The 230686-nt window shown below is 55.9% G+C and carries 208 protein-coding genes, 3 tRNA genes, 12 pseudogenes, 1 riboswitch and 1 other annotated feature (1 of these 225 cut by a window edge); of the genes and pseudogenes, 127 read left to right on the top strand and 96 right to left on the bottom strand.

Annotation, left to right across the window (positions count from 1 at the left end):
• On the top strand, positions 1–2485 hold the 3' portion of the coding sequence (locus tag EXW94_RS23280) for an ATP-binding protein (RefSeq protein WP_174341116.1). It extends 3098 nt beyond the left edge of the window; the window shows 2485 of its 5583 coding nt (coding positions 3099–5583); its start codon lies beyond the left edge, outside the window; it ends in the stop codon at positions 2483–2485.
• Positions 2486–2488: 3 nt separating this feature from the next.
• Here EXW94_RS23280 and EXW94_RS23275 read toward each other — a convergent pair whose 3' ends face one another.
• Together EXW94_RS23275 and EXW94_RS23270 are read right to left on the bottom strand one after the other, a co-directional pair.
• Entirely contained in the window at positions 2489–3106 is a 618-nt protein-coding gene (locus EXW94_RS23275; protein WP_174341115.1) for a response regulator transcription factor, read from the bottom strand.
• Positions 3107–3285: 179 nt separating this feature from the next.
• Positions 3286–3672, bottom strand: coding sequence for a VOC family protein (locus EXW94_RS23270; protein WP_108417194.1), 387 nt, complete (start codon positions 3670–3672; stop codon positions 3286–3288).
• Positions 3673–3754: 82 nt separating this feature from the next.
• On the opposite strand from EXW94_RS23270, the pseudogene EXW94_RS23265 reads away from it, so the two are divergent.
• Together EXW94_RS23265 and EXW94_RS23260 are read left to right on the top strand one after the other, a co-directional pair.
• Positions 3755–4363 (top strand): annotated as a pseudogene (locus tag EXW94_RS23265) (ATP-dependent Clp protease proteolytic subunit); the annotation flags it as partial.
• Between the two features lie 142 nt (positions 4364–4505).
• Positions 4506–5627, top strand: coding sequence for a cupin domain-containing protein (locus EXW94_RS23260; RefSeq protein WP_174341114.1), 1122 nt, complete (start codon positions 4506–4508; stop codon positions 5625–5627).
• A 98-nt stretch (positions 5628–5725) separates the two neighbouring features.
• Here EXW94_RS23260 and EXW94_RS23255 read toward each other — a convergent pair whose 3' ends face one another.
• Entirely contained in the window at positions 5726–7141 is a 1416-nt protein-coding gene (locus EXW94_RS23255; protein ID WP_033144539.1) for a PLP-dependent aminotransferase family protein, read from the bottom strand.
• Positions 7142–7317: 176 nt separating this feature from the next.
• Here EXW94_RS23255 and EXW94_RS23250 point away from each other — a divergent pair, with 176 nt between their 5' ends.
• Entirely contained in the window at positions 7318–7479 is a 162-nt protein-coding gene (locus EXW94_RS23250) for a DUF1127 domain-containing protein (protein ID WP_174341113.1), read from the top strand.
• 135 nt (positions 7480–7614) lie between these two features.
• Here EXW94_RS23250 and EXW94_RS23245 read toward each other — a convergent pair whose 3' ends face one another.
• Entirely contained in the window at positions 7615–9003 is a 1389-nt protein-coding gene (locus tag EXW94_RS23245) for a PLP-dependent aminotransferase family protein (RefSeq protein WP_174341112.1), read from the bottom strand.
• A 103-nt stretch (positions 9004–9106) separates the two neighbouring features.
• On the opposite strand from EXW94_RS23245, the gene EXW94_RS23240 reads away from it, so the two are divergent.
• Positions 9107–9583: a carboxymuconolactone decarboxylase family protein gene (locus EXW94_RS23240; RefSeq protein WP_148400865.1), complete on the top strand. Its 477-nt coding sequence runs from the start codon at positions 9107–9109 to the stop codon at positions 9581–9583.
• On the opposite strand, the gene EXW94_RS23235 is transcribed toward EXW94_RS23240, so the two are convergent.
• Complete coding sequence (locus EXW94_RS23235) at positions 9573–10475, bottom strand: LysR family transcriptional regulator (RefSeq protein WP_148400864.1); 903 nt, start codon at positions 10473–10475, stop codon at positions 9573–9575. The two genes, EXW94_RS23240 and EXW94_RS23235, sit on opposite strands and share 11 nt — an antisense overlap.
• Before the next feature lie 100 nt (positions 10476–10575).
• Between EXW94_RS23235 and EXW94_RS23230 the strand changes: the two genes are divergently transcribed.
• From EXW94_RS23230 to EXW94_RS23200, 7 genes are all read left to right on the top strand, one after another.
• Complete coding sequence (locus EXW94_RS23230; protein ID WP_174341111.1) at positions 10576–11991, top strand: aldehyde dehydrogenase family protein; 1416 nt, start codon at positions 10576–10578, stop codon at positions 11989–11991.
• Between the two features lie 139 nt (positions 11992–12130).
• Positions 12131–12454: an antibiotic biosynthesis monooxygenase gene (locus EXW94_RS23225; RefSeq protein WP_010427234.1), complete on the top strand. Its 324-nt coding sequence runs from the start codon at positions 12131–12133 to the stop codon at positions 12452–12454.
• Positions 12447–12842 (top strand): amino acid-binding protein, encoded by a 396-nt coding sequence (locus EXW94_RS23220; protein ID WP_010427232.1) that lies wholly within the window; start codon positions 12447–12449, stop codon positions 12840–12842. Before EXW94_RS23225 ends, EXW94_RS23220 begins: the two co-directional genes overlap by 8 nt.
• Entirely contained in the window at positions 12817–13512 is a 696-nt protein-coding gene (locus EXW94_RS23215) for a helix-turn-helix transcriptional regulator (protein WP_174341110.1), read from the top strand. Before EXW94_RS23220 ends, EXW94_RS23215 begins: the two co-directional genes overlap by 26 nt.
• A 152-nt stretch (positions 13513–13664) precedes the next feature.
• Positions 13665–14135, top strand: coding sequence for a MarR family winged helix-turn-helix transcriptional regulator (locus tag EXW94_RS23210; protein WP_174341109.1), 471 nt, complete (start codon positions 13665–13667; stop codon positions 14133–14135).
• Positions 14132–15199 carry an HlyD family secretion protein gene (locus tag EXW94_RS23205; protein WP_148400858.1) on the top strand — a complete coding sequence of 356 codons (1068 nt, stop codon included), beginning with the start codon at positions 14132–14134 and terminating at the stop codon, positions 15197–15199. The genes EXW94_RS23210 and EXW94_RS23205 overlap by 4 nt, the downstream gene beginning before the upstream one ends.
• Positions 15200–15203: 4 nt before the next feature.
• A complete protein-coding gene (locus tag EXW94_RS23200) occupies positions 15204–16280 on the top strand; it encodes a DUF2955 domain-containing protein (RefSeq protein WP_126816047.1) in 1077 nt (358 codons plus the stop codon).
• On the opposite strand, the gene EXW94_RS23195 is transcribed toward EXW94_RS23200, so the two are convergent.
• Positions 16277–17548, bottom strand: a complete 1272-nt coding sequence (locus EXW94_RS23195; RefSeq protein WP_174341108.1) for a DUF445 domain-containing protein — start codon at positions 17546–17548, stop codon at positions 16277–16279. The genes EXW94_RS23200 and EXW94_RS23195 overlap by 4 nt on opposite strands.
• Positions 17549–17614: 66 nt before the next feature.
• Between EXW94_RS23195 and EXW94_RS23190 the strand changes: the two genes are divergently transcribed.
• The 3 genes from EXW94_RS23190 to tssD are packed head-to-tail and all read left to right on the top strand — an operon-like array spanning position 17615 to position 19161.
• On the top strand, positions 17615–18157 hold the full coding sequence (locus EXW94_RS23190; protein WP_254797875.1) for a tlde1 domain-containing protein: 543 nt from the start codon (positions 17615–17617) through the stop codon (positions 18155–18157).
• Complete coding sequence (locus tag EXW94_RS23185; protein ID WP_174341107.1) at positions 18157–18669, top strand: hypothetical protein; 513 nt, start codon at positions 18157–18159, stop codon at positions 18667–18669. Before EXW94_RS23190 ends, EXW94_RS23185 begins: the two co-directional genes overlap by 1 nt.
• Positions 18670–19161, top strand: coding sequence for a type VI secretion system tube protein TssD (gene tssD, locus EXW94_RS23180; RefSeq protein ID WP_174341106.1), 492 nt, complete (start codon positions 18670–18672; stop codon positions 19159–19161).
• 20 nt (positions 19162–19181) lie between these two features.
• Here tssD and EXW94_RS23175 read toward each other — a convergent pair.
• Both EXW94_RS23175 and EXW94_RS23170 read right to left on the bottom strand, forming a co-directional pair.
• A pseudogene (locus EXW94_RS23175) lies at positions 19182–19809 on the bottom strand (LysE family translocator).
• A gap of 47 nt (positions 19810–19856) precedes the next feature.
• Entirely contained in the window at positions 19857–20600 is a 744-nt protein-coding gene (locus EXW94_RS23170) for an AraC family transcriptional regulator (protein WP_174341105.1), read from the bottom strand.
• A gap of 151 nt (positions 20601–20751) precedes the next feature.
• Here EXW94_RS23170 and EXW94_RS23165 point away from each other — a divergent pair, with 151 nt between their 5' ends.
• Entirely contained in the window at positions 20752–22122 is a 1371-nt protein-coding gene (locus EXW94_RS23165) for an NAD-dependent succinate-semialdehyde dehydrogenase (protein WP_174341104.1), read from the top strand.
• Positions 22123–22177: 55 nt separating this feature from the next.
• On the opposite strand, the gene EXW94_RS23160 is transcribed toward EXW94_RS23165, so the two are convergent.
• A complete protein-coding gene (locus tag EXW94_RS23160) occupies positions 22178–22723 on the bottom strand; it encodes a YfaZ family outer membrane protein (RefSeq protein ID WP_120159648.1) in 546 nt (181 codons plus the stop codon).
• Positions 22724–23134: 411 nt separating this feature from the next.
• On the opposite strand from EXW94_RS23160, the gene EXW94_RS23155 reads away from it, so the two are divergent.
• Complete coding sequence (locus EXW94_RS23155) at positions 23135–24493, top strand: esterase-like activity of phytase family protein (RefSeq protein ID WP_174341103.1); 1359 nt, start codon at positions 23135–23137, stop codon at positions 24491–24493.
• Positions 24494–24577: 84 nt separating this feature from the next.
• Here the strand turns inward: EXW94_RS23155 and yjiA are convergent, their stop codons facing one another.
• From yjiA to hpaH, 12 genes and pseudogenes are all read right to left on the bottom strand, one after another.
• Positions 24578–25531: a GTPase gene (yjiA, locus tag EXW94_RS23150; protein WP_174341102.1), complete on the bottom strand. Its 954-nt coding sequence runs from the start codon at positions 25529–25531 to the stop codon at positions 24578–24580.
• A 10-nt stretch (positions 25532–25541) separates the two neighbouring features.
• A complete protein-coding gene (locus EXW94_RS23145; protein WP_003856610.1) occupies positions 25542–25745 on the bottom strand; it encodes a YbdD/YjiX family protein in 204 nt (67 codons plus the stop codon).
• 95 nt (positions 25746–25840) lie between these two features.
• A complete protein-coding gene (locus EXW94_RS23140) occupies positions 25841–27994 on the bottom strand; it encodes a carbon starvation CstA family protein (protein WP_100165532.1) in 2154 nt (717 codons plus the stop codon).
• Positions 27995–28211: 217 nt separating this feature from the next.
• Positions 28212–28774: pseudogene (locus EXW94_RS23135) on the bottom strand (WYL domain-containing protein); the annotation flags it as partial.
• Positions 28775–28789: 15 nt separating this feature from the next.
• Positions 28790–29484, bottom strand: a protein-coding gene (locus EXW94_RS23130; protein ID WP_174340542.1) for an IS1 family transposase whose coding sequence is annotated in 2 segments (ribosomal slippage) — positions 28790–29238 and positions 29238–29484 — 696 coding nt in all. Because the reading frame shifts where the segments join, the coding sequence is not laid out codon by codon here.
• Between the two features lie 58 nt (positions 29485–29542).
• A pseudogene (locus EXW94_RS23125) lies at positions 29543–29875 on the bottom strand (WYL domain-containing protein); the annotation flags it as partial.
• 179 nt (positions 29876–30054) lie between these two features.
• The gene (locus EXW94_RS23120; protein ID WP_108417169.1) at positions 30055–30567 is read right to left on the bottom strand and encodes a 4-hydroxyphenylacetate 3-monooxygenase reductase subunit; all 513 of its coding nucleotides are present in this window, start codon (positions 30565–30567) and stop codon (positions 30055–30057) included.
• Positions 30568–30584: 17 nt separating this feature from the next.
• Positions 30585–32139, bottom strand: a pseudogene (hpaB, locus tag EXW94_RS23115) (4-hydroxyphenylacetate 3-monooxygenase, oxygenase component).
• Positions 32140–32334: 195 nt separating this feature from the next.
• Positions 32335–33226, bottom strand: a pseudogene (hpaA, locus tag EXW94_RS23110) (4-hydroxyphenylacetate catabolism regulatory protein HpaA).
• On the bottom strand, positions 33198–34550 hold the full coding sequence (gene hpaX, locus EXW94_RS23105; RefSeq protein WP_174341101.1) for a 4-hydroxyphenylacetate permease: 1353 nt from the start codon (positions 34548–34550) through the stop codon (positions 33198–33200). Before hpaX ends, hpaA begins: the two are co-directional and overlap by 29 nt.
• 21 nt (positions 34551–34571) lie before the next feature.
• Positions 34572–35369 (bottom strand): 4-hydroxy-2-oxoheptanedioate aldolase, encoded by a 798-nt coding sequence (hpaI, locus tag EXW94_RS23100; RefSeq protein WP_174341100.1) that lies wholly within the window; start codon positions 35367–35369, stop codon positions 34572–34574.
• Between the two features lie 9 nt (positions 35370–35378).
• A complete protein-coding gene (gene hpaH, locus EXW94_RS23095; RefSeq protein ID WP_108417166.1) occupies positions 35379–36182 on the bottom strand; it encodes a 2-oxo-hept-4-ene-1,7-dioate hydratase in 804 nt (267 codons plus the stop codon).
• Between hpaH and EXW94_RS28480 the strand changes: the two genes are divergently transcribed.
• Entirely contained in the window at positions 36168–36290 is a 123-nt protein-coding gene (locus EXW94_RS28480; protein WP_265201568.1) for a hypothetical protein, read from the top strand. The two genes, hpaH and EXW94_RS28480, sit on opposite strands and share 15 nt — an antisense overlap.
• Here EXW94_RS28480 and EXW94_RS23090 read toward each other — a convergent pair.
• The 4 genes from EXW94_RS23090 to hpaG are packed head-to-tail and all read right to left on the bottom strand — an operon-like array spanning position 36283 to position 40267.
• A complete protein-coding gene (locus EXW94_RS23090) occupies positions 36283–36663 on the bottom strand; it encodes a 5-carboxymethyl-2-hydroxymuconate Delta-isomerase (RefSeq protein ID WP_174341099.1) in 381 nt (126 codons plus the stop codon). The two genes, EXW94_RS28480 and EXW94_RS23090, sit on opposite strands and share 8 nt — an antisense overlap.
• Before the next feature lie 9 nt (positions 36664–36672).
• On the bottom strand, positions 36673–37524 hold the full coding sequence (gene hpaD / locus EXW94_RS23085; RefSeq protein WP_174341098.1) for a 3,4-dihydroxyphenylacetate 2,3-dioxygenase: 852 nt from the start codon (positions 37522–37524) through the stop codon (positions 36673–36675).
• 2 nt (positions 37525–37526) lie between these two features.
• On the bottom strand, positions 37527–38993 hold the full coding sequence (gene hpaE, locus EXW94_RS23080) for a 5-carboxymethyl-2-hydroxymuconate semialdehyde dehydrogenase (protein ID WP_023334394.1): 1467 nt from the start codon (positions 38991–38993) through the stop codon (positions 37527–37529).
• Positions 38990–40267 (bottom strand): 4-hydroxyphenylacetate degradation bifunctional isomerase/decarboxylase, encoded by a 1278-nt coding sequence (gene hpaG, locus EXW94_RS23075; RefSeq protein ID WP_174341097.1) that lies wholly within the window; start codon positions 40265–40267, stop codon positions 38990–38992. The genes hpaE and hpaG overlap by 4 nt, the downstream gene beginning before the upstream one ends.
• A gap of 270 nt (positions 40268–40537) precedes the next feature.
• On the opposite strand from hpaG, the gene hpaR reads away from it, so the two are divergent.
• Positions 40538–40978, top strand: coding sequence for a homoprotocatechuate degradation operon regulator HpaR (hpaR, locus tag EXW94_RS23070; protein WP_174341096.1), 441 nt, complete (start codon positions 40538–40540; stop codon positions 40976–40978).
• Between the two features lie 82 nt (positions 40979–41060).
• Positions 41061–42725 (top strand): methyl-accepting chemotaxis protein, encoded by a 1665-nt coding sequence (gene tsr, locus EXW94_RS23065; RefSeq protein ID WP_126816030.1) that lies wholly within the window; start codon positions 41061–41063, stop codon positions 42723–42725.
• Here tsr and EXW94_RS23060 read toward each other — a convergent pair whose 3' ends face one another.
• The 13 genes from EXW94_RS23060 to EXW94_RS23000 form a co-directional block, all read right to left on the bottom strand.
• The gene (locus EXW94_RS23060) at positions 42726–43235 is read right to left on the bottom strand and encodes a GNAT family N-acetyltransferase (RefSeq protein ID WP_174341095.1); all 510 of its coding nucleotides are present in this window, start codon (positions 43233–43235) and stop codon (positions 42726–42728) included.
• A 24-nt stretch (positions 43236–43259) separates the two neighbouring features.
• A complete protein-coding gene (locus tag EXW94_RS23055) occupies positions 43260–43733 on the bottom strand; it encodes a hypothetical protein (RefSeq protein ID WP_174341094.1) in 474 nt (157 codons plus the stop codon).
• Positions 43734–43736: 3 nt separating this feature from the next.
• Complete coding sequence (locus tag EXW94_RS23050) at positions 43737–44480, bottom strand: winged helix-turn-helix domain-containing protein (RefSeq protein ID WP_174341093.1); 744 nt, start codon at positions 44478–44480, stop codon at positions 43737–43739.
• A gap of 146 nt (positions 44481–44626) precedes the next feature.
• Complete coding sequence (locus EXW94_RS23045) at positions 44627–45178, bottom strand: helix-turn-helix transcriptional regulator (protein ID WP_120159659.1); 552 nt, start codon at positions 45176–45178, stop codon at positions 44627–44629.
• Between the two features lie 201 nt (positions 45179–45379).
• Entirely contained in the window at positions 45380–47671 is a 2292-nt protein-coding gene (gene opgB / locus EXW94_RS23040) for a phosphatidylglycerol--membrane-oligosaccharide glycerophosphotransferase (protein WP_174341092.1), read from the bottom strand.
• Positions 47672–47941: 270 nt separating this feature from the next.
• Positions 47942–48424 (bottom strand): DUF2501 domain-containing protein, encoded by a 483-nt coding sequence (locus tag EXW94_RS23035; RefSeq protein WP_100165522.1) that lies wholly within the window; start codon positions 48422–48424, stop codon positions 47942–47944.
• Positions 48425–48508: 84 nt separating this feature from the next.
• Positions 48509–49246 carry a DNA replication protein DnaC gene (gene dnaC / locus EXW94_RS23030; RefSeq protein ID WP_010427177.1) on the bottom strand — a complete coding sequence of 246 codons (738 nt, stop codon included), beginning with the start codon at positions 49244–49246 and terminating at the stop codon, positions 48509–48511.
• Positions 49243–49788 carry a primosomal protein DnaT gene (gene dnaT, locus EXW94_RS23025; protein WP_010427175.1) on the bottom strand — a complete coding sequence of 182 codons (546 nt, stop codon included), beginning with the start codon at positions 49786–49788 and terminating at the stop codon, positions 49243–49245. The genes dnaC and dnaT overlap by 4 nt, the downstream gene beginning before the upstream one ends.
• Positions 49789–49937: 149 nt before the next feature.
• Complete coding sequence (locus tag EXW94_RS23020; protein WP_010427173.1) at positions 49938–50366, bottom strand: organic hydroperoxide resistance protein; 429 nt, start codon at positions 50364–50366, stop codon at positions 49938–49940.
• A gap of 84 nt (positions 50367–50450) precedes the next feature.
• Complete coding sequence (locus tag EXW94_RS23015) at positions 50451–50903, bottom strand: MarR family winged helix-turn-helix transcriptional regulator (RefSeq protein WP_174341091.1); 453 nt, start codon at positions 50901–50903, stop codon at positions 50451–50453.
• A 41-nt stretch (positions 50904–50944) separates the two neighbouring features.
• Entirely contained in the window at positions 50945–51583 is a 639-nt protein-coding gene (locus tag EXW94_RS23010; RefSeq protein WP_108417156.1) for a TetR family transcriptional regulator, read from the bottom strand.
• A 67-nt stretch (positions 51584–51650) separates the two neighbouring features.
• Complete coding sequence (locus tag EXW94_RS23005; protein WP_108417155.1) at positions 51651–52124, bottom strand: threonine/serine exporter; 474 nt, start codon at positions 52122–52124, stop codon at positions 51651–51653.
• Positions 52115–52888 carry a threonine/serine exporter ThrE family protein gene (locus tag EXW94_RS23000; protein WP_120159170.1) on the bottom strand — a complete coding sequence of 258 codons (774 nt, stop codon included), beginning with the start codon at positions 52886–52888 and terminating at the stop codon, positions 52115–52117. The genes EXW94_RS23005 and EXW94_RS23000 overlap by 10 nt, the downstream gene beginning before the upstream one ends.
• A gap of 412 nt (positions 52889–53300) precedes the next feature.
• Here EXW94_RS23000 and EXW94_RS22995 point away from each other — a divergent pair, with 412 nt between their 5' ends.
• Entirely contained in the window at positions 53301–54035 is a 735-nt protein-coding gene (locus EXW94_RS22995) for a LuxR C-terminal-related transcriptional regulator (protein WP_108417153.1), read from the top strand.
• Positions 54035–54670, top strand: coding sequence for a DNA-binding transcriptional activator BglJ (gene bglJ / locus EXW94_RS22990; protein ID WP_126816050.1), 636 nt, complete (start codon positions 54035–54037; stop codon positions 54668–54670). The genes EXW94_RS22995 and bglJ overlap by 1 nt, the downstream gene beginning before the upstream one ends.
• Positions 54671–54707: 37 nt before the next feature.
• On the opposite strand, the gene EXW94_RS22985 is transcribed toward bglJ, so the two are convergent.
• Positions 54708–55166: a YbaK/EbsC family protein gene (locus EXW94_RS22985; protein ID WP_042714997.1), complete on the bottom strand. Its 459-nt coding sequence runs from the start codon at positions 55164–55166 to the stop codon at positions 54708–54710.
• 327 nt (positions 55167–55493) lie between these two features.
• On the opposite strand from EXW94_RS22985, the gene EXW94_RS22980 reads away from it, so the two are divergent.
• Positions 55494–56840, top strand: coding sequence for a PTS sugar transporter subunit IIC (locus EXW94_RS22980; protein WP_126816022.1), 1347 nt, complete (start codon positions 55494–55496; stop codon positions 56838–56840).
• Between the two features lie 95 nt (positions 56841–56935).
• Here EXW94_RS22980 and fhuF read toward each other — a convergent pair.
• Together fhuF and EXW94_RS22970 are read right to left on the bottom strand one after the other, a co-directional pair.
• Positions 56936–57723: pseudogene (fhuF, locus tag EXW94_RS22975) on the bottom strand (siderophore-iron reductase FhuF).
• A gap of 91 nt (positions 57724–57814) precedes the next feature.
• Entirely contained in the window at positions 57815–58879 is a 1065-nt protein-coding gene (locus tag EXW94_RS22970; RefSeq protein WP_174341090.1) for a GGDEF domain-containing protein, read from the bottom strand.
• A 254-nt stretch (positions 58880–59133) separates the two neighbouring features.
• Here EXW94_RS22970 and EXW94_RS22965 point away from each other — a divergent pair, with 254 nt between their 5' ends.
• Entirely contained in the window at positions 59134–59364 is a 231-nt protein-coding gene (locus EXW94_RS22965; protein WP_108417215.1) for a DUF1435 domain-containing protein, read from the top strand.
• 40 nt (positions 59365–59404) lie between these two features.
• Here EXW94_RS22965 and EXW94_RS22960 read toward each other — a convergent pair.
• From EXW94_RS22960 to rsmC, 4 genes are all read right to left on the bottom strand, one after another.
• Positions 59405–59491 (bottom strand) — tRNA-Leu (locus tag EXW94_RS22960).
• A gap of 33 nt (positions 59492–59524) precedes the next feature.
• Positions 59525–59611: transfer RNA gene (locus EXW94_RS22955), tRNA-Leu, on the bottom strand.
• A 28-nt stretch (positions 59612–59639) separates the two neighbouring features.
• Positions 59640–59726 (bottom strand) — tRNA-Leu (locus EXW94_RS22950).
• A 174-nt stretch (positions 59727–59900) separates the two neighbouring features.
• Entirely contained in the window at positions 59901–60929 is a 1029-nt protein-coding gene (gene rsmC / locus EXW94_RS22945; RefSeq protein WP_174341089.1) for a 16S rRNA (guanine(1207)-N(2))-methyltransferase RsmC, read from the bottom strand.
• Between the two features lie 102 nt (positions 60930–61031).
• Between rsmC and EXW94_RS22940 the strand changes: the two genes are divergently transcribed.
• The 8 genes from EXW94_RS22940 (at position 61032) to EXW94_RS22905 (ending at position 67401) form a co-directional block, all read left to right on the top strand.
• Complete coding sequence (locus tag EXW94_RS22940) at positions 61032–61445, top strand: DNA polymerase III subunit psi (RefSeq protein ID WP_174341088.1); 414 nt, start codon at positions 61032–61034, stop codon at positions 61443–61445.
• Positions 61414–61857 carry a ribosomal protein S18-alanine N-acetyltransferase gene (gene rimI / locus EXW94_RS22935; protein WP_108417147.1) on the top strand — a complete coding sequence of 148 codons (444 nt, stop codon included), beginning with the start codon at positions 61414–61416 and terminating at the stop codon, positions 61855–61857. The genes EXW94_RS22940 and rimI overlap by 32 nt, the downstream gene beginning before the upstream one ends.
• A 20-nt stretch (positions 61858–61877) precedes the next feature.
• On the top strand, positions 61878–62555 hold the full coding sequence (gene yjjG, locus EXW94_RS22930) for a pyrimidine 5'-nucleotidase (RefSeq protein WP_174341087.1): 678 nt from the start codon (positions 61878–61880) through the stop codon (positions 62553–62555).
• 91 nt (positions 62556–62646) lie between these two features.
• On the top strand, positions 62647–64236 hold the full coding sequence (gene prfC, locus EXW94_RS22925; RefSeq protein WP_010427141.1) for a peptide chain release factor 3: 1590 nt from the start codon (positions 62647–62649) through the stop codon (positions 64234–64236).
• Positions 64237–64540: 304 nt separating this feature from the next.
• Complete coding sequence (gene osmY, locus EXW94_RS22920; protein WP_108417146.1) at positions 64541–65158, top strand: molecular chaperone OsmY; 618 nt, start codon at positions 64541–64543, stop codon at positions 65156–65158.
• A 127-nt stretch (positions 65159–65285) separates the two neighbouring features.
• Entirely contained in the window at positions 65286–65447 is a 162-nt protein-coding gene (locus tag EXW94_RS22915) for a DUF1328 domain-containing protein (RefSeq protein ID WP_003856556.1), read from the top strand.
• Positions 65448–65569: 122 nt separating this feature from the next.
• Positions 65570–66622, top strand: a complete 1053-nt coding sequence (locus tag EXW94_RS22910; RefSeq protein WP_108417145.1) for a patatin family protein — start codon at positions 65570–65572, stop codon at positions 66620–66622.
• Positions 66619–67401, top strand: a complete 783-nt coding sequence (locus tag EXW94_RS22905; protein ID WP_126816014.1) for a TatD family hydrolase — start codon at positions 66619–66621, stop codon at positions 67399–67401. The genes EXW94_RS22910 and EXW94_RS22905 overlap by 4 nt, the downstream gene beginning before the upstream one ends.
• Here EXW94_RS22905 and EXW94_RS22900 read toward each other — a convergent pair.
• The gene (locus EXW94_RS22900; protein ID WP_174341086.1) at positions 67396–68256 is read right to left on the bottom strand and encodes a YjjW family glycine radical enzyme activase; all 861 of its coding nucleotides are present in this window, start codon (positions 68254–68256) and stop codon (positions 67396–67398) included. The two genes, EXW94_RS22905 and EXW94_RS22900, sit on opposite strands and share 6 nt — an antisense overlap.
• On the bottom strand, positions 68231–69778 hold the full coding sequence (locus EXW94_RS22895; protein WP_174341085.1) for a YjjI family glycine radical enzyme: 1548 nt from the start codon (positions 69776–69778) through the stop codon (positions 68231–68233). The genes EXW94_RS22900 and EXW94_RS22895 overlap by 26 nt, the downstream gene beginning before the upstream one ends.
• A gap of 262 nt (positions 69779–70040) precedes the next feature.
• Between EXW94_RS22895 and deoC the strand changes: the two genes are divergently transcribed.
• The 4 genes from deoC to deoD all read left to right on the top strand — a co-directional run bounded on the left by deoC (position 70041) and on the right by deoD (position 74356).
• Positions 70041–70820 (top strand): deoxyribose-phosphate aldolase, encoded by a 780-nt coding sequence (gene deoC / locus EXW94_RS22890; protein ID WP_042716499.1) that lies wholly within the window; start codon positions 70041–70043, stop codon positions 70818–70820.
• Positions 70821–70929: 109 nt separating this feature from the next.
• A complete protein-coding gene (gene deoA, locus EXW94_RS22885; RefSeq protein ID WP_174341084.1) occupies positions 70930–72252 on the top strand; it encodes a thymidine phosphorylase in 1323 nt (440 codons plus the stop codon).
• A gap of 53 nt (positions 72253–72305) precedes the next feature.
• Positions 72306–73529 carry a phosphopentomutase gene (deoB, locus tag EXW94_RS22880; RefSeq protein WP_010427124.1) on the top strand — a complete coding sequence of 408 codons (1224 nt, stop codon included), beginning with the start codon at positions 72306–72308 and terminating at the stop codon, positions 73527–73529.
• A 104-nt stretch (positions 73530–73633) separates the two neighbouring features.
• Positions 73634–74356, top strand: coding sequence for a purine-nucleoside phosphorylase (deoD, locus tag EXW94_RS22875; RefSeq protein ID WP_010427122.1), 723 nt, complete (start codon positions 73634–73636; stop codon positions 74354–74356).
• Positions 74357–74441: 85 nt separating this feature from the next.
• Here the strand turns inward: deoD and lplA are convergent, their stop codons facing one another.
• Together lplA and EXW94_RS22865 are read right to left on the bottom strand one after the other, a co-directional pair.
• Entirely contained in the window at positions 74442–75458 is a 1017-nt protein-coding gene (gene lplA, locus EXW94_RS22870; protein WP_174341083.1) for a lipoate--protein ligase LplA, read from the bottom strand.
• A gap of 39 nt (positions 75459–75497) precedes the next feature.
• Complete coding sequence (locus EXW94_RS22865) at positions 75498–76142, bottom strand: YtjB family periplasmic protein (protein ID WP_174341082.1); 645 nt, start codon at positions 76140–76142, stop codon at positions 75498–75500.
• A 117-nt stretch (positions 76143–76259) separates the two neighbouring features.
• Here EXW94_RS22865 and serB point away from each other — a divergent pair, with 117 nt between their 5' ends.
• The 3 genes from serB to nadR all read left to right on the top strand — a co-directional run bounded on the left by serB (position 76260) and on the right by nadR (position 79956).
• Positions 76260–77228, top strand: coding sequence for a phosphoserine phosphatase (serB, locus tag EXW94_RS22860; RefSeq protein ID WP_025757501.1), 969 nt, complete (start codon positions 76260–76262; stop codon positions 77226–77228).
• 74 nt (positions 77229–77302) lie between these two features.
• The gene (gene radA, locus EXW94_RS22855) at positions 77303–78688 is read left to right on the top strand and encodes a DNA repair protein RadA (RefSeq protein ID WP_174341081.1); all 1386 of its coding nucleotides are present in this window, start codon (positions 77303–77305) and stop codon (positions 78686–78688) included.
• Positions 78689–78723: 35 nt separating this feature from the next.
• Positions 78724–79956 (top strand): multifunctional transcriptional regulator/nicotinamide-nucleotide adenylyltransferase/ribosylnicotinamide kinase NadR, encoded by a 1233-nt coding sequence (nadR, locus tag EXW94_RS22850; RefSeq protein ID WP_006810194.1) that lies wholly within the window; start codon positions 78724–78726, stop codon positions 79954–79956.
• Between the two features lie 97 nt (positions 79957–80053).
• Here the strand turns inward: nadR and EXW94_RS22845 are convergent, their stop codons facing one another.
• Positions 80054–81055: a zinc-binding alcohol dehydrogenase family protein gene (locus EXW94_RS22845; protein WP_174341080.1), complete on the bottom strand. Its 1002-nt coding sequence runs from the start codon at positions 81053–81055 to the stop codon at positions 80054–80056.
• A gap of 108 nt (positions 81056–81163) precedes the next feature.
• Here EXW94_RS22845 and EXW94_RS22840 point away from each other — a divergent pair, with 108 nt between their 5' ends.
• Positions 81164–82063, top strand: coding sequence for a LysR family transcriptional regulator (locus EXW94_RS22840; protein ID WP_174341079.1), 900 nt, complete (start codon positions 81164–81166; stop codon positions 82061–82063).
• Positions 82064–82154: 91 nt separating this feature from the next.
• Here the strand turns inward: EXW94_RS22840 and ettA are convergent, their stop codons facing one another.
• The gene (ettA, locus tag EXW94_RS22835) at positions 82155–83822 is read right to left on the bottom strand and encodes an energy-dependent translational throttle protein EttA (RefSeq protein ID WP_174341078.1); all 1668 of its coding nucleotides are present in this window, start codon (positions 83820–83822) and stop codon (positions 82155–82157) included.
• 226 nt (positions 83823–84048) lie between these two features.
• On the opposite strand from ettA, the gene sltY reads away from it, so the two are divergent.
• On the top strand, positions 84049–85986 hold the full coding sequence (sltY, locus tag EXW94_RS22830) for a murein transglycosylase (RefSeq protein WP_126816006.1): 1938 nt from the start codon (positions 84049–84051) through the stop codon (positions 85984–85986).
• Positions 85987–86041: 55 nt separating this feature from the next.
• Entirely contained in the window at positions 86042–86371 is a 330-nt protein-coding gene (gene trpR / locus EXW94_RS22825; RefSeq protein ID WP_024907404.1) for a trp operon repressor, read from the top strand.
• On the opposite strand, the gene yjjX is transcribed toward trpR, so the two are convergent.
• Complete coding sequence (yjjX, locus tag EXW94_RS22820; protein ID WP_174341077.1) at positions 86362–86877, bottom strand: inosine/xanthosine triphosphatase; 516 nt, start codon at positions 86875–86877, stop codon at positions 86362–86364. The two genes, trpR and yjjX, sit on opposite strands and share 10 nt — an antisense overlap.
• Before the next feature lie 50 nt (positions 86878–86927).
• On the opposite strand from yjjX, the gene gpmB reads away from it, so the two are divergent.
• Positions 86928–87575 carry a 2,3-diphosphoglycerate-dependent phosphoglycerate mutase GpmB gene (gpmB, locus tag EXW94_RS22815; RefSeq protein ID WP_008502057.1) on the top strand — a complete coding sequence of 216 codons (648 nt, stop codon included), beginning with the start codon at positions 86928–86930 and terminating at the stop codon, positions 87573–87575.
• On the opposite strand, the gene robA is transcribed toward gpmB, so the two are convergent.
• Positions 87572–88441 carry an MDR efflux pump AcrAB transcriptional activator RobA gene (gene robA / locus EXW94_RS22810; RefSeq protein ID WP_010427100.1) on the bottom strand — a complete coding sequence of 290 codons (870 nt, stop codon included), beginning with the start codon at positions 88439–88441 and terminating at the stop codon, positions 87572–87574. The genes gpmB and robA overlap by 4 nt on opposite strands.
• 211 nt (positions 88442–88652) lie before the next feature.
• On the opposite strand from robA, the gene creA reads away from it, so the two are divergent.
• The 4 genes from creA to creD are packed head-to-tail and all read left to right on the top strand — an operon-like array spanning position 88653 to position 92660.
• Entirely contained in the window at positions 88653–89123 is a 471-nt protein-coding gene (gene creA / locus EXW94_RS22805) for a protein CreA (protein WP_174341076.1), read from the top strand.
• Between the two features lie 14 nt (positions 89124–89137).
• Positions 89138–89827 (top strand): two-component system response regulator CreB, encoded by a 690-nt coding sequence (gene creB, locus EXW94_RS22800; protein ID WP_120159187.1) that lies wholly within the window; start codon positions 89138–89140, stop codon positions 89825–89827.
• Positions 89827–91251 carry a two-component system sensor histidine kinase CreC gene (creC, locus tag EXW94_RS22795; RefSeq protein ID WP_174341075.1) on the top strand — a complete coding sequence of 475 codons (1425 nt, stop codon included), beginning with the start codon at positions 89827–89829 and terminating at the stop codon, positions 91249–91251. Before creB ends, creC begins: the two co-directional genes overlap by 1 nt.
• 56 nt (positions 91252–91307) lie before the next feature.
• The gene (gene creD, locus EXW94_RS22790) at positions 91308–92660 is read left to right on the top strand and encodes a cell envelope integrity protein CreD (protein ID WP_029484937.1); all 1353 of its coding nucleotides are present in this window, start codon (positions 91308–91310) and stop codon (positions 92658–92660) included.
• A gap of 45 nt (positions 92661–92705) precedes the next feature.
• Here creD and arcA read toward each other — a convergent pair whose 3' ends face one another.
• Positions 92706–93422 carry a two-component system response regulator ArcA gene (arcA, locus tag EXW94_RS22785; protein WP_003856501.1) on the bottom strand — a complete coding sequence of 239 codons (717 nt, stop codon included), beginning with the start codon at positions 93420–93422 and terminating at the stop codon, positions 92706–92708.
• Positions 93423–93517: 95 nt separating this feature from the next.
• Between arcA and yjjY the strand changes: the two genes are divergently transcribed.
• From yjjY to EXW94_RS22750, 7 genes are all read left to right on the top strand, one after another.
• The gene (gene yjjY / locus EXW94_RS22780; protein ID WP_085928893.1) at positions 93518–93658 is read left to right on the top strand and encodes a protein YjjY; all 141 of its coding nucleotides are present in this window, start codon (positions 93518–93520) and stop codon (positions 93656–93658) included.
• 399 nt (positions 93659–94057) lie between these two features.
• A complete protein-coding gene (locus EXW94_RS22775; RefSeq protein ID WP_174341074.1) occupies positions 94058–94744 on the top strand; it encodes a tRNA/rRNA methyltransferase in 687 nt (228 codons plus the stop codon).
• A gap of 211 nt (positions 94745–94955) precedes the next feature.
• On the top strand, positions 94956–95024 hold the full coding sequence (thrL, locus tag EXW94_RS22770) for a thr operon leader peptide (RefSeq protein ID WP_015572623.1): 69 nt from the start codon (positions 94956–94958) through the stop codon (positions 95022–95024).
• Positions 94963–95080, top strand: a sequence feature (Thr leader region). It overlaps the preceding gene by 62 nt.
• A gap of 24 nt (positions 95081–95104) precedes the next feature.
• Positions 95105–97567, top strand: coding sequence for a bifunctional aspartate kinase/homoserine dehydrogenase I (thrA, locus tag EXW94_RS22765; RefSeq protein ID WP_174341073.1), 2463 nt, complete (start codon positions 95105–95107; stop codon positions 97565–97567).
• Between the two features lies 1 nt (position 97568).
• Positions 97569–98498, top strand: a complete 930-nt coding sequence (thrB, locus tag EXW94_RS22760) for a homoserine kinase (RefSeq protein WP_047957721.1) — start codon at positions 97569–97571, stop codon at positions 98496–98498.
• A gap of 3 nt (positions 98499–98501) precedes the next feature.
• Complete coding sequence (gene thrC / locus EXW94_RS22755; protein ID WP_174341072.1) at positions 98502–99788, top strand: threonine synthase; 1287 nt, start codon at positions 98502–98504, stop codon at positions 99786–99788.
• Positions 99789–100097: 309 nt separating this feature from the next.
• The gene (locus tag EXW94_RS22750; RefSeq protein WP_174341071.1) at positions 100098–100400 is read left to right on the top strand and encodes a DUF2502 domain-containing protein; all 303 of its coding nucleotides are present in this window, start codon (positions 100098–100100) and stop codon (positions 100398–100400) included.
• A 32-nt stretch (positions 100401–100432) separates the two neighbouring features.
• Here EXW94_RS22750 and yaaA read toward each other — a convergent pair whose 3' ends face one another.
• Both yaaA and EXW94_RS22740 read right to left on the bottom strand, forming a co-directional pair.
• Positions 100433–101206, bottom strand: a complete 774-nt coding sequence (gene yaaA / locus EXW94_RS22745; RefSeq protein ID WP_042716545.1) for a peroxide stress protein YaaA — start codon at positions 101204–101206, stop codon at positions 100433–100435.
• A 66-nt stretch (positions 101207–101272) separates the two neighbouring features.
• The gene (locus EXW94_RS22740) at positions 101273–102703 is read right to left on the bottom strand and encodes a sodium:alanine symporter family protein (protein WP_120159194.1); all 1431 of its coding nucleotides are present in this window, start codon (positions 102701–102703) and stop codon (positions 101273–101275) included.
• A 262-nt stretch (positions 102704–102965) separates the two neighbouring features.
• Between EXW94_RS22740 and tal the strand changes: the two genes are divergently transcribed.
• The 3 genes from tal (at position 102966) to EXW94_RS22725 (ending at position 106062) form a co-directional block, all read left to right on the top strand.
• Complete coding sequence (gene tal, locus EXW94_RS22735) at positions 102966–103919, top strand: transaldolase (RefSeq protein ID WP_120159195.1); 954 nt, start codon at positions 102966–102968, stop codon at positions 103917–103919.
• Between the two features lie 110 nt (positions 103920–104029).
• Positions 104030–104617: a molybdopterin adenylyltransferase gene (gene mog, locus EXW94_RS22730; RefSeq protein WP_120159196.1), complete on the top strand. Its 588-nt coding sequence runs from the start codon at positions 104030–104032 to the stop codon at positions 104615–104617.
• Positions 104618–104739: 122 nt separating this feature from the next.
• Positions 104740–106062 (top strand): MFS transporter, encoded by a 1323-nt coding sequence (locus EXW94_RS22725; protein ID WP_174341070.1) that lies wholly within the window; start codon positions 104740–104742, stop codon positions 106060–106062.
• Here the strand turns inward: EXW94_RS22725 and satP are convergent.
• Positions 106039–106605 carry an acetate uptake transporter gene (satP, locus tag EXW94_RS22720; protein WP_010427072.1) on the bottom strand — a complete coding sequence of 189 codons (567 nt, stop codon included), beginning with the start codon at positions 106603–106605 and terminating at the stop codon, positions 106039–106041. The two genes, EXW94_RS22725 and satP, sit on opposite strands and share 24 nt — an antisense overlap.
• A gap of 296 nt (positions 106606–106901) precedes the next feature.
• On the opposite strand from satP, the gene dnaK reads away from it, so the two are divergent.
• The 4 genes from dnaK to nhaR all read left to right on the top strand — a co-directional run bounded on the left by dnaK (position 106902) and on the right by nhaR (position 112352).
• On the top strand, positions 106902–108815 hold the full coding sequence (gene dnaK / locus EXW94_RS22715; RefSeq protein WP_174341069.1) for a molecular chaperone DnaK: 1914 nt from the start codon (positions 106902–106904) through the stop codon (positions 108813–108815).
• Between the two features lie 84 nt (positions 108816–108899).
• Positions 108900–110045 carry a molecular chaperone DnaJ gene (gene dnaJ, locus EXW94_RS22710; protein ID WP_010427068.1) on the top strand — a complete coding sequence of 382 codons (1146 nt, stop codon included), beginning with the start codon at positions 108900–108902 and terminating at the stop codon, positions 110043–110045.
• 173 nt (positions 110046–110218) lie between these two features.
• Positions 110219–111394, top strand: coding sequence for a Na+/H+ antiporter NhaA (gene nhaA / locus EXW94_RS22705; protein ID WP_174341068.1), 1176 nt, complete (start codon positions 110219–110221; stop codon positions 111392–111394).
• A 58-nt stretch (positions 111395–111452) separates the two neighbouring features.
• Entirely contained in the window at positions 111453–112352 is a 900-nt protein-coding gene (gene nhaR / locus EXW94_RS22700) for a transcriptional activator NhaR (protein ID WP_003856462.1), read from the top strand.
• A gap of 57 nt (positions 112353–112409) precedes the next feature.
• Here the strand turns inward: nhaR and rpsT are convergent, their stop codons facing one another.
• Positions 112410–112673, bottom strand: coding sequence for a 30S ribosomal protein S20 (gene rpsT, locus EXW94_RS22695; RefSeq protein ID WP_003856458.1), 264 nt, complete (start codon positions 112671–112673; stop codon positions 112410–112412).
• Positions 112674–112774: 101 nt separating this feature from the next.
• On the opposite strand from rpsT, the pseudogene EXW94_RS28335 reads away from it, so the two are divergent.
• The 14 genes and pseudogenes from EXW94_RS28335 (at position 112775) to folA (ending at position 128094) form a co-directional block, all read left to right on the top strand.
• A pseudogene (locus EXW94_RS28335) lies at positions 112775–112993 on the top strand (DUF2575 domain-containing protein).
• A 7-nt stretch (positions 112994–113000) separates the two neighbouring features.
• Complete coding sequence (ribF, locus tag EXW94_RS22685; protein WP_010427064.1) at positions 113001–113927, top strand: bifunctional riboflavin kinase/FAD synthetase; 927 nt, start codon at positions 113001–113003, stop codon at positions 113925–113927.
• 45 nt (positions 113928–113972) lie between these two features.
• A pseudogene (locus EXW94_RS28600) lies at positions 113973–114756 on the top strand (class I tRNA ligase family protein); the annotation flags it as partial.
• Positions 114757–114878: 122 nt separating this feature from the next.
• A pseudogene (gene ileS / locus EXW94_RS22680) lies at positions 114879–116808 on the top strand (isoleucine--tRNA ligase); the annotation flags it as partial.
• Positions 116808–117308, top strand: coding sequence for a signal peptidase II (gene lspA / locus EXW94_RS22675; RefSeq protein WP_108417119.1), 501 nt, complete (start codon positions 116808–116810; stop codon positions 117306–117308). The pseudogene ileS and the gene lspA, both read left to right, overlap by 1 nt.
• 52 nt (positions 117309–117360) lie before the next feature.
• A complete protein-coding gene (fkpB, locus tag EXW94_RS22670; protein WP_015572634.1) occupies positions 117361–117810 on the top strand; it encodes an FKBP-type peptidyl-prolyl cis-trans isomerase in 450 nt (149 codons plus the stop codon).
• A gap of 1 nt (position 117811) precedes the next feature.
• Complete coding sequence (gene ispH / locus EXW94_RS22665) at positions 117812–118762, top strand: 4-hydroxy-3-methylbut-2-enyl diphosphate reductase (protein ID WP_010427054.1); 951 nt, start codon at positions 117812–117814, stop codon at positions 118760–118762.
• A gap of 205 nt (positions 118763–118967) precedes the next feature.
• Positions 118968–119789, top strand: a complete 822-nt coding sequence (gene dapB / locus EXW94_RS22660; protein ID WP_174341067.1) for a 4-hydroxy-tetrahydrodipicolinate reductase — start codon at positions 118968–118970, stop codon at positions 119787–119789.
• 454 nt (positions 119790–120243) lie between these two features.
• Positions 120244–121392: a glutamine-hydrolyzing carbamoyl-phosphate synthase small subunit gene (gene carA / locus EXW94_RS22655; RefSeq protein WP_010427050.1), complete on the top strand. Its 1149-nt coding sequence runs from the start codon at positions 120244–120246 to the stop codon at positions 121390–121392.
• Positions 121393–121410: 18 nt separating this feature from the next.
• A complete protein-coding gene (gene carB, locus EXW94_RS22650; protein ID WP_174341066.1) occupies positions 121411–124635 on the top strand; it encodes a carbamoyl-phosphate synthase large subunit in 3225 nt (1074 codons plus the stop codon).
• Positions 124636–124774: 139 nt separating this feature from the next.
• A complete protein-coding gene (locus tag EXW94_RS22645) occupies positions 124775–125008 on the top strand; it encodes a YgdI/YgdR family lipoprotein (RefSeq protein WP_010427047.1) in 234 nt (77 codons plus the stop codon).
• Positions 125009–125111: 103 nt separating this feature from the next.
• A complete protein-coding gene (kefF, locus tag EXW94_RS22640; RefSeq protein ID WP_174341065.1) occupies positions 125112–125642 on the top strand; it encodes a glutathione-regulated potassium-efflux system oxidoreductase KefF in 531 nt (176 codons plus the stop codon).
• Positions 125635–127500, top strand: coding sequence for a glutathione-regulated potassium-efflux system protein KefC (kefC, locus tag EXW94_RS22635; protein WP_108417115.1), 1866 nt, complete (start codon positions 125635–125637; stop codon positions 127498–127500). Before kefF ends, kefC begins: the two co-directional genes overlap by 8 nt.
• Before the next feature lie 114 nt (positions 127501–127614).
• Positions 127615–128094 (top strand): type 3 dihydrofolate reductase, encoded by a 480-nt coding sequence (gene folA / locus EXW94_RS22630; RefSeq protein ID WP_003856431.1) that lies wholly within the window; start codon positions 127615–127617, stop codon positions 128092–128094.
• A 38-nt stretch (positions 128095–128132) separates the two neighbouring features.
• On the opposite strand, the gene apaH is transcribed toward folA, so the two are convergent.
• Genes apaH through lptD form a run of 6 tightly spaced genes read right to left on the bottom strand, consistent with a single transcriptional unit; the run spans position 128133 to position 134862 of the window.
• Positions 128133–128981: a bis(5'-nucleosyl)-tetraphosphatase (symmetrical) ApaH gene (apaH, locus tag EXW94_RS22625; protein ID WP_029484936.1), complete on the bottom strand. Its 849-nt coding sequence runs from the start codon at positions 128979–128981 to the stop codon at positions 128133–128135.
• Between the two features lie 4 nt (positions 128982–128985).
• Positions 128986–129363: a Co2+/Mg2+ efflux protein ApaG gene (apaG, locus tag EXW94_RS22620; protein WP_089599206.1), complete on the bottom strand. Its 378-nt coding sequence runs from the start codon at positions 129361–129363 to the stop codon at positions 128986–128988.
• A gap of 3 nt (positions 129364–129366) precedes the next feature.
• On the bottom strand, positions 129367–130188 hold the full coding sequence (gene rsmA, locus EXW94_RS22615; RefSeq protein ID WP_010427042.1) for a 16S rRNA (adenine(1518)-N(6)/adenine(1519)-N(6))-dimethyltransferase RsmA: 822 nt from the start codon (positions 130186–130188) through the stop codon (positions 129367–129369).
• Entirely contained in the window at positions 130185–131171 is a 987-nt protein-coding gene (gene pdxA, locus EXW94_RS22610; protein ID WP_042717204.1) for a 4-hydroxythreonine-4-phosphate dehydrogenase PdxA, read from the bottom strand. Before pdxA ends, rsmA begins: the two co-directional genes overlap by 4 nt.
• Complete coding sequence (surA, locus tag EXW94_RS22605; RefSeq protein WP_108417113.1) at positions 131171–132457, bottom strand: peptidylprolyl isomerase SurA; 1287 nt, start codon at positions 132455–132457, stop codon at positions 131171–131173. The genes pdxA and surA overlap by 1 nt, the downstream gene beginning before the upstream one ends.
• 53 nt (positions 132458–132510) lie before the next feature.
• Complete coding sequence (gene lptD, locus EXW94_RS22600) at positions 132511–134862, bottom strand: LPS assembly protein LptD (protein ID WP_174341064.1); 2352 nt, start codon at positions 134860–134862, stop codon at positions 132511–132513.
• Positions 134863–135102: 240 nt separating this feature from the next.
• Here lptD and djlA point away from each other — a divergent pair, with 240 nt between their 5' ends.
• Positions 135103–135918 (top strand): co-chaperone DjlA, encoded by an 816-nt coding sequence (gene djlA / locus EXW94_RS22595; RefSeq protein ID WP_100165493.1) that lies wholly within the window; start codon positions 135103–135105, stop codon positions 135916–135918.
• A 31-nt stretch (positions 135919–135949) separates the two neighbouring features.
• On the opposite strand, the gene rluA is transcribed toward djlA, so the two are convergent.
• The 6 genes from rluA to araB form a co-directional block, all read right to left on the bottom strand.
• Positions 135950–136609, bottom strand: a complete 660-nt coding sequence (gene rluA / locus EXW94_RS22590; RefSeq protein ID WP_148401115.1) for a bifunctional tRNA pseudouridine(32) synthase/23S rRNA pseudouridine(746) synthase RluA — start codon at positions 136607–136609, stop codon at positions 135950–135952.
• Between the two features lie 12 nt (positions 136610–136621).
• Positions 136622–139528 (bottom strand): RNA polymerase-associated protein RapA, encoded by a 2907-nt coding sequence (rapA, locus tag EXW94_RS22585; protein ID WP_108417110.1) that lies wholly within the window; start codon positions 139526–139528, stop codon positions 136622–136624.
• A 127-nt stretch (positions 139529–139655) separates the two neighbouring features.
• Positions 139656–142013 (bottom strand): DNA polymerase II, encoded by a 2358-nt coding sequence (gene polB, locus EXW94_RS22580; protein WP_174341063.1) that lies wholly within the window; start codon positions 142011–142013, stop codon positions 139656–139658.
• A gap of 116 nt (positions 142014–142129) precedes the next feature.
• The gene (gene araD, locus EXW94_RS22575) at positions 142130–142825 is read right to left on the bottom strand and encodes an L-ribulose-5-phosphate 4-epimerase (RefSeq protein WP_100165490.1); all 696 of its coding nucleotides are present in this window, start codon (positions 142823–142825) and stop codon (positions 142130–142132) included.
• An 86-nt stretch (positions 142826–142911) separates the two neighbouring features.
• Positions 142912–144414 (bottom strand): L-arabinose isomerase, encoded by a 1503-nt coding sequence (araA, locus tag EXW94_RS22570; protein ID WP_174341246.1) that lies wholly within the window; start codon positions 144412–144414, stop codon positions 142912–142914.
• A gap of 10 nt (positions 144415–144424) precedes the next feature.
• The gene (gene araB, locus EXW94_RS22565; protein ID WP_174341062.1) at positions 144425–146134 is read right to left on the bottom strand and encodes a ribulokinase; all 1710 of its coding nucleotides are present in this window, start codon (positions 146132–146134) and stop codon (positions 144425–144427) included.
• Between the two features lie 336 nt (positions 146135–146470).
• Between araB and araC the strand changes: the two are divergent.
• Together araC and EXW94_RS22555 are read left to right on the top strand one after the other, a co-directional pair.
• Positions 146471–147315, top strand: a pseudogene (gene araC / locus EXW94_RS22560) (arabinose operon transcriptional regulator AraC).
• A gap of 118 nt (positions 147316–147433) precedes the next feature.
• Positions 147434–148201, top strand: coding sequence for a DedA family protein (locus EXW94_RS22555; protein WP_174341061.1), 768 nt, complete (start codon positions 147434–147436; stop codon positions 148199–148201).
• 31 nt (positions 148202–148232) lie between these two features.
• Here EXW94_RS22555 and thiQ read toward each other — a convergent pair whose 3' ends face one another.
• From thiQ to sgrR, 4 genes are all read right to left on the bottom strand, one after another.
• Entirely contained in the window at positions 148233–148934 is a 702-nt protein-coding gene (gene thiQ / locus EXW94_RS22550; protein WP_174341060.1) for a thiamine ABC transporter ATP-binding protein ThiQ, read from the bottom strand.
• Positions 148918–150528 (bottom strand): thiamine/thiamine pyrophosphate ABC transporter permease ThiP, encoded by a 1611-nt coding sequence (gene thiP / locus EXW94_RS22545; protein ID WP_174341059.1) that lies wholly within the window; start codon positions 150526–150528, stop codon positions 148918–148920. The genes thiQ and thiP overlap by 17 nt, the downstream gene beginning before the upstream one ends.
• A complete protein-coding gene (thiB, locus tag EXW94_RS22540; protein WP_174341058.1) occupies positions 150504–151487 on the bottom strand; it encodes a thiamine ABC transporter substrate binding subunit in 984 nt (327 codons plus the stop codon). Before thiB ends, thiP begins: the two co-directional genes overlap by 25 nt.
• A 31-nt stretch (positions 151488–151518) precedes the next feature.
• A riboswitch (TPP riboswitch) is annotated at positions 151519–151619 on the bottom strand.
• Between the two features lie 36 nt (positions 151620–151655).
• Positions 151656–153311, bottom strand: coding sequence for an HTH-type transcriptional regulator SgrR (sgrR, locus tag EXW94_RS22535; protein WP_174341057.1), 1656 nt, complete (start codon positions 153309–153311; stop codon positions 151656–151658).
• 88 nt (positions 153312–153399) lie between these two features.
• On the opposite strand from sgrR, the gene sgrT reads away from it, so the two are divergent.
• From sgrT to EXW94_RS22520, 3 genes and pseudogenes are all read left to right on the top strand, one after another.
• On the top strand, positions 153400–153552 hold the full coding sequence (gene sgrT / locus EXW94_RS22530; RefSeq protein WP_010427011.1) for a glucose uptake inhibitor SgrT: 153 nt from the start codon (positions 153400–153402) through the stop codon (positions 153550–153552).
• Between the two features lie 120 nt (positions 153553–153672).
• Positions 153673–154850: pseudogene (locus tag EXW94_RS22525) on the top strand (sugar efflux transporter).
• Between the two features lie 217 nt (positions 154851–155067).
• On the top strand, positions 155068–155220 hold the full coding sequence (locus tag EXW94_RS22520) for a Hok/Gef family protein (RefSeq protein ID WP_010427008.1): 153 nt from the start codon (positions 155068–155070) through the stop codon (positions 155218–155220).
• A 91-nt stretch (positions 155221–155311) separates the two neighbouring features.
• Here the strand turns inward: EXW94_RS22520 and leuD are convergent, their stop codons facing one another.
• The 5 genes from leuD to leuL form a co-directional block, all read right to left on the bottom strand.
• Entirely contained in the window at positions 155312–155917 is a 606-nt protein-coding gene (gene leuD / locus EXW94_RS22515; protein WP_003856384.1) for a 3-isopropylmalate dehydratase small subunit, read from the bottom strand.
• A 10-nt stretch (positions 155918–155927) separates the two neighbouring features.
• Positions 155928–157328 (bottom strand): 3-isopropylmalate dehydratase large subunit, encoded by a 1401-nt coding sequence (gene leuC, locus EXW94_RS22510; RefSeq protein WP_089599191.1) that lies wholly within the window; start codon positions 157326–157328, stop codon positions 155928–155930.
• Positions 157329–157330: 2 nt separating this feature from the next.
• A complete protein-coding gene (leuB, locus tag EXW94_RS22505) occupies positions 157331–158422 on the bottom strand; it encodes a 3-isopropylmalate dehydrogenase (RefSeq protein ID WP_023310385.1) in 1092 nt (363 codons plus the stop codon).
• The gene (leuA, locus tag EXW94_RS22500) at positions 158422–159993 is read right to left on the bottom strand and encodes a 2-isopropylmalate synthase (protein WP_089599189.1); all 1572 of its coding nucleotides are present in this window, start codon (positions 159991–159993) and stop codon (positions 158422–158424) included. The genes leuB and leuA overlap by 1 nt, the downstream gene beginning before the upstream one ends.
• A gap of 91 nt (positions 159994–160084) precedes the next feature.
• A complete protein-coding gene (leuL, locus tag EXW94_RS28595) occupies positions 160085–160171 on the bottom strand; it encodes a leu operon leader peptide (RefSeq protein WP_071985395.1) in 87 nt (28 codons plus the stop codon).
• A 637-nt stretch (positions 160172–160808) separates the two neighbouring features.
• On the opposite strand from leuL, the gene leuO reads away from it, so the two are divergent.
• The 23 genes from leuO (at position 160809) to mutT (ending at position 187984) form a co-directional block, all read left to right on the top strand.
• The gene (leuO, locus tag EXW94_RS22490; RefSeq protein WP_108417098.1) at positions 160809–161753 is read left to right on the top strand and encodes a transcriptional regulator LeuO; all 945 of its coding nucleotides are present in this window, start codon (positions 160809–160811) and stop codon (positions 161751–161753) included.
• Positions 161754–162132: 379 nt separating this feature from the next.
• The gene (ilvI, locus tag EXW94_RS22485) at positions 162133–163857 is read left to right on the top strand and encodes an acetolactate synthase 3 large subunit (RefSeq protein WP_174341056.1); all 1725 of its coding nucleotides are present in this window, start codon (positions 162133–162135) and stop codon (positions 163855–163857) included.
• A 1-nt stretch (position 163858) separates the two neighbouring features.
• On the top strand, positions 163859–164350 hold the full coding sequence (gene ilvN / locus EXW94_RS22480) for an acetolactate synthase small subunit (protein WP_003856371.1): 492 nt from the start codon (positions 163859–163861) through the stop codon (positions 164348–164350).
• A 179-nt stretch (positions 164351–164529) separates the two neighbouring features.
• Positions 164530–165534: a catabolite repressor/activator gene (cra, locus tag EXW94_RS22475; RefSeq protein WP_010426996.1), complete on the top strand. Its 1005-nt coding sequence runs from the start codon at positions 164530–164532 to the stop codon at positions 165532–165534.
• A gap of 601 nt (positions 165535–166135) precedes the next feature.
• Positions 166136–166594 carry a division/cell wall cluster transcriptional repressor MraZ gene (gene mraZ, locus EXW94_RS22470; RefSeq protein WP_174341055.1) on the top strand — a complete coding sequence of 153 codons (459 nt, stop codon included), beginning with the start codon at positions 166136–166138 and terminating at the stop codon, positions 166592–166594.
• Positions 166595–166596: 2 nt separating this feature from the next.
• Positions 166597–167538: a 16S rRNA (cytosine(1402)-N(4))-methyltransferase RsmH gene (gene rsmH, locus EXW94_RS22465; protein WP_108417095.1), complete on the top strand. Its 942-nt coding sequence runs from the start codon at positions 166597–166599 to the stop codon at positions 167536–167538.
• Positions 167535–167900 carry a cell division protein FtsL gene (ftsL, locus tag EXW94_RS22460; protein ID WP_006173860.1) on the top strand — a complete coding sequence of 122 codons (366 nt, stop codon included), beginning with the start codon at positions 167535–167537 and terminating at the stop codon, positions 167898–167900. Before rsmH ends, ftsL begins: the two co-directional genes overlap by 4 nt.
• A gap of 15 nt (positions 167901–167915) precedes the next feature.
• The gene (locus tag EXW94_RS22455) at positions 167916–169682 is read left to right on the top strand and encodes a peptidoglycan glycosyltransferase FtsI (RefSeq protein WP_010426990.1); all 1767 of its coding nucleotides are present in this window, start codon (positions 167916–167918) and stop codon (positions 169680–169682) included.
• A complete protein-coding gene (gene murE, locus EXW94_RS22450; protein ID WP_174341054.1) occupies positions 169669–171156 on the top strand; it encodes a UDP-N-acetylmuramoyl-L-alanyl-D-glutamate--2,6-diaminopimelate ligase in 1488 nt (495 codons plus the stop codon). Before EXW94_RS22455 ends, murE begins: the two co-directional genes overlap by 14 nt.
• The gene (gene murF, locus EXW94_RS22445) at positions 171153–172511 is read left to right on the top strand and encodes a UDP-N-acetylmuramoyl-tripeptide--D-alanyl-D-alanine ligase (protein WP_174341053.1); all 1359 of its coding nucleotides are present in this window, start codon (positions 171153–171155) and stop codon (positions 172509–172511) included. The genes murE and murF overlap by 4 nt, the downstream gene beginning before the upstream one ends.
• Entirely contained in the window at positions 172505–173587 is a 1083-nt protein-coding gene (mraY, locus tag EXW94_RS22440; RefSeq protein ID WP_003856353.1) for a phospho-N-acetylmuramoyl-pentapeptide-transferase, read from the top strand. Before murF ends, mraY begins: the two co-directional genes overlap by 7 nt.
• A 2-nt stretch (positions 173588–173589) precedes the next feature.
• Complete coding sequence (gene murD / locus EXW94_RS22435; protein WP_174341052.1) at positions 173590–174906, top strand: UDP-N-acetylmuramoyl-L-alanine--D-glutamate ligase; 1317 nt, start codon at positions 173590–173592, stop codon at positions 174904–174906.
• On the top strand, positions 174906–176150 hold the full coding sequence (ftsW, locus tag EXW94_RS22430) for a cell division protein FtsW (RefSeq protein WP_042718662.1): 1245 nt from the start codon (positions 174906–174908) through the stop codon (positions 176148–176150). Before murD ends, ftsW begins: the two co-directional genes overlap by 1 nt.
• Positions 176147–177211 carry an undecaprenyldiphospho-muramoylpentapeptide beta-N-acetylglucosaminyltransferase gene (gene murG, locus EXW94_RS22425; RefSeq protein WP_174341051.1) on the top strand — a complete coding sequence of 355 codons (1065 nt, stop codon included), beginning with the start codon at positions 176147–176149 and terminating at the stop codon, positions 177209–177211. Before ftsW ends, murG begins: the two co-directional genes overlap by 4 nt.
• 57 nt (positions 177212–177268) lie before the next feature.
• The gene (murC, locus tag EXW94_RS22420) at positions 177269–178744 is read left to right on the top strand and encodes a UDP-N-acetylmuramate--L-alanine ligase (RefSeq protein WP_174341050.1); all 1476 of its coding nucleotides are present in this window, start codon (positions 177269–177271) and stop codon (positions 178742–178744) included.
• Positions 178737–179657 (top strand): D-alanine--D-alanine ligase, encoded by a 921-nt coding sequence (locus EXW94_RS22415; RefSeq protein WP_120159217.1) that lies wholly within the window; start codon positions 178737–178739, stop codon positions 179655–179657. Before murC ends, EXW94_RS22415 begins: the two co-directional genes overlap by 8 nt.
• Before the next feature lies 1 nt (position 179658).
• On the top strand, positions 179659–180501 hold the full coding sequence (gene ftsQ / locus EXW94_RS22410) for a cell division protein FtsQ (RefSeq protein ID WP_010426973.1): 843 nt from the start codon (positions 179659–179661) through the stop codon (positions 180499–180501).
• Complete coding sequence (gene ftsA / locus EXW94_RS22405; RefSeq protein ID WP_010426970.1) at positions 180498–181754, top strand: cell division protein FtsA; 1257 nt, start codon at positions 180498–180500, stop codon at positions 181752–181754. The genes ftsQ and ftsA overlap by 4 nt, the downstream gene beginning before the upstream one ends.
• 63 nt (positions 181755–181817) lie before the next feature.
• Positions 181818–182969, top strand: coding sequence for a cell division protein FtsZ (ftsZ, locus tag EXW94_RS22400; RefSeq protein ID WP_008501978.1), 1152 nt, complete (start codon positions 181818–181820; stop codon positions 182967–182969).
• A gap of 101 nt (positions 182970–183070) precedes the next feature.
• Positions 183071–183988, top strand: a complete 918-nt coding sequence (gene lpxC / locus EXW94_RS22395) for a UDP-3-O-acyl-N-acetylglucosamine deacetylase (protein WP_010426966.1) — start codon at positions 183071–183073, stop codon at positions 183986–183988.
• Between the two features lie 277 nt (positions 183989–184265).
• Entirely contained in the window at positions 184266–184769 is a 504-nt protein-coding gene (gene secM / locus EXW94_RS22390) for a secA translation cis-regulator SecM (RefSeq protein WP_029484933.1), read from the top strand.
• A gap of 59 nt (positions 184770–184828) precedes the next feature.
• Positions 184829–187534 carry a preprotein translocase subunit SecA gene (secA, locus tag EXW94_RS22385; RefSeq protein ID WP_174341049.1) on the top strand — a complete coding sequence of 902 codons (2706 nt, stop codon included), beginning with the start codon at positions 184829–184831 and terminating at the stop codon, positions 187532–187534.
• Positions 187535–187591: 57 nt separating this feature from the next.
• On the top strand, positions 187592–187984 hold the full coding sequence (gene mutT, locus EXW94_RS22380) for an 8-oxo-dGTP diphosphatase MutT (RefSeq protein ID WP_010426962.1): 393 nt from the start codon (positions 187592–187594) through the stop codon (positions 187982–187984).
• A 34-nt stretch (positions 187985–188018) separates the two neighbouring features.
• Here the strand turns inward: mutT and yacG are convergent, their stop codons facing one another.
• Genes yacG through coaE form a run of 3 tightly spaced genes read right to left on the bottom strand, consistent with a single transcriptional unit; the run spans position 188019 to position 189586 of the window.
• Positions 188019–188213 (bottom strand): DNA gyrase inhibitor YacG, encoded by a 195-nt coding sequence (yacG, locus tag EXW94_RS22375; protein ID WP_010426960.1) that lies wholly within the window; start codon positions 188211–188213, stop codon positions 188019–188021.
• A gap of 9 nt (positions 188214–188222) precedes the next feature.
• Positions 188223–188966 carry a cell division protein ZapD gene (gene zapD / locus EXW94_RS22370; protein WP_010426958.1) on the bottom strand — a complete coding sequence of 248 codons (744 nt, stop codon included), beginning with the start codon at positions 188964–188966 and terminating at the stop codon, positions 188223–188225.
• Positions 188966–189586, bottom strand: a complete 621-nt coding sequence (coaE, locus tag EXW94_RS22365) for a dephospho-CoA kinase (RefSeq protein ID WP_010426956.1) — start codon at positions 189584–189586, stop codon at positions 188966–188968. The genes zapD and coaE overlap by 1 nt, the downstream gene beginning before the upstream one ends.
• 228 nt (positions 189587–189814) lie before the next feature.
• On the opposite strand from coaE, the gene EXW94_RS22360 reads away from it, so the two are divergent.
• Positions 189815–190858 (top strand): GMP reductase, encoded by a 1044-nt coding sequence (locus EXW94_RS22360; RefSeq protein WP_174341048.1) that lies wholly within the window; start codon positions 189815–189817, stop codon positions 190856–190858.
• Positions 190859–190901: 43 nt separating this feature from the next.
• Here the strand turns inward: EXW94_RS22360 and hofC are convergent, their stop codons facing one another.
• The 4 genes from hofC to nadC form a co-directional block, all read right to left on the bottom strand.
• Positions 190902–192086 carry a protein transport protein HofC gene (gene hofC, locus EXW94_RS22355; RefSeq protein WP_174341047.1) on the bottom strand — a complete coding sequence of 395 codons (1185 nt, stop codon included), beginning with the start codon at positions 192084–192086 and terminating at the stop codon, positions 190902–190904.
• Complete coding sequence (gene gspE / locus EXW94_RS22350; protein WP_126816049.1) at positions 192076–193458, bottom strand: type II secretion system protein GspE; 1383 nt, start codon at positions 193456–193458, stop codon at positions 192076–192078. Before gspE ends, hofC begins: the two co-directional genes overlap by 11 nt.
• A 12-nt stretch (positions 193459–193470) precedes the next feature.
• Positions 193471–193908, bottom strand: coding sequence for a prepilin peptidase-dependent pilin (gene ppdD, locus EXW94_RS22345; RefSeq protein WP_174341046.1), 438 nt, complete (start codon positions 193906–193908; stop codon positions 193471–193473).
• A gap of 173 nt (positions 193909–194081) precedes the next feature.
• On the bottom strand, positions 194082–194975 hold the full coding sequence (gene nadC / locus EXW94_RS22340; RefSeq protein ID WP_010426944.1) for a carboxylating nicotinate-nucleotide diphosphorylase: 894 nt from the start codon (positions 194973–194975) through the stop codon (positions 194082–194084).
• A gap of 87 nt (positions 194976–195062) precedes the next feature.
• On the opposite strand from nadC, the gene ampD reads away from it, so the two are divergent.
• Together ampD and ampE are read left to right on the top strand one after the other, a co-directional pair.
• Positions 195063–195614 (top strand): 1,6-anhydro-N-acetylmuramyl-L-alanine amidase AmpD, encoded by a 552-nt coding sequence (gene ampD / locus EXW94_RS22335; RefSeq protein WP_174341045.1) that lies wholly within the window; start codon positions 195063–195065, stop codon positions 195612–195614.
• Between the two features lie 9 nt (positions 195615–195623).
• Positions 195624–196478, top strand: a complete 855-nt coding sequence (gene ampE / locus EXW94_RS22330) for a beta-lactamase regulator AmpE (protein WP_042718216.1) — start codon at positions 195624–195626, stop codon at positions 196476–196478.
• 18 nt (positions 196479–196496) lie between these two features.
• Here ampE and EXW94_RS22325 read toward each other — a convergent pair whose 3' ends face one another.
• From EXW94_RS22325 to aroP, 3 genes are all read right to left on the bottom strand, one after another.
• A complete protein-coding gene (locus EXW94_RS22325) occupies positions 196497–197447 on the bottom strand; it encodes a family 43 glycosylhydrolase (RefSeq protein ID WP_174341044.1) in 951 nt (316 codons plus the stop codon).
• A 10-nt stretch (positions 197448–197457) separates the two neighbouring features.
• Positions 197458–198855, bottom strand: coding sequence for a glycoside-pentoside-hexuronide (GPH):cation symporter (locus tag EXW94_RS22320; RefSeq protein ID WP_174341043.1), 1398 nt, complete (start codon positions 198853–198855; stop codon positions 197458–197460).
• A gap of 165 nt (positions 198856–199020) precedes the next feature.
• Positions 199021–200391: an aromatic amino acid transporter AroP gene (gene aroP / locus EXW94_RS22315; protein WP_042718224.1), complete on the bottom strand. Its 1371-nt coding sequence runs from the start codon at positions 200389–200391 to the stop codon at positions 199021–199023.
• A gap of 537 nt (positions 200392–200928) precedes the next feature.
• Here aroP and pdhR point away from each other — a divergent pair.
• The 5 genes from pdhR to traT all read left to right on the top strand — a co-directional run bounded on the left by pdhR (position 200929) and on the right by traT (position 208924).
• On the top strand, positions 200929–201693 hold the full coding sequence (pdhR, locus tag EXW94_RS22310) for a pyruvate dehydrogenase complex transcriptional repressor PdhR (protein WP_006173806.1): 765 nt from the start codon (positions 200929–200931) through the stop codon (positions 201691–201693).
• A gap of 123 nt (positions 201694–201816) precedes the next feature.
• A complete protein-coding gene (gene aceE / locus EXW94_RS22305) occupies positions 201817–204480 on the top strand; it encodes a pyruvate dehydrogenase (acetyl-transferring), homodimeric type (protein WP_089599170.1) in 2664 nt (887 codons plus the stop codon).
• A gap of 14 nt (positions 204481–204494) precedes the next feature.
• Positions 204495–206396 (top strand): pyruvate dehydrogenase complex dihydrolipoyllysine-residue acetyltransferase, encoded by a 1902-nt coding sequence (gene aceF, locus EXW94_RS22300; RefSeq protein WP_042718241.1) that lies wholly within the window; start codon positions 204495–204497, stop codon positions 206394–206396.
• 175 nt (positions 206397–206571) lie between these two features.
• A complete protein-coding gene (gene lpdA, locus EXW94_RS22295) occupies positions 206572–207996 on the top strand; it encodes a dihydrolipoyl dehydrogenase (RefSeq protein WP_042718239.1) in 1425 nt (474 codons plus the stop codon).
• Positions 207997–208192: 196 nt separating this feature from the next.
• Positions 208193–208924, top strand: a complete 732-nt coding sequence (gene traT / locus EXW94_RS22290; RefSeq protein WP_089599168.1) for a conjugal transfer complement resistance protein TraT — start codon at positions 208193–208195, stop codon at positions 208922–208924.
• A gap of 44 nt (positions 208925–208968) precedes the next feature.
• On the opposite strand, the gene EXW94_RS22285 is transcribed toward traT, so the two are convergent.
• Together EXW94_RS22285 and EXW94_RS22280 are read right to left on the bottom strand one after the other, a co-directional pair.
• On the bottom strand, positions 208969–209760 hold the full coding sequence (locus EXW94_RS22285; protein WP_174341042.1) for a DUF2950 family protein: 792 nt from the start codon (positions 209758–209760) through the stop codon (positions 208969–208971).
• A 10-nt stretch (positions 209761–209770) separates the two neighbouring features.
• Positions 209771–211321 carry a DUF3300 domain-containing protein gene (locus EXW94_RS22280; protein WP_174341041.1) on the bottom strand — a complete coding sequence of 517 codons (1551 nt, stop codon included), beginning with the start codon at positions 211319–211321 and terminating at the stop codon, positions 209771–209773.
• A gap of 893 nt (positions 211322–212214) precedes the next feature.
• Here EXW94_RS22280 and acnB point away from each other — a divergent pair.
• Both acnB and yacL read left to right on the top strand, forming a co-directional pair.
• On the top strand, positions 212215–214812 hold the full coding sequence (acnB, locus tag EXW94_RS22275) for a bifunctional aconitate hydratase 2/2-methylisocitrate dehydratase (protein ID WP_108417077.1): 2598 nt from the start codon (positions 212215–212217) through the stop codon (positions 214810–214812).
• Positions 214813–215002: 190 nt separating this feature from the next.
• Positions 215003–215365 carry a protein YacL gene (yacL, locus tag EXW94_RS22270; RefSeq protein WP_010426919.1) on the top strand — a complete coding sequence of 121 codons (363 nt, stop codon included), beginning with the start codon at positions 215003–215005 and terminating at the stop codon, positions 215363–215365.
• A 31-nt stretch (positions 215366–215396) separates the two neighbouring features.
• Here the strand turns inward: yacL and speD are convergent, their stop codons facing one another.
• The 3 genes from speD to EXW94_RS22255 form a co-directional block, all read right to left on the bottom strand.
• Positions 215397–216191 carry an adenosylmethionine decarboxylase gene (speD, locus tag EXW94_RS22265; RefSeq protein WP_042718234.1) on the bottom strand — a complete coding sequence of 265 codons (795 nt, stop codon included), beginning with the start codon at positions 216189–216191 and terminating at the stop codon, positions 215397–215399.
• Positions 216192–217061: a polyamine aminopropyltransferase gene (gene speE / locus EXW94_RS22260; protein WP_010426914.1), complete on the bottom strand. Its 870-nt coding sequence runs from the start codon at positions 217059–217061 to the stop codon at positions 216192–216194. It lies immediately after the preceding gene.
• Positions 217062–217163: 102 nt separating this feature from the next.
• Positions 217164–217511 (bottom strand): YacC family pilotin-like protein, encoded by a 348-nt coding sequence (locus tag EXW94_RS22255; protein ID WP_010426912.1) that lies wholly within the window; start codon positions 217509–217511, stop codon positions 217164–217166.
• A 145-nt stretch (positions 217512–217656) separates the two neighbouring features.
• Here EXW94_RS22255 and cueO point away from each other — a divergent pair, with 145 nt between their 5' ends.
• The gene (cueO, locus tag EXW94_RS22250) at positions 217657–219225 is read left to right on the top strand and encodes a multicopper oxidase CueO (protein WP_174341040.1); all 1569 of its coding nucleotides are present in this window, start codon (positions 217657–217659) and stop codon (positions 219223–219225) included.
• Positions 219226–219360: 135 nt separating this feature from the next.
• Here cueO and EXW94_RS22245 read toward each other — a convergent pair whose 3' ends face one another.
• The gene (locus tag EXW94_RS22245) at positions 219361–221751 is read right to left on the bottom strand and encodes a glucose/quinate/shikimate family membrane-bound PQQ-dependent dehydrogenase (protein WP_120159230.1); all 2391 of its coding nucleotides are present in this window, start codon (positions 221749–221751) and stop codon (positions 219361–219363) included.
• A 406-nt stretch (positions 221752–222157) separates the two neighbouring features.
• Here EXW94_RS22245 and EXW94_RS22240 point away from each other — a divergent pair, with 406 nt between their 5' ends.
• The 3 genes from EXW94_RS22240 to EXW94_RS22230 all read left to right on the top strand — a co-directional run bounded on the left by EXW94_RS22240 (position 222158) and on the right by EXW94_RS22230 (position 224829).
• The gene (locus EXW94_RS22240; protein WP_174341039.1) at positions 222158–223384 is read left to right on the top strand and encodes a site-specific integrase; all 1227 of its coding nucleotides are present in this window, start codon (positions 222158–222160) and stop codon (positions 223382–223384) included.
• 93 nt (positions 223385–223477) lie between these two features.
• On the top strand, positions 223478–224407 hold the full coding sequence (locus EXW94_RS22235; RefSeq protein ID WP_174341038.1) for a hypothetical protein: 930 nt from the start codon (positions 223478–223480) through the stop codon (positions 224405–224407).
• Positions 224408–224544: 137 nt separating this feature from the next.
• On the top strand, positions 224545–224829 hold the full coding sequence (locus EXW94_RS22230) for an AlpA family transcriptional regulator (RefSeq protein ID WP_174341037.1): 285 nt from the start codon (positions 224545–224547) through the stop codon (positions 224827–224829).
• Between the two features lie 166 nt (positions 224830–224995).
• Here the strand turns inward: EXW94_RS22230 and EXW94_RS22225 are convergent, their stop codons facing one another.
• The gene (locus EXW94_RS22225; protein ID WP_174341036.1) at positions 224996–225169 is read right to left on the bottom strand and encodes a YlcI/YnfO family protein; all 174 of its coding nucleotides are present in this window, start codon (positions 225167–225169) and stop codon (positions 224996–224998) included.
• Positions 225170–225363: 194 nt separating this feature from the next.
• Here EXW94_RS22225 and EXW94_RS22220 point away from each other — a divergent pair, with 194 nt between their 5' ends.
• From EXW94_RS22220 to EXW94_RS22180, 9 genes are all read left to right on the top strand, one after another.
• Positions 225364–225654, top strand: a complete 291-nt coding sequence (locus EXW94_RS22220; protein WP_174341035.1) for a host cell division inhibitor Icd-like protein — start codon at positions 225364–225366, stop codon at positions 225652–225654.
• Complete coding sequence (locus tag EXW94_RS22215) at positions 225647–225832, top strand: hypothetical protein (protein ID WP_174341034.1); 186 nt, start codon at positions 225647–225649, stop codon at positions 225830–225832. The genes EXW94_RS22220 and EXW94_RS22215 overlap by 8 nt, the downstream gene beginning before the upstream one ends.
• A complete protein-coding gene (locus tag EXW94_RS22210; RefSeq protein ID WP_174341033.1) occupies positions 225825–226019 on the top strand; it encodes a hypothetical protein in 195 nt (64 codons plus the stop codon). The genes EXW94_RS22215 and EXW94_RS22210 overlap by 8 nt, the downstream gene beginning before the upstream one ends.
• On the top strand, positions 226016–226219 hold the full coding sequence (locus EXW94_RS22205) for a hypothetical protein (protein ID WP_174341032.1): 204 nt from the start codon (positions 226016–226018) through the stop codon (positions 226217–226219). The genes EXW94_RS22210 and EXW94_RS22205 overlap by 4 nt, the downstream gene beginning before the upstream one ends.
• A gap of 5 nt (positions 226220–226224) precedes the next feature.
• Positions 226225–226548 carry a DUF4222 domain-containing protein gene (locus EXW94_RS22200; protein WP_174341031.1) on the top strand — a complete coding sequence of 108 codons (324 nt, stop codon included), beginning with the start codon at positions 226225–226227 and terminating at the stop codon, positions 226546–226548.
• Entirely contained in the window at positions 226545–227948 is a 1404-nt protein-coding gene (locus tag EXW94_RS22195) for a helicase RepA family protein (RefSeq protein WP_174341030.1), read from the top strand. The genes EXW94_RS22200 and EXW94_RS22195 overlap by 4 nt, the downstream gene beginning before the upstream one ends.
• A 222-nt stretch (positions 227949–228170) precedes the next feature.
• Positions 228171–228377 (top strand): hypothetical protein, encoded by a 207-nt coding sequence (locus tag EXW94_RS22190; protein ID WP_174339213.1) that lies wholly within the window; start codon positions 228171–228173, stop codon positions 228375–228377.
• 574 nt (positions 228378–228951) lie between these two features.
• Positions 228952–229167, top strand: a complete 216-nt coding sequence (locus EXW94_RS22185; protein ID WP_174341029.1) for a hypothetical protein — start codon at positions 228952–228954, stop codon at positions 229165–229167.
• An 8-nt stretch (positions 229168–229175) separates the two neighbouring features.
• A partial coding sequence (locus EXW94_RS22180; RefSeq protein WP_174339215.1) for a ClpP-like prohead protease/major capsid protein fusion protein occupies positions 229176–230686 on the top strand: 1511 nt, incomplete at its 3' end.

Below are 230686 nucleotides of genomic sequence, written 5' to 3'. Positions count from 1 at the left end.
TAACTTCCTCTCGCGGGGCGATCACCTGGACGGGGTGCTGACCAGCATCGATCGGGGCCTGGCGTTCGTGCGTAAAACCCACTTCCAGGACGTGGAAACCATTTTGATGGTCCAGCGCGGCTACGTTGAGTTTCTGCGCACGCCGGTCATCGGCACCTGGAGCGCGTCGCAGGTGCTGCCGGAGGCGCTGCTTCCCGCGTCGCCGGAGCAGGCGCCGGAGAAGAACGCCACCATGCTGTTCTGGTATTGGCTCTACCGCGGCATGGCGCACTTTACCTGCGGCGAATATGCCGACGCGCAGGCGGATCTCGAGATGGCGGGCTGGTATGCGTGGTCTGCGCCGGGGCACATCCATCTGCTGGACTACCATCTTTACAGCGCTTTGGCGCTCTCCCGTCAGCTGACGCCGGAGACCTTCTCGGCGAATCACCGCCGCAGCATTCACGCCCACTACGACAAAATTGCCCTCTGGGCGCGCATTAATCCCGGCACGTTCGCGGATAAAGAGGCGCTGATCTACGCCGAAATCGTGCGTCTGGACGGGATGAACAGCATTGCGCTCGAGCAGTATGAGAAGGCGGTCCGGCTCTCCCGCGAGGGCGGCTTTAACCCGATCAACGCCCTGGCCCACGAACTGGCGGGGCGCTTTTCGCTGGCCTGCGGCTACCCGACCGCCTCGGACGCGCATTTCCGCGGCTCGATTGCCGCCTGGGGACGCGCGGGCGCGCAGGCCAAGGTACGCCAGCTGGAGCAGGATTTCCCGCACCTGCTGGCCTCCGGGCAGGCCAGCGCCTACGACACGGTGGCCTTCGCCCAGAACGAGACGATCCGCGATCTGCAAAGCGTCATCAAAGCCTCCCGCGCGCTGTCGGAAGAGATTAACCTTGAGCGCTTAATCGAAAACCTGATGACCATCCTGCTCGAACGCGCCGGGGCGCAGCGCGGCCTGCTGCTGCGCGTGAGCGAGAGCCTCATTCCGGAGATCGAGGCCAGCGCCTGGACCAGCACCGAGGGCGTGCGGGTGCGGATCCTGAAAGACGTGCCGACGGCGACCGACCTGCCGCTGTCGGTGCTGGCGGCGGTGATCCGCACCGGGCAGGAGATCCGCACCGGCAGGCCGGAGGAGTTCCATCCCTTCAGTCAGGACCCCTATCTGGTGACCTCGGGGGCGGCGGTCATGTGCGTCCCGATGTTCAAACAGGCGCGGCTGGTGGGCGTGCTGTACCTGGAAAACCGCCTGATGCCGGAGGTCTTCACCGCCGAGCACTCGCGCGTGGTGAGCCTGCTGGGCGCGCAGGCCGCGGTATCCCTGGAGACGGCGCGGCTGTACGCCGAGCTGCTGGCGGAGAACATCCAGCGCCGACGGGTGGAGAAAGAGCTGCGCTCCAGCCAGACCTCGCTGATGCTCGGCGAGCAGATCAGCCACACCGGCAGCTGGCGCTGGGAGCTGGAGCAGGATCTGATGTTTGTCTCGGAAGAGTACGCCCGCATTCTCGGCCTGCCCGAGCAGCAAAAGATGATCTCCATGGCGGAGTTTTTGACCTTCGTTCATGAGGACGATTACGCCCGCATCAGCGCCATCGTCACGCAGAGCGTGCGCGACGGGCTCTCCATGCGCGCGGAGTTTCGGGTTAAGCGTACCGACGGCTCAACGCGCTACCTCCTCGGGATTGGCGATCCGGTGGGCGTGGGCAGCGAGGTGAACGAGTATTACGGCATCATCACCGACATCACCAGCCAGCGCGCCGCGGAGGATGCCATGCGGGTCGCGCAGGCGGATCTGGCGCGGGTCTCCCGGGCCACCACCGTCGGACAGCTGACCTCCTCCATCGCCCACGAGATCAACCAGCCGCTGATGTCGATCGTCTCAAACGCCGGGGCGAGCCTGCGCTGGCTCAACCGCGAGCCCGCCCGGCTGGATAAAGTGCGCGAAGGGCTGGAGGAGATCGCCGCGGAAGGCGCGCGGGCGGGGGAGATCATTCGCAGCATCCAGTCCCTGACGCGCAAGCAGGATCCCACCTTCTCGCGCATCGACATGCACTACCTGATCCACCATATCATCACGCTTTCGCGCAGCGAGCTGGAGCAGCGACACATTAGCGTTGATTATCTGTTAAAGGCGCAGGACAGCTTTATCACTGGCGATAGCGTGCAGATCCAGCAGGTGCTGCTCAATCTGGTGATGAATGCGGTTGAGGCGATGGCCGAGGTGAAGGATCGCGCCAGCACCATTACCCTCAGCACCGCCAACGCGGACGGGAAAGTGATCGTCGAGATCGCCGATACCGGGAGCGGCATTGAGCCCGAGCGGCTGGAGCAGATTTTTGACTCGTTCTACTCCACCAAGGCGCAGGGAATGGGGATGGGGCTGACCATCAGCGCCAGCATCATCGAGCGCCACTGCGGGAAGCTGAGCGCGCGACGCCGGGAGCCGTACGGCACGGTGTTTGCGTTTGCGCTGCCGCTGGCGGCGCAGGAAGGGTAAAGATTACTCCGCAGGCAGGCTTGAGGTCAGGCGCTCAACGGCCCTGACCAGCTCCGCCACGGAGCGCACCTGCATTTTCTCCATCACCCGGCGACGGTGCACCTTAACCGTGATCTCGCTGACGCCCAGCTCGGCGGCAATCTGCTTGTTCAGCATGCCGCTTATCGCCAGCGTCAGCACCTCGTGCTCGCGCGGGGTGAGGGACATGTGGCGCTGCTTCAGGGCGTAGTGCTCTTTATTGCGCTCGGCGTTGTGTTCCGCCAGCTGAAGGGCGGACTCGATGGCGTCGATAAGCGCGGTGGATTCGACGGGCTTGGTGAGAAATTCGTACGCGCCGCCTTTAATGGCGCGCACCGACATCGGGATAGTGCCGTGCCCGGTAAGAAAAATAATCGGGATCTCGCGCCCGCTGTCCTTGAGGGCGTCAGCCACCTCAAAGCCCGAGATGGCGGGCATTTGCATATCGAGGACCACGCACGACGGCAGATCCTCAAAGCGGTGTTGAAGAAACGCTTCTGCCGATGAAAAGCCGACGGCGTTCAGGTCCGCCGAGTCCAGCAGCCCGATCACGGACTGTCTGACTGCGTCATCGTCATCAACCACATACACAATGTGTTCCATTCACCGCCCCGGTGCTGATTTACATGTCGAGGATGCACACAATCCCAACGGTTACGTAAGGGACTGTTTATGCTGACTTTCATCTTAACACATTAACTATCATTATCATTTAACAATATGATAACCATATGAAGTATAGCGAGCCGGGGCGGAGGCGGTGAAGGAACGAAACGCCGTTTTTATGCACCGACAAGCTCGATGCGGTTGCCGTCCGGGTCTGCAATCACCGCTTCATAGAAGCCGTCTCCGGTCATGCGCGGGGCACTGAGCAGCGTGCCGGTGGCCTGCGCCCGCTCGGCCATGCTGTCGACCTGCGCTTTGCTGCCGACGTTGATGGCGATATGCGCCCAGCCGATAAACTCCGGGTGCGACGGGGCGTCGGGCAGCTCCGGCAGCGTCATCAGCTCGATGGTCGGCCCGTTATCGAGCGTAATAAAGTGTGATTCGAAGCCGGGACGGTTTTTACTGACGTAGCGTTCGTTACTGCGGCCATTAAAAACCGTTTCCCAGAACTGAACCTGGGCGTTCAGGCTGCGGGTCCAGAGTGCAACATGGGCAATATGCATAAGCTCCCTCGTTATTTGTCGGTGAGGACTTTCACCGGTAAAACAGGCTACACTCTGGTTTTGAGCGCGACAAGCTGAGGAAAAGACAATGCACTACACACTGAAAGAAAGCGACAAGGATAAAGCGGAAGGGTCAAACGGCGCGGGCGCTCTGCAGCAAAAACTGCTGGAGTCCCGTTCGATTGTGATCTCCGGTGAGATCAACCAGGAGCTGGCGCAGAAAGTCATCACCCAGATGATCCTGCTGCAAAGCGTCAGCAACGATCCGATCAAGCTGTACATCAACAGCCAGGGCGGCCACGTGGAAGCGGGCGATACCATCCACGACTTCATCAAATTCATCCGCCCGGAAGTGCACGTCATCGGCACCGGCTGGGTGGCGAGCGCCGGGATCACCATCTTCCTGGCGGCGAAAAAAGAGCACCGCTACTCGCTGCCGAATACCCGCTTTATGATCCACCAGCCGCTGGGCGGCGTGCGCGGTCAGGCGACGGATATTGAGATCGAAGCGCGCGAAATCATCCGCATGCTGGATCGCGTGAACAAGCTGATCGCCGACGCCACCGGCCAGCCGCTGGAAAAAGTGAAAAAAGATACCGACCGCAACTTCTGGATGTCTCCGGCAGAAGCGCTGGACTACGGCATCGTGGGTAAACTGATTACCCATTATGACGAGCTGAAGCTGGATTAAGTTTTCGCGGCGTGTTTGTGTCGGGTGGCGGCTTTGCCTTACCCGACCTACACGCTTTTTACCCTCGCTTGACCCACGACAAAGCGCTCACGCTTGCTCTCTTCCATAATCGCGCCTGTTTCCCCTCTCACTGGTGCTACCCATGGCGTATCAACTGAACCTGAACTGGCCGGAATTTCTCGAGAAATACTGGCAAAAAAAACCCGTTGTGCTGAAAAATGCCTTCCCGAATTTTGTCGACCCGATTACCCCGGACGAGCTGGCAGGGCTGGCGATGGAGCCGGAAGTCGATAGCCGTCTGGTGAGCCATTTCAACGGCAAATGGCAGGCCAGCAATGGTCCGTTTGAGCACTTTGACGATCTGGGCGAAACCGGCTGGTCGCTGCTGGCACAGGCGGTGAACCACTGGCATATGCCCGCCGCGGAGCTGGTGCGTCCATTCCGCGTCCTGCCGGACTGGCGTCTGGATGACCTGATGATCTCCTTCTCCGTGCCGGGCGGCGGCGTGGGTCCGCATATCGATCAGTATGATGTGTTCATCATTCAGGGGATGGGCAGCCGCCGCTGGCGCGTGGGTGACAAGCTGCAGATGCGTCAGTTCTGCCCGCATCCGGCGCTGCTGCATGTCGATCCGTTTGAGCCGATCATCGACGAAGATCTGGCCCCGGGCGATATCCTCTACATCCCGCCTGGATTCCCGCACGACGGCTTTACCCATGAGACGGCGCTCAACTACTCCGTCGGCTTCCGCGGGCCGAACGGTCGCGATCTGATCAGCAGCTTCGCCGATTACGCGCTGGAAAACGATCTGGGCGGCGAGCACTACAGCGATCCGGATCTGACCTGTCGCGAGCACCCTGGCCGCGTGGAGCAGTACGAGCTCGATCGCATTCGTCAGATGATGATCGATATGATCGGCAAGCCGGAAGATTTCACAAAATGGTTCGGCAGCTTTGTCTCGACGCCGCGCCACGAGCTGGATATTGCCACCGCCGAGCCGCCGTACGCGCCGGAAGAGGTGCTGGACGCGCTGCAGGGTGGCGAAACGCTGTCTCGCCTGAGCGGCCTGCGCGTGCTGAACGTCAACGGCAGCTTCTTCATCAACAGCGAACAGCTGGAGACTGTAGACGCGAAGGCGGCGGATGCGCTGTGCCGCTACACCGAACTCGGCCAGGCCGAGCTGGGCGATGCGCTGAACAACCCGGCGTTTGTTGAAGAGCTTACCGGGCTGATTAACCAGGGGTACTGGTACTTCGACGAGTAGTGCTGCCTGTTGCCCGGTGGCGGCTTCGCCTTACCGGGCCTACAACGGCAAGAACGTAGGCCGGGTAAGGCGAAGCCGCCACCCGGCAAAAAACCTCACTACTCCTCCATCGCAATCACAATCGCCTCTCCCATCTTCTTCAACGCCTCGCGATTCTTCTCCGTCGGCGGCAGCGCCACGTTGATCCGCAGACAGTTGCGGTACTTCCCGGAGGCGGAAAACAGCGACCCGGCCGCGGCCTGGATCTTCAGCCGACACAGCTGCTTGCTGACGCACACCATGTCGACCTTCTCCGGCAGCTCAATCCACAGCAGGAAGCTGCCCTGCGGGCGCGTGACGCAAATCTCGGCCGGAAAATACTGCCGCACCCAGCAGGTGTAGGTTTCCATATTCTGCTGATAAATCTGGCGCATACGGCGCACGTGGCGATGGTAATGCCCGTCGCGAATAAACGCCGCTACCGCCATCTGCGTGCCCGGCACGTTAAACCCGCCCGCGGCGTATTTCATGTGCATCACCCGGTCGTAATAGCGCCCCGGCACAATCCAGCCGACGCGTAGGCCCGGCGCCACGGTTTTGGTAAACGAGCTGCAGAGGATCACGCGGCCGTCGATATCCATCGAATGAATGGTGCGCGGGCGCGGGTACTCCGCCGCCAGCTCGCCGTAAATGTCATCCTCAACAATCACGATATCGTGCCGCTGGGCGAGGGCTAAGACCTGCTTTTTCCGCGCTTCCGGCATGATAAACCCGAGCGGGTTGTTGCAGTTGGGCACCAGGATCACCGCTTTGATCGGCCACTGCTCCAGCGCCAGCTCTAACGCCTCGATGCTGATCCCGGTCTCGGGATCGGTGGGAATTTCAATCGCCTTGATGTCAAACCCGCGCAGCATTTGCATGGTGCCGTGAAACGACGGCGATTCTACCGCCACGATATCCCCCGGCTTGCACACCGAGAGCAGGGCGATCGACAGCGCGCCGTGGCAACCGTTGGTGATGACAATTTCGTTCGCCGCGACGGTGGAGCCGCCGTCCAGCATCAGGCGGGCGATCTGCTCGCGCAGCTCCAGGCGGCCGTCGAGCACGTCATAGCTCAGCATCTCGGCAGGGTTATGCTGCGCGATGCGGCTCATCTCCCGCCACAGGGGCTTCAGGCTCGGCTGGTTAATATCCGGCGAGCCGCCGCCAAACGAAATCATCTCTTTGTCGGCACGCGCGTCCAGCAGCATCATCACCTCATCCCACTGGGTGACGTCCACGGGACGCTGCACCGGGCGCGTCATGGCCGGAACTGGCGGCTGGGCCTTGCGCTGCGAGACAAAATAGCCGGAGCGCGGCTGGGGGGTGATCAGCTGGAGGTTTTCGAGGATTTGATAGGCCTGCTGTATGGTGCTGATACTCACGCCGTGCTCCTGGCTCAGCGTGCGCACCGACGGCAGACGTTCGCCGCTGCGATACAGCCCTTGTTCAATGCGTTCTGCCAGTAGGTTGGCGAGATGTTGATAGCGCGTCATGCTGTATCCTTTGTTTTCACCATACAGATTGTAAAACCAGTACAGATTGCCGTAAAAATTGGCATTCAGATATTGTTTTAGCGGATCTGTATGTTAAACAAAAGGTGTTTTTGAGTCTGTATTGCACAGGTCGATTTCCAGGATGATAACCCCACTGGTACAGTGAGGAGAGCATCATGGAATTCTATGAGAACCGTTCAAAACGTCCGTTCGTCGTGTTTATCTGGATCGGCAAAACGATCTGCAACTGGTATCGCATCAACCGTACCCGCCGCATTCTGAGCCAGATGAGCGACGAGCAGCTCAAGGACGTTGGGTTGTCGCGGTATGATGTGTGAGGCATTTATCGCCCGGTGGCGCTACGCTTACCGGGCCTACGGGATCGAGTAGGCCGGGTAAGGCGAAGCCGCCACCCGGCGATGTTCAGCGCCGATCCTGTAGGCCGGGTAAGGCGCAGCCGCCACCCGGCGATTTCAGCTCAACAGCTCAAGCGTCTGCCGCTTCGGCCTTTCCAGCAGTTCAACCGCCTCTTCATACGACCGCACGTTGTTATAGCCCATCACCAGCCCGTAGCGTTTGCCCGACCCGCGATACCACTCCGACAGCGCATTGACCTGCAGCTGCTGTTCCTGCCAGCAGCGCGCCACTTCCCGGTCACCGCTTCCTCTGGTCAGGAACGCCACGATATGCATCCCGCCGTCGTTTTGCTCGGTGAAAAACAGATCGCCATACACCTCGCGCAGGGCGGCAATCATCCAGTCGCGGCGGGTCTGATACAGCGCGCGCATCTTTTTCAGGTGACGAAAAAAATGCCCTTCGTTGAGAAACGCGGTGAGGATCTTTTGCGTTAGCACCGGCTGGCCGCTGGTGGTAATGTCCGCGCAGTCGGTAAAGGCCCCAACGGTGCTGGCAGGCATCACCACGTAGCCCATGCGCAGCGACGGCATGATGGTTTTACTGAAGGTCCCCATAAAAATCACCCGGTCATGCTGGTCGAGGCTTTTCAGCGACGGCAGCACCTTGCGGGTGTAGTGAAACTCCCCGTCGTAATCGTCTTCGATGATCCACGCCGCGTTCTGGCTGGCCCAGTCGAGCAGCTGCTGCTTGCGCGGCAGGGAGAGCGTGACCGCCAGCGGGCTCTGGTGCGACGGGGTGACGATGGCGAAACGGGCGTCGCGATGGTGACGGAGCAGGTATTCCGTGTCGATGCCGCTGCGATCGACCGGCGCGGTGTGCAGGCGCGGCACGATCCGCTTGAGCAGCTGCTGGCCCATAAAATAGCCCGGATCTTCAAACACCACCTTGTCGCTGCGGCTGGCTAGCGTGTCTAGGATCAGCCGCAGGCTGCCGCTGTACCCGCTGGTGATCAGCACCTGTTCGGCAGTGCAGGAGAGCCCGCGCGAGATGTTGAGATAGCTGGCGATGGCCTGGCGCAGCGGATACCAGCCCAGCACCGGCGGGTTGAGCATCTCCTCCTGACGCATGGCGCGCGTCGCCTGGCCTGCCAGCAGCAGCCATTTTTTATAGGGAAATCCGTCGAGGGCCGGAATGCCGGGGCGCAAAAACCCAGCCCGCTCGCGCTGGCTGATGAGCGATGCCGGAAGCGTGCCGGTGGGCTGTTCCGCAGGGGCTGCCTTGTCCGGCAACAGTAAATCCGGGTTCACCCGCGTGCCGCGCGCGCCCTGGCTTACCAGATATCCTTCCCCCGTCAGAATGGCATACGCCGTTTCGACGGTTTTACGCGCCACCTTCAGCTCTTCCGCCAGCACGCGGATGGCAGGCACCTTATCGCCCGGCTTAAGCACGCCGCACGTGATGTTGTCGCGATAGCGGGAATAAATCTCGTGATAGCCCGGCTTCATGTCCTACCTCGTTTCACGCGTTTTGTATCTTTTTACTATGTCATGAACGGCGTAGATTTGCCTCATCGCATGACATATGCCGCACATAAAAAGAGGAAAGACAATGAGCACTCGCGTCAACCACCACAAAGTCACACCTGCCCTCGCCAACGCCCTGTCCGCCCTGAGCATGGAAGTGGCAAAAACCTCCATCGACCCGGCGCTGAAGCACCTGATCGACATTCGCGTGTCGCAGCTCAACGGCTGCACCTTCTGTCTGGATATGCACTCGAAAGAGGCCAAAATCGCCGGCGAGCGCGAGCTGCGCCTGTACCATCTGGCGGCCTGGCGCGAGTCCCCGCTGTTCAGCGCCCGCGAGAAAGCCGCGCTGGCCTTCACCGAAGCGCTGACCCAGATTGGCGTTCACGGCGTGAGCGACGCGCTGTACCGCAGCGTGGCGGAGCACTTCTCGGACGTGGAGATTTCAGAGCTGAACTTCGCCATCGTGGCGATCAACGCCTGGAACCGTCTGGGGATCACCTCCCGCATGGAACCCGGCTCGCTGGATGCGGCTTACGGGCTGAATAAGGCTAACCTGTAATAATCCCGCGCTCGCGGATCATCGCCACCAGCGCCCGTAGCCCTGGCGGAACGTGGCGATGGCCGGGGTAATACAGGCGCAGCCCGGCAAAGGGCTGCGCCCAGTCGTTTAAGACGCTCACCAGTTCTCCACGCTCAAGCTCTTCCCGGATATACAGTTCCGGCAAAAATCCCACCCCTAATCCCGCTTTCACGGCGCGGATCGAGGCAAAAAGATCGGACGTCGCAAAGCGCGGCGGCACGGCAAGGGCATACGTTTCACCCCGACGCGCCAGCTCCCAGCGGTAGATCCCGCCGTGGGCCATGCGCATGCCGATCCCCTGATGTGAAAGCAGATCGTCCGGCGTCTGCGGAATGCCGTGGCGTGCAAAATAGTCCGGCGTGGCGGTCACCAGCTGGCGGATCTCCCCGGTCAGCGGCACGGCGATCATGTCCTGCGGCACGGACTCCTCCAGGCGGATCCCCGCGTCATAGCCTTCCGCGACGATGTCGATCATTCGCGCTTCGCTGGCGGTCTCTACGCGCATCTTCGGGTAGCGGATCATAAAGTCGATCAGCAGCTGGTCCAGAAACAGGGTGCCGATATGGTTCGGCACGTTCAGGCGCAGCGTGCCAGTAAGTTCCCCTGCGTCACTGTGGATCTCCTCGCCGGCGAGACGGATCTCCTGCAGGGCTGGGCCGATTCGCGCCACGTAGCGTTGTCCGGCGTCGGTGAGCGCCACGCTGCGGGTGGTGCGGTTAAAGAGGCGGGTATCAAGGCGGCTCTCCAGCCCGGCGATGGCGTTGCTTACCGCCGTGGCGGACATGCCCAGCTCCTGCGCCGCGGCGCGAAAGCTGCCGCGCCGCACGACGGCCATCACTACTTCCAGTTCTGTCAGACCTGAACGATGCATAGATTATCCTGAAAATCGAAACAACCCTTGCAGCATAGCGTGGATTATCGCAACGGAGAAGCCGTGCCAGACTGTGCTCACACAGCCTGAGGAGGTTTATATGCGCACCATCGAACAGATCTTTATTAACGGCGAATTTGTTACCCCGCACGGCACCGAGTGGTTTGATTTGTACAACCCGGCGACGGCGCAGGTCATCGGCCAGGTTCGTCTGGCGGATGAGGTTGACGCAGAGCGCGCCATTGCGGCGGCAAAAGCGGCGTTTCCGGCGTGGTCGCAGACCACAAAGCCGGAACGCATCGCAGCGCTAAAACGTATGCACGCCGCCGTGGCCGCTCGCCACGACGATCTGCTCGAAGCGGTCATTGAAGAGTACGGTGCCCCCGCCTCGCGCTCGGCGTGGATGGCCAGCTATCCCGCGGAGGTGATTGCTCAGGCCATTGAGGCGCTGGAGGCGTTTGCATTCGTCACCCCCGCAGGCGCGGCCACGGTGCAGATGACGCCGCTTGGGGTAGCCGGGCTGATTACGCCGTGGAACAGCGACGCGGGGTTTATCTGCGGTAAGCTGGCGGCCGCGCTGGCGGCGGGCTGTACGGCAGTCATCAAGCCGAGCGAAATGAGCGCCCTGCAAACCCGGATTGTCACCGAAGCGCTGCGCGATGCCGCGCTGCCGCCGGGGGTGTTTAACATCGTCACCGGGCGCGGCGAGACGGTGGGTGAAACGATCAGCCGTCACCCAGACGTCGCGAAAATTTCGTTTACCGGCTCCACGAATACCGGCAAAGCGATCCTGCGCAACGCGGCGGAGAGCTTTAAGCGCGTGACCCTGGAGTTAGGCGGTAAATCGCCGACGATCCTGCTGGATGATGTGGATCTGACTCAGGCGATCCCGCTGGCGATGCAGGCCGGGTTTATGAACAGCGGGCAGGCGTGCGTAGCCGGGACGCGCATTCTGGTGCCGCAGGCGCGTAAGGCGGAGATCGAAACCGCGCTGGCGCTGGCCGTGGCGGCGGTGAAATCCGGCGACCCGCGCGATAGCGCGACAGAGATCGGCCCGATGGTCAGCGAGAAGCAGTGGCTGCGGGTGCAGGGGTATATCCGCAAAGGGATCGAAGAAGGGGCGCGCCTGCTGGCGGGCGGCGAAGGGCGACCGGACGGGACGCGAGACGGCTGGTTTGTGCGCCCGACGCTGTTTGCCGACGTGAACAACCGGATGACCATTGCCCGTGAGGAGATCTTCGGCCCGGTGCTGTGCGTCATCCCGTATCAGGACGATGCGGAGGCGATCGCCATTGCCAATGACACTGAATACGGACTGAGCGCGATGGTGCTGGGCGGCGATGCGGACCGCGCGCGACGCGTGGCGCAGCAGATTGTTTCCGGTCGCGTGCTGGTGAACACGCTTGCCCATGAGCCGAAAGCGCCGTTCGGTGGGTTCAAGCACTCCGGCGTTGGGCGTGAGATGGGGGAGTGGGGGATTCGGGCGTTTATGGAGCCGAGGTCGGTTCTGGGTTAAACCCTACGCTTACCGGGCCTACATGAGTCTGTAGGCCGGATAAGCGCAGCGCCATCCGGCACAACACTTCGCTCCTTACCGAAGCATTGTGCTTTTTCCTCCTGCATTCTCTCCTCACCCTCACAACGGAGAGACACCCATGATTGCAGTCCTTTTTGAAGCCAAAGCGGAGCCTCATCATCAGGCGCGCTACCTGCAGCTTGCCGCCGAACTCAAGCCTTTGCTGGCGGACATCGACGGGTTTATTGATATCGAACGGTTTCAGAGCCTGACCACCGACGGCAAAATTCTCTCGCTCTCCTGGTGGCGTGACGAAGAGGCTATCCTTCGCTGGAAGCAGAACGCGTTTCACCAGGTGGCGCAGGCCGAAGGGCGCGAGTCGGTTTTCGCGTACTACCGCATTCGCGTGGCGCAGGTGGTGCGAGAATATACTTCTGAAACCGGGGGGCATAGCGATGTATGACGTTCATGTGATTTTCTGCGATATCCCCGGTGAACTGGCGCGCTTTGGACAGCTGCTGGGGCGCAGCGGCGTGGGGCTGGAAGGCGGCGGCGTATTTGGAACGCATGCCCATTTCCTGGTGGAAGAGGGAGAAAAAGCCCGTCGTGTGCTGACCGATGGCGGGTTCAACGTGCAGGCCGTACGCAAGCCGGTCATCAGAAAACTCAAGCAGGAGCGTCCTGGAGAGCTGGGTGAAATTGCGGCGGCGCTGGCCGCAAAGGGCGTGTCAATCCTGACCCAGTACAGCGACCATGCGAATCACCTTATTCTGCTGACGGATGATGATAAGCTGGCCGCAGAGATCACCGAACCTTGGGCGACGTATGTTAAAGACGAGCTTACCCCCTGATAACAGTGCGGCGCTGGAGCAGGCCGTTGCGGCTGTGGCGGCGGCAATGGCCGATCCGTCGCGCGTGAAGATGCTCTGCGCACTAATGGACGGGCGGGCGTGGACGGCTACCGAACTGAGCGCGGCGGCAGACGTTGCGCCGTCGACCGCCAGCGGGCATCTCGCGCGGCTGGTGGAGGGAAAGCTGATTACCTGCCTGTCTCAGGGACGGCATCGCTACTATCGCCTGGCGGGGCACGACGTGGCGGCGCTGGTCGAGCAGATGATGGGGCTCTCCTGGAGCCGCATCACGCCGCCGGAAACCACCGCGCCGAAAGCCCTGCGCGAAGCGCGAACCTGCTACGACCATCTTGCCGGAACGGTGGCGGTGCAGATCTATGAATTCATGCAGGAGGAAGGCTGGCTTGAGGCTGACGGTTCAGCGCTCACGCTACATGGCCGCGAGCAGTTCCTGAAGCTTGGTATTGCGTTAAATTCCAATCCCCGCCGCAAGGCCTGCTGCTTCTGTCTGGACTGGAGCGAGCGGCGGTTTCATCTTGGCGGTGAGGCGGGCGCGGCGCTGTTGATTTATCTGGAAAGCAAAGGCTGGATCCAGCGGGTGGCGGGGTACAGGGAGGTGGTGATGACGGCTTCGGGGAAAAGTGCCGTCAGGAAGCATTTTAGCCGCTAAACTCCGCTGCGGGCTGATGCCCTCACCCCGACCCTCTCCCACGGGGAGAGGGAGAACATCGTTTTCGCAATTCCTGCGCTTTTACCTCTCGTTTCTTGATACTTATCATGATAACTATTATCGTGTCCGCGTGTGACGAGAGGTTTCCCCCCATGAGTGAAGAAGAACTGTTCTGCCGCAGGCCGATGGGTATGCGGATGGCGATGATCGTGCGCCAGTGGCGTGCCGTCATTGACGATGCCATTCTCGATACGGGGTTAACCCAGTCGAGCTGGACGGTGATGATGCAGCTGCATCAGCTCGGGGATAACGTCTCCATGAGTGAGCTGGCGGAGGTGCAGGGCATTGAACTGCCGCCGCTGATGCGTACCCTAACACAGCTGGAAAAGCAGGGTTACCTGCTGCGCGCCGTATCGCCTTATGACAAGCGCATCCGGCTTCTGACGCTGACGCCTGAGGGAAAAGCCATATTAAAAAGGCTCACTCAGGTGATTGAGACCTATCAGGCGCGCGTATCGCAAAACATCGCGCCGGATCATATCGACATTTTCAGCGCCACCCTGAATCAAATCGCCTGCAATTTGCGGACAATCCGCGAAGAAGATAACAAGACCGAAAAATAATGACTCCTGAACAAAAGTTTGCCCGCTGGGTAAGGGTAAGTATTGCCTCTTTCCTGCTGATGTTTGTCTACTTTATCGTCGCGGATATCTGGATCCCGCTGACGCCGGACTCCACCGTGATGCGCGTGGTGACGCCGGTTTCTCCGCGCGTCTCCGGCTATGTGGCGGCGGTACACGTCCACAACAACAGCCAGGTGAAGAAAGGCGATCTGCTGTTTGAGCTCGACGACACGCCGTTTCGCAATAAAGTGGAAGCGGCGCAAATCGCGCTTGAGCAGGCCCGCCTGTCCAACGAACAGCTGGACGCGCAGATCGCCGCCGCGCAGGCCAGCCTGAAAACCGCCGTGCTGACCGCGCGTAACGACAAAGTGACTTTCGACCGCTACCAGAAGCTGAGCACCTTGCAGAACGTTTCGCAGGCGGATCTGGATAAGGTCCGCACCACCTGGCAGAGCAGCGAGCAGTCCGTAAGCTCCATCCAGGCCAACATCCATAACCTGCGCATTCAGCGCGGCGAGCGGGACGAGCACCGCAACGTGACGCTGCAAAAATACCGCAACGCGCTGGATGACGCAGAACTCAACCTCGGCTGGACGAAGGTCTACGCCCAGGCGGACGGCACGGTCAGTAACCTGCAGTTAAGCCCGGGCTTTTACGCTTCGTCCGGCTCAGCCGCGCTGGCGCTGGTGAACAACCAGACCGATATCGTCGCCGATTTCCGCGAGAAAAGCCTGCGCCACACCCATCAGGGCACCGACGCCGCTGTGGTGTTTGACGCCTTCCCTGGACAGGTGTTCCGCGCCCACGTGACCAGCAGCGACGCGGGGATCCTCGCCGGACAAGAAGCGGTTAACGGTGAACTCTCCGAACCGGAAACCTCCAACCGCTGGGTGCGAGATGCCCAACGCATGCGCATTCACGTCGCGCTGGACGAGGCGTTGCCGAAGCATCTGCCAACCGGCGCACGCGCCACCGTGCAGCTCTATAACAGCGAGGGGCCGTTTGCGCGCTTCTTCTCCGGGATGCAGATCCACCTGGTGAGCCTGCTTCACTATGTTTATTAGTTCGATGTCTATTAGCACCCTGGCGCGGGTGTTTACCCCGCACGGCAATATCGTCTACACGGCAAACGACTTTCGCCAGACCCTGCGCATCGTCTTTGCCGGGATGATTGCGCTGAGCATCTCCAGCTTCTACAACACCAGCTACGGCGTGTTTTTTGTGGTCTACCCGATCATGCTGCTGTCGCTGGTGCCGGTCTTTAATCGCCACGTGGCGAAGCAGTTTATCTTCAGCGCCGCGCTAAACTGCGTCGAAATGATCTTCATTATCGGCTATCTGTCGCAATGGCCGGTCATCATGACGCTGGTGGTGTTTGCCCTGTACGTGATGCGTTTTCGCTTTATGAGCAAGGGGCCGCTGTTTCTGTTTGGCTCAATGGGCGTGGTATGCCAGAGCGTGATGCTCAATTTTATGAGCTACCCCACTACCAACTGGCACACGCTGCTGTTTTCCAACATCGAAGCGAGCATCATGGCGGTGTGCCTGAGCGCGCTGATGAACTATCTGCTGCCGGACGTGGAGCCCCGCAAGCCGCCGCCGCTGATTGAGAAAGACGATGCCCGCGTGCGCCACGAGTCCTTGCTTTCCGGCACCGTCGCGACGCTGATATTCGTGGTGTTTCAGATTAGCGACTTAAGCGATTCGCTTTCGGCGCTGATGGCGGGGATTTTGATTCTGTTCCCCATGCACTACCGCGGTTCGGTGATGAGCTCTATCTGGCGCGTGGTCGGCGTGGTGCTGGGCTGCCTCTATATTCTGGTGGTGCAGCTGATCCTCTACGATCACAGCAGCCATATGCTATTGATGATGCCCCTGATTGGCCTCGGGCTGGCGTTTGGCGCGCGACTCCACGTGATGGAGAAGGTGGGTGCGGGAGTGGGCTTCTCCAGCATCACCACCATCGGCATTATGTTCGGGCAGAATATGCACCCGGACACTGACCTGGTGTTCAGCGATCTGTACCGCATCACCTCCGTCACCTTTTCGCTGGTCGCAACGTTGACGATGGTCTTCCTGGTGCACCTGATCCTGAACCGCTTCGAGGCGACGCGCTACGTCATCGCGCCACCTAAAGCAGACTAATGCCCCAGCACGGCAGGCAGTTGCGAGAGTAAAAACAGGATCAGGCCAATCGTCCCGCCCACCAGCGTGCCGTTGACGCGGATGAACTGCAGATCTTTACCGATGTTCAGCTCTATCTGGCGGGACATGTCTTTGGCGTCCCAGCTTTTGACCGTGTCGCTGATATGGCGGGTCAGGAACGCGGCAAAATCCGGTGCGACGCGATGGGCGGCCTGCTCCAGATGTTCATTCAGCGAAGCCTGCAGGTTAACGTCGTTTGTCAGCGTTTCACCGAACCACTGACCGGCATTAGCAACGCGCTGCTTCATGCGGGAATCCTCGCTCTGCATATCCGCCTTCAGCCACTGGCGCAGGTCAGCCCACATCTCGCCCAGATAGCGGTTAAACGCCTCATCGTTTTTCAGGTAGTGCTTGATGTTGTCGGCTTTCGCCGCCATTTCCGGATCGGTTTTCAGGTTGGCGATAAGCTTCAGCGTAGCGCGGTCAAATGCCTGGCGGATCTGGTGCGTGCGGTCGTGGCTGATATCGTCCAGCAGCGTATTCACCGCGTTCGACACCATCTCCGCGCTTTGATCGCCCAGCCACTCGGTAGGCAGTACCATCGCTTTGCGCGGATGTTCGGTCTTCAGCCAGTGAACAATTTGGTCAGAGATAAATTCCCGCGTGCTCTCCCGTTGAATCAAGGTAATCAGGCGGTTGATGATCGCATCCAGCAGCACCTGGTGGCGGTTGTTTTTGGTCATGCTCTCCAGCATCACGGCGCTGGTTTCGGTGAGATCGACCTTATCGATGGCCTTATGCACCGCCCGTTTGAGCAACCGCTGAATGCGCCCGTCGTCGGTGAGTTCCAGAAAACCGCTCATCACCTGAATCAAATGCTGCCCGACGCGCTGCGCGTTTTCGGGCTGGCTGAACCAGGTTCCGATCATCTGCGCGGGCTCATAGCGGCGGATTAGTGCCACCAGCGACTGGGTATCAAGAAACTTCTCCTGCACGAACTGACCGAGATTGTCGCCGATCCGGTCTTTATTGCGCGGGATAATCGCTGTATGGCGCGAGATAAACGGAATGGGCACCCGGCGGAACAGCGCAACCACGGCAAACCAGTCTGCCAGCGCGCCGACCATCGCCGCCTCGGCAATGGCCTTCACGCCGCGCACCCAGAAGGTCTGCGGCAGGAACAGGGTGGTGATAAACGCCGCGGCGGCAATCAGCAGCAGCGACAGCGCAAGAAGCTTGGCGCGTTTGAGTTCGGTATGTTTTTCCATGGGTTAAGGATAGAGGGTTGTGCACCAAAAGTGCAAAGCTGATGTAAGAGGAGGGAGACGCAGCCTATGTGCGAACAAACGGCTATTATATTAAAAAATATATACATCAAAATTATCTATTATTCATTTTTCTATGTTTTTTGTGCTTATTTATTCTCGATAGAATGGTTTTGTGACCGACACGGTAATTTCGATTTTCTTGTGAGTCATAAGATAAAGGACTATTCGCACAAGGAGACGGTATTAATGACATGGGAATATAAAGTATCGACAGGAGTATTGAGCCATAACGGCGAATTTGTCGCTCACTGCTACAGCGGTGCGGGTGAATCGAAAGATAAGCCTGAGTGTGAAAGTCAACGAAACAGAGGATCGGTTCCCAGAGGTATTTATTTTATTGCCGGATGGAATAATCACAAAAGTGCAGAGGCCATTGTTCTTGAACCTATAGCTGGCACTAATACTTTTGGCCGAGATCATTTCCAGATTCATGGGGATAAAAAAGGTCAACCGCCAGGTTCGGCATCAGCAGGTTGCATCATTATGAACGGCCAGGACAAACGTCATATGATTTATGATTCAGGTGACACAATACTGGTGGTGCGATAATGAAGTATATTATTGCGCTATTCTTTTTGTGCTTACCGGTGGGTTTATTTGCCAAAAACCACACTCCTGAACAGATATTGCAAATGATAAATGACAAAGGTGCCAGGACCGTTGTAAGTGAACTGGATTCAAATGATAACGGTGAGTCGGAATGGTGGAATCATATCATCCCGAAAATTAGGAGCGGCACACAAGCATGGTTAGCCGTAGCGAGTGCCCTTGAAACCGGGGTGGACGCCAGTACGGCTGAAGATTTAAAGGCGGCACTTTCTGAAGCCATCCCGCATAACCCTGAAGGTGTCTTAGCAATCTTAAAAGACGATAAACCGTTGCTCACTATTGAACAAGCCTGCGCTTTTGCCAATTTCCCTGAGACGGAAGCAGAAAGTAATAAGCTTTATGTCGATTCCATCAGGGAGATGTTTAAAGTTAACAGCCCGAAGGGTAAAAGATGCCTCGCTGTTATGATCGCCACCGTTGAACACTCTGTTCCATTCGATAAGGATATTTAAATGGCCATTCCGGGATATATGTCATTAACTGACGATGCAGGTAATATTATAAAAGGCAGCGTGACAATCAAAGATCGTGAAAACCAGATTGAGGTTTTGGGACTTTATCATAATGTGAGTTATAACTCTGACTTGCACAACGGTAGAGCGTTGAGCAAGCGCCAGCATCGTCCCTTTCTTATTGAGAAAGAAATTGATGCCTCCAGCGTTTTTCTCTATAAAGCACTTAGCACGGGCGGTACCCTCAGAAAAGCGACTATCGACCTGTACAGAATCAATGATGCCGGTCAGGAAGAAATCTATTTCACGATAACGCTGGAAGCGGTGAAGGTCGTCACGCTATTTTCATTGATGCATGACGTGAAAGAGACTTACCATGAAAAGCAGGGGCATCTTGAGCTTGTTTTGCTTCGTTATGAAAAGATCACCTGGCATTACCGTGACGGTAACGTGATTCATTCGGATGACTGGGATTATCGGTTAGGGGCTTGAAAGCAGCCCTGTAAATTCTTTCATATCAACCGCCACAGCACCCATCCCCCAAACCCCATCAACACCACCCCCGCCGTGCGCTCAATCCACCACAGCGAACGGCTAAGCTTCTGTTGAACCGCTCGCAGCCCCATCAGCGACACCAGCGCCAGATCCCATACCAGCACCACCATCACCATCCAGACGCCGCAGGTCGCCTGCTGAAGCAGCGTCACGTCCGGCCCCAGCAGCGCCGTCATCAGCGCCAGATAAAACAGCGCGTTCTTCGGGTTTAACAGCGCCGAGCCGAGGCCCCAGCAGGATCTGCTTGTGCAGCGAGGGAAAGCGCTGGTGGGTTTCATTCAGCGCCAGCGCCTGAGGCTGACTGCGCACCAGATGCGAGCCGATCCACAGCAGGTACAGCGCCCCGCAAAGCTCGATAAGCGTAAACAGCCACGTAAACTGGCGCAGCGCGCTCCAGCCGATAATCACCAGAACAATATAGAGTGCGTTACCCGCGGCGATGCCGAGGCACAGCCCGGCGCTGCCGCGTAGCCGATAGCGCGCGGCGTAGCCTACCAGCAGGAAGAAATCCGGGCCCGGGCTTAGCAGGGCAACAAAGTGCGCCAGCGCCAGGGCGAGAAAAGCGGAAGGGAATAACAGTTCCATAGCGACCTCAGTTAACAATCTAAGGTCAGAGTACGGCGCTGCAGAACCTATTTATTGTCTGATATTGATCGGCCCGTGGCGTACTGGCGCGGCGTGGCGGCGGTATAGCTCACGAAGGTCTTATGAAAATGGCTCTGGTCGGCAAAGCCGCTCTGGTAGCCAACGTCGGCAATATCATCCCCGGCGCGCAGCCGCGCCTTGGCGTACTCCACGCGGGAGATGTTAAGGAAGCTGCCCGGCGTCAGGCCGGTGTCCTGTTTGAAGGTGCGAATCAGCGTCTCCTTGCGCAGCGAGAAGCGTTGAGCAAGCTCGTCAAGCGAAGGTGGTGCAGCAAGGTCGGAAAGAAATGCCTCCTGAACCTGCTGACTGGTTGAGCGAAGCGCGTCTGCGTTATCCGCGCAGTGGGGAAGGGCAGAAAGCAGCGTCTCCACGGACGCTGGAGACAGCGTCTCGACAACGTCCAAATAATGGGCAAACAGGTCAGGGCTACGAATCACCTGCAGCGCCAGAGGAAGCTCCGTGTCGATATAGAGCATATGGTAGCTGCGCGGTTGCCCGCCGACGGGGTTGCAGCTGTGCGGCGCATAGGCTGGGATCACGATGAGGTCCCCGGGGTTAAGGATGTACTCTCTGTCATGACACACGCAGCAGGTCTGGCCCTCGACAATCGCGCCGATGGAGAGCTGGGGGTGACTATGGCGTTTGTACGCCTGCGTACTTTGCCAGGTGCTGCGCAGCTCAAGGCCTGAGGCGCGGTGAAAAGTCTGACGGACGTGTCGGGTATCGGTCATGGGCGCTCCTTCTGAAGGTTTTTTATACCACGTCAGCGAACCCTCTGGCAGCGCTTCATTAAGAACCTTCCGGATATACCCAACTTTACGCCCACAGCCAGTCATGTTGACTACCCTTAATACCCTAAGCGGTAAAACAAGGAGATTCGACATGGCTTATCAGACAGTAAATCCTGCCACTAACCAGCTCATCAAAGAATACCCCTCACATACCGATGCGGATATCGAAGCGGCGCTGAAGGCGGCCGATGCGCTTTACCATTCGGACTGGGCGAAAGGCGACATCAGCCAGCGCCTGCCGGTGCTGCATAAGCTTGCCGACCTGATTGACGCGCGCGTGGAGGACTTGGCGAAAATCGCCAGCCAGGAGATGGGTAAGCTCATCGAACAGAGCCGCGGCGAGGTGAAGCTGTGTGCGCAGATCGCTCGCTACTACGCCGACAACGCGAAGCAGTTCCTGGCGCCGGTGAAATATGATTCAGAACTCGGTGAAGCCTGGGTGGAGCACCACCCCATCGGCGTGCTGATGGCCGTTGAGCCGTGGAACTTCCCCTATTACCAGCTGATGCGCGTTCTGGCCCCGAACCTGGCGGCGGGGAACCCGGTGATCGCCAAGCATGCCAGCATTGTGCCGCACTGCGCCGAGACCTTTGCCCATCTGGTGCGCGAGGCGGGAGCGCCGGAAGGGGCATGGACCAACCTGTTTATCTCTTCGGATCAGGTGGCAAATATTATTGCCGACGATCGCGTGCAGGGGGTGGCGCTGACCGGTTCCGAAAAAGCGGGCAGCGTTGTAGCGGCGCAGGCGGCGAAGCACATCAAGAAATCTACGCTCGAACTGGGCGGTAACGACGTGTTCGTGGTGCTGGACGATGCCGACCTTGATAAAGCCGTGAAGATCGGCGTTAACGCGCGGCTCAACAATGCAGGACAGGTGTGCACCGCGGCGAAGCGCTTTATCCTGCACGAGAAGATTGCTGATACGTTCCTGAGCAAATTTACCGAGGCGTTTAAGCAGGTGAAGATAGGCGATCCGCTGGACGAAAGCACCACGCTGGGGCCGCTGTCGTCTAAAGATGCTCTGGAAACGCTGACCAAACAGGTTAACGAGGCGGTGAAAAACGGCGCGACGCTGCACCATGGTGGCAAGCCCGTACAGCGTGACGGGAGCTTCTTCGAACCGACGATCCTGACGAATATCTCCCGCGACAACCCGGCGTACTTCGAAGAATTCTTCGGCCCGGTGGCGCAGGTTTACGTGGTGAAAAACGACGACGAAGCGGTCGCGCTGGCGAACGACTCCCACTACGGCCTGGGCGGGGCGGTATTCAGCCAGGATATTGAGCGTGCGAAGAAAATGGCGTCGCGGATTGAGACCGGGATGGTGTATATCAACTGGCTGACCGATACCGCGCCAGAGCTGCCGTTCGGCGGTGTGAAGCGGTCCGGTTACGGGCGCGAGCTGTCGGATCTGGGGATCAAAGAGTTTGTGAACCAGAAGCTTGTGGTGGTGCGTAAGTAATTTCAACCATAAAAAACCTGCCGGATGGCAGGTTTTTTTTGCACTTTGCGGAGCCTTAGAAGCTCACGCCGCCGCCCACGTACGCACCGTCAATCAGGGTGTGGTTTGGACGACCGTCTTTGCCGTCAACGCTCACGTGGCGGTAACCCACTTTCAGCGTAACCGGTTTGATTGGGGTCCAGCTTACGCCGCCGTTAGCTTCAACATAGTTTTTCACGCTGTTATTCAGGCCGTCTGGCGCAACGTAACCTTCGCCGAAGACCTTGATGCTGTCGGTCAGGGCAACGTTCACGCCGCCGCCGATTGGGAACGCCACGCCGTTATCGCCTTTTTTCGGGCCAACGTAGAGAGCCTTAGCGCCTGCGTTCAACATCACCGGGCCGACTTCAAAGTTGTAGCCTGCACCTACGCCACCGGTCGTGGTGCCGTCATCGGTATTTTTCAGCCAGCTGCCTTCGGTATACAGGCCGGAGGTCGATTTACCCATTTCCACATTCAGGTTGGTAAAGTTTTTACCCTGCTCAATGCTGCCACCCATCGCCAGTGCGGAGCCAGATACCGCGGTCAGAGCGGAAAGGATAAGTACGTTAAGCTTTTTCATGAGTTTTTCCTCGTCATTAAATTAATCTGAGGGCACCTTAACAACGGATGTTTATGACTGCAAATGTGAGGCATATCGCGGTTTTATGCTGATTTTGTTAGTTATTTAGTTTTTATCTGTTGCTGAATTGTTTGTTTGGCGAGCCGTCAATGGCAAATAAATTCGCGTTTAGGGAAAGTTTAAAGAGTTTGCTAAACGACGTTTGAACGAGGAGAAAAAAGCCCTTTGAGATGAATTAATTGAATTTCTAATAATTTCCAAAAGTGTTTCAGTTGTCATAGATAAAGACGTAAGTTTACATTTCTGAAGAGGGATATACGTGCCGCTGCGTGGCTCAGCGTCCCTTCTGTGTCATTTTTCTGACACGATTCTTCATTACTTTGTTGGCTTCACTAACTGGATGCTAACAATATGAAAAGAAAAATTATTCCTGTGCTCATCGGTTGTGCGCTCTCTTTCTCTGGCCTGGCGGCGCAGCCCACTGCTGAGCGCTATGTCGTCAGCTTCCCTGAAGGCTCACACGTGAGCTACAGCGGCGCGTTTGCCAGCGCGTTTCCGAATGGACTGCCCGTGGGAATCGGTTCCGGCCTGCTATTTACGGGCAAACAGGGCGACGCCCTGACCTTTGCGACCGTGACCGATCGCGGTCCAAACGCCGATGCGCCAAAAATGGGTAAAAACGAGGCTAAAATATTTGTCACGCCAGATTTCGCGCCGCTGCTGATGACCATCCGCGTTGAGAACGGCAAAGCGGAGGCTGTCGATGCCCGCCCGCTACATGACGATAAAGGCGAGATTAACGGTCTGCCGCTGCAAAGCGGCGTGATTGGCTCCACCAATGAAGTGGCATTCAGCGACACGCTAGACATTCTGAAGGGCGACAACCGCGGGCTGGACACGGAAGGTATCACGCCGGACGGTAAAGGCGGCTACTGGCTGTGCGACGAGTATGGCCCGTTCCTGATTAACGTCGACAGCAAAGGGAAGATCCTGGCGATCCACGGGCCGCAGGCGGCGGAAGGGGAGAAGTCCATCGCGGGCGGTCTGCCAAACATTATCAAATGGCGCCAGGCGAATCGGGGCTTTGAAGGCCTGACCCGCATGCCGGATGGACGGATTATCGCCGCCGTGCAAAGTACGCTGGATATTGACGGTAAGAGCAAAAAGCAGGCGCTGTTTACGCGTCTGGTGAGCTTCGACCCGGCGACCGGGAAAACCGCGATGTACGGCTACCCTATCGACAGCGCGGCCTACAGTAAAAACAGCGACGCCAAAATCGGCGATATCGTGGCGCTCGATGACCAGCATATCCTGCTGATTGAGCAAGGAAGCGATAAAAACGACGGGATGCGCAACCTGATTTACAAGGTGGATCTCAGCAAGGCGAGTGACCTGAGCGCCTTTGACAAGCCGAGTGAGTACCCGGAGTTTGATGATGAGAAAACCCTGGCGCAGCGCGGCATTACCCTTGCTGCAAAAACGCAGGTCGTCGATCTGCGCGCGCTGGGCTGGCAGCAGGAGAAGGCCGAAGGGTTGGCGCTGATCGACAGCAAAACGCTTGCGGTGGCGAACGATAACGACTTTGGCGTGAAGGTGGCGATGCAACACCCGGTCGAGGGCAAGAAGCTCAAGGATTACCGGGTGAACGCAGAAGGCAAGCTGACGCTGGATGATAAGCCGGTGGAAACCACGCTCAGCGTGAAGCCGCTGAAGAAGCCGGAGTCGGAAAGTGAACTGTGGATTGTGACGCTGCCGGAGGCGGTGAAATAAGTTTCTGCCCACCCCTCATCCCTCACCCTAACCCTCTCCCAAAGGGAGAGGGGATTGTTCGGTGCGCGTAGTTAAACGAAGAGGCTATTTCTTCAGCCCCGCAAACGCCGCCCGAATTTCCTCTTCCGGCAGCTGTATGCCAATAAACACCATCACGCTACGCGGCGTTTCATCGCCCCACGGTCTGTCCCAGTCGGCGCTGTACAGGCGCTGCACGCCCTGGAACAGCAGGCGGTTCGGCTCGCCGTCAATCCACAGCATCCCTTTGTAGCGCAGCAGCTTGTCGGCAAACGACAGCAGCAGGTTCTCCATCACGCGCGAAACCTCGCCGATGTCCACCGGGTAGTCCAGCTCCACCACAATCGACGCCACGTCGTTTTGCTTATCTCCCATAAAGTGGAAGCGCGGTTTTGCGGTCACGTTCTCTTCCAGCATAAAGCCGTTGGTGTTGAACAGCTGAGACAGATTGATGTCGCCATGCGTCACCGTGTAAACCGGCGCGCGGGAGTTAATGCGGGTCAGGCGCTCGCGCAGTTTTTCGCTTCCGCCCGCCACGTCGGTTTTGGTCAGCAGGATGCGGTCGGCGTAGCCCACCTGAGACTGGGCGATGGTGAACTGGTTCATCTGCTCGTCGGCGTGGACCGCATCCACCAGGGCAATCACGCCGTCCAGCAGGTAGCGCTGGCAAAGAATTTCGTGCGAGAAAAAGGTCTGAATAATCGGCCCCGGGTCGGCCATGCCGGTGCACTCGATCACCAGACGGTCAAAGTCGATTTCACCGCGGTCGCGGCTGTCGAGCAGGTCCAGCAGGGCGTCTTCCAGCTCGTTAGAGCGGGTACAGCAGATGCAGCCGTTGGTGAGGGTTTTGATCTGGGTGGCGCGATCGCCAATCAGCTGGTCGTCAACGGAGACTTCGCCGAACTCGTTTTCGATGACGGCGATTTTGAAGCCGTGCTGTTCATTCAGGATGTGGCGCAGCAGGGTGGTTTTACCGGCGCCGAGGAAACCGGTCAGCAGGGTAACGGCAATCGGGGTCATGGTCTCTCCTTTAGCAGCAGCGGACGCCGCCTTCTCCACTTCCGCCGTAGCGCGCTTCCTGACGCTCGCGGAAGAATTCGGTGTAGGTCATGTACGGCTTATCCGGATGGTTGGTCTTCATATGCTCAACGTAGTTGTCATAGTCCGGAATGCCAATCAGCATTTTCGCCGCCTGACCGAGGTATTTTTTTGCTTCGCCTAAGTTACCAAACATTGTGGGTTCCAGACAGAAAAAGCCCGGTGGCGCTACGCTTACCGGGCCTACAGTTTCTGTGTAGGGCGGGTCAGCGTAGCGCCACCCGCCATTTTTTAATGGTGTGAAGAGGTCTTCACGCCGCCTTCCGGCACCGGCACGTACGGGGTTTCTTTATCCGTACGACCATCGGCGTTGCGCACGTTCATCCAGGTTTTGATGCCGTAGAAGATGATGCTGTACACCACCACCAGGAACAGAATGCTCAGACCCGCGTTGGTGTAGTTGTTCACCACGATATGGTTCATGTTGGCAATCTGCTGCGCGGTCAGATCCGCGCCGCCTGCGGCAATCTTCTCTTTGTACTGGTTAGCCATGAAGAAGAAGCCTTCCAGCTGCGGGTTGGCGCTGAACAGCTTCAGGCCAAGCGCCCAGGTGGTGCAGAGCAGCAGCCACAGCGCAGGTACCACGGTGACCCAGATGTATTTGGTGCGTTTCATCTTCACGAGGACCACGGTACCGAGCACCAGAGCAACGGCTGCGAGCATCTGGTTAGAGATACCGAACAGCGGCCACAGGCTCTTCACGCCGCCGAGCGGGTCGACAACGCCCTGATACAGCAGGTAGCCCCACAGGCCTACGCAGCCCGCGGTACCCAGAATGCCCGCCACCAGAGAGTCGGTTTTCTTCAGGAACGGCACGAAGTTACCGAGCAGGTCCTGCAGCATGAAGCGGCCCGCACGGGTACCGGCGTCCAGCGCGGTCAGGATGAACAGCGCTTCGAACAGAATACCGAAGTGGTACCAGAAGCCCATGTCCGCCCACGGCAGCACTTTGTGGAACACGTGTGCGATACCGACGGCCAGCGTAGGGGCACCACCGGCGCGGTTCAGCACGGACGGTTCGCCGATGTCCTTCGCGGTCTGCATGATCTGCTCAGGCGAAATCACGAAGCCCCAGGAGCTGACGGTCGCCGCCGCGTGTGCGCTTGCGTCTTTCAGCTGCGCCATAATCAGCGCCGCGTTGTCACCGCCCATCTCGTGCAGGTTTGGCATGGTAATGCCGAGGCCAGCAGGCGGGGTGTTCATCGCGAAGTACAGACCCGGTTCGATAATGGAGGCTGCAACCAGCGCCATGATCGCCACGAAGGACTCCATCAGCATTGCGCCGTAGCCGATCAGACGCGCGTCTTTCTCGTTCGCCAGCAGCTTAGGCGTGGTACCGGACGCAATCAGGGCGTGGAAGCCAGAGACCGCACCGCAGGCGATGGTGATGAACAGGAACGGGAACAGGGCGCCTTTCCACAGCGGGCCGGTACCGTCGATGTACTGGGTCACTGCCGGCATTTTCAGATCCGGGTTAATCACCAGGATACCGATCGCCAGACCGACGATAACGCCGATTTTCAGGAAGGTCGCCAGGTAGTCACGCGGGGCCAGAATCAGCCAGACCGGCAGCAGCGCGGAGATAAACGCATAGCCAATCAGCGCGAAGGTAATGGTGGTGTCCTTGAAGGTCAGCGCCGGGCCCCAGTACGGGTCGTGCGCAATCACGCCGCCGAAGTAGATGGAGGCCACCAGCAGCACGATACCAATCACCGACACTTCACCCACGCGTCCCGGTCTCAGGAAGCGCATGTAGATACCCATGAACAGCGCAATCGGCACGGTTGAGCAGACGGTGAAGACGCCCCACGGGCTTTCGGCCAGCGCTTTCACCACGATCAGGGCCAGCACCGCGAGGATGATGATCATAATCAGGAAGCAGCCGAACAGGGCGATGGTCCCCGGCACGCGGCCCATCTCTTCTTTGACCATCTCACCCAGAGACGCGCCGTTACGGCGAGAAGAGATAAACAGCACCATAAAGTCCTGCACCGCACCCGCCAGCACTACGCCCGCGAGCAGCCACAGGGTACCCGGCAGGTAGCCCATCTGCGCGGCCAGCACCGGGCCGACCAGCGGGCCTGCGCCGGCGATAGCGGCAAAGTGGTGACCAAACAGCACGTAGCGGTTGGTTGGCACGTAGTTCAGGCCGTCATTGTTAATGACCGCCGGCGTGGCGCGCGTCGGGTCGAGCTTCATGACCTTCTGCGCGATGTACAAGCTGTAGTAGCGATAAGCCACAAGATAGACGGAAACGGACGCGACCACGATCCACAGGGCGCTTACGTGTTCGCCCCGGCGTAATGCGACAACCGCCAGACAAAAAGCGCCGAGGATCCCGAGTAAGGCCCAGGGCACGTGCTTCAGTAGTTTTTTAGTATCCATAGTAAGACCTGGTTTTTTATGTAAAGAAAAAAGGGTCAGGGTTCGTTGTGAGGAGGTATTGATTAATGCTGGAGCGATCGTGCCAGATCGTCGCGCGTGTAAAGGACGGTAAATGAGTGAGTGGTTGAAAGTGATGGGTAAGCGGTCAAAGGTGAGGGCGAGTGGTTCAGGCTCGCCGCCGGTGGGAGAAAATATGTGATTGCGATCACGCAGTTAGCTATGCCGTGCACTCAGCCAGATAGGTTGTCAGGGTCGTCACCAGCTTTTCCCTCAGCCAGGCAGGTTCTAAAATGTGAATATTTGGCAGCCAGTACAAAAGCAGCGGCAAAATTTGGTTCTCATGTGCTGCCTGACAGCGGAGCGTGACGCCATCGTGATGGTCTTCCAGCAGCTCTTGTTCCGGCAGGAGATCGCGTCGCATAAAGTAATGGGAAATATTATCGTTGATGAATATTTTCACTTCGAAAGTATCTTCAGAGACCCAGGGATCGAGGCTTTTTTCCAGCAGTTCAATCACGCTCTCTTCAGGAATAAATGTCGTGCCCTGAATATCCATCCAGCGAATCTGGCTCAGCGAAAAGGATTTTAACCTGCTATTTTCGGTGGCTTGTAAATACCATATATTTTTTTGTTAATGAGTTTGTAAGGATTAATCAGACGGGTTTTACCTTTATAAACGATCTGACAAACATTATGGTTTTTAATCGATTTCTCAATTTTCGGTAAATAACGACCAATATCTCGGTGTACGGTGTGCTCAGCGTCGTTGCCAAGAATAAGAGGTAGCGCATCCAATTAGTAGAACATGTGTTTTTCGATAAACGCTCCGATCACTTTTTCGTGGATCTCAACTGAGCGTGAGAAGCAGATTGTTTTACGAGCCAATCGCTTAATGCGGGTGCGGAGCGTCAGGTTATTACGCTCAATGCGTTGGGTGAATATTTTGCCGGTCAGATGCTTATCCTTCGGCACCTCCCGGCCATAGCTGCCCCAGTCGTCGCTGGTGATCATGCCGATGTTGAATGGTGTAAGCAGTGCCAGTAGCTCCCGGCAAGTTTCATCGGTTCGAGGACCGAAAGTGTAGGCCAGTACACCGCCTGTTTTGGTGTTGTACGCGTACCAGAGCCAGTGCTGCCGGGCTTTACTGCCAACGAAGCTCCATTGCTCATCAAGTTCGCAGATAAGCGCCACATCAGCATGGGCAACAGGCGAAGACGTTATTCGCTTTGGCGCGAGTTTTTTAAAGTCCGGATGACGGTGTTAATGCCAATTTTCAGTGTTCTGGCGGTATCGCGAACCCCGGCACCATTGAAGGCCATTTCAGTGATCTGCTCTTTAATACCCGGCTTACGCGCTTCATAAGCATAAGTGAGCTGAAACACACGGTGGCAGTCACGGCAGCGAAATCTGTCATGGCCTTTAGGGTTCTGACCATGGCGGTAGACCTGTGCAGACTGACAACGGGGACAATGAACGTTAACGCTGGCCATGAGATAACCTCAAAAGCCCGTATTATACATCAGATTCAACTAATTAGATGCATCACCGAATAAGAATATGATTTTCATCAACGCGGTTTTCGAGTTTCTGCCAAAACTCGGTATTACGATCGGGAAAAAAATTATCTGCATTCAGGAAGTTAGCAAGGGTGTGGTGCAGTCCTTGCGATCCGGGAGATTGCGCTGAATGAATGAGCCGATATAGCCCATTTCCGGTATGTTCAACAATCGGGGAGAGTGCATTTAAATCGCGGTAGACAGTGCGCTCGGTAATTTTAAATTTATCCATGAGCGCACTGCGGTTTACCACACCGTGTAAATGTAGCTCAACCAGAATATCGACCAGACGTTCAGCCGAGCGGCTCCGCGTCGATTTAGCCATAAGGTCTTCCTGTATATTGGGGTCGGCGCTGAATGATGCGGGTAGCACTGACACGGGGTGTCAGTATTCAGGCACAGAAAATTTCTCTTATGGTTATATAACGGCGTGCTTTAGCGGAAACCTTAGGGGTTTTTTGTAGAAAGCCGCGCTGACCGAAGAAAGGTCAGCGCGGGAAGGGATTAAACGGCTGCTTCAAGCTCCATCATCACGGGGTGGAAGCGGCGTTTGAAATAGATCAGGCCGTGGCCCTCTTCACTGAGGATGATGTTTTTAATTTCAACGAGATAAACAAGATGCGTGCCGATGGTTTGCACCTGGCTTATCTCCCCTTCCAGGCTGGCGAGCGCGCCTTTTAGCACCGGCTGCGCCAGCGGGCCTTTCTGCCAGCAGGAGAGGGCAAAGCGCTCCTCCATGGCCATGCCGGTCATCCCGGCGAAATGGCGAGCCATGATCTCCTGCTCGTGGTTCAGCACGTTGACGCACAGCCTGCCGTTACCCTGAAAGACCGGGTTCATGGCGCTGTTGGCGTTGATGCACACCATGATCGAGGGCGGCGTGTCCGTCACCGAGCAGACGGCGGTGGCGGTGATACCGCAGCGGCCCGCCTCGCCCTCGGTGGTGACCACATTAACCGCAGCCGACAGGCTGCTCATCGCGTCGCGAAAACGCAGGCGTTGTTCATCTGAATGCATTGCAACCTCCCGCTGCGCTATTTCAGCAGCTTGTCGAGCATGTTGATATCGGTGTTGTTGTGCAGGTGCGGCACCGTCCAGCCGTGCTGATCGTATTCGGACATGCAGCGGTCGACCATTGCCATCATTTTGTCCATGTTGCCGGAGCTCTGCGCCTGACGCAGACACTGCAGGCGGATCTCATCCTGACTGCCGGAGTAGTTGATTTCGTACAGCTCGTGACGACCGCCAAACTCGCTGCCGATGGCATCCCACATCAGTTTCAAAATCTTGATGCGTTCAACGTGATCCATACCGTTGGAGCCGCGCACGTATTTCGCCAGATACTGGTCGATCTGCGGGTTGTTCAGATCCCGGGCGCTGGAGGGCAGGTAGATCAGCCCGGAGGTGACGTTACGCTCGATGATGTTCTTGATCTTGGCATAGGCCATTGGCGCCATGACGCGGTAGGTTTGCAGCGCGGCGTGATCCGGCAGATACGCGCCGTTGACCCACGGGGTGGCTTCGGAACACATGGAGTCGCTCAGCGCCCAGAACATGTTGCGCCAGGCCACCACTTCGCCGAGATCCGCCTGCACGCCGCGGAACTCCAGGGTGCCGGTGCACTCGAGCGATTTCTTCAGCAGGGCGGTGATGAAGTCGAGCTTCACCGCAAGGCGCACGCAGGCCTGCAGCGGATACATGCGGGCGAAGCCGCCCTCCATCGTCCAGCGACGGCAGCGGTCGAAATCGCGGTAGATGAGCACGTTTTCCCACGGGATCAGCACGTGATCCATCACCAGGATCGCGTCGTTCTCGTCAAAGCGGCTGGAGAGCGGGTAGTCGTACGGGGATCCGGTTGCGCCTGCCATCATCTCGTAAGAGGCGCGGGAGATCAGCTTCACGCCTTCGGCGTCCATCGGTGCGACGAACATCAGCGCGAAGTCCGGATTTTCCCCCATCACCTGCGCGGAGCCGAAGCCGATCATGTTGTAGTGGGTCAGCGCCGAGTTGGTTGCCACCACTTTCGCGCCGCTGACGATAATCCCGGCGTCGGTCTCTTTCTCCAGCTTGATGTAGACGTCTTTTACTTCGTCCGCCGGTTTGTGACGGTCGATTGGCGGGTTAACGATGGCGTGGTTGAAGTACAGGCCGGTTTCCTGAATGCGGGTGTACCAGTTACGGGCGTTCTGCTCGAACTGGCCGTAGAAGGCCGGGTTGGCACCGAGCGCGCAGCCAAACGCGGCTTTGTAGTCCGGCGTGCGGCCCATCCAGCCGTAGCTCAGGCGTGACCACTCGGCGATGGCATCGCGTTGCTGACGCAGGTCATCGGCGCTTTTCGCCACGCGGAAGAACTTGTGGGTATAGCCGCCGCTGCCGGTGTCGGTGCCCGGTATCCTGCATGTCCGGCTTGTGCAGCGCGTCGTACATCTGCGCGATGGAGGCCGCCGCGTTGCGAAACGCCGGATGGGTGGTGACGTCTTTGACGCGCTCGCCGTAGATATAAATCTCACGACCGTCCTGCAGGCTTTTTAAATACTCTTCGCCGGTTAACGGACGTTTGGCATCAGCGCGGAAATCTTCAGGCTTCATAGGGACCTCGTATCGGAATAGGGTTGTTAAATTTATGTTTTGTTTTTGTTGTTTAATTGAAGCCTGAGAGGGGCGGAACGTGAAGGGACGTTTGGGACAACGGCGGGTACTTTTCGGGTGGGATGTGGTTTTGTGATCTGTGCGGTTTTTCGGCGGGTGGCGCTGCGCTTACCCGCCCTACGAACCGTGATGCGTTCAGGAAACCGGTACTTTCTGCGCCCGATACGCGCTCGGCGAGCACCCCACTAAACGGTTAAAAAACCGGGCAAAGTAAGCCGGATCCTTAAACCCCAGTTGCCAGGCAATCTCGCTGACCGCGCTGTCGGAAAAGAGCAGCAGCCGCCTCGCTTCACGCAGCTGCCGGTCGAAGATCAGCCGCTTTGGCGGACGGTTGGCGAAGCGGCGGCAGATATCGGTCAGGCGGGATTCGGTCAGGTGCAGTTCGCTGGCGTATTCCGGCACCGTCCAGTGCTGGTGGTAGTGCGCGTCAATCAGCTGGGTAAAGCGCTGGAACAGCTTCAGCTCGCCGCGCATTCCGCCTGAAGCGTGGTCGTCGAGCTTTGCGTTGCGCAGCAGCAGAGTAAAGACCGCCTGCGCCAGCAGGATCAGGGTATGCTCGCGCCCCGGCAGTTGTTCCGTGGATTCCCGGGCAATGAGCTGCCAGTAGTGCTTCAGCGCCGCCAGCTCGTCTGGCCTGTCGGCCAGCGAGAGGCAGATCCCCGGCAGGCCAAACGCTTCACGCGTGCCGGGGTAAAGCACCTCCAGCAGCGGCCAGATCAGATCCTCGCGCACCGTCAGCACGTGCCCGTCGCTGTCGGATTCGGTGATAAACGCGTGCGGCACCGACGGCGGCGTCAGGACGAACAGCGGGGGCCTGCACCGAGTAGCGGTGATCGTCGAGCTGGAGTTCAATCTGCCCGGTATCGAGAAAGTGCATCTGAAAATACTGGTTGTGACGATGCGCCTGCATGTCGCGGCCAAAAAAGGCCGCCATGCGGGCGAACGACTGGTAGTGCACGTCGTCGGTGCCCAGACTTTCGTCGTACTCCTTGCTGATATCAATGTTGGCGATGGGGCTCTGGCACACGATCGTTCCTCTGTTGATCCCGCTGCGTCATCGGAATGCGCGTCAGCACCAGCGCGCCGACCACCAGCAGCCCGGCCACGAACCACAGACCGGAGCTGAAGCTGCCGGTCGCGTCGCGCAGGATCCCAATCAGCAATGGGCTGACGGCAGAACCCACGTTGCCTATGGCGTTGATCACCGCCAGCGCTACGGCGCGGGACTGCAGGCTAATCACCCGATCCGGCGTGGTCCAGAATATGGCCATGGCGGTAAAGGATCCGGTTGAGGCCATAATGATGCCAAGCAGCTGGATCAGGCTGTGATCGGTCGCGGAGGCCAGCATCCATCCCGCCGCGGCGAACAGGTACGGCAGGATGGTGTGCTTTTTTCGCTCTTTCAGCCTGTCGGAGCGGCGGCTCCACCAGATCATCCCGAGAATGGTGCAAAACTGCGGGATCGCCGCCAGCAGGCCGATGACGATATTGCTGCTTCCCGTGTTAAAGCTTTGCAGGATCTGCGGCGTCCAGATGTTGATCGCGCTGAGCGTGTTGGTCAGGCAGAAGTAGGCCAGCGTGTAGAGCAGCACCGCCGGGGTCAGCACTTCGCGCAGCGTCGAGCGCGGCGTGACGGATTGGGCAATGGCGACCTCCTGCTCGCGGGCGATCATCGTTTTCAGCGCCTGCTTTTCGTCGTCGTCCAGCCAGGTGGCCTGATCCGGCGTGTCGTTGAGGTAAAACCAGGTCACCACGCCAAGCACCACCGACGGTAGCCCCTCCAGCAGGAACAGCCACTGCCAGCCCTTCAGGTTCCACAGCCCGTCCATCGCCAGAATATAGCCGGAGAGGATCGAGCCGAGCATCATGGTCACCGGCATGGCGATCATAAACAGCGCATTGGCGCGGGCGCGGTGATACGCCGGGAACCACCAGGTAAGATAGACCAAAATCCCCGGCAGGAAGCCCGCTTCGGCAATGCCTACCAGCATGCGCAGGACGTAGAGCGTTTCAGGGCTGGTGGCGAACATGGTGCAGGTGGAGGCGATGCCCCACACCACCATGATCCCGGCGATCCAGCGCCGCGCGCCGATTTTCGCCAGCATGATGTTGCTCGGGATCCCGCACAGCACGTAGGTGACGTAAAACAGCGTCGCGGCAAGGCCAAACATGGTCGACGTAAGGCCCAGATCTTTACCCATCGTCAGCCCGGCAAAGCCGATATTGATGCGATCGAGAAACGAGAAAACAAACAGGATGAAGAGAAAGACGATCAGGCGTCGGAACAGCTTGTTAATGGCGCGATGTTCAACAGCTTTATTATCATGAGTTTGCAGGGTAGAGGTCGTCATGGTGCGCTCCAGATCTTACGTTTAGTAGACGGATTTATTGTTATTAACTGACGTAACCGGTTGTTCGATAAAGCGTGCCGCCAGCGCTTCCGCGCCGCGGGCGAGCAGGGTGGTGTCGACGCCGACGGCGACAAACAGCGCGCCGAGTTCAAGGTAGCGTTTTGCCAGCTGCTCGTTCGCCATCAGGATGCCGGGCGCTTTACCGGCGGCGCGTATCTGCGCGATCGCCAGCTCGATGGCGGCCTGCACTTCCGGGTGCTGCGGATTGCCGGCAAAGCCCATGTCGGCGCTCAGATCAGCCGGGCCGATAAACACGCCGTCGACGCCGTCCACGTCCAGGATCTGCGGCAGATTTTTCAGCGCCTCGCGGGTTTCAATCTGCACCAGCACGCACATGGCGTCGTTAGCCTGCTGGAGGTAATACGGAATGCGGTTCCAGCGCGACGCTCTAGCCAGGGCGCTGCCGACGCCGCGGATGCCCGCGGGCGGGTAGCGGGTAGAACGGACCGCCAGACACGCTTCATCGGCGTTTTGCACCATCGGCACCAGCAGGGTTTGCGCGCCCACGTCCAGCAGCTGTTTGATCTGCACCGGATCGTTCCACGACGGGCGCACCACCGGCTGGCTGGGATAAGGCGCGATGGCCTGTAATTGAGTTAACACGGTCTGCACGCTGTTCGGCGCATGCTCGCCGTCGATCAGCAGCCAGTCGAAGCCCGCGCCTGCTAACAGTTCAGCACTGTAGCTGCTGGTCAGCCCCAGCCATAAACCGATTTGCGGGCGGCCTGCCTGCAGCGCCGCTTTAAATGCGTTTTGCATGGTCCTCTCCTAAACAAAGCGGCAGCTGATGGAGCCCATGCTGCCGTAGTCGACGTGGAAGGTGTCGCCTCTGCTGGCAGGCACTGGGCGGGTAAAGGAGCCGCCGAGGATGATTTGCCCCGGCTCAAGCTGCACGTCGTACGGCGCCAGCTTGTTCGCCAGCCACGCCACGCCGTTCGCCGGGTGGTTGAGCACCCCTGCGGCGACGCCGGTCTCTTCGATCACGCCGTTGCGGTAGAGCAGGGCGGAGATCCAGCGCAGATCCAGCGCGTCGGGCTTAATCGGACGGCCGCCGAGGATCACGCCCGCGTTGGCGGCGTTATCGGAGATGGTGTCGAAGACCTTGCGCGGACGCTGGGTTTCCGGGTCAACGTTGTGGCAGCGGGCATCGATCAGCTCAAGCGCGGGGATGACGTAATCCGTAGCGTTGTAGACGTCGAAGATCGTGCAGTTCGGGCCGCGCAGCGGTTTTGCCAGCACGAAGGCCAGCTCCACTTCGATGCGCGGGACGATAAACCGATCCACGGGAATGTCGCTGCCGTCGTGGAAGAACATGTCGTCCAGCAGCGCGCCGTAGTCCGGTTCGCTGATCTGCGAGCTGGCCTGCATCGCTTTCGAGGTGAGGCCGATCTTATGGCCCTTCAGCACGCGGCCTTCGGCGATCTTCAGGCTGACCCATTCGCGCTGGACGGCGTAGGCGTCTTCAATCGTGATCTCCGGGTATTCCAGCGAGATCGCACGGATCTGCTCCCGGGATTGTTCCGCCTGATGCAGGCGATGGGCGATCAGGGTATGGGTATGTTTGTCGAGCATGGCGATATCCTGTTTTTGCCGGGTGGCGCTTCGCTTACCCGGCCTACGTTCGGGGCCGTTGTAGGCCCGGTAAGCGAAGCGCCACCGGGCGAGCAGACGGCTACGTAAACAACGCGTGCACGTTGTTTTGCTTGTAATTGAGCGTCGGGTGCAGCTCGTCGAGCTCGAACGACAGCGCCAGATAGCGGGCGGCCATTAGCTCCGCGAAGTGCGTTTTGATCAGCGCAAACAGCATTTCACCGACCTCTTCCCGACTCTCCAGGCTGCGCCCGGAACCAATCTTCAGCGTCATATGGACAAAGGCGTAATCGTGCCTGCCGTCGGCCATCTGCCAGGTGTCCAGCCAGTGGGCGCGGCTGCGGATGCCGCCGAGGGGGAAGATGCCCGTGGCGGCGAGCGCCTCGTTCACTTTGGCGAACAGCCCCGGCAGGTCGGCCTCTTCGCGGATGTTGTCGGTACATTCAGCAATAAAGTGCGGCACGGTGGCTCCTTACGCGGGCAGCGGGAAAACGGCATTAACCTGGCCGGTGCCGGAGCTGGCGAACAGCTCGGTGAGGAACTCCACCTTGCCGTCGTAGCTGTCCCAGCCGAGCATGCCCAGCAGCATCACCGTGTCGTGCATGTTGCCCTCGCCATAGCAGTAGTCGGCGTATTCCGGCAGCATGCTGCAGAATTCTTTGAACTGGCCCTCGCGCCACAGCTTCACCACGCGCTCGTCCATCTGACGGTCAAACTCACGGGTGTAGCTGTTCATCCCTTCCTCCGCCCGCTGGTCGTCGATAAAGCGGTGCGACAGCGAGCCGCTGGCGAGCACCGCCACGGTGCCGTCGTATTTCTCAATGGCGCTGACGATGGCCTCGCCCAGCCTGCGGCTGTCGGCGAAGTCGTGAACCGTGCAGAACGCCGAGATGGAGATCACCTTGAAGTGCTTATCCGCGTTCATGTAGCGCATCGGCACCAGCGTGCCGTACTCCAGCTTGAGGCTCGGGATGTTGTGCGCTTTGGCGCGCACGCCGAGCTTCACCGCCTCGTCGGCGATCAGCTGGCCGAGTTCCGGGTTGCCGTCGTAGTCGTAGGTCATGTCGCGGATAAAGTGCGGCAGCTCGTTGCTGGTGTAGACGCCCGCAAAATGGTCCGCACAGTTGATGTGGTAGGCGCTGTTCACCAGCCAGTGGGTGTCGAACACGATGATGGTGTCCACGCCCAGCTCGCGGCAGCGCTTGCTGATCTCTTTATGCCCGTCGATGGCCGACTGGCGGCAGCCGTGGTTTTTTCCCGGCAGTTCGGAGAGGTACATCGACGGTACGTGGGTGATTTTTGCCGCTAACGCTAATTTTCCCATGATCAGATCCCCCATTTTGGAATCGGATGGTCGCCCATGGAGATGCAGACGTTCTTCATCTCCGCGAACACCTCGAAGCTGTACTCGCCGCCCTCGCGGCCGGTGCCAGAGGCCTTCACGCCGCCAAACGGCTGGCGCAGGTCGCGCACGTTCTGGGTGTTCACGAACACCATGCCCGCTTCGATGCTGCGCGCCAGGCGCAGCACTTTGCTGACGTCCTGGGTCCAGATGTACGACGCCAGGCCGTACTCCACGTCGTTCGCCAGGCGCAGGCCTTCCGCTTCGTCCTTAAACGGCAGCAGGCAGGCCACCGGCCCGAAGATCTCCTCCTGCGCCACGCGCATACGGTTGTCGACGTCCGCCAGCACGGTTGGTCGCAGGAAGTTGCCGCCCTTCAGATGCGCAGGCAGATCGCCCGGCTTGTCCGGCCCGCCCGCCAGCAGGGTCGCGCCTTCTTCAATGCCGAGCCGGATGTAGCCGGAGACTTTCTCCCAGTGCTGTTGGCTGATGAGCGCGCCAATCTGGGTGTTCGGATCGGTCGGGTCGCCCACGCGCAGGCGGTTGGCGCGCTCGGCAAAGCGCTTGACGAATTCCGGGTAGATGCTCTGCTGGATAAAGATGCGCGAGCCCGCGGTGCAGCGCTCGCCGTTGATGGAGAAGATGGTGAACAGGGCGGCGTCCAGCGCGCGCTCGATGTCGGCATCTTCAAAAATCAGCACCGGGGATTTGCCGCCCAGCTCCATGGAGTATTTCTTCAGCCCGGCGTTTTTCATGATGTTGCGCCCGGTGGCGGTGCCGCCGGTGAAGGAGACGGCGCGCACGTCGTGATGGCGCACCAGCGCGTCGCCTGCCGTCGCACCGTAGCCCTGCACCACGTTGAGCACGCCCGCCGGAATGCCCGCCTCCAGCGCCAGCTCGCCCAGACGGTCTGCGGTGAGCGGAGAGAGTTCAGACATCTTCAGCACCGCGGTATTCCCTAAGGCCAGGCACGGCGCGACCTTCCAGGTGGCGGTCATAAACGGCACGTTCCACGGCGACACCAGCGCGCAGACGCCCACCGGCTGCACCAGGGTGTAGTTGAGCATCTTGTCGTCGACCGGGTAGGTTTTGCCGTTCATCTGCTGGCACACCTCGGCGAAGAACTCGAAGTTGTGCGAGGCGCGCGGAATGAGCACGTTTTTGGTCTGGTGGATCGGCAGGCCGGTGTCGGCGGTTTCCATGGCGGCGATCTCGGGCACGTTCTGGTCGATCAGGTCGCCCAGACGGCGCATCAGGCGCGCGCGCTCCTTCATCGGCAGGTTGGCCCATTTCGGGAACGCCTCTTTGGCGGCGGCGACGGCCTGGTGAATTTCAGCTTCACCGCCGGAGGCGACTTCCGCCAGCACCTCGCCGGAGGCTGGGTTGGTGGTGTGGAAGTACTCGCTTCCGGCGACGTTTTTACCGTTGATCCAGTGGTTAATCTTTTTCATTTTGCAGTCTCCTCGCTGACAATTCGGTTCACCAGACGTCCCACGCCCTCCACTTCCACCACCACTTCATCGCCCGGCACCACGTCGGACAGCCCTTTCGGCGTGCCGGTGGCAATCATGTCGCCAGGCTGCAGGGTCATAAAATCGCTCAGGTACGCAATCAGGAACGGAATGCTGAAGATCAGATCCGCCGTGGTCCCTTCCTGGCGCAGCTCGCCATTAACGAAGGTGCGCAGGGTGAGGTTGTGCGGGTCGGGAATCGCCGCTTTCGGCACGATGTGGGGGGAAATGGGCGTCAGCCCGTCGCGGCTTTTTACCCGCAGGTTCGGACGGTAGTAGTTTTCCAGGTAGTCGCGGATGGCGTAGTCGTTGCAGACCGTATAGCCCGCAACATAGTCCATTGCCTCGGCTTCGCTGACCTTACGCGCGGTTTTACCGATGACCACCACCAGCTCCGCTTCGTAATGCATGTATTCGATATTGTTCGGGCGCACCGACGTCTGGTTATCGCCGTTGAAGGTGTTTGGCGCTTTGATAAATACCAGCGGCTCGGTGGGCGGCTTGAAGTCCAGCTCGCTGGCGTGATCGGCATAGTTCAGACCGAGGGCAAACAGCGTGGCGTGCGGCGGCGTGCTGTGCGCAATAGTGACGTCGCGCTCGTCCACCACCGGGTTTTCCAGCGGCGGAAAGCCTGCCGCCAGAATACGCACGCGATCGCCCGGGCGGATCTCAACGCGGTTTTGCGGGGTACCGAGCAATATCGCATCGCCGGGATTGAGGGTGGCGAACTCGCTCAGGGCGCTCAGCAGTTCGGCGGCGTTACGCTGAAGCTCGGCCGTGTTCCAGTGGTCCGCTTCGCGGCCGTTGATCTCGGTGATGATGGTCAGGTTAGCCACGTTATCAACGGCGACAAGTTCGCCGAGCGGACAAAACCCGTCCCGGCATTTGGCCTTGATGGCCGGGCGGTAGAAGCTCTCTTCCGGCAGGCTCACCTCGTTGGCCAGCGCGTATCCCGCGATGTACGCCGCGGCATCCTCCACGCGCACCTTGCTGGCGGTTTTGCCCACCACCAGCGCCACCGTCGCGCCGCTTAGCACCGTTTCCCCCTGCGGGAAGGGGATCGGCTCGCCCGCGCGGATCACCGTGTTATGCGGTTTGATAAACCACACGGCTGTTTTCGGCGGCGCGCTGTAGGGGGCTTTTTCAAACGCTTCACGCCAGGCATCACGCTGGCTTTGATGGTTGAGGGCGACGGCAAAAACGGTACCTTTCATTCACATACTCCTCACCCCGGAGGTCCGGGTTATGATTTCATTAATATGTTAATGATCTGGTTTTATGCTTTTGCTGTTTATTTCGCAATCAGAAGTGAAAAATTTGTGATATGAATAACAATAAATTTACATATTGGTTTTTATTTATAGTTAAATCAGGTTGTTAATAAAAATGAATGGTTTCTGTTAGACTTTTTGACGGAAAACGTGTTGTTTATAAAAGCGTCTTTTAGTGATTGTTTACTTGTTAATGATGTGAAGGGAGAGGCTATGCATGACTCATTAACCATCGCGCTGCTGCAGGCGCGGGAAGCGGCGATGTCCTACTTCCGCCCGATCGTAAAGCGCCATAATCTGACCGAGCAGCAGTGGCGCATTGTGCGCGTTTTGGCTGAACATCCGTCGATGGATTTTCACGATCTGGCGTTTCGCACCTGCATTTTGCGCCCGAGCCTGACCGGCATCCTGACGCGCATGGAGCGCGACGGCCTGGTGCTGCGCTTAAAGCCGGTGAACGACCAGCGCAAGCTGTACGTGTCGCTGACCAAAGAGGGGAATGCGCTGTATGAACACGCCCAGGCGCAGGTCGAAGAGGCGTATCAGCAGATCGAGGCGGAATACACGCCGGAGAAGATGAAGCAGCTGACGGCGCTGCTGGAAGAGTTTATTGAACTCGGAAACCGGGATAACGCAGCGCGGGAAGAAGAGTAAAAACCACAAATTCCAGGATGATTTTCGTAAAGTTTTCCCTTTCCAGGCCGAAAATTCTGTATCTGTCTGAGGAAGAGAAAACATGTTAAACCGTATCAAGATTGTCACCAGCTTACTGCTGGTTTTAGCTATATTTGGCCTTTTACAACTCACATCCGGTGGTCTTTTCTTTAATGCCCTGAAGAATGACAAAGAGAATTTCACCGTCCTGCAAACCATTCGCCAGCAACAATCCACCCTCAACGGGAGCTGGGTTGCCCTGCTGCAAACCCGTAACACCCTGAACCGCGCGGGTATCCGCTACATGATGGATCAGAGCAACATCGGCAGCGGCGCGACCGTTAACGATCTGATGCAGATTGCGTCTGCCTCGCTGAAGCAAGCGGAAAAAAACTGGGCGGATTACGAAGCCCTGCCGCGCGATCCGCGTCAGAGCGACGCCGCTGCGCTGGAAATCAAACGTAATTACGAGATCTACCACGGCGCGCTGGCTGAGCTGATTCAGCTGCTGGGTGCGGGGAAAATCAACGCCTTCTTCGACCAGCCGACCCAGAGCTATCAGGACGGTTTTGAGAAGCAGTATGTGAGCTACCTGCAGCAGAACGACAAGCTGTATGAGACGGCGGTGAAAGACAGCAACAGCTCTTACAGCCAGGCTATCTGGGTGCTGATTAGCGTGCTGATTGCCGTGGTGGTGGTGATTGTCGCCGTCTGGCTGGGCATCAAGCAGGCGCTGATTTCTCCGCTGAATCGCCTGATCGACAGCATTCGCCATATCGCCAGCGGCGACCTGGTGAAGCGCATCGATGTTGAAGGCTCCAATGAGATGGGTGAACTGGCCGACTCGCTGCGCCACATGCAGGGCGAGCTGGTGCGTACCGTCGGCGACGTGCGTAACGGTGCCAATGCCATCTACAGCGGCGCGAGCGAAATCTCGATGGGTAACAACGATCTCTCTTCCCGTACCGAGCAGCAGGCCGCTTCCCTGGAAGAGACCGCGGCCAGCATGGAAGAGTTGACCGCCACCGTGAAGCAGAACGCCGAAAACGCCCGCCAGGCGAGCAACCTGGCGCTGAGCGCGTCTGAGACCGCGCAGAAAGGCGGTAAAGTGGTGGATAACGTGGTGCAAACCATGCGCGACATCGCGGGCAGTTCGCAGAAAATTGCCGATATTATCAGCGTGATCGACGGCATCGCCTTCCAGACCAACATCCTGGCGCTGAACGCGGCGGTAGAAGCGGCGCGTGCCGGTGAGCAGGGCCGTGGCTTTGCCGTTGTTGCAGGCGAAGTCCGTAACCTGGCGCAGCGCAGCGCCCAGGCAGCCCGTGAAATCAAAAGCCTGATTGAAGACTCCGTCAGCCGCGTGGAAGTGGGCTCTACTCTGGTAGAGAGCGCGGGGGAAACCATGGGTGAGATCGTGAATGCGGTCACCCGCGTGACGGACATCATGGGTGAAATTGCGTCTGCGTCTGACGAGCAGAGCCGCGGTATCGACCAGGTCGGCCTGGCGGTCGCGGAGATGGATCGCGTGACCCAGCAGAACGCCTCGCTGGTTGAGGAATCTGCCGCAGCGGCTGCCGCACTGGAAGAGCAGGCGAGCCGTCTGACCCAGGCCGTGGCGGTGTTCCGCATTCAGCAGGAGCAGATGAAAGCACGCGAGTTCGCGTCAGCGAAAAACGTTGTCACCCCGGTGATGTCGCGTAAAGCCGCGACGGCCGACGCGGGTGATAACTGGGAAACGTTCTAATTAACTCAGAGGCAGGCGCATGGCGCAGCGCGTTTCATACGCTAAACCGTGCGCGGCCTCTTCTTCCCTTTTTTGACGCAGTTCAGGCGTGAGCGCCGTTACGCGTTCAAACCCCAACCGCGTATAGAATGGCGCATTCCACGGCACGTCCCGGAACGTCGTTAACGTCAGCGACGTTAACCCCTTTTTACGGGCATGCTCAGCCGCACAGGCGATGAGCTGCCGACCTATACCTTTTCCCTGCCAGTCCAGAACAACCGAAAGCTCCACAATAAACAACGACAAAGGATGGGCTTCTGCGAGGAGAAAACCCACAGGACGATCCGCTGCCAGCGCCAGCCAGCTCAGGCCCTGTTCGACATAGTCGCGATGCTGTTCAATGGAAATGACGTCGCCATCAGCGAGCCAGGCCAGTTCAGGCCAGGCTCGAAAACGCTGGCCTGCCGCGCGCTCAATGGCGGGCAGACTGGCAACGTCATGCGCAGTGGTGGGGCGGAAGATGATTTTCATGGCGGCAAGTATAGCCTGATCTGTTTATTCCGAGCAGATCAGCAGCGGCGAGTAGAAATTGCCGATCACCATCGCCTCTTCCGGCGTGCGTTCGAGGGTCAGTAGCCTTTTCTGTCCCGGCGTTAAGCCAGCAACGTATTTCTCAAATACCCCATCGGGTAATTCATCGTGGCTAAATCGCTCGACCTTGATAATGGCGATTTCAAAAAGCGTGTCGTGCATGTGCCGCCAGTTAAACGTTTCCTGACGGGAGACTTCCCAGCCCTGCCGGATATTCTGCACATTCCCGTTGAGCGTGAAGTAACCCGTGCCGTCGGGGTGAAATCGCATCAGGATCTCACCGTCGAACGTGAAGTTGTTGTCGTCACGCTGCTGCGTGAAGGTCAGGTTACCTTCGCAAATGACGGGCAGGGGCGGTGTATGTCGGTACCATGCCACGGCCATGGTGATTAACAGCAGGTTGAAGGCGATAACCAGCCCTATTTTTTTACGCGTCATGATTCACCATTCGTAGGCATAAAGCGTGCGGCAGGCGCTGGCGGTGTTCTCTTTCGACAGGGAGCATTGCGAAAGCACCATCCTTCCTTCATGGCCGTAGAAGAGCGTGTTCTGAATGTGCAGATAAAAGAGGGAGTTTTTCAGGCACGGCAGGTTGCCGTCGCGCTGCATCGCCTGTGCCAGCGCTATTGCCTTGTTACGAAACACATCTGCCAGCGGCGAGAAGGTGTAGACCGGACATTCACCGAAATGTGTCAGAAGGTGCATTTCCGCGCGCTGCTGGTTTTGCTTAACCACAAACGTCCAGATGCACAGCGCCAGCACCACAAGCGTCAGCCCGCTACAGAACAGCAGTTGAGGCTGAAAACGATACGGCCTACTGGCTGAGGCTGGGCAATCAGATTTTTCGGCCTGGGAATGGACCGTGATGTCCGCGCTCAGCATAAAGCCCACTTTGGGCACGGTGACAATAAACAACATCTCGGGCACGAGGCTTGCCAGCAGTTTCCGCAGGATACTGATGTACTGATTAAGTGAATTGTTGGAGCCCTGCAGGCCGCGCTCATCCCACACGTCATGCAGGAACGCCTCGCGTTCGACGACGTTACCGTGATGGAGCACCAGCATTTTCATAATGCTGTTGGCGGTTGCCGTCATCACCTGGGGTTCGACGTCTGGCGTAGCAACAAGTGAAACGGAACCGTCTTCATCGTTATAGACGAGGGTATCAGCGAGCAGGTATTTCATAGAGTATTGTCAAAAGAGCAGTTGGGAAAATACATATGGTGAATAGTACGCGTGCTATTCATCTAAGAAGCTGGGTATTCTAACTGCTTTGTTACCGATAACATTGATCCAGGCAGGTATTCACGCTGATTAATAAATGAGCGCAATCAGAGGTAGAACGATTGCTGTTCCAGCAGGCAGATTTTACGGTGAAACTCCGCCAGGTTCTGGCAGCGGAATTTGGTCATCGCGTTACGCTTGTGGGTATAGATGGTTTTGGGGGATTTATTCAGCAGTTGCGCAATGCGAACCAGGCTGATCCCTTGACTGAGCAGGGTACACACCCGCAGTTCAGAGCGGGTGAGGTTAGCATCAGGACGGTAGCGCTGGGTGAAATCGGCGTTTCTCAAATGCTGGCTGAGCTGAATTATCGAGATGTTTCCAGCCAGCACCCTGACGCGCCCGGCAGGCAGATAGACGTTGATGTCGTTCACGCGGCTTTCGTCCGTAAATATGAGCCAGCCGTTATCGGTGGTCTCTTTCATGATTTGTTCGCGCATGCGCAAGAGGGTTTCCGGGCTGACGCTGTTGAGCCAGAAAATATCAGGACGCGGCGTCATCATCATCGAAATGAGCGTTTTCAGACCAAGCCACAGGAAATAGTTATCGCTCAGAACGATAACGTGAAAGTCGACGTGGGTGCTGCGTGAGAGAGTCATGTCAGGTGTCGCCCGTTAACGTGAGGGAGCCAGAGGGTCCTCATGGAAATCAAAGTAGGGCAATACTCTACATCCTGAGCCTAAACTAATATGTATATAGATGAAATTGCGTTAAATATAGTGATTTTATCTGATTTATAATAAGCATAAAGCTTTTTATAATTTTGAAATTGCCCGGCGGAACGCCGGGCAGAGAGGATATTAACTGTCGCGACTGATAATTTTAATTTCCACCATCCCAATCCCAAGCTGTCGCGGGGAATGGCCGAGGATATTGCCTTCGTTAGTGGACTGCGGGTCTGGCGGAACGATGACGAGCGTGCTGCTGCGCGACGGATTGTCGAAATGCAGCGTGGTGGTGCTTATGTCATTGCCAAGCGTCAGGATCTGTTCTTTATCCCCCACGCGCACCGGGATAGGGCGGTTAGCATTGGGCCCGAACGCTCTGGCCGTGATCACCAGATCGAATTTTTCCGGCAGCGGATGGGCATACTCAATTTTCACTTCGTCACCCAGCTGGGCGTTGGACCAGCGTCCCCAGGATTCCGGCCGGGAGATGCCGCTGAACTGTTTGACCTCTTCCGGCGCGCCGGCCACGTTAAAGATAAAACTGTCCGCTTTATAGCGAATGTCGTTATCGACAATCTTCAGCATGTCGACGTTACGCTGATAGCGCGCGGTATCGATAACCGTATCGTTAAACGCCGTTTTGCCTTTCCACTGTTTTTTATCAACATGCTGGACGGACTGCTCTCCGCCGAGCTGTCCCTGAGCGACACACCAGTCGGTAGACAGGGCCAGCGGCTGCGACCAGAGCTGGCCCATCTTGTAGCACGCGTCGATCCAGACAAAATTGTCGCGCGGGGCGAAGTCAGCCAGCTGATAACGCAGCGGTGCGGAGTATTCACTTTCCGGCAGCGGTTCGACGCGGTTGTCCGACACGCGCAGCAGCAGCGGCAGGCGGAAGTGACTGCCGGAGAAGGCAATCATTTTTTTATCCTGGTCGATGGTGAAATCTTTCATCTCTTTCGGGAAGTTCCACAGGCGGATGATATCCGGCTTCCACGCCAGGATTTTCTCCTTCATGTTGAGGAACACTTCTGACAGCGATTGCCCGGACAGCGTACTGCGGCCAAGGCCAATAAAGTTATCGCCGCCCAGAATGTCCAGCACCGTGGCGCCGTTATCCATCGAGTTACGCCTGGTGGCGATCACCTCTTGCTGAGGCTGGTCGCCGCGCAGGATGAAGAACAGGTTGCTGCGGTCCTGCTTGTTAAGCTCATCCCAGGCGCTGTTTTTCATTGCCAGATGGTCAGACGACACCACAATCACCGTGTTTTTGAAATACGGCGAGGCTTTGATTTTGTCGATCAGCGCGGCGATATGTTCCTGGCTGCAGGTGACGGCGCTAAATGACGTATTACTCTTGCCATTGATGTCATAATTTTTGCGTTTACAGGTACGAGAGACAAATCCATCCGGATGATGGGTATCCACTGTCAGGGCGAAGAGCGAGAAGCGTTTGCCCGCGCGGGAGAGTTCCTCGAATTTTTGCCAGGTCTCGTCCAGCACCGTATCGTCGTAGAAGCCCCAGTCGTTACGGTAGCTCGGGTCCGCGACGAGGGTTTTTAACTCTTCAGAGCCGTAGAGGTGGTCAAAGCCGTGTGATTTCAGGAACACATCTTTGCCAGCGAAACGCAGGTTTGCGCCCTGCATAAAGTAGTTTTCGTAGCCGGAATTTTTCAGGATATCGCCAAGACAGACATTTTGCGGGAAGAAGCTCGACATGGACGCCGAGGCGTTGCCCTCAAAAGGCGCGAACAGCGGGATACCGCACTGCGACGCGACCATACCGGCGATGGTGTAATCGGTGCCGGGTAACTGCATGGTGTGGCTGAAATCGAGACCTTCGTTTTTCAGGGGCCCCAGATCCGGGGTTAGGTTCGGGAAGGCATCGTTATCAAAATAGGTGCGCTCCAGGCTCTCGCCGTAGATATAGACGAGGTTGAGCTTCGGATTGTCGATCTTCTTCGCGGGCTCTTTGTAATACGCCACGAAATCGGGGTCACCCTCGCGCGACTGGGATTTCACCAGTTCGGTGATTTGGTGGAATGCCGGGCTGGCGTCAACAGAGGCCAACGCCAGGCACAGCGCCAGCAGACTGTAGCCATGATGGTGCGGGTGATGGCGACGACGACGCAGCACCCAGGCAAGGGAACCAAAAATAGCAACCAGAGCAAATACCACGCCCAGACCGGGAAGTATGTACTTACCAACCCCTGCGCCCGTCAGGCTATTTGTCAGGGTGTAGAGTACCGCATCATTAATACCGTCACCGGTAAAGTAATCGCTGGCGTATAACGTAATGTTCAAAACAATAAAAATGCCGAGCACCACCAGCGTGGCAATAAACCACCAGGTGTTTCGGCCCGCTTTCCAGGCGTAAACGCCAACGGAAGCCAGGAAAAGGATAAGGGACATTAACTCTGACAACAGCATATCCTCATGACGCCAGACGCTTTGCTGGCTAACTGATTATTTTTTGGGTAATACAATGTAATGGCGATGTCGTTTAGCTGCAATTTTAGTGTCACGAAAGTGTGCTGTTGTTAGGATTTGGTTTAGAAAATCGTTTTTTTGAAGGCGGTCGCATCCTGGCATGCGGACGCTGAGACGGTGGTAAGGCAGGAAAACAGTCGTTTAACGCCGCGCCGTAAGACTAACGTAACAAACGCGGCATGTTGTGGCAGAAAATGGGGTCAATCAGGAGATGAAATTAACGCCTTGTTTCAGCACCAGATCGCAGGCTTTGGTTTTCACCTGTTTTGCCAGAGAGGAGTTACCGATGGTGCTCAGGTTCAGCTGCTGACCGTTTTGCGCATTCAGCAGGCCCTGAATACCGTCCATATAGTTGGTGTCCGCTTTCTGCTCCTGCGTGTCCAGACCCAGTTTACCCAGCACCTGGTTTTTCACGTTTTGCGCATCGGTGACGGAAGCCAGCTTCTGCTTCGCACAATATTCCAGGATCCCCGCCGCGTTGTTCATCGTACCCGCGCTCAGGCTCTGGGAGCTGTTACCCAGCAGGCTGGTGAGGGAAGAGGCAGACAGCCCACCCTGCGTGCTGCCGCTCTCTTTGGTCAGTTCGTTGGCTGCGCTGGAAAGTGACTCCTGCCATGACGCTGCCTGCGCCGCGCTGGTTGCCAGCAGTGCACCGAAAAGTGTGCTGATAAGTAACTGTTTTTTCATAATGGCTTTCTCAAAAAGGTCCGTTCAGGGACGGAAGTGGTTCCAGTATATACCTCCGCGCCGCGTGCGATTCCTGGAACTGTCTTAATACTCTTTGCCGGTGACGCGGCTGCGATAACTTTCCCAGTCAAAGATGACGTACAGGCTGTTGCCGAGCTTCATGCGATCCATTACGCGTTCTCCCAGCAGACGGGTCATTTCGTCGATATTGTGGTTTGTCAGCATTCCGGTTGGTCGCTTGGAGGAAGAGCGGCGGTCAACGATCTGGTTGATGATGACTTTTTCATAGCGGGATTCCGTCTGAACGCCAATCTCGTCGATGACCAGCAGGTCAACGTTGCTCAGGTCATTAAGCAGCTGTTCTTCGCTGGTTTCGCGGTTGCTGAACGTCTCTTTCATGGCAGACATGATATCGGCCACGGTGATGATCAATACGGATTTACCCCGCAGCAGCAGCTCGTTGCAGATGGCCGCTGCAAGGTGGTTTTTCCCGGTGCCGGGCTTGCCGCTGAAAATGAAGCTGGCGATGTTGCCATCAAACTCGTCCACGTACTGACGTGCCTGACTCAGCGCATTCATTTGTCCCTGCGACTCGACGTTGTAGTTATCAAACGAGCAGTTCTGATGAAGCGGGCGGATACCCGAGCGGTTAAAGGTACGCTGCATTTTCATCGCACGGTTCTCACGGGCGAGCGCCGCCGCACGTATTTCACCTTGCTCTTTTTGCCACGCCAGCAGCTCTTCACCCGTTGTGAAGGCTGGCTTCACGTTGGCTGGCATCATTTTTTGCAGACGTTTCATCAGGTCGCCGACGTTCTTCATTTCGCACCTCGGAATCCATTAGGGATCTGTTTGTCCGGTTCAGAAAACGCGTTGATATCGCGCTTGGGCTGGCCATTATTGCTGGCGCGGTTGATTTGAATACTGCGCGCGAGCTTTTGCTGCCACTGCACATGGTGAAACACTTTTCCTTCCGCCTGCCAGTAAGCGGTAAACGCGGCCAGCTCTTCGGGCGTGACCGGCTGCGAGAGCGCAATCCCCCACAGTGCCGCCTGGCGCTGAAAATCGGCATCCGGTTGCCAGCCCGCGTACATGGGGAATTTCCCCATCGGTATGGCAACGGGCGCGTTTTCCGGTTCGTCGAAGAACTGGTTATCCAGGGTGACATCACTGGCCGGGCGCGACAGCCGCGCTTCGATATCCAACAGCTGCGCCAGACGTTCCGGCGTGATTGCGTAAAACGCCGGGGCGTTATCGGCAAACACGGCGAGGGTACCGCCTTCGGCATTGGTCAGCACGCCGCGGGGATCGCGCATAAAGGCATCAATGCCAGCGATGCTGGTGGTCAGGATTCTGGAGGACATAACGCTATCTCTACTGGGTTACTACGGGCGTGATATGGGCTTATGGTAGCACAGAGAGGGGAAAGGAAAGGAGGGGATTTCCCCGGTGGCGCTGCGCTTACCGGGGCTACAGTCGTAGGCCTGATAAGCGCAGCGCCATCAGGCAGTTATCACGCGATGATGTTCAGCGTAACGTCGATATTGCCGCGCGTGGCGTTAGAGTATGGGCAAACGATGTGCGCTGCATCCACGAGTTTTTTCGCTTCCGCAGGATCCATACCTTCAACGTGAATGTTCAGCTTCGCTTCGATACCAAAACCGGTTGGCAGTGGGCCAATGCCGACTTCACCTTCGATAAACGCCTCTTTCGGCAGCGCGAATTTGTCACGAGCAGCCACAAACTTCATCGCGCCCAGGAAGCAGGCGGAGTAGCCTGCAGCGAACAGCTGTTCCGGGTTGGTCACTTCGCCGCCCATGCCGCCCATCTCTTTTGGCACACCCAGTTTAACGTCCAGGACGCCGTCGGAAGAGGTCGCGCGGCCGTCACGGCCTCCGGTGGCTTTGGCTTTGGCAGTGTAGACAACTTTTTCTAAAGACATGGCAGGTTCCTCATCTTACATTTGTGTGTGCTATTAAATAGCGTGCGATATATATGGGTAAAGAAAGACGCGTAAAGTATAGCCTTACGCGTGGTGTAACTGTTGTCGCAAAAGCTCAAGCTGCTGCTTAAGCGCCAGCATCGTGTCGGTATCGCATTGCGCTGCGCACCCAACCGCGTGAGGGACCCCCACGGCCTGTTGCTGGAGTGCACGCCCGGCATCGCTCAGGGTGACCGCAACCTGGCGTTCGTCTTTACGGGAACGGTGGCGGTTGATCAGCCCGGCGCTTTCCAGACGCTTTAACAGCGGCGTCAGCGTGGCTGAGTCAAGAAACAGCCGTTCGCCAATGTCCGACACCGTCACGTCATCCTGCTCCCAAAGTACCAGCATGACCAGGTACTGCGGGTAGGTCAGGTTCAGCGGTGCCAGCAGTTGCCGGTACAGCTTGTTAAGCGCCAGGTTTGCCGAGTAGAGGGCAAAACAGAGCTGGTTATCCAGCAGCAGCGCCGCGGTGGTGTCGTTCGTTTTTGCGTTCATGAGATGAATATAGATAGTACACGATATAATTGCAAGCTATTTTATGGGCACGTATAGCGCAGTGCCACCTGGACCGCCATTTTTCGGTAGTGCTGACGCTGCGCGGCTTCGTCTGCTCCCTCTTCGAACAACAGCGTAAAGGTGTAGCTGTTGGCGACATAGTGGAAGCTGAAGCTGCTGATCAAACGGTGAAGGTCGCGCGCGTCTACCGTCTGATTGAACAGCTGCTTCTCTTTCCCGCGCTGCAGAATGGCTTCCAGCAGTTCCAGCGCGCTGCGGTTAACCTGGCGCAGGTAGCTGGACTGCTGCATGAAGCGGCCGCGCTGCATGTTCTCCATACAGATGATGCGGATGTAGTCAGGGTGGTCGGCGTGGTAGTCAAAGGTCGCTTCAACAAGATGAACCAGCGCTTCTACCGGCGGCATACCGGCAAGGCTGAGCCGTTTCTCACTGGCGCGGATCTGGGTGTAAACGTACTCCAGGGCCAGAAGATACAGGTTTTCTTTATTCTTAAAGTGATATACCACCATCCGTTTGGTCGTGCCGGCTTTCTCGGCGATTTGCTCCATTCGGGCACCGTTTAGACCATATTCGGCAAACAGCGCAATGGCGCTCTGGAAAATGTTTTCCTTCAGGCTGCCTTCATTGTGTTCCGGGTTTTCGCTGCCAGGGTTAGCCACATCCTTTCCTTATCGTCACCAAACAGAATGCAGGGATTATTACCATGGCAGCGTGATAACACAAATCTCAAACGCGCGGACGCTTGCGGTAAAGCCACAAGCCGGGAATCGACAGGCCGATGGAGAGCGCCCCGACAATGGAAGACGCCTTCAGGAAGTTGCTCAGCAGGAGGATCATTTGCGGCTCGGTGTAACCAAAATGGCTGATCTTTACCGCTGAAATCATCGCGGTATAGGCGGAGATGCCCGGAAACATCGGAATAACGGCCGCCACGGTAAAGACCTTTGGATGCGCCAGATACCAGCGCGACCACTGAATGCCAATGCTGCCGACCAGCATCGAGGCCATAAACGTTGACCATTCGATGTTGAAACCAGCCGTCATCATGACCATACGTGAACCGTGACCAATGGCACCCAGCAGTGCACACCAGGGCAACGCCCGCTGCGGCACGTTGAACACCATTGCAAAGCCGACGGCGGGAATGGCGGCCAGAAGCATGTCCTGCGCCAGCGCAAAGAGAAATTCGATTATGCCCATCCGCGTAACCCCCACAGCGTCATCGCCATGACCACGCCGATGCAGGTGGCGAGCGTCAGCAGACTGGCTATCGCCCAGCGCGCCAGGCCGGTATTGATGTGCCCTTTAAACATGTCAGCCACGGCGTTAATCAGCGGGAAGCCCGGGACCAGCAGAAGCACGCTGGCGGCCATGGCAATCGTCGGGGTGTTTGCAAATTGCGGCAGGCGCAGCAGCAGGCCAGAAACCGTGGTGGCGACAAAAGCGGTAATGCAAAAGTTAATTTGCGGGTGCAGTTGCCGGTGGGTCAACAGCTGGCGGACATACATGGCGATACTGCTGGCGAAAAAGGTGATGATGGCACCGTCCCATCCGCCCTGGTTGAGTTTGCAAAAACAGGCGCACGACAGCCCAACCATGACCACCACCAGCCAGCGCGGATAGCGTAACGGTTTAATTTGCGCGAAACGTTTCTCAATTTCTCTCAGATCCAGCAGCTTATGCTCAGCAAGAATGACGATGTGCTGCACTTCCGTCACGACGTGCATATTGATGCCGCGATCGTGATTTTTACGGGTGGACGTCAGGCACTGCCCGTCTTTTATGGTCGTCAGTACAATGGCATTCGACGAGATAGAACTTTCGACGCTGTCCATGCCGAGCGCCACGCCAAGACGCGTTGAGAGTTCCTCGACAAGGGCGCTTTCAGCCCCGTGCTGTAAGAGAAAAAGCCCACATTGAATACATATCCGCGTCGTTGCGCGTTGCGTTGACCGATCTTGCATGTATTGCCCTGAAGAGAGGATGGATAGCTTGCCTGTTGGCCCGGAATGCCTATTTTTAGCACAAAGTGCGGTGCCACTTGCTCTGGGTCAGATCAAGATTTGTGCAAACAGCCTCACGATCGAGAGTGAAGGAAAGCGATTAAGAATATTTATTTATGAATATTTAGAAGGTAAAAATATATCTCGCATATATTAAGTATTTCTAATTTTATATTTTCGTTCTTTTCAGCTAACTGTAATTAAATTCGGTTGTTATTTATGAGATATTAACCCTGTTTTGGGCATTTCTTAAGCTTGTAAAGATTTTCTTAAAATTGGCATTATTTATGGTGTGTGCACTCAGGGATGAAATAATTTTATCTCAATGCGTTTTATCGCTATTTAGAAAATGAAGAATGGACTCGGAGGTTCTATGTTGCCATTGAAAGGTAAACACGGAGTTGTGATTAGTAAGATACCGGTTATGCAATCCGGGCTTGGTGGGGTGATGGTACGCCATTTCCCCGAGTATGAATTGACCTTTTGCCGCTCGATTCAGGAGCTAACACTGCTGCAACTCCGCCGCGCCAGTGTGGTTGTTGCGGATATTTCTGGTGATTATCGAAACCCTCGCGGTACGCTCGAGCAATATTACGGGTTGCTGAATCAGTATCGGGATATCCATTGGATCTTTTTAGTTTCCCGGCCCCTTTACCCTCTGGCAGTAGAATTACTCATGCGTCCTGAAAGCACCTTGCTGTCAGATATGGAACCGATCGACGGGGTCATTAATGCTATTCGTGCCGGAAGTGAACGCGCAGAACGCATTAGCCAGACGTTGTTAATGCCGGACACGCCAGAGCCTGAAGACGAGTCCGAGAGCTTTATCGCGCTAACTCACTCTGAGCGCAAAGTATTGCGACTGCTGGGGAAAGGCTGGTGTATTAATCAAATCGCGACGTTATTGAAGAAGAGTAACAAAACGATCAGTGCACAGAAGAACAGTGCGATGCGCAGGTTGTCCCTGCGAAGCAATGCCGATATGTATGCCTGGATCAGCAGTACACAGGGGATGCGGGAACTGAGTTTAATATCGGCCTATGGAGAGTTTGAGGAATGGAAGAGACCGCAGCAACAAGACATATCGCCGTCATCGAAAATTGCGTAATGAGTGCTGTTGGGCTGCAGCATATTTTTGCTTTGCCGACATTCAACAGCTATCAGGTCCATCTGTTTAGTCGATTCGACAGTTTTAAAGAGGCACTTTCCCAGACCGCGTTTTATTCGGTTATTTACTCATTATCCGATGCGCGTGAGGAGCGTCGTAACTGTCTTGCGAGTCTGCGTGATCTGATGTTCTCACACGGCAATATCCAGCGTATTGTCCTGGCGTCCGATGATGTAGAAGCGAGGCTGATTTGCCATCTTTCTCCGGCACGCCTGCACGGGATAATCAGTAAATCGGTGTCGCTTGAGCAGTTGATCGAAGGCATGGTGACCTTTCTTAACGAAACGCATCGTGTAAACGACAACATGTACAATCACTGGTATGTGAATCAGAACCGCATGTTGAGCCCCACCGAACGGGCAATTTTGCGTTATATGTCGTCGGGCTATTCCATCCCTGAAATCGCGACACAGCTTGAGCGCAATATTAAGACTATCAGGGCGCACAAGTTCAATGCGATGGTAAAGCTCGGGGTCAATTCTGATGTGGGATTACTGGATGCAGCAGATATCCTCGCTCATCTTCCCGCCCGGGAGCCGCGTCGCTCGGCGTTGAGTGTTCCTTCATTCTCTTAGCCGTTTGTCATGCGCCAGAACGCTTCTGGCGCAACAATCAAATGCAGACATCCACCCATTTTGCTGCAGTCAGTTCTGCCATTCTGTCGGGGGAAATACGTACGGCGCTATGAATTGCACCGGCAGCAGGCAGCACTTCAGCGTACTGTTTCAGTGAAACGTCGCAGAAAACCGAAAGGGGATTCTCCAGTCCGAAAGGGCAAACCCCACCCACGGGATGACCCGTAACGGTGACCACTTCGTCACTGCTCAGCATGCGCGCCTTTGCGCCGAATGCGTCTTTCAGTTTTTTGTTATCCAGCCGCGCGTCACCTTTGGCCACCACGAGAATGACCTCGTTTTTAACCTTTAACGATAGCGTCTTGGCGATTTGACCCGGTTCAACGTTATGCGCTGCAGCAGCCAGGGCCACGGTCGCGGTGCTTTGGCTAAGCTCGATGATTTCGACATCGGGTGCGTTGTCGGCAAAAAACTGCTGTACAGACTGCAAACTCATTGTTTCCTCCTGACAAATATCCTGCGTAATCTGTCATAAGCCTTTAGGTTCTGTAAATATCTCTTCGGTAACAAATATTCTGCTGGGCCGATTTATGGATCGCCTTCACATTCACAGAAACCGGTTACAGTAACCGGTTGCAGAGCGTCAGTCAGAGATTAATACTGAGAATGTAACGTCCCTGTATCCAATAATAAGAGCTAATTATGAAACCATTTCTTCTGAGCAGTACCGCTGGTACGCAAGCCGGCAAGGTTGTGAAGCTGATTTATGGAACAACGTGTGGCGCGAATTCGCCCGTAACGAACGTCTGACAGGAGAGCTGCTATGTCTGCCAACCATGCTGCGTTTAATCTGATATTCCGTTTCGTTGAAAATTACGTCAGCCCGATTGCCGGGCGAATCTCTTCCCAGCGTCATGTTATGGCCATTCGTGATGGATTTATCTCAGCGATGCCTTTCATGATTGTGGGTTCATTTCTGCTGGTGTTTGCTTACCCACCGTTTTCACCTGATACGACCTGGGGTTTTGCTCGCGCCTGGCTGGATATGGCGAAGCAATTTGAAGGGCAAATTCTCACCCCGTTTGATATGACGATGGGCATTATGTCCATTTATATCTGTGCGGCCATCGCCTACAACCTGGGCAAACATTATGTGAAATCTCATCAGCTTGACCCGTTCATGTGCGCCATGCTGTCGCTGATGGCATTTCTGCTGGTTGCTGCGCCGAAAACCAAAGGCACTCTGCCTGTCGACAGCCTCGGCGGAACGGGGATCTTTACCGCCATTCTGGTGGCGGTTTACTGCGTCGAAATGATGCGTTTCCTGAAATCGCACAACATCGGTATTCGCCTGCCAGACCAGGTGCCACCGATGATCAAAAACTCCTTTGATCTGCTGATCCCGGTGCTGGTGGTTGTGCTGACGCTGTACCCGCTGAGTCTGCTGATTCAGTCTCAGTTTGGTATGCTGATCCCACAGGCTATTATGTCGATCTTCAAACCGCTGGTTTCCGCTGCTGACTCGCTGCCTGCTATCCTGCTGGCGGTATTGATCGGTCACTTGCTGTGGTTTGCCGGTATCCACGGAGCTGCCATTGTCTCCGGGATGCTGCAGATGTTCTGGCTGACCAACCTGGGCGCTAACCAGACCGCGCTGGCGGCAAGCCAACCTCTGCCACACATTTTTATGGAAGCATTCTGGACGTTCTTTATTGTGATTGGTGGCTCTGGCGCAACGATGGGGCTGGTGATCTGCTATCTGCGTAGCCGCTCTGCACACCTGCGTTCAATTGGACGTCTGAGCGTGGTGCCCAGCTTCTTTAACATCAACGAACCCGTCATTTTTGGTACGCCGATTGTCATGAACCCGGTGTTCTTTATTCCGTTCCTGCTGGCACCGATGGTAAACGCCGTGCTGGCCTGGGCGGCGATGACGTTTGATCTGATTGGTCGCGTTATCTCAGTGGTTCCCTGGACAGCCCCTGCTCCGATAGGCGCGGCATGGGCGCTGGGCTGGGACTTCCGCGCGGCTATTCTCGTCGTTGTGCTGGCCTGCGTATCGGCCATTATCTACTACCCGTTCTTTAAAGTGTACGAGAAGCAGTTGCTGGAACAGGAAGCGGAAGAAGCGCAGCGTAATGCGGAAGAGGAAAATCAGCAGGTAGCCTGAGTCGTTTGTGCCGGGTGGCGGCTGCGCCTTACCCGGCCTACGTTTTGAGGATCTGTAGGCCCGGTAAGCGAAGCGCCACCGGGCAATAAACGGCACTACTTCAGCGTGCAATCCCCGCACTGCTGAACGTCAGGCAGGCGATTGCGCTGACAGCAGGTCCGGCGCACCAGAAGGCCGTCACGCGGGACGACGGTACGGAATAAAGGGTTATCCCGCCCATCAGAAAGCTGTTTTGCAAAGAAACAGGACTGGCGCAGGGCATCCACTTTCTCATCGCCCAGCAGCGGTTTCATCTCTGTTAAATACCAGTGGATCAGGTAACCGGTATTACTCCAGATAAGCTTTCCATTGATTTCTCCCGTCTGCTCAAGCACGTCAATTACCGGCATCAATGCCTGAGTGATGAGCTGTTCCATACGCTCCTGAGCTGAGCATTGCCCGGCACGCATATCTTCATGAACGTCAATCCAAAAGCAGGCCGCACGCCCGGTTTCGTGGAACTCAACGTGGAAATGTTCCGGGGAGAGATCCAGCATCGCGTCCTGGGTTAACAAGGCCACCATGATCGGCGGGACCATCAACCCGATGTACCATTGCGCCCAAAGAGAGAGCAGGGGTTTATTTTCCCGCGCAAGGGTCGGTTGATTGCGATAGATATGGTCGGAATACGCTGCCAGCAGTGACTGGCGTTCTGCCGGACGCTGCCATTCGGCAAGCGTCATGGTGTTATGCGGGTGAGGCTCATCCAGCTTGATAAAATCCAGCAGATGGGCGCGGGTATCGGCAATCCTGTCCCGAATAGCATCCGCAAGCGTAGCGCTCCTTGTGGAGAGAGGGCTCGCCAGAGAAGTGAGTCAACGGCTTGTGCGGTACGTGTTGCCATAAGGATAGGAATCTAAATGATAATGATTGCCAATCCTAACTATAGATAAAAACGATCGCAAGCCTTTTGTCCTGAATGTGGGATGTCGGGCTTAAGCTGTCTGCAACTCGTCGCTGAGCAGGATGTTATTACGCCCCATGTGCTTCGCTTCGTAGAGGGCTTTATCCGCTTTCTCCAGCGCGCCTTCCGGGTCATCGTCATCGTAGATGGCAATACCGATACTGATGGTGACGTTTGTTGCCACGCTTTCGTTGAACATATGCGGGATTTTTAAATCGTAGACCTTCTGGCGGATGCGCTCAGCCGTCTGGCGGGCATGATCGAGCGAGATGCTCGTCAGCAATACCATAAACTCCTCACCGCCAAAGCGCGCGACGATATCACGCGAGCGTACGGCATCACGGATCGCCGCTGAGACGCGGATCAGCGCCTGGTCGCCCATCATATGGCCGTAATGGTCGTTGTATGCTTTAAAATGGTCGATATCCAGCAGCAGAACGAAGTGTTCACCGTTATCGACTCTCGGCAGGTTTTCCAGTCGGCTTTGCAGGCCGCGACGGTTATACAGGCCGGTGAGCGGGTCCATCATGCTGAGATCGGAAAGCGTCTCGCGTTCTTCCAGGAGTTGGGAAAGAAGCGTCTGAGCAAAGCGATCGTTACGTTTTTGCAGGATGTTATGTATGCCAATCGCCGCCACCGGGAGGGCAAAGGAGTAGATCATTCTCAGCCAGCTTTCATGACTGCCTAACCACAGGCAGGCAATAAAGGCGGGTAATGAATGAAGGGTAAATGCCTTGATATTACTGGCAAATGCCAGGGAGCCAATAAAAAGCACCGTTAAGAGTGCCATGACTAAATAGGTCGCCCGATCGTGCGTAATTAACGAAAATTTCGAGACAATTTGCCAGGCCCACAAAATACCGAAGATCGCGGAAACGACGGGAATATTGATTTTCCGGGTTTTCTGTTTCCAGTGCCAGGCGAACAATCCCGTGCTGAGAATAAAAATAGCCACCAGGGGGAACGAGAACAGGCGTACAGAATAGAGCGGGTTTGTTACCGAGAACACCGCTGAGGCTGCATTCAGAAAGAGAAATAAACGTAAAGATAATTGATATTTGCTGTTGACCAAAGACCGCCAGGATTGTGATGTCATAGTAATGCTTTTTTATTAATATTTAATTAAAACAAATGAATAGGTGTTGTTAGAAAATAGTAAAAGCAAAAAAGATGAATAGTAATTATCAGAAAATCTTTATAGGGAGTTAACAGATGAGCAATTTATCACCTTAGACATTTCCTGTCATTATGGGAAAGGTAAAGGTCGATGGATTTTGATGATGAATGCTGACAAATGATAATTGTTATCATATGATATTGGTTATCATTATTGATGCGAAAGGGTAAACCATGTTGAGCAAAGCGCTGGGAAGTGGTTGGGGAGTGTTGCTGCCTGGGGCAATTATTGGCGGTCTGTTGTTTGCCGATCTCTCCATCGATATCTGGAAAGCCATTATTGCTTCAGGGCTGTTAGTCACGTCAGGGATGATCTGGCATAAGCAATTACGGCACTTTGTGCTGCTGCCTTCATGCGTTGCGCTGGTCAGTGGAATACTGGTAATTCTGATGAGTTTGAAATAACAGGAAAAACAAGAGGTACTTCAGAGGAATGTAAGATAATTGGTGCGAGGGGGGGGACTCGAACCCCCACATCCGTAAGGACACTAACACCTGAAGCTAGCGCGTCTACCAATTCCGCCACCTTCGCACAGTCATCTTACTCTTTTTGATATCGCCTCGTTGGTGCGAGGGGGGGGACTCGAACCCCCACATCCGTAAGGACACTAACACCTGAAGCTAGCGCGTCTACCAATTCCGCCACCTTCGCCCAGTGCGAGCAATATCAACGTGATTTATGGTGCGAGGGGGGGGACTCGAACCCCCACATCCGTAAGGACACTAACACCTGAAGCTAGCGCGTCTACCAATTCCGCCACCTTCGCATACCATCGATACTGTAAAAGTATCGTAACCACGGAGGCGCATTCTAGATGTTTTCAGCTTTACGTCAACTGAAAAGTGCGCACCTTTTATTGATTGCTGCAAAAATGGCCGGAACGGGGACGCCTGCTCGCCGGATGGCGCTTGCGCTCATCCGGCCTGCATTGCATGGCGAATTATTTCTTCGCCTGACGCGTCATGACGGTGCGGTAGACTTTGAAGCGACCGGTCTGGGCGATCACTTCATGGAAGCCAAAGGTTTCGTCCAGCACTTTCGGGTACGCCAGGAAGGCGTTCGCCACGATACGCAGCTCGCCGCCGCTGTTAAGGTGACGAGTTGCACCACGGATCAGCGTTTGTGCCGCTTCAAGGCTGGTTTCCATACCGTCGTGGAACGGCGGGTTGGAGATAATCATGTCGAAACGACCGGTAATATCAGAGAAGACGTTGCTGGCAACCACTTCCCCTTCAATGCCGTTTGCGGCAAGCGTTGCGCGGCTGGCTTCTACCGCCGGGGCGCTGACATCACACAGGGTTAAACGCACTTTTGGCGAATGGCTGGCAAGCACGGTAGAGAGCACGCCCGCGCCGCAGCCCACGTCCAGCACTTTGCCTTTGGTGTGCGGCGTCAGGGTAGACAGCAGCAATTTGCTACCCGTATCCAGCGCGTCACGGCTGAACACGCCCGGCAGGGTTTTGATGGTCAGGCCGTCAAGCTGGTACTCGTCCCAGTAAGCCTGTGGATCAAACGTTGTCTGTTTTTCCAGACGGCCATGGTACAGACCACAGCGGCGGGCGCTGTCGACTTTATTCAGCGGCGCGTAGCCTTCCAGCATCTGTTCAGCGCTACGCACGCCGCTGCGGTTTTCACCGACCACGAAAATATCGCAGCCAACGGGCAGCAGGGAGAGCAGGTTCATCAGCTGGAACTGGGCTTCCGGTTTGTTCTTCGGCCAGTAGTAGATCAGCGTGTCGCAGTCGGCAACGTCGCTCTGTTCTGCCACCAGGCTAAAGCGCGAACGCTCGCCCATCTGGCGGCTCAGCACCTGCCAGTGGTGGTAGTATTGCGTATGGGCACGGCTTTCAGCACAGTCGAAACGCGCAGGCAGGTCATCCTGCATATCTCCGGCAAACAGAATACGGCTTTGTTCGAAATCATCACTGTGGCGCAGCAAGACTTCACTTGCCGGGGTAAATGCAGACATGAATTGTTCCTCAATAAACTCAGGCGGGGATTATAGTAGGTAGATGGCGCACTTTCGACACATTTGCTATATTTGCGCGCCTGAGAGACAGGAGTTTTCCCTATGACATCCCGACGAGACTGGCAGTTGCAGCAGCTGGGCATCACCCAGTGGGCCTTGCGTCGCCCGACGGCGTTGCAGGGCGAAATCGCCATTTCCATCCCTGCGCACGTTCGGCTGGTGATGGTGGCGGAAGAACTGCCTGCCCTGAATGAACCCCTTATCGGTGATGTCCTTCGCAGCCTGAAGCTGACGGCCGACGAGGTTTTACAGCTGACGCCAGAGCGTGTCGCGATGCTTCCTCCCGAAAGCCGCTGTAACAGCTGGCGCATCGGGGAGATAAACGACATGCCTCTCCAGGGGAGCCAGATCTGCTCGCCAGCGCTGGACGAACTGAAAGCCAACCCAAAAGCGCGAAGCGCGCTATGGCAACAAATCTGCGAATATGAACACGATTTCTTCCCTCACGACGTCTGACCTGACCACCGCGTTTGCGATTGAAACACGCGCCCACGCCTTTCCGTGGAGCGAAAAAACCTTCGCCAGCAACCAGGGCGAACGGTACCTGAACTACCGCCTGGACGTTGACGGCACCCTGGCCGCCTTCGCGATTACGCAGGTTGTTCTTGATGAAGCGACGCTGTTTAACATCGCCGTTGATCCCGCGTTTCAGCGCCGTGGGCTGGGAAGAGAACTGCTCGAGCACCTCATCCGTGAGCTCGAAACCCGTGACGTTTTCACCCTGTGGCTGGAGGTGCGTGCGTCGAATGTCGCCGCCATCGCGCTCTATGAAAGCTTAGGCTTTAACGAGGCGACAATCCGCCGTAACTACTACCCCACCACAGAGGGACGTGAAGACGCCATCATAATGGCCCTGCCGATTGGATAACGAAAAATAAGGTTGTAACGATGAAATGGGACTGGATTTTCTTTGATGCCGACGAAACGCTGTTTACGTTCGATTCGTTCGGCGGCCTACAGCGGATGTTTCTCGACTATAGCGTGACCTTCACCGCTGAAGATTTTCAGGACTATCAGGCGGTGAACAAGCCGCTGTGGGTGGATTACCAGAACGGTGCCATCACTGCGTTACAACTTCAGCACCAGCGCTTTGACGTCTGGGCGGAGCGTTTAAAGGTCAGTCCGGGGACGCTGAACGAGGCGTTTCTGAACGCGATGGCGGATATCTGTGCGCCACTGCCGGGCGCGGTTTCTCTGCTGAATGCGTTAAAAGGCAAGGTCAAACTGGGGATCATCACCAACGGTTTTACCGCCCTGCAGCAGATCCGCCTCGAGCGCACCGGCCTGCGCGATTATTTCGACGCGCTGGTGATCTCCGAAGAGGTGGGCGTACCGAAGCCGGACCCGCGTATTTTTGACTACGCGCTGACGCAGGCTGGCAATCCTGACCGCGATCGCGTCCTGATGGTGGGGGATACCGCAGAGTCTGATATTCTTGGCGGCATCAACTCCGGCCTGTCGACGGTCTGGTTGAATGCGCATGGTCGTGTGCAGCCGGAAGGCATCGAGCCGACCTGGACCGTCACGTCATTGAACGAACTGGAGCTGCTCCTGTGTAAACAATGATTGCCTGCCCCCTGTTGATGGGTAAAATAGCCGCAATTTTGTATTCCATGATGCGTGGCGTGCTGCCGCGCTTATAAAAGAAGATTTAATTATGACGTTGTCTCCTTATCTGCAAGAGGTGGCCAAGCGCCGCACTTTTGCCATTATCTCGCACCCGGATGCCGGTAAAACGACCATCACCGAGAAGGTGTTGCTGTTCGGACAGGCGATCCAGACTGCGGGTACCGTTAAAGGCCGTGGTTCCAGCCAGCACGCAAAATCTGACTGGATGGAGATGGAAAAGCAGCGTGGTATTTCGATTACCACCTCCGTGATGCAGTTCCCGTATCACGATTGCCTGGTGAACCTGCTGGACACCCCGGGCCACGAAGACTTCTCCGAAGATACCTACCGTACCCTGACGGCGGTTGACTGCTGTTTGATGGTGATCGACGCCGCGAAAGGGGTAGAAGACAGGACCCGTAAGCTGATGGAAGTCACCCGTCTGCGCGATACGCCGATCCTCACCTTCATGAACAAACTCGACCGTGACATCCGTGACCCGATGGAAGTGATGGACGAAGTCGAAAGCGAACTGAAGATCGCCTGTGCGCCAATCACCTGGCCCATCGGCTGCGGTAAGCTGTTTAAAGGGGTTTACCACCTCTATAAAGACGAAACCTACCTGTATCAGACCGGTAAAGGTCACACCATTCAGGACGTCCGCGTCGTCAAAGGCCTGGATAACCCAGAACTGGATACTGCCGTCGGTGAAGAGCTGGCCGCGCAGCTGCGCGACGAGCTGGAGCTGGTGAAAGGCGCCTCCCACGAGTTCGATAAAGAGCTGTTCCTGGCGGGTGAAATCACCCCGGTCTTCTTCGGTACCGCGCTGGGTAACTTCGGCGTTGACCATATGCTCGACGGTCTGGTGGAGTGGGCTCCACGCCCGATGCCGCGTAAAACCGACACCCGTGAAGTGGAAGCGCAGGAAGAGAAGTTCACCGGCTTCGTCTTTAAAATTCAGGCCAACATGGATCCGAAACACCGCGACCGCGTGGCCTTTATGCGCGTGGTGTCCGGCAAGTATGAGAAGGGCATGAAGCTGCGCCAGGTGCGTACCGGGAAAGATGTGGTGATCTCCGACGCGCTGACCTTTATGGCGGGCGACCGTTCGCACGTTGAAGAAGCCTACCCGGGCGATATCATTGGTCTGCATAACCATGGCACCATCCAGATCGGTGATACCTTCACCCAGGGCGAAATGATGAAGTTCACCGGTATTCCGAACTTCGCACCGGAACTGTTCCGTCGTATTCGCCTGCGCGACCCGCTAAAGCAAAAACAGCTGCTGAAAGGCCTGGTTCAGCTCTCCGAAGAGGGCGCCGTGCAGGTGTTCCGCCCAATTTCGAACAACGACCTGATCGTTGGCGCGGTCGGTGTGCTGCAGTTCGACGTGGTGGTTGCGCGTCTGAAGAGCGAGTACAACGTGGAAGCGATCTACGAATCCGTAAACGTGGCGACGGCGCGCTGGGTTGAGTGTTCTGACGTGAAGAAATTCGAAGAATTTAAGCGTAAGAATGAGATCCAGCTGGCGCTGGATGGCGGCGATAACCTGACCTATATCGCCCCAACCATGGTAAACCTGAACCTGACGCAGGAACGTTATCCTGACGTTCAGTTCCGCAAAACCCGCGAGCACTAATTCCCTCTCAGAGCACGGCTACCGCCGTGCTCTTCTTTAATTCCTGTCTTATTAATCCCTTGCGGAATGTTCTTAATTCACGGCAATTTCACGCCTTTTGCTCATTTTCTATCCGATTCTGAAAGCGACACTGTGAGAGTGATCTATATTTAACTCAGTGTTTAGCACCGGGTGTGGATGAATAAACTGTTCAATGCATGACTTTAGGTTCTCCATTTCACCCGTGTGCTTATTCGCGAAATATAAAACTAGTAATAAAGGACGTTTGTCGCTCGAATGACGAGCAAAACACAGGAATACATCGATGAATATGACAAGACTGAAGATTTCTAAAACTCTGCTGGCGGTGACTCTGGGTAGCGTTCTGGTTAGCGGTTCTGCCCTGGCGGAAAGCAGCACCATGGATAAAGCACAGTCCACTGCCAACACCGCAGGGGAAAAAATCGATAGCTCTATGAATAAAGTCGGTAATTTCATGGATGACAGCTCCATCACAGCAAAAGTGAAAGCCGCACTGGTGGATGATGAAGCCATCAAGAGCACCGATATTTCCGTTAAGACCGACAAGAAAGTCGTCACCCTGAGCGGCTTCGTGGAAAGCCAGGCCCAGGCCGAAAAGGCTGTTAACGTGGCCAAGGGTGTCGAAGGTGTCGCATCGGTTAGCGATAAGCTGCACGTTCGCGACGCTAAAGACACCTCCGTGAAGGGTTATGCCGGGGATGCGGCAACCACCAGCGAAATCAAAGCTAAACTGTTAGCAGATGACATCGTGCCTTCCCGCAAGGTGAAAGTAGAAACCACAGATGGTGTGGTGCAGCTTTCCGGCACGGTTGATTCCCAGGCACAAATTGAACGTGCCGAGTCTATTGCGAAAGCGATTGACGGTGTGAAAAGCGTTAAAAACGACCTGAAAGCGAAGTAAATCTTCACCATTCGCCCGTCTGGCTGAGGCCTGCGGGCGAAATAAGAACGACTCTGGAAAAACGCCGGTGAGTGACCTGAGCGCTCACGTTTAGCGGCCGACATTAACTATGGTAAAGGAGAAGCTTATGTTTCGTTGGGGCATTATATTTCTGGTTATCGCGTTAATTGCCGCCGCTTTGGGCTTTGGTGGATTGGCGGGTACAGCGGCATGGGCAGCAAAAATTGTCTTCGTCGTTGGTATTATTCTGTTCCTGGTCAGCCTGTTTACAGGTCGACGCCGTCCTTAGCAAAACGCAATATTTCATAAACAAAGTAAAGCCAGTCCTCGTGACTGGCTTTTTCTCGTTTGAGAACCTGATGGGATGGCGTTACTGTGTCTGAACACAATAATGAAAACAGGAAGGCAGAGGTGGGGCAGCGAATTCCCGTTACGCTCGGCAATATTGCGCCGCTGACGTTAAAACCGTTCCGCACGGGTCAACTTGCACTGGTTTGTGAAGGTGGCGGCCAGCGCGGCATTTTCACCGCGGGCGTGCTGGATGAATTTATGCGCGCGCAGTTCAACCCGTTTGACCTCTACTTCGGTACCTCTGCCGGGGCACAGAACCTCTCCGCTTATGTCTGCAACCAGCCCGGCTACGCGCGCAAAGTGATTATGCGCTACACCACGGCAAAAGAATTTTTTAACCCGGTGCGCTTCGTACGCGGCGGGAACCTGATCGATCTCGACTGGCTACTCGATTCCACGTCAAGTCAGATGCCGCTGGCGATGGACACCGCCGCCCGTCTGTTTGATGCCGGAAAAGAGTTCTGGATGTGCGCCAGCCGGGGTGATGATTATTCGCCGGGTTACTTTTCGCCGCAGAAAGAGAACTGGCTGGATATTATCCGCGCCTCCAGCGCGATTCCCGGTTTTTATCGAACCGGTGCGCTGCTGGATGGCATCAGCTATCTGGACGGTGGGATCAGTGACGCGGTGCCGGTACAGGAGGCCGCCCGACGCGGGGCGAAAACCATCGTGGTGATCCGAACCGTACCGTCGCAAATGTATTACACGCCGCAGTGGTTCAAACGCATGGAGCGCTGGCTGGGCGACAGCAGCCTGCAGCCGCTGGTGAACATCGCGAAGCAGCATGAAACTACCTACGGCGCGATGCAGCGCTTCATTGAAAAACCGCCTGGAAAACTGCGTATCTTCGAAATTTATCCCCCGAAGCCGCTGCTGAGCATGGCGCTTGGCAGCCGTATTCCTGCGCTGCGCATGGATTACAAGACGGGACGACTGTGCGGACGTTACTTCCTGGCGACAGTGGGGAAAATGCTGGCTGAACAGCCGCCTCTGCATCGGCATAAACGCATTATCACCCCGCCAGCGATTGTCGCCAACGACCCGCTGACCATGCCGCTGGTGGATATTCCCCAGGCGAACGATGTTCCACTGGATAACGAGGATCTGGCGTGACGCACCGCTTTGTCGATACCCATTGTCACTTTGATTTTCCCCCCTTCACCGGCGACGAGGTGCCGAGCATCGATCGCGCCGCACGGGCGGGCGTCGACGCGATTATTGTGCCCGCGATTGAAGCGGCGTATTTCGAACGCGTGCTCGATCTCGCCCGCCGTCACGACGCGTTGTATGCCGCACTGGGGTTGCATCCTATCGTCATCGAACATCATCTGGACGAACATCTCGACAGGCTGGACGCTGTTTTGCAGACGGCGGAGAAGAAACTGGTTGCCATCGGTGAGATCGGCCTCGATCTTTATCGCGAGAACCCGCAGTTCGAGCGCCAGCAGACGATCCTCGACGCGCAGCTCAGGCTGGCGAAGCGTCACGATCTGCCGGTGATCCTCCATTCGAGACGCACGCACGATAAGCTGGCGATGCACCTGAAACGCATCGATCTGCCGCGCAGGGGCGTCGTACACGGTTTCTCCGGCAGCCTGCAGCAGGCGCAGCGTTTTATCGAGCTGGGCTATCACATTGGCGTCGGTGGCACCATTACCTATCCGCGCGCCAGTAAAACCCGTGACGTGATGGCACGGCTGCCGCTGTCGGCACTGCTGCTGGAAACGGATGCGCCCGATATGCCGCTGAATGGTTTTCAGGGGCAGCCGAATCGCCCGGAACAGGCGGCGCGCGTGTTTACCACCTTGTGTGAACTGCGACAGGAGCCTGAAGAGGTGATTGCCGATGCGCTGCTTGAAAACACCCGTTCGGTATTTGGCATCACGCTATAGATAAAGCGCCGGACGGATCACCGTTATCTTCTGCTTTTCCAGCGCCCGTGCCAGCGGCTCAACGTCGTCCGGCGTGGCGCTGCGCCATGATGCCGCCTCACCGTAAACGCCATGTGCATGAAACGCGTTGATGCGCACCGGCACATTTCCAAGCCCGTGAATAAATGTCGTCAGCGGTTTGATATGTTCCAGATAATCACATTGCTCTGGGATGACCAACAAGCGGAGTTCCGTCAAACGGTGGCGATCTGCCAGCCAGCGGATGCTCTGCTTAATCTGCGGATTTTCGCGCCCGGTCAGGAAGCGGTGATGCTCGTTCCCCCACGCCTTGAGATCCAGCATCGCGCCATCCAGTACCGGCAGCAGCTTTTGCCAGCCGGTTTCGCTTAACAGACCGTTGCTGTCGACCAGACAGGTCAGGTGGCGCAAGGCGAGATCGGCTTTGATCGCGGTGAAAAGAGCAATCAAAAACGGCAGTTGCGTTGTGGCTTCACCGCCGCTCACGGTGATCCCTTCGATAAAGGGGGCGGATTTGCGGACCTGAGTGAGGATCTCTTCCAGGCTGAAGCGGTGCGCCATAGGCGTTGCCTGCTGCTGGCACAGGTGAAGGCAGGTATCACACTGGTGGCAGTCACTCTCCTGCCACCAGACGCGCCCGGCCTGAATGGTCAGCGCATCGTGCGGGCAGTGGGGCACGCAGTCGCCGCAGTCGTTGCAGCGACCGATCGTCCACGGGTTATGGCAGGTTTTGCAGCGCAGGTTACAGCCCTGCAGGAACAGCGCCAGGCGGCTGCCCGGCCCGTCCACGCAGGAAAAAGGAATGACCTGACTAACTAAAGCGCATCTGCTGTTCATGGCTTATCACGTGCGGCTGACGTTCCAGAATACGGGTATTGCGTGCGGCTTCTTCCCCCAGCCACGTAGTGTTGGTTCTCGAGCCCGCTTCCCGATATTTCTCCAGATCCGATAATCGCACCATATAGCCAGTGACGCGCACCAGATCGTTACCCGCCACGTTAGCGGTGAATTCACGCATACCGGCCCTGAACGCGCCCAAACAAAGCTGAACCACTGCCTGAGGATTGCGTTTGACCGTCTCCTCCAGAGTGAGAATATCGCTGATCCCGGCGTGATAGTGCTTGTGATGCGGCGCAACGGCCAGCAGATGGCTGATAGGATCCGGCTCGTCGCCGTAAGGCAGACGTGCGCCCGGCGTGGTGCCCGAGTCAGAACTGATCCCCGACTGTGCATGCAGCATCGCGCGATGCTTCCAGCCGTGCTTTACCGGCGTGTTTTCAACGAATGCCGCGAGCTGCTCGCTGATGCGATACCCCAGCGCGTTAGCCTGTTCGTCTTTACCGTAACGCCCCTCGATGCCTTCCTTCTCGCAGAGCACGTTCACCGCTTCCGCCAGACCGTACATGCCAAACATCGGCACAAACCGATCGGCGTCAATCAGCCCCTCTTTCACCAGGAAGCTATTCTCAAAGAAGCCAGATTGCGCATACAGGAAATCGCAGCGCGCATCGATGATGGCGATTTGCTGCTGGCAGTAGTGCGGGAGCGTGCGGGTAAAGAAGTCTTCGGCAGAAGCGCTGTATTCGGCAATGGCCTTAAGGTTAAGGCGTACAAGAGTGCTGCCACCGCCTGCAAGCGGCAGGGAGTTGTAACAACTCACCACGCCATAGCGACCTTTTGTGAAAATTTTATCATTCACCGGACCATTGGAAACATGCGGTTTACTGCATTCACATATGTTTTTCGCCACCTCAAGCAGCAAATCGTCCGGGGTGATATCGGGATCGTAGATAAAGGTCAGATTCGGCGAAACCTGCTTCAGCTCTGCATCAGCGCGCAGAATGGCGCGTGTGACGGGCGTATCCGCCGGGCCGATATTGGCGTGCATAAAGGCATCCGGCAGGGTTCTGTCGAGATAGCGCCAGAAACGTTTTATTCGGCTATCGATCTCTTCTTGTGTTAGAATTCTAACATATGGGTTCAGAATGGCGTCCAGCTGGCCCAGATAGACGGGCATCGATGTGACGGACGGAACATGGTGATAAAGGATGGTTAACAGCGAGAGGGCGTCATCAAAGTCTTTCGCCCCTCCCAGCTCCAGCCATTCTGAACCGTTAGCCAGGAATTTTTCATAATCCGGCAGAACGTAGCGCGGTTTGTAAGGCGCATGGCCTTCGAACATGTCGCAGATAAAACCCTCGTCCAGCGCGGCGCGTGCTGCCTGCGGCAGGGTGGGATAGGGCAGATCGTTTTCCGCTTCCAGCGCCAGAAAATGACGTTTTTGCTCAGGCGTTAACACCGGGCTTGTCACAATGTGCTGGCAACGTTGTTGCAGGGCGTCGAGGCTGGAGTGGGGCATGTGCGCTTCCTTTAGTATTCTGCGGATGATGAACAGATTGTAGAAAGCCAGCCTGTTGGGGCTTTTGATCCGACAGGGGGTATCGCTGCTTTAGTCAGCAGTTAGCGCGATAAAGTTTGAAGAAGATCTCATTACAGTAATGCAAATTTGTACGCAGTTTTCATTAACTGTGATGAATGTCGAAGTGTGGATGCGGGTGAATGTTAGAATACTCACAGACCCGCAAGGTAAAATTTATACGGCACTGCCGTTGGAGAATGTTATGACCGATTTAACTGCAAGCAGCCTGCGCGCGTTGAAACTGATGGACCTGACCACCCTGAACGATGACGACACCAATGAAAAAGTCATCGCCCTGTGCCATCAGGCGAAAACGCCGGTGGGTAACACCGCAGCCATCTGTATCTACCCGCGCTTTATCCCGATTGCCCGTAAGACGCTGAAAGAGCAGGGCACGCCGGACGTGCGCATTGCAACCGTAACTAACTTCCCGCATGGCAACGATGATATCGAGATTGCGCTGGCAGAAACCCGCGCGGCGATTGCTTACGGTGCAGATGAAGTGGACGTGGTGTTCCCGTACCGCGCGCTGATCGCCGGCAACGAGCAGGTCGGTTTTGACCTGGTGAAAGCCTGTAAAGACGCGTGCGCGGCGGCAAACGTGCTGCTTAAAGTGATCATCGAAACCGGCGAGCTGAAAGAAGAGGCGCTGATTCGTAAGGCGTCTGAAATCTCCATCAAAGCCGGTGCGGATTTCATTAAAACCTCTACCGGTAAAGTGCCGGTGAATGCGACCCCGGAAAGCGCGCGCATCATGATGGAAGTGATCCGTGATATGGGCGTGTCCAAAACCGTTGGTTTCAAACCTGCGGGCGGCGTGCGTACCGCTGAAGACGCGCAGCAGTTCCTGGCGATTGCCGACGAGCTGTTCGGCTCCGACTGGGCCGATTCCCGTCACTACCGCTTCGGCGCGTCCAGCCTGCTGGCCAGCCTGTTGAAAGCGCTGGGTCACGGCGACGGTAAGAGCGCAAGCAGCTACTGATTGCCAGACAATGCCGGATGATGCTTCGCTTATCCGGCCTACAGGATCGTAGGGCGGGTAAGCGTAGCGCCACCCGCCACAACTCCCCCGATTCCGCATGGAGGTTACCGTGTTTCTCGCACAAGAAATTATTCGTAAAAAACGTGATGGTCATGCATTAAGCGACGAAGAGATCCGCTTCTTTATCAACGGCATTCGTGATAACACCGTCTCTGAAGGGCAGATTGCGGCTCTGGCGATGACCATTTTCTTCCACGATATGTCGATGCCTGAACGCGTGTCGCTGACCATGGCGATGCGAGATTCAGGAACCGTTCTGGACTGGAAAAGCCTCAACCTCAACGGCCCGATTGTGGATAAACACTCCACTGGCGGCGTGGGCGACGTAACCTCCCTGATGCTCGGCCCCATGGTGGCAGCCTGCGGCGGTTACATCCCGATGATCTCCGGGCGTGGCCTGGGTCATACCGGCGGTACGCTCGACAAACTGGAAGCTATTCCGGGCTTCGATATCTTCCCGGATGACGGCCGCTTCCGCGACATTATTAAAGACGTTGGTGTGGCGATTATCGGCCAGACCAGCTCTCTTGCTCCGGCAGACAAGCGTTTCTACGCGACGCGTGATATTACCGCGACCGTTGACTCCATCCCGCTGATCACTGCCTCTATCCTGGCGAAGAAACTGGCTGAAGGGCTGGACGCGCTGGTGATGGACGTAAAAGTGGGCAGCGGCGCGTTTATGCCGACCTATGAGCTTTCTGCTGCGCTTGCCGAAGCGATCGTTGGCGTCTCCAACGGCGCAGGCGTGCGCACCACCGCGCTGCTCACCGATATGAACCAGGTACTGGCCTCCAGCGCCGGTAACGCGGTTGAAGTGCGTGAAGCGGTACAGTTCCTCACCGGTGAATACCGTAACCCGCGTCTGTTCGACGTCACCATGGCGCTGTGCGTTGAGATGCTGATCTCCGGCAAGCTGGCCAAAGACGATGCAGAAGCGCGCGCGAAACTGCAGGCGGTGCTGGACAACGGCAAAGCGGCGGAAATCTTTGGCCGCATGGTTGCGGCGCAGAAAGGCCCGACCGATTTCGTCGAAAACTACGCGAAATACCTGCCAACCGCGATGCTCAGCAAAGCCGTTTACGCAGATACCGAAGGTTTCGTTTCCGCAATGGACACCCGCGCGCTCGGCATGGCGGTGGTCTCGATGGGCGGCGGTCGTCGTCAGGCATCGGACACCATTGATTACAGCGTCGGTTTTACCGATATGGCGCGTCTGGGCGACAGCGTTGACGGTCAACGTCCGCTGGGGGTGATCCACGCGAAAGACGAAGCCAGCTGGCAGGATGCGGCAAAAGCGGTGAAAGCGGCAATCACGCTTGACGATAAAGCACCGGAAACCACACCGACTGTCTATCGCCGCATCACTGAATAACTGTATACTGATCTGATCGCTATTTTTTGAAGCACTACGTACGGAGAACAATTATGAAACGTGCATTTATTATGGTGCTGGACTCATTCGGCATCGGCGCAACCGAAGATGCAGATCGTTTTGGTGACGTGGGTTCCGATACCATGGGTCACATCGCGGAAGCCTGTGCCAAAGGCGAAGCGGACAACGGTCGTAAAGGTCCTCTGACCCTGCCAAACCTGACCCGCCTCGGGCTGGTGAAAGCGCACGAAGGCTCTACCGGTAAAATCGCAGCCGGTATGGACGGCAACGCGGAAGTCGTGGGTGCCTACGCCTGGGCGCACGAACTCTCTTCCGGTAAAGATACTCCGTCTGGTCACTGGGAAATCGCCGGTGTGCCGGTTCTGTTTGACTGGGGATACTTCTCCGATCACCAGAACAGCTTCCCGCAGGAGCTGCTGGATAAGCTGGTTAAGCGTGCCAATCTGCCTGGCTACCTCGGCAACTGCCACTCTTCCGGTACCGTGATTCTGGACGAGCTGGGCGAAGAGCACATGAAAACCGGCAAGCCGATTTTCTACACCTCTGCCGACTCCGTGTTCCAGATTGCCTGCCACGAAGAGACCTATGGTCTGGATAAACTCTACGAACTGTGCGAAATCGCCCGTGAAGAGCTGACCGAAGGTGGCTACAACATCGGCCGCGTGATCGCGCGTCCGTTTATCGGCGACAAAGCGGGTAACTTCCAGCGTACCGGTAACCGTCACGACCTGGCCGTTGAGCCACCGGCACCGACCGTGCTGCAGAAGCTGGTTGAAGAGAAAGACGGCCACGTGGTTTCCGTGGGTAAAATCGCGGATATCTACGCCAACTGCGGTATCACCAAAAAAGTGAAAGCCACCGGTCTGGATGCGCTGTTCGATGCCACCATCAAAGAGATGAAAGAAGCGGGTGACAAGACTATCGTCTTCACCAACTTTGTGGACTTCGACTCCTCGTGGGGCCACCGTCGTGATATCGCGGGCTATGCCGCCGGTCTGGAACTGTTTGACCGCCGTTTACCGGAGCTGATGGAGCTGGTGGGGGAAGATGACATTCTGATCCTGACCGCCGACCACGGCTGCGACCCAAGCTGGACCGGTACCGACCACACCCGTGAGCACATTCCGGTGCTGGTGTACGGCCCGAAAGTGAAGCCGGGCTCGCTGGGGCACCGTGAAACCTTCGCGGACATCGGCCAGACTATCGCGAAATATTTTGGTACGTCTGACATGGAATATGGCAAGGCCATGTTCTGAGGTCATTGCCGGGTGGCGGCTGCGCCTTACCCGGCCTACAAAACCGTAGGCCCGGTAAGCGAAGCGCCACCGGGCAAAAAAACTCAAATGAAAAGGAACTGAAGATGGCAACTCCTCACATTAATGCAGAAATGGGTGATTTCGCTGACGTCGTATTGATGCCGGGCGACCCGCTGCGCGCGAAGCACATTGCAGAAACCTTCCTGGAAGACGTGCGTGAAGTGAACAACGTTCGCGGCATGCTGGGCTTCACCGGTACCTATAAAGGCCGCAAAATCTCCGTGATGGGCCACGGTATGGGTATCCCATCCTGCTCTATCTACACCAAAGAGCTGATCACCGATTTCGGCGTGAAGAAAATCATCCGCGTGGGCTCCTGCGGCGCGGTGCGCATGGACGTTAAGCTGCGCGACATCGTGATCGGTATGGGTGCCTGCACCGATTCCAAAGTTAACCGTATGCGTTTCAAAGATCATGACTTCGCAGCGATTGCTGACTTCGGCATGGTGCGTGACGCGGTTGACGCAGCGAAAGCGCTGGGCGTTGAGGCGCGCGTGGGCAACATCTTCTCTGCTGATCTGTTCTATGCGCCGGACGGCGGCGAGATGTTCGACGTGATGGAAAAATACGGCATCCTGGGCGTGGAAATGGAAGCGGCGGGTATCTACGGCGTGGCGGCTGAGTTTGGTGCGAAAGCGCTGACCATCTGCACCGTGTCCGACCATATCCGTACCCACGAGCAGACCACCGCTGCCGAGCGTCAGACGACCTTCAACGACATGATCAAAATCGCGCTGGAATCCGTTCTGCTGGGCGATAAAGAGTAAGAACTGTTGTGCCGGGTGGCGGCTTCGCCTGACCCGGCCTACGGTTTTGTAGGCCCGCTAAGCGCAGCGCCAGCGGGCTTTTTTACTAGCGCACGGCCTGTGCAATCCACGCCGACAGCTCCCGCAGCTCTTTTTCCTGCTCAGGGAAATCGCCGATCAACGCGTCGCACTCCTGCTGCAGCATATCCGCCCGGTACAAACAGCCTTGTAAACGAGCCGCCAGCGCTTCTAACGGTGCCGGATTAAGACTATCCGTAAATACCTGGGTACGAGAGATATGGCCTTTCTCGACGTCAAAGTGCAGCTCAACGCCGCCCCAGGTAAATCGTTCATCCAGCAGGTGTGAAAACGCCGGTGCCTGACCGAAATTCCACTCCCAGCTGCTCTGGCGGGCGAAGGTTTCGGCGAAGTTGGGCAGGTCCGGGGTTTTATCTGGAGAGATTACCTCCGCTTCCACGCGCTCGCCATAGTGAGCAAAGAACGCCTCGCGCACGGCGTGGCAGATTTGCTCGTGCGTAATGCCCGGCAGCAGCTCCACCAGATTCGCTACGCGCCCACGCACGGAGGTAATCCCTTTAGCCTGGAGCTTTTTCTTATCAGGATTCAGGTAGTTCGCCAGACGGCTCAGGTCAGCGTTCAGCAACAGGGTGCCGTGGTGGAAGCCGCGATCCATCGTTTCGCGGTAGGCGGAGCCGGAGACCTTCCGGTCGCCCTCTGGGGTTTTCACCACCAGATCGTTACGCCCGGACGCTTCCGCCGTCACGCCGAGTGAATTGAGCGCGTTGAGCACAATAGACGTGGAAATGGTCTTATCGTACTCCGGCTTGCCCGCCATAAAGGTAAAGCAGGTATTGCCCAGATCGTGGAATACCGCACCGCCGCCGCTGCTGCGGCGCGCCAGGCGGACGTTGTCCTCTTCCATACGCCGCGTATTGCACTCTTTCCACGGGTTTTGCGCGCGGCCAATAACGACCGTATCGGCATTGCGCCAGAGAAACAGCACGCGCTGGGTGGCGGGCATCTGGCGGAAGATGCACTCTTCCACCGCGAGATTAAACCAGGGATCGTAAGAGTCAGAGATAAGCAGGCGTAACGTCGTCATGGCAAAGTTCCTTTTCTGAGTCATTCGCCTACTTTATCACTATTCTTTCCTCTCGCTCTCTTCGTCTTCGGGAACCGACTTGCTGGCGGTCAGCAGGAACGGTGACTGCTGCCAGCGGGTACGCTTGCCCTGAAGCAGGGTACGCGCCAGCACAACGCCAATGGCCAGCGAGAGCAGCAGCATCAGACGCAAAATGTTGGTGGTGTTATCGACCTGTTTGGCTTCGGTCGGCAGGGTATGCGTATCGAGCGTCAGGCGCAGGTAGCCCAGCGGGCCATTCTTGCCCTGAATGGGTTCGACGATCTGCTGGTTAAAATAACCCCCGGCTTTTTTGCCGTCCAGCGCCAGCCTGTCGCGCACATTAACGTGCTCGCCCGCGCGGGCAATCAGGTCGCCTTGCTCATCGTAAACACCGGCATCCAGAATGCGACTGTTCTCCGTGAGCAGGCGTAAAACCTGGCCTATCCGCTTATCGTCCGGCGTTTCAGTACGCATTGAGGGGGCAACGTTGAGCGTGACCTGACGCGCCAGCGTGCGGGCCAGCTCTTCAAACTGCGGGTTACGTTGCCGTTGATGGTTCTGGCTAAACCACGATGCCCCTTGCATCAGCGCCACCAGAAGTGCGAGACAGATCAGGACAATCACGGCGCGATGAAGCCGGAATTTCAGTTTTGCGCGAGCCATATTCCACCTGCTGAAAATTTACGGCTTAATGTTGCCAGAAGTGATGGTTACAGGGTAGCCTCATGCGTTATTTTCCCTCTGGAACCTTCCGGCGCGAACGAATTTACAGGAGCTTTAATGCCGAACATTACCTGGTGCGACCTGCCAACGGATGTCTCTTTATGGCCAGGATTGCCGCTCTCTTTAAGTGGCGATGAGGTGATGCCTCTGGATTACCACGCCGGTCGTAGCGGCTGGCTGTTGTACGGACGCGGTCTGGACAAGCAACGCCTGACCCAGTACCAAAGCAAACTGGGGGCTGCGATGGTGATTGTCGCCGCCTGGTGTGTGGAGGATTACCAGGTCATCCGCCTGGCGGGTTCCCTGACGCAGCGCGCAACGCGTCTGGCGCATGACGCCGGGCTGGACGTCGCGCCGCTCGGTAAAATTCCGCACCTGAAAACCCCAGGTCTGCTGGTCATGGACATGGACTCTACGGCGATCCAGATCGAATGTATCGACGAGATTGCGAAGCTGGCGGGCAGCGGCGAGCTGGTGGCGGAAGTCACCGAACGTGCGATGCGCGGCGAACTGGATTTCACCGCCAGCCTGCGCCAGCGCGTGGCGACCCTGAAAGGGGCCGACGCCAACATCCTGCGCCAGGTGCGCGACGTGCTGCCGCTGATGCCAGGGCTGACGCAGCTGGTGCTGAAGCTGCAGTCCCTCGGTTGGAAAGTGGCGATCGCCTCTGGTGGCTTCACCTTCTTCGCAGATTACCTCCGGGAAAAACTGCACCTGACCACCGTGGTGGCCAATGAGCTGGAGATCATGGACGGCAAGCTGACCGGCCAGGTGATCGGCGATATCGTGGATGCCCAGTACAAAGCCAATACGCTGACGCGTCTGGCGGAAAAATATGAAATTCCGGTCGTCCAGACCGTCGCCATCGGGGACGGCGCGAACGACCTGCCGATGATCAAAGCGGCCGGGCTTGGCATTGCCTACCACGCCAAGCCAAAAGTGAATGAAAAGACGGAAGTGACTATCCGTCACGCTGACCTGATGGGGGTGTTCTGCATTCTCTCCGGCAGCCTTAATCAGAAATAACGGTCTGCTTTGTAGGCCGGGTAAGCCTAAGCGCCACCCGGCACGCAGGCCGCACAGAAATAACGAGGTAAACCGTGGCGAAAGCTCCAAAACGCGCATTTGTCTGTAATGAATGTGGTGCGGATTATCCGCGCTGGCAGGGGCAATGCAGCGCCTGTCATGCCTGGAACACCATCACCGAAGTGCGTGGTGTGGCGGCTTCGCCGAGCGTGGCCCGCAACGAGCGCCTGAGCGGCTACGCGGGCAACGCCGGCGTGTCGAAAGTGCAAAAGCTCTCGGACATCAGCCTCGAAGAGCTGCCGCGCTTCTCCACCGGCTTCAAAGAGTTTGACCGCGTGCTCGGCGGCGGCGTGGTGCCGGGCAGCGCCATCCTGATTGGCGGTAATCCGGGCGCGGGTAAATCGACCCTGCTGCTGCAAACGCTCTGCAAGCTCGCCGAACAGATGAAAACCCTGTACGTCACGGGCGAAGAGTCACTTCAGCAGGTGGCGATGCGCGCGCACCGTCTGGGCCTGCCGACCGGCAACCTGAACATGCTCTCCGAAACCAGCATTGAGCAGATCTGCATGATCGCTGAAGATGAGCAGCCGAAGCTGATGGTGATCGACTCCATCCAGGTGATGCACATGGCGGACATTCAGTCCTCGCCGGGCAGCGTCGCGCAGGTGCGTGAAACCGCGGCCTACCTGACGCGCTTTGCTAAAACGCGCGGCGTGGCGATTGTGATGGTCGGCCACGTGACCAAAGACGGCTCGCTGGCCGGGCCGAAGGTGCTTGAGCACTGTATCGACTGCTCTGTGATGCTCGATGGCGACGCGGATTCCCGCTTCCGTACCCTGCGCAGCCATAAAAACCGCTTTGGGGCGGTGAACGAACTGGGCGTGTTTGCCATGACCGAACAGGGGCTGCGCGAAGTCAGCAACCCGTCGGCCATCTTCCTGAGCCGTGGCGATGAGATCACCTCCGGCAGCTCGGTGATGGTGCTGTGGGAAGGGACGCGCCCGCTGCTTGTCGAAATTCAGGCGCTGGTGGACGTGTCGATGATGGGCAACCCGCGGCGCGTGGCGGTCGGTCTGGAACAAAACCGTCTGGCGATCCTGCTGGCGGTACTGCACCGTCACGGCGGGCTGCAGATGGCGGATCAGGACGTTTTCGTGAACGTGGTCGGCGGCGTCAAAGTTACTGAGACCAGCGCAGACCTGGCGCTGCTGCTGGCGATGGTCTCCAGCCTGCGCGACAGACCGCTGCCGCAGGATCTGGTCGTCTTCGGCGAAGTGGGCCTGGCCGGGGAAATCCGTCCGGTGCCCAGCGGTCAGGAGCGTATCTCCGAGGCGGCAAAACACGGCTTCCGCCGGGCGATCGTTCCCGCCGCCAACGTGCCGAAAAAAATCCCGGAAGGGATGCAGGTATTTGGCGTGAAGAAACTCGCAGATGCGTTAAATGTCTTTGACGACTTATAATTACGTATTCGATTTTGCAGGAGGCACCGTAATTTATGTCATCATTTGACTATATCAAGACCGCAATCCGCCAGAAGGGCTGCACGCTGCAGCAGGTGGCGGACGCCAGCGGCATGACCAAAGGCTACCTGAGCCAGCTGCTGAACGCCAAAATCAAAAGCCCCAGCGCGCAGAAGCTGGAAGCGCTGCACCGCTTTCTGGGGCTGGAATTCCCGCGTATGCAAAAGAACATCGGCGTGGTGTTCGGCAAGTTCTACCCGCTGCATACCGGGCATATCTATCTGATCCAGCGCGCCTGTAGCCAGGTGGATGAACTGCATATCATCATGGGGTACGACGAAACCCGCGATCGCCAGCTGTTTGAGGACAGCGCCATGTCGCAGCAGCCGACCGTGCCTGACCGTCTGCGCTGGCTGCTCCAGACCTTTAAGTACCAGAAAAATATTCGCATTCATGCCTTTAACGAAGAGGGCATGGAGCCCTATCCGCACGGCTGGGACGTGTGGAGCAACGGCATCAAAGCGTTTATGGAAGAGAAGGGTATTGCGCCTAACTGGATCTACACCTCCGAAGAGTCCGATGCGCCGCAGTTCCGCGAGCATCTGGGCATCGAAACCGTGCTTATCGATCCGAAGCGCACCTTCATGAACATCAGCGGGGCGCAGATCCGCGAAAACCCGTTCCGCTACTGGGATTACATCCCGACCGAGGTGAAGCCGTTCTTTGTGCGCACCGTCGCGATCCTGGGCGGCGAGTCGAGCGGCAAATCAACGCTGGTCAATAAGCTGGCGAACATCTTTAACACCACCAGCGCATGGGAGTACGGGCGCGATTATGTCTTCTCCCATCTGGGCGGTGATGAGATGGCGCTGCAGTATTCTGACTACGACAAAATTGCGCTCGGGCATGCCCAGTACATTGATTTCGCGGTCAAATACGCCAATAAAGTGGCATTTATCGATACCGATTTCGTGACCACGCAGGCGTTCTGTAAAAAATACGAGGGGCGCGAGCACCCGTTCGTACAGGCGCTGATTGACGAATACCGCTTTGACCTGGTGATCCTGCTGGAAAACAACACCCCGTGGGTGGCCGACGGCATGCGCAGCCTCGGCAGCTCCGTGGACAGGCGGGAATTCCAGTCCATGCTGGTGGAGATGCTCAACGAAAACAACGTTGAGTTTGTGCATGTGGAAGAGTCGGACTACGACTCCCGTTTCCTGCGCTGCGTCGAGCTGGTGAAGGAGATGATGGGGGAGCAGGGGTAAAAAACTAACCCCTCACCCTAACCCTCTCCCAAAGGGAGAGGGGACTTTAATCGCCCTCTCCCTTTGGGAGAGGGCCGGGGTGAGGGCATCAAACCACTCAGAACTCAACCACCACTTTCCCACGCATATGCCCCTCCAGCACTTTACGGTGCGCCTCGGTAATACTTTCCACGCTCAGCCCGTGCAGCGTTTCACTTAACGAACTTTCCACTACGCCGTTATCCACCAGCTTCGCCACCTCATCTAAGATCTCACCCTGACGCGCCATATCCGCGGTCTGGTACATGCTGCGGGTATACATAAACTCCCAGTGCAGCGCGGCGGATTTGGACTTCAGCTTGTCCTGGTTCAGCGGATGCGCGTTCTCAACGATGGAACAGATATGCCCCTGAGGCGCAATCAGTTCGCTGACCGCATCCCAGTGCCCGTCGGTGTCGTTGAGGATGAAAATGTAATCCACAAAGGTAAGCCCGTGTTTCGCCAGCTCGCCTTTCAGGTCGCGGTAGTTGACGACTACGTCAGCCCCGCGATCGCGGCACCACCGGGCGGAATCTTCTCGCGACGCCGTCGCGACGATCTTCACCTTGCTGTTGTGCTTCGCAAAGGGGATCGCCAGCGATCCCACGCCGCCCGCGCCACCGATGATCAGCAGCGTTTTATCCGCCCCGGCATCCTGAATATTCAGCCGTTCAAACAGGCCTTCCCACGCGGTGAGCGCGGTTAAGGGCAGCGCAGCGGCAGCCGCCCAGCCCAGGCTTGCAGGCTTGTGCCCGACAATCCGCGCATCGATCAGCTGATGCGTGGTATTGCTGCCCGGGCGGGTGATGTCGCCCGCGTACCATACTTCGTCACCCGGTTTGAATCCGGTCACGCCAGCCCCCACGGCTTTGACGATCCCGCTGGCATCCCAGCCGAGCACGCGCGGCTCGTTCAGCCCATTTTTGGCAATGCCTGCATGCACCTTGGTGTCTACAGGGTTTATGGAGACGGCTTTCACCTCCACCAGCAGATCGCGCTCGCCGGGCTGCGGCATCGGCGGGGTGATTTCAATAAAAACAGCAGGGTTCGCTGGGTTAACGGCAATGGCTTTAACAGACATGGTGTGCTCCTCAATGGAATGCGTTTTGTTGAGGCTAGTCTAAAAAGTGGACAGCTGCGTGATAAGATGGACAATCAAGAACTCAGCGTTCGTATAGGGTGAACAATCATGTTTAAACAGCTGCAGGATATGGCGCTGTTCGCGCTGGTGGCGGAGATGGGTAGCTTTACCGCGGCTGCTCAGAAAGCCGAACTGCCGAAATCCAGCGTTAGCCAGCGAATTAGCCAGCTGGAGCAGCAGGTGGGTATCCGCCTGCTTAACCGCACCACGCGCAGGATCAGCCTGACGTTTGCGGGTGAGCACTATCTGGTGCACTGTCGCGAGATGCTGGCGGCCAGCGAGCGGGCGGAGTACGCCATTCAGCGGCTGCGCGAAAACCCGAGCGGGCGGCTGCGGATCACCTGTCCGGCGGGGATTGGCGCGACGCTGCTGGCGCACATGAATGCCGAGTTCCAGCTTCGCTATCCTGACGTGTCGCTGGACGTGTCGATCTCTGACGACGTGGTGGACCTGGTCGAGTCCGGTTTTGACGTGGCGCTGCGTACCGGCAAGCCGCAGGACTCCTCCCTGATTGGCCGAATGATCGGGCACTGCCCGCGTTATATGCTGGCTTCGCCGGACTATCTGGCGCGTCGGGAGCCGTTAATTCATCCCCGTCAGCTGGTGGATCACCGCTGCATTACGCACCGGGCGTGGTCGGAGTGGCTTCTGCGAAGCGAGGGCGAGGATTACCGCTACCTGCCGGATAACGCGCACATGACCGATAATCTGGTGTACGCCCGCGAATGTGCGATTGCCGGTGCGGGGATCACGCTGTTACCCGCGTTTCTGCTGGAGGATAAGATCGATAAGGGGGCGCTGGTGAAGGTGCTACCGGAGTGGAATGTTGAAGGTAACGATCTGTGGCTGGCGTATCCAAGCCGCAAGCTGAATTCACCTGCGCTGATGAGCTATATCGAGTTTGCAATGCAGTTTGATGAGGTGAAGCGGTATTACGTGGGCGGGTGATTTTGTGCGGCCTGATGCCCTCACCCTGACCCTCTCCCACGGGGAGAGGGAACAAACATAAAAAACGGCAACCGAAGTTGCCGTTTTGCTTTTATTTCGAAATACGCTTGTACTTAATACGCTTCGGCTCCAGCGCGTCGGCGCCCAGCGTGCGTTTCTTGTACTCTTCGTATTCGGTGAAGTTACCTTCGAAGAACTCCACTTTACCTTCGTCCTGATAGTCCAGGATGTGGGTCGCGATACGGTCCAGGAACCAGCGGTCGTGCGAGATAACCATCGCGCAGCCCGGGAACTCCAGCAGGGCGTTTTCCAGCGCGCGCAGGGTTTCGATGTCCAGGTCGTTGGTTGGTTCATCGAGCAGCAGCACGTTACCGCCCACCTGCAGCAGCTTCGCGAGGTGCAGACGACCGCGCTCACCGCCGGACAGCTCGCCTACGCGTTTGCCCTGGTCGGTGCCTTTGAAGTTAAAGCGGCCAACGTAGGCGCGGCTTGGCATCTCGGTGTTGCCGATACGCATGATATCCAGACCGCCGGAGACTTCTTCCCACACGGTTTTGCTGTTGTCCATCGCGTCACGGAACTGATCAACGGACGCCAGCTTCACGGTTTCACCCAAGGTGATAGAACCGCTGTCAGGCTGTTCCTGACCGGACATCATGCGGAACAGGGTTGATTTACCCGCGCCGTTCGGACCGATGATCCCGACGATAGCGCCTTTCGGTACGGAGAAGCTCAGGTCGTCAATCAGCAGGCGGTCGCCGTAAGACTTACGCAGATTGCAGACTTCAACCACTTTATCCCCCAGACGTGCTCCAGGTGGAATAAACAGTTCGTTGGTTTCGTTACGTTTCTGGTATTCGGTGTTATTAAGCTCTTCAAAGCGTGCCAGACGGGCTTTGCCCTTAGACTGACGGCCTTTCGCGCCCTGACGCACCCACTCCAGCTCTTTCTCGATAGACTTACGACGGGCCGCTTCCTGAGAAGCTTCCTGCGCCAGACGCTGATCTTTCTGCTCCAGCCAGGAGGAGTAGTTGCCTTCCCACGGAATACCTTCACCGCGGTCCAGCTCCAGGATCCAGCCCGCGACGTTGTCGAGGAAGTAACGGTCGTGGGTAATCGCCACAACGGTGCCTTCGAAGTCGTGCAGGAAGCGTTCCAGCCAGGCGACAGATTCTGCATCCAGGTGGTTCGTTGGTTCGTCGAGCAGCAGCATGTCTGGTTTTTCCAGCAGCAGGCGGCACAGCGCGACGCGGCGACGTTCACCCCCGGAGAGCTTCTCAACTTTTGCATCCCAGTCCGGCAGACGCAGGGCATCAGCCGCGCGCTCCAGCTGCACGTTCAGGTTGTGGCCGTCGTGCGCCTGGATAATCTCTTCATACTTGCCCTGCTGAGCGGCCAGCTTGTCGAAGTCCGCATCCGGCTCGGCGTATTTGGCATACACTTCATCCAGACCTTTCAGCGCGTTAACCACTTCGGACACCGCTTCTTCAACGGATTCGCGAACGGTGTGTTCCGGGTTCAACTGAGGTTCCTGCGGCAGGTAACCAATCTTGATGCCAGGCTGCGGACGGGCTTCACCTTCGATGTCTGTATCGATGCCCGCCATGATGCGCAGCAGGGTGGACTTACCGGCACCGTTGAGACCCAGAACACCGATTTTTGCGCCCGGGAAGAAGCTCAGCGAGATATTTTTAAGAATATGACGTTTCGGCGGGACAACTTTGCCGACACGATGCATGGTATAAACGAATTGAGCCACGTTGGACTTCGCCTCTTTTATCGTAATGAGAAGGAATTTCAGCCTCGAAGTGTAGCCTTTTTCATGCCCTAATCCCAGTCAGGAACGCCGGGAGTGTTAAAACGCGCAGGAAAGGTAAAAAAGTGTCCATAACGTGGCGCGTTGCAGGATGCCTGGTTAGCATAAGTGAATGCAACATTGACGTGGCAAGACGCTGCAACTAACGAAAAACAATGAGGAAGAGCGTGTGGAAAAAGCCAAACGGGTGGTCTGGCGTCTGCTGGCTGCCAGCGTATGCGTAATGGCGGTAAGCCAGGCGGTGCATGCCGATTCACTGGATGAACAACGTAACCGCTACGCCCAGATTAAACAGGCGTGGGACAACAAGCAGATGGATACCGTGCAGGCCCTGATGCCGACGCTAAAGGATTATCCGCTGTATCCGTATCTGGAGTACCGCCAGATAACCGACGATCTCATGAACCAACCCACCGTCACCGTGAACAACTTCATTCAGGCGAACCCGACCCTGCCGCCTGCCCGTAATCTCCAGTCTCGTTTTGTGAATGAGCTGGCGCGTCGTGAAGACTGGCGCGGGCTGCTGGCGTTTAGCCCGGAAAAACCGGGCACGACGGAAGCACAGTGTAATTACTACTACGCCAAATGGGCCACAGGACAGCAGGAAGAGGCCTGGGTCGGTGCCAAAGATCTCTGGCTGACGGGCAAAAGCCAGCCTAACGCCTGTGATTCGCTCTTCGGCGCATGGCGCGCATCGGGCAAACAGGATCCGCTGGCTTATCTTGAACGCATTCGCTTGGCGATGAAGGCCGGGAACACGCGTCTGGTCACTGCGCTGGCGGGGCAGATGCCGTCCGACTATCAAACCATTTCGTCTGCCGTCATTGGTCTGGCAAACGATCCGAACAGCGTGCTGACCTTTGCCCGCAGTACGGGCGCGACAGATTTCACGCGACAAATGGCGGCGGTCGCCTTTACCAGCGTGGCGCGTGACGATGTGGAAAACGCGCGGCTGATGATCCCGCAGCTGGTGCAGGCGCAGCAGCTTAATGAAGAACAAACGCAGGAATTGCGCGACATAGTGGCGTGGCGACTGATGGGCACCGATGTGACCGACGAACAGGCGCGCTGGCGTGACGACGCGATCATGCGTTCAAACTCCACCTCGCTTGTCGAGCGCCGCGTGCGAATGGCGCTGGGCACGGGCGATCGTCGTGGGCTGAATACCTGGCTTGCGCGTCTGCCGATGGATGCCAAAGAGAAAGATGAATGGCGCTACTGGCAGGCCGACCTGCTGCTGGAGCGTGGCCGTGACGATGAGGCCAAAGCTATCCTCCACGCTCTGATGCAACAGCGCGGATTCTACCCGATGGCGGCGGCGCAGCGGCTGGGCGAGGAGTACACGCTTAAGATCGACAAAGCGCCCGCCAACGCGAACCCGGCGCTGACGCAGGGGCCGGAGATGGCGCGCGTGCGCGAGCTGATGTACTGGAATATGGACAACACCGCGCGCAGCGAGTGGGCTAATCTGGTCACCAGCCGCACCACCGACGAGAAAGCCCAGCTTGCCCGCTACGCGTTCGATAATCGCTGGTGGGATCTGAGCGTGCAGGCCACGATCGCCGGCAAATTGTGGGATCATCTCGAAGAGCGTTTCCCGCTGGCGTACAAGGATCTGTTCGATCGCTACACCAGCGGCAAAGACATTCCGAAAAGCTACGCGATGGCGATAGCCCGTCAGGAAAGCGCCTGGAACCCGAAAGTGCGATCCCCGGTGGGGGCCAGCGGCCTGATGCAGATCATGCCCGGCACCGCGACGCACACGGTGAAGATGTTCAACATTCCCGGTTACAGCAGCCCGTCGCAGCTGTTGGATCCGGATACCAACATCAACATCGGTACCAGCTATTTGCAGTACGTCTACCAGCAGTTTGGCAATAACCGCATCTTCTCTTCGGCGGCGTATAACGCGGGGCCGGGACGCGTGCGCACCTGGCTTGGCAACAGCGCCGGACGCATCGACGCGGTGGCGTTTGTCGAGAGCATCCCGTTCTCGGAAACGCGCGGCTATGTGAAGAACGTGCTGGCCTATGACGCCTACTATCGCTACTTCATGGGGCAGAAAGATACCCTGATGAGCGATGCCGAGTGGCAGAGGCGTTACTGATCGGCGCGGGTTGTGTTATGCTGTACTCGCTAATGAGTACAAGAGGCAGCATAACATGACCCAGCATTCCCCGTATTCCTCGGCAATGGCCGAACAACGTCATCAGGAGTGGCTTCGTTTTGTGGAGCTGCTTCGCCAGTCTTACGAGCAGGATTTGCACTTACCCCTGATGCAGCTGATGCTCACGCCGGACGAGCGTGAGGCGCTGGGCACGCGCGTGCGGATCATTGAGGAGTTACTGCGCGGCGAGATGAGCCAGCGCGAGCTAAAAAATGAGCTCGGCGCGGGCATTGCAACGATCACCCGTGGCTCGAACAGCCTGAAGTCTGCGCCGGTTGAGCTGCGCCAGTGGCTGGAGTCAGTCTTATTAAGCGATCAACGATAAATCGCGTTATGGAACGGGCTTAACGCCAGAATCACCGCCTGGTGGTAAACGCCAGAACGCGTCAGCGCGCCTGCGGTAAAGACGCCAATCGCCCCTTCTTTACGGCCAATCTCATCGATGCCGGTGTACTGCGACATCACCGGCCCGAGCGCTTCACCCGCACGCACTTTTTTCAGAATGACGTCTGGCAGCGGCAGGGTGGCCGAGCGCGCTTCACCGCGCTGCCCGCGGCTTTCGATGACCACCCAGCTAAAGGTTGCGCCTTCGTCGATACCTGCTTCAATCGCTACCCAAAAGTCCGCATTCGGTGCGGCAGCCTTAGCGTTTGCCACGCGATTTCGTGCGCCAGCGCGCGTTTCCTCGCTGCCAAACGGCTGTTCAGGAACGCCACTCTCGACGCCGATGGCCTCAATATGGCAGGATCCTGCGCCGAAGATCTCGTCAAATGCCCTTAGAATTGCCTGAATTTTGGCAGGATTAGTGGTAGCAGAGACAACATGGTGCATAATTAAGCTCGATTCAAAAAAAACTCATCGCAGTATAACGGAAAAAAAGCATGTTACAGGTATACCTTGTTCGCCACGGTGAAACGCAGTGGAACGCCGAGCGACGTATTCAAGGCCAGTCGGACAGTCCTCTCACCGAAAAGGGTGTGCAGCAAGCGTGGCAGGTGGCGGAACGCGCCAGAACGCTGGGCATTACTCACGTGATTACCAGCGATTTAGGTCGCACACAGCAGACGGCGCGCATCATTGCAGATGCCTGCGGCTGTGATGTCATGCTGGAGCCGCGCCTGCGCGAGCTGGATATGGGCGTGCTGGAAAAACGCCATATCGATACGCTGACGGAAACGGAAGAGGGCTGGCGTCGCACGCTGGTGAACGGTACCGAAGATGGCCGTATTCCAGAAGGGGAATCCATGCAGGAGCTGAGCGTGCGTATGCATGCCGCGCTGGCGGAATGCCTGAAGCTCCCGGCGGGAAGCCGTCCGCTACTGGTGAGTCACGGGATTGCGTTGGGCTGCCTGGTGAGCACTATTCTGGGGTTACCGGCTTACGCTGAGCGCCGTTTGCGTCTGCGCAACTGCTCCATTTCCCGAATTGATTATCAGGAAAGCGCATGGCTGGCGTCGGGCTGGGTCGTGGAGATGGCAGGGGACATTTCGCATCTCGATGCCCCTGCGCTTGACGAACTGCAGCGTTAACGGCGGATAGGAATCAAGAATTCCATACGCAGATTGATTGGGCCTTCTTCCGGTTTGGCATCCTGCGCCGGGTAGTAGCGCTCAATGTCCTGACCTTTACGGCGATTAAGATTCAGCATTGGCATGCAGGTCCCGTAAACGGTCAGGATAAACTCCTGAACGCCCGTTCCCAGCCCTTCATACGAGAACATCACGTACTCACCGCCTTCCAGCACGACCGGTTTCGAACCCTGAATATAACCATTCGCCATCTCTGGCGTCAGCGCGGTGGTGTAGAACACCTCCTGCTCGTCGTCTTTTTCCTGGCTTGGGCGCGTTTCGTTCAGACCGTACAGAATTGGCGGGATGGCCGGTGCATGGCTCAGGAAGTCGCGCCAGAACTGGACGCGCATCTGATGACGGAACTCAGAAATCTGCTCCAGAGAACAGGAGTAGCTCTGGGTTGTGCCGATCAGATGGGTTTCCGGCAGCGCGACAATTTCATATTTCGGCATCGCGAACTCGCCCAGACGCAGCGGCGGACGCATGCCAAACGAGCTCCAGTCAGGCGAACGACGATAAAGCGCTGGCGTCAACGAGAACTGTTTTTTAAAGGCGCGGGTGAACGTTTGCTGCGAATCAAAACGATACTGCAGGGCAATATCCAGAATCGGCCGCGCGGTCAGGCGCAATGCCACAGCAGATTTAGATAAACGACGTGCGCGAATATAGGCACCGATAGCATGACCGGTGACATCCTTGAACATCCTTTGCAGATGCCACTTGGAATAGCCTGCTTTAGCCGCCACATTATCCAGTGACAAAGGCTGGTCGAGATGACCTTCCAGCCAGGTTAGCAGGTCGCGAATAATTCCAGCCTGATCCATATACTATCCTCATCCTTAAAACAGCAGGTGCCTGATAACAGGTTAGCGGATAATAGCATTTTTTGATGTTTTAGCATTCAGTGTTTTTTTTGCGCATTAATGCCTTTTACGGCTCGTTTTGGGCGAATATATTCTAATCCTGTGATCTTGCTACATTTTTGTCTAAAGTGTTGAATAATCGCCCAGTGCAATTTTAAAGAATGGTAACAATATGAAATACAAGACTTTGATCTTCACCGCGTTGCTGCTGATGGTCGGCCGCGCCGCGCAGGCGGAACAGATTGGTTCCGTCGATACCGTGTTCAAAATGTTTGGTCCGGACCACAAAATCGTGGTGGAGGCGTTTGACGATCCGGATGTGAAAAACGTCACCTGCTACGTGAGCCGCGCGAAAACGGGCGGTATCAAAGGCGGGCTGGGGCTGGCGGAAGATACTTCCGATGCGGCGATCTCCTGCCAGCAGGTGGGGCCGGTTGAGCTGAGCGATAAAATTAAAAACGGCAAAGCGCAGGGCGACGTGGTATTCCAGAAACGGACCTCGCTGGTGTTTAAAAAGCTGCAGGTGGTGCGTTTCTATGATGCCAAACGTAAAACCCTGGCTTACCTCGCCTATTCCGACAAAGTGGTGGAAGGCTCGCCGAAAAACGCGATCAGCGCGGTGCCGATTATGCCGTGGCATTAATTCAGGGATGAACCATGCAACAACCTGTGGTCTGGCTGGTTGAAGACGAAACCAGTATCGCCGATACGCTGATCTACATGCTTCAGCAGGAAGGATTTGCGGTAAAGGCGTTTGAGCGCGGTTTACCGGTGCTGGAGGCGGCGCGGCGGCAGGCTCCAGCGCTCGCCATTCTGGACGTCGGGCTGCCGGACATCAGCGGCTTTGAGCTGTGCCGCCAGCTGCTGGCCCAGCATCCGTCACTGCCGGTGCTGTTTCTGACGGCGCGCAGCGATGAAGTGGATAAACTCCTCGGCCTGGAAATGGGCGCTGACGACTACGTTGCCAAGCCTTTCTCCCCACGGGAAGTGTGCGCCCGGGTAAGGACAATTTTACGGCGGATGCAAAAATCGGCTGCGCCTTCTGACATCGTCCGAATCGGGCAGTTTGAGCTGAATGAGCCAGCCGCGCGGATTAGCTGGTGCGGTGAAGCACTGCCCCTGACCCGCTATGAATTCTTGCTGCTCAAAACCTTGTTACAGGCCCCCGGACGGGTCTTTTCTCGTCAGCAACTCATGGACAAGGTATGGGGTGAAGACGGCGACAGTTTCGACCGCACCGTGGACACCCACATCAAAACCCTGCGCGCCAAGCTGCGGGCGGTAAACGAGGAACTTTCACCCATCAGCACCCATCGCGGTATGGGCTACAGTCTGGGCCTTTACTGATGCGCATTGGGATGCGGTTATTGCTGGGGTATTTCCTGATCGTGGCCATCGCCGCGTGGTTTGTGCTGTCGATCTTTGTTCAGGAAGTAAAGCCCGGCGTGCGCAGGGCAACCGAGGGCACGTTAATCGATACTGCGACCTTACTCGCCGAAGTCGGGCGTGAGGATCTCCTTTCGGGCCATGCGCAGCAGGGCAAACTGGCACAGGCCTTTTCTCAGCTTCATCAGCGCCCTTTCCGCGCCAATATCGGCGGCATTCATAAAGTGCGTAACGAGTATCACGTCTACATGACCGATGCGCAGGGCAGAGTGGTGTTTGATTCCGCCGGTCTGGCCGTGGGGAAAGATTACTCGCGCTGGAACGATGTCTGGCTGACGCTTCGCGGCGAATACGGCGCGCGCAGTACCCAGAGCCATCCCGACGATCCGGAGAGCACGGTGATGTATGTTGCCGCGCCAGTTGTGGAGCAGGGCAAGATTATCGGCGTGCTGTCGGTCGGGAAACCTAACAGCGCGATGGCACCGGTTATCCATCGCAGCGAGCGAAGGATCCTGTGGGCAGGCGGAGCGCTGCTCGGCATTGCCCTGCTGATCGGTCTTCTCGTCGCCTGGTGGATCAATCGTTCTATCAGTACGTTATCGCGCTATGCCGACTCTGTGACCACGGATACGCCTCTCCCGCTGCCTAATCCTGGCAGCAGCGAACTGCACAAGCTGGCCCAGGCGCTGGAGAATATGCGCATTCGCCTGGAAGGGAAAAACTACATTGAACACTATGTCCATGCGCTGACCCACGAGCTGAAAAGCCCCATCGCCGCGATACGCGGCGCGGCGGAAATTCTCGCCGAGCAGCCGCCGCCGCAGGTGGCCGCGCGGTTTATCGATAATATTCTGGTGCAAAACGCGCGCATGCAGTCGCTGGTCGAAAAGCTGCTTACCCAGGCGCGGCTTGAAAATCGGGTCGAGATCGTGCCGGTCAGCGTCGACGTCGACACGCTATTTACCCGCCTGGCCGACGCGCGTTCGGCGGTTCTGACAGCGAAAAATATCACGCTGACGATCCAAAGCACCTCTCTGTGTGTTGCGGGCGATCCCGAACTGCTCGAACAGGCTCTGGGTAATTTGCTGGATAACGCCATCGACTTCACGCCGCCCGGCGGGGTTATTGCACTGGCCGCGTATGAAGCGCCAACGCAGGTCCTGCTCACGGTGACCGATAACGGAAGCGGTATCCCGGATTATGCGCTGGCGCGTATTTTTGAGCGCTTTTATTCCCTGCCGCGCGAGAACGGGCTGAAGAGCAGCGGACTCGGGCTGGCGTTTGTCCAGGAGGTGGCGCGTCTGCATCAGGGAGCGATTACATTGCGTAATCGCGATGAAGGTGGCGTGATGGCCACGCTGGCACTTCACCGTCCCTTCACATAGCTTCAAACTGACCCCACACGGCCTGGTTACGCTCTCCTCATCACAAAGGAGACGTAATGATGAAATCCCCCCTGTTCTGGAAAGTAAGCACCCTGCTGGGGTGCATCCTGCTGCTGTTAGTTCCGTTGTTTATGGTCAGTAACCTCATTTCAGAGCGTGAAAGCTATCGTAACGATGTCGAAAATACGCTTCGGCAGAGCACCAGCGGACCGCAAAAACTGGTCGGCCCGCTGATTGCCATTCCGGTGACGGAGATTTTTTACAAGCTGGAGGACGAGAAGAAGGTCGAATACAAGAAAAGCTATATGCATTTCATTCTGCCGGACTCTCTGGTTGTGGAAGGGAACCAGCGCGTGGAGTCCCGAAATATTGGCATCTACGATGGGCAAATCTGGAATACTGACCTGAAGATAAAAGCGCAGTTTAATACCGAAGAGCTGAAGCAGTTGAAAGGGGAAACGATCGCGACAGGGCAGCCGTTTATCGTGACGGGCGTTGGCGACGCGCGGGGTATTGGCACGGTCAGTATCTCTAAAATCAATGGTGAGACGCTAAGCGTGGAACCCGGTTCAGGTGTCTACGGGGCGCTTGCAGGGATCCACATCCCGCTGACCGACAACGCGCTGGAAGCCAAAACGTTTGCACTTGAAATGTCACTCAATCTGGCGGGAACCGGCAGTTTTGCAGTGGTACCGGTAGGGCGTAACAGCGAAATGACGCTTAACAGCAACTGGCCGCATCCGGGCTTTATGGGCAACTATCTGCCGGTTAAGCACAAAATTGGCGAGTCTGGTTTCCAGGCGAACTGGAAGAGCAGCTGGTTTGCGAACAACCTTGAGAGCTGGTTCAGCGGGAGCGAATCGCCATCATGGGAGTCGATCCCCGCCTTTAGCGTCACGGTAGCCACGCCCGCCGATCAGTATCAGCTGACTGACCGGGCGATCAAGTATGCCATTTTGCTGATTGCGCTGACGTTTATGGCCTTTTTTGTCTTCGAAACCTTAACCGGGCTGCGCCTGCACCCAATGCAGTACCTGCTGGTGGGGTTGTCGCTGGTGCTGTTCTATCTGGTGTTGCTGGCGTTGTCTGAACACGTTGGGTTTACGCCAGCCTGGGTTGTTGCAAGTCTGGTGGGCGCAGCGATGAACGGAATGTACCTGCAGGCCGTGCTGAAAAGCTGGAAGCGCAGCGGGCTATTTGTGCTGGCCTTGCTGGGGCTGGACGTGGTGATGTGGTTCTTGCTGCGCTCGGAGGACAGCGCACTGCTGTTGGGGTCAGCGGTTCTCGCGCTGGCGCTGTTCGCCGTCATGTACCTGACCCGTCATTTCGACTGGTACTCGCTCTCTCAGCCGAAGCAACCCGAGCCACCCGCAGCACCGGATGATGATACGATGCGGATCTGGAAATAAAAAAACGGCGCAAATGCGCCGTTTTTTTATGCGTTAACTGCGGGATTACTCCTGCAGATCGCCGCAGAAACGGTACCCTTCGCCGTGGATCGTGGCGATGATTTCCGGCGTATCTGGCGTAGATTCGAAATGCTTACGAATACGACGGATGGTCACGTCTACGGTACGGTCATGCGGCTTCAGCTCGCGACCGGTCATTTTCTTCAGCAGCTCCGCACGGGACTGAATTTTGCCCGGGTTTTCGCAGAAGTGCAGCATCGCGCGGAATTCACTGCGCGGCAGTTTATACTGCTCACCGTTCGGGCTGATCAGTGAACGGCTATTGATATCAAGTTCCCAGCCGTTGAATTTGTAGCTGTCTACGCTACGACGCTCTTCGCTGACCGTTCCCAGGTTCATGGTGCGGGACAGCAGGTTGCGCGCACGAATGGTTAACTCGCGTGGATTAAACGGTTTGGTGATGTAGTCATCCGCACCGATTTCCAGGCCAAGAATTTTATCAACTTCGTTGTCACGGCCTGTCAGGAACATTAACGCGACGTTCGCCTGTTCACGCAGTTCGCGTGCCAGAAGAAGGCCGTTTTTGCCTGGCAGGTTAATGTCCATAATGACCAGGTTGATATCATTTTCAGAAAGGATCTGATGCATCTCTGCGCCATCGGTCGCTTCAAAGACATCGTAGCCTTCTGCTTCGAAAATGCTCTTTAACGTGTTGCGTGTTACCAACTCGTCTTCAACGATAAGAATGTGCGGGGTCTGCATGTTTGCTACCTAAATTGCCAACTAAATCGAAACAGGAAGTACAAAAGTCCCTGACCTGCCTGATGCATGTCGCAAATTAACATGATCGGCTTAACGTGACTAAAGTACGTAATTGCGTTCTTGATGCACTTTCCATCAACGTCAACAACATCATTAGCTTGGTCTTGGGTACTTTCCCTTTGGACCCGACAGTGTCAAAAACGGCTGTCATCCTAACCATTTTAACAGCAACATAACAGGCTAAGTGACACCGGACACCCAATAAAACTACGCTTCGTTGACATATATCAAGTTCAATTGTAGCACGTTAACAGTTTGATGAAATCATCGTATCCGAATGCTAGCCTTTGTCACAAATTTTCAATAAACCAACTAGTTGCGGACATTGATTGATAAACAATACGAATCCAATTAAGAATAGGCATTCACACAGTCATTATCATTATAAAACATAGGGATAATATCTGTCTGTTATCATTCTAACTGATTGTTCAGCCACAAAATAGTTTAGCGTTTTTAATTTGTTATGAAACGCTATTTCGGTGATTTGTGTTGCAATTTTGTAAATTCGTGCTGCGTAATATGTTGAGGCGCATCACATTTTTACCCGCTAACTGCTTAAAAAGAGAGCATAAATGCATCTGTCGATTGTGCTGGTGGCCCCAGCAAGACCCGAAAACATAGGCGCTGCGGCGCGTGCCATGAAGACCATGGGTTTTACCGATTTACGTATTGTGGACAGCGCCGCGCACCTGGAGCCTGCGGCACGTTGGGTCGCGCACGGTTCGGGAGATATTCTCGATAATATAACCACTTACGCTACGCTTGCCGACGCGCTTCACGACATCTCCTTTACCGTTGCGACCACGGCGCGCAGCCGGGCGAAGTTCCATTACTACGCCACACCCGCGGAGCTGGTGCCGATGCTGGAAGAGAAAAGCCAGTGGCTGGAGAAAGCCGCGCTGGTGTTTGGGCGTGAAGATTCCGGGCTGACCAATGAAGAGCTGGAACTGGCGGATGTGCTGACAGGCGCGCCGATGGTTGCAGATTATCCTTCACTCAATTTAGGCCAGGCGGTGATGGTCTATTGCTATCAATTAGCATCCTTAATACAAATTCCGCAGCCGCCTGTTACAGGCATCGATGAAAGCCAGCTGGCTGCACTTCGCGCGCGCGTGGAAAACCTGCTCATGCAGCTGGGTGTGGCTGACGATCAAAAAATGGTCGACTGGCTACAGCAGCGTTTGGGACGTCTTGAGCAACGCGACACGGCAATGCTGCACCGTTTGCTGCACGATATTGAAAAAAAATTGGCCGAGTAAAGTGCTGTCATACATTTTTATTATGGTGTAATCATCTGATGCTAAGGGTTGCTTTTGGGGTATTCGGATGAAAATAAATCCGACGGCAGCGGGACGTGAGAGTCCTCCGAATTGTGATCAAATTAAAAATTCGTTGACTTAAGGTGCCCGATCCTTTAACCCTAAAAGAATACAGCACAGACAGATAATAATGACAGAGTACACAACATCCATGAAACGCATCAGCATCACCACTATTACCACAACCATCATCATTACCACGGGTAACGATGCGGGCTGACGCGTACAGGAAAAACAAAAAAAAGCCCGCACCTAGACAGTGCGGGCTTTTTTTTCGGCTAAAGGAAACGAGGTAGAACCATGCGAGTGTTGAAGTTCGGCGGTACATCAGTGGCAAATGCAGAACGTTTTCTGCGTGTTGCCGATATCCTGGAAAGCAACGCCAGGCAGGGGCAGGTTGCTACCGTGCTCTCTGCCCCGGCAAAAATCACGAACCATCTGGTGGCGATGATTGAAAAAACCATCGGTGGCCAGGATGCACTCCCGAACATCAGCGACGCCGAGCGTATCTTCGCCGACCTTCTGCAAGGGCTTGCAGAGGCGCTGCCCGGCTTCCCGCACGCTCAGCTGAAGTCCTTCGTTGAGCAGGAATTTGCGCAAATCAAACACGTCCTGCACGGCATCAGCCTCCTCGGCCAGTGCCCGGACAGCATCAACGCGGCGCTGATCTGCCGGGGCGAAAAACTCTCAATCGCCATCATGGCGGGCGTGCTGGAAGCGCGCGGCCATAACGTGACCGTGATCGACCCGGTTGAAAAACTGCTGGCGGTGGGCCACTACCTCGAATCCACCGTTGATATTGCCGAATCAACCCGCCGTATCGCCGCGAGCAAAATCCCGTCTGACCACATGATCCTGATGGCAGGTTTCACCGCCGGTAACGAGAAGGGCGAGCTGGTGGTGCTGGGCCGTAACGGCTCCGACTACTCCGCCGCCGTGCTGGCCGCCTGTTTACGCGCAGACTGTTGTGAGATCTGGACTGATGTTGACGGCGTCTATACCTGCGACCCGCGCCAGGTTCCGGACGCCAGGCTGCTCAAGTCGATGTCGTACCAGGAAGCGATGGAGCTTTCCTACTTCGGCGCTAAAGTGCTTCACCCGCGTACCATCTCCCCGATTGCCCAGTTCCAGATCCCGTGCCTGATTAAAAACACCGGTAACCCGCAGGCGCCGGGTACGCTGATTGGCGCGAGTACCGATGAAGACGGTCTGCCGGTGAAAGGCATCTCCAACCTCAACAATATGGCGATGTTCAGCGTCTCCGGCCCGGGGATGAAAGGGATGGTCGGCATGGCGGCGCGCGTCTTTGCAGCCATGTCCCGCAACGGTATCTCAGTGGTGCTGATCACCCAATCCTCTTCCGAATACAGCATCAGCTTCTGCGTACCGCAGGCGGATTGCCTGCGCGCCCGTCGCGCGCTGGAGGAAGAGTTCTATCTGGAGCTGAAAGAGGAACTGCTGGAGCCGCTGTACATTCAGGAGCGTCTGGCGGTTATCTCAGTCGTCGGTGACGGCATGCGCACGCTGCGCGGCATCTCCGCTAAATTCTTTGCCGCGCTGGCGCGCGCCAATATTAACATCGTGGCGATTGCGCAGGGCTCGTCTGAGCGTTCGATTTCCGTTGTCGTGGACAACGATGACGCCACCACCGGCGTGCGCGTCGTTCACCAGATGCTGTTCAACACCGACCAGGTGATCGAGCTGTTCCTCATTGGCGTGGGCGGCGTAGGCGGCGCGCTGCTGGAGCAGGTGAAGCGTCAGCAGGAGTGGCTGAAGAAGAAACATATCGATTTGCGCGTCTGCGGGATTGCCAACTCCAGAGCGTTGCTGACCAACGTTCACGGTCTGAACCTGGAAAACTGGCAGGCCGAGATGAACGAGGCGAAAGAGCCGTTCAACCTGGGCCGCCTGATCCGTCTGGTGAAAGAGTATCACCTGCTTAACCCGGTGATTGTTGACTGTACCTCCAACCAGGCGGTGGCCGATCAGTACGCCGACTTCCTGCGCGAAGGTTTCCACGTGGTGACACCAAACAAAAAGGCCAACACCTCGTCGATGGATTACTATCACCAACTGCGTCTGGCGGCGAGCAAGTCGCGCCGCAAGTTCCTGTACGACACCAACGTGGGCGCAGGACTGCCGGTTATCGAAAATCTGCAAAACCTGCTCAACGCGGGCGATGAACTGCAGCGTTTCTCCGGCATTCTCTCCGGCTCGCTGTCCTTTATCTTCGGCAAGCTGGATGAGGGGATGAGCCTGTCGGAAGCCACTCGCGCCGCGCGCGAGCTGGGCTATACCGAGCCGGATCCGCGTGACGACCTTTCCGGGATGGACGTGGCGCGCAAGCTGCTGATCCTCGTGCGTGAAACGGGCCGCGAGCTTGAGCTTTCGGATATCGTGATTGAGCCGGTGCTGCCAGCAGAGTTTGATGACAGCGGTGACGTCAGCGCCTTTATGGCGAATTTGCCGCAGCTTGACGATGCTTTTGCCGCCCGTGTGGCGAAAGCCCGTGATGAAGGTAAGGTATTGCGCTATGTTGGCAACATTGAAGAAGATGGCGTGTGCCGGGTGAAGATTGCCGAAGTGGATGGCAACGATCCGCTGTACAAAGTCAAAAACGGCGAGAATGCGTTGGCGTTCTACAGCCACTATTATCAGCCATTGCCGCTGGTGCTTCGCGGCTATGGCGCAGGGAACGATGTTACGGCGGCGGGTGTGTTTGCCGATCTGCTGCGTACCCTGTCATGGAAGTTAGGAGTTTAACATGGTCAAAGTTTATGCCCCGGCTTCCAGCGCCAATATGAGCGTCGGATTTGACGTGCTGGGCGCGGCGGTCACGCCGGTGGATGGTTCGCTGCTGGGCGATACGGTTACGGTGGAAGCGGCAGAGAGCTTCAGCCTGAATAACGTCGGGCGTTTCGCCAGCAAGCTGCCGTCCGAGCCGCGCGAAAATATCGTTTATCAGTGCTGGGAACGCTTCTGTCAGGAGATCGGCAAAAACGTGCCGGTCGCCATGACGCTGGAAAAAAGCATGCCGATTGGCTCAGGCCTGGGCTCCAGCGCGTGTTCCGTGGTCGCCGCGCTGGTGGCGATGAACGAGCACTGCGGCAAGCCGCTGAACAACAGCCGTCTGCTGGGGCTGATGGGCGAGCTGGAAGGGCGCATTTCGGGCAGTATTCATTATGATAACGTGGCGCCGTGCTTCCTCGGCGGCATGCAGCTGATGATCGAAGAAAATGGCATCATCAGCCAGCAGGTGCCAGGGTTTGATGAGTGGCTGTGGGTGCTGGCCTATCCGGGCATTAAGGTCTCTACCGCGGAAGCGCGTGCGATCCTGCCTGCGCAGTATCGTCGTCAGGACTGTATCGCCCACGGGCGTCACCTGGCAGGCTTTATTCACGCCTGCTACACCCGTCAGCCGCAGCTGGCGGCGAAGCTGATGAAAGACGTCATTGCCGAGCCGTACCGTACGAAGCTGCTGCCCGGTTTTAACGAGGCGCGACAGGCCTCGATGGATATCGGCGCGCAGGCGTGCGGCATCTCCGGCTCAGGCCCGACGCTGTTCGCCCTGTGCGACAAGCCAGACACCGCGCAGCGCGTGGCGGACTGGCTCTCTAAACACTACCTGCAAAATCAGGAAGGCTTTGTTCATATTTGCCGTCTGGACACGGCTGGCGCACGAGTACTGGGATAATTAATGAAACTCTACAACCTTAAAGATCATAACGAGCAGGTCAGCTTCGCGCAGGCGGTAACGCAGGGCCTGGGCAAAAATCAGGGGCTGTTTTTCCCCCATGACCTGCCGGAATTTCAGCTGACCGACATCGACGAACTGCTGAAGCAGGACTTTGTCACCCGCAGCACGAAAATTCTGTCGGCGTTTATCGGCGACGAAATCCCGCAGGAGCTGCTGGAAGAGCGCGTGCGTGCGGCGTTTGCTTTCCCGGCACCGGTGAAGCAGGTTGAGCCTGACGTTGGCTGCCTGGAGCTTTTCCACGGCCCGACGCTGGCGTTCAAAGACTTCGGTGGCCGCTTCATGGCGCAGATGCTGACCCACATCAGCGGCGACAAACCGGTGACCATCCTGACCGCGACATCCGGCGATACCGGTGCGGCGGTGGCTCACGCGTTCTACGGACTGAAAAACGTCCGCGTAGTGATCCTCTACCCGAAAGGCAAAATCAGCCCGCTGCAGGAAAAACTGTTCTGTACGCTCGGCGGCAACATTGAAACCGTGGCGATTGACGGCGATTTCGATGCCTGCCAGGCGCTGGTCAAGCAGGCCTTCGACGACGAAGAGCTGAAGGTCGCCCTGGGGCTGAACTCTGCTAACTCCATCAACATCAGCCGTCTGCTGGCGCAGATTTGCTACTACTTCGAAGCGGTGGCGCAGCTGCCGCAGGAAGCGCGCAACCAGCTGGTGGTTTCCGTACCAAGCGGTAACTTCGGCGACCTGACTGCGGGTCTGCTGGCGAAATCTCTGGGTCTGCCGGTGAAACGCTTTATCGCCGCCACCAACGCCAACGACACCGTGCCGCGCTTCCTGAAAGACGGGAAGTGGGCGCCGAACGCCACGCAGGCGACGCTCTCTAACGCAATGGATGTATCGCAGCCAAACAACTGGCCGCGCGTGGAAGAGCTGTTCCGCCGTAAGATCTGGCGTCTGGGTGACCTGGGCTACGCCGCGGTGACGGATGAAACCACCAAAGCGACCATGCGCGAGCTGAAAGCTGTGGGGTACACCTCTGAACCGCACGCGGCGATTGCTTACCGCGCGCTGCGCGATCAGCTCAATCCGGGTGAATATGGCCTGTTCCTGGGCACCGCGCATCCAGCGAAGTTCAAAGAGAGCGTGGAAGCGATCCTGGGCGAAACGCTGCCGCTGCCGAAAGAGCTGGCCGAGCGTGCCGACCTGCCGCTGCTGTCACATGAACTACCGGCAGATTTTGCCGCGCTGCGTAAGCTGATGATGGCTCGCGCGTGATTTTTGTCGGGTGACGGCTACGCCTTACCCGACCTACAACTGATGATGACGCGTGCGTGATTGTGTTGCCCGGTGGCGGCTTCGCCTTACCGGGCCTACAACGGCGAACTCATCGTAGGCCGGGTAAGCGCAGCGCCACCCGGCTTTTTTTGTGAAGAAATTAAGGAGAAAGTAAGCAGGAAAAAAGTAGAAATTCCCAATAAATGCGGTCACTTAGCGTTTAGGATTGCAGAGAATAACATCCCCCGTTCCCCTCGCGTAATCTCCTTACATCGGCCCACGTTGGGCAACAAGAATAAGGAGTCACCTGTGTCTACACTGAAACCTGCACTCATCGCGCTTTCACTGTTGCTGGTCGCCCCCATGGCGGTTCAGGCATCTGAAATTACCCTCGTACCTGCGGTAAAACTGCAGATTGGCGACCAGGATAACAACGGGCATTACTGGGACGGCGGCCGCTGGCGCGACCACGACTGGTGGAAGGCGCATTATGACTGGCGTGATAACCACTGGCGTCCACATGATGAGCATCGTAAACATGACAATCGCCATGATGACCATCATCACGATGACCACCGCGACGATCGCGGCCCGGACTGGAAACACCATTAATGCAAAACCCCGCCTGCTGGCGGGGTTTGTTTTTACTGCTCGTGGCGCTTAAACACCAGCTCGCCTTTCCCCGACGACGCCTCGTCAAAGAAATAGCCTTCGCTGTTAAATCCGGTCAGCTGCTCCGGCTTCGTCAGGCGGTTCTGGATGATGTAGCGGCTCATCAGACCGCGCGCTTTCTTGGCGTAGAAGCTGATCACTTTGAACTTACCGTTCTTCTCGTCGAGGAACACCGGCTTGATAATCTCTGCATCCAGCTTTTTCGGTTTCACCGACTTGTAGTATTCGTCGGAGGCCAGGTTAATTACTACGTTATCGCCCTGGGCGCGCAGCGCCGCGTTCAGCTTGTCGGTAATGATATCGCCCCAGAAATGGTACAGATCTTTGCCTTTGGTGTTTTCCAGGCGGATCCCCATCTCCAGACGATACGGCTGCATAAGGTCCAGCGGGCGCAGTACGCCGTACAGGCCTGACAGCATACGCAGATGCTGCTGGGCAAAATCGAAATCGGCTTCGCTAAAATCTTCCGCCTGCAGGCCGGTATAGACATCACCTTTAAAGGCCAGAATCGCCTGGCGAGCGTTAGCCGGGGTGAAATCCGGGTGCCATTCGTGAAAGCGGGTCGCGTTAAGATCGGCCAGCTTGTCGCTGATGCTCATCAGCGAGGCGATTTGCGGCGCAGAGAGTTTACGCGCTTCGCGGATCAGCTGTTGCGAGTAGTCCAGCAGTTCAGGCTGGGTATAGCGCTCGGTGGCGAGCGGGCTCTGGTAATCGAGCGTTTTTGCAGGTGAAATCAGAATCAGCATATCCAGTCCTTGCAGGAAATTTAGAGCGACTTTAGCAAAAAATCGCCCTGAATTGATCGATAGCTGTTATTGCCGCGGCAAATCATCCCAGGAGCCGGGGGCAATTTGCGTCTCAATTTCGGGGTAGCGGGTGGGATCAAACACGGGTTTAAGGCCCAGCTTGCGCTGACGCAGATAGTCCTGAGCAATGAGCGTCACCACCGGAGAAAGCAGCAAAATTGCCGTCAGGTTGGTGATCGCCATCAGCGCCATAATCACGTCCGCCAGTTGCCAGACCACCGGCATGCTGAGCAGGGCGCCCGTCATTATCATGGCGATGACACCTACGCGAAGCACGTTGCGCGAATGTCGCGAGTCAAGCTTCAGGAAGATCAGGTTGTTCTCCGCGTAGAGATAGTTCACTGTGATCGAACTAAACGCAAAAAGACCCACGATCAATGAGACAAAACCGGCTCCCCAGCCACCCACAAGATTGACCAGTGCCTGCTGAACCAGCTGTATCCCGACGGTGCCAGAGGGATGGGGAAGGGGCCCCGACAGCAGAATGATCATCGCGCTGGCGGAGCAGATAATAATGGTGTCCGTGAACACACCAATCATCTGCACAATGCCCTGCGCCGCAGGATGGGGAGGCCAGGACGCCGCCGCCGCAGCTGCGTTGGGCGTTGAACCCATACCGGCTTCGTTCGAGAACATGCCCCGCTGAAACCCTGCCGTGAGTGCCTGACTGACGGTATAACCCAGCGCGCCCGAGGCCGCTTCGCGCCAGCCGAACGCGCTCTTAAAGATAGCGGCGATGACGTCCGGAAACTGATCGATGTGCAGTACGGTAACGAACAGACTGGCGGCTACCCACATGAGGGCCATAACCGGAACCAGCCACTGCATCAGGCGGGCCACGCCTTTGAGACCGGCATATATCGTCAGCAGGGTGAGAAGCGCTAAAACGGCACCGGTTATCCATTCCGGGCAGGCAAAGGCATATCGCATGGCATGCGCCACGGAGTTTGCCTGGACGGTGTTAAAAATCAGGCCATAGGCGATGAGTAAGAAGAGCGAAAACAGGACGCCCATCCAGCGCATCCCCAGTCCACGGGCCATATACCAGGCCGGACCGCCGCGAAACTGACCGTTTTTGTCTTTCTCTTTATAGAGTTGAGCGAGCGAGCATTCAGCGAACGAGGTCGCCATGCCGATAATCGCCGTGGCCCACATCCAGAATACGGCGCCAGGCCCCCCCGCACTAATGGCCAGCGCAACGCCCGCCAGATTACCGCTGCCGACCCGCGCGGCGAGACTGGTGCAGAGTGCCTGAAATGAGGTTAATCCGCCCGGCTGTGGGGTTAGGCTATTTTTCAGACTTCTGCCAAATTTGCGAATATAACGAAACTGGATAAAACCACTGCGCAGCGTGAACCAAATACCTGCTCCCAGGAGCAGATATATCATTATCGAACCCCAGAGAATTTCGTTAATAAAGAACAGGAAATCAGGCATTAACGTCCCTCTTGTTGATGCCAAAGTGAATATGTAAGCGCTACCACTGATTGGACATGCTGTTGATTAGCAGCCTGTTAATATTCTCAGTTTATCATACTCTGCCTAAGCGCACTGTCTGCGGTTGCGCTGCCTCTCACTCGTGTTATCATCAGGGCAGACCGGTTACATCCCCCTAACAAGTAAACCTGTCATTTTTCCGCTGCAGGCATGCTGTCGGTAGCGTGAATTATCCAGGGCACGTTAAAAGAGAAACACTATCATGACGGATAAATTGACCTCCCTTCGTCAGTTCACCACTGTCGTAGCTGACACCGGAGATATCGCGGCAATGAAGCTGTACCAGCCGCAGGATGCCACAACCAACCCTTCTCTGATCCTTAACGCCGCACAGATCCCTGAGTATCGCAAACTGATTGACGACGCAGTGACCTGGGCGAAAGCACAGAGCAGCGACCGCGCGCAGCAGGTTGTGGACGCTACCGACAAGCTGGCAGTAAACATCGGTCTGGAAATCCTGAAACTGGTTCCTGGCCGTATCTCTACCGAAGTGGATGCACGTCTCTCCTACGACACCGAAGCGTCTATCGCGAAAGCGAAACGTCTGATCAAAATGTACAACGATGCTGGCATCAGCAACGACCGTATCCTGATCAAACTGGCTTCTACCTGGCAGGGCATCCGCGCTGCAGAGCAGCTGGAAAAAGACGGTATCAACTGTAACCTGACCCTGCTGTTCTCCTTCGCGCAGGCGCGTGCATGTGCAGAAGCGGGCGTATACCTGATTTCTCCGTTCGTGGGCCGTATTCTGGACTGGTACAAAGCCAACACCGACAAGAAAGAATACGCACCGGCTGAAGATCCAGGCGTGGTTTCTGTTACTGAAATCTACGAATACTACAAACAGCACGGCTATGAGACCGTGGTTATGGGCGCAAGCTTCCGTAACGTCGGTGAAATCATCGAGCTGGCTGGCTGTGACCGCCTGACCATCGCCCCTGCGCTGCTGAAAGAGCTGGCAGAAAGTGAAGGCACGCTTGAGCGTAAACTGTCCTACACCGGTGAAGTGAAAGCACGCCCAGAGCGCATCACGGAATCCGAGTTCCTGTGGCAGCACAACCAGGATCCAATGGCAGTAGACAAACTGGCGGACGGTATCCGTAAGTTTGCTGTTGACCAGGGCAAACTGGAAAAAATGATCGGCGACCTGCTGTAATCATTCCGCGTGACCGGGCTCCCGGTCACGCCTCTTACCCCCGCCTCTGTCTGAATTTCCTCTCTGCGTGTATCATTCCCTTTAATCAGTACTTTTTGAATGGAATGGATATGAATACCTTACGCATCGGCCTGGTGTCGATTTCTGACCGCGCCTCCAGCGGTGTTTATCAGGATAAAGGCATCCCTGCTCTTGAAGAGTGGCTGGGCAGCGCGCTGACCACCCCGTTTGAGATCCAGACTCGCCTGATCCCGGACGAGCAGCCGATCATCGAGCAGACCCTGTGTGAACTGGTGGATGAGATGAGCTGTCATCTTGTTCTGACGACGGGCGGAACCGGCCCCGCGCGGCGCGACGTGACGCCGGACGCGACGCTGGCGGTTTCCGATCGCGAAATGCCGGGCTTCGGTGAACAGATGCGGCAGATCAGTCTACACTTTGTTCCGACGGCCATTCTTTCCCGCCAGGTGGGGGTGATCCGCAAGCAGGCGTTGATCCTGAACCTGCCGGGCCAGCCGAAGTCGATCAAAGAGACGCTGGAAGGGCTGAAAGCAGAAGATGGCAGCGTCATTGTGCACGGTATCTTTGCAAGTGTACCGTATTGTATACAGCTGCTTGACGGCCCCTATGTGGAAACCGATGAAAAAGTAGTAGCAGCTTTTCGTCCCAAAAGCGCTCGCCGCGAAACAATCTCCTGAAAATAACGAAAGTGTGACATTAGCGTCAGCCGCAGTAGCGTGTAAACGGATTTACGATATAGTAATTTTTTCTTTACGATCACTGTAAAAATAAATCCACAACACACGCATAATGGTTCGCTATGTCACATAACACCCGACCTCTGAATCGACAGGACTACAAAACCCTCACGCTTGCGGCCTTAGGTGGCGCGCTGGAATTTTACGATTTCATTATCTTTGTCTTCTTCGCCGCCGTGGTGGGGGAACTCTTCTTCCCGGCGGATATCCCGGAATGGCTGCGTCAGGTGCAAACCTTCGGCATTTTTGCCGCCGGGTATCTGGCGCGTCCGCTGGGTGGCATTGTGATGGCGCACTTTGGCGATCTGGTCGGGCGTAAGAAGATGTTTACCCTCAGTATCCTGCTGATGGCCGTGCCCACGCTGGCTATTGGTCTGCTGCCCACCTATGCCTCGATGGGTATCCTTGCGCCGTTGCTGCTGTTGCTGATGCGTATTCTCCAGGGGGCGGCCATCGGTGGTGAAGTTCCAGGCGCGTGGGTATTTGTGTCCGAGCATGTGCCTGCCCGTCGCATCGGGATCGCCTGTGGAACCTTAACCGCGGGGCTCACCGTCGGGATCTTACTGGGGTCGGTGGTGGCGACGATTGTGAATACCAGCATGACGCAACAGGCCGTTCATGAGTGGGGCTGGCGTCTTCCGTTCCTGCTGGGCGGGGCGTTTGGCCTGGTGGCGATGTACCTGCGACGCTGGCTGCAGGAGACGCCGATATTCCTGGAGATGCAGCAGCGCAAAGCGCTGGCGCAGGAGCTGCCGGTGAAAGCCGTCGTGGTACGCCATAAAAAAGCGGTAGTGGTGTCGATGCTTCTTACCTGGTTGCTTTCGGCGGGTATTGTCGTGGTGATATTAATGTCGCCGGTTTGGCTGCAGAAACAGTATGGATTCGCCCCGGCGGTGACGCTGCAGGCAAACAGTATCGCGACCATTATGCTCTGCTTTGGCTGTCTTGCCGCCGGGCTGGCGGCGGATCGGTTTGGGGCCAGCGTTACCTTTATCGTCGGCAGCCTGTTGCTGGCCGCGTCGAGCTGGGCATTTTACCATCTGGCGGGCAGCCATCCTGAACAGCTGTTCCTGCTGTACGGCGTGGTAGGGCTGTGCGTGGGCGTCGTGGGTGCAGTGCCTTACGTGATGGTGCGAGCCTTCCCGCCGGAAGTCCGTTTCAGCGGTATCTCTTTCTCTTATAACGTGTCGTATGCCATTTTCGGTGGACTGACGCCGATTGCGGTGACGGTATTGATGGGCGTGTCTCCCATGGCTCCGGCCTGGTACGTGCTGGCGCTCTCGCTGATGGGGCTGGGATTAGGGATTTGGCTGAGGCAGACGCGGGGATGTCGTGCCCGCGAGGCGGGCACGACAGAGGGATCAGTGTTTTTCACCAATCGGTAGAATGGTGCGGCCGAACTGCTCGTTCAGCACTTCGCCCATTGCCAGGTAAATAGCGCTTGCGCCGCACACCAGGCCTATCCAGCCCGCAACGTGTACGATGCCTTCGTTATCCACCAGGTGGCCGATGGCCAGCAGGGCGAACAGCACGGTCAGGCTCAGGAAGACGAACTGCAGCGCGCGGTTACCTTTCAGGGTGCCGAAGAACATGAACAGGGTGAACACGCCCCACAGACCCAGGTAAACGCCCAGGAAATGCGCGTTTGCCGCGTCTGCCAGGCCCATTTTAGGCAGCAGCAGAATGGCAACCAGCGTCAGCCAGAAAGAGCCGTAAGAGGTAAAGGCGGTTAAGCCGAAGGTGTTGCCTTTCTTATATTCCAGCAGGCCCGCGAAGATTTGCGCGATACCGCCGTAAAAAATGCCCATCGCCAGAATAATGCCATCCATCGGGAACATCCCGATGTTGTGCAGGTTCAGCAGGATAGTGGTCATGCCAAAACCCATCAGGCCCAGCGGAGCCGGATTAGCCAACTTAGTGTTGCCCATAAGTCCTCAAAAAAATCATCATTTATATGGTGAAATGGTTAAACCCGCGTCAATACTCCCTGACGGGGCGCGGCATAATAAGGGGCGCAATCGATGCCGTCTATGATCTCATCAGGGGGAAATTAAAATTTTTTTTATACGTCCCCCTTGATGGATGCCGTTGCGACCCCATCTTGTAAGCAACCGCAGTGTGTGGACCTGAAAAAAATCAAATCTGGGCAGTTGAAAAAGCACGTTCTGCCCTTATTACAGGTACACAACCACATGTTGACTGAATTTTTAGTGGAGACGTTTAGATGGGTAAAATTATTGGTATCGACCTGGGTACTACCAACTCTTGTGTAGCGATTATGGATGGCACTACTGCACGTGTGCTGGAGAACGCCGAGGGCGATCGCACCACGCCTTCTATCATTGCTTATACCCAGGATGGTGAAACTCTGGTTGGTCAGCCGGCTAAACGTCAGGCAGTGACAAACCCGCAAAACACCCTGTTTGCGATCAAACGCCTGATTGGCCGCCGCTTCCAGGACGAAGAAGTTCAGCGTGACGTTTCCATCATGCCTTACAAAATCATCGCGGCAGATAACGGCGATGCATGGCTTGATGTGAAAGGCACCAAAACTGCACCACCGCAGATTTCTGCTGAAGTGCTGAAGAAAATGAAGAAAACCGCTGAAGATTACCTGGGTGAGCCGGTAACTGAAGCTGTTATCACCGTACCTGCCTACTTCAACGATGCTCAGCGTCAGGCAACCAAAGATGCTGGCCGTATCGCAGGTCTGGAAGTAAAACGTATCATCAACGAACCAACCGCGGCTGCACTGGCTTACGGTCTGGATAAAGAAGTTGGCAACCGCACTATCGCGGTTTACGACCTGGGTGGTGGTACCTTCGATATCTCTATCATCGAAATCGACGAAGTTGACGGCGAAAAAACCTTCGAAGTTCTGGCAACCAACGGTGATACCCACCTGGGTGGTGAAGACTTCGATACCCGTCTGATCAACTACCTCGTTGACGAGTTTAAGAAAGATCAGGGCATTGACCTGCGTAACGACCCGCTGGCGATGCAGCGCCTGAAAGAAGCCGCTGAGAAAGCGAAGATCGAGCTGTCTTCCGCTCAGCAGACCGACGTGAACCTGCCGTACATCACTGCAGACGCGACCGGTCCTAAACACATGAACATCAAAGTGACCCGTGCGAAACTGGAAAGCCTGGTAGAAGACCTGGTGAACCGTTCCATCGAGCCGCTGAAAGTTGCACTGCAGGACGCTCGCCTGTCCGTGTCTGACATTCAGGACGTTATCCTGGTGGGTGGTCAGACCCGTATGCCAATGGTTCAGAAGAAAGTGGCTGAGTTCTTTGGTAAAGAGCCACGTAAAGACGTTAACCCGGACGAAGCGGTCGCAATCGGTGCTGCGGTTCAGGGTGGCGTACTGACCGGTGAAGTGAAAGACGTACTGCTGCTGGACGTTACCCCGCTGTCTCTGGGTATCGAAACCATGGGCGGTGTGATGACTGCGCTCATCAACAAAAACACCACCATCCCGACGAAACACAGCCAGGTGTTCTCTACCGCTGAAGACAACCAGTCTGCGGTAACCATCCATGTGATTCAGGGTGAGCGTAAGCGTGCGGCGGATAACAAATCTCTGGGTCAGTTCAACCTGGACGGTATCAACCCGGCACCGCGCGGCATGCCGCAGATCGAAGTCACCTTCGACATCGATGCTGACGGTATCCTGCACGTGTCTGCGAAAGACAAAAACAGCGGTAAAGAGCAGAAGATCACCATCAAGGCATCTTCTGGTCTGAACGAAGCGGAAATCGAAAAAATGGTTCGTGATGCCGAAGCTAACGCGGAATCAGACCGTAAATTCGAAGAGCTGGTTCAGACCCGCAACCAGGGTGACCATCTGCTGCACAGCACCCGTAAGCAGGTTGAAGAAGCAGGCGATAAACTGCCAGCAGAAGACAAGACTGCTATCGAAGCTGCACTGACTGCGCTGGAAACCTCACTGAAAGGTGAAGATAAAGCGGATATCGAAGCGAAGATGCAGGAGCTGGCGCAGGCTTCCCAGAAGCTGATGGAAATCGCTCAGCAGCAGCACGCTCAACAGCAGGCGGGCGCTGATGCATCTGCGAACAACGCGAAAGACGACGACGTTGTCGACGCTGAGTTCGAAGAAGTGAAAGACAAAAAATAATCGCCCTTTGAACGGGTAATTACTGGCACGGGCGAAGAGGTTTCCTCTCCGCCCGTGCACGCATGTTAGGGGCAGATAAAAAAGATGGCTAAGCAAGACTATTACGAGATTTTAGGCGTTTCCAAAACAGCGGAAGAGCGTGAAATCAAAAAGGCGTATAAGCGCCTGGCCATGAAATTCCACCCGGACCGTAACCAGGGTGATAAAGAGGCTGAAGCCAAATTTAAAGAGATTAAAGAAGCCTACGAAGTCCTGACCGATGCACAAAAACGTGCGGCCTATGACCAGTATGGTCACGCAGCCTTTGAACAGGGCGGCATGGGTGGCGGTGGATTCGGTGGCGGCGGCTTTGGCGGTGGCGCTGATTTCAGCGATATCTTTGGCGATGTATTCGGCGACATCTTCGGCGGTGGGCGTGGTCGTCAGCGCGCAGCGCGCGGCGCGGACCTGCGTTATAACATGGATCTGACGCTGGAAGAGGCCGTTCGCGGCGTCACCAAAGAGATCCGCATCCCGACGCTGGAAGAGTGTGACGTTTGCCATGGCAGCGGCGCGAAAGCGGGTACGCAGCCACAGACCTGTCCAACCTGTCACGGTTCCGGTCAGGTGCAGATGCGCCAGGGCTTCTTTGCGGTACAGCAGGCCTGTCCGCATTGTCACGGTCGCGGTACGCTGATTAAAGATCCGTGCACCAAATGCCACGGCCACGGTCGCGTTGAGAAAACGAAAACCCTGTCCGTTAAAATCCCGGCTGGCGTTGATACGGGCGACCGCATCCGTCTGGCAGGTGAAGGCGAAGCGGGCGAGCATGGCGCACCGGCAGGCGATCTGTACGTTCAGGTTCAGGTGAAGCAGCACGCAATTTTTGAGCGTGAAGGCAACAACCTGTACTGCGAAGTGCCGATCAACTTCGCGATGGCGGCGCTGGGCGGTGAAATCGAAGTGCCGACGCTGGATGGTCGCGTAAATCTGAAGGTACCAGGCGAAACCCAGACCGGCAAACTGTTCCGCATGCGCGGGAAAGGCGTTAAATCCGTTCGCGGTGGTGCGCAGGGTGACCTGCTGTGCCGCGTAGTTGTGGAAACGCCGGTTGGCCTGAACGACAAGCAGAAACAGCTGCTGAAAGAGCTGCAGGAAAGCTTTGGCGGCCCGACGGGTGAGAAAAACAGCCCGCGCTCCAAAAGCTTCTTCGATGGCGTCAAAAAATTCTTCGATGATTTAACGCGCTAATCCGTTAGCTGTTAAGTGTCCTTAAAAAGCCCGGAAGCGATTCCGGGCTTTTTCTATTTGAAGGTATAGCTCGGTAAAACTGAATCTATACTCAATATTAATCTGTTTTTGCCGAGTTGTTTGGCTTGGTATTATGGTTTTATCGAGGTATTGTTGTAAAAGAGAGAACTTAAATGAAATTACTACACCGTTTCTTTAGCAGTGAAGCGTCCGGTGGCGTGATCCTGATTATTGCTGCAGCGGCCGCGATGGTGTTGGCGAACGTAGGATTAACACGCGATCTCTACCATGCATTTCTGGAAACGCCCGTTGAGCTGAAGGTCGGGGCGCTGGAAATCAACAAGAACATGCTGCTGTGGATCAACGATGCGCTGATGGCGGTGTTTTTCCTGCTGGTGGGTCTTGAGGTTAAGCGTGAACTGGTGTTGGGCTCGCTTGCCAGCCGCCAGCGCGCCGCGTTTCCGGTGATTGCCGCGCTCGGTGGGATGGTTGTTCCGGCGTTACTTTTCCTTGCATTCACCTGGCAGGATCCGATGGCGCGCCACGGCTGGGCTATTCCGGCCGCGACGGATATTGCTTTTGCCCTCGGGGTATTAGCCCTGCTGGGTAGCCGCGTGCCGGTGGCGCTAAAAATCTTCCTGATGGCGCTGGCGATCATCGATGACCTGGGCGCTATCGTCATTATCGCGCTCTTCTATACCAGCGATCTGTCAATCCTGTCGCTGAGCGTGGCCGCTGGGGCAATTGCGGTGCTGGCACTGCTGAACATCTTTAACGTCCGCCGCATTGGTATCTACATCCTGGTGGGGATGGTGCTTTGGACGGCGGTGCTGAAATCGGGCGTGCATGCCACGCTGGCGGGCGTAATTGTGGGCTTCCTTGTGCCGCTTAAGCCGCAGGATGGCAAATCTCCGGCAAAACAGCTGGAGCATGTGCTGCATCCGTGGGTCGCCTTTATGATCCTGCCGCTGTTTGCGTTTGCCAACGCGGGCGTTTCCCTCGGCGGCGTGACGCTGGACGGCCTGACATCCGTGCTGCCGCTGGGCATCATTGCTGGCTTGTTTATCGGTAAGCCATTGGGGATCAGCCTCTTTTGCTGGCTGGCGATTAAACTGAAGCTGGCGTCTTTACCGAATGGCACTACGTTTAAGCAGATTATGGCCGTGGGCGTGCTCTGCGGAATCGGGTTTACGATGTCGATCTTTATCTCGACGCTGGCGTTTGGGACGCATGCGCCTGAGCTTATCGTCTGGGCAAAACTCGGCATTCTCATCGGGTCATTACTGGCTGCGGTCATCGGTTATACCTTGTTGAAGGCGAAATTGCCCGGACAGGCTGTTCAGGCATAACAGGAAACCGGGAGGAGGGGCTCCTTCTCCCGATACACACTCAGGGAGAGAACACGCGATGTCTCATTTAAATTACAACCATCTGTACTACTTCTGGCACGTCTATAAACAGGGCTCGGTGGTGGGGGCGGCAGAGGCGCTCTACCTGACGCCGCAAACCATCACCGGGCAAATCAAGGCGCTTGAAGAGCGTCTGCAGGGCAAGCTGTTCAAGCGTAAAGGTCGCGGCATTGAACCCAGCGAACTGGGTGAACTGGTGTTTCGCTATGCTGACAAGATGTTCACCCTGAGCCAGGAGATGCTGGACATCGTCAACTACCGCAAAGAGTCGAACCTGCTCTTTGACGTAGGTGTGGCGGATGCGCTGTCGAAACGGCTGGTGAGCGGCGTGCTGGATGCGGCGGTGGTAGAAGACGAGCAAATCCACCTGCGCTGCTTTGAATCCACTCACGAGATGCTGTTGGAACAGTTGAGCCAGCATAAGCTGGACATGATTATCTCGGACTGCCCGATCGACTCCACCCAGCAGGAAGGGCTGTTCTCAGTAAAAATTGGCGAATGCGGCGTCAGCTTCTGGTGCATTAACCCGCCGCCGGAAAAACCGTTCCCCGCGTGCCTTGAAGAGCGTCGCCTGCTGGTGCCGGGAAGGCGCTCCATGCTCGGACGCAAGCTGTTGAACTGGTTTAACTCGCAGGGGCTGAACGTGGAAATACTCGGTGAGTTCGACGACGCTGCGTTAATGAAAGCCTTTGGCGAAGCGCATAACGCGATCTTCGTTGCGCCAACGCTGTACGCGCACGATCTCTATTCAGACGACAAGATTACGGAGATTGGCAGGGTAGATAACGTGATGGAGGAGTACCACGCGATATTCGCCGAAAGAATGATTCAGCACCCGGCGGTGCAGCGTATCTGCAACCGTGATTACTCGGCACTGTTTACGCCACCGGCAATCTGAAGGCATAAAAAAACCCGCGTTAAGCGGGTTCTTTAAACAAGCAACAACAAGTAGCGATTAAGCCAGTTTGTTGATCTGCGCGGTCAGGTTTGCTTTATGACGCGCTGCTTTGTTTTTGTGGATCAGACCTTTAGCAGCCTGACGATCCACGATTGGTTGCATTTCGTTAAATGCGTTCTGCGCTGCAGCTTTGTCGCCAGCTTCGATTGCTGCGTATACTTTCTTGATGAAAGTACGCATCATAGAGCGACGGCTTGCGTTGTGCTTACGAGCCTTTTCAGACTGAACGGCACGTTTCTTAGCTGATTTGATATTAGCCAAGTCCAACTCCCAAATATGTTCTATGTGGACAATTCAAAGGCCGAGGAATATGCCCTCTTTGCCTTCTTTTGTCAATGGATTTGTGCAAATAAGCGCCGTTAATTAGCGACGCTACGTTACGTAGTGATGGCGCAGGATTCTACCAGCTTGTCTTCCGTGAATACAGCCTTTCGGCATAAAAATCGCAGTTCCCGGACAGATTTTTTCGCTGTGAAAGGTCAGCATGATGAAATCATTACGGCTTTCTGTTTTGCGTGAACAATCGCCGGTTAACCTTAACCGCTGTACAAGGTATACTTTGGCGATTTTCACTGTTTTGAGCCAGACATGAAGCTGATACGCGGCATACATAATCTCAGCAAAGCCCCGCATGGGTGCGTGCTGACCATTGGTAATTTCGACGGCGTGCATCGTGGTCATCAGGCGCTGTTGCAGGGATTGCGTAAAGAAGGGGAGGCCCGTGGCCTACCCGTTGTGGTGATGATTTTTGAGCCGCAGCCGCTTGAGCTGTTTGCGGGAGAAAAGTCTCCCGCCCGTCTGACTCGCCTGCGCGAGAAATTGCGCTATCTGGCAGAGTCCGGCGTGGACTACGTATTGTGCGTGCGTTTCGATCGCCGCTTTGCCGCGCTGACAGCACAAACGTTTGTCAGCGACCTGCTGGTGAAGCGTCTTGGCGTGCAGTTTCTTGCCGTGGGTGATGATTTCCGCTTTGGCGCTGGTCGTCAGGGCGATTTCTTGCTATTACAGAAGGCTGGTCTGGAGTACGGATTTGACGTCACCAGCGCAATGACTTTCTGTGAAGGCGGCGTGCGCGTCAGCAGCACGGCGGTACGCCAGGCGCTGGCCAATGATGAACTGGACACCGCAGAAAACTTGCTGGGTCATCCGTTCACCATCTCTGGCCGCGTGGTGCATGGCGATGCGCTGGGCCGCACGATAGGTTTCCCGACGGCGAATATACCGCTGCGTCGTCAGGTCTCCCCGGTTAAAGGGGTGTATGCGGTAGAAGTGGCAGGACTGGGCGATAAACCGTTTTACGGTGTCGCCAATATCGGCACGCGTCCTACCGTTGCCGGTGTGCGTCAACAGTTAGAAGTGCACCTACTGGACGTTGTAATGGACCTTTATGGTCGCCATATAGATGTAATACTGCGTAAAAAGATACGCAACGAGCAGCGATTTGGTTCGCTGGATGAACTCAAAGCGCAAATTGCGCGAGATGAATTGACGGCCCGCGAGTTTTTTGGGCTTTAGAACCGGCTTAACTGCCTACGTGATAAATACGGAACCGAGAATCTGATGAGTGACTATAAATCAACCCTGAATTTGCCGGAAACAGGGTTCCCGATGCGCGGCGATCTCGCCAAGCGTGAACCGGGAATGCTGGCGCGTTGGACCGATGATGACCTGTACGGCATCATTCGTGCAGCCAAAAAAGGCAAAAAAACCTTCATTCTGCATGATGGCCCTCCATATGCGAATGGCAGCATTCATATTGGTCACTCGGTTAACAAGATTCTGAAAGACATTATCGTGAAGTCCAAAGGCCTCACGGGATATGACTCGCCTTACGTTCCGGGCTGGGACTGCCACGGTCTGCCAATCGAGCTGAAAGTGGAGCAAGAGTTTGGCAAACCGGGTGAGAAGTTCACCGCCGCCGAGTTCCGTGCGAAGTGCCGCGAATACGCCGCTACGCAGGTTGACGGTCAGCGTGCTGACTTCATCCGTCTGGGCGTGCTGGGCGACTGGTCGCACCCGTACCTGACCATGGACTTCAAAACCGAAGCCAACATCATCCGTGCGCTGGGTAAAATCATCGGTAACGGACACCTGCACAAAGGCGCGAAGCCGGTGCACTGGTGCGTGGACTGCCGCTCTGCGCTGGCAGAAGCGGAAGTGGAGTATTACGACAAAACCTCTCCATCTATCTATGTTGCGTTTGATGCTGTGGACCCTGCAGCAGTGAAGTCAAAATTCGGAGCTGGCTCTGTTGAAGGACCTGTATCCCTTGTTATCTGGACAACCACTCCGTGGACTTTGCCTGCAAACAGGGCGATCACGCTTAGTCCGGATTTCGAATATGTGATGCTAAACTTCCAGGGCAAAAACTACATTGTTGCTGATGGATTGTCTGCTCAATTTATGCAAGTACTGACCTTGGAGAATGATGCTTCTGAAGGTGTTGCTCCAAGTTTAACGAAAATTAAAGGCGACGCTCTTGAGCTGATGCGCTTCAAGCACCCGTTCCTGGACTTCGACGTTCCGGCGATCCTGGGCGACCACGTAACGCTGGAAGCGGGTACCGGTGCGGTACATACCGCCGGTGGCCACGGTCCTGACGACTACAACATCAGCCTGAAATACGGTCTGGAAATCGCTAACCCGGTTGGGCCCGGACGGCTCTTACCTGCCAGGCACCTACCCGGCGCTGGACGGTATCAACGTCTTCAAAGCGAACGACATCATCGTTGACATGCTGCGCACCAGCGGCGCGCTGCTGCACGTCGAAAAAATGCAGCACAGCTATCCGTGCTGCTGGCGCCACAAGTCGCCGATCATCTTCCGTGCGACCCCGCAGTGGTTCGTCAGCATGGATCAGAAAGGCCTGCGCGAGCAGTCTCTGAAAGAGATCAAAGGCGTGCAGTGGATCCCTGACTGGGGCCAGGCGCGTATCGAATCCATGGTGGCTAACCGTCCTGACTGGTGTATCTCCCGTCAGCGTACCTGGGGCGTGCCGATGTCTCTGTTCGTGCATAAAGAGACGCAGGAGCTGCACCCGAACACGCTGGAACTGATGGAAGAAGTGGCGAAGCGCGTCGAAGTTGACGGCATTCAGGCGTGGTGGGATCTCGACTCGCGCGACATCCTGGGCGCTGACGCAGACAGCTACGAGAAAGTGCCGGATACCCTGGACGTGTGGTTCGACTCCGGGTCTACCCACTCCTCAGTGGTTGATGTGCGTCCTGAGTTTGCCGGTCACGCTGCCGACATGTATCTGGAAGGCTCTGACCAACACCGCGGCTGGTTCATGTCATCCCTGATGATCTCCACCGCCATGAAGGGTAAAGCACCTTACCGCCAGGTACTGACTCACGGCTTCACCGTGGACGGTCAGGGCCGTAAGATGTCCAAGTCCATCGGTAACACCGTTTCTCCGCAGGATGTGATGAACAAACTGGGCGCAGACATTCTGCGTCTGTGGGTGGCATCCACCGATTACACCGGCGAAATGGCGGTGTCTGACGAGATCCTGAAGCGTGCCGCCGACAGCTATCGTCGTATCCGTAATACCGCGCGCTTCCTGCTGGCGAACCTGAACGGGTTCGATCCAGTGAAAGATATGGTGAAACCGGAAGAGATGGTCGTGCTGGACCGCTGGGCGGTAGGCTGCGCGAAAGCGGCGCAGGACGATATCCTGAAAGCCTATGAGTCTTACGACTTCCACGAAGTGGTGCAGCGCCTGATGCGCTTCTGCTCCATTGAGATGGGCTCGTTCTACCTCGACATCATCAAAGACCGCCAGTACACCGCGAAAGCGGACAGCGTGGCGCGTCGTAGCTGCCAGACCGCGCTGTTCCACATTGCAGAAGCGCTGGTGCGCTGGATGGCACCGATCATGTCCTTCACCGCGGATGAAATCTGGGGCTACCTGCCGGGCGATCGTGAGAAGTATGTCTTCACGGGCGAGTGGTACGAAGGTCTGTTCGATCTCTCCAGCACTGAAGCAATGAACGACGCCTTCTGGGACGAACTGCTGAAAGTGCGCGGCGAAGTGAACAAGGTTATCGAGCAGGCGCGTGCTGACAAGAAAGTCGGTGGCTCTCTGGAAGCGGCAGTGACCCTGTACGCGGAACCGGAGCTGGCGGCCAAACTGACCGCGCTGGGCGATGAATTACGATTTGTCCTGTTGACCTCCGGTGCGAAAGTTGCGGATTATGCCGACGCTACTGCTGATGCTCAGCAGAGTGAACTGCTCAAAGGCCTGAAAGTCGCACTGAGCAAAGCCGACGGTGAGAAATGCCCGCGTTGCTGGCATTACACCACCGATGTTGGCCTGGTGGCGGAACACGCAGACATCTGCGGACGCTGTGTAAGCAACGTCGCCGGTGACGGCGAAAAACGTAAGTTTGCCTGATGAGTAAAACTCTCTGTTCAACAGGACTGCGCTGGCTGTGGCTGGTTGTGGTGGTGCTAATTATCGATCTGGGCAGCAAGTTCCTGATCCTCCAGAATTTTTCTCTGGGGGATACGGTTCCGCTGTTCCCGTCGCTTAACCTGCACTACGCCCGCAACTACGGCGCGGCGTTCAGTTTCCTTGCCGACAGCGGTGGCTGGCAGCGCTGGTTCTTCGCGGGTATCGCTCTCGGTATCTGTGTGATCCTGGCGGTGCTGATGTACCGCTCGAAGGCCACGCAAAAGCTGAATAACATCGCCTACGCGCTGATCATTGGCGGCGCGCTGGGTAACCTGTTTGACCGCCTGTGGCACGGCTTTGTGGTCGATATGATCGACTTCTACGTCGGCGACTGGCACTTCGCGACCTTTAACCTGGCCGATACGGCAATTTGTATCGGTGCGGCGTTAATCGTGCTGGAAGGCTTCCTGCCGAAACCCGCCGCGAAAGAGCAGGCGTAATACACTCGCCCGGTGGTGTAATGTCACCGGGCAAAACAAGCGAGCAATTTGCATGTCTAAATCCGTACAGAGCAACAGCGCGGTTCTCGTTCACTTCACGCTGAAGCTGGATGATGGCTCAACGGCTGAATCCACCCGCAATAACGGCAAACCGGCCCTGTTTCGTCTTGGCGATACCTCACTTTCTGAAGGTCTTGAGCAACAGCTTCTGGGTCTGAAAGAGGGCGAGAAAAAAGCGTTTTCGCTGGAGCCGGATGCGGCATTTGGCGTGCCAAGCCCGGACCTGATCCAGTATTTCTCGCGCCGTGAGTTCATGGACGCGGGCGAGCCAGAAATCGGGGCGATTATGCTCTTTACCGCTATGGACGGCAGCGAAATGCCTGGCGTGATCCGCGAAATCAACGGCGATTCTATCACCGTCGATTTCAACCATCCGCTTGCCGGGCGTACCGTTCATTTTGATGTCGAAGTGCTGGAGATCGATCCGGCACTGGAGGAGTAAAATGCAGATCCTGTTGGCTAACCCGCGCGGCTTCTGCGCCGGTGTAGACCGCGCTATCAGCATTGTTGAAAACGCGCTGGAGATTTACGGCGCGCCGATTTACGTGCGTCACGAAGTGGTGCACAACCGCTACGTGGTCGACAGCCTGCGCGAGCGCGGCGCCATCTTTATTGAGCAGATCAGCGAAGTGCCGGACGGTGCGATCCTGATCTTCTCCGCGCACGGCGTCTCTCAGGCGGTACGCAACGAGGCGAAAAGCCGCGATCTGACCGTATTTGATGCCACCTGTCCTTTGGTGACAAAAGTGCATATGGAAGTGGCGCGCGCCAGCCGTCGCGGTGAAGAGTCGATTCTGATTGGCCATGCCGGTCATCCGGAAGTTGAAGGCACCATGGGTCAGTACAGTAACCCGGAAGGGGGGATGTATCTGGTCGAGTCGCCTGAAGATGTCTTTACGCTGAACGTGAAAAACGAAGCGCGACTGTCGTTTATGACGCAGACGACGCTCTCCGTAGACGATACCTCTGACGTGATTGACGCCCTGCGCCAGCGCTTCCCGAAAATCGTCGGGCCGCGTAAGGATGACATCTGCTACGCCACCACTAACCGTCAGGAAGCAGTGCGTGCGCTGGCTGAACAGGCGGACGTGGTGCTGGTCGTCGGCTCCAAAAACTCCTCTAACTCTAACCGTCTGGCCGAACTGGCGCAGCGGATGGGGAAAGCAGCATTTCTGATTGACGATGCGACGGACATTCAGGAAGCGTGGGTCAAAAATGCGGCCTGCGTTGGCGTTACCGCAGGCGCTTCCGCGCCGGATATCCTGGTGCAGAACGTGATTACCCGTCTGCAGGAGCTGGGCGGTGGCGACGCGGTTCCACTGGAAGGGCGCGAAGAGAACATCGTGTTTGAAGTTCCGAAAGAACTGCGAATTGATGCCCGCGAAGTGGAATAATCCCTCTTCTGATGAAAGGCCAGCACCTCCTGTGCTGGCCTTTTTTTTACCCGTTACTTTATCGTGACCACAAAATCATGTCTTTTACTGATATTTAAGCCGGTTTCACGTTAAATTCTAATTATCGGTGTTTTCAGTTGGCAGCCTCAGCGAAGGCTGGTTAATCTGAAAACGGTTTACATCATTTTAACGTAAGAGAATAACTATGCATGATGCACAGATCCGTGTCGCTATTGCGGGCGCGGGTGGACGTATGGGCCGCCAGCTGATTCAGGCGGCGCTACAGATGGATGGTGTGGCACTTGGCGCGGCGCTGGAGCGTGAAGGTTCATCACTACTTGGCACCGATGCGGGTGAGCTGGCGGGCGCAGGCCACACGGGCGTAACCGTGCAGAGCAGCCTGGAGGCGGTAAAAGATGACTTTGATGTGTTCATCGATTTTACGCGCCCTGAAGGCACATTGAATCACCTGGCGTTTTGCCGTCAGCATGGCAAAGGGATGGTGATCGGCACGACCGGTTTTGATGATACCGGCAAGCAGGCAATTCAGGATGCGTCGAACGAGATTGCGATCGTCTTCGCTGCCAACTTTAGCGTAGGCGTTAACGTGATGCTGAAGCTGCTGGAAAAGGCGGCGAAAGTGATGGGTGACTATACCGACATTGAAATTGTTGAAGCGCATCACCGCTATAAAGTCGACGCGCCATCAGGCACGGCGCTGGCAATGGGCGAAGCGATTGCTTATGCAATGGATAAAGACTTAAAAGACATTGCGGTCTATTCTCGCGAAGGTCATACGGGCGAACGCGTTCCGGGAACCATTGGCTTCGCAACTGTGCGAGCAGGTGATATCGTCGGCGAACATACCGCGATGTTCGCCGATATCGGCGAACGCGTAGAGATCACGCATAAGGCATCTAGCCGAATGACATTTGCAAATGGCGCAGTGCGCTCCGCGTTGTGGTTAAAAGGCAGGCGTAATGGTCTTTTTGATATGCGAGATGTACTCAATCTCAACAATTTGTAAGCATTATTACCCATCGTGATGTGGTTATTGCAGTCGTAATATATTGATTGCATAGGGCAATAATTTATTGCCCTTTTATTTTATCATCTTTGCGAGTGTTATCCTGTTAAAGCCTTAAAACTATATCTCTTCTCTCTGTTTTGCGTTGCGCAATTGTAAATTTTGACCATGTGGTCCACTTTTTATTGCCCCGCGCACGAAATTCCCATTAAACTTACCGCGCAAGCGTTTTCCAGAATGATTTGCCTGATCTTTTTGCCCGTTAAATCGCATTCCAGCCGCCAGGCTCGTAAAAGAATAAACAAAATATCCGTTTTGAGTTGACTTTTACCCACCAAATCCCCAGAATGCCGCCGTTTGCCAAAAATCCGCTGGCAACACATTTGCATTGATTTATGACGTGGTTGTGAATTAATATGCAAATAAAGTGAGTGAATATTCTCTGGAGGGTGTTTTGATTAAGTCAGCGCTATTGGTTCTGGAAGACGGAACCCAGTTTATCGGTCGGGCCATAGGGGCAACAGGTTCGGCGGTTGGGGAAGTCGTTTTCAATACTTCAATGACCGGTTATCAAGAAATCCTCACTGATCCTTCCTATTCTCGCCAAATCGTTACTCTTACTTATCCTCATATCGGCAATGTCGGCACCAATGCGGCTGACGAAGAATCTTCTCAGGTACATGCGCAAGGCCTGGTCATCCGCGACCTGCCGCTGATTGCCAGCAACTTCCGTAATACCGAAGACCTCTCTTCTTACCTGAAGCGCCATAACATTGTGGCGATTGCCGATATCGATACCCGTAAGTTAACGCGTCTGCTGCGCGAGAAGGGTGCACAGAACGGCTGCATCATCGCGGGTGACAACCTCGATGCGACGCTGGCGCTGGAAAAAGCGAAAGCCTTCCCGGGCCTGAACGGCATGGACCTGGCGAAAGAAGTGACCACCGCTGAGGCCTACAGCTGGACGCAGGGTAGCTGGACGCTGGAAGGCGACCTGCCGGAAGCGAAAAAAGAGAGCGAGCTGCCGTTCCACGTGGTGGCCTATGACTTTGGCGCCAAGCGCAACATCCTGCGCATGCTGGTTGACCGCGGCTGCCGCCTGACGGTGGTTCCGGCACAAACGTCTGCTGAAGACGTGCTGAAGATGAATCCGGACGGTATTTTCCTGTCCAACGGTCCTGGTGACCCGGCGCCGTGCGATTACGCCATCGCCGCCATCAAGTCCTTCCTGGAAACCGATATCCCGGTATTCGGCATCTGCCTTGGCCATCAGCTGCTGGCGCTGGCGAGCGGTGCGAACACCGTTAAGATGAAGTTCGGCCACCACGGTGGTAACCACCCGGTGAAGGACATCGATAACAACACGGTGATGATCACCGCGCAGAACCACGGCTTTGCCGTCGATGAAGCCTCTATGCCGGCTAACCTGCGCGTGACCCATAAGTCGCTGTTCGATGGCACCCTGCAGGGTATCCACCGTACCGATAAGCCAGCGTTCAGCTTCCAGGGCCACCCTGAAGCCAGCCCGGGCCCACACGATGCCGCGCCGCTGTTCGATCACTTCATCGAACTTATCGAGCAATACCGTAAGACCGCTAAATAATCAGGAGCCGAGAAGACAATGCCAAAACGTACAGACATAAAAAGCATCCTGATCCTTGGCGCTGGCCCGATCGTCATCGGCCAGGCCTGCGAATTCGACTACTCCGGCGCGCAGGCGTGTAAAGCCCTGCGTGAAGAGGGTTACCGCGTTATCCTGGTGAACTCTAACCCGGCAACCATCATGACCGACCCGGAAATGGCCGATGCAACCTACATCGAGCCGATTCACTGGGAAGTGGTGCGTAAAATCATCGAGAAAGAGCGTCCGGACGCGGTGCTGCCAACGATGGGCGGCCAGACGGCGCTGAACTGCGCGCTGGAGCTGGAGCGTCAGGGCGTGCTGGCCGAGTTCGGCGTGACCATGATTGGCGCGACCGCCGACGCGATTGATAAAGCAGAAGACCGTCGCCGCTTCGACGTGGCGATGAAGAAAATCGGCCTCGACACCGCGCGTTCCGGTATCGCACACAACATGGAAGAAGCGCTGGCCGTCGCGGCTGACGTGGGCTATCCGTGCATCATCCGTCCATCGTTCACCATGGGCGGCACTGGCGGCGGCATCGCCTACAACCGCGAAGAGTTCGAAGAGATTTGCGAACGCGGTCTGGATCTCTCCCCAACCAAAGAGCTGCTGATTGATGAATCGCTGATTGGCTGGAAAGAGTACGAGATGGAAGTGGTGCGTGATAAAAACGACAACTGCATCATTGTCTGCTCCATCGAAAACTTCGATGCGATGGGTATCCACACCGGTGACTCCATCACCGTTGCGCCAGCCCAGACCCTGACCGACAAAGAGTATCAAATCATGCGTAACGCCTCGATGGCGGTACTGCGTGAAATCGGCGTGGAAACCGGCGGTTCTAACGTACAGTTCTCCGTGAACCCGAAAACCGGCCGTCTGATTGTTATCGAAATGAACCCGCGCGTGTCCCGTTCCTCCGCGCTGGCCTCTAAAGCGACCGGCTTCCCGATTGCGAAAGTGGCGGCGAAACTGGCGGTGGGTTATACCCTCGACGAGCTGATGAACGACATCACCGGTGGCCGCACGCCTGCCTCCTTTGAACCGTCCATCGACTACGTTGTGACCAAAATTCCTCGCTTTAACTTCGAGAAATTTGCGGGCGCGAACGACCGTCTGACCACCCAAATGAAATCTGTCGGTGAAGTGATGGCGATTGGCCGCACGCAGCAGGAATCCCTGCAGAAAGCGCTGCGCGGCCTCGAAGTGGGCGCGACCGGCTTCGACCCGAAAGTGAGCCTGGACGACCCGGAAGCGCTGACCAAAATCCGCCGCGAGCTGAAAGACGCAGGCGCAGAACGTATCTGGTACATCGCCGATGCCTTCCGTGCGGGCCTGTCCGTCGACGGCGTGTTCAACCTGACCAACATCGACCGCTGGTTCCTGGTGCAGATTGAAGAGCTGGTGCGTCTGGAAGATCAGGTCGCTGAGCTGGGCATCACCGGTCTGGACGCTGACTTCCTGCGCGTGCTGAAGCGTAAAGGCTTCGCCGATGCGCGTCTGGCTAAGCTGGCGGGCGTACGTGAAGCGGAAATCCGCAAGCTGCGCGACCAGTACGACCTGCACCCGGTCTACAAGCGCGTGGACACCTGTGCGGCAGAGTTCTCAACTGACACCGCCTACATGTACTCCACCTATGAAGACGAGTGCGAAGCGAATCCGTCCGTCGACCGCGACAAGATTATGGTGCTGGGCGGCGGTCCAAACCGTATCGGCCAGGGCATTGAGTTCGACTACTGCTGCGTGCACGCCTCCCTGGCGCTGCGTGAAGACGGTTACGAGACCATCATGGTCAACTGTAACCCGGAAACCGTATCGACCGACTACGACACCTCTGACCGCCTGTACTTCGAGCCGGTGACGCTGGAAGACGTGCTGGAAATCGTGCGCATCGAGAAGCCAAAAGGCGTTATCGTGCAATACGGCGGCCAGACCCCGCTGAAGCTGGCGCGCGCGCTGGAAGCAGCAGGCGTGCCGGTTATCGGCACCAGCCCGGACGCGATTGACCGTGCGGAAGACCGCGAGCGTTTCCAGCAGGCGGTTGACCGTCTGAAGCTGAAGCAGCCTGCGAACGCCACCGTGACCGCCATTGAAATGGCCGTTGAGAAGGCGAAAGACATAGGCTACCCGCTGGTGGTGCGTCCTTCCTACGTGCTGGGCGGCCGCGCGATGGAAATCGTTTATGACGAAGCCGACCTGCGCCGCTACTTCCAGACCGCGGTAAGCGTCTCCAACGATGCGCCAGTGCTGCTCGACCGCTTCCTCGACGACGCGGTGGAAGTTGACGTTGACGCCATCTGCGACGGCGAAATGGTGCTGATTGGCGGCATCATGGAGCACATCGAGCAGGCGGGCGTGCACTCCGGTGACTCCGCTTGTTCTCTGCCAGCGTACACCCTGAGCCAGGAGATTCAGGACGTGATGCGTCAGCAGGTGCAGAAGCTGGCCTTCGAGCTGCAGGTTCGCGGCCTGATGAACGTCCAGTTCGCGGTGAAAGACAACGAAGTCTACCTGATTGAAGTGAACCCGCGTGCGGCACGTACCGTACCGTTCGTCTCCAAAGCCACCGGCGTCCCGCTGGCGAAAGTGGCGGCGCGCGTGATGGCGGGCCAGACGCTGGCGCAGCAGGGCGTGACCAAAGAGATCATTCCACCGTACTACTCGGTGAAAGAAGTGGTGCTGCCGTTCAACAAATTCCCTGGCGTTGACCCGCTCTTAGGGCCAGAAATGCGCTCTACCGGGGAAGTGATGGGCGTGGGCCGCACCTTCGCAGAAGCGTTCGCGAAGGCGCAGTTGGGCAGTAGCTCCACCATGAGAAAATCAGGCCGTGCGCTGCTCTCCGTTCGCGAAGGCGACAAAGAGCGCGTGGTTGACCTGGCCGCCAAGCTGCTGAAACAGGGCTTCGAGCTGGATGCAACCCACGGTACGGCGATTGTGCTGGGTGAAGCCGGTATCAACCCGCGTCTGGTGAACAAGGTGCATGAAGGTCGTCCGCACATTCAGGACCGTATCAAGAATGGCGAATACACCTACATCATCAACACCACCGCAGGACGTCAGGCGATTGAAGATTCCAAGCTGATTCGCCGCAGCGCGCTGCAGTACAAAGTGCACTACGACACCACCCTGAACGGCGGTTTCGCAACGGCCATGGCGCTGAACGCGGATGCCACCGAGAAGGTGATTTCAGTGCAGGAAATGCACGCGCAGATTAGCAAGTAAGTTCACATGCCCGGTGCCGTTCGGTTGCCGGGCATTCTCCCCATCTTCAGAACCTTCTGGTTTTTCATCCGCTTTCAGTCAGTTAGCCTAAAATGGTTAGGTCGATAACGAAATTCAACTGAGAGCAGGGGAAAACACCATGCAAAATAAACTACTGATCGCTTCCGTTCTGGCTGCCACTGCAATGTTTACCGTTGCGGGCTGCTCGTCTAATCAGGCAGTTAAAACCACCGACGGCCGCACCATCGTCACCGATGGCAAACCTCAGGTGGATGATGATACCGGTCTGGTGTCGTATAAAAACGCCGAAACCGGTCAAACCGAGCAGATTAACCGCGACCAGGTGAAATCCATGGGTGAGCTGGATAACTAATTCAGAATTCTGACGTAAGCCCGTCAATAATATTCACTATTAGCCTGTTGAATTACTGACTACACTCTTTTGTTAAAAGAAAGCAGTAACAACAGGCTAATCAATGATTCTGATAATTTACGCGCACCCCTATCCGCAGCACTCGCATGCGAATAAGCGGATGCTTGAGCAGGTAAGGACGCTTGATAACGTAGAGATACGTTCCCTCTATCAACTCTATCCCGACTTTAATATCGATATCGCCGCCGAACAGGAGGCGCTTTCTCGTGCCGATCTGATTATCTGGCAGCATCCCATGCAGTGGTACAGCACGCCTCCGCTGTTGAAGCTGTGGATCGATAAAGTCTTCTCTCACGGTTGGGCATATGGTCATAACGGTCATGCGCTGAAGGGGAAAAGCCTGATGTGGGCCGTGACGACCGGCGGCGGTGAAAGCCACTTTGATATCGGCTCCTTCCCCGGCTTTGAGGTGCTGGCGCAGCCGCTACAGGCGACCGCGCTCTATTGTGGTTTGAACTGGCTGCCTCCTTTTGCGATGCACTGTACCTTTATTTGCGACGATGAAACCTTGCAGGCACAGACTCGCCACTACAAACAACGCTTACTTGAGTGGCAGGAGACGCACAATGGATAGCCATACGCTGATACAGGCACTGATTTATCTCGGCGCGGCGGCATTGATTGTCCCTGTGGCGGTTCGACTGGGGCTGGGATCCGTGCTCGGCTATCTGATTGCCGGGTGCGTGATTGGACCCTGGGGCCTTCGTCTGGTCACCGATGCCGAAGCGATACTGCATTTCGCTGAAATTGGCGTGGTGCTGATGCTGTTTGTGATTGGTCTGGAGCTGGATCCGCAGCGCTTATGGAAATTGCGTGCTTCCGTGTTTGGCGGCGGCGCGCTACAGATGGTGGCGTGTGGCCTGCTGCTGGGCGGGTTCTGCATCCTGCTGGGGATGGACTGGAAAGTGGCCGGGCTGATCGGCATGACGCTGGCGCTCTCCTCGACGGCCATTGCCATGCAGGCGATGAATGAGCGTAACCTGACGGTCTCCCAGATGGGCCGCAGCGCGTTCTCGGTGCTGCTGTTCCAGGACATTGCCGCCATCCCGCTGGTGGCGATGATCCCGCTGCTGGCCGCCAGCGGAGCATCAACGACGCTTGGCGCATTTGCACTCTCGGCGCTGAAAGTCGTCGGTGCTCTGATGCTGGTGGTCCTGCTTGGCCGATACGTCACCCGTCCACTGCTGCGCTTTGTTGCGCGCTCGGGCCTGCGCGAAGTGTTCAGTGCCGTTGCGTTATTCCTGGTGTTTGGCTTCGGTCTGCTGCTGGAAGAAGCCGGGCTGTCGATGGCAATGGGCGCCTTCCTGGCAGGCGTTCTGCTGGCAAGCTCCGAATACCGCCACGCGCTGGAAAGCGATATCGAGCCGTTTAAAGGCTTGCTGCTGGGGCTGTTTTTCATCGGCGTCGGGATGTCCGTCGACTTCGGCACGCTGGCCACGCATCCGCTGCGGATTGTTATCCTGCTGGTGGGTTTCCTGGTCATTAAAATGGCGGTACTGTGGCTGGTTGCCCGTCCTCTGAAGGTGCCAGGTAAACAACGTCGCTGGTTTGCCGCGCTGCTGGGGCAGGGGAGTGAATTCGCATTTGTGGTGTTTGGTGCAGCGCAGATGGCGAAGGTGCTCGATCCCGAGTGGGCCAAAGCGTTAACGCTAGCCGTGGCATTATCGATGGCCGCCACGCCTATCCTGCTGGTGCTGCTGACGCGTCTGGAAAAATCGGACAGCGAACAGGGGCGTGAAGCCGATGAGATTGACGAAGAACAGCCGCGAGTGATTATCGCTGGATTCGGGCGCTTCGGGCAGATCACCGGCCGTTTGCTGCTCTCCAGCGGCGTTAAAATGGTCATTCTCGATCACGATCCTGACCACGTAGAAACCCTGCGTAAATTCGATATGAAAGTATTCTATGGTGATGCTACCCGCGTCGATTTGCTGGAGTCGGCCGGGGCTGCGAAAGCCGAGGTGCTGATCAATGCCATTGACGATCCGCAAACCAGTCTGCAGCTGGTTGAGCTGGTCAAAGAGCATTTCCCTGACCTGACGATTATCTCCCGCGCGCGCGATGTGGATCACTACATCCAGCTGCGACAGGCTGGCGTCGTAGCGCCGGAGCGTGAAACCTTCGAAGGTGCGCTTAAATCTGGTCGAATGGCGCTGGAAAGCCTGGGGCTGGGGGCGTATGAGGCGCGTGAGCGTGCCGATCTGTTCCGCCGCTTTAACACCGGAATGGTCGAGGAGATGGTGGAGATGGCGAGCAGCACGGCTTCAGACCGGGCAGCTGTGTTTAAACGTACCAGCGCGATGCTGACTGAAATTATTAACGAGGACCGCAATCACCTGTCGCTTACCCAGCGTCACGGCTGGCAAGGAACGGAAGAGGGCAAGCACACCGGGGATCCTCAGGATGAACCGGAAAGTAAACCGTCCGCGTGAAGTGGAGTTGCCAGCAATATTAAAAAATTTCTGTTTCTTTACCCTGCCGCCAGTCGACGAAAGATTAAGCTTTCCGTATAGTGGCGGCAATTTTTTGCATCCGGGAAATTTTCAATGATCAGTCTGATTGCAGCGCTGGCGGTAGACCGCGTTATCGGCATGGAAAATGCCATGCCGTGGAACCTGCCTGCCGATCTCGCATGGTTTAAACGTACGACGTTAAACAAGCCGGTAGTGATGGGCCGCCTGACCTGGGAGTCGATTGGTCGTCCATTACCGGGCCGTAAGAATATTGTGATCAGTAGCCAGCCTGGCACTGACGATCGCGTTCAGTGGGTGAAATCCGTTGATGAAGCGATTGCCGCCTGTGGTGATGCTGAAGAGATCATGGTGATCGGCGGCGGACGCGTGTATGAGCAGTTCCTGCCAAAAGCGCAGAAATTGTATCTGACCCACATTGATGCGGAAGTGGAAGGGGATACCCATTTCCCGGATTACGATCCGGACGAGTGGGAATCGGTATTCAGCGAATTCCACGATGCGGATGCACAGAACTCACATAGCTACTGCTTCGAAATTCTGGAACGTCGTTAAGTGATTTTCCCTCTCCCACAGGGAGAGGGAATAACGTATCAGGAGGCGACAGCCTCACCTTCTCCTAAGTCCAGCTGTCGGTTGGACGGCTGTACGAAGTACGTTTTATCTTCCCACCGTAAGCAGGTTAACTCCCCACCCCAGCAGCATCCGGTATCCAGACCGTAAATCCCTTCCGGCGTCCCTTTACCTTCCAGCGCCGCCCAGTGACCAAACACGACGCTGTACTCGCTTGTCACCGGTCCCGGAATGGCAAACCACGGTTTCAGCGGTGCAGGCGCGCTTTCCGGCGTCTCTTTGGAATACATGTCCAGCTGTCCGTTCGGGAAGCAGAAACGCATACGGGTGAAGGCGTTGGTGATAAAACGCAGACGGGCCAGACCGCTGAGATCCTCGCTCCAGTGGTTCGGCATATCGCCGTACATGGCATCGAGGAAGAAAGGATACGAGTCGCTTGCCAGCACCGCCTCAACATCGCGCGCGCAGGCTTTTGCCGTCTCGAGATCCCATTGTGGCGTGATCCCGGCATGGGCCATGACCAGCTTTTTCTCTTCATCGATCTGCAGCAGCGGCTGACGACGCAGCCAGTTGATCAGATCGTCCGCGTCCGGTGCTTCAAGCAGGGGGGTAATACGATCTTTCGGTTTATTGCGGCTGATCCCGGCGAATACCGCCAGCAGATGCAGATCGTGATTGCCCAGAACCATGCGCACGCTGTCGCCCAGTGATTTAACGAAACGTAAAACCTCAAGGGAGCCCGGGCCACGCGCCACTAAATCGCCCGTCAGCCACAGCATGTCCTGTCCTGGCGTAAAGTCGACCTGCTTTAATAATGCGATCAGTTCATCGTAGCAACCGTGAACGTCGCCAATCAGATATGTAGACATTGGATTAATGAATGAATGTTGTAACGGCGAGACGGAATACGGGAATGGCAACGCGGAAGCCATTGCCATCGACGTCGACCATTTCATAATGGCCTTGCATGGTACCCATTGGCGTTTCGATCACCGCGCCGCTGGTGTACTGATATTCTTCGCCAGGAGCGATATGCGGTTGTTCACCCACCACGCCTTCGCCCTGGACTTCAATTTCACGACCATTGCCGTTCGTGATAAGCCAATAGCGCCCGCGCAGCTGCACGGGCATCCGCCCCAGATTGCGGATGGTCACGGTGTAAGCAAAGACAAAACGTTCTTCATCCGGTGAGGACTGCGATTCAACATAGACGCTTTGTACATGGACACATACGCGGGGCGAATCAATCATGGCTTAACTCTCCTTCGGCGGCGCATTTTCGCTGATGTAATTAGCCAGCTTGCAGTACTGCTCTACGGAAATGTTTTCCGCTCGCATTGCCGGGTCGATCCCCAGCTCGGCTAACACCTCAACGGTAAATGAGTTGCTCAGGCTGTTACGGATCGTTTTACGACGCTGGTTAAAGGCCTCTGTGGTGACGCGGCTCAGTACACGCAGATCTTTTACCGGGTACGGTTTCGTTTTGTGCGGCACAAGGCGCACAACCGCAGAGTCTACTTTCGGTGGCGGTGTGAACGCTGACGGCGGTACTTCGAGTACCGGGATCACGTTGCAGTAATATTGTGCCATCACGCTTAAACGACCATACGCTTTACTGTTCGGGCCTGCAACCAGACGGTTAACAACCTCTTTTTGCAACATGAAGTGCATGTCGGCAATGGCATCAGTATAGCTAAACAGGTGGAACATCAGCGGGGTGGAAATGTTGTACGGCAGGTTACCGAACACGCGCAGCGGCTGGCCCATTTTCTCTGACAGTTCGCCAAAGTTCATGGTCATGGCATCCTGCTGATAAATGGTCAACTTCGGCCCGAGGAACGGATGTGTTTGCAGGCGTGCGGCCAGATCGCGGTCCAGCTCGATAACCGTGAGTTCGTCAAGGCGTTCGCCTACTGGCTCGGTCAGTGCGGCAAGGCCCGGGCCGATTTCGACCATCGCCTGACCTTTTTGCGGATTAATAGCCGAGACAATGCTTTCGATCACGAACTGATCGTTAAGGAAGTTTTGCCCGAAACGTTTACGGGCTAAGTGGCCCTGATGGACTCGATTAGTCATTGAGTATTAACAATCATTTTGATGGCGAGATTAAGCGCCGTAATAAAACTGCCGACATCCGCTTTCCCCTGGCCTGCCAGATCCAGCGCAGTACCGTGGTCAACGGACGTTCGAATAAAGGGTAAACCGAGGGTGATATTCACGCCGCGGCCAAAGCCCTGGTATTTTAGCACGGGGAGGCCCTGATCGTGGTACATCGCGAGCACGGCGTCGGCATTATCCAGGTATTTGGGCTGGAAAAGGGTGTCCGCAGGCAGTGGCCCGCTGAGATTCATCCCTTTTTCCCGCATTTCGTTGAGCACCGGAATGATGGTGTCGATCTCTTCGGTGCCCATGTGTCCGCCTTCGCCCGCATGCGGATTCAGGCCACAAACCAGCACGTGCGGCTGCGGGATGCCGAATTTCGTCTGCAGATCGTGATGCAAAATCCCGATGATCTCGCGCAGGAGTTCAGGGGTGATGGCATCAGGAATGGCTTTGATGGGCAGATGGGTGGTCACCAGCGCGACACGCATCTCTTCCGTCGCCAGCATCATCACCACTTTCGGACTGTGCGAACGTTCTTCAAAGAACTCGGTGTGTCCGGTAAAGGGGATCCCCGCGTCGTTGATAACGCCTTTATGCACCGGACCGGTGATCAGCGCCGCGAACTCGCCGTTCAGGCAGCCGTCGCAGGCGCGCGCCAGCGTCTCGACAACGTAGCGCCCGTTTTCAGTGCTGAGTTGACCGGGGACGACAGGGGTGCGAAGAGGAACCGACAGAAGCGTGAGGGTGCCCGCTTGCTGCGGTACGGGCTGCTGGCCTTCAACATAAGGGAGGAGCGTTAAAGGCAGACCGAGCAATGTTGCCCGGTCTTGTAACAGTGTTGCATCTGCGCAGACAACCAGTTCCACCGGCCAGCTGCGCTGGGCGAGCTGGACGACGAGGTCAGGCCCAATCCCGGCGGGCTCGCCGGGCGTGATCACAACACGATGCTGTTTCATCAGTTGCTCAGCACTTTCACGTAAGCGCTGGCGCGTTGTTCCTGCATCCAGGTTGCCGCTTCTTCAGAGAATTTGCGGTTGAACAGCATACGGTAAGCTCTGTCTTTCTGGGCCGCATCGGTTTTATCGACGTTGCGGGTATCCATCAGTTCAATCAGATGCCAGCCGAAGGAAGAGTGCACAGGTGCGCTCAGCTGACCTTTGCTCATTCTCGTCAACGCGTCGCGGAAAGCCGGATCGTAGATATCGGCCGCAGCCCAGCCCAGATCGCCACCCTGGTTAGCAGAGCCTGGATCCTGAGAGAACTCTTTTGCCGCATTCGCAAAGGAGGTTTTGCCGCTCTTGATGTCAGCTGCAATCTGTTCCAGCTTCGCACGCGCCTGATCGTCAGTCATGATCGGAGACGGTTTCAGCAGAATGTGGCGAGCGTGAACTTCCGTGACGGAAATGCTCTGGCTCTGACCGCGCAGATCGTTCACTTTCAGAATGTGGAAGCCTACACCTGAACGGATTGGACCGACGATGTCCCCTTTCTTCGCCGTGCTCAGCGCCTGGGCAAAGAGGGATGGCAGTTCCTGAATACGGCCCCAGCCCATCTGGCCGCCTTTCAGCGCCTGCTGGTCAGCAGAATAGGTGATGGCCAGCTTGCCAAAGTCACCGCCGTTACGCGCCTGCTCAACGATAGAACGCGCCTGGCTTTCCGCTTCAGCCGCCTGATCGGAGGTTGGGTTTTCCGGAAGCGGGATCAAAATGTGGCTCAGGTTCAGTTCGGTGCTGGCATCGTTCTGGTTACCCACCTGCTTAGCCAGCGCGTCCACTTCCTGAGGCAGGATGGTGACGCGGCGACGCACTTCGTTGTTACGCACTTCTGAAATCAGCATCTCTTTACGGATCTGATTACGGTAAGTGGCGTAGCTGATGCCATCGTAGGCCAGACGGCTGCGCATCTGGTCCAGGGTCATATTGTTCTGTTTCGCAATGTTCGTGATCGCCTGATCGAGCTGCTCGTCAGAGACCTTCACACCCATTTTTTGACCCATCTGCAGGACGATCTGATCCATGATCAGACGTTCCAGGATCTGGTGGCGCAGCGTTGCGTCATCCGGAAGCTGCTGACCTGCCTGGCCCGAATTGAGCTTTACAGACTGCATTAAACCGTCAACGTCACTTTCAAGCACGACGCCGTTGTTAACCACAGCGGCGACTTTATCAACAACCTGGGGGGCCGCGAAGCTAGTATTCGCAACCATGGCGACACCGAGCAGCAGCGTTTTCCAGTTCTTCATACTTTTTCCATTTCAATTAACCGCAAAGCGGATTATGTTGCAAATCAAGCACATTACAAGGAACTGCGGTAAGGCAGAATGTTCGAGCGCAGCATCTGCTGCGTGCCCAGACCGTAGTTGGAACTCAGGCCGCGCAGCTCGACATTAAAGCCAATCACGTTATCGTATTTGCCCTGACTGTTTTGAGTATCCCAGCCGTTAAGTTTGCGTTCGTAGCCGACACGCAGCGCGTAACAGCAGGAGTTATATTGCAGACCTAGCATCTGGTCAGCGGGTTTTTGGGCATTCGTGTCATAGTAGTAGGCTCCGACGATTGACCAACGATCGGCGATTGGCCAGCTCGCGGCGCCACCCACCTGCGAAATCCCGTCTTTGTACTGGTCAGCATTGGCGTAGTTCGGCAATGTCGCCTGAATATATTCCGGGCTGGCATAACGGTACGTCAACTGCACCATACGGTCTTCATCACGACGGTATTCAATGGCAGCACTGCCCGTTGCGATGTTATCCAGTCGAGTATCGTACTGAACACCACCGCGCAGACCCCAACGATCGGTCATGCGCCAGTAGGTATCACCTGCCCACACCAGTGAACCCGTTTTGTTGTCTTTCTCCCAGTTAATGTCGTCATCACCGGTACGAGACTCGGTGAAATAGTAGATTTGACCAACAGAAACGTTAAAACGTTCAACGGCAGATTCATCATAAACGCGCGTTGTGACGCCGGTCGTTAACTGGTTAGCTGACGCAATACGGTCGAGACCCCCATAGGTCCGGTCACGGAACAGGCCGCTGTAGTCAGACTGCAGGAAAGAGGAGTCGTAGTTCTGAATTTTGCTCTGATCGCGATAAGGGACGTAGAGATACTGCATACGCGGTTCAAGCGTCTGGGTATACCCATCAGACAGCAGGCCCATATCGCGTTCGAAAATCAGCTTCCCGTCCATCTTGAACTGAGGAAGCGTACGGTTTACCGATTCGTCAAGATCGGTGCCATAGCGATTGTTGTACCAGTCGACATTTTTCTGCTGGTAATGCGTCGCCATCAGTTTGGCTTCGGTGTTCAGGCTTGCCCAGTCGTTCGACAAAGGTAAGTTAATGGTTGGTTCGAGATGAAGACGCGTAGCCTCTGGCATGTCCGAGTTGGTGTTGACGAAGTGCACCGCCTGGGCGTAGACGCGGGTGTCGAAAGGACCGACATCGTTCTGATACCAGTTGACGTCCAGCTGCGGTTCAGCACCATAGGTGCTGGCCGTTTGGGTGTTAAAGACCTGGAACTGCTTGGTCGACACCGTGGCGTTAAAGTTCTCAATGGCGTAGCCCACGCTGAATTTCTGCGTGGCGTAGCCGTCCGTACTGGAACCGTATTTTGAGTCAAAGTCGTTGAAATAATACGGATCGCTAACTTTGGTATAGTCGACGTTGAAGCGCCAGACCTGATCCATCACCCCGGCATGCTGCCAGTAATACATCCAGCGGTGTTTATCACCTTCGGTGGGGTGCTCGTCCTGGAAGACTTTGTCCGATGGCAGATAATCAAACTCCATCAAACCGGCACCCGCTTTGGTCAGATAGCGGAACTCGTTTTCCCACATGATGTTACCGCGCTTATGGATATAGTGCGGCGTGATCGTCGCATCCATGTTTGGCGCGATATTCCAGTAATACGGCAGGTAGAACTCAAAGTAGTTCGAGGTGCTGTATTTGGCATTCGGGATCAAGAAACCGGAACGTCGTTTGTCGCCTACGGGAAGCTGCAGGTAAGGGCTGTAGAAAACAGGGACCGGGCCGAGCTTAAAGCGGGCGTTCCAGATCTCCGCGACCTGTTCTTCACGATCGTGAATAACTTCACTGCCCACCACGCTCCAGGTATTCGAGCCCGGCAGACAGGAGGTGAAGGAACCGTTTTCCAGAATCGTATAGCGGTTTTCACCGCGCTGTTTCATCAGGTCAGCTTTACCGCGCCCCTGACGACCCACCATCTGGTAATCACCCTCCCAGACGTTGGTATCTTTTGTATTCAGATTTGACCAGGCTTTCGGACCTTTCAGGATGACCTGGTTGTCGTCATAGTGCACATTACCCAGCGCATCCACCGTACGTACTGGCGCAGCCGCACCTTCTGGTTGCTTCTGATGCAATTGCACTTCATCTGCCTGCAGACGGCTATTGCCCTGGTTAATATCGACATTGCCCGTAAAGGTGGCATTGTCAGGATAATTACCTTTTGCATTGTCGGCATTGATGGTAACCGGCAAGTCATTCGTATCGCCCTCAACCAGTGGACGATCGTAACTTGGGACGCCAAGCATACATTGCGAGGCGAGATCGGCTGCCAGCCCCTGTTGGCTGTACAGAGCGGCGCCAATCATTGTGGCCAGGAGGGTGGGGATACGTTTTTTCATACGTTGTATTTTATTGTTCCGTCATCAGTGGCTACGGCTTACAAACGCTCAGAGACTATCTTACTCATCAGCGCAGTACCAGCGTTAATCCTGCCCGTTTGCGTGCCAGAGTGTTAGGCTCGCTATCGAATGACGAGTATGATAATGCAAATTATAGGCGATGTCCCTCAATTGACCGTGGCGCGACCACTGTAATGATGGCGTTGCGTCGAACCAGGAACATGACTATTCGGGGAGTATATGCAGTATTGGGGTAAAATCATCGGCGTTGCGTTCGCATTAATCATGGGCGCTGGCTTTTGGGGCGTGGTACTGGGCCTTATTATCGGCCATATGTTTGATAAGGCACGCAGCCGCAAAATGGCCTGGTTCGCCAACCAGCGCGAGCGTCAGTCGCTCTTTTTCTCCACCACCTTTGAGGTGATGGGGCATTTAACCAAATCAAAAGGGCGCGTCACCGAAGCCGATATTCAGATTGCCAGCGTATTCATGGATCGCATGAATCTGCACGGTGAATCTCGCGTGGCGGCGCAAAATGCGTTTCGTATCGGTAAAGCGGATAACTATCCGCTGCGTGAAAAAATGCGTCAGTTCCGCAGCATCTGCTTCGGACGTTTTGATTTAATTCGGATGTTTCTGGAGATCCAAATTCAGGCGGCCTTCGCCGATGGCTCCCTTCATCCCAATGAGCGGGACGTTTTATACGTCATTGCTGAAGAACTGGGGATCTCCCGCATGCAGTTCGACCAGTTCCTGCGCATGATGCAGGGTGGCGCGCAGTTTGGCGGGGGTTACCAGCAGCAATCCTCCGGTGGCGGCTGGCAGCAGACGCAGCGTGGCCCGACGCTGGAAGATGCCTGCAACGTGCTTGGCGTAAAGCCTTCTGACGATCAGACCACGATCAAGCGTGCCTATCGTAAGCTCATGAGCGAGCATCATCCGGACAAGCTGGTCGCGAAAGGTTTACCGCCAGAGATGATGGAGATGGCGAAGCAGAAAGCGCAGGAAATTCAGAAAGCCTACGAGCTGATAAAAGAGCAAAAAGGTTTTAAATAAAAAATGGCCCGATGATATCGGGCCATTTTTTTTAGAAGTCCACGGGAGCCTTAAAGGTCATCGCATTGCCAAAAACCGGATGGGTAATGGTGAGGGTCTGCGCATGCAGCAGCAGGCGCGGAGCCAGCGCCAGCGCTTCTGGCGGCGCGTAAAACCGGTCTCCCAGAATCGGGTGGCCCAGGGCGAGCATATGCACGCGCAGCTGGTGGGAGCGCCCGGTAATCGGCTTAAGCAGGACGCGCGCGGTGTTATCCGGCGCGTATTCCAGCACTTCATACTCGGTTTGCGCCGCCTTGCCGGTTTCATAGCACACCTTCTGCTTTGGCCGGTTCGGCCAGTCGCAGATCAGCGGTAGATCCACCAGACCTTCCGCCGTCGCCGGATGGCCCCAGACGCGCGCGACGTACTGCTTTTTCGGTTCGCGCTCGCGGAACTGGCGTTTCAGCTCGCGTTCCGCTTCTTTATGCAGAGCCACCACAATCACGCCGCTGGTGGCCATGTCGAGGCGATGGACGGACTCCGCCTGCGGATAATCGCGCTGAATACGCGTCATCACGCTGTCTTTGTGCTCGTCCAGACGCCCCGGCACGGACAACAGGCCGCTTGGCTTGTTGACCACCATAATGTGCTCATCCTGATAAAGGATGACCAGCCAGGGATCCTGAGGGGGATTGTAGGGCTCCATCACCATCTTGCGCTCCGTTTACTGATGCGTCACAACGATGAGACGCAGTGCGTCCAGACGCCAGCTTGCCTGATCCAGGCTCTCCAGCACCTGCTGACGATTGCTTTCAATCGCCGCCAGTTCATCATCACGAATGTTCGGGTTAACCGCTTTTAACGCTTCCAGTCGAGAAAGCTCTGCTGAGAGCTTCTCGTCGGCTTCGCTGCGTGCCGCATCAATCAATTCACGAGCAGCTTTTTCAACCTGGGTTTCACCCAGTTGCAGAATGGCGTGCACGTCCTGCTGAACGGCGTTGACCAGCTTGCTGCCGGTGTGACGGTTAACCGCGCTCAGCTGACGGTTGAAGCTCTCGAACTCGACCTGCGCGGCCAGGTTAGTACCGTTTTTATCCAGCAGCAGACGCACCGGCGTCGGCGGCAGGAAGCGGGTGAGCTGCAGTTGTTTTGGCGCCTGCGCTTCCACAACGTAGATCAGTTCGACCAGCAGGGTGCCCACTGGCAGCGCCTTGTTTTTCAACAGGGAGATGGTGCTGCTGCCGGTATCGCCGGAGAGGATCAGATCCAGACCGTTGCGGATCAGCGGGTGCTCCCAGGTAATGAACTGGGCGTCTTCGCGAGACAGCGCCACATCACGTTCGAAGGTGATCGTGCAGCCATCTTCCGGCAGGCCCGGGAAATCCGGAACCAGCATATGATCCGACGGCGTGAGGACGATCATGTTCTCGCCGCGATCGTCCTGGTTGATCCCGACGATGTCGAACAGGTTCATGGAGAAGCTGATTAAACTGGTGTCGTCATCCTGCTCTTCGATGCTTTCCGCCAGCGCCTGCGCTTTTTCGCCGCCGTTGGAGTGGATCTCCAGCAGACGGTCGCGGCCCTGCTCCAGCTGCGCTTTCAGCGCATCGTGCTTCTCACGGCAGGACTTGATCAGCTCATCAAACCCTTCCGCGTTTTCCGGCGCGGCCAGGTAGCCGATCAGATCGCCATGCACCTGATCGTAAATCGTGCGGCCCGTCGGGCAGGTATGTTCAAACGCATCCAGACCTTCGTGGAACCAGCGTACCAGCACGGACTGCGCGGTTTTTTCCAGGTAAGGAACGTGGATCTGAATATCATGTGCCTGACCGATACGATCCAGACGCCCGATACGCTGCTCCAGCAGATCCGGGTTAAACGGCAGATCGAACATCACCAGGTTGCTGGCGAACTGGAAGTTACGGCCTTCAGAGCCGATCTCCGAGCACAGCAGCACCTGCGCACCGCTGTCCTCTTCCCCGAACCACGCTGCCGCACGGTCGCGCTCGACGATGGACATGCCTTCGTGGAACACGGCAGCGCGAATACCTTCACGCTCGCGGAGGACTTGCTCCAGCTGCAGCGCGGTGGCCGCTTTGGCGCAGATCACCAGCACCTTCTGGGAGCGGTGGGCGGTCAGATAGCCCATCAGCCACTCCACGCGCGGGTCAAAGTTCCACCAGGTGCCGGTATCACCTTCAAATTCCTGGTAGATTTGTTCCGGATAAAGCATGTCGCGGGCGCGCTCTTCCTGGGTTTTGCGCGCACCCATAATGCCGGAGACTTTAATTGCCGTCTGATACTGCGTCGGCAGCGGCAGTTTAATCGTATGCAGTTCGCGTTTCGGGAAACCTTTGACGCCGTTACGGGTGTTGCGGAACAGCACGCGGCTGGTGCCGTGGCGATCCATCAGCATGTCGATCAACTCTTTGCGCGCGGATTCCGCGTTGTCGCTGTCGCTGTTGGCAGCCTGCAGAAGCGGCTCGATATCCTGCTCGCCAATCAGATCGCTCAGGGTGTTCAGCTCATCGTTAGAGAGACGATTGCCCGCCAGCAGCAGGGCGACGGCATCGGCAACCGGGCGGTAGTTCTTCTGCTCTTCGACAAACTGCTCGAAATCGTGAAAACGGTTTGGATCGAGCAGGCGCAGACGGGCGAAGTGACTCTCAAGACCCAGCTGCTCCGGCGTTGCGGTCAGCAGCAGAACGCCAGGCACGCGCTCAGCAAGCTGCTCGATAGCCATATATTCGCGGCTCGGCGCATCTTCGCTCCAGACCAGGTGGTGCGCTTCGTCGACCACCATAATGTCCCACTCGGCGTCGCAGAGGTGCTCCAGGCGCTGCTTGCTGCGGCGCACGAAGTCCAGCGAACAGATGACCAGCTGTTCGGTTTCAAACGGGTTGTCGGCGTCGTGCTGCGCTTCAGCATAACGTTCGTCGTCGAACAGGGAGAAGCGCAGGTTGAAGCGGCGCAGCATCTCAACCAGCCACTGGTGCTGCAGGGTTTCCGGTACCACGATCAGCACGCGCTCGGCAGCGCCAGAAAGCAGCTGTTGATGCAGGATCATGCCCGCTTCGATGGTTTTACCCAGGCCCACTTCATCGGCCAGCAGCACGCGAGGCGCGTGGCGACGGCCCACGTCATGGGCGATGTTCAGCTGGTGAGGGATCAGGCTGGTGCGCTGGCCGCGCAGGCCGCTCCACGGCATGCGGTACTGTTCGCTCTGGAACTTACGCGCGCGATAGCGCAGAGAGAAGCGATCCATACGGTCAATTTGCCCGGCAAACAGGCGGTCCTGCGGCTTACTGAACACCAGTTTGCTGTCGAGCAGTACTTCACGCAGGATGACATTGGCCTCATCCGTATCAAGACGAGTACCAATGTAGGCGAGCAGTCCATTCTCTTCTTTTACGTCTTCAATCTTGAGCTGCCAGCCGTCATGGCTGGTCACGGTGTCGCCCGGATTGAACATCACGCGGGTAACAGGGGAGTCATTGCGAGCGTACAGACGGTTTTCACCGGTGGCAGGGAAGAGGAGGGTAACCATGCGCGCATCGACGGCAACGACGGTTCCCAATCCAAGTTCGCTTTCTGTATCGCTGATCCAGCGTTGACCAAGTGTAAAAGGCATAGTTGTTCGGCTCTAATCTTTAATTGCAGGCAATAGTTCAACCACCGTCAAAAAGACGGTCATCGAAAAATGGGTCCGGGAATGGAAAGGGCGCTATGGTACTGGATGGCAGCCATTTCGTCACGCGTCAAAATAGGCCAAGTTGCCCTGTCACTAGTGTAGCAAAATCATCATTGATGAAGGGCAAAATTCCCTCCGCGACCGGCTGAAGCTGGCGCGTCAGATAATGATCGTAATCGAGCGGCGATTGCTGGTAATCAACCGGTTCCGGGCCGCTGGTGGTCCAGACATATTTGATTGTGCCACGGTTTTGATACTGCGGCGCGCGGCCCCGCCGCACGTTCTCTTCATCCGCCAGTCGCGCGGCGCGCACATGGGGCGGCACATTACGCTGGTACTCCGCCAGCGGGCGGCGCAGGCGCTTGCGATACACCAGCTGTGCGTCAAGTTCGCCCGCCATCAGGCTGGCAATGGTTTCGCGGATGTAGTCCTGATACGGCTCATTGCGGAAGACCCGCAGGTAGAGGGTTTGCTGGAACTGCTGCGCCAGCGGCGTCCAGTCGGTGCGCACCGTCTCCAGCCCTTTAAAGACCATCCGCTGCGCGTCGCCCTCCTGAATCAGCCCGGCGTAGCGCTTCTTGCTGCCCTGATCGGTGCCGCGAATGGTGGGCATTAAAAAGCGGGCAAAATGGGTTTCAAACTCCAGCTCCAGCGCGCTGGTTAACCGCTCTTTTTGCAAATGCTTGCCCCACCAGTCGTTCACAAAGGCGACCAGCGCTTTGCCGATTTGCGCTGCGTCGTCTTCTGAATGCGTGCCCTTAAGCCACACAAAGGTGGAGTCCGTGTCGCCGTAGATGACGTCATAGCCACGGGACTCAATCAGCGCTTTGGTCTGGCGCATAATCTCGTGTCCGCGCATTGTGATGGAGGAGGCCAGTCGCGGGTCGAAGAAGCGGCAGGCGCTGGTACCCAGCACGCCGTAAAAGGCGTTCATGATGATTTTCAGCGCCTGAGAAAGGGGCTTATTGCCGTGGCGCTTGGCCTCATCGCGGCCGTGCCAGATGTTGCCCACGATTTCAGGCAGACAGTGTTTTTCCCGCGAGAAGCGTGCGCCGAGGAAGCCTTCGGTGCTGCGTTCATCGTCCGGCTGCGCCATGCCCTCAACCAGCCCGACGGGATCGATCAGGAAGGTGCGGATAATCGACGGGTAGAGGCTTTTGTAATCCAGCACCAGCACCGAGTCATACAATCCTGGCCGGGAGTCCATCACGTACCCGCCGGGACTGGCCTGCGGCGGCACGTCCCCGAGGTTGGGGGCAACGTACCCTGCCCGGTGCATTCGCGGAAAATAGAGGTGGCTAAAGGCCGCCACGGAGCCGCCGTGTCTGTCCGCCGCGAGTCCGTTCACCGTCGCGCGCTCCAGCAGGAACGGCATGATCTCGGTTTTATGGAATATCTGCGTGACCAGCTCGCAGTCTTTCAGGTTATAGGTGGCGAGCGCAGGTTTATCTTCGTTAAAACGGCGGTCGATCTCGTCCATTCGGTCCCAGGGGTTGTCGATGGATTTGCCTTCGCCAAGCAGCTCCTGCGCGACCGCTTCAAGGGAGAATGAAGAGAAGTTCCAGAAGGCGGACTTAAGCGCCTCGATGCCGTCAATAATCAGGCGACCGTTAGCCTGTGCAAAGAAAACACCGTTCTTAAAACCGTGCTCGCGCCATTCCAGCTCGCTGTTTCCGCGCCCCAGCATCAGCGGGATGCGGTAGCGCTCGGCGTGTTTTTGCAGCACGCGCAGGTCGAACTGCACCACGTTCCAGCCGATCAGAACATCGGGATCATAGTCGGCAAACCACTGGTTAAGCTTCTCCAGCAGCTGCGGGCGGCTGTTGACGTACTCAAGCCGGAAATCCAGCGCGGACGCATCGCCATTCGGAGGCCCGAGCATATAGACAACCCGATCGCCGCAGCCTTCCAGGCCAATGCAGTAAAGCTCGCCGTGACGGGTGGTTTCGATATCCAGGGAGACCCACTTCAGCGGCGGGCGATAATGTGGGTTAGGTTTCAGGCGAGCATTCACGACGCTGCCGTTTTGTTCGATGCCATCAACCCAGACGGGGGCGGTAATAAACCGCTCCATCAGAAAGCGTTCCGGTGGGCGGATATCCGCTTCGTAAAGCGTCACGCCCGCTTCGCGGAGCACTTTTTCATAGCGCATAAGCTGGCGGTGGGCGCGGCAGTAAAGGCCGTAAACCGGCTGGCGGTGGAAATCCTTCAACTCAAGCGGAGTGATGCGCCAGCCGTTTTCACCGCGCAGCAGCTGCTTTACCTTCTCGACGTGGGCTTCAGGAATAAAGGCCACGGATTCCTGCGGCGGCAGCGTAACGTGCAGCGGACCGTTGTCCGTCGCCAGCCAGAACGCGACCTCGGTGCCCTGAGGGGTATCCCGCCAGTGTCGGGTCAGTAAAAAGCCTTCTTGCGCCTGCGCCACGCCGTTATCCCAGAAAACAAAACCAGGCCTGATTATAGCCTGGTTGAGGTGGGTCTGCTGGGGTTTTATACAGTATCTGTTTTGCCGGATGACGCTGCGCTTATCCGGCCTACAGGCTACTGCCCGTAATACGCTTTCGCGCCGTGCTTGCGCAGATAATGCTTGTCCAGAAGGGTTTGCTGCATATCCGGGAGCTGCGGTGCCAGCTGGCGACAGAAGATCCCCATATAGGCGACCTCTTCGAGCACGATGGCGTTATGCACCGCGTCTTCCGCGTTTTTACCCCAGGCAAACGGGCCGTGGGAGTGCACCAGCACGCCGGGCATTTGCGCCGCGTCGATCCCCTGTTTTTCGAAGGTTTCAACAATCACGTTCCCCGTTTCCCACTCGTACTCACCGTTAATCTCCGCATCGGTCATCAGACGCGTGCAGGGAATGGTGCCGTAGAAGTAGTCCGCGTGGGTGGTGCCGGTCGCCGGGATGGACTGGCCCGCCTGCGCCCAGATGGTCGCATGGCGCGAATGGGTATGCACAATGCCGCCGATGGTCGGGAATGCCTGATACAGCAGGCGGTGGGTGGGCGTGTCGGAGGAGGGCTTTTTGCTGCCTTCCACTACTTCACCCGTTTCGATGCTGACCACCACCATGTCTTCTGCGGTCATTACCGCGTAATCCACGCCGGAAGGCTTGATCACGAACACGCCTTTTTCCCGGTCAACGGCGCTAACGTTGCCCCAGGTCAGGGTCACCAGGTTATGTTTCGGCAGCGCCAGGTTAGCTTCGAGCACCTGACGTTTGAGATCGTCTAACATTATTGTCTCCTGCCGGATGGCGCTTCGCTTATCCGGCCTACGGTTCCGTAGGCCCGGTAAACGCAGTGCCACCGGGCATTCAGGGCTTAGCGTTTTGAACCGTAATAGACTTCGTTCCAGCGCAGCGCGTCCTTGAAGGCGGGCAGGCGGGTATCGTTATCAATGACGGTCAGTTCTATATCGTGCAGTTCCGCGAACTGACGCATATCGTTCAGATCCAGCGCGTGGCTGAACACCGTATGGTGCGCGCCGCCGGCCAGGATCCAGGCCTCTGAGGCGGTTGGCAGGTCAGGCTGTGCTTTCCACAGGGCGTTGGCGACCGGCAGTTTCGGCAGAGAATGTGGGGTTTCAACCGCATCGACGCAGTTCACCAGCAGGCGGAAACGATCGCCGAGGTCGATCAGGCTGGCGTTGATGGCCGGGCCGGTGCGGGTGTTGAAGATCAGACGCGCCGGATCGGCTTTACCACCGATGCCGAGATACTGTACGTCGAGGATCGGTTTCTCTTCGACGGCGATTGTCGGACACACTTCCAGCATGTGCGAGCCGAGCACCAGGTCGTTGCCGTTTTCGAAGTGGTAGGTGTAGTCCTCCATAAAGGAGGTGCCGCCCTGCAGACCGGTCGACATCACCTTCATGATGCGAAGCAGAGCGGCAGTTTTCCAGTCGCCTTCGCCCGCAAAGCCGTAGCCCTGCTGCATCAGACGTTGTACCGCCAGACCCGGCAGCTGTTTCAGACCGTGGAGGTCTTCAAAGGTGGTGGTAAAAGCGTGGAAGCCGCCCTGTTCCAGGAAGCGCTTCATGCCCAGCTCGATGCGCGCCGCGTCCAGCACGTTCTGGCGCTTGTCGCCGTTGATTTGTGCCGCAGGCGTCAGGCGGTAGCTGCTTTCGTACTCGTCCACCAGCGCGCTTACGTCGCCATCGCTGATTTCATTCACCACCTGCACCAGGTCGCCCACGGCCCAGGTATTCACGGAGAAGCCGAACTTGATCTGCGCGGCGACTTTATCGCCGTCGGTGACCGCAACTTCACGCATGTTGTCACCAAAACGCACCACTTTCAGGTGGCGGGTGTCCTGCTTTGAGACCGCCTGACGCATCCAGGAGCCGATACGTTGTTGCGCCTTGCCATCCTGCCAGTGGCCGGTGACCACCGCGTGCTGCTGACGCATACGCGCGCCGATGAAGCCAAACTCGCGGCCGCCGTGCGCGGTCTGGTTCAGGTTCATAAAGTCCATGTCGATGCTGTCCCACGGCAGGGAGGCGTTGAACTGGGTATGGAACTGCAGCAGCGGTTTGTTGAGGATAGACAGACCGTTGATCCACATTTTTGCTGGCGAGAAGGTGTGCAGCCACACCACCAGACCGGCGCATTTATCGTCGTAGTTGGCGTCGCGGCAGATGTGAGTGATTTCGTCCGGCGTGGTACCCAGCGGTTTCAGCACCAGTTTGCACGGCAGTTTAGCTTCCGCGTTCAGCGCGTTAACCACGTGCTCCGCGTGTTTCGTCACCTGCTGCAGCGCTTCCGGTCCGTACAGATGCTGGCTGCCAATCACAAACCACACTTCAAAGTTATTAAAAATGGTCATCATCGTGTCCTTAATGGGTCAGGGTTGCCGTAGTGTCCGCGGTGCTTTTAGCCGGGGCGGCGACAGGGAGATAGTGAAGTTCGGCGCTTTTTGCCCATTGCTGGTAGCGCTGATAAAGCTGTTCGAAGCGTTGCGCCTGCTGGGCACGCGGCTGAAGGGTGTTTTCGACGGCACTCGCCATATGCTGCTGCGCGGTCGGGATGTCGGCATGGACGCCTGCGGCCACGGCGGCAAAAATCGCCGCGCCCAGGGCACAGCACTGATCGGAGGCTACAATCTGCAGCGGACGGTTCAGCACGTCGCAGCAGGCCTGCATGATCACCGGGTTTTTACGGGCGATGCCGCCCAGCGCCATCACGTTGTTCACGTCGATGCCCTGCTCGGTGAAGCACTCCATAATGGCGCGGGCGCCGAAGGCCGTTGCGGCAATCAGGCCGCCGAACAGCGCAGGCGCGTCGGTTGCCAGGTTGAGATCCGCGATCACCCCTTTCAGACGCTGGTTGGCGAACGGCGTGCGACGACCGTTAAACCAGTCCAGCACCACCGGGAGGTGATCGAGCGAGGGATTTTTCGCCCAGGCTTCGGTGAGCTGCGGCAGAAGCTGCTTTTTGCTGTCGGCTATCTGGGTTTTCAGTTCAGGATGCGCCGCCGCGAGCTGGTCCAGCGGCCAGCCCAGCACGCGGCCAAACCAGGCGTAGATATCGCCAAACGCGGACTGACCGGCTTCGAGGCCGATAAAGTCCGGCACCACGCTGCCGTCCACCTGGCCGCAGATGCCCTTCACCGCGCGGTCACCGACGGTGGCTTTATCCGCCGTCAGAATGTCGCAAGTAGACGTGCCGATAACTTTCACCAGCGTATTAGGCTGTGCACCTGCGCCCACGGCGCCCATATGGCAGTCAAAGGCGCCGCCGGAGATCGCCACGTTCTGCGGCAGGCCGAGGCGTTTCGCCCACTCTTCGCAGAGCGTGCCGACCGGAATATCGGCGGTAAAGGTGTCGGTAAACAGCGGATATGTCAGGCTCTTGTTGATAATCGGGTCGAGCTCATTGAAGAACGCGGCTGGAGGCAGGCCGCCCCAGCTTTCATGCCATAACGATTTATGCCCGGCGCTGCAGCGGCCGCGGCGGATATCCTGCGGACGCGTGGTGCCGGAGAGCAGGGCAGGCACCCAGTCGCACAGCTCAATCCACGATGCGGCTGCCTGCGCAACGGAGGCGTCGGCGCGGGTAACGTGGAGGATCTTGGCCCAGAACCATTCACTGGAATAAATCCCGCCGATGTAGCGCGAGTAGTCGGTTTTGCCCGGCTGATGGCACAGACGCGTGATGGCTTCAGCCTCCTCCACGGCGGTGTGGTCTTTCCACAGCACGAACATGGCGTTCGGGTTGTCGGCGAACTCCGGGCGCAGCGCCAGCACGCGGCCTTCGGCATCCACCGGGGCAGGCGTTGAGCCGGTGCTATCGACGCCAATCCCGACAATCTCCGCCCGCTGGGCGTCCGTCAGTTCAGCCAGGACGGTTTTGATCGCCGCTTCCATCGACTCGATATAGTCACGCGGGTGGTGGCGGAACTGGTTGTTTGGCGCATCGCAGTAGCGCCCCTCTTGCCAGCGCGGGTACCACTCAACGCTGGTTGCTATCTCCTGGCCGGACGTACAGTCCACTGCCAGCGCGCGAACCGAATCGCTGCCAAAATCGAGGCCAATCGCAATTGCCATGGTGTTGCTCCATCAAAAAACAGGTATGGAAGAACATTAGAGACTGGGGGCGAAAATCGTCAGGCAGGATCCGCTAATCTTATGGACTAAATTGCTGTTACGATTGAAAGTGTGACGCCGTGCAAATAATCAATGTGGACATTTCTGCCGCGCTTATAGACACTTTTGTTACTGCTTATCTGCTCATACTGGCGGAGAAATCAGAGAGAAAGGCTGAAACATGGCGGACGTAAAAGAGACATAATGCTTTTTGGATCTTTTTGCGGGCCATTTTTATACTGCTTTTAACGATATGGACAATTGGTTTCCTTCAGGACCGTTGGGAGTATTGAAATTATGGCTGAACCGCAAAATGATCCCCTGCTGCCGGGCTACTCGTTTAATGCTCACCTGGTGGCAGGGTTGACGCCCATTGAGGCTGAGGGCTATCTCGATTTCTATGTCGACCGACCGCTCGGAATGAAAGGGTATATTTGAACCTCACCGTGCGCGGTGAAGGGGTCATTAAAAACGGCGATCAGCAGTTTATCTGCCGCCCCGGCGATATGCTGCTGTTCCCGCCTGGGGAGATCCACCACTACGGCCGCCACCCGGATGCCAAAGAGTGGTATCACCAGTGGGTCTACTTCCGTCCGCGCGCCTACTGGCAGGAGTGGCTTTCGTGGCCCGCCATTTTTGCGCATACCGGCTTTTATCGCCCGGATGAGGCGCATCTGTCGCAGTTTCGCGAGCTGTTTGCCCAGATTATTGAGGCGGGACAGGCGGGCGGACGCTACGCCGAACTGCTGGCGATTAACCTGCTGGAACAGGTGCTGCTGCGCCGGATGGAAGCGATCAATGAATCGCTTAACCCGCCGCTGGATAACCGCGTCCGCGACGCCTGCCAGTACATCAGCGATCATCTGGCCGACAGCCAGTTTGATATTGCCAGCGTCGCCCAGCACGTTTGCCTGTCGCCTTCGCGCCTGTCGCATCTGTTCCGCCAGCAGCTTGGCGTGAGCGTGCTGAGCTGGCGCGAAGATCAGCGCATCAGCCAGGCGAAGCTGCTGCTCAGCACCACCCGAATGCCTATTGCCACCGTGGGGCGCAACGTGGGCTTCGAAGATCAGCTCTATTTCTCTCGCGTATTTAAAAAATGCACCGGGGCCAGCCCGAGCGAATTCCGTGCGGGATGTGAATAAACGGTAAACATTCAGGTGAACTTCAGGAGCATCTTGTAAACTATTCAGACAATTGATGCCTTGACGCGGTGCGGGGCGCTAAGCAGAATCGCTGATTCGTTTTCTGACCGGAATAGTTATGCAGGCATTGCTGGAACACTTTATTACCCAGTCTGTTATGTACTCGCTCATCGCCGTGGCGCTGGTGGCGTTTCTGGAATCGCTGGCGCTGGTTGGGCTGATCCTGCCCGGCACCGTGATGATGGCGGGGCTTGGCGCACTTATCGGCAGCGGTGAGGTTAATTTCTGGCAGGCGTGGATGGCCGGTATCGTCGGCTGTTTGCTGGGCGACTGGATCTCCTTCTGGCTGGGCTGGCGCTTTAAAAAGCCGCTGCACCGCTGGTCATTTATGAAAAAGAACAAGGCGCTGCTGGATAAAACCGAGCACGCGCTGCATCAGCACAGCATGTTCACCATCCTCGTCGGCCGCTTTGTCGGGCCAACGCGTCCGCTGGTGCCGATGGTGGCGGGAATGCTTGATCTGCCCGTTGCGAAATTTGTGGTGCCGAACATTATCGGCTGCGTCTTCTGGCCGCCGTTTTACTTCCTGCCCGGCATCCTGGCCGGAGCGGCAATTGATATTCCTGACGGAATGCAAAGCGGCGAGTTTAAGTGGCTGCTGCTGGGCACGGCGGTACTGCTGTGGCTGGCTGCGTGGCTCTGCTGGCGGCTATGGCGCAGCGCGAAAACCAGTGTCGATCGCGTGACACGCTATCTTCCGCGCTCTCGTCTTTTGTGGCTGGCTCCGCTGACGCTGGGTGTGGCCGTGGTGGCGCTGGTCGCGCTGATTCGCCACCCGCTGATGCCAGTGTACGGCGAGATTTTATTAAAAGTGGTGAGCCGTTAAGGTGTTTTCCCTCTCCCACGGGGAGAGGGCATCAGACCGCAGGAATGCCCAACAGCGAAGACGCCCCCGCTTTACCACTCAGCAGTTCTTCTGTTTTTCCATCCCACAAAATACGTCCTTCGGCAATCACCACCGATCGCGGCGCGATGCGCGCGGCATCCTCAATACTGTGCGACACCATCAGCATCGTCAGCTTCTGGCGCTGACAGACGTCCTGCACCAGGGCGAGCATCTCCTGACGCAGCGCAGGATCGAGCGCCGAGAACGGCTCATCCAGCAGCAGGACCGGCTGCTCGCGCACCAGACAGCGCGCCAGCGCCACGCGCTGACGCTGGCCGCCGGAAAGTTGGCCCGGCAGCCTGTCGATGAACTCAGCGATCCCCATCTGTGCGGCAATGATCTCCAGCTTTTGGCGCTGGGCGTCGTTCAGCTTGAGTCCCGGATGCATCCCCAGCGCGATGTTCTGTCGCACCGTCAGATGGTTAAAGAGGTTGTTTTCCTGAAACAGCATCGAGACCGGACGCTTTGCCGGCGGAGTTCGGGTATGGTCCCGGTTTTCAATCACTATCGATCCGCTCGCCGGTTGCAGAAAACCGGCAATCAAATTAAGCAGCGTACTTTTCCCCGCGCCGCTTGGGCCAAGTACGGCGATCCTCTCCCCCTGACGCACGGAGAGCGTGAAGCGCATCGGCAGATGCTGATAAAGCCAGGTTACATCAGTCAGTTCTAACATCGCGCCCCGGAAGTTTTTCGATAACGGTGAATAACGCAAAGCACAGCAGCAGCAGTAAGAGTGCCGTGACGGCCCCATCCTGGCTGCGGTAGGAGCCAATTTGCTGGTAAAGCCAGAACGGCAGGGTGCGGAAGTCTTCATTACCGAAGAGCGCCACCACGCCAAAATCCCCAATCGACAGCACGCAGGCAAAGGCCAGCGCCTGGGCGAGCGGACGTTTCAGGGCGCGGAGTTCCACCACTTTCAGCCGCTGCCAGCCCTGCATGCCCAGCGACTGACACAGCAAACCGTAGCGGCTGTTCACGTCGCGCATCGGGTTTTCCAGCACTTTGAGCGCGTAAGGAATAGCCATCAGTGCGTTGGTGAAAATCACAATGCCGTCGGCGCTTTCCGGCAGGCCGATGGTGCTGTTGAACAGCAGGAAGAAGCCCGTCGCGAGCACGATGCCCGGCATCGCCAGAATCAACATACCCGTCAGCTCCAGCATTTGCCCGGCCTTACGGGCCTGACGCGCGTAGAGTTCGCGGCTGCTCCACAGCAGCATCATGGTCAGCATGACGCACAGCAGCCCGGCAGCCAGCGCTATGCGTACCGAGGTCCAGGTTGCCTGCCAGAGCACGGGCTGTTGCAACACGGACACAAGATTGAGGTTCAGTCCGTCAACGATAACGGCCAGAAGCGGCGGCAGCAGTAGCAGGAGCGCCAACGCAATCAGGATAAAATCGATGATGCGGCTGTGCAGGCTATCCTGCGGATCGCGCCAGCCTGCTATCTGATTACTGCCGGGAGGAAGGGCTTTACTCAGCCGCTGGCTGAGCAGCACCAGCGCGAGGCAGCAAATCATCTGCACCATCGCCAGCAGCGCGGCGCGGCCCGGATCGTAGTCGTAACTCAGCGCCTGGTAGATCGCCAGCTCGATGGTGGTGGCCTGCGGCCCGCCGCCGAGTGACAGCACGGTGGCAAAGCTGGCGAAGCAGAGCATGAAGATTAATGCCGCCACGGGTGGGATCTGGCGGCGCAGCCACGGCCATTCCACGAAGCGGAAGAAAGACACGCCGCGCATGCCGAGCTGGGCGGCAATCTGACGCTGCTCACCGGGGATATTCTCCAGCGCCTGTAAAAAGAGGCGCGTCGCCATCGGCATATTGAAAAAGACGTGCGCGAGCAGAATACCCTTCAGCCCGTAGGGGGTGAAGGTCCACTCTAGCCCTGACAACGCAAAGAGCGAGGCCAGCCAGCCCTGGCGGCCGTACACGCTCAGGATGCCAAATACGGCGACCAGCACCGGCAGGATCAGCGTCATGGCGCACAGGCGCAGCAGCGCCTGCCTGCCGGGAAAACGCCGCCGATACAGTGCTCGCGCAAGAAAAATGGCCGGGATCACCGAGAGCAGGGCAGAAAGAAACGCCTGCCAGAAGGAGAACCGGATCACGTGCCAGAGGTAGCTGTCGTGCCAGAGGGCGAGCAGGTCACTCTCCGGCGCGTTAAACCACAGTGCAAGGAATGCACCCAGGCTGACCGCCACCATCAGCAGGGCGGCGAGCAGACCGGGGATTAACCAGCCGGGAATCAACGGCTGACGGCGCGTTGCCATTCACTTACCCATGCGGCACGCTGCGCGGCGACCTGCTGCGGCGTAAACTCCAGCGAGGTTGTTGGTTTGGTCAACCGATCGAAACCTGCTGGCAGCGCAACGTTAGTGACCGGATACATCCAGTTGCCCGCGGGAATGGCGTTCTGGAACGCCGGTGAAACCATAAATTTCAGGAACTTTTCGGCCAGTTCCGGCTGTTTGCTCGCAGCGGTACGCGCTGCCACTTCCACCTGCAGGTAGTGACCTTCAGCAAAATTCGCCGCAGCGTAGTTGTCTTTCTTCTCGGCGATGATGTGGTAGGCCGGAGAGGTGGTGTAGCTCAGCACCAGATCGCTTTCGCCTTTCAGGAACAGGCCATAAGCTTCGCTCCAGCCCTTGGTCACGGTGACGGTTTTGGCGGCCAGTTTTTGCCACGCTTCCGGCGCTTTATCGCCATAGACCTTTTGCATCCACAGCAGCAGGCCCAGCCCCGGCGTACTGGTACGCGGATCTTCATAAATCACGCGCCAATTCTGCTCGCTCTCGACCAGCTCTTTCAGGCTTTTCGGCGGGTTTTTCAGCTTATTTTTGTCGTAAACAAAAGCAAAGTAGCCGTAATCGAACGGCACGAAGGTGTCGTTTTTCCAGCCGCCCGGCACGTTAACGGCATCTGCCGCGACGCCGCTTTTGGCAAAAAGTTTGGTTTGCGAGGCGGCTTCCAGCAGGTTGTTATCCAGCCCGAGCACTACGTCAGCCTTGCTGTTTTTCCCTTCCATACGCAGGCGGTTGAGCAGCGACACGCCATCTTCCAGCGCGACGAACTTCAGCTCGCAGTTGCAGTCGGCTTCAAAGGCTTTTTTGACTACCGGGCCAGGGCCCCAGTCGGCAGAGAAGGAGTCATAGGTGTAGACCGTCAGAACGGGCTTGGCAAAAGCAGGCAGCGCAAACAGCGCCAGCAGGGGGAGAACTTTTTTTAACACTTTGCACCTCAAAGTTGAGTGGCAAAGGATTTTGAGCGACAGCCTCAAATCCCTTCGCCGGCGTTATCCGGATCAGGTTCGACGGGTATTATCTCAGCGCACATCAGTGATGCAGCACCCCGTTGAGAACGGCGCTATTGTAATGATTTGGTGAATATTACGAAAGCGTTATGGCTCCGGCGGTGCAAACCAGGCGGATTTAAAATCAAACCAGCCCAGGGTATTCATCCGCAGGCCGCGCATGCTGCGCTGTCCCTGGATCATCAGCCAGTGGTGGATCAGCGGCACGATCGCCTGTTCGGCAAGTAACGCCTGGCACCACGTGGCTAAATTCATCTCGCCCGCGCGCCACAAGGCAGCGTCCTGCTGCCAGTTTCGATCGATGCAGTGCTGGATCAGCGGGACTTCATACAGGTGCGAGAAGAGCGAGAAATCGAGCGGCAGGGTGAAGTTGGCGCTGTTCAGCCAGATATCACTGGTGATATCTCCCTGGTGCCATTCGTCATAGTCAACTTCTTTGACCTCCAGCGTTACCCCTTCGGCCGCCAGCAGTCGGGCCATGATTCTTGCGATAAAACGATGCTCCACATGCTCGCGGTAGTAGGTCAGGGTGATGGACTCCAGCCCTGCAGGCTTTTCGCTACGCGCTGGACGAGCGTGGTGCCAGCGTGGAAGCAGGCCGTAGGCCGGGAACCAGTACGTCTGGTACTGCTCTTCCACATGGTAAATCAGGTTGGAAGGGGACAAAACGTGGCTGACCCACTGGCGGGCGGCCTGATTTGCCCCACGGTAGGTGCGGCGGTCAAACAGGAGATAATAGCAGCCCTCCTCCAGGCGGCTCTCCACGGCCTTTTCTCCGGTGGTGGGGCCTTCAAGCGTCAGCCCGCAGCTCAGGTCTTCATTGAGATCCGGTAATACCCATACGTTCACTTCGTCGATCAGCGCCCGATAGCCAAAATAGTCATCAAAGGCGCGGATCTTCAACTGGTTGCTGTTGTTTCGGGAGACGGCATAAGGGCCGGTACCAATTGGCTGGCTGGCGAAATTATTCAGCGATTCCCACTCGCCGGGCAAAATCATCGATGGCACATATCCCAGCAGCCAGGGGAGCCACTTATCCTGCTGCGACAGTTCAATATCCAGCGTCCACGCCGTAGGGGAGTGGACGCGCGAAATATGTGAGTAGAGGGGGAGCTTGCGGGCGCGCTCCAGAGAAGAGATGACGTCGCTCATTTCCAGCTCGCGGCCATGATGAAAATGGATGCCGGGGCGTAAAAAGAAGCGCCAGTGGAGTGAAGAGAGTTGCTGCCAGTGGTGCGCGATATCGGCTTCCAGTTCCCCGTTTTCCTCATTTATCCGCGTCAGCCCGCTGAAGATTTGCCGGGCCATATGGGTTTCAGATCGCCGTAACGCCGTGCCGGGCAACAGATTTTTCATTGGACGGTAGTAAAGCACCCGCAGAATATGGCGGCCCTGACGAAAGCTGCGCCCCAGATGGGAAACCAACATCTGGCGCACGGCGGCTTTATCGCCCACCAACTGTACCAGCTGATCGATGCGGTCCTGCTCCAGCAGGTCTTCCGCCCGCTGCTGCTGCAGCGCCAGGCCGGTGTAGAGGAACGTCAGGCGCGAGCGCTTGCCGCGTCCCGCTTCGGCTTCCCAGTTTAGCCAGCCCTGCTGCTGCATGGTGTTGAGCAGCGTGCGCATGTGTCGGCGCGAACAGTTGAGCAGGTCAGCCAGCTCGTTCAGCGTGGTCTCCTGCGATTGCCCCTCGCAGCACTGCCAGAGGCGGATAAATTGTTGTTGCAGACGACCAGAAGGCATAAAAGGGGAACTCCTGACAAAAAACCAGCAATTTATTAATCCCTATATTAGGACAATAATTCTTCCCGATGAAGTGAGGAGGTAAATTATGAAGAGGTCTACCGCACGTCAGTTTTATCAGCAGTACTTTTCAGCGACAAAAGGATTGTCCTGGCTGGCCCGCCAGTGTGCAGAGCAACGGCTGAAAACGTTAGAAGAATTGATGCAGTGGGACGTTACGAAACCGACCTCTTCTCGCTAACTCGCCTCGATCATGTGTGACTGAGTATTGGTGCTAATCACCCGCCAGCAAAATGTTTTTGCTGGCTTTTTTCGTTTACTATTTCACCCAATTTCGATTCGCTTTCACAAGGACTTGCGCATGCTGTGGTTGATGACGATGGGGCGACGCCTGAATGGCGTGTATGCCGCTTTTATGCTGGTCGCCTTTATGATGGGCGTGGCGGGGGCGCTTCAGGCACCGACGCTGAGCCTGTTTCTCAGCCGCGAGGTGGGGGCGCAGCCGTTTTGGGTGGGGCTGTTTTATACCGTCAACGCCATTGCCGGGATTCTGGTCAGCCTGTGGCTGGCAAAACGATCCGACAGTCAGGGTGACAGGCGCAAGCTGATCCTCTTTTGCTGTGTGATGGCCGTAGGCAACGCGCTGCTGTTTGCCTTTAACCGTCATTATTTGACCCTCATTACCTGCGGCGTGCTGCTGGCGTCACTGGCGAACACTGCCATGCCGCAGCTGTTCGCGCTGGCTCGCGAATATGCCGATAGCTCGGCGCGGGAAGTGGTGATGTTTAGCTCCGTGATGCGCGCGCAGCTCTCGCTGGCGTGGGTCATTGGACCGCCGCTGGCCTTCATGCTGGCATTGAACTACGGCTTCACCACCATGTTCTCCATTGCCGCTGGGATTTTTGTCATCAGTTTGGCATTGATTGCCTTCGCGCTGCCGTCTGTGGCGCGTGTCGAACAGACGACGGATACACCTGTCACCCAGGAGAGCGGCTGGCAGGCCAAAACGTCCGCATGCTGTTTATTGCCTCCACGCTGATGTGGACCTGCAACACCATGTATATCATTGATATGCCGCTGTGGATCAGCAGCGATCTGGGTTTACCGGACAAGCTCGCGGGGATCCTCATGGGGACCGCCGCCGGGCTGGAGATTCCGGCAATGATTCTGGCGGGATACTACGTTAAGCGCTTCGGAAAGCGTCGGATGATGATTGTCGCCGTGGCGGCCGGGGTGCTGTTCTACGCGGGGATGATTCTTTTCCATTCACGTGAAGCGTTGCTGGCGCTGCAGCTGTTTAACGCCGTGTTTATTGGGATTGTTGCCGGGATCGGCATGCTCTGGTTCCAGGATTTAATGCCGGGCCGCGCCGGGTCGGCGACCACGCTTTTTACCAACAGTATTTCGACCGGAGTGATCCTGGCGGGGGTGATTCAGGGGGCGCTGGCGCAAAGTTACGGGCATGGCTCAGTTTACTGGATGATTGCCGCGATTTCGGTGGTTACGCTTGGGCTGACCTGCCGGGTTAAGGATGTCTGATTCTGGAAGGCGGCTTCACGAAATGAAACGACTTTCTGACAGGTACCTGGAAGGAGAATAGAGTGCGTGGCGGGTGCTTGAGGCTGTTTGCCTCAGGCTTTCGCAAGAGGCAAACAGTGGAGAGTCCCACATCAAAAAAACTGATGGGGAGACTAACTTCACTACCGACATTGCGAGGTTAGTCTCTTCATTGCCGAAAAGCAATAAGGAGGCTGGAATGCCAAAACGTACTCTGCTGTTAGGTTTGTTTCTGATCTGTACGACGCTGTTGATCTTCACCTGGATGGTGCGTGACTCGCTGTGCGAGCTGCACTTCAGACAGGAGAAAACAGAGCTGGCGGCAGTGTTGGCTTACGAAGCAAAACGTTAGCGGTATTGGCGGGGAAATTTCCCCGCCTCTCCAGAGTGGTTGAGCCTCAACGCACCCTTATCAATGGCCCGCGCCCTGCGGGCCATTGCCTTTAGCCCATAAACGCAGGCTGTTTTTTCTCGTACGCTGAAATAGCGTCTTCGTGCTGGAGAGTTAAACCAATGCTGTCGAGACCGTTCAGCATGCAGTGACGGCGGAACGCATCAATGCTGAAGCTGTAGGTCTTATCCCCGGCTTTCACCACTTCCGCTTCCAGATCCACTTCAAACGATATGCCCGGATTTGCCTGCACCAGCGCAAACAGCTCATCGACCTGTTCATCGCTCAGCGTGACCGGCAGCAGCTGGTTGTTGAAGCTGTTGCCGTAGAAGATATCCGCGAAGCTCGGGGCGATAACCACCTTAAAGCCGTAGTCGGTCAATGCCCATGGCGCGTGTTCACGCGACGATCCGCAGCCAAAGTTTTCCCGCGCCAGCAAAATGGAGGCGCCTTTGTATTCCGGAAAGTTCAGCACGAATTCCGGATTAGGTACTTCGCCCTTATCGTCCAGGAAACGCCAGTCGTTAAACAGGTGCGCACCAAAACCGGTACGCGTTACTTTCTGTAGAAACTGCTTAGGAATGATCGCATCAGTATCGACGTTAGCGGCGTCCAGCGGGACAACCCGGCCCGTATGTTGGGTAAATTTCTCTGCCATGATTGTCTCCTTATTTGAGGCTGCGAATATCGGCGAAATGACCGGTAACTGCTGCAGCGGCGGCCATTGCCGGGCTGACCAGATGGGTGCGCCCACCTCGGCCCTGACGGCCTTCAAAGTTACGGTTGCTGGTGGAGGCGCAGCGCTCGCCCGGATTCAGGCGGTCGTTGTTCATCGCCAGACACATGGAGCAGCCAGGCAGACGCCATTCGAAGCCTGCTTCAATGAAGATCTTATCCAGACCTTCTGCTTCCGCCTGCGCCTTCACCGGACCGGAGCCTGGAACCACCAGCGCCTGCACGCCTGGTGCTACTTTGCGGCCTTTGGCAATCTCGGCGGCGGCACGTAAATCTTCGATACGGGAGTTGGTGCAGGAACCGATAAAGACTTTATCAATGGTTACGTCGGTCAACGGAACGCCAGGTTTCAGCCCCATATAGGCCAGCGCTTTTTCCGCACTGGCGCGCTCGACCGGATCGGCGAAAGACGCCGGATCGGGGATGCTGTCGTTGACGGAAATCACCTGACCCGGGTTGGTGCCCCAGGTCACCTGCGGCGCAATCTCTTCTGCCTGCAGCGTGACAACGGTATCAAAGCTCGCACCGTCGTCGGTTTTCAGGGTTTTCCAGTATTCGACGGCATCGACATAATTCTGCTCTTTTGGCGCGTGCAGACGGCCCTTGACGTAGTTGAATGTGGTTTCGTCCGGCGCGACCAGACCGGCTTTGGCGCCCATTTCAATGGCCATGTTGCACAGGGTCATACGCCCTTCCATGCTCAGCGCCTGAATGGCTTCTCCGCAGAACTCAACAACGTGGCCGGTACCGCCCGCGCTGCCGGTTTTGCCGATGATCGCCAGCACGATGTCTTTCGCGGTGATGCCCGGCGCGGCTTTACCCTTCACTTCAATCTTCATGGTTTTGGCGCGCCCCTGCTTCAGGGTCTGCGTTGCCAGAACATGTTCCACTTCGGAAGTGCCAATCCCGAACGCCAGCGCGCCAAACGCGCCGTGGGTCGCGGTATGGGAGTCGCCGCACACGATGGTCATACCCGGCAGGGTGATACCCTGTTCTGGCCCCATCACGTGGACGATGCCCTGATAGGGATGGTTCAGGTCGTACAGCTCAACGCCAAACTCGTTGCAGTTCTTAATCAGCTCCTGCATCTGAATGCGGGCCATCTCACCCGAGGCATTAATGTCTTTGGTCTGGGTGGACACGTTGTGATCCATCGTCGCGAAGGTTTTACCCGGCTGACGTACCGGGCGCTTGTGCGCGCGCAGGCCGTCAAATGCCTGAGGTGAGGTCACTTCGTGCACCAGGTGGCGGTCAATGTACAGCAGCGGGGTTTCGTTTGGCGCCTCGTAGACAACGTGCGCATCAAACAACTTTTCATATAACGTCTTAGCCATGATTACACCCCTTCAGCGACATAGCGGGCAATAATGTCGCCCATTTCATCGGTACTGACTGCTGCCGTACCGCGTGCCAAATCACCGGTACGGACGCCTTCTTCTAACGCCCGGTTAATGGCGTTTTCAATTGCGGTTGCTGCATCGCCTGCATCCAGACTGTAGCGCAGCAGCAGGGCCAGGGAGAGGATCTGCGCAATCGGGTTGGCAATGTTTTTGCCTGCGATATCCGGCGCGGAGCCGCCCGCAGGCTCGTACAGGCCAAAGCCTTCTTCATTCAGGCTTGCGGATGGCAGCATCCCCATGGAGCCGGTGATCATCGCGCACTCGTCAGAGAGGATATCGCCGAACAGGTTGGAGCACAGCAGCACGTCAAACTGGGACGGATCCTTAATCAGCTGCATGGTTGCGTTGTCGATGTACATGTGCGACAGCGCGACGTCCGGGTACTGCTTAGCGACTTCGCTGACGATCTCGCGCCACAAAATGGAAGACTGCAGCACGTTCGCTTTGTCAATGGAGGTCACTTTATGGCGGCGTTTGCGCGCCGACTCAAACGCGATATGGGCGATACGTTCGATTTCGAAACGGTGATACACCTCGGTGTCGAACGCTTTCTCGTGTTGTCCGCTGCCTTCGCGTCCTTTAGGCTGACCGAAATAGATCCCGCCGGTCAGTTCACGCACGCACAGAATGTCGAAACCGTTGGCGGCGATATCCGCGCGCAGCGGGCAGAATTCTTCCAGACCCTGATACAGCTTCGCCGGACGCAGGTTGCTGAACAGCTTGAAATGTTTACGCAGCGGCAGCAGCGCGCCGCGCTCTGGCTGCTCTGCGGGCGGCAGGTGTTCCCATTTCGGGCCACCGACGGAACCAAACAGCACGGCATCGGCATTTTCGCAGCCTTCCACGGTCGCTTTCGGCAGTGGCGTACCGTGGTTATCAATCGCAATACCGCCCACGTCGTAGTGGCTGGTGGTAATTTTCATCGCAAAACGCGCACGAACAGCTTCCAGTACTTTCAGCGCTTGTGCCATCACTTCCGGACCAATACCGTCGCCCGGTAACACAGCAATATGGTAATTCTTCGACATTACACGGTTTCCTTGTTGTTCTCTTTATTCTGAGCTTTGCGTTGCAACTCTTTTTCGACTTCGGCGGCGCGCCAGATGTTGTTCAGAACATGCACCATCGCTTTCGCGGAGGATTCAACGATATCGGTCGCCAGGCCCACGCCGTGGAAACGTCGGCCGTTGTAATTCACCACGATATCCACCTGACCCAGCGCGTCTTTACCGTGCCCTTTAGCCGTCAGGTCATATTTCACCAGCTCAACGTCGTACTCGGTGACGCGGTTAATCGCCTGGTAGATGGCATCGACGGGGCCGTTACCGTTAGCGGCCTCTGCTTTAATTTCATCACCGCAGGCCAGTTTGACCGAGGCGGTGGCGATGTCGCTGGAGCCGGACTGCACGTTGAAGTAATCCAGACGGAAGTGCTCAGGCTCTTCCTGCTGCTTGTTAATAAAGGCCAGCGCTTCCAGGTCATAGTCGAAGACCTGACCTTTTTTGTCGGCCAGCTTCAGGAATGCGTCGTACAGCTGATCCATGTTGTAATCGCTGTCCTGATAACCCATCTCTTCCATGCGGTGCTTAACCGCTGCACGGCCAGAGCGAGAGGTCAGATTCAACTGCACCTGGTTCAGGCCGATGGATTCTGGGGTCATGATTTCGTAGTTTTCACGGTTCTTCAGCACGCCATCCTGGTGAATACCGGAGGAGTGCGCGAAGGCACCGGTGCCGACAATCGCTTTGTTGGCCGGAATCGGCATGTTGCAGATCTGGCTGACGGTCTGGCTGGTGCGCCAGATTTCATTGTGATTAATGCGCGTATTCACATTCATAATGTCTTTGCGCACCTTGATCGCCATGATCACTTCTTCCAGCGAACAGTTACCTGCACGTTCACCGATACCGTTCATCGCGCCTTCTACCTGACGCGCACCGGCGTGAACGGCCGCGATGGCATTCCCCACAGCCAGGCCCAAATCATCATGGGTGTGAACTGAGATAATCGCTTTATCAATATTTGGTACGCGGTCATACAGTCCGGTGATGATGTTGGAGAACTCAAACGGCATGGTGTAGCCGACGGTGTCCGGGATGTTGATGGTTTTTGCGCCCGCATTGATCGCGGCTTCGACGACGCGCGCCAAATCCTCGATTGGCGTACGGCCCGCATCTTCACAGGAGAATTCAACGTCATCCGTATAGTTACGTGCGCGCTTGACCATATACACCGCACGTTCGATAACCTCGTCCAGCGTGCTGCGCAATTTGGTTGCGATGTGCATAGGCGAGGTCGCAATAAAGGTGTGGATACGGAAGGCTTCAGCCACTTTCAGCGACTCGGCAGCAACGTCAATGTCTTTCTCTACGCAGCGTGCCAGGCCACATACGCGGCTGTTTTTAATGGTGCGCGCAATGGTTTGTACAGATTCAAAATCACCCGGTGAAGAGACGGGGAAACCCACTTCCATCACGTCGACACCCATACGTTCGAGAGCCAGCGCAATCTGCAGTTTCTCTTTTACACTCAGGCTCGCCTGTAATGCCTGTTCACCGTCACGTAAAGTGGTATCGAAAATAATGACTTGCTGGCTCATGGGTTAGGTCCTTGTCAGTCTTAGGGCGCCTTGCTACGAGCATAAAAAAACCCGCGCAGTGGCGCGGGTTTTTAGTCTTACTGGTGACGATTCAACGCTGAATTTCGCCCGCCAGCCTACCGCGCACAGTGGATGCGTTTAGTAGTAGTAGACCGGTGAAACGAATGATGCGTGTCATGAATCGTGCTCCGTTAAATTCAATATGCTTTTAGTGGTACTGGATACGACTGTTCATGTCAACCCTTGGTGACAAATTTACCCCTGCTGGCACGATCGCACTGATTATTGCGTTTAGTTAATTGTGCTGGCTTTCTCGTTTGTGACCTCTTTAATTGTCTATTTTTGGACTTGAAATTTGTCACCGGAATGATTTCAATATATTTAGTATCAATTAAACATACTTTGTTTGTCGTCGCTCCAGAGATTGAAATATGTGTTATTTCATTAATTTATGCGCGTGGTGAATGATTCGGACGCGAATGCGTTGGGCGTATTGATAAAAGTTTGTTAACTAACTTAGCGAGGCTGGCGTTAATAGTTTAATGAAACTTAAGTTATTATTAACCTGAGGGGTGATTGTTTATTCATATGAACTATGGTTTCATGCCAACCCTAATGTAATTGATATCAATTCACGTTGATTTTTATCCCTGCTTCAATGAGATGCATCTGCCCTCTATTGATGAGTTTGTCTTTATATTTTCCGAATTTTTAATAATTCTCTTTCGCTGGTCGTATATGCATGGTAAATCATATTTTTCGAACTTATTACAATGCTCTGGCAGAGGGGGTTTAGCGTGACAGTGGAGTCAGGAATGCCATTAAATAATATTAATCAACCTCAGGTTTATGACGGGGTTAAACCTCAGTTACGCACTGTGGATCTCAATCTGTTAACCGTTTTTGACGCGGTAATGCAGGAGCAGAATATCACGCGAGCAGCTCAATCCCTTGGCATGTCTCAACCAGCGGTAAGTAATGCGGTGGCCAGACTTAAGTTGATGTTTAACGACGAATTATTTGTACGTTACGGGAGAGGGATCCAACCCACTGCCCGCGCATTTCAACTGTTTGGCTCTATTCGTCAGGCGCTGCAACTGGTACAAAATGAACTGCCTGGTTCAGGTTTTGAACCCTTAAGCAGCGAGCGAGTATTCCATTTATGCGTTTGCAGCCCGCTAGACAATTATTTGACCTCAATCATATATAATAAAGTTGAAACAATTGCGCCAAATATTCATCTGGTTTTTAAGTCTTCATTAAATCAGAACACTGAGCACCAGCTTCGTTATCAGGAAACGGAGTTTGTCTTAGGATACGAAGAGTTCCGTCGCCCGGAGTTTTCCTGCGTACCGCTATTTAAAGATGAAATGGTCCTGGTCGCCAGTAAAAAACACCCGAGAATGAATTCTCCGCTGCGTGAAAACGATGTCTATAATGAACAACATGCTGTTGTCGCCCTCGACAGGTATGCTTCATTTAGCCTGCCGTGGTATGACACTGCGGATAAACAAGCGAGCGTTGCTTATCAGGGCATGGCAATGGTCAGCGTATTAAACGTCGTATCCCAGACGCACCTGGTCGCTATTGCCCCGCGTTGGCTGGCGGAAGAGTTCTCTGAACAGCTTAATCTGCAAATTTTGCCATTACCGCTCAAGCTTAATAGCCGTACTTGTTACCTTTCATGGCATGAAGCAGCTGGCCGGGATAAAGGGCATCAGTGGATGGAAGAGTTGCTTATCAGCGTCTGCCGTCGATAAGCGCGTCAGGATAAACCGCATTAATGCATGCTGTTTATCCTGATATTTTTAATGTTAATGATATTTTGTTCTGAATGATTTTTTTCTGGCTGTTCTCATACCGTCAAAAATAGATGATTTCCTGAATCATCTCACTTTTAAGCGATGATTCATTATCCCAACCTCTGATTACAGATGAATTCACCATAACCTTCCTGACGGGCTCTCTTTTCTGCTCCGGAAGGCCTTTCCCCCGCCTTGTTTGCCAATTGCCTGCCTTATAACGAGCGGTTAAGGTAACGATCACTCTGCATTATATAAGATAGGTTAACCCCTATCGTAAGACGGGGCGGAAATGAATTCTGCTTTCTGTCTATAACAAAAAGCCTGGAGGCAAAGCATGGAGATGTTGTCTGGCGCGGAAATGGTCGTTCGATCGCTGATCGATCAGGGCGTGAAGCAAGTGTTTGGCTACCCGGGAGGCGCAGTCCTCGATATTTATGATGCGCTTCATACGGTAGGCGGCATTGACCATGTTCTGGTTCGTCACGAGCAGGCGGCAGTACATATGGCTGACGGGCTGGCCCGTGCGACGGGTGAAGTGGGTGTGGTATTAGTCACGTCTGGGCCTGGTGCGACCAACGCCATTACCGGTATCGCGACAGCGTATATGGACTCCATTCCGCTGGTCATTCTTTCCGGTCAGGTTGCGACCTCCTTGATTGGCTACGATGCTTTTCAGGAATGCGACATGGTGGGGATTTCACGCCCCGTGGTGAAGCACAGCTTCCTGGTAAAGCAAACCGAAGACATTCCCGGCGTGCTGAAAAAAGCCTTCTGGCTGGCAGCAAGCGGGCGTCCAGGCCCGGTGGTGGTCGATCTGCCAAAAGATATTCTGAACCCGGCGAATAAGCTGCCTTATGTCTGGCCGGAATCGGTGAGCATGCGCTCCTACAACCCAACGACGCAAGGGCACAAAGGCCAAATTAAGCGCGCGCTGCAGACGCTTGTGGCAGCGAAAAAACCGGTGGTCTATGTGGGTGGGGGGGCCGTTAACTCCGCCTGTGAAACGCAGCTGCGTGAGCTGATTGAAAAGCTGAATCTTCCTGTCGCATCGTCGCTGATGGGGCTGGGGGCATTCCCGGCAACGCATCGTCAGGCGCTGGGGATGCTGGGTATGCATGGCACCTATGAAGCCAACATGACGATGCATAACTCGGATGTGATCTTTGCTGTTGGCGTTCGGTTTGACGATCGCACCACCAATAACCTGGCGAAATACTGTCCGAATGCGACCGTGTTGCACATTGATATCGATCCCACCTCTATTTCGAAAACGGTCCCGGCAGATGTGCCGATCGTCGGGGATGCGCGTCAGGTCCTTGAGCAAATGCTGGATCTGCTGGCGCAGGAAACGGTCTCTCAGCCGTTGGATGAGATCCGCGACTGGTGGCAGCAGATAGAACAATGGCGTGGGCGTCAGTGCCTGAAGTACGACACGCAAAGTGAGCACATTAAGCCGCAGGCGGTGATCGAAACGATCTGGCGTCTGACCAAAGGCGAGGCGTATGTGACGTCTGACGTCGGCCAGCATCAGATGTTTGCAGCACTCTATTATCCGTTTGATAAGCCGCGCCACTGGATCAACTCCGGTGGCTTAGGCACGATGGGCTTCGGTTTGCCAGCCGCGCTGGGAGTGAAGCTGGCGCTGCCAGATGAAACCGTGGTCTGTGTGACCGGTGATGGCAGCATTCAGATGAATATTCAGGAGCTGTCTACTGCGCTGCAATATGAGTTGCCGGTCCTGGTGCTGAACCTGAACAACGGCTATCTCGGCATGGTGAAGCAGTGGCAGGATATGGTCTATTCCGGCCGCCACTCTCAATCCTATATGAAATCGCTTCCGGACTTTGTCCGTCTGGCGGAAGCCTATGGGCATATTGGCATGCGAGTGACCGATCCGGCAGAGCTGGAAACGAAACTCGGTGAAGCGCTTGAGCACGTGAAAAACAACCGCCTCGTGTTCATGGATGTCATTGTGGATGGCACCGAACACGTTTACCCGATGCATATTCGCGGTGGTGGTATGGACGAAATGTGGTTAAGTAAAACGGAGAGAACCTGATATGCGCCGGATATTATCTGTATTACTGGAAAACGAGTCTGGCGCACTGTCACGCGTCATCGGGCTATTCGCTCAGCGCGGTTACAACATTGAAAGTTTGACCGTTGCGCCGACGGACGATCCCACGCTGTCGCGCATGACGATCCAGACCGTCGGCGACGCCAAGGTGCTCGAGCAGATTGAGAAACAGCTACATAAGCTGGTTGATGTGCTGCGCGTGAGCGAGCTGGGGCAGGGCGCTTATGTTGAGCGTGAGGTGATGCTGGTAAAAATTCAGGCCAGCGGCTACGGACGTGAAGAGGTCAAACGCAATACGGATATTTTCCGTGGGCAGATTATTGACGTCACGCCTTCTATTTATACGGTTCAGCTGGCGGGGACGAGTGATAAGCTGGATGCCTTCCTGGCCTCCGTGCGGGATGTGGCAAAAATTGTAGAAGTTGCGCGCTCTGGCGTGGTTGGCCTTTCGCGCGGCGATAAAATCATGCGTTAGCTGTCAAAAAGGTTCGCCTCTTTCTGCCCGGTCACCAAAGCCGGGCTTTTTTTTGTGTAATCAGCCGACAACGCAGATAAAAGCGGTTGCCGCGAAGGCTTTTCTGCGTTTAGATGTTAAAAGATTTAACCATAACCTTGACAGGGCCATGGACTCTTTTCTTTTTTTAAGGGGCAATTGTGAAACTGGATGAAATCGCCCGGTTAGCCGGCGTGTCACGAACTACGGCCAGCTATGTGATTAACGGTAAGGCAAAGCAGTATCGTGTCAGCGATAAGACCGTTGAAAAAGTCATGGCGGTGGTTCGTGAGCATAACTACCATCCGAATGCTGTCGCAGCCGGTCTCCGCGCTGGACGCACCCGCTCGATTGGTCTGGTGATCCCAGACCTGGAAAACACCAGCTACACCCGTATCGCCAACTATCTCGAACGTCAGGCACGCCAGCGTGGCTATCAATTACTGATTGCCTGTTCTGAAGACCAGCCCGACAACGAGATGCGCTGTATTGAGCATCTGCTCCAGCGCCAGGTGGATGCCATCATCGTTTCAACCTCATTACCGCCAGAGCATCCTTTTTACCAGCGCTGGGCAAACGATCCGTTCCCGATTGTCGCACTCGACCGTGCCCTTGACCGGGAGCATTTCACCAGCGTCGTCGGCGCCGATCAGGATGATGCGGAAATGCTGGCGGCCGAGCTAAGAACCTTCCCGGCCGAAACCGTGCTGTATCTTGGCGCGCTGCCAGAGCTTTCGGTGAGCTTCCTGCGTGAGCAAGGTTTCAGGACTGCCTGGAAAGAGGATCCGCGCGAGGTTCACTATCTCTATGCCAACAGCTATGAACGCGAAGCCGCCGCACAATTGTTCGAAAAATGGCTCGAAACGCATCCGATGCCTCAGGCGTTGTTCACGACCTCTTTTGCGCTGCTGCAGGGGGTGATGGATGTGACGCTGCGTCGTGACGGGAAGTTGCCCTCGGATCTGGCCATTGCAACGTTTGGTGATAACGAACTGCTCGATTTCCTGCAGTGCCCGGTACTGGCCGTGGCTCAGCGCCACCGCGACGTGGCTGAACGCGTGCTGGAGATTGTGCTGGCGAGCCTGGATGAGCCCCGCAAACCGAAGCCTGGCCTTACCCGCATCAAACGTAATCTTTATCGTCGTGGCATTTTAAGCCGTCATTAATCATTTCCTGGGGGCGTGAAAACAGCCCCCCTTTTACAGAATTAATGGTTACCTTAATTCCCGCATTAAAATTAGGATAATTCCTTAGGAATCATAGCCTGCTATTTTTCTTAATTCGTTTGAGCGTTTAAATTGCCTTTAAAAGAATACTGATACGTTTTTAAAAGGCTAATTTTGTATTGTTTTGTTACAAACCTGCTTCGGGTGATGAATATTCAAACGTTTTTTCTCTCTCCCTTCTGGCTAGCCTGCCCGGCGTTGAACGCTCAGGATGCCGCGATGAATCTGGCGCTGTTATCCCCTGGCAATATGTCTTAAAATGCTGCCCGCGTCGCAAACTGACACTTTATATTTCCTTGCGATGATATTGAGTGAGCTTTAACGCTAGTGTGCATATTCGGTTTTTTTCTTACAAATATTCATAACGTTAATTTTGCCTCGCCAGTTGTGCAGTTATTAACCAGGTCTGTTTATCTCTGTAAATAGAGGGCTTTCGGGTCCGTATAGAGAGAGTCCTGGCTTGACAAGCTTTTCCATCGCTCCGTAAACTCCTTTAGGTGGGAATTTGTGGGTTAAAGTGGTGAGGAGGGGTGAGGCTGGCATGTTCCGTGGAGCTACGTTAGTCACTCTCGACAGCAAAGGGCGCTTATCGGTACCAACCCGATACCGCGACCAGCTGATTGAGAACGCTTCAGGTCAAATGGTTTGCACCATTGACATCAACTCCCCCTGCCTGCTGCTTTACCCTTTACCCGAATGGGAAATTATTGAGCAAAAGCTGTCGCGACTGTCGAGCATGAATCCGCAAGAGCGCCGCGTACAGCGGTTGTTATTGGGACATGCCAGTGAGTGTCAGATGGACAACGCAGGACGACTACTGATTGCGCCTGTGTTGCGGCAACATGCGGGTCTGACAAAAGAAGTGATGCTGGTCGGGCAGTTTAATAAGTTTGAACTGTGGGACGAAACGACCTGGTATCAACAGGTCAAGGAAGATATCGACGCTGAGCAGTCCGATTCCGCAACATTGTCGGAACGGCTGCAGGACTTGTCTCTATAAATATGATGGAAAATTATAAACATACAACGGTGTTGCTGGATGAGGCCGTTAACGGTCTGAATATTCGTCCAGACGGCATCTACATTGATGGCACTTTTGGTCGCGGTGGCCACTCGCGTCTGATCCTCTCCCAGCTAGGAGCGGAAGGACGTCTGCTGGCAATCGATCGCGATCCGCAGGCGATTGCCGTTGCGCAAACCATCGATGACCCACGCTTTTCCATCGTGCATGGACCTTTTTCTGCGCTGGCGGATTACGTAGCTGAGCGCGGCCTGACGGGCAAGATCGACGGAATTCTTCTCGATCTTGGCGTCTCTTCACCTCAGCTTGATGATGCAGAGCGCGGATTCTCCTTCATGCGCGACGGTCCACTGGACATGCGCATGGATCCGACGCGTGGCCAGTCTGCCGCAGAGTGGTTACAAACTGCTGACGAAGCGGATATCGCCTGGGTCATCAAAACCTTCGGCGAAGAGCGTTTTGGTAAACGTATCGCGCGCGCCATCGTTGAACGAAACCGCATTGAGCCGATGACGCGTACCAAAGAGTTGGCCGAGGTGATTGCAGCTGCAACACCGGTGAAGGATAAGCACAAACATCCCGCGACCCGTACCTTCCAGGCGGTTCGTATCTGGGTAAACAGTGAACTGGAGGAAATAGAGCTGGCGCTAAAAAGCTCGCTCGACGTGCTGGCCCCGGGTGGGCGGTTATCCATCATCAGCTTCCATTCGCTGGAAGACCGCATTGTGAAGCGCTTTATGCGTGAACAGAGCCGCGGTCCTCAGGTGCCAGCGGGGCTGCCGATGACGGAAGAACAACTCAAGAAGCTGGGTGGCCGTCAGTTGCGAGCATTAGGCAAGTTGATGCCGGGCGAAGAAGAGGTGGCAGAGAATCCACGTGCCCGTAGTTCAGTGCTGCGAGTTGCAGAGAGGACGAACGCATGATCGGCAGAGTGACAGAGACCCTAAGCAAAGTTAAGGGATCGTTAGGAAGCAACGAGCGCCATGCCTTGCCTGGCGTGATCGGCGACGATCTTTTGCGGTTTGGGAAGCTGCCACTCTGCTTGTTCATTTGCATCATTGTGACGGCAGTAACGGTGGTGACAACAGCCCACCATACACGTTTATTGACTGCGCAACGCGAGCAGCTGGTGCTGGAACGCGATGCGCTGGATATTGAATGGCGAAATCTGATCCTTGAAGAAAACGCGCTCGGCGATCACAGCCGGGTTGAACGGATCGCAACGGAAAAGCTGCAGCTGCAGCATGTTGATCCATCGCAGGAAAATATCGTAGTACAAAAATAAGGGAAAACGCGACGCATGAAAGCAGCGGCAAAAACGCTAAAACCAAAACGTCAGGAAGAACAGGCCAACTTTGTCAGTTGGCGTTTTGCGTTGCTTTGCGGCTGCATTTTACTGGCGCTGGGTTTCCTGCTGGGACGCGTGGCGTGGTTGCAAATCATCGCCCCTGACATGCTGGTGCGTCAGGGTGATATGCGCTCTCTTCGCGTGCAGGAAGTGTCGACGTCTCGCGGGATGATCACCGATCGCTCCGGTCGCCCTCTGGCGGTGAGCGTCCCGGTGAAGGCCATCTGGGCCGATCCGAAAGAGCTGCATGATGCTGGTGGGATCACGCTTGATAACCGCTGGAAGGCCCTTGCGGACGCGCTGAAGATGCCGCTGGACCAGTTAGCTTCACGTGTGAATACCAACCCGAGAGGGCGCTTTATCTATCTGGCGCGTCAGGTGAACCCTGACATGGCGGATTACATCAAAAAATTGAAGCTGCCGGGGATCCATCTGCGTGAAGAATCCCGCCGATACTATCCATCCGGCGAAGTGACTGCTCACCTCATTGGCTTTACTAACGTTGATAGCCAGGGGATTGAAGGCGTTGAAAAAAGCTTTGACAAATGGCTCACCGGTCAGCCCGGCGAGCGCATTGTGCGCAAAGACCGCTATGGTCGCGTGATCGAGGATATTTCTTCAACCGACAGCCAGGCCGCACACAACCTTGCACTGAGTATTGATGAGCGGCTACAGGCGCTGGTTTACCGCGAGCTGAACAATGCCGTGGCCTTTAACAAAGCGGAATCGGGCAGTGCCGTGTTAGTTGATGTCAGCACGGGTGAAGTGCTGGCGATGGCCAATAGCCCGTCCTACAACCCTAACAATCTTACCGGTACGCAGAAGGATGTTATGCGTAACCGTACCATCACCGACGTGTTCGAACCGGGTTCGACCGTTAAGCCGATGGTGGTCATGACGGCACTTCAGCGCGGTATCGTCAATGAAAACACCGTACTGAATACCATTCCTTACCGCATTAACGGTCACGAAATCAAAGACGTGGCGCGCTACAGCGAATTGACCCTGACCGGGGTGTTACAGAAGTCGAGTAACGTCGGTGTTTCAAAGCTGGCGTTAGCGATGCCGTCCTCAGCGTTAGTAGAGACTTACTCACGTTTTGGGCTTGGAAAGGCGACCAATTTGGGGTTGGTCGGAGAACGCAGTGGCTTATATCCTCAAAAACAACGGTGGTCTGACATAGAGAGGGCCACCTTCTCTTTCGGCTACGGGCTAATGGTGACACCGTTACAGTTAGCGCGAGTCTACGCAACGATCGGCAGCTATGGTGTTTATCGCCCGCTGTCGATTACCAAAGTTGATCCACCGGTTCCCGGTGAGCGTATTTTCCCGGAATCGACCGTCCGTACTGTTGTTCATATGATGGAAAGCGTGGCGCTGCCCGGCGGCGGTGGCGTGAAGGCGGCGATTAAAGGCTATCGCATCGCCATTAAAACCGGTACAGCGAAAAAAGTGGGGCCGGACGGCCGCTACATTAACAAATACATTGCCTATACCGCAGGCGTAGCACCTGCAAGCAATCCGCGTTTTGCGCTGGTGGTCGTCATTAACGATCCACAGGCGGGTAAATACTACGGCGGCGCCGTCTCCGCGCCTGTGTTCGGGGCCATCATGGGCGGCGTATTGCGCACCATGAACATTGAACCGGATGCGCTGGCGACGGGCGACAAAAGTGAATTTGTAATTAATCAAGGCGAGGGTACAGGTGGCAGATCGTAATTTGCGCGACCTTCTCGCTCCGTGGGTGCCAAATGCACCGGAGCGAGCACTGCGAGAGATGGTACTGGACAGCCGTGTGGCTGCTTCCGGCGATCTTTTTGTGGCGGTGGTCGGTCATCAGGCGGACGGGCGTCGTTATATCCCGCAGGCGATTGCGCAAGGTGTTGCTGCCATTATTGCTGAGGCCAAAGATGAGGCAACCGACGGTGAAATCCGTGAAATGCACGGTGTGCCGGTTATCTATCTCAGCCAGTTAAATGAGCGTCTTTCTGCGCTGGCAGGGCGTTTCTATCAAGAACCTTCCGACCATCTGCGTCTGGTTGGCGTGACGGGCACCAACGGTAAAACCACCACCACGCAGCTGATGGCGCAATGGGCGCAACTGCTGGGTGAAACCGGTGCCGTCATGGGAACCGTGGGTAATGGCCTGCTGGGTAAAGTGAGCCCGACGGAAAATACCACCGGCTCGGCAGTTGACGTACAGCATGTGCTTGCCGGGCTGGCAGAGCAGGGCGCGACCTTTGCTGCGATGGAAGTCTCTTCACACGGTCTGGTACAGCACCGCGTGGCCGCGCTGAAATTTGCGGCTTCGGTGTTTACCAACCTGAGCCGCGATCATCTTGATTACCACGGTGATATGGAGCACTACGAAGCCGCGAAATGGCTGCTCTATTCCACCCACCATCACGGTCAGGCCATCATCAATGCCGACGATGAAGTCGGTCGCCGCTGGCTGGCGAAGCTGCCGGATGCGGTTGCGGTGTCGATGGAAGACCATATCAATCCGAACTGCCACGGTCGCTGGCTGAAGGCCGTTGAGGTGAATTACCACGACAGCGGGGCGACAATCCGCTTTGCCTCTTCCTGGGGTGAAGGTGAAATTGAAAGCCGCCTGATGGGTGCGTTTAACGTCAGCAACCTGCTGCTGGCGCTGGCCACACTGCTGGCGCTCGGCTATCGAATGGCTGACCTGCTGAAAACCGCTGAGCGGCTGCAGCCTGTTTGTGGCCGTATGGAAGTGTTCAGCGCGCCGGGTAAACCGACGGTTGTGGTCGACTACGCCCATACGCCGGATGCGTTGGAAAAAGCGCTGGAAGCGGCTCGCCTGCACTGTGTCGGTAAGCTCTGGTGCGTGTTTGGCTGCGGTGGCGATCGCGACAAGGGCAAACGCCCGCTGATGGGCGCTATTGCCGAGCAGTTTGCGGATATTCCTGTAGTGACCGATGACAACCCGCGTACCGAAGAGCCGCGCGCCATCATTAACGACATTCTGGCGGGCATGCTGGATGCGGGTCGTGCTCGCGTGGTGGAAGGCCGCGCGGAAGCGGTGACCAACGCCATCATGCAGGCTAAGGAAAACGACGTGGTTCTGCTGGCCGGGAAAGGCCATGAAGATTATCAGATTGTCGGCAATCGTCGTCTGGATTACTCGGACCGTGTAACGGCAGCTCGTCTGCTGGGAGTCGTGGCATGATTAGCCTCACGCTAAGCCAGGCCGCTGCGGTACTGCACGGCGAATTGCTGGGTCAGGATCTGACCATTGACGCCGTGACCACGGATACCCGCAAAGTGACCGCGGGTTGTCTGTTTTTGGCGCTGAAAGGCGAGCGTTTTGATGCGCATGATTTTGCACAGCAGGCCAAAGAGAACGGCGCGGGTGCGCTGTTAGTCAGCCGTCAGCTTGACATCGATCTGCCGCAGATTGTGGTGAACGATACCCGTCTGGCATTCGGAGAACTGGCGGCATGGGTCCGTCAGCAGGTTCCGGCTCGCGTTGTTGCGCTGACGGGGTCGTCCGGAAAAACGTCCGTAAAAGAGATGACGGCGGCGATTCTCGGCCAGTGCGGAAACACACTTTATACTGCGGGCAATCTAAATAATGACATCGGCGTGCCGATGACATTACTCCGCCTGACCAAAGAACATGAATTTGTGGTGATCGAGTTAGGAGCAAACCACCAGGGCGAAATCGCCTGGACTGTGAGCCTGACTCGTCCGGAGGCGGCGCTGGTGAATAACCTGGCCGCCGCGCATCTCGAAGGTTTCGGGTCGCTGGAAGGCGTGGCGAAAGCCAAAGGCGAGATCTACACCGGCCTGCCGGTTGACGGTATTGCCATTATGAATGCCGACAACAATGACTGGCTGAACTGGCAAAGCATTATTGGTTCCCGTAAGACCTGGCGCTTCTCACCGAATGCCGCTAACAGTGACTTTACGGCGACCAATATCCATGTAACGTCCCATGGCACGGAGTTCACCCTCAACACCCCAACGGGTGGCGTGGATGTGCTGCTGCCTCTGCCGGGTCGTCATAACATCGCCAATGCGCTTGCGGCGGCGGCGTTGTCCATGGCGGTTGGTGCGTCGCATGATGCGATCAAAGCTGGGTTGGCGAATCTGAAAGCCGTGCCGGGGCGTCTGTTCCCGATTCAGCTTTCGGAAAACAAACTGCTGCTGGATGACTCCTACAACGCGAACGTTGGCTCGATGACGGCGGCGGTGCAGGTGTTGTCAGAAATGCCGGGCTACCGCGTGATGGTGGTTGGCGATATGGCCGAGCTGGGCGATGAAAGCGAAGCCTGTCATACCCAGGTCGGTGACGCGGCGAAAGCGGCGGGCATTGATTGCGTGCTGAGCGCAGGAAAACTGAGCCAGGCAATTAGCCATGCCAGCGGTGTCGGTGAACACTTTGCCGAAAAAGCGGCGTTGATTGAGCGCCTTAAAGCATTAATTACAGAAAAACAAATTGTGACAGTGTTAGTGAAAGGTTCACGTAGTGCCGCCATGGAAGAGGTTGTGCACGCATTACAGGAGAACGGGACATGTTAGTTTGGCTGGCCGAACATTTGGTCAAATATTACTCAGGCTTTAACGTCTTTTCCTATCTGACGTTTCGCGCCATTGTCAGCCTGCTGACTGCGCTGTTCATCTCGTTATGGATGGGCCCGCGCATGATTGCCCGTCTGCAAAAGCTCTCTTTCGGCCAGGTTGTGCGCAACGACGGTCCGGAATCTCACTTCAGCAAACGCGGCACCCCAACGATGGGCGGGATCATGATCCTGACCGCGATCGTTGTTTCCGTGCTGCTGTGGGCGTATCCGTCCAACCCGTATGTCTGGTGTGTACTGACGGTTCTGGTGGGTTACGGGATCATTGGCTTCGTCGATGACTATCGCAAAGTGGTACGCAAAGACACCAAGGGACTGATCGCCCGCTGGAAGTATTTCTGGATGTCGGTCATCGCGCTGGGCGTGGCCTTTGCGCTGTATCTGGCAGGCAAAGACACGCCAGCTACCGAGCTGGTCGTGCCGTTCTTTAAAGACGTGATGCCGCAGCTGGGGCTGTTCTATATCCTGCTTGCGTACTTCGTGATTGTCGGCACCGGTAACGCGGTGAACCTGACTGATGGTCTGGATGGCCTGGCGATTATGCCGACCGTCTTCGTGGCGGGCGGTTTTGCGCTGGTGGCCTGGGCGACCGGTAACATGAACTTTGCCAACTATCTGCATATCCCTTACCTGCGCCACGCGGGTGAGCTGGTGATCGTCTGTACGGCGATTGTCGGCGCGGGGCTGGGCTTCCTGTGGTTTAACACCTATCCGGCGCAGGTCTTCATGGGTGACGTCGGTTCACTGGCGCTGGGTGGCGCGCTGGGCATTATTGCCGTGCTGCTGCGCCAGGAGTTCCTGCTGGTGATCATGGGCGGTGTGTTTGTGGTTGAAACCCTGTCGGTGATTTTGCAGGTCGGGTCCTTCAAGCTCCGCGGCCAGCGCATCTTCCGTATGGCGCCGATTCACCACCACTATGAACTGAAAGGCTGGCCGGAACCGCGCGTGATTGTGCGCTTCTGGATTATTTCGCTGATGCTGGTGCTGATTGGCCTGGCAACGCTGAAGGTACGTTAATCATGGCAGATTACCAGGGTAAAAAAGTCGTTATCATCGGGTTGGGCCTCACGGGCCTTTCCTGCGTGGACTTTTTCCTTGCGCGCGGCGTCACGCCGCGCGTGATGGATACGCGTGTCTCTCCGCCGGGTCTGGACAAACTGCCGGAACAGGTTGAACGCCACCTTGGTGGTCTGAATGATGACTGGCTGCTGGCCGCCGATCTGATTGTTGCCAGCCCGGGTATGGCGCTGGCGCACCCATCACTCAGCGCCGCATCCGATGCGGGCGTAGAGATTGTCGGGGACATCGAACTGTTCTGTCGAGAAGCGCAGGCTCCGATTATCGCCATTACCGGCTCAAATGGTAAAAGCACGGTCACTACGCTTGTCGGCGAGATGGCAAAAGCGGCGGGTAAGAACGTCGGTGTTGGCGGCAATATTGGCCTGCCAGCCCTGATGCTGCTGGATAAAGGCTGTGAGCTGTACGTGCTGGAACTTTCCAGCTTCCAGCTTGAAACCACCTCCGGCCTGCACGCGGCTGCCGCGACGATCCTCAACGTGACTGAAGATCATATGGACCGGTATCCCTTTGGTCTGCAGCAGTACCGCGCGGCTAAGCTGCGCGTTTATGAAAATGCGAAAGTCTGCGTGGTTAATGCCGACGACGCGCTGACCATGCCGGTGCGCGGTGCAGATGACCGCTGCATCAGCTTTGGGATCACCATGGGTGATTACCACCTGAACCGTCAGCAGGGTGAAACCTGGCTGCGCGTGAAGGGTGAAAAAGTGCTGAACGTGAAAGAGATGACGCTTTGCGGTCAGCATAACTACACCAACGCGCTGGCAGCATTGGCGCTGGCGGATGCCGTTGGCCTGCCTCGCTCTTCCAGCCTGAAAGCGCTGACCACATTTACCGGTCTGGCGCACCGCTTCCAGCTAGCGCTGGAACATAACGGCGTGCGCTGGATTAACGACTCCAAAGCCACCAACGTGGGAAGCACGGAGGCCGCGCTGAACGGTCTTCACGTTGAGGGTACGCTGCATTTGCTGCTGGGTGGTGATGGAAAATCTGCAGATTTCTCCTCGCTGAAACAGTATCTCTCCGGAGATAACATCCGCCTGTACTGCTTTGGTCGTGACGGCAGCGAGTTGGCTGAACTGCGCCCGGAGATCGCCGAGCAAACTGAGACCATGGAACAGGCGCTGCGCCTGATCGCGCCGCGCGTGAAGCCAGGCGACATGGTGCTGCTCTCTCCGGCTTGCGCCAGCCTCGATCAATTCAAGAATTTCGAACAGCGTGGTGATGTCTTTACCCGCCTGGCGAAGGAGTTAGGCTGATGCGTTTATCTCTCCCTCGCCTGAAAATGCCGCGCCTGCCAGGATTTGGAATTCTGGTGTGGCTGTTTGCGGCACTGAAAGGCTGGGTGATGGCTTCCCGGGATAAGGATTCCGATAGCCTGATCATGTATGACCGCATGCTCTTCTGGCTTACGCTGGGGCTGGCGGCGATCGGCTTTATCATGGTGACCTCGGCCTCCATGCCGGTCGGGCAGCGTCTGGCTAACGATCCCTTCCTGTTTGCCAAGCGTGACGGGCTGTACATCATTCTGGCGTTCTGCCTGGCGCTGGTGACCTTACGTCTGCCGATGTCGTTCTGGCAGCGGCACAGTACAGCCATGTTGATTGCGTCCATTATCATGCTGCTGATCGTACTGGTTGTCGGGAGCTCCGTTAACGGGGCATCGCGCTGGATCGCCTTTGGTCCACTGCGTATTCAGCCTGCGGAATTTACCAAGCTTTCCCTGTTCTGCTACCTGGCGAACTACCTGGTGCGTAAGGTTGATGAAGTTCGTAATAACCTTCGCGGCTTCTTAAAGCCGATGGGCGTGATTCTGGTGCTGGCCATCCTGCTGCTGGCACAGCCTGACCTTGGTACTGTGGTGGTACTGTTTGTCACCACGCTGGCGATGCTGTTCCTGGCGGGGGCAAAGCTGTGGCAGTTCATCGCCATCATCGGGATGGGGATTTCGGCGGTTGTGCTGCTGATCCTCGCCGAGCCTTACCGTATCCGCCGCGTGACCTCGTTCTGGAACCCGTGGGAAGACCCGTTCGGCAGCGGTTATCAGCTGACGCAGTCGCTGATGGCGTTTGGCCGCGGTGAAGTCTGGGGGCAAGGCCTGGGCAACTCGGTGCAAAAACTGGAGTATTTGCCTGAGGCACACACCGACTTCATCTTCTCCATTATTGGGGAAGAACTGGGTTATATCGGTGTGGTATTAGCGCTATTAATGGTATTCTTCGTCGCTTTCCGCGCCATGTCGATTGGCCGAAAAGCGCTGGAGATCGATCACCGCTTCTCAGGTTTCTTAGCCTGTTCAATTGGTATCTGGTTTAGCTTCCAGGCATTGGTTAACGTCGGGGCCGCAGCGGGTATGCTGCCGACTAAGGGCCTGACGTTGCCGCTGATCAGTTATGGTGGTTCGAGTCTGTTGATCATGTCGACGGCCATCATGTTTTTGTTGCGCATAGATTATGAGACGCGTCTGGAGAAAGCCCAGGCGTTTACACGAGGTTCACGATGAATCAACCGAAGCGGTTAATGGTGATGGCAGGCGGTACCGGCGGACACGTGTTCCCGGGGCTGGCGGTTGCGCACCATTTAATGGATCAGGGCTGGCAGGTACGCTGGCTGGGAACCGCAGACCGCATGGAGGCCGATCTGGTACCGAAACACGGTATTGAGATCGACTTTATTCGTATTTCTGGCCTGCGAGGCAAAGGCCTCAAGGCAATGTTGCTGGCACCGGTGCGTATTTTTAACGCCTGGCGTCAGGCCCGCACCATCATGAAGCAGTTTAAGCCTGATGTGGTGCTGGGAATGGGCGGGTATGTGTCTGGTCCTGGTGGGCTGGCGGCGTGGTCCCTGGGCATCCCTGTTGTGCTGCATGAGCAGAACGGTATCGCCGGGCTGACCAACAAGTGGCTGGCGAAAATTGCCACCAAAGTGATGCAGGCCTTCCCCGGCGCGTTCCCGAAAGCAGACGTCGTCGGAAACCCGGTGCGCGTCGATGTGCTGGCGCTGCCGCTGCCTGACGCTCGCCTGAATGGTCGTGAAGGTCCGGTACGCGTGCTGGTCGTCGGTGGTTCTCAGGGGGCACGCGTCCTGAACCAGACGATGCCGCAGGTGGCCGCAAAGCTGGGCGATGCCGTGACCATCTGGCATCAGAGCGGTAAAGGTGCTCAGCAGACCGTTGAGCAGGCTTACTCTGAAACGGGGCAACCGCAGCACAAAGTAACGGAATTTATTGACGATATGGCCGCAGCCTATGCCTGGGCCGATGTCGTGGTCTGTCGTTCTGGCGCATTAACGGTGAGCGAAATCGCTGCCGCGGGTCTGCCAGCGCTGTTTGTGCCGTTCCAGCACAAAGACCGACAGCAGTACTGGAATGCGCTGCCGCTAGAGAAAGCCGGTGCCGCGAAGATTTTTGAGCAGCCACAATTTACCGCCGATGCGGTCGCCACCACTCTGGCGGGCTGGAACAGAGACGCATTGCTGGAAATGGCACAGCGCGCGCGCGCGGCGGCTATCCCGGATGCAACGGAACGAGTGGCAAAAGAAGTGAGCCTGGCAGCCCAGGCTTAACCCTCGCAGCGCGTGAAGCGCGGCACGAATTTTTAAGTAGTCGATGGCGTTTAGAGAATGAATACACAACAACTGGCAAAACTGCGTTCTATCGTGCCCGAGATGCGTCGCGTCCGGCACATTCACTTTGTTGGCATCGGTGGTGCTGGCATGGGCGGTATTGCCGAAGTGTTAGCTAACGAAGGTTATCAGATCAGCGGGTCTGACCTGGCGCCAAACCCTGTCACGCAGCAGCTGGCGTCGCTTGGGGCGACTATCTATTTCAACCATCGCCCGGAAAACGTGCGCGATGCGAGCGTGGTGGTGGTGTCGAGCGCCATCTCCTCTGACAACCCGGAAATCGTTGCCGCACATGAAGCGCGTATTCCGGTGATCCGCCGCGCAGAGATGCTGGCGGAACTGATGCGTTTTCGTCACGGTATCGCCGTTGCGGGCACGCACGGTAAAACCACAACCACGGCGATGGTATCCAGCATTTATGCGGAAGCGGGTCTGGACCCGACGTTCGTTAACGGTGGTCTGGTGAAAGCGGCAGGCGTCCATGCGCGTCTGGGCCACAGCCGTTACCTGATTGCTGAAGCGGATGAGAGCGATGCATCGTTCCTGCATCTGCAGCCGATGGTGGCGATTGTCACCAATATCGAAGCTGACCATATGGATACTTACCAGGGCGACTTCGAAAACTTAAAGCAGACGTTTATTAACTTCCTGCACAACCTGCCGTTCTATGGCCGTGCGGTAATGTGCGTTGACGATCCGGTGATCCGCGAGCTGCTGCCACGCGTCGGGCGTCAGATCACCACTTATGGCTTCAGCGAAGATGCTGATGTTCGTGTGGAAGAGTACAAACAGATTGGTGCGCAGGGGCATTTCACCCTGGCGCGTCAGGACAAAGAACTGCTGCACGTGACGTTGAATGCGCCAGGTCGCCACAACGCCCTGAATGCGGCGGCGGCAGTTGCGGTAGCGACGGAGGAAGGCATTGATGATGATGCGATCCTGCGCGCGCTGGAAAGCTTCCAGGGTACAGGCCGTCGCTTCGACTTCCTGGGTGAATTCCCACTGGACGCAGTGAACGGTAAATCGGGTACCGCAATGCTGGTAGACGATTACGGTCACCACCCAACGGAAGTGGACGCCACGATCAAAGCGGCTCGTGCGGGTTGGCCGGACAAAAATCTGGTGATGATCTTCCAGCCCCACCGCTACACCCGTACCCGCGATCTGTACGACGATTTCGCCAACGTGCTGTCGCAGGTCGATACGCTGCTGATGCTGGATGTTTATTCAGCGGGCGAAACTCCGATTCCGGGGGCAGACAGCCGTTCTTTGTGTCGTACCATTCGTGGACGCGGTAAAGTGGACCCTATTTTGGTTTCTGAACCCGCTCAGGTGGCTGAGATTCTGGCACCGGTATTGACGGGCAATGATTTGATTCTGATTCAGGGTGCGGGAAATATCGGCAAAATCGCCCGTACCTTAGCTGAAATCAAACTGAAGCCGCAAACTCCGGAGGACGAGCGTCATGGCTGATAAGATTGCTGTCCTGTTTGGCGGCACCTCCGCCGAGCGCGAAGTGTCCCTGAATTCTGGCGCTGCCGTTCTGGCGGGCCTGCGTGAAGGTGGCGTCGATGCGCATCCGGTCGATCCGAAAGAGATTGATGTGACCCAGCTGAAAGCGATGGGCTTCGATAAAGTTTTCATTGCGCTGCACGGTCGTGGCGGTGAAGACGGTACATTGCAAGGGCTGCTGGAGTTAATCGGCCTGCCGTACACCGGCAGCGGCGTGATGGCGTCCGCCATTTCCATGGATAAACTGCGCAGCAAACTGCTGTGGCAGGGCGCGGGTCTCCCCGTTGCGCCATGGGTTGCTCTGACGCGTACTGAATTTGAATTGGGCCTGTCGGACAGCGTTAATACACGCATTGCCGCGCTGGGCTTACCGGTTATTGTTAAGCCGAGCCGCGAAGGGTCAAGCGTCGGGATGTCTAAAGTTGATAAAGCTGAGGATTTATCTGCCGCTTTAACATTGGCATTTCAACATGATGAAGAAGTTCTGATTGAAAAATGGCTCAGCGGGCCGGAATTTACTGTTGCGATGCTTGGCGAAGAAATTTTACCGTCAATTCGCATCCAACCCGCCGGAGTCTTCTATGATTATGAGGCGAAGTATCTCTCTGATGAGACGCAATATTTCTGTCCAAGTGGTCTTGAAGCAGAACGTGAAGCCGAATTACAGTCTCTGGTGCTCAAAGCCTGGAATGTTTTAGGCTGCCGCGGCTGGGGACGCATTGATGTCATGCTCGACGGTGACGGGCAATTTTACCTGCTGGAAGCCAACACCTCACCCGGTATGACGAGCCATAGCCTTGTACCGATGGCAGCGCGTCAGGCGGGGATGAGCTTCTCGCAGTTAGTCGTACGTATTCTGGACCAGGCGGGCTGATATGTCTCAGGCTGCATTGAACACGCGCAACCGCGATGAAGAGGAAGAATATACGTCTTCACGCCGGAGTAATGGAACGCGTCTTGCAGGAATTATCTTCCTGCTCGGGGTGCTGTGCACCGTGTTTATCAGCGGCTGGATGGTGCTGGGCTGGATGGAAGATGCGCAGCGTTTACCGCTCTCTAAGCTGGTGGTGACCGGCGAGCGTCACTACACGCGTAACGATGATATTCGCCAGTCTATTCTGGCCCTGGGCTCACCTGGCACCTTTATGACCCAGGACGTCAATATTATCCAGAGCCAGATTGAACGTCTGCCGTGGATAAAACAGGCGAGTGTAAGAAAGCAATGGCCTGATGAATTGAAGATTCATCTGGTTGAATATGTGCCCATTGCGCGTTGGAATGATCAGCACATGGTAGACGTAGACGGAAATTCCTTCAGCGTCCCAAGCGATCGTGTCAACAAGCAAAATTTACCGATGTTGTATGGCCCTGAAGGCAGCGAAAACGAAGTGTTACAAGGTTTCCGCGAGATGGGGCAGGTGCTGGCTAAGGATCGCTTTACGTTAAAAGATGCCGCAATGACGGCGCGCCGCTCCTGGCAACTGACGTTAACGAACGGGATCAAGCTCAACCTTGGCCGCGGCGACACAATGAAACGTCTGGCGCGATTTGTAGAACTTTACCCGGTTTTACAGCAGCAGGCGCAGACGGACGGCAAACGGATAAGCTACGTTGATTTGCGCTATGACTCAGGCGCAGCAGTCGGTTGGGAGCCGGCTCCGGTCGAGGAACCTAATCAGCAACAGAATCAGGCACAGGTACAGGCAGAACAACAATGATCAAGGCGACGGACAGAAAACTGGTAGTTGGACTGGAGATTGGCACCGCGAAGGTTGCCGCTTTAGTAGGGGAAGTTCTGCCCGACGGTATGGTCAATATCATTGGCGTGGGGAGTTGCCCATCCCGTGGTATGGATAAAGGTGGGGTAAACGACCTTGAGTCGGTGGTGAAATGCGTTCAGCGCGCCATCGATCAGGCTGAATTAATGGCAGATTGCCAGATTTCTTCTGTCTATCTGGCCCTTTCTGGCAAGCACATCAGCTGCCAGAACGAAATCGGTATGGTGCCGATTTCAGAAGAAGAAGTGACGCAGGAAGATGTAGAGAATGTTGTGCATACGGCGAAGTCCGTGCGCGTGCGCGATGAGCATCGCGTACTGCACGTGATCCCGCAGGAATATGCGATCGACTACCAGGAAGGGATTAAGAACCCGGTGGGTCTTTCCGGCGTACGTATGCAGGCAAAAGTGCACCTGATCACATGTCACAACGATATGGCGAAGAACATCGTTAAAGCCGTTGAACGTTGTGGACTGAAAGTTGACCAACTTATTTTCGCCGGTCTGGCCGCAAGTTATTCCGTGCTGACCGAAGATGAACGTGAACTGGGCGTCTGTGTGGTCGATATTGGTGGTGGTACAATGGACATGGCTGTCTATACCGGCGGCGCGTTGCGCCACACCAAAGTGATCCCTTACGCAGGGAACGTTGTGACCAGCGATATTGCCTACGCCTTTGGTACGCCACCGAGCGATGCAGAGGCAATTAAAGTCCGCCACGGTTGCGCACTGGGTTCTATCGTGGGCAAAGATGAGAGCGTTGAAGTGCCGAGCGTAGGTGGTCGTCCACCGCGCAGCCTGCAGCGCCAGACGCTGGCAGAGGTAATTGAGCCGCGCTATACCGAGCTGCTCAACCTGGTCAACGAAGAGATTTTGCAGTTACAGGAACAGCTTCGTCAGCAGGGTGTTAAGCATCATCTTGCGGCGGGGATTGTATTAACCGGCGGGGCAGCGCAAATTGAAGGTCTTGCGGCCTGCGCTCAGCGCGTGTTCCATACGCAGGTGCGTATTGGTGCGCCGCTGAATATCACCGGTTTAACGGATTACGCTCAGGAGCCGTATTATTCAACGGCCGTGGGCCTGCTGCACTACGGGAAAGAATCCCATTTGAGTGGTGAGGCAGAAGTGGAAAAACGCGTCTCGGTGGGGTCGTGGGTCAAACGACTTAACACCTGGTTGCGAAAAGAGTTTTAATTTTTTTAAGAGACCGGAGAGAATTAGCGGTCTCGGGCGACAGGCACAACGGAGAGAGAAATTATGTTTGAACCTATGGAACTGACCAACGACGCGGTGATTAAAGTCATCGGCGTCGGTGGCGGCGGCGGTAACGCCGTAGAGCATATGGTGCGTGAACGCATTGAAGGTGTTGAATTCTTTGCAGTTAACACCGATGCGCAGGCACTGCGTAAGACGGCAGTTGGCCAGACTATCCAGATCGGCGGTGGCATCACCAAAGGGCTGGGCGCTGGGGCTAACCCGGAAGTCGGTCGCAACGCGGCTGAAGAAGATCGTGAAGCCCTGCGTGCTGCACTGGAAGGTGCGGATATGGTCTTCATCGCAGCGGGCATGGGCGGCGGTACCGGTACCGGTGCAGCACCTGTCGTGGCTGAAGTGGCAAAAGATTTAGGTATCCTGACCGTTGCTGTCGTGACCAAGCCTTTCAACTTCGAAGGCAAGAAGCGTATGGCCTTCGCGGAGCAGGGTATCACCGAGCTGTCCAAACATGTGGACTCTCTGATTACTATCCCGAACGACAAACTGCTGAAAGTTCTGGGTCGCGGTATTTCCCTGCTGGACGCCTTTGGCGCAGCAAACGACGTGCTGAAAGGCGCGGTTCAGGGTATCGCTGAACTGATTACCCGCCCTGGTCTGATGAACGTTGACTTTGCAGACGTTCGTACCGTGATGTCCGAAATGGGCTACGCGATGATGGGATCTGGCGTGGCGAGCGGTGAAGACCGTGCAGAAGAAGCGGCTGAAATGGCAATCTCTTCTCCACTGCTGGAAGATATCGATCTGTCTGGTGCGCGCGGCGTGCTCGTCAACATTACCGCTGGCTTTGACCTGCGTCTGGATGAGTTCGAAACCGTGGGTAACACCATCCGTGCGTTCGCCTCTGACAACGCTACCGTGGTAATCGGTACTTCCCTTGACCCGGAAATGAACGACGAACTGCGCGTCACTGTTGTTGCCACCGGTATCGGTATGGACAAGCGTCCTGAGATCACGCTGGTCACCAACAAACAGACTCAGCAGCCGGTGATGGATCGTTACCAGCAGCACGGTATGTCTCCACTGACTCAGGAGCAGAAACCGGCCGCGAAAGTGGTAAACGACCCGACTCCACAAACGGCAAAAGAGCCAGATTATCTGGATATCCCGGCGTTCCTGCGTAAGCAAGCTGACTAGGAATTGGCTGGAATTTGGGGATTTTCGCTCTTTGTGCTAAACTGGCCCACCGTTAGTGATATACACTCTCGGTTGGATAGTTAATTTGGCGAGATTATACGATGATCAAACAAAGGACACTTAAACGTATCGTTCAGGCGACTGGTGTCGGTTTACATACCGGCAAGAAGGTCACTCTGACGCTGCGCCCTGCGCCGGCCAATACCGGGGTCATCTATCGTCGCACCGACTTGAATCCACCGGTAGATTTTCCGGCCGATGCCAAATCTGTGCGTGATACAATGCTCTGTACTTGCCTGGTGAACGAGCATGACGTGCGGATTTCTACCGTAGAGCACCTGAACGCCGCCCTGGCGGGTCTGGGTATCGACAACATTATTGTTGAAGTCGATGCACCAGAAATCCCGATCATGGATGGTAGTGCTGCACCGTTCGTCTATCTGTTGCTGGATGCCGGCATCGAAGAACTGAACTGCGCGAAGAAATTTGTTCGCATCAAAGAGACCGTTCGTGTCGAAGATGGCGACAAGTGGGCTGAATTCAAACCGTACAATGGTTTCTCGTTGGACTTTACCATCGACTTTAACCATCCGGCGATTGACTCCAGCACCCAGCGCTATGCGATGAACTTCTCTGCTGATGCGTTTATGCGTCAGATCAGCCGTGCTCGTACGTTCGGCTTTATGCGTGATATCGAATATCTGCAGTCCCGCGGCCTGTGCCTGGGCGGTAGCTTCGATTGTGCCATCGTTGTTGACGATTATCGCGTACTGAACGAAGACGGCCTGCGTTTTGAAGATGAATTCGTTCGTCACAAAATGCTGGATGCGATCGGCGACCTGTTTATGTGTGGTCACAACATCATTGGTGCATTTACCGCGTTTAAATCCGGTCATGCGCTGAACAACAAATTGTTGCAGGCCGTCCTGGCAAAACAGGAAGCCTGGGAATATGTGACCTTTGAAGACGAAGCTGAACTGCCGCTGGCCTTCAAAGCACCAAACATGGTTCTGGCGTAACGGTCTATACCGTTCGTAAAAAATCGACTGGTTAACCTGGTACTCTCTCCGACCAGGAAGGCCAGTCGTTTTTATTTTTACACTTCTTTGTTTTCCCCGGTTTATCCTCACGCCCGTCTGGCGTAGAAAATCTGTGCGTTAGCTGCATTCTTGACCGTTTTTCCCTGCTGCATTACGTCATTCCTGCTGCTGCGCATTGGCTTTAGTGGTAATATCTGGGCGCTAAAAAGAATAACTGAACTCAGCCTCTGCAAGGCTGGCTTATTGGGTGGAGCAGGTGAGCGGAATACTGACGCGCTGGCGACAATTTGGCAGACGTTACTTCTGGCCGCATCTCTTATTGGGGATGGTCGCGGCGAGCCTCGGCTTGCCTGCGCTCAGCAACAGTGCTGAAGCGGCAACACCGACAAAAACCTCCACCACCAAGCACGATCTCACCACGCGGGTTAATTTTACCAACCTCGCACTGCTTGAAGCGAATCGCCGCCCAAACTTCTCGGTTGATTATTGGCATCAACACGCCATCCGCACGGTTATCCGTCATCTGTCCTTCGCGATGGCACCGCAGACCATGCCTGTTGCTGAAGAGACGCTGCCGGTTCAGGCTCAGCACCTTGCTCTGCTGGACACGCTCAACGCGCTGCTCACGCAGGACAGCCAGCCGCCGGTCATGGTTCGTCAGACGGCGCAATTCGCATTCATTCCGCCTGCCACATTTTCTGTCTCGACATGGATAAGCCAGGTTCACGGCATCCGTGCCGGACCGCAACGCCTCAGCTAAATTAACCTTATTTCAATACCTTAATTTATCTGCCCATCTGGGGCGTTTGAGAATTTATTATGTTAATCAAATTATTAACCAAAGTTTTTGGTAGTCGTAACGATCGTACCCTGCGCCGTATGCGTAAAGCTGTTGCCGTCATCAACGGTATGGAACCGGCGATGGAAAAGCTGTCAGATGACGAGCTGAAGGCGAAAACGGCGGAGTTCCGCGCGCGTCTGGAAAAAGGCGAAACCCTGGAAAGCCTGATCCCGGAAGCGTTCGCTGTCGTGCGTGAAGCGAGTAAACGCGTTTTCGGTATGCGTCACTTCGACGTGCAGCTGCTGGGTGGTATGGTGCTCAACGAGCGCTGCATCGCGGAAATGCGTACCGGTGAAGGTAAAACCCTGACCGCGACGCTGCCCGCTTACCTGAACGCACTGACCGGTAAAGGCGTTCACGTCGTCACCGTCAACGACTATCTGGCACAGCGTGACGCCGAAAACAACCGTCCGCTGTTTGAATTCTTAGGCTTGACCGTGGGCATCAACATGTCCGGTCTGCCTGCACCAGCCAAGCGTGAAGCGTATAACGCAGACATCACCTACGGCACCAACAACGAATACGGCTTCGACTACCTGCGCGACAACATGGCGTTCAGCCCTGAAGAGCGCGTACAGCGCAAGCTGCACTATGCGCTGGTGGATGAGGTGGATTCCATCCTGATCGATGAAGCGCGTACCCCGCTGATCATCTCCGGCCCGGCCGAAGACAGCTCTGAAATGTACCGTAAAGTCGACAAAATCATTCCGCACCTGCTGCGTCAGGAGAAAGAAGACTCCGATACCTTCCAGGGTGAAGGTCACTTCTCTGTTGATGAAAAAGCGCGCCAGGTTAACCTGACCGAACGTGGTCTGGTTCAGATTGAAGAACTGCTGGTGGCACAGGGCATTATGGAAGAGGGTGAGTCTCTTTACTCTCCAACTAACATCATGTTGATGCACCACGTGACGGCCGCACTGCGCGCGCACGCGCTGTTCACTCGCGATGTTGATTACATCGTTAAAGACGGTGAAGTGATCATCGTTGATGAACATACCGGCCGTACTATGCAAGGGCGTCGCTGGTCTGACGGTCTGCACCAGGCGGTTGAAGCGAAAGAAGGCGTTGATATTCAAAACGAAAACCAGACGCTGGCGTCTATTACCTTCCAGAACTACTTCCGTCTGTACGAGAAGCTGGCAGGGATGACCGGTACTGCAGATACCGAAGCGTTTGAATTCAGCTCTATCTACAAGCTGGATACCGTGGTTGTTCCTACCAACCGTCCGATGATCCGTAAGGATATGCCGGATCTGGTGTACATGACCGAAGCGGAAAAAATTCAGGCGATCATCGAAGATATTCGCGATCGTACCGCGGCGGGCCAGCCGGTGCTGGTGGGGACCATCTCCATCGAGAAATCCGAAGTGGTTTCCAACGAGCTGACCAAAGCGGGCATCAAACACAACGTACTGAACGCCAAATTCCACGCCAAAGAAGCAGATATCGTTGCGCAGGCGGGTTATCCGGCGGCCGTGACCATCGCGACCAACATGGCGGGTCGTGGTACCGATATTATGCTGGGCGGTAGCTGGCAGGCCGAAGTGGCGGAGCTGGAAAACCCAACACCTGAACAAATTGCGCAGATCAAAGCCGACTGGCAGGTGCGTCACGATGCCGTGCTGGCATCGGGTGGTCTGCACATCATTGGTACCGAGCGTCACGAATCTCGTCGTATCGATAACCAGCTGCGTGGCCGTGCGGGCCGTCAGGGTGATGCCGGTTCTTCTCGCTTCTACCTGTCTATGGAAGATGCGCTGATGCGTATTTTTGCCTCCGACCGCGTGTCCGGCATGATGCGTAAACTGGGCATGAAGCCTGGCGAAGCGATTGAGCACCCATGGGTCACCAAAGCGATTGCTAACGCGCAGCGTAAAGTGGAAAGCCGTAACTTCGATATTCGTAAGCAGCTGCTGGAATATGATGATGTTGCCAACGATCAGCGTCGTGCCATCTATACCCAGCGTAACGAACTGCTGGACGTGTCCGACGTGAGTGAAACCATCAACAGTATCCGTGAAGACGTGTTCAAAGCGACGATCGATGCGCATATTCCTCCGCAGTCTCTGGAGGAAATGTGGGATATCGAAGGTCTGCAGGAACGTCTGAAAAATGATTTCGACCTTGAACTGCCAATCAAAGAGTGGCTGGACAAAGAGCCTGAGCTGCACGAAGAGACGCTGCGTGAACGTATCTTCGAAACTGCGCTGGAAGTCTACAAGCGTAAGGAAGAAGTCGTTGGCGAAGAGATGATGCGTCACTTCGAAAAAGGCGTGATGCTGCAGACGCTCGACTCCCTGTGGAAAGAGCACCTGGCGGCGATGGACTACCTGCGCCAGGGTATCCATCTGCGCGGCTATGCGCAGAAAGATCCGAAGCAGGAGTACAAGCGTGAATCCTTCTCCATGTTTGCCGCTATGCTGGAATCGCTGAAGTACGAAGTTATCAGCACCCTGAGCAAAGTTCAGGTGCGTATGCCGGAAGAAGTAGAAGCGATGGAGCAGCAGCGTCGTGAAGAAGCTGAGCGTCTGGCACAGATGCAACAGCTGAGTCACCAGACTGACGAAAGCGAAGCCGCAGCGGCGATCGCAGCGCAGACTGGCGATCGTAAAGTGGGCCGTAACGATCCGTGCCCATGTGGTTCCGGTAAAAAGTACAAAGCGTGCCACGGCCGTCTGAGCTAAGACGTTAACAACCCGAAAAGGCGCAGATTACTGCGCCTTTTTTATGGAAGTCACAATATGAAAACACTGCAAATTGCCGTCGGGATTATTCGCAACCCGCAAAACCAAATTTTCATCACCCAGCGCGCTGCCGACGCCCATATGGCGAACAAGTGGGAGTTTCCTGGCGGAAAAATCGAGTCGGGTGAAACGCCGGAACAGGCGCTGGTTCGGGAGCTTCAGGAAGAGGTGGGGATCACCCCGTTTGGCGCAACGCTGTTTGATAAGCTTGAATACCAGTTCCCGGACAGGCACATCACGCTGTGGTTCTGGCTGGTGGAAAGCTGGGAAGGTGAGCCCTGGGGGAAAGAGGGACAGCCGGGTAACTGGGTTGAGCTAAAGGCAAGTGATGCCGACAAATTTCCTCCGGCAAATGCGCCCGTCATATCCCGCCTGACGGGCAACCTGTAGGCCTGCTAAGCGAAGCGCCAGCAGGCATTAAAGGCTATCGCTGCTCTTCGCTCCAGTCATCACTGTCAGAGAGATCGCCTTCGCTTGGAATGCGTTTCTCTTCCGCGGCCCATTCGCCCAGGTCAATGAGCTGGCAGCGCTTGCAGCAGAATGGGCGAAAAGGGCTCACTTCGCCCCAGACAACGGTTTTGCCACAGGTCGGGCAGTTTACGGTGGTTACGTCAGACATCGGCACTCCTTAACAACAGGCCAGTTCAAAATCGAGGCGTTCCGGCACGGTGCCATTTTCACTGTCCAGCGGCATAAAGCGAATCGCAAAACGACTCTTATGCCCCGAAATTTGCGGGTAAAGCTGCTCACCCAGCGATAAATTCAGGCGTAACAGATCGGCATCATCCCCGTTATCCTGGTAGAAACCGTTCAGGCTGGTTTGCTTGCGGAACGGGGCTGAGTTACGGATAAGATCGAGGATCAACGAGAGCGTTTGATTCATTGGCTCCAGGCTTGCCAGCCAGCTGTTCACCTGCGCGTCACGCTGTGCCTGCGGCATATGAAGCCACATGTGCAGGGTCGGCAGGTCGAAGCTGCAGCAACCGCCAGGGATGCTGAGACGCTGGCGCACCAGAGCGATCAGGCGATCCTCACGCAAAAACTGCCCGACGCGCGGCGCGGCCATCAAAATGGCGCTGCTGCTTTTCAACTGCTGGCGGAGCGCGTCGATACGGCTCTGGTCTACGCCTGGCACTTCTGTCCATGCCTGTAATTTACGCTGCTGGCGCTCCAGCTCTTTGAGCAATTCTGTGCGGACATCGCCGCGTTCAATCACATCCAGCAGATCGCCAACGTTGCGGAAGAAATGCAGGGCGGTGGCATGATCGTTAACAGGCAGATGATGCGAAAGCTGTTGAATGAGAAATTCGATGCGCAGCCAGGTACGCATTTTTTCGTTAAGCGGGTGCTCAAAAAGGATGTGGGTCGACATTATGGTTTTTCCTGTGCAACGGCCTGCGCGGCGAACGTCAGATACTGCGCGTGCAGACGGGCAACATCCGATGCAATGGCATCTGGTGCGCCGTTATTATCAATAACATCATCCGCAACGGCAAGGCGCTGAGCGCGCGTGGCCTGTGCGGCAAGAATGTGTTCAGCATGTTCACGTGAGACCCGATCCCGCGCCACGGTTCGTAGGATTTGCGTTTCGGGGGAGACATCTATCACCAATACCCGATCGGCTTTATGTTGCAGCTGATTTTCTACCAACAGTGGAACGACCCAGAGCACATAAGGCGAACGTGCTGCGGCAATCTGACGCTGGGTTTCCTGGTGGATAATGGGATGCAGCAGGGCATTAAGCCAGGCTTTTTCTGCAGAATCAGAAAAAATGCATTCACGAAGCTGGCGGCGATTGAGCGTGCCATCCGCATTGAGGATGACGGGGCCAAAGTGTGCCTTGATGGCCTTGAGTGCGGGTGTATTTGGCTCTACCACCTGACGGGCAATGATATCGGCATCAATAATCGTGATACCCAGACGAGAAAACGCGTCCGCAACGGTACTTTTTCCACTACCGATGCCGCCAGTTAATGCGACGATATACCCCATTAAATCGAATCCTGGGAATTATTCATTATTAAAATCAATTGGTTGAAATTCAAACTTTCTACCGCGAGTGTTTAGCTCTCGTTACCTGCTTTTTACCAGGTAAATTTATAGGATTGTAGCGTAAAAAAAGAGAATTTCGCAGTCTTGCGGAGCAGGTATTAGTGCGTATGATAACGTCACTGGAGTTGTGCTTTTAACATATTTGCCTCTAACCCCAGGAATCCGCACATGCGTATCGAAGAAGATCTGAAGTTAGGTTTTAAAGACGTTCTTATCCGCCCTAAACGCTCTACACTGAAAAGTCGCTCAGACGTTGAACTCGAACGTCAATTCACCTTTAAACATTCCGGTCAGACCTGGTCTGGCGTGCCGATTATCGCTGCCAATATGGATACGGTCGGTACCTTTGAGATGGCAACGGCCCTGGCACAGTTCGATATTCTTACCGCGGTTCACAAACACTACAGTACCGAAGAGTGGAATGCGTTTGTCGCCTCTGCATCCGCGGATGTGGTGAAGTATGTGATGGTCTCTACTGGCACCTCAGACGCGGATTTCGAAAAAACCAAACAGATCCTGAACGCTAACCCGGCGCTTAACTTTGTGTGCATTGATGTGGCGAATGGTTATTCCGAACACTTCGTCCAGTTTGTCAGCAAAGCGCGTGAAGCCTGGCCGACTAAGACCATCATTGCGGGCAACGTGGTGACCGGTGAAATGTGTGAAGAACTGATCCTCTCAGGTGCAGATATTGTAAAAGTAGGCATTGGTCCGGGTTCCGTATGTACTACGCGCGTGAAAACCGGTGTCGGTTATCCGCAGCTGTCTGCCGTGATTGAATGCGCTGACGCCGCGCACGGCCTGGGCGGTCAGATCATCAGCGATGGTGGTTGCACCATGCCGGGTGATGTTGCGAAAGCCTTTGGCGGCGGTGCGGATTTCGTGATGCTCGGCGGTATGCTGGCAGGCCACGAAGAGAGTGGTGGTACCGTCGTTGAAGAAGATGGCGAGAAATTCATGCTGTTCTACGGTATGAGCTCTGAATCCGCGATGACCCGTCACGTCGGTGGCGTGGCAAAATACCGTGCGGCGGAAGGTAAAACCGTGAAGCTGCCATTGCGCGGTCCGGTTGAATATACCGCGCGCGATATCCTCGGCGGCCTGCGCTCGGCCTGCACCTACGTGGGAGCATCCCGCCTGAAAGAGTTGACGAAACGCACAACGTTTATTCGCGTTCAGGAACAGGAAAACCGCGTTTTCAATAGCCTGTAATACCGCTGGCTGGCGCATGTCCGTGCGCCAGCACTCTTCTGTACTATCCCGCACTCATGGCATCCCCCAGATGGAATATCGGCAGATACATTGCGACCACCAGCGTGCCGATAATCAACCCTGTCACAATCAACAACAGTGGCTCCAGAAGCGCAGCCAGATTGTCTGCTTGTTGAAATGTCTGTTCCGTATGGTGGCGGGCAAGGTTCGCCAGCATCACATCAAGCGCACCCGCGATTTCACCGGTTCGAATCAGCTGTATGCACAGCGGTGTAAAGACAGATGCCTGCTGAAAGGCTGACCACACGGGCATTCCTTGCTCGATATGTTCGCGTACCTCCCGCATTTTGGTTTGCCAGTACCCGCTTTCAACCGTCTCTTCCACACTTTCCAGCCCCTGCAAAAAGGCGATCCCGGCTCGCTGGGTTAATGACAGTACGGTAAATATCTGCCCCAATTTTTGCCCACGCGCCAGTACGCCCATTACGGGCAGATGCAGCAGCATGCGCTGCCAGCGCGGATGCCGTCGTAGCTTACAGGCGGCAACAGCCAAAATAAGAAGCAGGGCAAAAAGCGTGACAATGTGCCCCTGAATAGCGGCGGCTAACCCCATGACAGCCTGCGTGAGCCAGGGCAGGGGAGTATTAAACGTTTTATAGATCGCGGCGAACTCGGGCAGCACCAGCGTCACCATCGCCAGCACCACCAGCGCTGCAAGGGTCAGAATGATCGTGGGATAGCGCAGCGCCTTTTTGACTTTTGCACCGAGCTGCTCCTGGGCTTTTTGTTGCTGTGCGAGCTGGCGACAGCACTCCTCCAGCTTCCCCGTTAGCTCGCCTGTCTTTACCATGGAGACATAAAGCGGGCTAAACACTTCCGGCCATTTATTCATTGACGCAGAAAAGGAACAGCCTCCACTGAGATCGTCAGCAAGGCTGTGAAGCAGAGCCTGCCAATGCTTTAACGGATGCTGTTCCGCCAGCATTTGCAGGCTGTGGGACAACGTCAGGCCAGCCTGCAGCAGCGTCGCGAGCTGGCGAAAGATATCGTAGCAGTGATGACGCTGCCATCGAGGACGCTGCAATGACCGATTGAGCGCCAGCGGATGAAGATGCCGTTGTTCTAAGCTGCTGCAAGCGGCTTCTCGACTGATAGCCCAAAGCGTGCCCGTGCGGATTTCACCCTCCGCAGTAAGCGCCCGCCATCGCCAGAGTTGATTAACAGCCATCGGGCATTCCCATGACGCGGACGACCTCTTCGATCGTGGTGAGCCCTTCTTCTACAGCCATACAGCCATGCTCAAACAACGATGTCATTCCCGCCTGACGGGCGCTGCCCTCTATCACCTCTATGGTTGCTCCGCTGGCAATCGCCTGCCGAAGCGTGCTGTCGATGGATAGCACTTCAAAAATCGCCACGCGGCCATAAAAACCGTGATAACAGCGATCGCAGCCTGTAGGTTGCCAGCGCGGAAGCGGCCTGGGCCAAAGGGCGCGAGGTAATTCTTCACGGCCGCTGGCTTCATGGCGACAGTGGGGACACAGGCGGCGAACCAGCCGCTGGGCAATCACCAGCGAAAGCGCTGAGGAGAGCATCCACCGGGCGACTCCCATTTGTTGAAGACGAATAAGCGTCTCCGCTGTTGAATTGGTATGGAGCGTAGACAGCACCAGATGCCCGGTTTGCGCGGCCTTGATGGCGATCTCTGCGGTGTCGCCGTCACGGATTTCGCCCACCATGATGATGTCGGGATCCTGACGAAGCAGCGCCCGCAGCACACTCTGGAAGGTTAATCCTGCTCGGGGATTAATCTGCGTCTGGTTCAACCCGGCAAGCGGTATCTCAATCGGATCTTCCACGCTGCAGATGTTGACGTCCTGAGTGTTACGCGCCTGTAACGCGCTGTAAAGCGATACGGTTTTCCCGCTGCCGGTGGGGCCCGTCACCAGGATCAAGCCTTGCGGGCGATGAAGGGCCTCGTTAAAGCAGGCCAGCTGTTCGGCATTCATTCCCAGCTTAGCGGGTTCCAGCGCCTGTTGAACCTGATGCAGCAGGCGCAGCACAATTTTCTCACCACCGCTACAGGGGAGCGTAGAGATACGGAAGGAGACCGGCTCGTTGGCTACCTCAACCGTAAACTGACCATCCTGAGGCAAACGGCGCTCCGCAATATCCAGATTGCCCAACACCTTTAAGCGCGCGATGAGCATGGTCGCCAGCGCCGCGGAAAGCGGCGGCTGCGGGCAAAGCACGCCGTCGATGCGTAAACGGATCTGGCAGGCGTGCTCCATCTGTTCAATATGAATGTCGGATGCGCGTTGGCTTATCGCCTGCTGCAGCGTGTGGTTGAGGATATCTACCGCGGAGTGCGGTGCTGATACGATGGGGAGATGAGATTGTGACGCCATCTGCCGGTGCTTTTCCATGCGTTCAACGCTCCAGCATTCGATATCAATCCGTTTTTGCGTCGCGAAACGCAATGCTTCCATCAGTTCATTGCCGGGATTTCCCGCTACGGCAATGCTGATCGTGTCGGTATCGCTGGTCAGTAGCACGGCGTGATGACGCAGGCAGAGTGCGACGAGTTGCTCGGTATTCATCATCCGCTCCCGTTAGTGCGTGTCGAAGCGGAAAACGTCTTCACAGGCCTGCTTGAGTGCGCTGTCAGAGTCGATCTTGCAGTCACGCGTCCAGCCCGTCATGCCATTGCCGTCGCTCCAGAGCGGCGTCATGAGAACCTCCAGCCCGTTCAGGCTCTCCTGCCCCGTTAACGACACGACGCCTTTAGCCACGCTCATCCCTGAAACATAACGTGTCGTCGTCGGAGAGGGGATGCCGTTCGTTCCCGCATCACAACGCTCCACGCCACCGTGGTCCAGCGCGCAGAGCTCGATAGCAGTGCGATAAGGGACAAACGTTTGCAGCATATCGGTGAGTGCGGCTTTTCGCAGGTAGTTCTGGTACGCGGGTATGCCGATGGCGCTCAGGATGGCAATTATGCCAATCACCACCATTAGCTCAATGAGCGTGAATCCTTTTTGTCTGTTCATGTCTGCTCCTTAGGTTAAGTGCCGCTACTCTGGCAGTGAGAGGGAGCAGAAACGAGGGGCAAAAAAGGAAACGTGAAGGGGCTTTCAGGGATTTAACGTAGCGTTACAGGGAAGGGCAAAAGATTTGCGATGAAGGCTGTATTTCCCCCTTCGCGTGAAGGGGGATAACGGGATTACTTAAAGCGCATGGAGAGATCGAGAGCCCGCACATGCTTGGTGAGGGCACCTACGGAGATAAAATCAACGCCGGTTTCCGCGAATTCACGGAGGGTATCGAACGTCACGTTGCCGGATACCTCAAGCTGCGCTTGTCCGTTCGTCAGTTTTACCGCCTCACGCATCTGCTCGGTTTCAAAGTTATCCAGCATGATGATGTCAGCCCCGGCCTTAATCGCCTGCTCAAGCTCTTCCAGATTTTCCACTTCCACTTCAACCGGCACGTCCGGGTGGAGCCAGAAGGCTTTTTCCACCGCCTGGCGCACGGAGCCAGAGGCAATAATGTGGTTCTCTTTAATCAGGAAGGCATCTGACAACCCCAGACGATGGTTTGCGCCGCCGCCGCAGAGCACCGCGTATTTCAGCGCGGTACGCAGGCCCGGCAGGGTTTTGCGGGTATCCAGCAGCTGCGTGCGGGTACCGGCCAGCAGGTCAACGTAGCGACGTACTTCGCTTGCTACCCCGGACAAGGTCTGGACGAAGTTCAGCGCGGTGCGTTCGCCGGTGAGCAGCACGCGGGACGGGCCATCGAGCTCAAATAGCGGCTGGTTCGCCGTGACGGTGTCGCCGTCCTCCACGTGCCAGGTTACCTGCACATCATCGCCTGCCAGCTGGGTAAAGACCTCTTCAACCCAACGCTTGCCGCAAAAAACGCCGTCTTCACGCGTGATGATGACCGCGTGGGAGCGTGTCTCTTTTGGCAACAACTGTGCGGTAATATCGTTGTCGGCGCTGACGTCACCGCCCAGGTCTTCTTTCAGCGCATGGGCAACGCTTGCCGGGATATCCATGTTAATACGTTCCAGAAGGGCTTCACGTCGGTGGTCGGGGTTGTAGCGGCGAGGCGGCATGATAAAACTCCAAATTGGTAACGAATCATAATATTGAAACATGCTACTCTGAACCGAGTCATTGCACCATACAGAAGGAGTTCCAGCATGTTGTTAGAAGACGGATGGCTGGTGGATGCGCGGCACGTGCCCTCGCCGCACCACGATTGCCGCCCGGAGGATGAAAAGCCCACACTGCTGGTGGTTCATAATATTAGTCTCCCGCCGGGTGAGTTTGGCGGTCCGTGGATCGATGCGTTATTCACGGGAACGATTGATCCCGATGCTCATCCCTTTTTTGCTGAAATTGCTCATCTGCGCGTATCGGCACATTGTCTGATCCGTCGCGACGGAGAAGTGGTTCAATATGTTCCTTTTGATAAGCGCGCCTGGCATGCTGGGGTGTCGTTGTATCACGGGCGCGAACGGTGCAATGATTTCTCCATTGGGATCGAACTGGAAGGCACGGATACCACGTCCTACACCGATTCACAGTATCAACAGTTAGCGGCCGTGACCCGAACGCTTATCGGGCTCTATCCGGCAATCGCTGAAAATATTACCGGACACAGTGATATCGCCCCGGTGAGAAAAACCGATCCCGGTCCGGCTTTTGACTGGTCCCGGTTTCGCACCATGCTCGCCGCGTCGTCAGAATAAGGAGATACCATGACGTTGTTTACCATGCTGCTGGTAATGATTGCTGAACGCCTGTTTAAACTTGGCGAGCACTGGCATCTGGATCACCGGCTGGAGGTGATTTTCCGCCGGATCAAACATTTTTCCATGCTGCGTACGCTGTTGATGATGGCGGGCGTCATGCTTATTACCTTCCTGCTCCTGCGCTCGCTGTACGGGCTGTTTTTCAACGTGCCGCTGCTGGTGGTGTGGATCCTGCTTGGGGTGCTGTGCATTGGTGCGGGCAAAGTGCGTATGCACTATCACGCTTATCTTAAAGCCGCCTCCCGTGACGATGCCCATGCGCGCGGAGCCATGGCGAGCGAGCTGACGATGATCCACGGCGTGCCGCCGGACTGCGACGAGCGCGAGTTTCTGCGCGAGCTGCAAAACGCGCTTCTGTGGATTAACTTCCGCTACTATCTGGCACCGCTGTTCTGGTTCGTGGTGGGCGGTCCGTGGGGGCCGGTACTGCTGATGGGGTATGCATTCCTGCGCGCCTGGCAGACCTGGCTGGCCCGTTACCTGACGCCGCATGAACGCTTGCTGTCAGGCATTGATGCCATCCTGCACGTGCTCGACTGGCTCCCGGTTCGTCTGGTGGGCGTGGTGTACGCGTTAATTGGTCACGGTGAAAAAGCGCTGCCTGCATGGTTCGCCTCGCTTGCCGACCGCCATACGTCGCAGTACCAGGTGTTAACGCGTCTGGCACAGTTCTCGCTGGCGCGTGAGCCGCACACCGACAAGATTGAAACGCCGAAAGCCGCTGTCTCCATGGCGAAGAAAACGTCGTTCGTGGTGGTTGTGGTCGTGGCGTTGCTGACTATCTACGGCACGCTGGTGTAAGCCAGCGCGCCGCAAAGACTAAAGCGTATCCGCGGGCGGGATGCCGAAATCAGGCATCCCGTTTTCGTCCCAGCGGACAAGCTTCAGGCGAGTATGGCGGTTCGGATCGTACAGCGGGTCGCCCTCAATTTCGGTGTAATTACGCGCGTGATACACCAGCACATCTTCCCCTTCCGGCGTTAGCGTAAAGCTGTTGTGTCCCGGACCGTACTGGCGGTTTTCGTAACTGGTGACGAACACCGGGCGCGAGGATTTTTGCCAGTTTACCGGGTTTTTCGGATCGGCATTCAGGTCTATCCACAGTAGCCCCATGCAGTAGTTCTCGTCGGTGGCGCTGGCGGAATAGCTGATAAACAGCTTATCGTCGTGAACCAGCACCGCCGGACCTTCGTTGACCCAAAACCCGCGACACTCCCAGTCATACTCCGGCTTGCTGAGCATCACCGGCTCGCCTTTCAGCGTCCAGGGGTTTTCCATTTCGCACAGATAAAGATTGGAGTTCCCGGGGATGTCCGGCGCTTTTTGCGCCCACAGATACCAGCGTTTTCCCTGATGAACAAAGGTGGTGGCATCCAGCGCGAAGGTGTCGAACTGTGTTTTTATCTGACCTTTTTCCGTCCACGTACCGGTGAGCGGATCGCCGTCGGCACACTCCAGCGCAAACATGCGGTGCTGAAACATCCCAAGTTCGTCGAGCGCCTGGGTGTGCGTCGCGGCAAAGTAGATGTACCACTTGCCGTCAATGTGGTGCAGTTCCGGCGCCCAGATCAACTGGCTCATCGGCCCGGTCTCGGGTTTGCGCCAGACCACAACTTCTTCAGCTTTACGTAAGCCTTCCAGCGACGCTGCGCGGCGGATCGCCAGCCTGTCGTACTGCGGCACGGAGGCGATAAAATAGTACTGCCCCTCATGGCGTAAAATGTACGGGTCGGCACGTTGTTCGATAAACGGGTTTGGCCACTGATGCATTTGGCTCTCCTTATTTTGTCTCTGCGGCTTTCAGTTCCTGATAGTCGCTCAGTTCACGGTAATTGGTGCGACGTTTTTCCAGGTCTTCCTGAATGCGTTTCATCGTTTCACGGTCTACCTTCAGCAGGCGTACTACGCCCGCGGTAATTAAGTATCCAATGCCGGGAATGACGGTAAAGAGCAGCACGATCCCGTTAATGGCGTCCGCGCTCTGCGCTTTTGCGCCCGCGTCATAACCGTACCAGGAGAGCAGGAAGCCGACCATCGCTCCGGCAATCGCCAGCCCCAGCTTCAGGAAGAAGATGTTGCCGGAGAAGCTGATCCCGGTAATGCGTTTCCCGGTCTTCCACTCGCCGTAGTCGTCCACGTCGGCCATCAGCGACCAGTGCAGCGGTGACGGGATCTGGTGCAGGATGTTCAGCAGGAAGTAGAGCACCACGATGGTGACGGTGGCTTTCGGGTCAAAGAAGTAGAAGGCGCAGGAGAAAATCGCCAGCACGATGTTGGTCCAGAAGAAGACCTTCAGCTTACACCAGCGGTCGGTCAGCACTTTAGCCAGCACGCTGCCGAGCATCATGCCCACGACGCCAAGGCTAATAAACAGCGTGGCGAAGTGGGTGCTCTGGCCCATCACCCAGGTGACGTAATACATGGTGGCCGCCATGCGGATAAAGCCCGGGCAGACGTTGCACAGGGTCAGGAGAAGAATGCGTACCCACTGGTCGTTCTTCCACACGTCTTTCAGATCGTTTTTCAGCTCATCGTTGGTTTGCACAGCCGGGCGCACGCGCTCGCGCACGGTAGAGAAGCTGAACAGGAACATACAGGTCCCAATCAGGGCCAGGACGGTCATTGCCATCTGGTAGCCCTTGGCTTTGTCATCCCCGCCAAACCAGTCGGCCATCGGCAGCAGCGTTAATGAGAGCAGCAGCGTGGCGATACCGACCATCACAAAACGATACGACTGGCAGGCGACGCGCTCTTTCGGGTCGTTGGTGATCACGCCACCCAGCGAGCAGTAAGGAATATTGATTGCCGTGTAGGTCAAAGAGAGCAGGAAGTAGGTGACAAACGCATAGATAACTTTGCTGTTATAGCTCCAGTCTGGCGTGGTGAACATCAGGATGCTGAACAGCGCGTAGGGGAAGGCGATCCACAGCAGCCATGGACGAAATCGGCCATATTTACTGCGGGTACGGTCGGCAATCGCCCCCATGATCGGGTCCGTTACGGCGTCAATCACGCGGACGGACAGCAGCAGTACGCCGACCAGCGCAGGCGCCAGGCCAAAAATATCCGTATAAAAATAGTTAACAAACAACATGATGGCGCCGAAGATGATGTTGCATCCCGCGTCGCCCATCCCATAGCCGATCTTTTCTTTTACTGACAGTTTGTTGTTATCCATCGACAGCTCTCCGGTTTACGGTATGGAGAGAATTATTCGCTGGCTCATGAATATATGCGTTGCAGGATAAAGGCGGTGATATGGATGAAACGGCTGAAGGCCTGAATTTGTGAGGAAGGTAACAACACGCTGTACCCGCAAAAAACGGGTACAGCGCAGAGAGGCTTAGTGCGCTTTCACGGCTTTCTGGTTCTTCTGTTTCACCAGGTAGCCCACGCCGAGGATCGCAATCCAGACCGGGATCAGGTAAACGGAAATCGCCATCCCCGGGGTGATCAGCATGATCACCAGCACGGCCGCCATAAACACCAGGCACACCCAGTTACCCAGCGGGTAAAGCAGGGCAGGGAAGCGCGTGGTGACGCCTTGCTGCTGCTTGGCGCGGCGGAACTTGATGTGCGCCAGGCTGATCATCGCCCAGTTAATCACCAGAGCAGAGACCACCAGCGCCATCAGCAGGCCGAAGGCTGACTCCGGCGCCAGGTAGTTGATCAGCACGCACAGCGCCGTGACAACTGCAGACACAATAATGGTGTTCACCGGCACGCCGCGCTTATCAACGTTGAGCAGCGCTTTCGGGGCGTTGCCCTGCTGAGCCAGACCGAACAGCATGCGGCTGTTGCAGTAGACGCAGCTGTTATAAACAGACAGCGCCGCGGTCAGAACAACCACGTTGAGTGCGTTTGCCACAAAGGTATCGCCCAGCTCGTGGAAGATCAGCACAAACGGGCTGGTGTCAGCGGTTACGCGGGTCCACGGCAGCAGGGAAAGCAGCACGGCCAGCGAGCCCACATAGAAGATCAGGATGCGGTAGATAACCTGGTTGGTGGCTTTTGGAATGCTCTGCTCCGGGTTGTCGGCTTCCGCGGCGGTGATGCCCACCAGCTCAAGGCCGCCGAAGGAGAACATAATGATAGCCATCATCATTACCAGGCCGGTCATGCCGTGAGGCAGGAAGCCACCCTGTTCCCAGAGGTTGCGCACTGTCGCCTGCGGGCCGCCATTGCCGCTGAACAGCAGCCAGCCGCCGAAGATGATCATCGCCACTACGGCAATCACCTTAATAATCGCAAACCAAAACTCCATTTCACCGAACACTTTTACGTTGGTCAGGTTAATGGCGTTAATAATGACGAAGAAAGCCGCTGCGGAGGCCCAGGTTGGGATCTCCGGATACCAGAACTGAATGTATTTCCCGACGGCGGTAAGCTCAGCCATGGCAACCAGGACGTACAGCACCCAGTAGTTCCAGCCAGAGGCGAAACCGGCAAAGCTGCCCCAGTATTTGTAGGCAAAGTGGCTGAACGAGCCTGCAACCGGCTCTTCAACGACCATCTCACCCAACTGACGCATAATCAGAAAGGCAATAAAGCCTGCGATTGCATACCCCAAAATAATGCCCGGACCGGCTGACTGGATAACGGACGCGCTGCCGAGAAACAGGCCAGTACCGATAGCACCACCCAGTGCAATGAGCTGTATGTGGCGGTTCTTAAGCCCGCGCTTTAGCTGATCGCCGTGCTGTTGAGCTTCCATTTGAAACCTCGTGTGTGGTTGTTATGTTCACGCTGTGCGTGTGTAATTATGAAAGTCCATATTCTGTATTTATTTCTTTACGGTTAACGAGACCGAAAAAAGCGGAGATGACTTCCGTAAGCGCAAGAATAGTGGTAAGCGCCTGTGAATGCACCTGCTTTATGAAGGGCTGATGACGACTTGAATAAAAAGAAAGCATTTGTAAATCGGTCCGCTCAGTCTTCCTAACCCAACCTATAGAATAGAAATGCGCCAGAAGTGGGCGAATTTTCGTTATTTGCCTTGTTGAATCGCTTCAGATTGCAAAAACCCTCGTTTCATTAAGGTTAAAACTGCCTCTTTGGGAGTAATCAACTCATTTGTGCAAAGTTACATTTCTGAAACGTTATTTCTGTAAGGTTGTTAAAATGTGCAGGGTTTACTGATTTCAATCAAAACCAATATGGACAGAAGGTGAATACTTTGTTACTTTAGCGATACGAACTTGAAATTGGTAAGACCAATTGACTCCGGGCAAAAAGGCGTAAGACAGGGAATATGGCCTACAGCAAAATTCGCCAACCAAAACTATCTGATGTGATTGAGCAGCAGCTGGAGTTTTTAATCCTCGAAGGGACTCTGCGCCCGGGTGAGAAACTTCCGCCAGAACGCGAGCTGGCAAAACAGTTCGACGTTTCACGTCCCTCTCTGCGTGAGGCGATTCAACGTCTCGAAGCAAAGGGCTTGCTGCTTCGTCGCCAGGGCGGCGGAACCTTTGTGCAAAACAGCCTGTGGCAGAGCTTCAGCGATCCGCTGGTAGAACTTCTCTCTGACCACCCAGAATCCCAGTTTGATCTGCTTGAGACCCGTCACGCGCTTGAAGGTATTGCGGCCTATTACGCCGCCCTTCGCAGCACTGATGAAGATCGCGTGCGTATCCGCGAACTGCATCAGGCCATTGAACGGGCACAGCAGTCCGGCGATTTAGACGCCGAGTCCAGCGCCGTTGTCCAGTATCAAATCGCCGTCACCGAAGCGGCCCACAACGTGGTGCTCCTCCATCTGCTACGCTGCATGGAGCCGATGCTGGCCCAGAACGTTCGTCAGAATTTTGAATTGTTGTATGCCCGTCGGGAGATGCTCCCACTGGTAAGCAACCATCGCACCCGAGTATTCGAGGCGATAATGGCCGGGGAACCGGAGCAGGCGCGTGAAGCGTCGCACCGCCATCTGGCTTTCATTGAGGAAATCTTGCTGGACCGCAGCCGTGAACAATCGCGTCGCGAACGTTCATTACGCCGCATACAGCAACGAAAGGATTAAGCGCCAGGTACTTTTAGAGCGCGGCAACTAAACGCAGAACCTGTCTTATTGTGTTCTTGCCCAAGAGCACAATGGGACAGGTTCCAGACAAATCAACGTATTAGATAGATAAGGAATACCCCCATGTCAGAACGTCTCCAAAATGACGTGGATCCGATCGAAACTCGCGACTGGCTACAGGCGATCGAATCGGTCATCCGTGAAGAAGGTGTTGAGCGCGCTCAGTATCTGATTGATCAGCTGCTTTCTGAAGCCCGCAAAGGCGGTGTGAAGGTTGCTTCAGGTGCAGGGGCTAGCAACTACGTAAACACGATTGCCGTCGAAGACGAACCGGAATACCCGGGCAATCTGGATCTGGAACGTCGTATCCGTTCTGCAATCCGCTGGAACGCCATCATGACCGTTCTGCGCGCATCCAAGAAAGACCTGGAACTGGGTGGCCACATGGCGTCCTTCCAGTCTTCCGCGACCGTTTACGAAGTGTGCTTCAACCACTTCTTCCGTGCAGCGAACGAGAAAGACGGCGGCGATCTGGTGTACTTCCAGGGCCACATCTCTCCGGGCATCTATGCACGTGCATTCCTGGAAGGTCGTCTGACTGAAGAGCAGATGAACAACTTCCGTCAGGAAGTTCACGGTAAAGGTCTGTCTTCTTACCCGCACCCTAAACTGATGCCTGAATTCTGGCAGTTCCCGACCGTATCTATGGGTCTGGGCCCAATCGGTGCGATCTACCAGGCTAAATTCCTGAAATACCTGGAACACCGTGGTCTGAAAGACACCTCCGAGCAGACCGTTTACGCCTTCCTGGGCGACGGCGAAATGGATGAGCCAGAATCTAAAGGTGCGATCACCATCGCGACCCGTGAGAAGCTGGACAACCTGTGCTTCATCATCAACTGTAACCTGCAGCGTCTGGATGGTCCGGTAACCGGTAACGGCAAGATCATCAACGAACTGGAAGGCATCTTCGCAGGTGCTGGCTGGAACGTGATCAAAGTCATGTGGGGCGGTCGTTGGGATGAGCTGCTGCGTAAAGACACCAGCGGTAAACTGATCCAGCTGATGAACGAAACCGTTGACGGTGACTACCAGACCTTCAAATCCAAAGACGGTGCCTACGTTCGTGAGCACTTCTTCGGCAAATACCCTGAAACCGCAGCACTGGTTGCAGACTGGACTGATGAGCAGATCTGGGCCCTGAACCGCGGTGGTCACGATCCGAAGAAAGTCTACGCTGCACTGAAAAAAGCGCAGGAAACCAAAGGTAAAGCGACTGTAATCCTGGCCCATACCATCAAAGGTTACGGCATGGGTGATACCGCAGAAGGTAAAAACATCGCTCACCAGGTTAAGAAAATGAACATGGACGGCGTGCGTTATATCCGCGACCGTTTCAACGTTCCAGTGACCGATGAGCAGGTAGAAAACCTGTCTTACATCACCTTCCCGGAAGGTTCTGAAGAGCACAAGTACCTGCATGAACGTCGTCAGGCGCTGAAAGGCTACCTGCCAGCTCGCCAGCCTAACTTCACCGAGAAGCTGGAACTGCCAGCGCTGGAAGACTTCTCTCAGCTGCTGGAAGAGCAGAACAAAGAGATCTCTACCACCATCGCTTTCGTTCGTGCCCTGAACGTGATGCTGAAGAACAAGTCGATCAAAGATCGTCTGGTTCCAATCATCGCCGACGAAGCGCGTACTTTCGGTATGGAAGGTCTGTTCCGTCAGATCGGTATCTACAGCCCGAACGGCCAGCAGTACACCCCGCAGGACCGTGAGCAGGTTGCATACTACAAAGAAGACGAGAAAGGTCAGATCCTGCAGGAAGGTATCAACGAGCTGGGCGCAGGCGCATCCTGGCTGGCTGCTGCGACCTCTTACAGCACCAACAACCTGCCGATGATCCCGTTCTACATCTACTACTCCATGTTCGGGTTCCAGCGTATCGGTGACCTGTGCTGGCAGGCAGGCGACCAGCAGGCTCGCGGCTTCCTGGTAGGCGGTACCTCCGGTCGTACGACTCTGAACGGTGAAGGTCTGCAGCACGAAGATGGCCACAGCCACATTCAGTCTCTGACTATCCCTAACTGTATCTCTTACGACCCGTCATACGCGTACGAAGTGGCAGTCATCATGCATGACGGTCTGACCCGCATGTACGGTGAAGCGCAAGAGAACATTTACTACTACATCACCACCCTGAACGAAAACTACCACATGCCGGCAATGCCAGCAGGTGCCGAGGAAGGTATCCGTAAAGGTATCTACAAACTCGAAACCCTCGAAGGTAGCAAAGGTAAAGTTCAGCTGTTGGGCTCCGGTTCTATCCTGCGTCACGTACGTGAAGCAGCACAGATCCTGGCGAAAGACTACGGTGTGGGCTCCGACGTGTACTCTGTGACCTCCTTCACTGAGCTGGCGCGTGATGGCCAGGATTGTGAGCGCTGGAACATGCTGCACCCAATGGAAACCCCACGCGTTCCGTACATCGCTCAGGTGATGAACGATGCACCAGCGGTGGCGTCTACTGACTATATGAAACTGTTCGCAGAGCAGGTTCGTACTTACGTTCCTGCTGATGATTATCGCGTTCTGGGTACTGACGGCTTCGGTCGTTCTGACAGCCGCGAAAACCTGCGTCACCACTTCGAAGTTGATGCTTCTTACGTGGTTGTAGCAGCACTGGGCGAACTGGCTAAACGTGGCGAAATCGATAAGAAAGTGGTTGCGGACGCAATCACCAAATTCAACATCGATGCAGAAAAAGTTAACCCGCGTCTGGCGTAAGAGGTAAAAGAATAATGGCTATCGAAATCAATGTACCGGACATCGGGGCTGATGAAGTTGAAATCACCGAGATCCTGGTCAAAGTAGGCGACAAAGTTGAAGCTGAACAGTCGCTGATCACCGTAGAAGGCGATAAAGCCTCTATGGAAGTCCCGTCTCCTCAGGCTGGCATCGTTAAAGAGATCAAAGTCTCTGTTGGCGATAAAACCGAGACTGGCAAACTGATCATGATTTTCGATTCCGCCGACGGTGCAGCAGCAGCTGCACCTGCGCAGGAAGAGAAGAAAGAAGCCGCTCCGGCCGCCGCTGCTCCAGCCGCTGCCGCGAGCGCGAAAGAAGTGAACGTGCCTGACATCGGCGGTGACGAAGTTGAAGTCACTGAAATCCTGGTGAAAGTGGGCGACACCGTTGCAGCCGAGCAGTCACTGATCACCGTAGAAGGCGACAAAGCCTCTATGGAAGTGCCCGCTCCGTTCGCCGGTACCGTTAAAGAGATCAAGATCAACACCGGCGACAAAGTGTCTACCGGCTCCCTGATCATGGTCTTCGAAGTGGCGGGTGCTGCACCTGCCGCCGCGCCAGCACAGGCCGCTGCTCCGGCTCCGGCCGCTGCACCAGCAGCTGCTGGCGGCGCGAAAGACGTTAACGTACCGGACATCGGCGGTGACGAAGTTGAAGTCACCGAAGTGATGGTGAAAGTGGGCGACAAAGTTGCCGCTGAACAGTCACTGATCACCGTTGAAGGCGACAAGGCTTCTATGGAAGTCCCTGCGCCGTTCGCGGGTACCGTTAAAGAGATCAAAATCAGCACCGGCGACAAAGTGTCTACCGGCTCTCTGATCATGGTCTTCGAAGTGGAAGGCGCTGCGCCTGCCGCAGCTCCGGCTGCCGCGGCTGCTCCGGCACCTGCTGCTGCACCGGCTCAGGCGTCTAAACCTGCTGCGGCTCCTGCTGCAAAAGCGGAAGGCAAATCTGAGTTCGCTGAAAACGACGCTTACGTCCACGCTACCCCGCTGATTCGTCGCCTGGCGCGCGAATTCGGTGTGAACCTGGCGAAAGTGAAAGGGACCGGCCGTAAGGGTCGTATCCTGCGCGAAGACGTTCAGACCTACGTGAAAGACGCGGTGAAACGCGCCGAAGCTGCACCTGCTGCAGCCGCCGGTGGCGGTATCCCGGGCATGCTGCCATGGCCAAAAGTGGACTTCAGCAAGTTCGGCGAAATCGAAGAAGTGGAGCTGGGCCGCATCCAGAAAATCTCTGGTGCTAACCTGAGCCGTAACTGGGTGATGATCCCGCACGTTACGCACTTCGATAAGACCGATATCACCGATCTGGAAGCGTTCCGTAAACAGCAGAACGCCGAAGCTGAGAAGCGCAAGCTGGACGTGAAATTCACCCCAGTGGTCTTCATCATGAAAGCCGTTGCCGCTGCCCTTGAGCAGATGCCACGCTTCAACAGCTCCCTGTCCGAAGACGGTCAGAAGCTGACGCTGAAGAAATACATCAACATCGGTGTTGCGGTTGATACGCCAAATGGTCTGGTTGTTCCGGTCTTCAAAGACGTGAACAAGAAGAGCATTACCGAGCTGTCCCGTGAACTGACCACCATCTCCAAGAAAGCGCGTGATGGTAAGCTGACTGCCGGCGAAATGCAGGGCGGCTGCTTCACTATCTCCAGCATCGGCGGCCTGGGTACTACCCACTTCGCGCCGATCGTTAACGCGCCGGAAGTGGCTATCCTCGGTGTGTCCAAGTCCGCGATGGAGCCGGTGTGGAACGGCAAAGAGTTCGTGCCGCGTCTGATGATGCCAATCTCTCTGTCCTTCGACCACCGCGTGATCGACGGTGCTGATGGTGCGCGCTTCATCACCATCATCAACAACACCCTGAGCGACATTCGCCGCCTGGTGATGTAATCGAAAAGCCGGCCAGTCGGCCGGCTTTTTTCTGATAATCTCACGGTGTTTGTGAGGTTATTGGCGAAAGCGACAATTCGTGAGCCGTTTGTTGTTTCAAAATTGTTAACAATTTTGTAAACTGCGGGCGGATAGAACGACCCGGTGGACGACGGGTATAAATTAAGAGGTCATGATGAGCACAGAAATCAAAACTCAGGTCGTAGTACTTGGGGCAGGCCCGGCAGGTTACTCCGCAGCATTCCGCGCCGCGGATTTAGGTCTGGAAACCGTCATCGTAGAACGTTACAGCACCCTCGGCGGTGTTTGTCTGAACGTCGGCTGTATCCCTTCTAAAGCGCTGCTGCACGTAGCGAAAGTTATCGAAGAAGCCAAAGCGCTGGCTGAACACGGTATCGTCTTCGGCGAGCCGAAAACCGATATCGACAAAATTCGTACCTGGAAAGAGAAAGTTATCACTCAGCTGACCGGCGGTCTGGCGGGTATGGCCAAAGGCCGTAAAGTGAAAGTGGTAAACGGTCTGGGTAAATTTACCGGTGCGAACACCCTGGAAGTGGAAGGCGAAAACGGCAAAACCGTGATCAACTTCGACAACGCGATCATCGCGGCAGGCTCTCGCCCAATCGAACTGCCATTCATTCCGCATGAAGATCCACGCGTGTGGGATTCCACCGATGCCCTGGAGCTGAAAACCGTTCCTAAGCGTCTGCTGGTTATGGGCGGCGGTATCATCGGTCTGGAAATGGGTACCGTGTACCATGCGCTGGGTTCAGAGATCGACGTGGTTGAAATGTTCGACCAGGTTATCCCGGCAGCCGACAAAGACATCGTTAAAGTCTTCACCAAACGCATCAGCAAGAAATTCAACCTGATGCTGGAAACCAAAGTGACTGCCGTTGAAGCGAAAGAAGACGGTATTTACGTTTCCATGGAAGGCAAAAAAGCCCCTGCAGAAGCGCAGCGTTACGACGCCGTGCTGGTGGCTATCGGCCGCGTGCCGAACGGTAAAAACCTCAATGCTGGCGCAGCTGGCGTGGAAGTGGACGACCGTGGCTTTATCCGCGTTGATAAGCAGCTGCGCACCAACGTGCCGCACATCTTTGCTATCGGCGACATCGTCGGTCAGCCAATGCTGGCGCACAAAGGTGTTCACGAAGGTCACGTTGCCGCTGAAGTTATCGCTGGCATGAAACACTACTTCGATCCGAAAGTGATCCCATCTATCGCCTATACCGAGCCAGAAGTTGCCTGGGTGGGTCTGACCGAGAAAGAAGCGAAAGAGAAAGGCATCAGCTACGAAACCGCCACCTTCCCGTGGGCTGCTTCTGGCCGTGCTATCGCTTCCGATTGCGCAGATGGCGTGACCAAACTGATCTTCGACAAAGAGACTCACCGCGTGATCGGTGGTGCAATTGTCGGTACCAACGGCGGCGAGCTGCTGGGTGAAATCGGTCTGGCTATCGAAATGGGCTGCGACGCGGAAGACATCGCGCTGACCATCCACGCTCACCCGACTCTGCACGAGTCCGTGGGCCTGGCGGCAGAAGTGTTCGAAGGTAGCATCACCGACCTGCCAAACGCGAAAGCGAAGAAGAAATAAGTTTCTCTGCGCTTGATAAACGCCTCTCAGGAGGCGTTTTTTTTTGCCTGTAACTACCTGATTTAGTAGTCATCCTGTTGATATTTCCGCTAAAAATTTCCCTTCATCTGCCGATACTTTTTTCACCATTGTGTGGCTACTGGCCACGCGGTTTAGGGGTTCTGGACTCTTTTATTACACGAAAAAAGGAAAATGCATGTCTTTGAAGAAAGTGGCGGTAATTGGTTTAGTGGCGGCAGCGCTGACGCTGACAGGGTGCGGTGCGGTAACGACGGCGGTGAAGAAACGCAACCTGGAAGTGAAAACCCAGATGAGTGAAACCGTCTGGCTTGAGCCATCCAACGAGAAAACGGTCTACATTCAGGTTAAAAACACCTCCGATAAAGACATGAGCAACCTGCAGACCCTGCTGGCGAACGACCTGATTGCCAAGGGCTATAAAGTGACCAGCTCCCCTGACGGCGCATATTACTGGGTGCAGGCAAACGTCCTGAAAGCCGACAAAATGGACCTGCGTGAAGCTCAGGGCTACCTGAAAACCGGGTATGAAGGTGCGGCTGTGGGCGCTGCACTGGGTGCCGGGATCACCGCTTATAACAGTAACTCTTCCGGCGCAGCGCTGGGCGTGGGTCTGGCGGCGGGCCTGATCGGCATGGCGGCAGACGCCATGGTGGAAGATGTAAACTACACCATGGTGACTGACCTGCAGATCTCTGAGCGCAGCAAAGCAAAAGTTACAACCGATAATATCGCTGCCCTGCGTCAGGGTACCTCTGGCGTGAAACTGCAGACCAGCACCGAGCAAGGCGATCGTGCGAAGTATCAGACCCGCGTGGTGTCTAATGCCAACAAGGTGAACCTGAAGTTCGAAGAGGCGAAGCCGGTTCTGGAAGCGCAGCTGGCGAAATCGGTCGCGAATATTCTGTAGGAAAACAGCCGGGTGGCGACGTCGCCTTACCCGGCCTGCCTGCATTACGGGGCGACGGGTTGCCAGGTCTTATCCAGAGGGTATGCGGTCAGGGCATTTGCTTTCTTCGCGGAATCACTGCCGAGATCGTTCTGGTACACCTTGTCGTCCTGATTGATGGTGAAACTCATCACCCCCGTTTGACCGTAAGTGACTGGCCAGGCGATCATGGCGAAACCGTTATTATCCGGCAAAATGCGAAAACGATAGCCGTGATAGCCTGCTCCTGGCTCTTTCGGACTGAACGCCGGACCCAGCGGGCTTGGCGCTTCGCCTGGCGAGACGGGCCAGTACAGACCGTCCTTTTTCCCCTCAGAACTGACAATTTTCTGCGCATACTTCTGATTCAACCCAAAATAGCTCTGCTGAGCATCGACATAGGCATGCAGCGCCTCGATGGCACCGAGTTCGTTACGCCCAATCTCGCGCGTGAGGATCGCTTCGGCGCCTGCTTTAATGTCAAATTGCCAGCCGGTAGCGGTTTTCTTCACCGGGATCGGCAATTGCCAGTCGCTCTCTCCAACAACCAGATGCGCCACATCGCCCTCGATGGCGGTATCATGGCGAACTTTCCAGTCTCTCAGGAAACGATCAACGGCATCCGGGTCGACCCCTTCAGGCGGCAGGAAGTCGCGCCAGTTCTCCCCAAGCAGGTCGCTCATTGCACGTTCATCATGCTTACTGATGGCGCTCACCAGCGCGTCGGTTGCCTGGCCTGGCGTGCTGAACGATTGCTGTGCCATCGCGGTGGCCGAAAGCATGAATAACGCCATTCCACAGAGTAGTTTACTTTTCATGTCGGCTCCCTTAACGGTGACGGAATTCACGGTGTTCTGCGCGTCCGGCTGAGGCCTGACGGGGCTGCTGATGGCGGGCAGCGACTTGTCTGCTCTGCTCGCCCCGACGCTGCTGGGTTTGCCAGTTGCCGGACCGGCTGTCGTTGCCGCTCAGCGCATTAGCGCGATGCTGGCTGGTTCGCTGCTGTACATTTCTCTGCTGGGCCGTGCGCTGCTGTGAGGGTTGCGAAACCCGTTTTTCCTGTCGTTGTGTGGCCGCACGATTGTTCTCAGTTCGCTTCGCGATGTGCGGTTTGGTGTCGTAGCCGCGGTAGTTATTGCGCTGTGAAATCTGCTTCAGCTGTTGGCTGGAAGCCTGACGCTGTGCATCTCGGGTTGTCGGGCGCGTTGCCTGAGGGAACGTTTTTCCTGTCGATTTTTCCATTTGGCTCAATGCGGCCTGACGCTGGCTGTCTCGATTGACCGGTTTTTGCTGCGTCGCACTGAGCCCTGTCGCCGCTTTCGTGGAGTGGAAACGGGTATTGAGCTGGTTGGTCGGGTACGGCACCCCTTCACGATAGGCCGGGTTGTGCTGCCAGGTGCGGTTGGCGTCCGTCAGCCGCTGTCCGCTGATTTTATTGAAGTTATCAACGTTGATATTGATGTTGTTATCGCCGTTGCGGTTATAGCCGCCATGATTATCCCAGTCATCATCGTGATGGTGGTGGTCCCAGTCATCGTCGTCATCCCAGTCGATATTGCTGAAGATGGCATAGGTTGTGGCCACCCCCAGACTGAAGCCGAGACCCTTGACCAGACTGTCGGTAAATTGCTCCCCGGGTGAGGGCGGTAAATAGGTGGGCGGGTAGGCCGCGTTTGGCCAGGTACCGTAAACCGTATTGGGGTTATAGGTCGGAACGTAAACCACCTGCGGATCGGCGGATTCAATTTTGATCACCGTCGGGCTTGTGGTGGTGGTGTTTGTTGACTCGCTGGTGGTGGTTTTTGCAGGGGCAGGTTTCGTCACGGTCGTGACCGTTTGCTGTGGCGTTGATTGCAATGCACCGGTTTGTTGCGCCAGCAAGCGCAGGCGTTGAACGGAATCCATTACGTCTTTCGGTTGGGCTAGAAACGCATCGCCCAGATTTTGTACCCACGGCGGATTTTCACCCATCAGCGACATCAACTGAGGAAACGCCACCAGCGACTTTACGCTCGGATCCCACGGCTGACCAGCAACGGCCTGAATGGCGGCATCGCCCTGCATTTTGGGATTATCTTTTGACCACTGTGCCGCCTGGATAACGTTTGACGGGTAGGTCGAGGCCATTAAAATTTGCGACAGCAGGGCATCCGGGTAGAGCGCAACTGGGGCAACCCACTGATCGATCTGCGCGGCCGTGTACGTGGGTGCGACGACAGGGGCGGGCTGGGCTGCGGCAGGTGCTGCCGGTTGTTGTGCGACGGGGGCTGGTGCAACGGGCTCCGTTGCCCGGCTTTTGACAAACATGACGCCTGAGGCAGCAAATAGCCCGGCACTGCAGAGAAGGACAAGCAGGTGTGGCTTAAAGGGCAACTTCATAAAATGACTCCAACGAGACAAGCGCTGTGCCGTGAGGCGTTCTTGTTGCCGCGAGTATTATTCACCCGTGTATGACAGTTTTGACTTTTCTTGGGAAACCAGCGAAGCGTCCGGATAAAGAGTGTGTGCATTTATTACACAATTATATGCGATGCGGGAAAAGGCGCAGGGAATTCAGAAGGCCGCTCTTGCGAGCGGCCAGCAGCTAGTTGCCGAGGTTGACGACAAACAGCACCGTGATGTCGGATATGTTCCAGCCACCGTGCAGCGCGGTTAGCAGTAAACCGATCGCAACGATCAGTGCAGTGATTCGCATCTCCATTGCGTGCGTTCCTGTACAGGCTACGCGGGTTCATTCTTCACCGGGAAAGGCAGAACCAGGCAAATGAGTACATTGCCGCGTAGGTTACGGAACTGCTTCCGGGCCCGGTGACTGGTTGCTACACCAGCGAAGCAGGCCGGGCGCAACAGTATTACAGCCGAAATGGACTGAAAAGAGGTGAAATGCAGTTTCATCCTTTTTCATTCGAAACTGGATGTCGGCTCGTAAACACAAAATATGTGCTTGCGGATCTACATACTCAGGCGCATTATTCATGACGAGTGCATTGCCGCAAATCTGCCAACACGGTGTGCTACCACCGCAAGGCAACAAATAAACCGCTACCAGGCGGTTTTTTTGTACCCAAAATTCGTCTCGTCTCCCTGCTACACCATGCTTAACGATTCAGCAAATTTTTTAATGTTGCTTTTTTGTAAACGGATTAACACTGTGCAGAAATCCTGCTATGCTGCCCGACGCGGTATCGGGCATTTACCCTACAAACTGCTGTCTCACAGGAGCGTGAAGAGAACGCCCGCCGCATATGACAATGAGAGCGAGGAGAACCGTCGTGCTAGAAGAATACCGTAAGCACGTAGCAGAACGTGCCGCCGAGGGAATTGTACCCAAACCTTTAGATGCAACCCAAATGGCCGCGCTCGTCGAGCTGCTGAAGAACCCGCCTAAGGGCGAAGAAGAATTCCTGTTAGATCTGTTGATCAACCGCGTACCGCCTGGCGTAGATGAAGCTGCCTACGTAAAAGCCGGATTCCTTGCTGCTATCGCCAAAGGCGAAGCCACCTCCCCACTGGTTACTCCTGAAAAAGCCATTGAACTGCTCGGCACCATGCAGGGTGGTTACAACATTCATCCGCTGATTGACGCGCTGGATAACGACAAGCTGGCACCGATTGCCGCTAAAGCGCTCTCTTCCACGCTGCTGATGTTCGATAACTTCTACGATGTAGAAGAAAAAGCCAAAGCGGGCAACGTCTATGCGAAGCAGGTGATGCAGTCCTGGGCGGATGCCGAATGGTTCCTGAACCGTCCTGCTCTGGCAGAAAAAATCACCGTTACCGTCTTTAAAGTGACCGGTGAAACCAACACCGATGACCTGTCTCCGGCACCGGACGCGTGGTCTCGCCCGGATATCCCTCTGCATGCCCTGGCGATGCTGAAAAACGCCCGTGAAGGCATTGAGCCGGATCAGCCGGGCAGCGTCGGCCCGATCAAACAGATCGAAGCCCTGCAGGAGAAAGGTTTCCCGCTGGCTTACGTGGGTGACGTTGTGGGTACCGGCTCTTCTCGTAAATCCGCAACCAACTCCGTGCTGTGGTTCATGGGCGACGATATTCCTCACGTGCCTAACAAGCGCGGCGGTGGCCTGTGCCTGGGTGGCAAAATTGCGCCGATCTTCTTCAACACCATGGAAGATGCGGGCGCACTGCCGATTGAAGTGGATGTGTCCAACCTTAACATGGGCGACGTGATTGACGTTTACCCGTTCAAGGGCGAAGTGCGCAACCACGAGACCAACGAACTGCTGGCAAGCTTCGAGCTGAAAACCGACGTGCTGATCGACGAAGTGCGTGCAGGTGGCCGTATCCCGCTGATTATCGGTCGTGGCCTGACCACCAAAGCGCGTGAAGCGCTGGGTCTGCCGCACAGTGACGTGTTCCGTCAGGCGAAAGATGTGGCGGAGAGCAGCCGTGGTTACTCTCTGGCGCAGAAAATGGTGGGCCGTGCGTGCGGCGTAGCGGGTATTCGTCCGGGCGCGTACTGCGAGCCTAAGATGACCTCCGTGGGCTCTCAGGACACCACCGGTCCAATGACCCGTGACGAACTGAAAGACCTGGCGTGCCTGGGCTTCTCGTCTGACCTGGTGATGCAGTCCTTCTGCCACACGGCTGCGTATCCGAAACCGGTCGACGTAACCACGCACCACACGCTGCCAGACTTCATCATGAACCGCGGCGGCGTCTCTCTGCGTCCGGGCGACGGCGTCATCCACTCCTGGCTGAACCGCATGCTGCTGCCGGATACCGTGGGTACTGGCGGTGACTCTCACACCCGTTTCCCAATCGGTATCTCCTTCCCGGCGGGCTCCGGTCTGGTGGCGTTTGCTGCGGCGACCGGCGTGATGCCGCTGGATATGCCGGAATCGGTGCTGGTGCGCTTCAAAGGTAAAATGCAGCCGGGTATCACCCTGCGCGACCTGGTTCACGCGATCCCGCTGTATGCGATTAAACAGGGCCTGCTGACCGTTGAGAAGAAAGGGAAGAAAAACATCTTCTCTGGCCGCATTCTGGAAATTGAAGGTCTGCCGGATCTGAAAGTGGAGCAGGCGTTCGAGCTGACCGATGCCTCCGCCGAGCGTTCTGCTGCGGGCTGTACCATCAAGCTGAACCAGGCGCCAATCGAAGAGTACCTGACTTCCAACATCGTGCTGCTGAAGTGGATGATTGCGGAAGGCTACGGCGACCGTCGTACCCTGGAGCGTCGTATTCAGGGCATGGAAAAATGGCTGGCGGATCCACAGCTGCTGGAAGCCGATGCTGACGCAGAGTACGCGGCGGTGATCGACATCGATCTGGCGGATATTAAAGAGCCGATCCTCTGTGCACCGAACGATCCGGACGACGCGCGTCCGCTCTCTGAAGTTCAGGGCGAGAAAATCGACGAAGTGTTCATCGGTTCCTGCATGACCAACATCGGTCACTTCCGCGCTGCCGGTAAGCTGCTGGATACCCATAAAGGCCAGCTGCCGACCCGTCTGTGGGTGGCACCGCCAACCCGTATGGACGCGGCTCAGCTGACCGAAGAGGGTTACTACAGCGTGTTTGGTAAGAGCGGTGCGCGTATTGAAATCCCTGGCTGTTCCCTCTGTATGGGTAACCAGGCGCGCGTAGCCGACGGTGCAACGGTGGTCTCCACCTCTACCCGTAACTTCCCGAACCGTTTAGGTACCGGTGCGAACGTCTTCCTGGCCTCTGCGGAGCTGGCGGCGGTTGCGGCGCTGATTGGCAAACTGCCAACGCCGGAAGAGTACCAGACCTTTGTGGCTCAGGTAGATAAGACGGCGGTGGATACCTATCGCTATCTGAACTTCGACCAGCTCTCTCAATATACTGAGAAGGCTGACGGGGTGATCTTCCAGACGGCAGTATAAACAGCAAAACCGTCTCATAGAGACGGTTTTTAGTGTTTGCACCCTCTCCCGTGGGAGAGGGACGGGGTGAGGGCATCAGGCCGCAGGGTCTTGCTCTCACCTTTTTATTTTCATTCCTCCCGCCTCCCCCGCTTTTTTTCTTCCTCGCTGCTGCGATAATTACCCTAATGGCTTTGCAGAGGAAAACACTATGGATTACGAATTTCTGCGCGACATCACCGGAGTGGTGAAAGTGCGTATGTCGATGGGCCACGAAGCCGTTGGACACTGGTTTAACGAAGAGGTGAAGGAGAATCTCGCGCTTCTTGATGAAGTGGAAGAGGCGGCGAAGACGGTAAAAGGCAGTGAGCGCTCCTGGCAGCGCGCCGGGCATGAATACACCCTGTGGATGGATGGCGAAGAGGTGATGGTGCGCGCCAACCAGCTCGAGTTTTCAGGTGACGAGATGGAAGAGGGGATGAGCTACTACGACGAAGAGAGCCTGTCGATGTGCGGCGTAGAGGATTTCCTTCAGGTGGTAAATGCGTACCGCGACTTTATGAAACAGAAATAACAGACCGGAGCATCCCTGCTCCGGCTTGCTCTTACACGGCCGGAATATTGCGGCCGTAGTAGATCTCGCGCATCTCTTTCCAGAGCAGGTCAGTAATCGCCTTACGCTCTTCTTCGCTCAAATCTTCCGGTTTGGTATGGAACATGTAGTGCTTAAGGTCGAACTCCTTAAGTAACATCTTGGTATGGAAGATGTTCTCCTGATACACGTTCACGTCCATCATGTCGTACAGCGATTTCATGTCTTCAGACATAAAGTTCTGAATAGAATTGATCTCATGGTCGATGAAGTGCTTCATGCCGTTGATATCACGGGTAAAACCACGCACGCGATAATCAATCGTGACGATGTCCGATTCCAGCTGGTGGATTAAATAGTTCAGTGCGTTTAGCGGCGAGATCACGCCGCAGGTCGACACTTCTATGTCCGCGCGGAAGGTGCATAGCCCGCCTTCAGGGTGGCTTTCCGGGTAGGTGTGCACGCAGATATGGCTTTTATCCAGGTGGGCGACGACCACTTCCGGCAGCGGGCCCGGATGCTCGGTTTTGTCGATAAGCTTCGGGTCGACCGGCTCTTCGCTCACCAGAATGGTGACGCTCGCGCCCTGTGGTTCATAATCCTGACGCGCGATGTTCAGGATGTTAGCGCCAATGATTGAGCAAGTTTCTGACAGGATCTCCGTCAGGCGGTTAGCGTTGTAGAGTTCATCGATATAGGCGATGTAGCCATCGCGTTCTTCTGCAGTTTTGACGTAGCAGATATCGTAAATACAAAAACTCAGGCTTTTGGTCAGGTTGTTAAAGCCATGCAGTTTCAGCTTTTTCAATTAGCTCACCCCCTTTGAGGACAGTGCGTCTTGCAGATATTGTGGCAAGGCAAACGCCGCGGTATGGACGGCCGGGTTGTAATAGCGACATTTAAGACCCGCCTGGTGGAAGCGCGCCTGAATGATTTCGGTAGAGAGATGACGCAGCACCTCGTTGTCGGTCGCCCACGCGAAGGTCATGATCCCGCCGTAATAGGTCGGGATCGCGGCCTGGTAGAAGCTGACGTCGCTAAAGTAGGTGCTCAGCTTGCGGTGGCTGTCGAGAGCTTCATCCTGCTGCAGGAAGCAGACGCCATTTTGTGCGACGAAGATACCGCCTGGGTTCAGGCAGCGCTTGCAGCCTTCGTAGAACGAGGAGGTAAAGAGCGACGCGCCAGGACCGATCGGATCGGTGCAGTCAGAGATAATCACATCAAACGTTTGCGTGGTCTGGTTAACAAAATTGACGCCGTCGTCGATAACCAGATTAAAGCGCGGATCGTCGTAGCTGCCGGCATTATGGTTGGGCAGGTACTGACGGCAGAACGAAACCACACCCGCGTCAATTTCCACCATCGTGATGGTTTCGACGGACTGATGGCGGGACACTTCACGCAGCATCGCGCCGTCGCCGCCGCCAATAATCAGAACGTGCTTTGCGTGGCCGTGGGCCAGCAGCGGAACGTGGGTCATCATCTCATGATAAATAAACTCATCGCGCTCGGTGGTTTGCACCACGCCGTCCAGCGCCATGACGCGGCCAAAGGCGGCGTTCTCGAAGATGATCAGATCCTGATGATCGGTCTTCTCGTGATAAAGCACGTTATCAACGGCAAAGTACTGACCAAACTGATCGTGCAGCGTTTCTTGCCATACCGTTTTCTCGGTCATGGGCTGTCCTCTCCATCGTTTACATCCTGACAATCAGCAGAAGGGGCGCAACACATCACCGCCGTGAAGCGGTTAGCGAGTCAACAAGGGGCGTCGGGAAGGTTACTTCACGTAGGCGAGCAGGCTGAGTGAATCACGAGCCAGCGCTTTGCATTTTTTAGCAGTGGGAATACCGATACCGCTCAAATCGCGGTAGCTGTCTTCACCGAGCGCCTTCATGTCGAAGCTGTCGTAGTTGCTGAGATCCCATTGGTTCTGCTGGGCAAAAAAGACCAGTGCGCGACGAATCTGCCCGTTGGGTAAATTCTGGTAACCACAATCGTTTTTCAGAAACACAAACACCGCCGTGAGATCGGCCATATCTTCTGCTTCGTTTTCACTCAGCGCGTAACTGTTCGCACACATCGCCATCAGGCCACTGAACAAAATTGTTCTGAAAAACGTCTTCATTGCTTCTACCACTGCATCACGGAAAATTAACGTTAGCATACTTGATGCCAGGCCGACGACCTTTATTATTGCCGCTTTACTTGACCTTCCGGTAAGGGGAGGGTTTATGCTCAAAAGATCGCCGGCTGGAAATAAGGAAATGAACATGCAACGTCGTGATTTTTTAAAATATTCCGCTGCGCTGGGGGCTGCCAGCGCATTACCACTCTGGAGTCGCGCCGTTTTCGCGGCTGACAGACCCGCCTTACCCATTCCTGAATTGCTGACTGCGGATGCCCGCAGTCGTATCCAGCTTGTGGTGCAATCGGGCAAAACGACCTTTGGTGCGAATACCGCCACAACCTGGGGCTATAACGGAAATCTCCTCGGCCCGGCGCTCCAGTTACGCAAAGGAAAAACCGTCACCGTTGATATCCATAACACGCTGTCGGAAGAGACCACGCTGCACTGGCACGGGCTGGAAGTGCCGGGCGAAGTGGACGGGGGACCGCAGGGCGTTATCAAGGCTGGTGGCAAACGCAGCGTGACCTTTACACCTGACCAACGTGCGGCGACCTGCTGGTTCCACCCGCATCAGCACGGCAAAACGGGCCATCAGGTGGCGATGGGGCTGGCGGGGCTGGTGCTGATTGAAGACGACGAAAGCCGCCTGCTACGCCTGCCGAAACAGTGGGGCATCGACGACGTTCCGGTGATTGTGCAGGACAAGAAATTCAATGCTGACGGGCAAATTGACTACCAGCTGGACGTGATGAGTGCGGCGGTGGGCTGGTTTGGCGACATGCTGCTGACCAACGGCGCGATCTACCCTCAGCATGCCGCGCCGAAAGGCTGGCTGCGTTTACGTCTGCTTAACGGCTGTAACGCCCGTTCGCTGAACTTCGCCGCCAGCGATAAACGCCCGCTTTATGTAGTGGCAAGCGACGGTGGACTCCTGCCGGAACCGGTAAAAGTGAACGAGTTGCCGATGCTGATGGGCGAGCGCTTCGAGGTGCTGGTGGACATCAGCGACGGCAAGGCGTTTGACCTCGTAACCCTGCCAGTCAGCCAGATGGGGATGGCGGTTGCGCCATTTGATAAGCCGCATCCGGTGCTGCGTATTCCGCCTTTACTGGTGACCGCTTCCGGCACGTTGCCGGATACGTTAACCACCCTGCCAGCGCTCCCGTCGCTTGACGGGCTTACGCAGCGCAAGCTGCAGCTCTCCATGAACCCGATGCTCGACATGATGGGCATGCAGGCGCTGATGGCGAAATATGGCGATCAGGCGATGGCGGGGATGCACCACGGGCAGATGATGGGTCATATGAATATGGACCACGGCAAAATGGGCGGCATGGGGAACATGAATCACGGCGACCACGGCTTTGATTTCCATAACGCCAATATGATCAACGGCAAAGCGTTCGACATGAACACGCCGATGTTTGCTGCGACAAAGGGTCAGTTTGAGCGCTGGGTGATTTCGGGCGAAGGGGACATGATGCTGCATCCATTCCACATCCACGGCACCCAGTTCCGCATTCTCTCAGAAAACGGCAAAGCGCCGGATGCGCACCGCGCGGGCTGGAAAGATACGGTAAGAGTGGAAGGTGGCGTTAGCGAGGTGCTGGTGAAGTTCGACCACGATGCGCCGAAGGAGTTTGCCTATATGGCCCACTGTCATCTGCTGGAGCATGAAGATACGGGGATGATGCTCGGGTTCACCGTTTAAAACAGTGCGGCCTGATGCCCTCACCCTGGCCCTCTCCCACGGGGAGAGGGAACAAACACAAAAACGGCAACCGAGGTTGCCGTTTTGCATCTTTCCGTAGGCCGGGTAAGGCGTAGCCGCCACCCGGCTTTTCAGTTACTTGTTTTCATCCGGCAACGCATACGCGACAATATAGTCGCCCATCTTCGTGCCAAACGAACCGTGACCGCCCGCAGAGATGACAACGTACTGCTTGCCGTTCACTTCATAGGTCATCGGCGTGGCCTGTCCACCGGCAGGCAGACGGCCTTGCCACAGTTTCTCACCGTTGGTCATGTTGTACGCGCGCAGGTAGTTATCTGCGGTTGCCGCGATGAACAGCACGTTACCGGCGGTGGAGATTGGGCCACCCAGCATCGGCATACCCATATTGAACGGCACCGGAACCGGCATTGGGAACGGCATGCTGTCCTGTGGCGTACCAATACGTTTTTTCCATACGATCTGGTTGGTTTTCAGATCCAGACCGGAGATATAACCCCAGGCAGGCTGTTTACACGGCAGACCAAACGGAGACAGGAACGGGTTCAGCGTTACGCCAAACGGTACGCCGTACTGCGGCTGAATACCGGCTTCGGTACCGCTGCCTTTCGCGTCTTTCGGCTGCTCCATTGGGTTGCCCGGACCGCGCGGGATCAGACGGGAAACGAACGGCAGCGCCATTGGGTTGGCAATCGCCACCTGACGGTTCGGGTCGACGGAGATCCCGCCCCACTCGAACATCCCCAGGTTACCCGGGAAGACCAGCGTGCCCTGCTCAGACGGCGGCGTGAAGATGCCTTCATAGCGCAGCTGATGGAACATCACGCGGCACACCAGCTGGTCAAACATGGTGGCACCCCACATGTCTGCACCGCTGAGGTCTTTCTTCGGACGGAAGCTCAGGTCAGAGAACGGCTGGGTTTTGCTGACGTAATCGCCTTTCGCGGCGCCCTGCGGAACCGGTTTTTCCGGTGCAGGCACAACCAGCTTACCGTTGCTGCGATCCAGGACGAAGATGTTGCCCGTCTTGGCCGGAGCGTAAATCACCGGCACGGTTTTACCATCGACGGTAATGTCTGCCAGCGTCGGCTGGGACGGCATATCCATATCCCACAGATCGTGGTGAACGGTCTGATAGCTCCACGCCAGTTTACCGGTCGTTGCGTTCAGCGCCACGATAGCGCTCGCGTAACGTTCCTGCTCCGGCGTACGGTTACCGCCCCAGATATCAGGCGTGGTTACGCCCATCGGCAGGTAGACCAGGTCCAGCTTCGCGTCATACGCCGCCGGGGCCCAGGAGTTTGGCGAGTTAAAGGTAAAGGTGTGCTCGTCCGACGGGATCGCGTTGGGATCTTTCGCGCCCGGGTCGAAGGCCCACAGCAGTTTACCGGTGTTTACGTCAAAACCGCGGATAACGCCGGAGGTTTCACGCGTAGAGAAGTTATCCGTTACCGAACCGGCAATCACGATAGTTTTATCGGTGATGATTGGCGGTGAAGTTGGCTCATACAGACCCGGGGTGGTGTCCGGCATGTTGGTCTGCAGGTTCAGGATGCCTTTGTTGGCAAAGGTTTCGCACAGCTTGCCCGTTTCGGCGTTGATGGCGAACAGACGGCCATCGTTTACCGGCAGCATAATGCGGCGAGGACAGTCGGCAATGACTTCCGGGCTGGCATTATCGGCACGCGCTTCGTGGTAAGAGACGCCACGACAGGTGATGTGCTGGAACGACGGGTTAGAGTTCAGCTGTGGATCGAAGTGCCATTTCTCTTTACCGGTGGCCGCGTCGAGCGCGAACAGACGCTGGTGCGCCGTACACAGGTAGAGCATGTTGCCCACTTTGATCGGGGTGACTTCGTTGGTCAGCTCGCCCGGATCGTTCGGCATCTTCAGATCACCGGTACGGAATACCCAGGCTTCCTTCAGGTTCTTCACGTTGTCCGCGTTGATCTGCTTCAGCGGAGAGTAGCGTTGACCTTCCTGGTTACGACCATACGCAGGCCAGTCACCGTCAGCGACCTGCGAGATAGCAGCCGCAGGCGTGGATTCCGCGTTCAGCGTACCGTTGATCTCCTGTGGGTCATTAAAACCGGCCCAGGTCAGAATGCCGCCGGTAATCAGCAGAGCAACAACCAGGCCCGCCACAGCACCGCTTGAAGGCACAATCAGGCGACGCCAGACGAACGGCAGGATCAGCCAGATACCAAAGAAGACCAGGATGTCGCTGCGCGGCGTCAGTGCCCAGAAGTCGAACCCGACTTCCCAGACGCCCCAGATCATGGTGGCAAGAAGGAGTGCGGCATACAGCCACAGTGCGGATTGTTTTCTACGCAACAGCAGGACGGTTACGGCAACCATAACCAGACCCGCAATCGGGTAGTACCAGGAGCCGCCTAAAGCGACCAGCCAGACGCCACCGATTAACAGATACAGCGCGCAGAAGGCTGCGAACGCGGCTGTTAATGTCACCAGTAGACGCGGCTGTTTAGAGTTTGTTTCAGCCATAGAAAGTGTACTCGTCAGTTTTTGTTAATAATTTGCTAGCAACTAATTATAGGTATTAACAAGTGTGATCGGAATCACAATATTTGCTTTTTGTAACTCATACGCCAGGGTTATCCATTTGCTGGTATAATGGCGGGCTTGCGTATCGATGCCGGAAATAGATTCACCTGCATTGAGAGATTTTCATTAAAATCATATGGTTAGTAATATGAAACATACTGTTGAAGCAAAAAGCTTTTTGTTTTCATGCTTTTAGATGATTTTGTGAATTCTCAATTTTGATTTTTATTATCAGTAAGATACGATTATTTTCGTTCGTATGTTTATCCGGTTTTTTCGACTGTAGCAACGAACGGTGTATCAATCGGTGTATCAATCGCAATCACTAATTCAGACGGGGCGGGCTATGGCGGGCACTAACAAGCTAAGTGATAGAAAGCTCAAGGCACTCCAGGGGGCCACCCGTGATGCGCCAGAAATGTATGCTGATGGTGAAGGTTTAAGCGTCAGGGCATCAAAACAGGGTCAACTGAGTTGGGTATTCTCGTACCGGTTGGGTGGAAGGGGTAGCAAGCTAGAGCGTTTAACGCTTGGCCGTTACCCGGATTTGTCGCTAAAAGCTGCGAGAGAAAAGAGGGAAAAGTGTCGTCAGTGGTTGGCTGGTGGTCTTGATCCAAAAACAGAGCTTGAACTGAGCACCGAAGAAACGCTCAAGCCTGTGACAGTACAGGATGCTCTCGAGTACTGGTTGGTGAATTACGCCAGGAGAAAGCGAAGCGACGAGGAACTGGTGAGGGCACAGCTACGCAAGCATATTTACCCGCGGCTTGGCCGTTATCCAATAGCGAGATGTGAAACCCGTCATTGGGTGGCCTGTTTTGATGAAATAAACCAGACTAAACCCATGACCGCAGGTCGCATGTTTCAGATTTCCAAACAGGCGTTACGTTTCTGCAAAGTTCGCCGCTATGCTGCCAGTGATGCCTTGGTATTTCTCACCATTCAGGATGTAGGCCAGCCATCCGGCCAGCGTGACCGCGTATTGTCAGATAGTGAACTGGCTGATGTATGGCGCTGCACAGACAGCGATGACCAGCAGCCGTATTATTCACGTCTTCTTAAAATATTGGTGCTCTTCGGTGCGAGAACTATGGAGGTTCGCCTCTCTCGATGGTCAGAATGGGATTTTACCTCTTGGATTTGGACAGTGCCGAAGGAGCACAGCAAAACTCGCGAGAAAATCGTGAGATCGATACCAGAAGCTATACGGCCGTGGCTGGAAGAGTTAAAGCGCGAGACTGGGAAAACAGGTTTATTACTGGGCGAAGATCGTACCCGTCAGGCTGTTTCATTGAAAGGGCGCAGGCTTTATAAAGATTTTCACCATAACGAGCCGTGGACCTTGCATGATTTACGCCGCACTTTCTCCACAGGGCTGAACAATATGGGTATAGCACCACATATAGTCGAGCTGCTGCTGGGCCATGCCTTGCCAGGCGTTATGGCGGTTTATAACCGTAGTCTGTACTTGCCTGAGAAACTAGATGCGTTGAATAAATGGTATGACCGATTAGAACTTCTTGCGGGTAATCATCAAAATGTGGTTCTGTTACCTGTAATGAATAGAGATTAAACTTATATTGCGGGTCTAGGTCTGCCAACCGAAAAGCGGGAAACCCTACCCGTCTGTCTCGCAAGTTTATTTTGGGGCGTTGAGGGCAGTGCAATGGCTAACGACATTAAAATTCCTTTTCAATACTGCAATATTGAGCGTGCGTCAAGATTGCTGGGTTGCGAGATTAGCGATCTGATTAATTTGGGGGTTACTAAAAAAATAGCTCTTTGCCTCAATTTATTTGATGCTCGCGCCGTTTTATATATGAAAACTGATAGCAAGTCAGCAAGCGCTTGGTTCGATACCAGAAAGGCAAACTCCACCACATCTATTATGGGGAATAATATTACTGAATTTTCTAGGTTTCATCTTTTCAGATACGATTATAACGAGGAAGAAGATGAAACTATTCACGTCCCTTTATTTGGTCAAGACTCAGGAAATGGGTGCTTCAGTTCAATTGGTAAAGCTTATGGGTTGTGGCGTCTTTGGGGCGGTCTAGAAGAACTACAAAATTTTGGAGAGTACGCCATAAGTGGTTTTGAATTAACTCCTTGCCATCCCGAAAAAGATAATCCCGCCGTACAGCTTTTAATGGTTGGCGAAGATAGTGATTATGATGAAGAAGACGATCAGGTATTCAAAAATAAAATCTCTATAAATGATTTATGGATTACCGCAAAGGATATAAGGCGACTTCTTGACTGTGGTGGAGATTATTTCACGCTAACAGATGATTTTGAGTCTGTAGAGCCTCATAAGATGAATGGCAATGAAATTGTGCATCATTCTGCTGAAAGACATGCAAGAAACCGAGAGCAAATTTTAATGGTTGCCATGCGTTTTAAAGAAGAGCAGCAAAATGCTTTTAATGAGAGCTGCAGAAAAATAGATGGAACTATTAACTATTCTGCTTGGGCGCGTGAGTTGATCGCCAGACCTGACTGGTTCATCAATGGTGAATTGCCAATAAAAACAGAAACGAAAATAGCAGCAATATTAAACAATGCGCATAAGAGGCCGAGCGAAAGAGCACAGTAAGCCTTACTCATATACTTCTAAGCATACTGATATATTTATAAGCATTATCAGTATGTCTCTATGCTTACAGCTGTATTTATATCCAGTATAAAAGGTTGCAAACTAGCCTCTACAAACTTAGAAACAGTGGAGGCAACATGCAAAATATCACCTTTACCCCGCCAAATCCTGAGCAGCGCCGCACCCTTTTAGAAGAGTACGGCTTTAAGTTCGACCGTCGAATCCGTGAAGAAGAATGTAGCGAGATCACCAGCCTTTCCCGTTCCAGCCGTTGGAAAATGGAGCAGCAAGGCCGATTCCCGCCACGCTGCCACTTCGGCCGCAACAGCTGTGCCTGGCTTCTTTCGGATGTGCTCTGGTGGGTTCGTAATCCGCCAGTGGTTGAGAACGTCAATAATCCGTATAGCAGAAAAACAGCGTGAGGTGAGGTATGGCACATAAAACAAAGGCGGCCATGCAGGGCCGCCAATGTCACTACCAAAAACTTAAGCAAAGTCAGGATACCAGGGTTAACGATGGTGGTCAAAGCCTGAGTGCTCCTGTGATTACAGGAACTGCGCCATTGGCGCGGTTAAGGGGCGATCTGCCTCACTCCGGCTTTTTGCGGCGCTGGCGGCGTTTTATTTCGCCCTGCATTGCAGCGCTAATAAATTGCCCGGTGCTCTCGCCGTCTGCCTTTACCTGCTCCATTCCTTCAATGATTTCGTGTGGGATGCGCGCGGTTACTGATTGGGATTTTGCGTTCTTTGAACCTGTAGCCATGTCTAACACCTCTTGTGATTGGTGTAAGACAATATACACGAAAAAATCTTCATTGGAAGTATTGACGTGTAAGACACCTTTAATCTATCGTGTGTCTTACACCATGCTTTTGCATGTAGTGAGAACCGAAGCCCGGCAGTGGTGGAACACTAACCGGGCCTCTAACCACAATCCAAACCACCGGAGTAAAAATTATGGCTACAGCCAATATTACCACAGAAGGACGGCCGGCATTCACCTGGCTATTTCTGGGGCAGCCTAAGGGCGAGGAGTGGACGGGGCAACCTGTCACCCTGCGCACACAGGCAGACACCGAAGAGGCAGCGCGTGACGCGTTTCCGTCGTGGGATCTGACGTTCGCCGCGAAAATCAGGACGGCCAGCCCGCTGAATTACCATTTCATGGAAGGTAATTATCTCTGGTCGCTGATGGGTAGTGATGCCCGCGATTCACTCAGAGAAATGGCGGGGGTACGCCATGCGTAAAACCTTCCATGTCGCCGGATACGGCGTAAACAAGCGCGGTCACACGGTAGGCATTCATTACACACTGACCAGCGCAAGCGCAGATGAAGCCAGGACAACAGCGCAGCAATTGGCGCAGGCAGCGGGCTATAAACACGTGCGTATCACTTTTATTCAGGGGGGGGCGCAAAATGCGTGAGCCAATCGGCCTTGACCAGGCAGAATATAAAGCAACGTTGGCTGCCTCACTCTTCGAGATCATTCTGGAGAGGGCTAATAAAGAATGCCATCCGGTGATGGTGGATTTGATTTCAATCGCCTGTGATTTTAACCAAGAAATTCGCCTGGCATTAATCGCCGAGCTGGGTATGGGTGAAACGAAATGAGACAGGTTCCTTTTGAAGTTCTGATCCAAGCTGAAAATGCGCTGGCTTACAGCGATCAGGCGCTGGCTATTCTGGAAATCTGGATGGAATGCCTCGGCAAAGGCGACGAACACGAATGTAACTGCGTGGCCGCCATACACAGCCTGGTATATAAATCCAAAGAACACCTGCAAAAAGCAGTAGATATTAAAGAGGAATAAAAAACATGGTCAAAAAAATTAATCGGGCTAAGCCCGAGGGCATCGCTCAGCCAAAAATCGAGGCTCACAGCCGCTGGAAAAATAACTACGGTGAAAAAATCACGGTAAAGAGTGCTACTGAATCCCGTATTACATACGTCCGTGACGGATATGAAAACGAATGTATTTGCTCTGGATACCGGTTCAGCAATGAATTTACGTACCTGCCGGAAGAGACGGAGAAAAGCCAGGCTGAGGCCAGAGAGAAAGTTAAACGCCGCATTGCTGAGATTCGCAGCACGCTGCCGCTGAGCGTTGGATCTGACGGATGGGATAAGGGACTGAAATGAAAAACGCACCGAACGTTAAGGCTCTGCCGAAAGACAAATACACCGAAGCGATTATTTTTGCCGGGGCTGATGCATACGCGCACGCCAGACACTGGATCGAGAGCGCTGGAAAAAAATCGGGAGACACAACGCCGCCCGTGTATCTGGGCAGCCGCGAGCTGGAGCAACTGCATAACATCCGGGTGGTTGACGATGGCCGTTACCGCGCCCGCGTCTTTCTGGCCGGGGATATCACAGAACAGCAAATCACTGATGTGGCGATGCGCCTGGCTGCCGCTGGCGTGGTAGAGGCGCGGATGTACCGCAGCGCTGAGCATGAGCCGGAGGACTGGGGCGACTTCCTCGACCGCCAGCGCCAGAGCATCGAGGAAAACAGCCAGTACGCGCACACGCTGCCGCTGAGCGTTGGATCTGACGGATTCGACGTTGAGCAGGATTACACGCTGAAAAGCTATCTCCCGGCGCAGAGCCTGACCAGCATTTACGGGCCCAGCGGCTCCTACAAGAGCTTTCTGGCGGTATCGTGGGCGTGCCACATTGCCGCCGGGATGAAGTGGGCTGGAAAGTCGGTTTCCGCTGGCTCTGTGATGTACGTCGTCGGTGAGGGTGGTATCGGCGTTCCTCGCCGTATCAAGGCATGGGAGAAGCAACGCGGGCTCAAGCTGGATAACCTGTATCTGGTCAATCGTCCTGTGTTCCCGGTTCGCTCAGAGGATATCAGCCAGGTGATTAACGCTGCGCGTGACGTGGAGAGGAAAACAGGCCAGCCAATCCGCCTTATCATCCTGGACACGCTGGCGCGCTGTTTCGGCGGTAACGACGAGAACGACGCGAAGGATATGGGGGCGTTCATCGAAGGGTGTGACCGCATCAAACAGGCGACGCGCTCTACGCTGCTGGTGGTGCATCATTCCGGTAAGGACGACACCAAAGGCGCTCGCGGCTCCAGCGCGTTCAGGGCGGCTCTGGATGCAGAATTTAGCGTAAGGCGCGAGGGGGAGGGCGGCGCTATCGTGCTGACCTGCACGAAGATGAAAGACGCTGAGGAACCGAAACAAGCGGCGTTTGACCTGGCGGAGCTGGATTTGTTTCAGGACAGAGACGGCGAAACGGTTTCATCGCTGGTTGTACGTGACGTGCCACGGGAGCCGCAGGGTGTTGATCCTGAGCTGGAGGGTGCTACACATCTTACCGGGAACCATGCGGCATTATGGCAATTCATCCGCAGCCGCAAGGCCAAAGGCGAGCCGTGCAACCGCGCGGTACTGCGTGACGACATGATCGCTCTGCTTGGTGAAAATGGACGGAAGGGCTTTGGGCGCTGGATTGATAAGCTGGTTCGTGACGGGGTTATCGAGATTGATGACTCGAATGAAATAACGGTATCAAAAGCCAAATAAACGCGCAAAAGTGCGCATGATGCGCGAAACACCACGGAAAGCGCACTTTTCACGTATATATCTGGAAAAAGTGCGCGGATTCCATTTGATACCCCTCAAAGCCGCGCCGTTACTGGCTTTTGGTGGGTTTTGCGAAATGCCAACCCGCGCAGCAAGTGCGCGGGTAAAAAGTGCGGCAGAAAGTGCGCGAGGTGCGCGGATTTATTAATCAGAGAGGTTTAAATGTTGGACGCTCAAGAGGTAGAAAGACAGGCTTTTGTTACTGCAACATGCCTGATGGAGAAAGCGATTACGCATATTGATTCGCTGTTCGGTGAGGGGTACGCCAAAGCAAACCCTGGGCTTATTGGTGACATCATGAAAACGGCAATGCTGGATCAGATTGGTATGTATATCCGGGGAGTGGCTGAGACTCTGGAAGAGATCTAGCCAGCCTGTTTATCCCACGATTCAATCTCCTAAATTTTCAGGAGAACCACCACGCCGGGCAACGCCCGGTTTTTTTATGCCCGTGCACCATTAACCCTAATTTTAAGTTCCGACGTAATACGTACGGACCTCCCTGAACGGGCGCATTTCAAATTCGCCATCACCCCTCCGTGCGCGGAGTGAGCTCTTATTTTTTATAATTTTCAGGAGAGCCAACACGCCGTGCAATGCCCGGTTTTTTCGCCCAAAGTGAGGAAGACGAGGAAATAAGTTGGTTACGCCAGAGGTGATTTACACCCCCCAAAATCGGGTATGTAAAAACCAGCACACCGCACTATACAACCCAGACTCATTAATAAGTGTCTGATTTGTATGGTTTCGTCCATTTTGCAGGATATGCTTTCTCTTTTCGTCATCGACTATTGGTAGCGGGCATTTAGGTGAGCTTGATTTCAAGCCCCCCTCCGTGCGGTTTTTTTATGCCTGTGCACCATTAACCTAAAAATATGGTTGAATAATAAAAATTAACCGTAAATACTGATTATGTGATTTTAACCAGTACAGGACTTCAATTGTGGTAGCAAAACAAAAACCGAAGGGCATTACCGTTCAGTTAGATACTGAGCTGAGTTTGGCGCTGAACCGTAGTCGCCAACAGATTATTGATGAACTGAACGCATCAGGATTTAACGGCCTGGCCATGGCTCCATCTCTCGGGGCGCTGGCGCGTATGGCACTGCGTAAATCGCTGGGGCTACCTGAAAACAAAAAAGATGATTTGCAGGCGTAAGGCTGACCATGGAACTGACGTTATACGACGGCATTAATGCCGAATCAGCAAAAACGCTTGCTGCGAACATCGTTAAGGCGGGAAAGTTACCCCTGACTATCGCCATTCATTCACCCGGCGGTAACACGTCAGATGGCTTTATGCTGGCTAACGCTATCAGCCGTTACCCTGGCTACGTGACTGCTCGCATTGATGGCATCGCCGCTTCTATGGCTACGGTGGTTGCGTGTGCGGCAAGACGCGTGGTTATGGCCTCTAACGCCTGGTACATGATCCATAATCCATGGTCTGTGGCTGGTGGTGGTGCCGAAGATTTTCGGAAAAACGCCGATCTTCTGGAAGCAACGCAAAAACAGATGATCGCCGCGTATGCAAAAAAATCAGGGCTCGGGGAAGACGAAATCAGCGCCATGATGGACGAAGAAACATGGATGACAGCAGACGAAGCCAAAGAAAAAGGCTTTGTTGATGAAGTCTACCCGTCTGAAAGCATTGATGCTTTTTCCGGTGCTACGTTCTACGCATCGCTGGCGAACTTCCAGAACGCGCCAGAGGCAGTAAAAAGCATGTTCACTAATAACCCGGCCAGTGATAACCCGGATGATGTTTCACGTATTTTTTCGAAGCATCGCAAGGCTGAGTCACCGGACGTTGATCAGGTAAAAGCCCGTTACGACATGGGCGGGATTTCGCTTGATGATGCTGCGGGGGTGCTTCTTTTTCTGGATAGCTGCGCTTCTTTCCCGCAGTTTGATTCGGTGGAACTGCGCCAGCAGCTGATTAGCGGAAAAATTAATTTAACTCAGGCCAGAGAAGGTTTTTTACAGGAAATGGCGAAAGGAACAGAATCAATTGCCGGGGGATTTGCCCATATTACTAACGGTAATCTTGTCGGTGACTCTATACGCGCTTCTATTGAGGAGCGCATTGGTATTGCTCAGCGAGAGAAAGACAACCGCTATACCGGCTACTCCCTGAAAGAGCTTGCCCGCGCATCACTTCGGGATCGAAATATCAGCATCAGCGGTATGAATACCGTGCAGATGGTAGGTATGGCGTTCACTCACTCGTTAAGCGATTTTGGTCAGATTCTTGGAGACGTGGCGAACAAGTCTGTTCTTACTGGCTGGAATGACTCACCGGAGACGTTTGACCAGTGGACGCGCACGGGCAACCTGCCGGACTTTAAGCCGGGGCATCGTGTGGGGCTTGATACTTTCCCGCGCTTGCGTGAAGTTCGCCCGGGGGCTGAATACAAATACGCGACCATTGGCGAGCGTGGTGAGCGCATCATTCTTGCAACGTATGGCGAGCTTTTCAGCATCGACCGCCAGAGCATTATCAATGACGATCTTTCTGTGCTGTCCACCATTCCCCAGGCGATGGGAAGGGCAGCGAAAGCTACGGTTGGCGATCTGGTTTATGAAGTGCTGATGGCTAACGCCGCGATGTCTGATGGTTATCCTCTGTTCAGTGCCGAGCACAAAAATTTTGTTGAAGGTGCTCTTTCCGTTGAGAC

Origin of the sequence: Enterobacter sp. JMULE2 (assembly GCF_013337145.1) — a bacterium.
GTDB classification, from domain to species: Bacteria; Pseudomonadota; Gammaproteobacteria; order Enterobacterales; family Enterobacteriaceae; genus Enterobacter; species Enterobacter mori.
Note: the sequence above shows the minus strand (reverse complement) of the source record. Positions and strands in the feature narration are given on the sequence as shown.

What these genes read in the sequence shown, in the direction of transcription:
- EXW94_RS23275 (WP_174341115.1), bottom strand. Translation starts at nt 3,106, where the DNA reads ATGGAACACATTGTGTATGTGGTTGATGACGATGACGCAGTCAGACAG.
- EXW94_RS23270 (WP_108417194.1), bottom strand. Translation starts at nt 3,672, where the DNA reads ATGCATATTGCCCATGTTGCACTCTGGACCCGCAGCCTGAACGCCCAG.
- EXW94_RS23260 (WP_174341114.1), top strand. Translation starts at nt 4,506, where the DNA reads ATGGCGTATCAACTGAACCTGAACTGGCCGGAATTTCTCGAGAAATAC.
- EXW94_RS23255 (WP_033144539.1), bottom strand. Translation starts at nt 7,141, where the DNA reads ATGACGCGCTATCAACATCTCGCCAACCTACTGGCAGAACGCATTGAA.
- EXW94_RS23250 (WP_174341113.1), top strand. Translation starts at nt 7,318, where the DNA reads ATGGAATTCTATGAGAACCGTTCAAAACGTCCGTTCGTCGTGTTTATC.
- EXW94_RS23245 (WP_174341112.1), bottom strand. Translation starts at nt 9,003, where the DNA reads ATGAAGCCGGGCTATCACGAGATTTATTCCCGCTATCGCGACAACATC.
- EXW94_RS23240 (WP_148400865.1), top strand. Translation starts at nt 9,107, where the DNA reads ATGAGCACTCGCGTCAACCACCACAAAGTCACACCTGCCCTCGCCAAC.
- EXW94_RS23235 (WP_148400864.1), bottom strand. Translation starts at nt 10,475, where the DNA reads ATGCATCGTTCAGGTCTGACAGAACTGGAAGTAGTGATGGCCGTCGTG.
- EXW94_RS23230 (WP_174341111.1), top strand. Translation starts at nt 10,576, where the DNA reads ATGCGCACCATCGAACAGATCTTTATTAACGGCGAATTTGTTACCCCG.
- EXW94_RS23225 (WP_010427234.1), top strand. Translation starts at nt 12,131, where the DNA reads ATGATTGCAGTCCTTTTTGAAGCCAAAGCGGAGCCTCATCATCAGGCG.
- EXW94_RS23220 (WP_010427232.1), top strand. Translation starts at nt 12,447, where the DNA reads ATGTATGACGTTCATGTGATTTTCTGCGATATCCCCGGTGAACTGGCG.
- EXW94_RS23215 (WP_174341110.1), top strand. Translation starts at nt 12,817, where the DNA reads ATGTTAAAGACGAGCTTACCCCCTGATAACAGTGCGGCGCTGGAGCAG.
- EXW94_RS23210 (WP_174341109.1), top strand. Translation starts at nt 13,665, where the DNA reads ATGAGTGAAGAAGAACTGTTCTGCCGCAGGCCGATGGGTATGCGGATG.
- EXW94_RS23200 (WP_126816047.1), top strand. Translation starts at nt 15,204, where the DNA reads ATGTCTATTAGCACCCTGGCGCGGGTGTTTACCCCGCACGGCAATATC.
- EXW94_RS23195 (WP_174341108.1), bottom strand. Translation starts at nt 17,548, where the DNA reads ATGGAAAAACATACCGAACTCAAACGCGCCAAGCTTCTTGCGCTGTCG.
- EXW94_RS23190 (WP_254797875.1), top strand. Translation starts at nt 17,615, where the DNA reads ATGTGCGAACAAACGGCTATTATATTAAAAAATATATACATCAAAATT.
- EXW94_RS23185 (WP_174341107.1), top strand. Translation starts at nt 18,157, where the DNA reads ATGAAGTATATTATTGCGCTATTCTTTTTGTGCTTACCGGTGGGTTTA.
- tssD (WP_174341106.1), top strand. Translation starts at nt 18,670, where the DNA reads ATGGCCATTCCGGGATATATGTCATTAACTGACGATGCAGGTAATATT.
- EXW94_RS23170 (WP_174341105.1), bottom strand. Translation starts at nt 20,600, where the DNA reads ATGACCGATACCCGACACGTCCGTCAGACTTTTCACCGCGCCTCAGGC.
- EXW94_RS23165 (WP_174341104.1), top strand. Translation starts at nt 20,752, where the DNA reads ATGGCTTATCAGACAGTAAATCCTGCCACTAACCAGCTCATCAAAGAA.
- EXW94_RS23160 (WP_120159648.1), bottom strand. Translation starts at nt 22,723, where the DNA reads ATGAAAAAGCTTAACGTACTTATCCTTTCCGCTCTGACCGCGGTATCT.
- EXW94_RS23155 (WP_174341103.1), top strand. Translation starts at nt 23,135, where the DNA reads ATGAAAAGAAAAATTATTCCTGTGCTCATCGGTTGTGCGCTCTCTTTC.
- yjiA (WP_174341102.1), bottom strand. Translation starts at nt 25,531, where the DNA reads ATGACCCCGATTGCCGTTACCCTGCTGACCGGTTTCCTCGGCGCCGGT.
- EXW94_RS23145 (WP_003856610.1), bottom strand. Translation starts at nt 25,745, where the DNA reads ATGTTTGGTAACTTAGGCGAAGCAAAAAAATACCTCGGTCAGGCGGCG.
- EXW94_RS23140 (WP_100165532.1), bottom strand. Translation starts at nt 27,994, where the DNA reads ATGGATACTAAAAAACTACTGAAGCACGTGCCCTGGGCCTTACTCGGG.
- EXW94_RS23120 (WP_108417169.1), bottom strand. Translation starts at nt 30,567, where the DNA reads ATGCATTCAGATGAACAACGCCTGCGTTTTCGCGACGCGATGAGCAGC.
- hpaX (WP_174341101.1), bottom strand. Translation starts at nt 34,550, where the DNA reads ATGACGACCTCTACCCTGCAAACTCATGATAATAAAGCTGTTGAACAT.
- hpaI (WP_174341100.1), bottom strand. Translation starts at nt 35,369, where the DNA reads ATGCAAAACGCATTTAAAGCGGCGCTGCAGGCAGGCCGCCCGCAAATC.
- EXW94_RS28480 (WP_265201568.1), top strand. Translation starts at nt 36,168, where the DNA reads ATGTTTGTCGAGCATGGCGATATCCTGTTTTTGCCGGGTGGCGCTTCG.
- hpaH (WP_108417166.1), bottom strand. Translation starts at nt 36,182, where the DNA reads ATGCTCGACAAACATACCCATACCCTGATCGCCCATCGCCTGCATCAG.
- hpaD (WP_174341098.1), bottom strand. Translation starts at nt 37,524, where the DNA reads ATGGGAAAATTAGCGTTAGCGGCAAAAATCACCCACGTACCGTCGATG.
- hpaE (WP_023334394.1), bottom strand. Translation starts at nt 38,993, where the DNA reads ATGAAAAAGATTAACCACTGGATCAACGGTAAAAACGTCGCCGGAAGC.
- hpaG (WP_174341097.1), bottom strand. Translation starts at nt 40,267, where the DNA reads ATGAAAGGTACCGTTTTTGCCGTCGCCCTCAACCATCAAAGCCAGCGT.
- hpaR (WP_174341096.1), top strand. Translation starts at nt 40,538, where the DNA reads ATGCATGACTCATTAACCATCGCGCTGCTGCAGGCGCGGGAAGCGGCG.
- tsr (WP_126816030.1), top strand. Translation starts at nt 41,061, where the DNA reads ATGTTAAACCGTATCAAGATTGTCACCAGCTTACTGCTGGTTTTAGCT.
- EXW94_RS23060 (WP_174341095.1), bottom strand. Translation starts at nt 43,235, where the DNA reads ATGAAAATCATCTTCCGCCCCACCACTGCGCATGACGTTGCCAGTCTG.
- EXW94_RS23055 (WP_174341094.1), bottom strand. Translation starts at nt 43,733, where the DNA reads ATGACGCGTAAAAAAATAGGGCTGGTTATCGCCTTCAACCTGCTGTTA.
- EXW94_RS23050 (WP_174341093.1), bottom strand. Translation starts at nt 44,480, where the DNA reads ATGAAATACCTGCTCGCTGATACCCTCGTCTATAACGATGAAGACGGT.
- EXW94_RS23045 (WP_120159659.1), bottom strand. Translation starts at nt 45,178, where the DNA reads ATGACTCTCTCACGCAGCACCCACGTCGACTTTCACGTTATCGTTCTG.
- EXW94_RS23035 (WP_100165522.1), bottom strand. Translation starts at nt 48,424, where the DNA reads ATGAAAAAACAGTTACTTATCAGCACACTTTTCGGTGCACTGCTGGCA.
- dnaC (WP_010427177.1), bottom strand. Translation starts at nt 49,246, where the DNA reads ATGAAGAACGTCGGCGACCTGATGAAACGTCTGCAAAAAATGATGCCA.
- dnaT (WP_010427175.1), bottom strand. Translation starts at nt 49,788, where the DNA reads ATGTCCTCCAGAATCCTGACCACCAGCATCGCTGGCATTGATGCCTTT.
- EXW94_RS23020 (WP_010427173.1), bottom strand. Translation starts at nt 50,366, where the DNA reads ATGTCTTTAGAAAAAGTTGTCTACACTGCCAAAGCCAAAGCCACCGGA.
- EXW94_RS23015 (WP_174341091.1), bottom strand. Translation starts at nt 50,903, where the DNA reads ATGAACGCAAAAACGAACGACACCACCGCGGCGCTGCTGCTGGATAAC.
- EXW94_RS23005 (WP_108417155.1), bottom strand. Translation starts at nt 52,124, where the DNA reads ATGGGCATAATCGAATTTCTCTTTGCGCTGGCGCAGGACATGCTTCTG.
- EXW94_RS23000 (WP_120159170.1), bottom strand. Translation starts at nt 52,888, where the DNA reads ATGCAAGATCGGTCAACGCAACGCGCAACGACGCGGATATGTATTCAA.
- EXW94_RS22995 (WP_108417153.1), top strand. Translation starts at nt 53,301, where the DNA reads ATGTTGCCATTGAAAGGTAAACACGGAGTTGTGATTAGTAAGATACCG.
- bglJ (WP_126816050.1), top strand. Translation starts at nt 54,035, where the DNA reads ATGAGTGCTGTTGGGCTGCAGCATATTTTTGCTTTGCCGACATTCAAC.
- EXW94_RS22985 (WP_042714997.1), bottom strand. Translation starts at nt 55,166, where the DNA reads ATGAGTTTGCAGTCTGTACAGCAGTTTTTTGCCGACAACGCACCCGAT.
- EXW94_RS22980 (WP_126816022.1), top strand. Translation starts at nt 55,494, where the DNA reads ATGTCTGCCAACCATGCTGCGTTTAATCTGATATTCCGTTTCGTTGAA.
- EXW94_RS22970 (WP_174341090.1), bottom strand. Translation starts at nt 58,879, where the DNA reads ATGACATCACAATCCTGGCGGTCTTTGGTCAACAGCAAATATCAATTA.
- EXW94_RS22965 (WP_108417215.1), top strand. Translation starts at nt 59,134, where the DNA reads ATGTTGAGCAAAGCGCTGGGAAGTGGTTGGGGAGTGTTGCTGCCTGGG.
- rsmC (WP_174341089.1), bottom strand. Translation starts at nt 60,929, where the DNA reads ATGTCTGCATTTACCCCGGCAAGTGAAGTCTTGCTGCGCCACAGTGAT.
- EXW94_RS22940 (WP_174341088.1), top strand. Translation starts at nt 61,032, where the DNA reads ATGACATCCCGACGAGACTGGCAGTTGCAGCAGCTGGGCATCACCCAG.
- rimI (WP_108417147.1), top strand. Translation starts at nt 61,414, where the DNA reads ATGAACACGATTTCTTCCCTCACGACGTCTGACCTGACCACCGCGTTT.
- yjjG (WP_174341087.1), top strand. Translation starts at nt 61,878, where the DNA reads ATGAAATGGGACTGGATTTTCTTTGATGCCGACGAAACGCTGTTTACG.
- prfC (WP_010427141.1), top strand. Translation starts at nt 62,647, where the DNA reads ATGACGTTGTCTCCTTATCTGCAAGAGGTGGCCAAGCGCCGCACTTTT.
- osmY (WP_108417146.1), top strand. Translation starts at nt 64,541, where the DNA reads ATGAATATGACAAGACTGAAGATTTCTAAAACTCTGCTGGCGGTGACT.
- EXW94_RS22915 (WP_003856556.1), top strand. Translation starts at nt 65,286, where the DNA reads ATGTTTCGTTGGGGCATTATATTTCTGGTTATCGCGTTAATTGCCGCC.
- EXW94_RS22900 (WP_174341086.1), bottom strand. Translation starts at nt 68,256, where the DNA reads ATGAACAGCAGATGCGCTTTAGTTAGTCAGGTCATTCCTTTTTCCTGC.
- EXW94_RS22895 (WP_174341085.1), bottom strand. Translation starts at nt 69,778, where the DNA reads ATGCCCCACTCCAGCCTCGACGCCCTGCAACAACGTTGCCAGCACATT.
- deoC (WP_042716499.1), top strand. Translation starts at nt 70,041, where the DNA reads ATGACCGATTTAACTGCAAGCAGCCTGCGCGCGTTGAAACTGATGGAC.
- deoB (WP_010427124.1), top strand. Translation starts at nt 72,306, where the DNA reads ATGAAACGTGCATTTATTATGGTGCTGGACTCATTCGGCATCGGCGCA.
- deoD (WP_010427122.1), top strand. Translation starts at nt 73,634, where the DNA reads ATGGCAACTCCTCACATTAATGCAGAAATGGGTGATTTCGCTGACGTC.
- lplA (WP_174341083.1), bottom strand. Translation starts at nt 75,458, where the DNA reads ATGACGACGTTACGCCTGCTTATCTCTGACTCTTACGATCCCTGGTTT.
- EXW94_RS22865 (WP_174341082.1), bottom strand. Translation starts at nt 76,142, where the DNA reads ATGGCTCGCGCAAAACTGAAATTCCGGCTTCATCGCGCCGTGATTGTC.
- serB (WP_025757501.1), top strand. Translation starts at nt 76,260, where the DNA reads ATGCCGAACATTACCTGGTGCGACCTGCCAACGGATGTCTCTTTATGG.
- nadR (WP_006810194.1), top strand. Translation starts at nt 78,724, where the DNA reads ATGTCATCATTTGACTATATCAAGACCGCAATCCGCCAGAAGGGCTGC.
- EXW94_RS22845 (WP_174341080.1), bottom strand. Translation starts at nt 81,055, where the DNA reads ATGTCTGTTAAAGCCATTGCCGTTAACCCAGCGAACCCTGCTGTTTTT.
- EXW94_RS22840 (WP_174341079.1), top strand. Translation starts at nt 81,164, where the DNA reads ATGTTTAAACAGCTGCAGGATATGGCGCTGTTCGCGCTGGTGGCGGAG.
- trpR (WP_024907404.1), top strand. Translation starts at nt 86,042, where the DNA reads ATGACCCAGCATTCCCCGTATTCCTCGGCAATGGCCGAACAACGTCAT.
- yjjX (WP_174341077.1), bottom strand. Translation starts at nt 86,877, where the DNA reads ATGCACCATGTTGTCTCTGCTACCACTAATCCTGCCAAAATTCAGGCA.
- gpmB (WP_008502057.1), top strand. Translation starts at nt 86,928, where the DNA reads ATGTTACAGGTATACCTTGTTCGCCACGGTGAAACGCAGTGGAACGCC.
- robA (WP_010427100.1), bottom strand. Translation starts at nt 88,441, where the DNA reads ATGGATCAGGCTGGAATTATTCGCGACCTGCTAACCTGGCTGGAAGGT.
- creA (WP_174341076.1), top strand. Translation starts at nt 88,653, where the DNA reads ATGAAATACAAGACTTTGATCTTCACCGCGTTGCTGCTGATGGTCGGC.
- creB (WP_120159187.1), top strand. Translation starts at nt 89,138, where the DNA reads ATGCAACAACCTGTGGTCTGGCTGGTTGAAGACGAAACCAGTATCGCC.
- creC (WP_174341075.1), top strand. Translation starts at nt 89,827, where the DNA reads ATGCGCATTGGGATGCGGTTATTGCTGGGGTATTTCCTGATCGTGGCC.
- creD (WP_029484937.1), top strand. Translation starts at nt 91,308, where the DNA reads ATGATGAAATCCCCCCTGTTCTGGAAAGTAAGCACCCTGCTGGGGTGC.
- arcA (WP_003856501.1), bottom strand. Translation starts at nt 93,422, where the DNA reads ATGCAGACCCCGCACATTCTTATCGTTGAAGACGAGTTGGTAACACGC.
- EXW94_RS22775 (WP_174341074.1), top strand. Translation starts at nt 94,058, where the DNA reads ATGCATCTGTCGATTGTGCTGGTGGCCCCAGCAAGACCCGAAAACATA.
- thrA (WP_174341073.1), top strand. Translation starts at nt 95,105, where the DNA reads ATGCGAGTGTTGAAGTTCGGCGGTACATCAGTGGCAAATGCAGAACGT.
- thrB (WP_047957721.1), top strand. Translation starts at nt 97,569, where the DNA reads ATGGTCAAAGTTTATGCCCCGGCTTCCAGCGCCAATATGAGCGTCGGA.
- thrC (WP_174341072.1), top strand. Translation starts at nt 98,502, where the DNA reads ATGAAACTCTACAACCTTAAAGATCATAACGAGCAGGTCAGCTTCGCG.
- yaaA (WP_042716545.1), bottom strand. Translation starts at nt 101,206, where the DNA reads ATGCTGATTCTGATTTCACCTGCAAAAACGCTCGATTACCAGAGCCCG.
- EXW94_RS22740 (WP_120159194.1), bottom strand. Translation starts at nt 102,703, where the DNA reads ATGCCTGATTTCCTGTTCTTTATTAACGAAATTCTCTGGGGTTCGATA.
- tal (WP_120159195.1), top strand. Translation starts at nt 102,966, where the DNA reads ATGACGGATAAATTGACCTCCCTTCGTCAGTTCACCACTGTCGTAGCT.
- mog (WP_120159196.1), top strand. Translation starts at nt 104,030, where the DNA reads ATGAATACCTTACGCATCGGCCTGGTGTCGATTTCTGACCGCGCCTCC.
- EXW94_RS22725 (WP_174341070.1), top strand. Translation starts at nt 104,740, where the DNA reads ATGTCACATAACACCCGACCTCTGAATCGACAGGACTACAAAACCCTC.
- satP (WP_010427072.1), bottom strand. Translation starts at nt 106,605, where the DNA reads ATGGGCAACACTAAGTTGGCTAATCCGGCTCCGCTGGGCCTGATGGGT.
- dnaK (WP_174341069.1), top strand. Translation starts at nt 106,902, where the DNA reads ATGGGTAAAATTATTGGTATCGACCTGGGTACTACCAACTCTTGTGTA.
- dnaJ (WP_010427068.1), top strand. Translation starts at nt 108,900, where the DNA reads ATGGCTAAGCAAGACTATTACGAGATTTTAGGCGTTTCCAAAACAGCG.
- nhaA (WP_174341068.1), top strand. Translation starts at nt 110,219, where the DNA reads ATGAAATTACTACACCGTTTCTTTAGCAGTGAAGCGTCCGGTGGCGTG.
- nhaR (WP_003856462.1), top strand. Translation starts at nt 111,453, where the DNA reads ATGTCTCATTTAAATTACAACCATCTGTACTACTTCTGGCACGTCTAT.
- ribF (WP_010427064.1), top strand. Translation starts at nt 113,001, where the DNA reads ATGAAGCTGATACGCGGCATACATAATCTCAGCAAAGCCCCGCATGGG.
- lspA (WP_108417119.1), top strand. Translation starts at nt 116,808, where the DNA reads ATGAGTAAAACTCTCTGTTCAACAGGACTGCGCTGGCTGTGGCTGGTT.
- fkpB (WP_015572634.1), top strand. Translation starts at nt 117,361, where the DNA reads ATGTCTAAATCCGTACAGAGCAACAGCGCGGTTCTCGTTCACTTCACG.
- ispH (WP_010427054.1), top strand. Translation starts at nt 117,812, where the DNA reads ATGCAGATCCTGTTGGCTAACCCGCGCGGCTTCTGCGCCGGTGTAGAC.
- dapB (WP_174341067.1), top strand. Translation starts at nt 118,968, where the DNA reads ATGCATGATGCACAGATCCGTGTCGCTATTGCGGGCGCGGGTGGACGT.
- carB (WP_174341066.1), top strand. Translation starts at nt 121,411, where the DNA reads ATGCCAAAACGTACAGACATAAAAAGCATCCTGATCCTTGGCGCTGGC.
- EXW94_RS22645 (WP_010427047.1), top strand. Translation starts at nt 124,775, where the DNA reads ATGCAAAATAAACTACTGATCGCTTCCGTTCTGGCTGCCACTGCAATG.
- kefF (WP_174341065.1), top strand. Translation starts at nt 125,112, where the DNA reads ATGATTCTGATAATTTACGCGCACCCCTATCCGCAGCACTCGCATGCG.
- kefC (WP_108417115.1), top strand. Translation starts at nt 125,635, where the DNA reads ATGGATAGCCATACGCTGATACAGGCACTGATTTATCTCGGCGCGGCG.
- folA (WP_003856431.1), top strand. Translation starts at nt 127,615, where the DNA reads ATGATCAGTCTGATTGCAGCGCTGGCGGTAGACCGCGTTATCGGCATG.
- apaH (WP_029484936.1), bottom strand. Translation starts at nt 128,981, where the DNA reads ATGTCTACATATCTGATTGGCGACGTTCACGGTTGCTACGATGAACTG.
- apaG (WP_089599206.1), bottom strand. Translation starts at nt 129,363, where the DNA reads ATGATTGATTCGCCCCGCGTATGTGTCCATGTACAAAGCGTCTATGTT.
- rsmA (WP_010427042.1), bottom strand. Translation starts at nt 130,188, where the DNA reads ATGACTAATCGAGTCCATCAGGGCCACTTAGCCCGTAAACGTTTCGGG.
- pdxA (WP_042717204.1), bottom strand. Translation starts at nt 131,171, where the DNA reads ATGAAACAGCATCGTGTTGTGATCACGCCCGGCGAGCCCGCCGGGATT.
- surA (WP_108417113.1), bottom strand. Translation starts at nt 132,457, where the DNA reads ATGAAGAACTGGAAAACGCTGCTGCTCGGTGTCGCCATGGTTGCGAAT.
- lptD (WP_174341064.1), bottom strand. Translation starts at nt 134,862, where the DNA reads ATGAAAAAACGTATCCCCACCCTCCTGGCCACAATGATTGGCGCCGCT.
- djlA (WP_100165493.1), top strand. Translation starts at nt 135,103, where the DNA reads ATGCAGTATTGGGGTAAAATCATCGGCGTTGCGTTCGCATTAATCATG.
- rluA (WP_148401115.1), bottom strand. Translation starts at nt 136,609, where the DNA reads ATGGTGATGGAGCCCTACAATCCCCCTCAGGATCCCTGGCTGGTCATC.
- rapA (WP_108417110.1), bottom strand. Translation starts at nt 139,528, where the DNA reads ATGCCTTTTACACTTGGTCAACGCTGGATCAGCGATACAGAAAGCGAA.
- araD (WP_100165490.1), bottom strand. Translation starts at nt 142,825, where the DNA reads ATGTTAGACGATCTCAAACGTCAGGTGCTCGAAGCTAACCTGGCGCTG.
- araA (WP_174341246.1), bottom strand. Translation starts at nt 144,414, where the DNA reads ATGACCATTTTTAATAACTTTGAAGTGTGGTTTGTGATTGGCAGCCAG.
- araB (WP_174341062.1), bottom strand. Translation starts at nt 146,134, where the DNA reads ATGGCAATTGCGATTGGCCTCGATTTTGGCAGCGATTCGGTTCGCGCG.
- EXW94_RS22555 (WP_174341061.1), top strand. Translation starts at nt 147,434, where the DNA reads ATGCAGGCATTGCTGGAACACTTTATTACCCAGTCTGTTATGTACTCG.
- thiQ (WP_174341060.1), bottom strand. Translation starts at nt 148,934, where the DNA reads ATGTTAGAACTGACTGATGTAACCTGGCTTTATCAGCATCTGCCGATG.
- thiP (WP_174341059.1), bottom strand. Translation starts at nt 150,528, where the DNA reads ATGGCAACGCGCCGTCAGCCGTTGATTCCCGGCTGGTTAATCCCCGGT.
- sgrR (WP_174341057.1), bottom strand. Translation starts at nt 153,311, where the DNA reads ATGCCTTCTGGTCGTCTGCAACAACAATTTATCCGCCTCTGGCAGTGC.
- sgrT (WP_010427011.1), top strand. Translation starts at nt 153,400, where the DNA reads ATGAAGAGGTCTACCGCACGTCAGTTTTATCAGCAGTACTTTTCAGCG.
- EXW94_RS22520 (WP_010427008.1), top strand. Translation starts at nt 155,068, where the DNA reads ATGCCAAAACGTACTCTGCTGTTAGGTTTGTTTCTGATCTGTACGACG.
- leuD (WP_003856384.1), bottom strand. Translation starts at nt 155,917, where the DNA reads ATGGCAGAGAAATTTACCCAACATACGGGCCGGGTTGTCCCGCTGGAC.
- leuC (WP_089599191.1), bottom strand. Translation starts at nt 157,328, where the DNA reads ATGGCTAAGACGTTATATGAAAAGTTGTTTGATGCGCACGTTGTCTAC.
- leuB (WP_023310385.1), bottom strand. Translation starts at nt 158,422, where the DNA reads ATGTCGAAGAATTACCATATTGCTGTGTTACCGGGCGACGGTATTGGT.
- leuA (WP_089599189.1), bottom strand. Translation starts at nt 159,993, where the DNA reads ATGAGCCAGCAAGTCATTATTTTCGATACCACTTTACGTGACGGTGAA.
- leuL (WP_071985395.1), bottom strand. Translation starts at nt 160,171, where the DNA reads ATGACACGCATCATTCGTTTCACCGGTCTACTACTACTAAACGCATCC.
- leuO (WP_108417098.1), top strand. Translation starts at nt 160,809, where the DNA reads ATGCCATTAAATAATATTAATCAACCTCAGGTTTATGACGGGGTTAAA.
- ilvI (WP_174341056.1), top strand. Translation starts at nt 162,133, where the DNA reads ATGGAGATGTTGTCTGGCGCGGAAATGGTCGTTCGATCGCTGATCGAT.
- ilvN (WP_003856371.1), top strand. Translation starts at nt 163,859, where the DNA reads ATGCGCCGGATATTATCTGTATTACTGGAAAACGAGTCTGGCGCACTG.
- mraZ (WP_174341055.1), top strand. Translation starts at nt 166,136, where the DNA reads ATGTTCCGTGGAGCTACGTTAGTCACTCTCGACAGCAAAGGGCGCTTA.
- rsmH (WP_108417095.1), top strand. Translation starts at nt 166,597, where the DNA reads ATGATGGAAAATTATAAACATACAACGGTGTTGCTGGATGAGGCCGTT.
- ftsL (WP_006173860.1), top strand. Translation starts at nt 167,535, where the DNA reads ATGATCGGCAGAGTGACAGAGACCCTAAGCAAAGTTAAGGGATCGTTA.
- EXW94_RS22455 (WP_010426990.1), top strand. Translation starts at nt 167,916, where the DNA reads ATGAAAGCAGCGGCAAAAACGCTAAAACCAAAACGTCAGGAAGAACAG.
- murF (WP_174341053.1), top strand. Translation starts at nt 171,153, where the DNA reads ATGATTAGCCTCACGCTAAGCCAGGCCGCTGCGGTACTGCACGGCGAA.
- mraY (WP_003856353.1), top strand. Translation starts at nt 172,505, where the DNA reads ATGTTAGTTTGGCTGGCCGAACATTTGGTCAAATATTACTCAGGCTTT.
- murD (WP_174341052.1), top strand. Translation starts at nt 173,590, where the DNA reads ATGGCAGATTACCAGGGTAAAAAAGTCGTTATCATCGGGTTGGGCCTC.
- ftsW (WP_042718662.1), top strand. Translation starts at nt 174,906, where the DNA reads ATGCGTTTATCTCTCCCTCGCCTGAAAATGCCGCGCCTGCCAGGATTT.
- murG (WP_174341051.1), top strand. Translation starts at nt 176,147, where the DNA reads ATGAATCAACCGAAGCGGTTAATGGTGATGGCAGGCGGTACCGGCGGA.
- murC (WP_174341050.1), top strand. Translation starts at nt 177,269, where the DNA reads ATGAATACACAACAACTGGCAAAACTGCGTTCTATCGTGCCCGAGATG.
- EXW94_RS22415 (WP_120159217.1), top strand. Translation starts at nt 178,737, where the DNA reads ATGGCTGATAAGATTGCTGTCCTGTTTGGCGGCACCTCCGCCGAGCGC.
- ftsQ (WP_010426973.1), top strand. Translation starts at nt 179,659, where the DNA reads ATGTCTCAGGCTGCATTGAACACGCGCAACCGCGATGAAGAGGAAGAA.
- ftsA (WP_010426970.1), top strand. Translation starts at nt 180,498, where the DNA reads ATGATCAAGGCGACGGACAGAAAACTGGTAGTTGGACTGGAGATTGGC.
- ftsZ (WP_008501978.1), top strand. Translation starts at nt 181,818, where the DNA reads ATGTTTGAACCTATGGAACTGACCAACGACGCGGTGATTAAAGTCATC.
- lpxC (WP_010426966.1), top strand. Translation starts at nt 183,071, where the DNA reads ATGATCAAACAAAGGACACTTAAACGTATCGTTCAGGCGACTGGTGTC.
- secA (WP_174341049.1), top strand. Translation starts at nt 184,829, where the DNA reads ATGTTAATCAAATTATTAACCAAAGTTTTTGGTAGTCGTAACGATCGT.
- mutT (WP_010426962.1), top strand. Translation starts at nt 187,592, where the DNA reads ATGAAAACACTGCAAATTGCCGTCGGGATTATTCGCAACCCGCAAAAC.
- yacG (WP_010426960.1), bottom strand. Translation starts at nt 188,213, where the DNA reads ATGTCTGACGTAACCACCGTAAACTGCCCGACCTGTGGCAAAACCGTT.
- zapD (WP_010426958.1), bottom strand. Translation starts at nt 188,966, where the DNA reads ATGTCGACCCACATCCTTTTTGAGCACCCGCTTAACGAAAAAATGCGT.
- coaE (WP_010426956.1), bottom strand. Translation starts at nt 189,586, where the DNA reads ATGGGGTATATCGTCGCATTAACTGGCGGCATCGGTAGTGGAAAAAGT.
- EXW94_RS22360 (WP_174341048.1), top strand. Translation starts at nt 189,815, where the DNA reads ATGCGTATCGAAGAAGATCTGAAGTTAGGTTTTAAAGACGTTCTTATC.
- hofC (WP_174341047.1), bottom strand. Translation starts at nt 192,086, where the DNA reads ATGGCTGTTAATCAACTCTGGCGATGGCGGGCGCTTACTGCGGAGGGT.
- gspE (WP_126816049.1), bottom strand. Translation starts at nt 193,458, where the DNA reads ATGAATACCGAGCAACTCGTCGCACTCTGCCTGCGTCATCACGCCGTG.
- ppdD (WP_174341046.1), bottom strand. Translation starts at nt 193,908, where the DNA reads ATGAACAGACAAAAAGGATTCACGCTCATTGAGCTAATGGTGGTGATT.
- nadC (WP_010426944.1), bottom strand. Translation starts at nt 194,975, where the DNA reads ATGCCGCCTCGCCGCTACAACCCCGACCACCGACGTGAAGCCCTTCTG.
- ampD (WP_174341045.1), top strand. Translation starts at nt 195,063, where the DNA reads ATGTTGTTAGAAGACGGATGGCTGGTGGATGCGCGGCACGTGCCCTCG.
- ampE (WP_042718216.1), top strand. Translation starts at nt 195,624, where the DNA reads ATGACGTTGTTTACCATGCTGCTGGTAATGATTGCTGAACGCCTGTTT.
- EXW94_RS22325 (WP_174341044.1), bottom strand. Translation starts at nt 197,447, where the DNA reads ATGCATCAGTGGCCAAACCCGTTTATCGAACAACGTGCCGACCCGTAC.
- EXW94_RS22320 (WP_174341043.1), bottom strand. Translation starts at nt 198,855, where the DNA reads ATGGATAACAACAAACTGTCAGTAAAAGAAAAGATCGGCTATGGGATG.
- aroP (WP_042718224.1), bottom strand. Translation starts at nt 200,391, where the DNA reads ATGGAAGCTCAACAGCACGGCGATCAGCTAAAGCGCGGGCTTAAGAAC.
- pdhR (WP_006173806.1), top strand. Translation starts at nt 200,929, where the DNA reads ATGGCCTACAGCAAAATTCGCCAACCAAAACTATCTGATGTGATTGAG.
- aceE (WP_089599170.1), top strand. Translation starts at nt 201,817, where the DNA reads ATGTCAGAACGTCTCCAAAATGACGTGGATCCGATCGAAACTCGCGAC.
- aceF (WP_042718241.1), top strand. Translation starts at nt 204,495, where the DNA reads ATGGCTATCGAAATCAATGTACCGGACATCGGGGCTGATGAAGTTGAA.
- lpdA (WP_042718239.1), top strand. Translation starts at nt 206,572, where the DNA reads ATGAGCACAGAAATCAAAACTCAGGTCGTAGTACTTGGGGCAGGCCCG.
- traT (WP_089599168.1), top strand. Translation starts at nt 208,193, where the DNA reads ATGTCTTTGAAGAAAGTGGCGGTAATTGGTTTAGTGGCGGCAGCGCTG.
- EXW94_RS22285 (WP_174341042.1), bottom strand. Translation starts at nt 209,760, where the DNA reads ATGAAAAGTAAACTACTCTGTGGAATGGCGTTATTCATGCTTTCGGCC.
- EXW94_RS22280 (WP_174341041.1), bottom strand. Translation starts at nt 211,321, where the DNA reads ATGAAGTTGCCCTTTAAGCCACACCTGCTTGTCCTTCTCTGCAGTGCC.
- yacL (WP_010426919.1), top strand. Translation starts at nt 215,003, where the DNA reads ATGGATTACGAATTTCTGCGCGACATCACCGGAGTGGTGAAAGTGCGT.
- speE (WP_010426914.1), bottom strand. Translation starts at nt 217,061, where the DNA reads ATGACCGAGAAAACGGTATGGCAAGAAACGCTGCACGATCAGTTTGGT.
- EXW94_RS22255 (WP_010426912.1), bottom strand. Translation starts at nt 217,511, where the DNA reads ATGAAGACGTTTTTCAGAACAATTTTGTTCAGTGGCCTGATGGCGATG.
- cueO (WP_174341040.1), top strand. Translation starts at nt 217,657, where the DNA reads ATGCAACGTCGTGATTTTTTAAAATATTCCGCTGCGCTGGGGGCTGCC.
- EXW94_RS22245 (WP_120159230.1), bottom strand. Translation starts at nt 221,751, where the DNA reads ATGGCTGAAACAAACTCTAAACAGCCGCGTCTACTGGTGACATTAACA.
- EXW94_RS22240 (WP_174341039.1), top strand. Translation starts at nt 222,158, where the DNA reads ATGGCGGGCACTAACAAGCTAAGTGATAGAAAGCTCAAGGCACTCCAG.
- EXW94_RS22235 (WP_174341038.1), top strand. Translation starts at nt 223,478, where the DNA reads ATGGCTAACGACATTAAAATTCCTTTTCAATACTGCAATATTGAGCGT.
- EXW94_RS22230 (WP_174341037.1), top strand. Translation starts at nt 224,545, where the DNA reads ATGCAAAATATCACCTTTACCCCGCCAAATCCTGAGCAGCGCCGCACC.
- EXW94_RS22225 (WP_174341036.1), bottom strand. Translation starts at nt 225,169, where the DNA reads ATGGCTACAGGTTCAAAGAACGCAAAATCCCAATCAGTAACCGCGCGC.
- EXW94_RS22220 (WP_174341035.1), top strand. Translation starts at nt 225,364, where the DNA reads ATGGCTACAGCCAATATTACCACAGAAGGACGGCCGGCATTCACCTGG.
- EXW94_RS22215 (WP_174341034.1), top strand. Translation starts at nt 225,647, where the DNA reads ATGCGTAAAACCTTCCATGTCGCCGGATACGGCGTAAACAAGCGCGGT.
- EXW94_RS22210 (WP_174341033.1), top strand. Translation starts at nt 225,825, where the DNA reads ATGCGTGAGCCAATCGGCCTTGACCAGGCAGAATATAAAGCAACGTTG.
- EXW94_RS22205 (WP_174341032.1), top strand. Translation starts at nt 226,016, where the DNA reads ATGAGACAGGTTCCTTTTGAAGTTCTGATCCAAGCTGAAAATGCGCTG.
- EXW94_RS22200 (WP_174341031.1), top strand. Translation starts at nt 226,225, where the DNA reads ATGGTCAAAAAAATTAATCGGGCTAAGCCCGAGGGCATCGCTCAGCCA.
- EXW94_RS22195 (WP_174341030.1), top strand. Translation starts at nt 226,545, where the DNA reads ATGAAAAACGCACCGAACGTTAAGGCTCTGCCGAAAGACAAATACACC.
- EXW94_RS22190 (WP_174339213.1), top strand. Translation starts at nt 228,171, where the DNA reads ATGTTGGACGCTCAAGAGGTAGAAAGACAGGCTTTTGTTACTGCAACA.